Raw genomic sequence first — 230686 nt, 5'->3', positions numbered from 1 at the left:
TACTGCAGCACCGCGACGTGGTTGCTGCTGGTGTAGCGCGGGATGTCGTGTTCGGTGCCGTCGTCATCGCGCAGACGCAGAATCCACACCGTGCCGCCGCGCGGTGACTCGGTGCACGCCGGCGCCCGGACACCGATCAGGGTGCGGTAGGCGCCGGTGCAGGTCTGCGGATCGGTCGAGGTCTTCGCCCACACGCTCCGGCCGATGCAGCGGTCGAGCATGACGGGTGGGACGACGTTGTGCGTGCGGAAGAACTCCGCGAGCCGTCGATCTGTTGCCGGCAGCGGCGGATACGCGTCGAGCTCGGGCACACCGAACTCGTCGAACAGGGTGGCGTTCACGGTCGCGGCCCGGCGGGGTGCCGCTCCCGTGCTTCGGCGAGGACCGCGGTGTAGAGGTCGAGGTGCCCGCAGGGGTTGTCCCAGCGATCGCAGGTCAGCCAGTGACGGTCTTCGTGGAACCGGTGTTCCTTCGGGAGGCCGCGCGGTCCTTGGCAGGCCGGGCAGACCCAGGTGAGAGTGACCGTGCGGATCTGGGGTAGGCGGTGCTGGTGCCCCAGCCGCTGCGGTCGATGACGCGGACAGCGCGTTCGGTGAGGTCATGGTCTACGGGCACGGGCACGGGCACGGGCATGTCAGCCTCTTTCATGAAAAGGGGACGTGTCACCTATGCAGCTAGAGCAGGTTTTCTGGATTCTTGCTGCGCTACGGCGGGATTCAGAACCGGCCGTCCGCGATGCCCTGAAGAACACCGCGAGCGGCTTCGGCATCGCCGCGGGCCCGGTGGGCGGCGCCGAGCCGGATGCTCTTCTCGACCCCTTCTGCCTGGGAGCGGGCCAGCATGATGCACCCCCACCCGCGCGGGTTCGCGAGTTGCGCCGGGTCGAGCCCGTGCCGGTGGCAGTCGTGCAGGGATGCGGCCCATATCGAACTCGGCGTTATACGCCAACGCCACCTTTCCCGCCGTCGCCGCCACCAGTTCGGGATGGACCGCCGCCCAGTTGGGGGCGCCGATCAGCTGGGCGGCATGGATTCCGTGTACCGCGGCGGCGGCCGGGTGGATCGGTACGGCGCCCGGATCGACGAGGGTGTCGAGGAGCACGGCCCCGGTGGCGGCGTCGATCGGCGATCTCGAGGATCGCGCCGTCGAAGCACGCCTACGTATGCTCGGGGTGCCTACTCGTCCAACTCGCCGAATTCGAGAACGCCGAGTTCATCTTCACCGACTATCTCTACTACTCGTCGTACTCGACGAGTTGGCTCGATCATGCCCGAAGCTACGTCGAGGACATAACGGCGCGTCTCGGCCTGAACAGTTCGAAACAGGTCATCGAGATCGCCAGTAACGACGGCTACCTGCTGCAAAACTTCGTCGCGTCGGGCATTCCATGCCTCGGTATCGAACCGGCGGAGAACGTGGCGTTGGTCGCCCGAAGTCGTGGCATCGAAACCCGTACAGACTTTTTTGGAACCGCCCTCGCGAGCAAACTCGTCGAGGAGAACCTCTCCGCCGACCTGCTGATCGGCAACAACGTTTCGCCCACGTACCCGACCTGAACGATTTCGTCGCCGGGATGTCGATCGTGCTCGCCCCCGACGGAGTGATCACCATGGAGATTCCCCATCTACTGCAACTCATCGAACACAACCAGTTCGACACCATCTATCACGAACACTTCTCGTACTTCTCCCTGTTCACGGTCACCAGTGTCTTCGCAAGGCACGGACTTCGACTGTTCGACGTCGAACAACTCCCGACGCACGGTGGTTCGTTGCGGATCTATGCCTGCCACGACGAATACCCCCGCCACACCACACTCCCGTCGGATGCGTGAGGTGGCCGACCTGGAACACGCTGCCGGACTCCATTGCCTCGACGGCTACAAGCACTACCCCGAGCGGGTAAAACGCACGAAACGCGCACTGCTGAAGTTCCTCGTCGACACCCGAGACCGTGGGAAGTCGATAGTCGCCTATGGGGCGCCCGCCAAGGGCAACACGCTGCTCAATTACTGCGGCGTCCGGGACGATCTCGTGGACTACACCGTCGACCGCAGCCCTCACAAGCAGGGGCTGTTCCTGCCCGGCACGCATCTACCGGTCTACGCGCCCGACCGGATCAGGAATACCCGCCCGGATTACATCCTGATCCTCCCGTGGAACCTTCGGGACGAGATCATCAACGACCTGTCCTACATCCGCGAGTGGGACGGAAAGTTCGTTGTCCCCATCCCGGAACTCTCCGTATTCGACTGAGCGCCAAATGCTCCCGGAGAACTCATGCCGCCTGAGGCGTCGCCCGAAAGGCAGGGCGTCACCCATCGGATCGTCGTGTGCGTGTGGAGTCACGATCATCACCGAAACGTCGAATCAACTGTACCGTGTTCGTTCAGGCATGGAGGGCTTCGGATTGGATGTGGAGACCGTGGATGCGGTGTGCGGCGACGGCCAGCCGCCCGACCCGGTCGGGTGCCCTTCCGGAAGGCGAGCCCGATCCGTAGCACAACAGCGCTTTTCGAGCTGACGATAATTTGTATTATGTCAACTTAAAATTGGTTATTCGCATGGCCTGCGAATACGACCACCCGCGGTAACACTCCTCCGGTCGCCGAGGGGCATTTACCTGCGGTCCTGGTGAATTTCGTTGGCGGCCGAGCCTAGCGAATGAAACTCCCGCTCTTCGCGTCCCGCGATTGCAGGATATGCATTTCGAATGCAGAATTTGCAGCGACTGAGGGGGCTGGATGAGTGCCCGGGCGTTGCGGGAGATCGACCAGCTGCAGGTGCCTGACTTCGTTGCGGCGCAGGCCCCCTCCGCAGATGGTTTTGAACGCCACCGCATCACGCCACACCGCCAAGGCGACCTTGCGGCCGGACTGCAAGATTCACTCCGGTTCGAGGTAGCTACCCCGCGATCAAACCCCAAACGATGAGCGACTCCCCCGCGCACGAGATATCGGACTGACCGCCGCCGGAAAGAAGATCTACGACAAGGCGTTGCCGAACGACGAAGCAAAACTGCGGGCGGTCTTCGACCGCCTGGCCAGGCACGGATCGGTGCTGGTGGTCGTCGATCAACCCAACACGATCGGCGCCCTGCCGGTCACCGTGGCCCGCGCCTGCGGACACGAGGTCGGCTACCTGCCGGGGCTGGCGATGCGCCGCATCGCCGACCTGTACCCCGGACAGGCGACAACCGATGCCCGCGACGCGTTCATCATTGCCGATACCGCCCGCACCATGCCGCACACCCTGCGCCGGGTCGATACCGGCGACGAGGCGCTCGCCGAGCTCGAGGTCCTCGTCGGCTTCGACGACGACCTTGCCGGTGAGGCCACCCGGGTCAGCAACCGCATCCGCGGCCTGCTCACCTCCATCCACCCGGCCCTCGAACGGGTCCTCGGCCCCCGCATTACCCATCCGGCGGTGCTCGAGACCCTCTCCCGCTGCGGCGGGCCGGCGGGAATCCGGCAGGCCGGCAAGCGCAAGCTCACCGCGATCGCGGCCAAGCACGCACCCCGAATGGGCGCCAGGTTGGCCACCGACATCCTTGCCGCCCTCGACGAGCAGACCGTGGTGGTGCCCGGCACCACGGCCGCCGAAACCGCTCTACCCAAACTTGCGGATTCACTGAAAGAGACTCTGTTACAACGTAAAGCGGTCGCCGTGGACGTGGAGAGGGCCCTCGATGACCACCCTCTTTTCCCAGTCCTGACCTCGATGCCCGGCATCGGCGTCAGGACAGCAGCTCGGATCCTGATCGAGGTCGGCGACGGCTCCGCCTTCCCGTCCGCCGCCCACCTGGCGGCCTATGCCGGCATCGCACCGGTCACCCGAAAATCGGGATCCTCCATCCGTGGCGAGCACCCCGCCCGCTCCGGCAACAAGAAACTCAAACGCGCCCTGTTCCTGTCCGCCTTCGCCGCCCTCCACGACCCGATCAGTCGCGTCTACTACGACAAGAAACGGGACGAGAAGAAGAAACACAACGCGGCCCTGACCTGCCTCGCCCGACGCCGCTGCGACGTCCTCGATGCCATGCTCAAGAACAAGGAACTCTACCGGAATCCAACCCCCTCAGCGGCTTGACGAAAACCATAGACCTCCGATCTTGTTATCGGGTCAAGCGGCGGCAGGCTCTGGCATTGTTCCGTGACAGGGAAATGCTTTGATCGCGTCGTACTTCTGATCGGTCTGCAGGCACTGATAAAGCTGACCGAGCATGCGGTTGAACAGATGCCGGAGTGCCGCCGCGTGGCGATCACCATGTTCACGCCGGGCGAGGTAGTGCGCGCGGGCCGGACCTTCCCGGCCGGCGGCGACGAATGCCCAGACGAACCCGACCGCGGCGAGCCGGTTGTTCTTCACGTGGCGGTGAGTGACTGCGATACTGCGCCCCGATGCGGGCGTGACCGGTGCCGACCCAGCAAATGCCTTCAGCCCACGTGCGTCGGCGAAGCGGCCGATCTCGGCCAGCACCCGGGCACCGGTGACGTCGGCAAGTCCCGGAAAGCTTGTGATGACCGCATGGTCAGGGTGCTGCCGAAATGATTCGGACGCAGCCTCATTGAGTTCCTGCGCGTTCTTGCACTCGGCGTCCAGCGTCGCGACGAGGGCGCGAGCCTGGCGCCCCATCGCCTGCTCCACCAAGGGTGGCTGGCTCAGTTGCCGGCGGCGCAGCGCGTCCTGGATTCGAGTCGCGGCGTCCTCGAGGCGCCGCTGCCGCCCCGCCCGACGCAACACCGCAACGATACGGCTCTTGGTCAGCCTCGCGCCCTGCTCGGGCGTCGGTGCCACCGCCAGAATCGCTCTAGCTTCCAGGCTGGCGAGATTGGTGTGCACGCTGTCCCCGAAGGCGTCGAGAAAGCCCGGGTAGTACTCACGCAATAAGGTTCGTAGTTCTTGAGTGGCTCTGGTGCGCCGCCAGATTGCATCCTGAGCAGCGCGAGCGAGCACCGCGATCGCCCGCGCGAGGTCGCTATCGCCCGGTAGCCGCCGATGAGCATGTGCGTCGGTCCGCAGTATGTTAGCCAGCGTCAGCGCGTCGATATGGTCCGACTTCTTGCGGGCCACCGAATGTCGCTCGCGATACCGGGCAACGGCCATCGGATTGATCGCATAAACCGGCCTTCCGGTCGCGCGCAGTGCCGCAACGAGCAATCCGCGGGAGGTTTCGATCGCCACCGGGATCGGAGCCGACGCTCCGTCGCCGGCCTCCGCCAGCAATGTCAGGAGCTCGCCGAAACCGGCAGCATCGTCTGTAATCCGTCGCTTCGCGACCAGCTGTCCACCGGCATCTACCAGCGCGATGTCATGGTGATCCTCGGCCCAATCAATTCCACAAAATACGCTCACCGGCCACTCTCTTCCGTCGTCCGTTCTCCTCCGCCATGGTTCACCCTCAGCGAGAACACGCGGCGCCCTAATGACGAGGCTCTGATGGCCTTCCTCCGATGAGCCGTTCGTGTTCCCGACAATCCGCACGATTCCAGTCTCTGCAAGAGCTCGAGCGGCTCGGGACAGGCGAGGAATCAACCGTGGAGACAAGGCGTGGAACCACGCACAGCAATATCCCTCTCCCGGCCTCACTCGCCTTCACGACACGCCAACCTCCCGTCAAGATTCTCGCAACCGATCCCAATCCGCGATGAGAACGTCCGGTCGACCGCACCTATCTATGGCGAGACCTCAACGGGCCAGGGACACCCTAGGCATCTGCTCACGACCGGACGTTCAACAGTCATTAGGGACACCCCCCACATCGTCCGGTCAAGTCCGTCAGCAGGCGCCAACTGACGGAAACCGGTTGTACGCCCTTCCCGGCTTGGGATTCGTTTAGCCCTATCCCCGCTGCGGGACGGGTCGGAGTCCTTCATGAGGGGGCCGTCGGCAACGCGACGGTCGTCGAGTGGTCAGTAGCTTTTGGGGAGATTGAGCATCGAGGTGCCGATGTGCGCCAGGATGAGTTGCTCGGCGACCGGAGCGTTCTTGACGATCCGGGCGTCGCGCATCCAACGCTCGACGGGGTATTCCTTGGAGTAGGCCATCCCGCCGAGGGTCTGGAACGCCTGATCCGCAGCCTCCCACGCCACCTGGGAGCCGGTCAGCTTGGCGACGTTGGCCTCGTTGCCGCAGGGGAGTCCCTGGTCGAAGAGCCAGGCTGCCTTATGTGTCATCAGCCGGGCGAGTTCGACCTTCGCCTTGACCTGGGCGAGGGGGAATTGGATGCCTTGGTTGGCGCCGATAGGGCGGCCGAACACCTCGCGTTCGGTGGCGTACTTGGCGGCGTATGCGAGCGCCGCGTCCGCGGCGCCGATTGCGCCTGCTGCGGCGATGATCCGTTCCGGGTTGAGGACGTCCCACAGGACCGGGAAGCCGCCGTCGATCTCGCCGATGACGTTGTGGGCGGGCACCCGCACGTCCTCGAAGAACACCTGGCTCGAGCACAGGATGTTGTTGCCCATCTTCGGAATGGGCGTGTAGCTCAGCGTGCCGGCAGCCAACGCCTGCTTTACATCCACGAGGAGCAGCGTGAAGCCGTTGTACCGAGGGGTCGCCTCGGCGGCCGGGATGGTGCGGGTCACGGCGACCATCCAGTCGGCGTTCTCGACGTTGGAGATCCAGACCTTCTGGCCCTTGATGAGGAAGTCGTCGCCGTCGCGGCGGGCCGAGGTGGTGATCTCGATCGCGTTGCTGCCTGCATCCGGCTCGGTCAGCGCGAAGCAGAACTGGATGTCGCCGGCGGCGATGCCCGGGAGGATCGCTTGTTTCTGTTCCTCGCTGCCGTGCCGGACCAGGGTGGTCGCACCGAAGCCAGGGGTGGTGACATAGAAGAAAGTTCCCGCGCCACCTCCAGAGGCACACAGGGTCTCGTTCGCGATCGCCACTTCGAGCAGGCCCTGCCCGCCCCCGCCGTACTGTTCGGGGACGTTCAGTCCTAACCAGCCGCCCTTGCCGAGGTCGGTGAAGATTTCGATGGGGAAGCGGTGGGCCTCCTCGCACTCGGACCAGTAGGAGTTGTCGTACTTCGCGGCGACGGCACGAACGCCGTCCTGGACGGCGAGGGCGGTGTCGGGGAGTTTGAAGTCCATCAGAGTCTCGGATTCCTTCGGTGACAATACGGTGGTTGGAGGAGAAGAGCGGCGATCTGAGGCCCCACATCGCCCATGCCGAGCGGTCCGATGGGACCGACGCGGACGGTCGGGGGCGCGGACCGGCGGGCGGGTGGTGCGGTATCAGCGTGTGAAGCCGGCGAAGACGGGCACGAGTCAGAGCACGGCAGCGAGCCGAGTGCCCTGGTCGATCGCGCGCTTGGCATCCAGTTCGGCCGCAACGTCCGCTCCTCCGATGACGTGTACCGACATGCCGGCCGCCTGCAGGGCGTCGTAGAGGTCCCGGTTGGGCTCCTGTCCGGTGCACAGGATCACGTTGTCGACCGTGAGCACCCGCTTCTCGTCGCCGACGAGATAATGCAGGCCCTCGTCGTCGATGCGGTCATAGGTCACTCCTGCGACCATTTTGACGCCCCGATGCTTGAGTTCGGTGCGGTGGATCCAGCCGGTCGTCTTGCCCAGACCTGCCCCCACCTTGGTCGCCTTGCGTTGCATCAACGTGACGGTCCGAGTCGCTGGCGTCGGCACCGGGGGCTTGAGGCCGCCGGCGTTGCGGTAGTCCGGGTCGACGCCCCATGGGGCGAGGAATTCCGGGATGCTGGTGTGGTCACTGCCGCTGTCGGTGAGACACTCGGCCACGTCGAAGCCGATTCCTCCCGCGCCCAGGATCACGACCCTGCTACCCACGGGTTTCTTGTCGCGTAGCACGTCGAGGTATCCCAGCACCATCGGGTGATCGACGCCTGAGATGTCCGGCTTCCTGGGGCGAACACCCGTCGCAAGGACAACCTCGTCGTAGCCGAGCAGATCCGAAGCGGCCACGGTCGCCCCAAGCCGCAGTGAGACGCCGGTGACGTCGATTCGGTGCCGGAAGTAGCGGAGGGTCTCGTCGAACTCCTGCTTCCCCGGCACCTGACGGGCCACGTTGAGTTGACCTCCGATGGCGTCGGCTGCGTCGTACAAATCCACCTGGTGCCCACGTTCGGCAGCGGCGGTCGCGATGGCGAGGCCCGCGGGTCCTGCGCCGACCACGGCAACTCGCTTCTTCCTAAGCGTCGGACCGAGCACGAGCTCGGTCTCGTGGCACGCACGGGGATTGACGAGGCAGGAGGTGATCTTTCCGGCGAAACCGTGGTCGAGGCAGGCCTGATTGCAGCCTATGCACGTGTTGATGGAGTGCGAGGCGCCGTTGGCGGCCTTGCTGACGAAGTTCGGGTCGGCCAGGAACGGACGGGCAAGCGACACCATGTCGGCGTATCCCCCGGCGAGAAGCTCCTCGGCCTTCTCCGGGGTGTTGATCCGGTTGCTCGTCACCAGGGGCACGCCCACGGCACCCATGAGCCGCTTGGTGACCCACGCGTAGGCGCCGCGGGGTACCGAAGCGGCGATGGTGGGGATGCGGGCCTCGTGCCAGCCGATCCCCGTGTTGATGATGGTTGCACCAGCCGACTCGACGGCCTTGGCGAGAGCCACGACTTCTTCGAACGTCGATCCGTCCGGAACCAGGTCCAGCATCGACAGTCGGTAGATCACGATGAAGTCCGGCCCGACTGCCTCCCTCACTGCGCGGACGATCTCGACGGGGAAGCGAATGCGGTTCTCGTAGGTGCCGCCCCATTCGTCGGTGCGCTGGTTGGTGCGTCGGGCGATGAACTGGTTGATCAGGTAACCCTCGGATCCCATGATCTCGACACCGTCGTACCCCGCTTGCTTGGCCAGGGCAGCGCACGTCGCGTAGTCGGCGATCGTCTGATCTACCTCGGCGGAGCTGAGTTCGCGGGGCCGGTACTCGCTGATGGGCGCCTGGATCGCACTGGGCGCCACCACGTCGGAATGGTGGCCGTACCGGCCGACGTGCAGGATCTGCATGGCGATCCGACCCCCGGCCTCGTGGACCGCCCGCGTGATGGCGCGGTGGTGATCGGCCTCGTCTGCTGTGGTGAGCTTGGCGCCTCCTCCGTTCGGCAAGCCGCACCCGGCTTCATTCGGCGCGATTCCTCCGGTCACGATCAGGCCGACGCCGCCACGGGCGCGTTCGGCGTAGAAGGCGGCCATCCGCTCGAAGCCGTTTTCGACCTCCTCCAACCCAACGTGCATGGAGCCCATTAGCACTCGATTGGGCAGGCGGGTAAACCCGAGATCGAGGGGTTCGAGTAGGTGAGGGTAGGACATGCGGAAGCTCCCTTCGAGAGCGAATGGTGTGCTGGAGAGGCGATCAGAGGCCGAGGTCACGGCCGATCAGCTCCTTCATGATCTCGTTGGAGCCCGCCCAGATCTTGGTCACGCGCGCGTCACGCCACGCCCGCGCCACCCGGTACTCGTTCATGAACCCGTAGCCTCCGTGGAGCTGGACGCAGTGGTCGAGGATCTCGTTCTGCACATCAGCTGCCCACCACTTGGCCTTGGCCGCATCGACGTCGGAGAGCGCACCCTGCGCGTGTGCGTTCACGCACTGGTCTACGTAGGCCTGGGTGACGTCGATGCGCGTGAACAGCTCTGCGAGAACGAACTTGTTGTGCTGGAAGGATCCGATCGCCGACCCGAACGCCTCGCGCTGCTTGGCGTACTCGAGCGTCTCCTCGAGAATCTGTCTGGCTTGGGCGACGTTGCCGACGGCGCCGATGATGCGTTCCTGAGGAAGCATCTGCATCATCTGGATGAACCCTCGATCGACCTCACCGACGATGTCTGCGTCGGTGAGGCGAACGTCTTCGAAGTACAGCTCCGCCGTGTCCGACTCGCGTTGGCCGACCTTGTCGAGCCTGCGTCCCCGATGGAAGCCGGGTGCTGTGGCGGGAATGGCGAAAAGCGTGATCCCGCGAGCTTTCTTCTCCGGGCTCGTCCGGACGGCCGTGATCACCAGGTCGGCGGTGAAACCGTTGGAGATGAACGTCTTGGAGCCGTTGACGACCCACGAGTCTCCGTCTCGGACAGCGGTCGTCTTCGACGCCGCCAGGTCGGACCCGCCGGAGGGCTCGGTCATACCGATGGCCAACACGACCTCCCCCGATACGACCCCGGGGAGCCAGCGCTGACGGAGCTGCTCGCTACCGAACTCGACAAGATATGGCGCCGTCGTGTCGGCGTGAATCCCGACAGCGGTCGAGAGCGCGAGGTTGACCTTCGCCAGTTCCTCGGTCAGCACCGCGTTGAAGCGGAAGTCGTCGGCACCCGCGCCGCCGTACTCCTCGGGCACCGCGAGGCCCAGCATGCCGATCTCGCCGGCCTCGAGCCAGAACTCCCGCGGCAAGATCCCTTCCTCGGCGTACCTGCCGAGGAAGGGAATCACGGAGCGTTCGAGGAAGCTGCGTACGGTCTCCCGGAACGCATGGTGGTCGTCGGTGTAGAGAGTTCGGTTCATCGGTCTCCGGCTGTCGCGTTGAAAGGTCGGCGGTGGGTCAGGTGAGCGTCTCGACGGGAAGGGAGCCCTCGGCGTGCAGCGCGCGGAGTCGCTTCTTGTCGAACTTGCCGACACTCGTCTTGGGAACCTCGTCGACGAACACCCAGTGCTCGGGGAGCTGCCACTTGGCGAACTGAACACCGAGGAACTCGCGAAGCTCCTCGCAGGTGACCTCCGCGCCGGGTGCAGTCACCACGGTGACCAGCGGGCGTTCGTCCCACTTCGGGTCGGGAATGCCGATCACGGCGGCCTCGATGACCGAGGGGTGTCCCATCACGGCATTCTCGAGACCGACCGAGGAGATCCACTCGCCGCCGGACTTGATGATGTCCTTGGTCCGGTCGGCGAGGGTGAGGTAGCCGTCGGGCGAGATCCGTCCGATGTCACCGGTGCGCAGCCAGCCATCGCGGAACTTCTCGGGGTCGATCGCGTTCCCGGCCGGCGAGTAGTAGGAGCCGGTGATCCAGGGTCCACGGACCTCGAGTTCGCCCAGCGCGATTCCATCGTGCGGGAGGATCGTGCCGTCGTCGTCGACCAGCCGAGCCTGCACCCCGGCTGGGAAGCGGCCCTGGGTGTACCGGTATCGCCAAGCGTCGTCGCCGGAGGCGCCGGCGGGCGGGTGGGCCACGGAGCCGAGGGGCGAGGTCTCCGTCATGCCCCAGGCGTGGAGGAGCTGCACGCCGTACTTCTCCTCGAAGGTGTGCATCATCGCCGGAGAGAGGGCAGCACCGCCGACCACCACGGTCCGCAGGTGGGAGATGTCTTGGTCTTTGCCTTCGAGCTGGGCGAGGACCCCGCTCCAGATGGTGGGGACTGCGGCACCGTAGCTCGGCTTCTGGGAGTCCATGAGCCGCAGGAGGTGCTCGGGCTGCAGGAAGCGGTCCGGCAACAGGACATTCGCGCCGTTCATCATGGCGGCGTACGGGATGCCCCACGCGTTCGCATGGAAGAGCGGAACGATCGTCAAGACGGTGTCTTCACCGGTGAAGCCCATGCCATCACGGTTGATCAGCTGCATCGCGTGGAGCCAGTTGGACCGATGGGTGTACACGACGCCCTTCGGGTCCCCAGTCGTTCCCGACGTGTAGCACATCGCTGCGGCCGACCGCTCGTCCAGGATTGGGAAGTCGAAGTCCTCCGGCTCCGCCGCGAGGAGGTCTTCCCAGCTGTGGATCTGGACTTCCGCCGGCACCTCCAACGATGCGGTGTCACCGTTGACGATGACATGCCGGACGGTCTTCAGGTGAGGCAGGTGCTGGTTGAACGCGGGAACGAGAGACTCGTCCACCACCACGACCAGGTCCTCGGCGTGGTTGGCCACGTATTGGAGCTGCTCGGGGAACAGGCGGATGTTGAGGGGGTGCAGGACCGCGCCCATGGCCGGCACGCCCAGGTACGCGACGACGTGCTCGTTGTTGTTCCACATGTACGTCGCGACCCGGTCGCCGACGCCGATGCCGAGCTTGGTGAGCGCGTACGCCAGTCTGCTCGCGCGGCGTCCGAGCTCGCGGAAGGTCATGGTCCGAACGCCGTCCCCGGTCCAGGTCGAGACCGTGCGATCTCCGTGGACGCTGGACCCGTAGCGCAACAGGGTGGCGAGCGAGAGCTGCTCGTCCTGCATGGTGCCTAGCATGGTGGGCTTCCTCCCGTTTGTGACGTGGACCATCGGCTGGCCCGTGACGGGAGGTTATGGCCGGAAACGTCGCTCGAGGCCGCCCGCGCTCGGGAACAGGTATATGAACAGGTATGGCGTGGGGCACACGTACCCGTGCGGGTCGCCTGAACGTCAGAGATTGTCCTGTGTCATGACTCACAACCACGTGGACGCCGTCATCGTCGGCGCAGGATTCTCCGGCCTCTATGCCACCCACCGCCTGCGGAACCAGCAGGGCCTCTCCGTCCAGAGCTTCGAAGCAATGCCGGGCCCCGGCGGTGTCTGGAACCGCAACCGCTACCCCGGTGCCCGCTGCGACTTCGAGAGCATCTTCTACTCGTTCTCCTTCGACGAGGATCTGCAGAAGGAGTGGCGCTGGACCGAGCGGTTCGCTGCCCAACCAGAGATCCTCGCCTACCTCGAGCACGTAGCAGACCGGTTCGACCTGCGACGCAGCTACCGGTTCAACACGAGGGTCACCTCAGCGGTCTGGCGAGAAGACGCCGAACGTTGGGAGGTCCGTACCGACGACGGTGCGGTGACCATGGCGCGGTACTTCATCAACGGTGCCGGCGCGTTCAGCGTCTCGAAGCCCAACGACTTCCCGGGGCAGGACGACTTCGAAGGCACGGTCGCCCACACCACTCAGTGGCCGGACGACATCGACCTGGCCGGTAAGCGCGTGGCCGTGATCGGGACCGGATCGACCGGAATCCAAGTCATCCAGACCATCGCAGGCGAGGTGGGTGAGCTGACGGTCTTCCAGCGCACTCCCAACTACGCCTGCCCGCTCGGCAACCGGCCGATGGCCGACGAGGAGTTCGCTGACGTCGTCGCCGACTATCCCCGACTGCGCGCAGAGTCCAGGGCGAGTCTGGCTGGCGCGCCGTACCCCCGGCCCGAACGCCCGGCCCTGATGGACACCCCCGAGCAGCGGGAGCAGGTCTACGACCAGCACTACGACGGCGGCGGCTTCCGCATGCTGGCCTCCACGTACTTCGACCTCATCTACGACGCGGACGCCAACGAGACCGCGGCGGAGTACATCCGCGGCAGGATCCGCCAGCGCGTCAACGACCCCAAGATTGCCGAACTCCTCTGTCCCACCAACCACCCCTACGGCGTAAAGCGAGCCACGTTCGAGACCGGCTACTTCGAGGTGTTCAACCTGCCCCATGTGCACTTGGTGGATGCTCGGACCACTCCGATCGAGCGGATCACGCGCAAGGGCATCGCAACGACGGACCACGAGTACGAGTTCGACGTCATCGTCCTGGCGACCGGGTTCGACGTCGGTGCCGGCGCTCTCGTGCAGATGGGAGTCGTGGGTCGCGACGGCCGCAAGCTCGCCGATCACTGGAGCGACGGCCAGCGCGCGTACCTGGGGATGGCTACGCACGGGTTCCCCAACCTGTTCCACATCAACGGCCCGCAGAGCGCGGCCGCGCTGTTCAACAACCCCATCGCTATCGAGGACAGCGTGGACTTCGTGGGCGGGCTCATTGCGCATACCGACGCCGCGGACTGCACCCGCGTCGAGGTGAGCGAGTCGGCGGAGAATCGCTACAACGAGCTCGTCAGGGAGGTCGCGGACGCGACGCTGTTTCCGACTGCGACGACGTGGTACATGGGCGACAACATCAAGGGCAAGGCACGCACTCCCCTCTCGCTGTTCACCGGAGCTCCGATGTATCGCGCGATCTGTGCCGAGGTCGAGGCAACGGGCTACGCGGGATTCACGTTCGACCAGGACGAGCAGCCGTTGTCGAGCCTGGTGCAGGTGGACGGATCCGCGGTGTTCTTCCTCGCCGGCATGATGAACATCGGAGCCAAGCCCCTCGCGGAGTGCAACCTCGAGGAGGCACGAGCCGCCATGGACATGTTCCAGTTCTTCCAGGCGTCCCTTCCGTCCGACGTCACTATCAGTGAAGTCGACTTCCCGTCTGGTAACGACGGCCGGAAACTCCGTCTGTACCGCCCCACCGCAGTGCAGGGGCCGCTGCCCGTGGTCCTCTTCCTCCATGGCGGCGGCTGGATCGGCGGAAGTCTGGACGCGTTCAACGAGCCATGCGCCGCACTCGCGCACAATACCGGGGCTCTGGTGGTCTCTCCCGAGTATCGTCTCGCACCCGAGCACCCGTTCCCGGCTGCGGTCGAAGACACGCTCTCGGCGCTGCGGTGGGTGGCGGAGAACATCGCGGTGCACGGCGGAGATCCGGAGCGGATCGCCGTGGGTGGTGAGAGCGCGGGAGCCAACCTCGCCGCGGTCGCCGCGCAGCGGGCTCGTGACGAGGACGGACCCCGGCTGACCGCGCAGGTGCTCGTCGCACCGGTCACGGACCCGTTCGCCGAGACGGACTCGCGCAAGCTGTTTGCGAACGGCCCCGTGCTGTCGATGGAGCTCTGCGCACGGATGGCCGGAATGTACGCCGTGGACCCCACCGATCTGGCTTCGCCGTCGATCGCGCCCGCCCGGGCCGCCGACCTGTCAGGCCTACCGCCGACCCTGGTGCTCACCATGGGCGTGGACCCACTTCGCGACGAAGGTGAGGACTATGCCCGCGCGCTGGCCGCCGCCGGTACTCCCGCGGAGTCACGCCGATTCGAGGGGCTGATCCACACCACCCTCTCGATGTCGGGGTCCATCCCCAGGGCTGCGGAGGTCCAGGCGGCCCTGGCGGCGTTCCTCGCACCGCTTTTGTGCGCCGACCCCGCGACCACGACCGCCGGCGTCTGACCCGGGGAAGGAGACGAACGACATGACGGTTCAGAACAAGCGAGTGTTGGTGACCGGCGGCGGCCGAGGAATCGGTCGAGGCATCGTCGAGGGCTTCGTGGAGGCGGGCGCACGCGTCGCGATCGCCGATATTGCGGGCGCGGAGCAGGCAGCGAAGGACATTGGCGGCGACACCGTAGGCGTCACCTGTGACGTGAGCTCCGGCGAAAGCGTCGCCAGCGCCCTCACCGCCGTGGGCGAGTCGCTCGGCGGCTTGGATGTCGTGGTGAACAACGCTGGCGTCGAGGCGTTCGGGCCGCTCCATGAGCTGAGCGAGGATTCATTCGACAAGGTGATCTCGGTGAACCTGCGAGGAACGTGGCTGGTCTATAAGCACGCCGTGCCCCTGATGCAAGGCGGGGCGATCGTGAACATTGCATCCCTCGCTGGGATCGTCGGGTTTCCGCTGCTCGGGGCCTACGCGGCCGCCAAGGCCGGTGTAGTGCGGCTGACCGAGGTCATGGCAGTGGAGCTGCGCGACCTCGGCGTACGGGCGAACGCAATCTGTCCGGGGTTCATCGATACCCCGATGATGCGTCGCGCCTTCGACGACTTCGAGGCTCCACCCGGCGGGCCGTCCCTCGAGGAGATCATCACGGCGCGACAGGGTCGACTCGGGAAGCCGCAGGAAGTGGCTTCGCTGGCCGTCTTCCTGGCGTCCGATGCCGCGACCTTCGTCAACGGCACCGCAATCACGCTGGACGGCGGCATGAACGTCAACAGGTTGTGAATGGGGAAACAGGCGCCCAGTTCGCCCGAACGCGATGGAGCACACCACCAGGGCGTGGGTGCCGGTACGGCGATCCACCCAACTCCCGTCACGACGACCTCTCCTGGCAGGAACACGCACGCCCGACCGTCCATCCGGGACAGTTCCTGGTCCGCAACGGGTGGCTCTCGTGTGACACGGCGCAGCGGGCATGGATGGAATTCGACACTTACATCCCCGATTCTCCCGCTTGGTCAGGGGACGGCCGCAGCCGGAGAGGTGGTTGAACCCCAGCACCCGACTACGCGCCCGGTGACCTCGTCACCGGTGTCTTCAGCTGGCAGGACGACGCCGTCAGCGGTGGCTCCCGTTCGGCGTAGTGCTCCCACGAAGATCCCGCCCGGCGTCGACATGCCGACCGCGTTGTCCCTCGTCGGCGTCACCGGCATCACCGCGTACTTCGGTCTGCTCGATGTCGGTCGCCCCGAGCCGGGGCAGACCGTGGTCGTTTCCGGTGCCGTTGACGTCGGTTCGTCTGCCAGATCACGAAGCTCTCGGGGTTGTCGCGTGGTCGGCATTGCCGGCGGCGCACGGAACTGCGATTGGCTCCTCAACCAACTGGGCGTAGACGAGGCGCTGGACCACCGCGGCGGTGACCTGGAGCGGCGCGTGGCGCATGCCTGCCCAGAGGACATCACGTCTTCTTCGACAACCTCGACGCAGCGCCCCTGGTCGCCGCTTTTGCGGACGGCGCCCAGGGGTCGCGTGGTCCTGTGCGTCGCCGTCTCGAGCTACTGGCGGGACGCTCGCCCGGGCATCACCCACCACGTGAACCTGATCGTCCAGCGATGCACGGTGCAGGGCTTCCTGGTCTTTGACTACACCGACCGATACGGCGAAGCAGTCATGGGCTTGGCCGAGTGGTCGGCAGCGGGTAGTCGACCCGGCCAGGGCCTGCCTACGATCCCAACATGACTCGTGTTCAGGCACCCCGGTTGGGTGGTAACCCCGTAGGGCCGGCGCTCAGCGGACTGGTTGCCCGCCGGCACGAGATAGAGGATGCCAAGCGGGCGCTGACGCGGTCCCGGATGGTCACGCTCACCGGACCGGGCGGTGTCGGCAAGACGAGACTGGCGTTGGAACTCGCCTTCCGAATGCGGCCCGCATTCGCCGATGGCGTGTGGCTCACCCCGCTGAGCGACCTCCGGCTTGACGCCGGCGGGGACGACATCGGGGCCGCCATGGTGCAGTCCCTGGGTATGACGGATCAGTCAGCTCGCGCGCAACGTGAGAAGCTGTCGGCTTTCCTGCAAGACCAACAGGCCCTGATCGTCCTCGACAACTGCGAACACGTCCTGACACCCCTCCGAACGCTACTCCCGGACCTGCTCAACGCAGCGCCCCACCTCAAGGTCATCGCAACGAGTCGCGAACCAATCGGAGTTCCCGGCGAGGTCGTGCTCCCGGTTCGCCCACTCAGCGTGCCTGCGCCACAGACTTCCGTCGGCGAGTTGGTGATGGACGGTTCCGTGGCGCTGCTGGTCGAGCGTGCGCGCGCAGTGGATCCTGACTTCGAGATCACCGAAGAGAACGCTCACGCGGTCATCGAGCTGTGTGGCCTGTTGGAGGGGCTGCCGCTCGCCATCGAGCTTGCGGCCGTCAAGTTGCGAACGCTGACAGTCGAACAGATGGTACGGCGCTTCGGTCATCGGCTTACGAGTCTGGCTGGTCCTGGCGCGGGAGCCTCACCGCGACATCAGTCGCTTCGCGCGCTGGTCGAGTGGAGCTACGAGCTCTGCTCCGAGCGGGGTCAGGTCCTGTGGCGTCGCCTCTCGGTGTTCCCGTCCGACTTCGACCTCGAGCTCGCCGAAGCCGTGTGCGCATTCGACGGTCTGACCGGCGACGAGATCATGGATGCCCTGGACCGCCTGGTTTGCCAGTCGATCCTGCTCACCAACAGGGAAGGCGAGGTGATGCGCTACCGGCTTCTCGCCCCGTTGCGGGAGGTCGCCGCCCAACTCGCAGAACAAGCCGACGAGACAGCAGAGCTCGAGCGTCGCCATCGAGACGCCATGCTGCACCGCGCGGAGGAAATGCTTGCTCGCTGGTGCGGCCCAGATCAGCCGAACCTCCTGGCGCAGATGCGCCGAGATCACCCCAGCTACGTCGCTGCTCTCCAGTGGTGCGCCGACTCCGAGGACGAAGGCCTTGCAGGACTCCACCTGTTGAGCATGTTGCGCTACCACTGGCTCTCAGGCGGCTCACTCGCCGAGGGACGCATGCGCATCGAGGCGATGCTCGCAACCCACGTCGAGCCATCGGTTGCGCGCACCGAGTGTCTGTGGCTCCTCATCTGGATTGCGCTCCTCCAAGGCGACCACACGGGTGCCCGTAGCTTGTTGGACGAGCTCGAGCCTGCTGCGGAACTGCCGACCAACAGCCTCTCGGTCCACCTCCGGCACTGGCAGGGTCTCCTCGCCCTGTTCAGTGGAAGCCCTGAAGAAGCGATCGGGCATCTGCGATCGGCAGTGGAGGGTCATCATCTTGCCGATGATCTTTTCCTCGAACTCACCGCCCGTTACATGCTGGCATCGGCCCTCGTATTGGCGGATCGCCCCGAGGAGGCGTTGGAGGTCAGCACGACGACGGTGGAGATGTGCGAGCGTTGCGGCGACCGATCCGCCCGGGTGTACGCGATGTGGGCGATGGCCGTTGCCCAGTGGCAGCAGGGCAAGTTGGAGGAAGCAGAGAGCACTGCGCATCTGGTGCTTCGGCTGTTGAGCGTCTTGCGCGATCCGATCTGCGTCGCGCTTACCACCAGTCTGCTGTCTTGGGTGGCCTCGGACCAGCGCCGCACCAGGGCGGCGGGTGCGCTCCTCGTGGCAGCCGGCCGGGTCTGGCGGTCGCTCGGTACGTCACTTGACGCGTTCGGCCCCCAACTGCTCGGCTGGGCAGAGCGGCGTATGCCGCGGTCTGCCTCGTCGGTGATGCAGGCAACCAATGTTAGGCCGATGCGGGACCTCGACGACGTGATCGACTTGGGTTTGGGATTGGGGTCCGTTCCCGTAGAGCGGCGCGCCGTACAGGGTCCGTTGACGAAGCGCGAACTGGAGGTGGCGGCGCTCATCGAAGCAGGCCTATCCAACCGCGAGATTGCCGAGCGGTTGGTCGTCTCGAAGCGAACGGTGGACGGTCACGTCGAACGTATCCTGGCGAAGCTGGGTTTCACGTCGAGGAGTCAGGTCGCAGCGTGGATGTCACGAGAGGGAGCGTTCAAGCCATGACCTGGACTTCGGCCAGGTCTGCTCTCTGAACGTGGAGCCTCGGCACGGGGACACGCGCCGATGAGCTTGCGGCTTCAGATTCGGTTTGCTGCCAGGATCGACCGAACCGAGCAGCACCGACCGCGATATTCGCGCGATTCCACATTGATGGGTCCCGTGCACCTACAACTAAGGTTCGAGTCGACAGAGCCCTGCCCGACGGGGTGTCCCTCACTTCACGCTTTGCCCGGTTCGCAAAGCGTCAGTACGAGGCTTTCGCAGAAAGTTGTATTTGCGTCGACCAGCCGCGCCGAACGCATCAGCGCATCCATCGACGGAGCCACCCCCACCCACGACCGCGACGAACTCCGCGCCGGCAGCACCACCGCAGGCATACCCGGCAAATCTGCCTCGACCCCCGCCACGGGTGTCCAACTGTGACGAACGCCCCCAACTCGCACGCGCACTCCACATCTCCACATCCACACTCGCGCCGGTCTTCACACTCTGACGCAGGCCGCGGTCGATCACCCTCTGCGCGATCTCGGTCCGAGCATGCCGGCGGGTCAGGGCAAGTTGGCGATCGCGCCGCGCTCGAGGCGGTGGCGAGAACGCAGTGCGGCGCCAATTCAGGAGCCCAATTCCGAACCCCGAAGGCAGGCGGGCGCCTCACGCGATCAGCGGCAGACTTGGCATCTGCCTCCGCGATAGTCTGGCGGTACGTCTCGAGATACCGGAATCGCTCTGGAAGTGAGATCGGCCGTTGGGTCCATCAGATCCGTTCGCCACACAGCGTGAGGGGACGGGCACCATCATCGCCGAGCTGGCGACCGCGGGTTTCACCGACGCTGTCGAGGTGGGCCGCGGAGGGTTCGGGGTGGTCTACCGATGCGTGCAGCGGGAATTGGACCGACTCGTCGCCATCAAGGTGCTCACGGCCGATCTGGACCCCACCAATGTGGATCGGTTTTTGCGGGAGCAGCGCGCGATGGGCCGGTTGTCCGGCCACCCGAACATCGCGACGATCTTGCAGGTCGGGGTCACCGAGAGGGGGCGACCGTTCATGGTGATGCCCTACTTCTCCCGCGGTTCGCTTGACGAGTCGATCCGCCGATCCGGCCCGCTGTCGTCCCGTGACACCGTCGAGCTCGGAGTGTCGATCGCCGCCGCGTTGGAGGCGGCGCACCAGCTCGCCATCGTGCACCGCGACGTCAAGCCGGCCAACATCATGCTCACTGAATATGGCGGGCCGCAACTCACCGACTTCGGAATCGCCCGTATTCCCGGTGGTTTCCGAACTACCACCGGGGTCATCACCGGATCTCCCGCCTTCACTGCCCCGGAGGTTCTCACCGGTGAGGAACCAACCGTGGCATCTGACATCTACAGTCTCGGAGCCACCCTGTTCTGCGCACTGACCGGGCACGCCGCCTTCGAGCGACGCCACGGGGAGAAACTCCTCGCGCAGTTCGTCCGGATCACCTCCGATCCGGCACCACCCCTGAACGGGGACGGAATCCCCCCGGGGCTGGCGATGGCGGTCGAAGGTGCCATGTCTCGCGATCCCGCCGCCCGCCCGGCCTCGGCGTCCGCGCTCGCTGATGAATTGCACCGGGTACGAGACATGACCGATGCCGGTTCGGTGGTAGAGGCGGTGGCGCCGGCGAGACACACGGGCAGTCGGAACATTGTCCTGCCCTCTCGAACGGGGAGGCGAGGGCATGCAATGAAGCCCCCACCCACCCCGGGGACGCGGTTCCGCCCTCCGATCTCCATGAAGACCCTCGTCGACCGCCCTCGCCTGATCGCCGACCCGCACGATGGGCGGCGCCGCCGCTTGACCCTGATTCACGGCCCCGCCGGTTACGGCAAGACCACCCTCGCCACCCAGTGGCAGCTTGCCTTGTCCGCGAGAGGCGTCGCCACGGCTTGGCTGACCCTCGGCCAGGACGACAACAACACCGTGTGGTTCCTCAGCCACCTCGTCGAGTCGCTCCGCCAGGTGCGGACTTTCTCCGCAGCCGACGAATTACTGCAAGTCCTCGAGGAACAGGGCCGCCAGGCCGAGGGGTACGTGCTGTCGAGCCTGATCGACGACATTCACACCGCCGGCCATCCCCTCACGCTCGTTCTCGACGACTGGCATCGCATCACCGACGCGGGCACACTGGGTGCGCTCGAGTATCTCCTCGACCACGGCTGTCACCACCTGCAGTTCGTGGTCACCAGCCGGACCCGCGCCGGACTTCCCGTCGCCCGGATGCGCGTGCGGGACGAGCTGATCGAAATCGATGCTGCCCGTCTGCGGTTCGATGTCGCCGAAGCGAAACAGTTGCTCATCGACGTCAATAGCCTCCCTCTCACCGATACCGACGTCGCGCGGCTGGCCGTCTCTACCGACGGGTGGGTGGCCGCACTCCAACTGGCCTCGCTGTCGCTCCGTGACGCCGAGAACCCGCACGAGTTGATCGATCACCTCTCCGGACGGCACCGCGCTATCGGTGACTACCTAGTCGAGAATGTCCTCGACGGGGTCGATGCCCGCACTCTCGATTTCCTTCTCGCCACCTGTTTCACCGAACGTCTCTGCAGTGACCTCGCCCACGCTCTCACACAGCTTCCGCACACCCAGGCGATGCTCGAGGACATCGAGGATCGGGATCTGTTCCTGCGCAGCCTCGACGAGGACCGGCACTGGTTCCGTTATCACCACCTGTTCGCGGAGTTTCTCCGGCGCCGACTCGAACGGGATTTCCCCGAGCGGATTCCGCCGCTGCATCGCGCCGCGGCGGACTGGTTCGCCGACCACGGGCACCTCGGTGAGGCGATCGAGCATCTGGTCGCCGGCAATGACCTCGACCGCGCCGCGGAACTGATCGAGAGTCGCGGCCTGGACCTGATTGCGGAGTCGAAGATGTCCACCGTGCTCGGGTTGATCGCCGAACTCCCCCCGCATACCCCGCAGCGGCGGCCGCATCTGCAGCTCGTCGTGGCCTGGGCCAACGCCATCTTGCACAATCCAGGCGCGGTCCGTACCGCTCTGTCCTCCGTGCAGACCGCGCTCGACGAGGGCATCGTCACCGGGCAGGCCGCGCACCGGCTCCGGCTCGAAGCCGCGGTCATCCGCGACGTTGACCGGGTGCAGGCCGACGCCATCGACCAGCTCGACGCGGCGACGACCGAGGTACTCGAGCACCCCGAGACGGTCCGTCCGTATGCCGTCGCCGGCGCCGCGAACGTCGCCTCCTACATCGACATCTACCGATTCGACTTCGCGGCGGCACGCAACCGCCTGCAGTGGGCCCTTCCCTACCACCACGCCACGCACGGCTCGTTCAGCATCGTCATCGGCCACTGCATGGCCGGCATCGCCGCGCACGAACAACTCGACATCTCGGCCGCCGAAACCAATTTCCGCACCGCCCTGACACTGGCACGTAGTTCAACCGGACCCCATTCCTATGCCGCTCGCCTGGCCGGGGCACTACTCGGTGACCTCCTTTACGAACAGGGCGATCTCGACACCGCCGAACTGCTCCTCGATGACAGCTACGCACGCGGGGCCGAAGGCAGCATCGTCGACTCTCTGCTCGCCACCTACGGCACAGGGGCGAGGATCAAAGCCGTCCGCGGCGACATCTCCACCGCAGCACGACGTCTCGACGAGGGCACGCACACCGGTACGACACTGGGCATACCCCGCCTCGTCGCCCGCATCGACAACGAACGAGTCCACCTAGGCATCGGCCTAAGCGGTGAGAAGGCCGGGCTCCGTCGAGCCGCGGCGACGGTTCAGGGCTCGGGCGTGGTCGCGGTGACAACCGAGCTCGAGGAGAACTCGTGCATCCGCGCTCTGCTTGCCGACCCCACCCCCGCGCAACTCGACGAAGCCTGCAATCGAGCCGCTGCCCTCGCCCGTGACGTGGCCGCGCACCCCCGGCCCAAAGCCATCCTCGAAGCAACTCTCCTACATGCCGGATGCCTGGCGTCCGCCGGGCGTATCGACCAGGCCGCCCAGCTCCTCCTCCCTGCCGCAACCACGTGTGCCCAGCTCGGGCTCACACGCACGCTGATCGATGCCGGGGCCGAGATCGTTCCGATCCTGGAGGGACTGCGCGACGAACACCAGCAGGACCCCTCCCCGACGGCAGCCGTCCTCGTGCGCTTTCTCACGGAAATTCTCTCGACCTGAAGAGGTCTGAAGAACGGCGACCGCAACCGTCGACACGAGTTGTCCGTGGCTAAGCGCCACACTTCGACCGCCGCTAAAGTCCTCACCAGTTGCGCTGCGCTCCCGCAGTACGTTTCCGCCCGTGTGACAGCACATGCGTCGTTGTGCGCGGCCGCGGGCGCCCGGCGATCGCGGTCGACGAAATTGAGCTGGACTCGGCGTTTCGGTTCTGCGCCGATCGCTGACGCATCCAGTGCCGATGTTTGCCCCTCTGATCTACACGCCCGGTTCGACGGGCAACTCGGGGCGCTGGCCGACCGTAGGTCGCCGAGGGTGCGTGTGATGAATTTGTCAGGGGATTTCAGGTTGCTGCACTCGCGGTCTCGACGGACGCCAGTCCTGTGTGGGCCGAGGCGTGCGGACAGTTATGCGCAGGCGGAATCTCCGAGCGGCTCATTGGCGGTGCATCAGAACCCGTTGTCAACCGGAGTCGTTTCCGGCCCCCGGAACGCAACACCCACGCGCGAAGTGCACCGCTGCAGGGGTGAGCACCAACATCGGCCAGTCGACCAATCCGGGGACGGTGTTCCAGGTCGATGACGGCTCGACCGCCAGGATACGGGCGCGACTTCTTATGTCGTCAGGTCGAGCGCGATGTCGGTGATCATGTCTTCCTGTCCGCCGATGAGGCCGCGGTTGCCGACTTCTTGGAGGATGGTGCGCACGTCGACGCCATAGTTCTTCGAGGCGGTTTCGGCGTGCCGCAGGAAGCTGGAGTAGACGCCGGCGTAGCCGAGGGTGAGGGTTTCCCGGTCCACGCGCACGGGCCGGTCCTGCAGGGGCCGGACGAGGTCGTCGGCGGCGTCCTGCAGGGCGAACAGGTCTGACCCGTGTTCCCAGTCGTGGAGGTTGGCGACGGCGATGAACGCCTCGATCGGGCAGTTGCCGGCGCCCGCGCCGTGCCCGGCGAGGGAGGCGTCGACGCGGGTGACGCCTTCTTCGACGGCGACGACGCTGTTGGCCACCGACAGCGACAGGTTTTCGTGGGCGTGGATTCCGATCTGGGTACCGGGGTGAAGAATGTTCCGGTAGGCGCGGACCCGGTCGCGGACGCCGTCCATGGTGAGCCGGCCGCCGGAGTCGGTGACGTAAACGCATTGCGCCCCATACGATTCCATCAGCTTCGCCTGCTTGGCGAGGTCGTCGGCGGAGCTCATGTGACTCATCATCAGGAATCCGGAGACGTCCATGCCGAGCTCGCGCGCCTTGGCGATGTGCTGGGCGGACACGTCCGCCTCGGTGCAGTGCGTGGCGATGCGGATGGAGCGCACCCCGAGCTGGTAGGCGTGTTCGAGTTCGGCGATGGTGCCGATGCCGGGCAGCAGCAGCGTGGTCAGGGTGGCGTGGGTCAGGTTGTCGGCGGCGGCCTCGATCCATTCCCAGTCGGTGTGGGAGCCGGGCCCGTAGTTGAGGGAGCCACCGGCGAGACCGTCACCGTGGGCGACTTCGATCGCGTCGACCCCGGCGGCGTCGAGGGCGGCGACGATGCGGCCGACGTCGTCGGGGGTGATGCGGTGCCGGACGGCGTGCATGCCGTCGCGGAGGGTGACGTCCTGGATGTAGAGCTGGGGAGTGGTCACGAGCGGGCCTCCGCGGGAATGGTGTTCTGGATGCGTCGGGCGATGGATTCCGCGGTGCGCAGGGCCGCGGAGGTCATGATGTCGAGGTTGCCGGCGTAGGCGGGCAGGTAGTGGGCGGCGCCCTCGACCTCGAGGAAGATCGACACCTTGGTGGTGACCGGGCCGGCGCCGTCTGGCAGCAGGGTATGCACGGGTTCCCCGTCGGGAATCGGGGTGAACTGGACGTCTTGTTTGAGCCGGTAGCCGGGGACGTACTCGGCGACCCGGGCGGCCATCTCCGCGACAGACGCGCGGATCGCGTCGTGATCGGCGTCGCCGATCAGGGCGAAGACGGTGTCCCGCATCAACAGGGGTGGTTCGGCGGGGTTGAGGATGATCACGGCCTTGCCGCGGGCGGCGCCGCCGACCTGTTCGATGGCGTGGGAGGTGGTTTCGGTGAATTCGTCGATGTTCGCGCGGGTGCCGGGGCCGGCGGATTTGGAGGCGATGGACGCGACGATCTCGGCGTAGGCGACCGGGGTGACCGAGGAGACGGCCGCGACCATGGGGATGGTGGCCTGCCCGCCGCAGGTGACCATGTTGACGTTGTCGACGCCGGAGTCGAGGTGCTGCTCGAGGTTGACCGGCGGCACCACGTACGGGCCGAGCGCGGCGGGGGTGAGGTCCACCAGCTTCTTCCCGTAGGGGGCGAGGGCGGCGGCGTTGGCCCGGTGCGCCCCGGCGGAGGTGGCGTCGAAGACGATGGCGATGTCGGCGAAGGTGTCGAGGCCGATCAGGCCGTCGATGCCGTCGGCGGTGGTCGGGACGTTCAGTCGGGCGGCGCGGGCGAGTCCGTCGGAAGCCGGGTCGATGCCGACCATGGCGCCCATCTCGAGGATGTCGGAGTTGCGGATCACCTTGATCATCAGGTCGGTGCCGATATTGCCGGATCCGATGATCGCGACCTTGATCTTGGGGGTGTCGGTCATGAGTGGGTGTCCTTCGAGAAGGTGGCGGTGACGGTGCCGAGGGTGGAAAGTTCGGCGCGGACGGTGGTGCCGGGTGGGGTGGGGACCATCGGGCCGAGGGCCCCGGAGAGGATGACCTGCCCGGCACGCAGGGGCTGGCCGTAGTCGCGGGCGGTGCGGGCGAGCCAGGAGAGGGCTTCGAGGGGGTCACCGAGGCAGGCGGCGCCGGTGCCCTCGGACACCAGTTCCTCGCCGGAGAACAGGCGCATGGACACCTCACGCGGCTCGAAATCGTCTAGCGTGAGCCAGTTCTCACCGAGGACGTAGAGTCCGGAGGAGCCGTTGTCGGCGACGGTGTCGGTGATGGTGATGTCCCAGTCGGCGATGCGGGAGTCGACGATCTCCAACGCTGCTGCGGCACGGGCGACGGCGCAGCGCACCTGGGCGAGGCCGAGGTCGCCGTCGACGAGATCGGCACCGAGTTCGAACGCGATCTCGGCCTCGGCTTTCGGTTGAAGCAACCGGCTACTCGGCACCTCGGGCAGGGCGGTGACGTCCATGTCGGCGAACAGCACACCGAAATCGGGTTGATTCACACCGAGTTGTTGTTGCACCGCGGGGGAGGTGAGGCCGATCTTCCGGCCGGTGATGGTGCCGCCGGCGGCGAGACGCCGGTCGGTCAGCAGTTGCTGGACGGCATAGGCCGCGCGGATGTCGGTGGTCCCGATCAGGTCCCGCACTGCCGCGCACGGTGTGTCGGTGGCAGCGGCTGCGGTCAAACGCTCCACGGCTGCCGCGATCGCCGAAGTAGAGGTTTTCATGGTCATCGCAGCCCGCGCGGGGTGGCCGTGGTGACCGAGAACCCGGCGATCCATTCGGGCACCGGCTCGTAGAATCGGGACGTCATCTCGTAGGGACCAGCGGCAGCGAGGGATGCGTAGGCGGCGATCCAGGTGCGTACCTCGTGGGCGGATCCGCCGCCCTCGGCGCCCATCCATTCGACGGTCCAGTCGTCGATGTCGGGGAGGGCGCCGTTCTCGAAGGTGTCGAGGACGAGGTTGTCCCAGCCGGGGTTGATCGGGATCATCGTGGCCACTCCGGCGGCGTAGTCGCGGCCGGCCTGCAGTACCCGTTCCTCGCCCTTGGCGCGCTGCTCGGGGGTGGGCGGGTGTCCTTCGATGAGTGCGTCGGCGACGCGCGGTGGGGCGCCGTGGAGGACCGGGACCGGTGGATCATGGGAGAGGCCACCGGATCCGAGGAACAAGATCCGCTTGTCCAATTGGGCGGCGGCCTCGCCGACGGCGGTGCCCAGGGCGCGGATGCGGTGCAGTGGTCCGAGCGGGGTGGCGACGCCATTGACGAAGATCGGCACCACCGGAACCGCGTCGATGCCCCCGAAGAGGACCTCGAGCGGTTGGACGAAGCCGTGGTCGACGATCATGCGGGCGGACACGGTCAGGTCGATGCCGCGGTCGAGGACACCGCGTGCGAGAGCTTGGGCGGCTTCGGTGTCGACGGACAACGGGCCGGATTGGGAGCCGAAGTCCCCGACAGCGTGGGCCCCGGTAGCCAGGCAGAACGGGGGCATCTCCTTGTAGAAGAACCCGTTGTAGTGGTCGGGGGCGTAGAGCACGACGAGTTCGGGGTCGAAGTCCCGCACGAACGCGCGGGCACCGTCGACGGCGGCGTCGATGCGGGCGAGGACTTCCGGGTCCGGGTCGTTCTTTCCGATCAGGGGCGAATGCGAGAGACCGACGAGTGCGGTGGTCATGGGCGAATTCCTCACTGCTGCTGGGTAGTCGGGTGGATGACGAGCTTTCCGGTGAGGGTGCCGTCGATCACGAGCTGGAATCCCTTGTGTATCTCGGTCAAGGGCAGGGTGCGGTCGATGACCGGGCGCAGGCCGGTGGCGTCCATCATCTTGAGCATGGCGACTAGTTCGCTGCGGGTGCAGCCGGTGGAGCCGAGGATGCGCTGCTGGAGGTAGAAGATGCGGTTGAGGTCCGCGGGCGGGTTCGCGCCGCTGGTGGCGCCGGCGATCACGATCGTGCCACCCGGACGCAGACATTTCATCGAGTGCGCCCAGGTGGCCTCGCCGACGGTTTCGATGACGACATCGACCCGCTCGGGCAGCCGCTCGCCGGTGCCGACGGCAGCACGGGCACCCCAGGAGAGGGCCTCGGCGCGCTTGTCCTCGCTGCGGCTGGTGGCGTAGACGACGGCGCCGGCGGCTGCGGCGAGCTTGATGGCGGCGGATGCGACGCCGCCGCCGGCGCCCTGGACCAGGACGCGGTCTCCGGCGGTGATCTTGGCCTGGGTGAACAGCATTCGGTAGGCGGTGGTCCAGGCCACCGGTAGGCACGCGGCTTCGTCGAAGGACAGCCAGGCGGGTTTCGGGATCAGGTTGCGGGTGGGGACGCTGAGGTATTCGGCGAAGGCGCCGTCGTGTTGTTCGGAGAGCAGTGCGCGGTTGGGGTCGAGGGTTTCATCGCCCATGCCGGCGTCGGCGTCGGCGATGACCGGGTAGACGATCACCTCGTTGCCGTGCTCGTCGTAGCCGGCGGCGTCGCAGCCGAGGATGATCGGCAGCCGCTCGGCTGGGTGGCCGACGCCGCGCAGTGTCCACAGGTCGTGCATGTTCAGCGAGGAAGCGGCGACCCGGACGAGGGACCAGCCGGGCTTGGGTTCAGGTTGCGGGACGTCTGCGAGAACGAGACCGGACAGCGGGTCGGTGGCGCTCTGGGAGACGGCGGTTGCGGCGAGCATGAGTGCCACTGTGCCGACCACGCCAGTGGCATCACAGCAAGCGTTCCGTGCTACGGAACGCTCGGTGGAACAGCGGGACTGGGCTCGGTTGTCTGGTTGCCATGACCTCCACCATCCGACCCGCCGCCGAGCCCGGGGCCTGCGGCGGAGCCTGCGAACTCCCCTGCGGTGCCGCGACGGCCGCCCCGCGCGGCGCCCTGCAGCGACCGGCCGCGATGACCCGGAACCTCGACGTCTCCGGACTCGTCGATTCCGAGGGCGGCCTGCTCGACCGCGCCATCTTCACCGACGAGTCCCTGTACAAGCAGGAGATGCGCCGCGTCTTCGCACCGAGCTGGTTGTTCCTTGCGCACACCGACCAGTTCCACAAGCCGGGCGACTTCTTCACCACCTATATGGGTGAGGACCCGGTCATCGTCACCCTCGACAAGAGCCGCAAGATCCGCGCCTACCTCAACTCGTGCCGGCATCGCGGGGCGCGGGTGTGCCGGGCCGACTTCGGGGCCACCCGGAACTTCACCTGCACCTACCACGGGTGGGCGTACGACCTCGAGGGCAAGCTGATCAGCGTCCCCAACAAGGAGGGCTATCCCGAATCGTTCGACGCCAAGGATTGGGGACTGGTGGAGGTCCCGCACATCGAGACCTATCACGGTCTGATCTTCGGCACCTGGAATCCGTCCCCGGTTTCCCTGCGGGAGTCGCTCGGTGACATGGCCTGGTACATGGACGCCATGCTCAATCACGACGACGAGGGCACCGTGGTCGTGGGCGGGGTCCACAAGTGGGTGCTCGACGGCAACTGGAAACTGTCGGCGGAGCAGTTCGCCACCGACTGGTACCACGTGAACATGAGCCACGCGTCGGCGCTGATGGTGCTCTCCCCGACCGGCAAGGGGCCGAAAGACGAGATCGTGCACCGCACCGGCCGCCAGTACGTCGACCCGAACGGGCACGGCGCCGGATTCCCGGTGCACCCGAAGAACCGTTTCGACGCCGGCACGGTCCACGAATGGATGGACTACGGTGCGCTGCGTGAACGTCTCGGTGACGCCCGCGTGGAGGGACCGATGACCACCGGTCATGCCACGGTGTTCCCGAACTTCTCCTACCTGCCCGTCAATGGTTCCATCCGCATCTGGCACCCGAAGGGCCCGGACAAGATGGAGGTCTGGGCGTGGACGATCGTCGACAAGTCGATGCCCGACGAGGTCCGGGAGGCGCAGCGGCTCTACAACCTGCGCACCTTCGGACCCAGCGGCATCTTCGAGCAGGACGACGGCGAGAACTGGAGCGAGGTGCAGGCCATCTCCCGCGGCTTCATCACCAACGGTGTGACCCTGAACTACCAGATGGGCATCGGATCCGAACGCGAGGACGGCCGGCACCCGGGAAAGACGAGCGAACTGTACAGCGACGCCGCCGGGCGGGCGTTCTACGCCCACTGGCGGGAGCTGATGAACACCCCTGCATGGCACGAGGAGACACGATGAGTGCAACTACCACGGGTATCCGCGTTGCGGCGCTCGACGACATCCCGGAAGGGGAAGGGATCGCCATCGACAAGGCGATCACCGGCACCGCCGACGACATCGCCCTGCTGCGCGATGACGACGGCAGCGTGTGGGCGCTCGATGACACCTGCACCCACGCCGACGCCTCCCTCGCCGAAGGCTGGGTGGAGAACGGGCACGTCGAATGCCCCCTGCACTCGAGCAAGTTCTGCCTGAAAACCGGTGCCGTGGACGGTCTGCCGGCCACCAAGGACGCCTGCCCGCACCGGATCGAGGTCCGTGACGGCGACGTGTTCCTGTTTCCGGGACAGAGGCCCTGATGGCCACCGGACTCGACCGGATCGTCATCGTCGGCGGCGGCATCGGCGGTGTGAGCACCGCCTCCGCGTTGCGGGCAGGCGGCTACGCCGGGCAGTTGACACTCGTCGACGCCGGCGAATTCCCCTACGACCGCCCGCCACTGTCGAAGGACTACCTCGCCGGCACCAAGGACCTCGAGCAGATCGCCCTGCAACCACCCGAGTGGTACGACGACAACGCGATCGCGCTGCGCACCCTGACCCCCGTTGCCGCCCTCCGCAGCACGGAGGGCGGGGTCGAACTCGGCGATGGCACCGTGTTGCCTGCGGACCGGGTGGTGCTCGCCACCGGCGGGCAGGCCGCGCGTCCGCCCATTCCCGGCGCCGACAGTGACCGCGTGCACGTGCTGCGGAGCAGCGACGACGCCGACCGCCTCCGTAAAGCGCTGACACCCGGTGCGCGGGTGCTCGTCGTCGGGGCCGGGCTGATCGGAGCCGAAGTCGCGTCCACCGCCATCGATCTCGGCTGCGAGGTCGTGCTGGTCGATCCGGCGCCGCTTCCCCTGGCCGCTGCCGTCGGCCCGGACGTCGCAGCCTGGCTGCACGGTGCCCACACCGCCCGCGGGGTGGACACGGTCCTGGCCGGTGTCGAGTCCTTCACCGACACCGAGACCGGCATCGAAGCCGTCCTGGGCGGCGAAACCGAGCCCCGCACATTCGACGTGGTGGTGCTCGGTGTCGGCATGGTGCCCGCGACCGCGCTCGCCGAAGCCGCGGGTCTGGAGGTCGACCGGGGCATCGTCGTCGACCCCGGACAGGTGACCTCGAACCCCGCCGTCCTTGCGGTGGGCGACCCCACTCGGGTCCGGCGCGACGGGGTCCTTGCACCCCGCGCCGAACATTGGGAGGCCGCCCAGCACGATGGTCAGCGCGCCGCCGCTACCATCCTCGGCACACCACCGCCCGCGGTGACGGCGTCGTGGTTCTGGACCGACCGCCACCACAACCACGTCGAAGCCGTCGGCCGGATGGCCGCCGCCGAGCAGACCGTGATCCGCGGCGAACTCGGCGACCCCACGTTCTCTGCGTTCGGCCTGCGTGACGGGCGAGTCGTCGGTGCCGTCGCCGTCGACGACTCCACCGCCGTCCGGGCGGCCCGCCGGATGATCGACCGCGCCGTCACCGTCGACGCGAGCCGACTCGCCGACACCAGCACCGACCTTCGAAAGTTGCTGCGAGGCTGAGCTGTCCGAATTCTGGAAGCTCGCCCGTAGAAGGGACCCACCGTGAGTACCACCACCGAATCAAAACCACCCACCGCGCCGCGGGCCGGACAGCGCGCCGACCGCGACACCCACTTCGAGGTCGAGCAGTTCTACTACGAAGAGGCCGAACTCCTCGACGACGGCCGCTACACCGACTGGCTCGACCTGCTCGCAGACGACCTCGACTACTGGATGCCCACCCGCACCAACCGGCTCCGCCGTCAGCAGGCGCTGTCGATCGCCGCACGCGGGGAGGCCGCGTTCTACGACGAGACGAAAGACTCTCTGGCCTGGCGGATCCGCCGGTTCGACTCCGGCATGGCCTGGGCCGAGGACCCGCCGTCACGGACCCGGCACCTGGTCACCAACGTCGCCGTCAAACACGCCGACCCCGGCGAGCACCCCGGATTCACCGAGAACGACCTGCTGGTGCGCTCGGCGTTCCTGGTCTACCGCAACCGGCTCGAACGCGAGGAGAACATCTTCGCGGGCGGACGCACCGACCTCCTGCGCCGCACCGACACCGGATTGTCGGTTGCCCGCCGCACCATCCTGCTCGACCAGAACATCCTGCAGTCGAAGAACATCTCCACCTTCTTCTGAGACTTCCCGACTCGACCGAGGGACTATTCCATGACCACCGCAACCACCACCGATATCGAACTCCGCCACCACCGCGTGCAGACCTCCCTCGGCGAGATCGCCGTCGCCGAGGTCCCCGGTGACGGCCCCGTCCTGGTGATGCTGCACGGCGGCGGCCCCGGCGCCTCCGGGGTGAGCAACTACCACCAGAACCTCGCTGCCCTCTCCCAGCACTTCCGGATCCTGCTGCCGGACCAACCCGGATTCGGCGACAGCTACCGCCCCACCGACGCCGACCTCGACGACCGCTCCATCACCCAGATCACCGTCGACGCCCTCTTCCAGGCCCTCGATCAGCTCGGAGTCCACTCCTTCCACCTGCTCGGCAACAGCCTCGGCGGTGCCGCCGCCATCGCGATGGCTCAGGCTCAGCGTGAGCGGGTCACCGGCCTGGTGCTGATGGCACCGGGCGGCGGCTGGTTGCCGTTCGGACCCACCCCCACCGAGGGGCAGAAGGAAATGTTCAAGTACTTCAACGGCGGCGGGCCGAGCGAGAAGAAAATGGCCGCGTTCATCCGCACCATGGTCTTCGACCACAAACAGTTCGGCGAAGACGTCGTCCGCGCCCGCTACGAGGCCTCACTCGACGAGAGCCACATCGAGTTCTACCACCGCTACAACGCCGCCTTCGCCAAGCGGCACGGCATGGACCCCCTCTGGAAGGACCTGCACAAGATCAAGGCCCCCACACTGCTGCTGTGGGGCCGCGACGACCGCACCATCACCCTCGAAGGTGCGCAGATCATGCTCAAGCAGATCCCGGACGTCCAAATGCACGTCTTCGGGCGCTGCGGGCACTGGGTGCAGCTCGAACGCCAGGCCGAATTCGAACGCCTGGTGGGCGACTTCCTCGGAGAACTCGGATGACCGGCTGGCTGAACGGGTACTCCGCCCTGATCACCGGCGGCGGCACCGGCATCGGGCGCGCGGTCGCCGAACGCTACCTCGCGGAAGGTGCCTGCGTGACCATCGTCGGCCGCACCCTGGACCAGCTCGAGAAGGTCGTCGCCAACTCCGCCGACCCGTCCCGCATGCACGCTGTCGCCGCCGACGTCCGCAACTCCGACCAGTTGCACGCCGCGGTCGCCGAGACCGTCACCCGGTTCGGCAAACTCGACACCCTCGTTGCCAACGCCGGAATGTGGGACTACCAACGCCAGCTCACCCGGCTGAGCGCGCTGGAGCTCGGTGACACCTTCGACGAGGTGTTCTCGATCAACGTCAAAGGCTACTTTCTGGCCGCCGAGGCTGCCTGGCGCGAGCTCGTCAAGACCCGCGGCAGCATCGTGATGACCCTGTCCAACGCCTCGTTCTACGTCAACGGCGGCGGCCCGGTCTACACCGCCAGCAAGCACGCCTGCCTCGGGCTGATGCGCGAACTCGCGTACGAGCTCGCCCCCAAGGTCCGGGTCAACGGCGTCGCGTGCGGGGGCATGAACACCGACCTGCGCGGTCCGGAATCGCTGTCGATGAAGGAGCGGTCCATCTCCACCTCCTTCGCCAAGCGCGGCCCGGACACTCCGCCGCCCCCGATCCCGCTGCACGACTCGAGCACCGACCCCCGGGATTTCACCGGCCCCTACGTGCTTCTCGCCTCCCGCGAGCAGAGCGGCCCGATCACCGGTGAAGCGATCTCCATCGACGGCGGCATGGGCGTGCGCGGATTCAGCTCCGACGCCGGCGGCGACCACCTCTGAGGAAGGACCCACCATGACTTTCGGCCACCCCGCCAACTCCGGATTCGCCGTCGACGTGAATCCGGCGGCCGCGGTTCAGCGCAACGCCGGCTGGAACGGTGCCGCGGTTGCACTTCGCTATCCGGGCGTCGATCTCACCTATGCCGATCTGGACGACCGAGCGAGCCGCCTGGCGGTCGTTCTCACCAGTGGTGGTGTCGGGCCAGGAGACCGAGTTGCGTACGCCGGGCTCAACAGCCCCGCATTCCTGATCACTTTGCTCGCCAGCCTGCGAATCGGCGCGATCTTCGTGCCCCTGAACTTCCGGCTCGCGGTCCCCGAACTGCAGGTCGTGCTCGAGCGCAGCGGCGCGGTCGCCCTCGTCGGCGAGGCGGGACACCGTGACGTGGTCGATGCCGTCCGTGAGCGGGTCGCCATCAAGCGGTTCCTCCTCGTCGACGACGACCCGTCGGTGCCCGTCGCCGGAGCCGCCGACGGGTGGGAGCCGTGGTCGCAGGCACTCGCCTCGTCGACGTCGAACGACCGAGTCGTGGTCGGGCGATTCGACGATCCGGCCATCCTGATGTTCACCTCCGGAACGACCGGCACGCCCAAGGGTGTCGTGCTCACGTACGGAAACATCTGGTGGAATTCGATCAACGTGGACTCGCGTCTCGACACGCGTCGACGTGATGTCACCTACGCGTCCGCGCCCCTGTTCCATGTCGGTGCCCTGAACAGCTTTGTTCTCCGCACGCTCGTCCGTGGCGGGACGGTCGTTCTCCGCCGATCGTTCGATCCCGAGAACTTTCTCGCCGATATCGTCGAGTATCGGGTCAACTCCCTGTTCGCGGCGCCGGCGATGCTGGCCGCCGTACGCCGGGTGCCGGGGGTGTTCGACGCCGACCTGTCGCAGCTACGGTCGGTCGTGGTCGCCGGCGCACCGGTGCCCCCGTCGCTGATCCGGGAGTTCGCCGATCACGGAATCTGGCTGCAACAGGCGTGGGGGCTCACCGAAACCGCGCCGTTCGCTACTCATCTGCCCGTCGAGCGCACCCTCGACAAGATCGGGTCGGCAGGTATCCCTATGCCCTACACGCAGGTTCGTGTGGTCGACGCGGCCTCGAACACGCCCCTGGAGCCGGGCACCAGCGGCGAAATCGTCGTGCGCGGCCCGCACGTGACGCCGGGATATTGGGAGAACCCGGAGGCAACCGCTACGGCGTTCGACGAAGACGGTTGGTTCCATTCCGGCGACATCGGCTACCTCGACCACGACGGCTACCTGTTCATCGTCGACCGCCTCAAGGACATGGTCATCAGCGGCGGGGAGAATGTTTATCCCGCCGAGGTCGAACGTGTTCTCGCCAGCATGCCCGGCATCGCCGACGTCGCCGTCGTCGGCGCCCCGGACGAGAAGTGGGGTGAGATCGTCGTCGCGGTCGTCTCCCTGGACAACTCGGTCGCGGTCACGCTCGACGACGTGCGGGACTTCGCGGCCGCCGAACTTGCCCGCTACAAGCTTCCCCAGCGACTGCAGATCGTCGATCGAATGCCCCGCAACGGATCCGGGAAGCTCGAGAAGCGTGCGATCCGCACCCTGGTGGAGGAGGGAGACCGATGATCACGCAGCTTTCTCGTCTGCGATTCGAAGATCCGTGGTCCGGCGAGGTCGTCTCGTGGGCGGATTCCGGGGGCAGGCTCGTGGTGCGTCGCGAGGATATAGCGGCGGTCACAGTCGAGTTGACCCGCTGTGCACGGGGGCGGCTGCGGCACGCGTATCCGGTGGCGGCCCACGACGTCGAGGTACGGGTATCGGACGTGGCCACCGCCGACGACCTCACCGCCGTCCTCGAGGTGCTGACCCCCGCGATTCGGATAGCCGACCCGCAATGCCGGAAGGTGGTCTATGCCGTCGACCGCGACGACTCCGGCCGCAGCCCGCTGAGCGCGCTCGCCACCAGCGCCGCCGCCGAGGCAGCAGGGTTCCGATACGTCGTCGACGTCGATATTGCCGACGCCGAACTGAGTCTTTTAGTGGCGGAACCCGATTGGGTCACGGCGGTGGACATCGACCTCGACCATGTCCCCGGGACCTGAGACGGAAGGAATCGAATCAGCTGGCGAGCGCATGCTGGCGGGCATGTGAGGCCGGCGCGGTGACGGTGCGTGCGGACGGCAGCACCTTCGCCGCCGCGCTCGCCACTCGACGCAATGTGATGCTCTGACGTTGGACGTCGAGCCTGCCGGTCGGCGCAGACACCGACAGCGCGGCCACCGGACGCCCGTTCGGACCCATCACCGGCACCGCGACACAGCTCAACCCGTTCTGTACCTCTCCGTTTTCGACGGCGATTCCGCGGCTACGGATCGCATTGAGTTCGCAGGTCAGGGCCGCGGGGTCGACGATGGTGCGGTCGGTAAACCGTCGCAGGGCGCCCAGCATTGTGAGCTGTGCTCCATCGGGTTCGTATGCGAGTAGAGCCTTTCCTACCGCCGTACAGTGCGCCGGAATGCGCTGTCCGATCCGTGAGGGTGATGCGGTACGGCGGTGACCGTAGAGCTTTGCCAAATACATCACGTCCGTCCCGGACAGGCATGCAAGATGGACGGTCTCCTGAGTCGCCACGTACAGGTCGGTGAGGAACGGAATCAAAAGATCGCGAAGTTCCTCCTGACCCGGCGAGTACACCGTCCTGCCGAGCTTCTGTAGACGGTCGCCGAGTCGGTAGTCCGTGCCCGTGCGTTCGACTACACCGTTGCGCTCGAGCATCGCCAGAACGCGATGGGTGGTGGATTTGCTCAGCGCGGCTCGTCGGGCGAGTTCGCTCACGCCCACGCCGCTGAGCGCGTCGTCGCCGAAGCACGCCAAAACGCTGATGGCCTTGTCGATCGCTGCGCGGTCGTCGCGGTTGGTTGAGGGGATCGTCATGTGTTCTCACCTCGGATATGACGACCCGCCACGACGCTACGGGCGGGCCAACTTTAATGGACGATTTGCAATCTTTACTGGACATCTTGCATTGCGCCGTGCCGGTACGTCAAGATTGACGAGTCGTACATTAAAAGTGACACTGTCGCAGTCGGGAGTGGGACGTGTGGGATGTAAACCAGCTCGTGGCGCGCAACGTGCGCCGCTACCGACAAGAACGCGGCTTGTCGCTCGGCGAATTGGCGCGTCGTTCGGGCTTATCCAAACAAACGTTATCGAAGGTCGAGCAGGGGAATGGCAATCCGACGGTCGAGACCCTAGCCCAACTGAGCGCCGCCATGGACATCCAGGTGCGGAGGCTCCTCACCGAGTGGGGGACACCGGTCTTCGTGCAGCGCCGCGACGACGTGGAGTGGACTGATGAGAACGGTCGGTCCGAAAGGATACTCGACGAGGTCTATGGCTCGGGGTACGTACAAACCCATGTTCTCCGCCTCGATCACGGAGCAGAGGTCAACGACCCCTCCGACGTCAACCCGCCCGGGACGCTACTGCACGTCTATGTCATCAGCGGGCGCTTGGAGACCGGGCCACTGAGCGAACCCGTGATCGTCGAGACGGAAGACTTCGTCAGGTTTCCCGGCGACCTCCCATTTCGCCACGCCTGTCTCAGCGAGTCCGTCGTCGCCCATGTAGTGACCACCCTCCCGCAGCTGCACCAGTTCGGACCGAGGGTGACCCCGGGATGATGAAGTTTTCCCATATCCCACGTGCGTCAGCGATCATGCCGGAAAAGGCTGCTACTGCCACCAGCCTCGCGGATGCCGACCACCCCAAACAGACCGAAAGAACTGCTCCATGGGCCTGTCCGGTATGGGCAACGATGCGAAAGGCGTTCCCTGACTTCAGAACCCGGACATCAAATTTCTCGGCATTCGGTCTCGGCGCGCTCGCGCGTCCTGCTCGTCGCCTGAAACCCTCGGAGCAGCTGGTGACGGCATGCGGCCACCGCAAACAATGTAGCAATTTGACTGCTCAATGAGCTCAATGCTGCGCGATGGGTGCCGTTCACGACGGTCTTGATGTGTGTGAGATGTCCTCGAGGCGGCCGATCTCACACGAGAGTTCCCGGCCCATAAACCGAGAATGTCGCGGGTGCCGTCGACAGTCACCCCCATCACGACTGGGGGTACCTCCCGCGTGCGGGGGGAAGATCGGCCGGTTTGCAGTCGATGAACACTCCCCCAAGCACTAAGACCTCATCTCAAACGGTGCTTTCAATAGTGGCTATCCCCGCAAACCGTGCTCGTGAACCATTCCACGATGGAATTGCAGCTTCTCGTAACCCCGTTAAGAACGACACTGCCTCTCCCTGGGCGGACCATTTCGCGCGGCAGCTCTGTCCCATTGTCAAACAAACGATTCGCTCGACTGCGCCCAGACTGTATAACACGCGTTCCGTTGCAAGAACCATGGAGAAATCATGAACAGGACCGATCGACAGATCGCACAGTTTGTCGTCATGTGGGCGCCGTTCGGGTGGCCACCCGAGGATAAGGCCTTCGTGGAGTTCGGGCTGACATCCGAACGTCTCTACGCTCGTTGCATCGAGATCATTGCCGTGGCACGGCGAAATCACGACCTGGCGCATGAGGAGAAGACGCTTGTCTCCCGACTTGCTGCCGTATTGATGAGACGCCGAGTCGCGCGACTCGCCGAGCGCGTCGCGTAGGCGCGAATGTCCGGCACCTCGACATAGCGGCGATGTGGCTGTGTCCGAATGCGCTACATCACAGTACGGCGATCGGATGGATGCTGGTGACCACAGAGCAGAGTCCCGTCATACGGATACGTCGATCAGGAGAAATCATGGGCAACCCACGCGCAACCGTCGAATTCGGGGCATTTCTCGCTCCGTGGCACAAGATCGAGACGGACGCGAACACCGCGATCCACCAGGACCTGCAGCTTGTCGAGCACATGGACAAGCTCGGCTTCGCCGAGTTCTGGATCGGTGAGCATCACTCCGGCGGTGTGGAGATCGTGTCCTCTCCGGAGATGTTCCTCGCTGCCGCCGCTCAGCGGACGTCACGGATCAAACTGGGCCTCGGGGTGGTCTCGCTGCCCTATCACCACCCCTTCATGATTGCCGACCGGCTGGTGCTGCTCGACCACCTCAGCCGCGGACGCGTGATCTTCGGCGCGGGCCCCGGTCAGCTCGCAGACGACGCCCACATGATCGGCATCGACCCGGTAGAGAGCCGGCGGAAGATGGAGCAGGCTTTCGACGTGATTCACCGTCTCCTCGACGGCGAGACGGTCACGGAGGAGACAGATTGGTACAAGATCCAGGACGCCTACCTACATGTGGCGCCGTACTCAACCATCGAGAAGGCTGTCACCGCCACGGTGTCGCCGACCGGCCCGAAGCTCGCGGGCAAGTACGGGGCAGGCATCCTCTCGCTCGCCGCCACCAACCCGATGGGCGTCGAGTTGCTCGCCGGTCACTGGGACATCGCCGAGCAGATCGCAGCCGAGAACGGGCGCACCGTGTCTCGTGACCAGTGGCGTCTCACCGGTCTGATGCATGTGGCGGAGACCGAGGAACAGGCGCGAGCGGACTGCCGGCACGGGCTGTTGGATTTGATGAACTATCTCTCGCACGTTACCCCGGGCTTCGATCCCGCTCCGGACGTCGACACGCTGATCGACGGTGTCAACGAGAGCGGCCTCGCTGTCATCGGCACTCCGGAGATGGCGATCGCACAGATCGAGCGGTTGCAGGAGAAGTCCGGCGGATTCGGAAAGTTCCTCGTTCTGCACGGTGAGTGGGCTCCGCAGTCGGCCGCGCTGCGGAGCTTCGAGCTGATCGCCGAGCGGGTCGCGCCGGAGTTCCGTGGCGCGCGCACTTCGCGTCAGCGGGGCTACGACCAGGTGGTCAACAGCAACCGTGCCGGTGCCGATGCCACCGCCGCCGGCCAGGCGGCCGCTCAGAAGCAGTTCGAGGCGGAACGTGCCGTGAGCGTGGGCTGATTTGCATTGCAGCGGGGCGGGGTTCGAGATTGATGCCGAACCCGCCCCGCTGTTGTATGTGCGGGACGTTGACTCGGCAGAGGTGTAGCGAAGTAGGACATCATGTGACCCGCGGCACACCTACCGTTCGTAGCGACCAAGGGGTCGGCATCGAAAGGATCATGGATATGGGAACTCTCGACGGGAAGGTCGCACTGGTTACCGGTGGCGCACGCGGCCAGGGGCTGGCACACGCACACGCACTGGCGAACGAGGGCGCGGACATCATCCTGCTCGACATCTGCGAGCAAATCGACTCGGTCCAGTACGGACTGGCGGCCGAGGAGGATCTCACGTTCGCAGCGAAGTCCGTTGGCGCGCTGGGTGTGCGGGTCGCCGCGCACCAGGCGGACGCCCGCTCGTCATCCGCACTCGATGTGGCGGTGGCGGAGACGGTTGCCGCGTTCGGGAGCATCGACATCGTGGTGATCAACCACGGCATCTGGACGCGCGGAGCGTTGTGGGATCTGACCGACGAGGACTGGCTCGATACCATCGACGTCAACCTCAACGGGGTCTGGCGGACCCTGAGAGCGGTAGCACCACAGCTGATCACGCAGCGATCGGGATCGGTGATCATCACCGCATCGGTCAACGGGGTGGAGGCGCAGGCCGGCGCCGCTCACTACACCGCGGCCAAGCACGGTGCGCTCGGTCTGATGAAAGCCGCCGCATTGGAGTTCGCTCCCTACGGCGTCAGGGTCAACGCGATCCTGCCGGGATTTGTCGACACTGCGATGACGAACTGGCAGGGCTGCTATGACATGACCGGCGGAAAGCCGGGCTCCACCCGCGCCGACCACGAGGCCGCTGCGCGCCATTGGCACGCGATCGGAGGTCTGATCGAGCCTGACGAGATCAGCGGAGCTGTGGTGTACCTCGCTTCCGACGCCGCGCGCCGAGTCACCGGAGTTGAGCTCCCAGTCGACGGCGGCCACCTGGTCCTGTCCACCTTCAACCCGAATCCGAGCTGATCACCATGGCTGCAGGCAAGAGCCTTCGGCGGTTGCTGGTCTCGGCTCTGAGCGCCAGCACGCTCGAATGGTATGACTTCTTCATCTACGGGACCGCGGCGGCGCTGGTCTTCAACAAGGTGTTTTTCCCCGAGGTCAGCCCGATCGTCGGTACGATCGCGGCGTTTGCAACCTTTGGTGTCGGGTTCCTGTTCCGGCCCCTCGGTGGCATCATCTTCGGTCACTACGGCGACCGCCTCGGACGCAAGGCCATGCTGGTCGTCGCGATGCTGATGATGGGCGTGGCCACTTTCCTGATCGGACTGATTCCGAGCTACGCGCAGATCGGAATCGCTGCTCCGGTGATTCTGCTGATGCTGCGCGCAGTGCAAGGGATCGCAGTCGGCGGACAGTACGGCGGGGCCATGCTGATCGTGACCGAGAACGCCCCACCGCATAGGCGTGGTTTCTTCGGCAGCTTCGCGCAGGTGGGTCCGTCGCTCGCGGTGATCCTGTCCAATCTCGTGTTTCTGGTCGTTGTCGCATCGATGAGCACGGAGGCACTCCAATCCTGGGGCTGGCGCATCCCTTTCTTGCTCAGTGCGATTGTGGTTGCCCTTGGTCTCTACATCCAGATCACCATCGAGGACTCCGACGAGTTCAAGCAGTTGCAGGCGCGGGCGGCCGAGCAGAAGTCCGCCGATGTTCCGGTGCGGCCGCGGTCACCGATCGTCACGGCGCTGCGTCAGCACCCGCGCGAGGTCCTGCAGGCAGCGGGGATGATCCTGGTCGTTCAGGTGTACTACTACATCGTGACGGTGTTCCTCGTCTCGTTCGCCACCGCAGAGGGTGTGTCGAAGTCGACGGCACCGTGGGTGGTTCTCATCTCCAGCGCAGTCACCGTCGCCTCGATTCCGATGTTCGCCTTGGTGTCGGACAAGGTTGGGCGCAAACGAGTCCTGCTGATCGCGGCAGTCGCGACCACCGCGTCGGCGTTCCCGTTCGTGTTGCTCCTCGGCACCGGCAGCATTTTGTTGATGCTGTTCGCGGCACTGCTCCCTGGAATCACACTGGGCGCACTCTACGGCCCGATGGCCGCCTTCTACTATGAGATGTTCCCCGCCGAGGTGCGGTACTCGGGCGCGTCCCTCGGTTACCAACTCGGCGCAGTCCTGGGCGGGGGGTTCGCTCCACTGATTGCAACGAGCCTGTTCGCCTGGACCGGCACCGTGCTTTCGGTCGGCGCCTACGTGACCGTTGCGGGTGTCCTGAGTATCTGGGCGATCGCTTCCGCCCGCGAAACCTACCGGCCGGCAGCCACCAGCCGGACGGAGGAGACGGTGGACGTGTCGTCGATCTGATCGTGAATCGATCGCGGTCGATTCACGATTGCGAACGTCGCTGTCGGAGGGGAGCTTCGGGGTCACTGAGTGGTGTGGCCCCGAAGCTCCTCGTTCACCAGATCGAGCTGATGTCGGTCAGGACCACGGCGGCCTGGCCGGCTCTGTTGGGTGTTCGGGACAGGCGCGGTGCGGCACCGGGCTGCAGAACGCCGTCGCGAGGACCGATCGCCTGCCGGTGGGCCACCTGAGGCTGACCGGACACTTCGTCGAATGACAGCACCGGGGTCACGCAGGCGTCGATCGAGTCGAAGACTGTCTCCCACTCGGCGCGGCTCCGGGTCGCGAACGCTGTTGTGAACAGCTCACGGAGCTCCGGCCATCGGGACCGGTCGTCGCGATCGGGTGCTTCCTCGATGGCGAGACCGTCGAGGAGCGCCTGATAGAACTGCGGCTCGATCGCTCCCACAGCCATGTAGCCGCCGTCGGCTGTCCGGTAGCAGTCGTAATACGGTGCACCCCCGTCGAGCACGTTGGCACCTCGCTCATCGGTCCAGTCGCCGGCGGCTCGCATCGCCCAGACCGAGTGGGCCAGGGTCAGGGTTCCGTCGAGCATCGCCGCGTCGACCACCTGGCCTCGTCCGGACCGTGCCCGCTCGACGAGCGCGGCCAGTAGCCCCGCGATCAGGAACATCGAGCCGCCACCGAAATCGCCGATGAGATTCAGTGGCGGTAACGGAGGACCTTCAGCCGGTCCGATCGCGTTCAGTACGCCCGTGGCAGCGATGAAGTTGATGTCGTGGCCGGGTTTTGCGGCCCACGGGCCGTCCTGACCCCACCCGGTCATTCGCCCGTAGATCAAGCCGGGGTTGACGTTTGCGAAGGTGTCCGGGCCCAGGCCGAGCCGCTCGGCGACTCCCGGCCTGAATCCTTCGATCAGGATGTCGGCCTTCAGCGCGAGCGCCCGGACGTCGTCGAGGTCGTCCGGGTCTTTCAGGTTCGCGGTGACGATTCGGCGTCCGCGCAGCGTGGGGTCCGGGGCCGGGGTACTGGAGGGGTCGGGGCGTTGAACCCGGACGACGTCGGCGCCGAGGTCGGCGAGCATGAGTGCTGCATGTGGGGCGGGCCCCAGGCCGGCGAGTTCGAGGACTCGGATTCCGGCGAGGGGCCCATGGTGCGTGTCGGTCACTTGATCAGGCATCCCGCGTCGACGGGCAGGGTGGCGCCGGTGATGTACCGTGCCTCGTCCGAGACCAGGAACAGCAGTGCATTGCTGACATCCCGCGGCTCCACCCAGGGAATCGGCAGGGCGTTCGTCGACGCCGACGCGGGCTCGAAGTCCTCCCGGGTCGGAGCCTCGAGGTCTGGGCGGAAGATTCGGTACGTGCCCTCGTTCTGGATCATCGGGGTATCCACCTGAGTGGGGTGGATGGAGTTCACTCGGATGCCGTGCGGAGCGAGTTCGTTCGCGAGGCTGCGCATCAGCCCGACGACACCGTGCTTGGCGGAGACGTAGTGGGCAATGTGGGCGTAACCCTTCAGCCCCGCAGCCGAGCTGGTGAGGACGATCGCGCCGCCCTGGCCGCCTTCGATCAGGTGTGGGATGGCGGCCTTGGCCGTATGCCAGACACCGGTGAGGTTGATGTCGAGCATCTGCTGCCACGTCGTTTCGGGAATCTCGTGCGCCAGGTGTGGGTTGCTCGCGATGCCGGCGTTGGCGGAGACGATGTCGAGTCGACCGAGTTCGGCGACAGCCCCGTTCACCCCGTTCGTCAGGGCCTCGGCCTCGCGGACGTCGACCTCGAACGTGATGACGCGGCGACCGAGTTTTTCGACGAAACGGGCGGTCTCGGCGAGTTCGTCGGCCGTGCCGGCTTCGTACCCGATGTCGATGATCTCCCGCGGGACATCGACCGCGATGATGTCCGCTCCTTCTTCGGCGAGGCGAATCGCGTGCTCTCGCCCCTGGCCTCGTGCCGCTCCCGTGATCAGGGCGACCTTGCCTTCAATTCGACCCACCACTACTCCTCTACTTGTACAGATGTTGTGTCGTACGACACATTCTCTGTGCGGAGGTGGGGCCGGGGTTGTCGCGTTTTGCGACAGTGCCCGGCGGGTGTATTCGATTGCGACATCCTCGGGCCGCGAACGGGGGTGTACTTCTACACCACAGGCTGATTTCGGCGACTTTCGTGCCGGTCGGCTTCCGGACCTTTACTTCTGACGAAGGATGCACGTGAACCTTTCCAACGTCCTCGTCCGCGTCGCAGCGCGCCGACCCCCCGACGCGGTCGCAGTACGATTCGGTGGTGATGAGCTGACGTTCGAGCAGTTCGTCGCCGTCTCCCGGCAGTTCTCGGCGTTTCTCGACTCCGTCGGTGTGGTGCCTGGCGATCGTGTCGGGGTCTACGCCTCCAACCGGCTCGAGTCCTTCTGCTTTCTCCTCGGGATCTGGATGGCGGGCGCGATTGCGGTGCCGTACAACCTGTCCGTCCCGCGGGGACCCCTGCGGCACGCTGTCGAAGACTCCGATCCCACGCTGATCGTGGTTGCCGACAGCGAGGTCGAGCTGATCCAGGACGTGTGCGACGGGCTGGGCGGCGCGGAGCGGATCCTGGCGGTAGGGCCGGACGCCGCCACCGCCGGCGCGACCTGGACGTGGCACGACGTGACGACGCTGCCCGAGCGCGACGAGATTGTGCCTCGGCTCGACGGGGACGAGGCACTCCTGATGTACACCAGCGGTTCGACCGGAATCCCGAAGGGTGTTCGGCAAACTCATCGGACGACAGGGGCCGCTGTCGACGCCACGATTGACATCTTCGGCTTGAACGCCGATGACAGCGCACTCGTGTGCACTCCCCTGTTCCATGTCGGCGGTCTGCAGCTGATTTCCCTGCCGGTCCTCGTCGCCGGCGGGTCGGTCACGCTGATGTCGAAATGGGATCCGCTCGGGTGGGTCGATCTGGCGCGACGTTGGTCACCGAGTTATGTGGCGCTGGTCCCGACCATGGCAATCGATGTTGCCAACCGTATGAGTGGCGCGGAACCGGTGCAGCTACATAGTGTGCGGATCTGCGCGGTCGGTGGATCGGGGCTTCCGGAGGGCCCGCTGCGACGGTTCGGTGAGGCAACCGGGATCGGCTCGGTGATCAACATCTACGGCCAAACCGAGCAGAACGGGTTGGCGGCGTGCGAACGGATCGGGGAGAACCCGTTGCCGGTATGTTTGGGCCGGCCACTCGGGCAGGTGGTGCAGTGGCGGTTGGTCGACCCGACCACCCAGCAGCGCGTCGCCGAGGGCAGCGCCGAGATCGGGGAACTGCAGGTGCGTGGTGATGCGGTGACGCCGGGCTACTGGAAGCGGCCCGACGCCGATGCGGAGCGGTTCACCGATGGCTGGTTTCGAACGGGTGACCTGATGAGGGTTCGGCCCGACGGACAGCTCCAATACGTCGAGCGGATCGACGACATGATCATCAGCGGCGGCGAGAACGTTTATCCGCAGATGGTGGAGAACTACCTGGCCTCGTCCCCGGACGTCGCTGAAGTTGCCGTTATCGGAACGCCACACGAGCGGTGGGTCGAGCAGGTGACAGCGATCGTCGTCGCGTCCCGCGAGGGAGTGACGGTGGCCGATATCGCCGAGTTCTGTCAGCACCATCCCGACCTGAGGGGGCTCTCACGACCTCGACGGATCGAGATGGTCCCCGCGCTGCCGCGAACCGGGAACAACAAGATCAACAAGCCGGAGCTCAAGCGGATGTTCCGCTGAACCCAGACGTTTCACCTAGCCCTGAAGGAGGGTGGTGCACAATGTGCACCACCCTCCTTCAGTTTGCGAATGCCGTTGCGTCGAATCACTCTTCGGGAATGTCGACGACGACCGTTCCGTCGATGACGCGTGTGCCGTCGCCTCGGTCGACCCAGACCTCGCACAGCGCGCGGCGGTTGCCGCCGCCGGTCACCTCGAGCACCGTCCCGCCGGCGGTGACCGCATCGCCGGCGCGGACGTTGTCGCGGAATCGGCACTTGATCCGCCGGAGGGCGGACCGGGTGCCTGTCCATGAGGTGATCATGTCGATGATGTACGCCATCGTCGAGCCGCCCTGATTGATTTCCCGGTCGCCCATACCTGCGGCGGCGACCGCGTCCAGGTCGAAGTGGATGGGGTTGGGGTCGTCGAGGATCAGTGCGATCTGCCGGATGTGTTCACCGTCGACCGGGTCCACGACGAACGGCGGGATCGTGTAGCCGGGCGTGATCTCGTTGGTGGACATCAGTTCTGCCCTCTCTTGAACAGGTAGACGCTCGTCACCGCACCGACGGGGTCGGTCGGTGCGGTGGTGTCGAACAGGGTCACCGTCACGGTGAGGCTGTCGAGGATCGATCCGTCTCTGGTGGTGCGCCGATCGATATTGTCGATCGAGGCGGTCGTCCGGTAGGTGTGGCCCACCGCCAGCGGCTGGATCTGGTCGATACCGCAGGTCCCGAACAGCAGGGTGTCGGTGTCTCGCTTGTCTGCCAGTGCGCACAACTCGTCGACGCTGATGCCCATGCCACGCAACGCGATGATGAGGAACCAGATCGAGTGGGCGCTCTCGCCCGCGTCGCGGTCGGCGGCCGCGTGGAGCGCGTGATCGGTGATCGCGGACTGGTGCCGCGAGATGGTGGTGGTGTCTCCGGGCAGCTGCCGGCCGACCAGGCCGGGGTCCAGCTCCTTGACTGCAGCAGTCATCGGGGTGATGCCTTTCGTGAATCAGTAGGAGCGGGGCAAACCGAGGGTGTGCTGGGCGATGTGATTGAGCACCATCTCCGAGGACACCGGCGCGATCTGCTGCAGACGCACGATCGACCACAGGTCGGCGAGTCCGTACTCGAGCGCCAAACCGTTGCCACCGTGGACCTGGATGGCAGTGTCGAGGGCATGGTGCCCGGCCTTGGAGGCGAGGTACTTGGCCATGTTCGCCGCTTCCCCGGCGGGCAGGCCGGCGTCGTAGAGCGCGGCCGCCTTCCACGTCATGCCGCGGGCTGCCTCGAGCTCGATCTTGGCGGCCGCCAGGGGGTGCTGGACGGCCTGATAGCTGCCGATCGGGGTCGTGCCCCACACGGTCCGTTCCTTGACGTAGCGGCACGCCTTGTCGATGGCGTAGCGGGCGATACCGGTACAGATCACTGCACTCAGTACCCGCTCGGGGTTCAGACCGTCGAACAGCGGCACCAAGCCCTTGTCGACTTCGCCGACCACTCGTTCGGCGGGGATACGCACGTTGTCGAAGAAGAGGGTGAATTGGCGTTCGGGCGCGGACAGGGCCGTCGGAATAAGCTCGCGGGTCAGCCCGTCGACGTCCGGGTCGACGACGAACAACGTCAGCCGGCCGCGGCCGGTCTTCTCGTCGGTTCCGGTACGAGCGACGAGGAGGAAGTGATCACAGTGGTCGACACCCGAGATGTAGTACTTGGTGCCCTTGACGATGTAGTCGTCGCCGTCGCGGGTCGCGGTGGTCGAGACGTTGTGCGAGTTCGATCCGGCGTCCGGCTCGGTTAGCGCGAAGACGAATTTCTTCTCGCCACTCGCGATCCCGGGAAGATACTGCCGCTTCTGTTCCTCGGTTCCGTGCCGTCCGAACACGCTGCCCGCGATGCCTTGGGAGAGCACCATGGCCAGCTCCGGGCAGCCGCCCGCCGCCAGCTCTTCGCTGACGATCGCCTGCTGGGTCAGGCCGGCGCCGCTGCCGCCGTACTCCTCTGCGATATTGAGGCCGAGGTAGCCGTTGCGACCGAGTTCGTCCCAGAGGTCCTGCATCGGTTCTCCGGTGGCCGAACACTTCTGGTAATAGTCGTGCCCGTACTTGGCGACGATGCGGGCGACCGTCTCCCGTAGGAGGGTTTCCTCTTCATCGGCGATGAGCGGTAGCGACGCGTCGGGTTGAGTTTCTGTCGATTGAGACACCATGGGTCGATTGTGTGTCTCGAAGCCGGGTGGTGGATGTCGCAACCTGCGCCACCGCCAGGACCGTCCCGTCAGAAATTGGCGGAGTCGATGTCGATACCGAGTGATCGAACCTTCCGGTACAGCGTGGATCGCGCGATCCCGAGCCGATCCGAGGCGAGGCGCTTGTTCCCGCCGGCGTCGCGGAGCGCATTCATGATCGCCTTCGCCTCCATCTGTTCGAGGCCCTGTAACTGCCGGCGGGACGCCTGTACGCGGTGCTCGATCGGCAGGTCCTGCGCTCCGATGTACCGGCGGCTGCGGCCGGCGACGAGTTCACGTACGAGTGCGTCGAGTCCGGCGACATTGCGATCCCAGTCGATGCGGCCGAGGGCTTGGACCGCATCGGGCATCCAGTGGATCCTCTGGTTCGGCGGGCTGTAGCGCCTACTGACCGCCTCGAGCAGCAGCGGAAGATCGCCCGCACGGTCGGCGAGCGAGGGAACCTCGACGACTCGATCGAACCATTCCACCAGCTGCGGGAGCGCGGTGGTCGGGGCGCTCGTGGTTGCCACGACTCGGATCTGCCGGGCGCGGGCGCGGGCAACCGCGGTTGCGGTTTCGCGCAGGTCGTCGGGATCGAGGGCGTCGATGCGCCGGAGAATCAGCAGCGACGGAGTCCGAGCGATGGCATCGGCGATTCGGGTGCCCCAGTCCACGCTCGTGGGCGATTGCGTCAGTGCATCGACCACGGCGGTGTCGGGCTCGTCGACCAACGCACGCGCAACTGCAAACTTTCCGACGCCGGGCTGGCCGGTCAAGAGCAGTGCGCGGTTTCCGGCGTCGGTGACCGCGTGACACATGGCACGCCACGCAGGCGAGTTTCCGACGAGCTCACCGAGCACGGGCACGGGTTCGGGCGCACGACCGCTGCGTGACGGGTGACTGGCGACCTTGAGCCGAAGCAGCGCACCGACGGTGGCGGGGCCGTCGGTCACCGGCACCACGTCGACGCCTACCGCGGCGCCGTCTGCGAGCGACACCGTCTTCTCGAGGGCCGCGTCGGTATCGGTATCGGATCGCAGAGCCCGGGCAGCGTGTTCCCACAGGATCGCCTGATCGGATGGTCCGAGGATTCGGGCGGCCGCGGCGTTGCTGATGATGGTCTGCTCGTCGAGACAGATCACCGCGTGTCGACTGTCGCGGTTGTCAGCGAGGAAGGCCTCGAACAGAAGCTGTTCGCGGCGGGTGGCCGAGGTGGCGAGCGCCTGCGTGATCTGGGCGGCGACCTCACATACCCAGGACAACATGATCGGGTTGGTGTCGCTGTATCGGCAGGTCAGATTCAGCGTTCCGATCAGCCGCTTGGTGACCGGATGGAGGATCGGTGCGCCGGCGCAGGTGAGCTGCAGCGACTCCTCGAAGAAGTGTTCGGGACCGGCGACGAGCGCGGGGCGCCCGGTTTCGAGGACCATGCCGCCGCTGTTGGTACCGACCGTGGTCTCGGCGAAGGAGTACCCGGGAAGGACGTCGTGCCGGTCCAGGCGCCGCGAGAAGCGGCTGTCCTCGACCCACCGTGCGACAACCCAACCGCTCGCATCCGTCACCGTCAGGCTGCTCGACGAATCGACGAGGGCACCGCGCTTGGATTCGATCACCGGAACCGCCACGGACAGCAGTTGTTCCGAGGACTGCGACTCCGGACGGAAGGTGGGTCGCGAGTGCTCCGGTTCGAGACCGTACATCAGGGAACGTTTCCAGGACTGTGCGATCTCCTTGCGGACGATGCCCCGTTGGGTCGGGTCCGCGCCCTCGAGGAAGAGCTCACGCTCGTGCAGCAAGGTGCGGGTGCGGTCGTCGAGTGACAAGGCGGGTGTCCTTTCGTCATGGCCGGGGCCCGAGAGTCCGCGGCACACGCATTTCCGGCGTCGCCCACCACAGACCTGTCCAGGCTGTGAGGTGCAACACGTCCATGATGACAAGCTACTGACATAGCGTCAACAGTGCTGCGGCAGATCCGCGCGGGTTCGGATGTCGCGATGTGCACCGCCGCAGCCGGCATCGGTCGCCGCGCTGTCCCGATCTGCGACAACCCCGCCGTTCTGCGCTCCATACAGTGACCCCTGTCACCACCTGCACTACGAATCGAGGCCCACCATGACCGCCGACATCACGGCCGACGCCCCCAACTTCCGAGAGGCGATGGCGCGGTTTCCCAGCGGCGTCACCATCGTCACCACGGTCGACGAACAGGGTCACCAGCGGGGTTTCACCGCGAGCTCGTTCTGCTCGGTGTCGATGGATCCGCAGTTGGTCCTCGTTTGCCTGGCCACCGGCGCGGAGTGTCACGAGAGCTTCGAACGCGCGGACACCTGGCTGGTCCACATCGCGGGGATGGAGCACGAATCGATCGCCCGGCGGTTCGCGACCCGAGGCGCCGACAAATTCGCCGGAGACGACTTCACCCCGCACACCTCAGGGCTCCCGCACCTCGCCGATGCCCCGGTGGTACTCGAATGCCGGGCACACGCCCGCTACCCGGGAGGCGACCACACGATCCTCGTCGGCGAGGTGGTGTCGGTCGGACTCGGCGACCCGGCTCCGGTCGTCTACTTCGACCGCACCTTCACCCCCGCCCCACGCTCCGGCCGGAACTGACCCGAGACCCTGTAACCCCATGCCCGAGAAGGAGATCACCGTGACCACGTCGACGATCGAGACGGCACTGGCAGACCTTCGCGCCGGACGGCTGGTGGTCGTGGTCGACGACCCAGGCCGTGAGAACGAAGGTGATCTCATCGGCTGCGCGGCAACCATCACCGCAGACCAGGTCGCGTTCATGGTGCGCCACAGCACCGGCATCCTCTGCGCTCCGATGTCCGCGGCGCGCGCCGACAGACTGCACCTGCCCCAGATGGTCGGAAACAACACCGATTGCCACAGCACAGCGTTCACGATCACCGTCGACCACGTCGGTACCACGACGGGTGTGTCGGCAGTCGACCGCGCCCGAACCCTCCGCGCCCTCGCGGACCCCGATTGCCACACCGCGGACCTGCGCCGACCCGGTCACGTGTTCCCGCTCGTCGCCCGGGCCGGCGGCGTCCTCGAACGCGCCGGGCACACGGAAGCGGCTGTCGACCTGCTGACTCTGGCGGGACTTCCGACGGTCGGGGTGATCGGCGAGATCGTCGAGGACTCCGGCGCTATGCGCGCCGGCCGGTCGCTCGACGACTTCGTCGAGGAACACCAGCTCACCAAGATCACCATCACCGACCTGGTCCGGTACCGGCGTGAGCGGGAATCGTCCGTCATCGCGACCGGCAGTGCCGAGCTGCCCACCGAGTTCGGTCACTTTCGGGCCCACGCGTACCGGGCCACTGCCGACGGAACCGAGCATCTCGCGCTGACGGTCGGTGACCTGACCGCGTACACGGGCAACCCGGCCGGCGTACTCGTCCGGGTCCACAGCGAATGCCTCACCGGGGATCTCGCCGGATCGCTGCGCTGCGACTGCGGCGTCCAGTTCCGCGAGTCGCTGCGGCGCATCGCCGCGGAAGGAGTCGGCGTGCTGGTGTATCTCCGCGGGCACGAGGGCCGCGGGATCGGACTCGGTCACAAGCTCCGCGCCTACACCCTGCAGGAGAACGGCGCCGACACGGTCGAGGCCAACGAGGCTCTGGGTCTGCCCGTCGACAGCCGCGACTACCGCGTCGGCGCGGAGATTCTCGTCGATCTCGGTGTGCGCCGAATGCGTCTGATCACCAACAACCCCGAGAAGTACACCGGCCTCGATGGCTACGGCCTCGAGATCGCCGAACGGGTGCAACTGCCGGTGCACACGACCCCGGAGAACGTGGCCTACCTGCGCACCAAGCGGGACCGGATGGGGCACCTGCTCGAGATCCCCCCGGCGGTCGGCGACTGACGGCAACCTCTCGCGCACAGCACGAATCGGGGTGGCGGGTGAGCGTTGCTGCTCCCCGCCACCCCGATTCTGTTGTCGGCCGAGATGGGCTACATCGACACGCCACCGTCGACGGGCAGGACCACCCCGGTGATGTAGCTCGCTTCCTCCGATGCCAGGAATGCGACTGCGGCAGCCATTTCGGAGGGGTCTGCGAACCGCCCGAGCGGCACCGTCTCCGTCATCTCGGCGAGGCGCTCGGCCGGGATCGCTGCCACCATCGCTGTCGCGGCGTTCGGCGAGATTGCGTTTGCCGTGATGCCGAATCGTGCGGTTTCTTTGGCGACGGTCTTGGTGAAGGCGATGATGCCGCCCTTGGCGGCCGCGTAGTTCGCCTGCCCGACGTTGCCGTGCATGCCCGTGTAGGACGTGACGTTGACGATCCGGCCGAAGCCGGCCTTCCGCATGTGGGGCACCACCGCCCGGGTGACGTTGAAGGTTCCGCCGAGGTGGACGTCGAGTACGGCCTTCCACTGATCGTCGGTCAGCTTCCACACCACCGAGTCGCGGGCGATTCCGGCGTTGTTGACCGCCACGTCCACCGACCCCCAGGTGTCGACGATGATGCCGATGCCTGACGCTACCGATGTCGGATCGGCCACGTCCATGGCCACCGGGAGCACGGTCTGCGACGGCGAGCCCCACGTCTTCTCCAGTTCGGTGGCGTCGCGGTCGGCGACCGCGACGCGTGCCCCGGCAGTACGGAAGAACTCGGCAATCGCCTTGCCGATACCCTGGGCTGCTCCGGTGACGAGCACGGTCCTGGTTGAGAAGTCACAGGTGAGGTTCATTCGATGGGCTCCTTGCGCCGATGATCAGAAGATGGTGTAGCCGCCGTCGACGACGACGTCGTTTCCGGTGTGGAATGTCAGGTTGGGGTCAGCGAGAAATGCTGCTACGGAATGGAATTCATCGGGAGTGGCCCATCGCCGGACGGGTGTCCTCTTCGTGGTCGCGTCCATGAACCGCTCGTTCTCCTGCAGGTACTCGTTCATCGGGGTCGCCACCCAGCCGGGAATGAGGATGTTGCAGCGGATCCGGTGCCGGGCGAACTCCACGGCGAGGGTGCGGCCGATAGCGCTCGCCCCGGATTTGCTGGCCGCGTAGGCGGCTTGGCCCGCTCCGCCGTAGCGGGTGATCGTCGACGAAACGATGACCATTGCGCCGCCCTCGCCTCGATCGACGAGGTAGCGGCCCACTTCCCGGGTCGTGAGGAATGTGCCGTCGAGGTTGGTTCGGATGACCCGGTGCCAGTCGTCCAGCGAGGTCTCGAGGTACGGCTTGTCGTCGGCGATCCCCGCGTTGGCCATCAGGATGTCGATCCGGCCCATCGTCTCGACGGTGTCGGCGACGGCACGGCGCACGTCGTCTTCGCTGCCGATGTCACAGGCAATGGCGTGCGCGCGGACGCCGCGCCCGCGCAGGGCATCGACGGCGGCAGCGCTACGTTCGACGTTGCGCGCCCAGATCGCGACGTCGGCACCGGCGGCGGCGAGGCCTTCGGCCAAGCCCAGCCCGATGCCGCCGTTTCCGCCTGTCACCACCGCAACGCGCCCGGTCAGATCGGTCATCAGATGTTCTCCAGCGTCGGAAGCGGAAGGTTGACCAGACCCGCGAGGTGGGTGCGGTGGATGTCCGGACCGCCGAACATCAGGGTCGAACTCTTGGCGCGCTTGAGGTAGAGGTGGGCGGGGTGCTCCCAGGTGAATCCGATGCCGCCGTGGAGTTGCACGTACTCCTCCGCTGCGTGCACGGCGACCTCGGAGCACCACGAGTGGGCGACGGCGGCCGCGACGGCGAGATCGTCGCTGCCCGCGGCGAGGCAGTCCGCGGCGTACCGGGCGGCGGCCCGGGCCTGGTTGATCTGGACCCACAGGTCGGCCAGGCGGTGCTTGAGTGCCTGGTACGACCCGAGGGCCCGCCCGAACTGGCGTCGAACACCGAGGTATTCGACCGTGGCGGTGAGGCAGTGTTCGGCGAGACCGAGTTGTTCGGATGCGAGTAGCGCGGTGCCCGCGCGCAGGGCTGCTGCGGTCGCGGCACCGGCCGGCTGGGTGCCTTCGAGGCGCTGGGCTGGTGCCGCGCTGAACTCGATGTCGACCAGCGGTCTGGTCTCGTCGAGCGATACCACCTGGGTGCACCGGACACCGGCTGCGGCCGGGTCGATCAGGTACGTGTCCTCGCCGACGGGTACGAGCAGGGTGTCCGCTGCGGCGGCATCTGCCACTGTCGAGACGGTTCCGGTCAGGGTGGAATCGGAGGCCGTGACAACCGGTGGGAGGGGTCGGAACCATGGTGAGCCGGCAGAAACCGCGACAGCCGCGATCGTCTCACCGGCGGCCAGGCTCGCGAGGAGGTCGCCGGCCCCGATCTCTTGCGCGTAGACGGTGGCGATGACGGAACTACCCAGGTACGGCACCGGGGCGATCGAGCGGCCCAGTTCCTCGAGTACCACGGCGGTCTCACGCCAACTCGCGCCGGCGCCGCCGATGTCCTCGGGGAGGGCCAGCGCGGCGCCGCCGACCTCTGCGGCGAGCGTGCGCCACAGCGAGCGGTCGATCGCGCTCTCAGACTCGGTAAGGGCAAGAACTGAGGTCCAGTCACAGGCCTTGTTCAAGACGTCCCGGACGGTCTCGCGAAGGAACTCTTCCTGCTCGGAGTAGAGCAGGTCGGTAGAAGGACGTTCAATGCCGGTGGTCATCGGGGCAGCTCGTTCCAGGGGATGGTGGTGTCGGTGCGGCTTTCTGCAGGCAGGCCGAGGATTCGTTCGGAGATGATGTTGCGCATGATCTCCGAGGTGCCACCCTCGATCGAGTTGCCCTTGGTGCGCAGGAATCGGTATCCGGCGGGGCGGTTGCGTTCGTCGTCGAGGTTTGGGCGACGGAAGCTCCAGTCGTCGAACCGGAGTCCTCGGTCACCGAGAATGTCGAGTTCGAGGCTCGACACTCGTTGCGCGAGAAGCGAGTAGGCAAGCTTGGATCCGGACCCTTCGGGGCCCGGGGTTCCTGCCGCTGCCTGCTGACGAAGGCGTTCGGTGGTCAGGCGCATCGTCTCGGCTTCGACCCACAGCTGCACCAGCTTGTCGAAGGATCCGATGGTGCGATGGGTGTCCTCACGCCGCCACAGGTCGGCGAGGAAGCCGATCGGTCCACCTTCGCGTGGTGCGGCCCCGGCGCCGATGGCGACGCGCTCGTTCATCAGCGTCGATTGGGTGACCCTCCATCCGGCGCCGATCTCGCCGAGCCGGTTGTCATCCGGCACCCGGACGTTGTCGAGGAAGACCTCGTTGAACTCCGCTTCGCCTGTCAGCTGGCGCAGCGCACGGACATCGACACCAGGCGAGCGCATGTCGCAGACGAAGTACGTCAGGCCGCGGTGCTTGGGCACGGAGGGATCGGTGCGGGCGATCAGCAGAGCCCAGCTCGCCTCATGGGCCAGCGATGTCCAGACCTTCTGCCCGTTGACGACCCAATCCGTGCCGTCGGGTACCGCTTTGGTTCCCAGCGACGCCAGGTCCGAGCCCGCTGCGGGTTCACTGAACAGCTGGCACCAGATCTCTTCGCCCGTCCACAGCGGCCGCAGCCATTGGCGCTGCTGTTCCGGTGTGCCGTGAGCGAGAATCGTCGGCGCTGCCATGCCGAGGCCGATGACGTTACGGTGCGGCGCGTTGTCCGGAGCCGCGACGGCCTCCAGCGCTGCGTCGACGATCGACTGTGCGGCGGCGTCGAGGCCGAGGCCACCGCAGCCGATCGGGTACTGCACCCATGCCAGGCCTGCATCGAACCGGGCACGAAGGAAATCGATCCGGGGTGTGGCAGCCGGATCGTGCATGGACAGGAAGTCAGCCACGTAGGTGGGCAGCCCGTCCTCAGTGACGGGATCGCCGGCGGAGTCCGCGGCGGCGGTGGTCGTGTCAGTCATACGGCTCGAATCCTTCTGTCAACGATGTCTGCCCGACTCTCACACGGATCCGGAGCGGTCGGATGTCGCGCTCTGACACACCTCCATGTGGCGCAGACTGCGACACCCGTACCCGCTCGTTCTCATTACCGTCGTCGAACGAGACAACGGATCGGAGCGAACAATGACAACATCGCCGGCGGTCTTCGCCACCCCGGACGACCTGGTGAACGCGGTGGGAACCGCGTTGCCCACCACGGACTGGGTGGTCGTCGATCAGCAGAGCATCGACACCTTCGCCGACGCCACAGGTGATCACCAGTGGATCCACGTCGACGCCGAGCGGGCGAAGACCGGGCCATTCGGCGGCACCATCGCGCACGGCTACCTGACACTGTCGCTGATAGGCCCGTTGGTCGCCGACGCCCTGTCGGTTCCCGGGGCGACCTCGGTGGTCAACTACGGCCTCGAGAAGGTCCGCTTTCCCTCCCCCGTGCCCGCCGACTCGCGGATCAGGTTGTCCTCCACCATCACCGCAGTGGACAAGGTTCCCGCGGGGGTCCAGGTCGCCATCGCCGCGGCAGTCGAGTGCGAGGGCTCCGCGAAGCCGGCGTGCGTTGCCACCGTGGTCTATCGATTCCTCGACTGATCCGGTCCGGAACCTCCCCTCATTTCACTCTCGGAAGGATCGACTACATGACAGTGACCGGATCAGCGGGAGGCCGAGTGGCGCCAGTGGCCGTCGTCGGTCTCGCCTGCACGCCGTTCGTCCCCGAACACGACGCCGTCCTCGACGAACTTGTCTACGATGTCGTGTCCCGCGCCCTCGGCGAAGCGGCGCTGCGCAAGCAGGACATTGGGCTCACGGTGACCGCCTCAATGGACATCTACGACGGCCGCAGCATTTCCTCAGGTCTGACGAACTCGGCGTCCGGTGGTTACCTCCAAGACTCGTATCGGCTCGAGTCCGACTCCGGGACCGCGATTCTCGCGGCCGCAGAAGCGATCTCCTCGGGAGACGTCGAGGTCGCCGTCGCAGTCGGTGTCTACAATCCCGAGTCCACCAGCCGCGGTGCCCAGCGGCGCGCGTTCCTCGAGCAGATCTCGAATCTGGCCTTCGACCCGCACTTCGCGCGCCCCGTCGGCCTCACGGCCGAGGCGACGTACGCGCTGCACACGGCCTGGGCGCTCGAACACGACGTGGAAATCACTGAGTTGGCCGACATCGCGGCGGTGGAGATCAACAAGTCGGTGGGTCATTTCCGGTCGGTTCGTCGGGACCGTGTCACCGGCGCCGACGTGCTCTCCGCCGATCCCGCGAACGGTGCGCTGACCGAACTGATGCTGCCGGCACACGGCACCGGTGCCGTTGCGGTAGTGCTTGCCTCACCTGCCCGGGCGGCGCGCCTACAGGGGCGCAATGCCGTGATCACCGGTTTCGGCCGGGGTACCGGTGGATACGTCTACGACACGGAATGGCTGACCGACGTCGGTGCCTCGACGAGACACGCCGCGACCACCGCATACCGGAATGCAGGCATCACCACCCCGGCGGAAGAGATCGATCTGCTGGAGTTCACCGCACCGACGGCCAGCATGTACCGCCCGCTGTTGGACGCCCTCGGACTCGACGGGCTCGCAGCGGACCGCATCAATCGCTGGGGGTCGACAGCAGGCGTCTACCCCGGTGTGGCCAACGGCGCCGTGAGGCTGGCGGACGCGCTGGACCGGCTTGCCGAGGCGGAGGCCCAAACAACGGCGGTGGTGCATTCGGTCGACACTGTCACCGGTGCTGTCGCACTCGACAGCACCGTCCTCGTAGTACAGGGAGTGTGAAATGGCTCGACATGCAGTAGTTGCCGGTGTCGGCATTACCGAGGCCACTTCTCCACGCAAACAACAGTTCTCGTTCGTCGAACTGTGCCAGCAGGCCGCCTGGCGGACGCTCGAGCACTCCGGCGCGACCCCGGGCAGCATCGACGCCATCGTGGTCGGCAACATCGACGGGTTCGAGGGCACCGTGCTCGGCGGCAAGTACCGCTCACGGTTCCTCGGACTCGGCGCGAACATTCCGCTGACGGTGGTCAACACCGGTGGCACGACCGGCGGAAACCTGATGCAGGTCGCGGCGCGCATGGTCAGTGCCGGCACCCACGAGCGAGTGCTCGTTGTCGGCGGACCGACGTTCTACGGGGTCCATGATCTCCAGTCCGCGATCAACACCAACTCCCCGATGGTCGTCGAGCAGCCTCTCGGCATGGGTGGATTTCACATGGGTGCCTTCGCTGCGAGTGCCTATCAGGCGCGGCACGGTGTCAGCGTCTCCGATTTCGCTGCTGTCGCGGTCGCCGATCACGAGAAGGCCTCCCGCAACCCCTACGCCCACCTGCGGTACACCCTGACTGTCGACGAGGTCGTCGGCGGCACCCCTCTGTCGTCGCCGCTCACGCAGCCGATGGTGTGCCCGGTGTCGACCTCGGCGTGCGCCATGCTGGTGACCTCCGAGGATTCTGCGCGTTCGCTGAAGACGACACCCGCGGTGATCCGGGCGATGGGCACCTCCGGTGACCCGTACCTCGGCGGCGGCAAGGGAGACTTCGGCGCCATGGAGAACCTCGCCATGCTGGCTCGGCGGGTGTATGCGAAGGCCGGCATCCGCGATCCGTATCGCGAGTTCGATGTCGTGGAAGTCTTCGCCCCGTACGCCCACATGCAGCCGATGCAGCTCGAGGCGCTTCAGTTGTGCGCTGCCGGAAAAGGTATCGATCTCATCAAGTCGCCGGAGAGCCGACAGGGTGGCAGTCTGCCGATCAACCTGTCCGGCGGGCCGAAATGCACCAACGCCGGGGTCGCGGGCGAACTCGCTCCGTACGTCTACGTGGCGTGGCAAGTGATGGGCGATGCGCCGGAAGAAATCCGGGTCGACGGTGCCCGCACCGGGTTGGCGCACGGCACCGGAGGAACCTTCTTCCAATTCGAGAACTTGGCAGTATTCGAACGATCGACCGAGGAGCACGCATCATGAGCGAAACCACCAGCACCATCGACCAGGCCGTGACCACAACTCGCGTGCACTGGGATCTGGACTACGACATCCATCTCGGTGAGACCTGGGGCCGGTTCATGCAGGGTCTGCGGGAGAAGAAGATCCTCGCCAACACCGGAGCCAAGTCGACGAAGGTCTACGTCCCCCCGCAGGCATACTGCGAGGACTCGTTCGAGCGAAACGACGAATGGGTCGAGCTCAGCGGTGAAGGTGACCTCGTCGTGTTCACCGTGGTGTGGCAGGGATTCCGCGGTGGCCCGAAGGCTCCGTACGCCATCGGTGGTATTCGCCTGGACGGCGCCGACACCTTGCTGATGCACTACATCGTCGGGTTGGACTTCTCCGACCCGGCGGGGATCCGGGCACAGCTGCCGGCCGGGTCACGGGTGCGTGCGGTGTGGGCCGAGGAGCGCACCGGACAGATTCTCGACATCTCGCATTTCGAACCCGCCGTCTGACGAGCGGATACGACTGTGGCCTCCTCCCGATCGGGAGGAGGCCACAGTCGTATCCGCTTCTCGCCTCGGGTCAGAGACGCTCGATGACGGTGGCATTCGCCATGCCGCCGCCCTCGCACATCGTCTGCAACCCGTACCGTCCACCGGTGTGCTCGAGGTTACCGACCATCGTGGTCAGCAGGCGAGTCCCCGACGCCCCGAGCGCGTGGCCTAAGGAGATCGCACCGCCACTGGGGTTGAGCTTCTTGGGATCGGTGCCGAACTCCTTCTCCCAGCACAACGGTACCGGCGCGAAGGCTTCGTTGACCTCGTAGGTGTCGATCTCATCGATACGCAGACCGCTGCGCTCGAGCACCTTGCGAGTGGCCGGGATGACGCCGGTGAGCATGTAGAGCGGATCGCTGCCGGTCACCGCGAAGGAATGGAACCGGGCGCGCGGGGTCAGGCCCAGCTCGGCTGCCTTGGTCGCCGACATGATCAGAACAGCGGACGCGGCGTCGGTCAGCGGCGAGGAGTTTCCCGGGGTGATCGACCAGTTGATCTGCGGGAACCGCTCGTCGTGCTCCGGGCGCTCGAACGACGGCTTCAGACCGCCGAGGCCTTCTGCGGTGGTGCTGGACCGGAGTGTCTCGTCTACACGGTGGATCGAGCCGTCGGGGAGGGTGATCGGGATCAGTTCGCGCTCGAAACGGCCAGCGGTATGCGCCTCGTCGGCGAGCCGGTGCGAGCGGGCCGCGTACTCGTCGAGAGTCGCGCGGTCGAGACCCCACTTCGCGGCGATGAGTTCAGCAGACACGCCCTGGTTGACCAGTCCGTCCGGGTACCGGTCCGACAACGGTCCCACGGTGGGGTCCTGGCCCTGCGAGCTCGCTCCCATCGGGATCCGGCTCATCGACTCGACGCCGCAAGCCACGACGATGTCGTACGCCCCCGCGATGACACCCTGTGCGGCGAAGTGCGCGGCCTGCTGACTGCTGCCGCACTGACGGTCGACGGAGGTGCCCGGCACGGATTCGGGCAGCCCGGCTCGCAGCGCAGCGGTGCGGGCGATGTTGAGGGCTTGCTCACCGGTCTGCGACACGCAGCCCGCGATCACGTCATCGATCAACGCGGGGTCGAAATCGTTGCGAGCGAGAAGGGCGCTGAGGGTTTGGGAGAGAAGGTCTGCGGGGTGCACGCCGGAGAGTGCACCGCCCGGCTTGCCGCGTCCGGATCCGGTGCGGACGGCGTCCACGATCACTGCGTCGATGGTCACGAGAGAAACTCCTTGTTGCTGGGGCCGGTCTGATTGATCGGCAGGGGTGGTACCGCGTTGGGTGGGTCAGGCGTGCCAGAGGTTGGGCCCCGGGCGTGTCAATAGCAGCCGCGGAATGACGACTGTCCGGGACAGTTGGGTCACTGCGACTGTCTGGTCGGCGACGTCGTCGGCTGTGATCATCGTGTCGGCGTCGACATCGTCCCGGCTTGCCGTCATGTCGGTGGCGACGTAACCGGGGCACACGGCGACACCGGAGACACCGTGGGCGTGTTCCTCCACGGTGAGGGTTTCGCACAGGGAGATCAGCGCGGCTTTGGTGGCCCCGTAGGCAGAGTTCAGCGGTTCTGCGCTGACCCCGGCCATCGATGCCATCGCGATGACGCGGGCACCCGTCGTCGAACGGGTACCCGTCTCTCGAAGTGTCGGCAGGAGCTGCTGGACGAGTTGATACGCGGACCTGACGTTGACGGTGAACAACTTGTCCAGCTTGCGCAGCGGAAACTCGGCGAACGGTCCGATCGCACCCATTCCGGCGTTGAGGACGAGCGCGTCGAGCCGATCGAAAGATTCATCGTGACGTCCGGCGAGTTCGGAGACAGCATCTTCGTCAGACATGTCGGCAGGAACCGCGACGACCCGCCTACCGGTCTTCTCTGCGAGATTCCCAGCGAACTCCTGCAGCGACTCCGGACGGCGGGCGCTGAGGGTGAGGTCCCACCCGCGGTGAGCGAGGGCGGTGGCAATCCGGGCGCCGATTCCTCGGCTTGCACCGGTGACAAGGGCGACCCGGTTCTCGGCGGTGGTCATCGGGGCGCCATTCGGATCGCTCCGTCAAGTCTGATCGTTTCGCCGTTGAGCATGGGGTTCTCCACGATGTGCCGGATCAGCCCGGCGTACTCGCCGGGTCGCCCCAGCCTGGACGGGTGCGGGACCTGAGCTTCGAGCGATGCGCGTGCGTCGTCCGAAAGTCCTTTGAGAATAGGGGTTTCGAACATTCCGGGGGCGATTGTCATCACCCGCACGAGTCGGTCCGCGAGGTCCCGGGCGATCGGCAGTGTCATCCCGACGATGCCGCCCTTGGAGGCCGAGTAGGACGCCTGTCCGATCTGGCCGTCGTAGGCCGCGACCGACGCGGTGTTGACGATGACACCGCGTTCACCGTCGACTGGTGCGGTGGCCACGATAGCGGCGGCTGCGAGGCGGATGACGTTGAAGCTGCCGATCAGGTTGACCTCGATCACTCGGCGGAATCGGTCGAGATCGAGCGGCCCTTTCGAGCTCAGGGTGCGGGCGGGATCACCGATCCCCGCGCAGTTGACGACGATTCGCAGGTCACCCCATCCCGCGGCGATATCGACAGCGGGTCCGACCTGGTCACTTTCTCGTACATCGGCGCCCACGAATCTCACGGCGCCGTCGAACTCGTGCAGACCGCTCAGGTCCGCCGACGGAAGATCGAGCGCGACGACTCGTGCGCCTGCGCTGACGAGCTCCGCGGTGGTGGCCAGGCCCAGGCCGGATGCTCCTCCGGTGACCAGGGCAACGGTGTCGGGAGTGATGATCATCGGGTGGCTTCCATCCATTCGATATGTGCGGCAACAGTGCCGGCGTTCGGGTCGAACCAGCCCTTGTGCTGTGCGTAGTCGAGCATCGCGTCGAAACTGTGCTCCCACTGCGGGGTGGGGGTCGTGGGGTGAGCTGATCGCGCCGCCTCCCGAAGTGCTGCCACGTCGAGTCTGACGGCATCGAGGGTCGACCCGGCGACGGCTAGGTTCACGGACAGGAGCGCGTCGAGTACCGAACTCGGTGCCTGCCCGGAGTTGGTCACCACGATCGACAGGCGGTGAAAGTCATCGGGTTCCCGGACCGTGGGCGGTCCGGGCGGCGTCACCTCTACGTACATCTTGTCTCCCGGGTTGTGAGCTGGTGCTTCGAGCCTCACATCCGACACCGGGTTTCGGTCGTCGCATTTCGATACGCATGAGCATGCGAACTGTTTCGATATGCGACATCGCGTGTGATCGGCGCCATATACGTTGGCGATCACTCCGGCATACACCAATCAACAGGAGAGTGAAAGTGACACAGTCGATTCAACGACCCCAGTGGGCCGACCCGTCGTCGGGAGCAGCGAAACCTGTGGGCGCCGACGAGGCATTGGTGCTCGAGTTCATGGAGGCCCTCAGCAGCAATGACGCCGACCGTCTCATCGCCTACTTCGCGGACGACACGATGTACCAGAACATGCCCCTGCCCGCCGCGTATGGACGCGATGCCGTCCATACGACGCTCGTCGGGCTGTTCACCGTGTTGCGCATCGACAAGATCGACACCTTCTACATCGCGTCCCGGGACGGGATCGTGTTCACCGAGAGGGTCGATCTGCTGACGGCGCTTCCCACCGGGAAGTCGTTCGAGTTGCCCGTCAACGGCATCCTGCACATCCAAAACGGCAAGATCACCGAATGGCGTGACTACTTCGACCTGCGAAGTTTCGAGGAAGCCGTCGACTTCGCCCTGGGTGGATAGTCCAGGTGTCCGCGGCACCGATCCCGTAAGGGAACACAGGTGTGGGTCCACTCGACAGGACCCACACCTGTCTCGGCCGCCGACGCCCCAATCCGAGGAGCAGACGGCTACGGTATCCCTATGACGGTCAATCATGCTCCCGATCGACGGGTCCGGCTCGATGCCGACGATCGTCGAGAGCGGATGATCGAGGCTGCGCAGCGCATCTTCGCTGACCAGGCGTACGACTCCGTCTCGACCGAGGAGTTGGCGCGCGCGGCAGGCACCACCCGCACGAATCTCAACTACCACTTCGGCAACAAGCGCAACCTCTACCTCGAGGTCGTGCGCCGCTTCTCCACCCTGCCGTCGCACCTCCCCCGAGGGGTTGCACAGTATGACGTCCCTGTCGCCGAAGCCACCCGGGCGCTGTTCACACGGTGGCTGAACCTCGTCGAGGAGAACCGGGCGACTTTCACCGCACTAATGCGAGCGCAACGGACCGCCGATGAGGAGATCACAGCTCTCCTCAGAGGCAGCCTCGCCTCCTGGGAGGATCGCATCCTCACGGTAACGAAGATGCCCGATTCGGAAGCCTCCCGCGCCCGGGTGCGCGCTTTCCAAGGAATGATCAGCGGTGCCACAACCGAATGGCTCGAGCACGGCACGTTGTCGAAGGACGAAGTCCTCGACCTTCTCGTCCGTGGTGCCGTCGCCCTCGCCGACTGATTCGCGATGTGGTGTCGCCGACCGCTCAGCGACACCGGATTCCGTGCTTGCTCGTGTCAGCCGACGAAGCCGAGGGCCCCGCGATTGATCATGCCGTAGGCCTGGCCGGAGCTGCCCTGGCGGTGGAACCGGGGTGGCGTTTCTGAACGCCCGCTCGAGTGGCATGCCTCGGCGGATCGCCCTTGCACCGGCAAGTCTCGGCGCTCTCTCGGTCGCTGGGGTCGCGTCCGTGGCTGCAACTTAGGGTTCGATACAATTTCTTGCCCCCGCCTCCCGAATGATCCGGGAGGTAGTGTCGCCGAACCGAGTGGCGTCGATGGATCGCCTCTCGTCTCAAGTCGACGAGGTCGCCGCAACACCATTTGTTGGATCGAGCGTCGATGGTGGTTAAGGACCTTGGCGGGGATCCTCCAGTCGAAGGCCTGGCAGGGCGGACTTTCGAGCGTCGCAGCGACCGCCTTGTGATGGCGTGTGTGGCATGCCGGGGGAGGTCGACCCCAACCACTTCGGCGCAGGGTGCGTTCAAGTGTTCGGCGGTGGCGGCCAGGCGCAAGCCGGAAGCTGCGCCTATCCTCACTGCGACGTCCACGAGGAGTCCCGAGCTTGTTGTTTCGAGTGGAAAATCAGGTCCGGTTTGCTGTATCACCAGGTCGACGTGCCTGGCAGTGGACTCGGATCGTTCCGCACGTCTCGTCATATCAGCCCTTGGTCGCCGCGTACCGGGGCATCGCGTCGAAACTTGAGTGCCAATCGCTTCCGTGTACAGATCCTGCCGCCTGACGGAGCACATGGGCGTGGAGGAGTACTTCGGTGTCGTGCGCAGTCCGCGTTGGCCCGCGACCGCCCTGCGGCGCTGACAAGGTGCACGACCGGCTGCCGCTGACCGGGAACACCGACCTGAACCTGGAACTGGTGCGGATCACCTCCTACCCGTCCGGGCTCGCCGTGCAGCTCGCCTTGACCGCGACCGGACGGCCAGCCCGGCGGGCCTGGCACGAGACCGGCCGCTGACCAACCCCACCGACATGTCGGTGGGGTTGGTCCTGGACGTGCGGGCCGGCACCGACGACCTCGCGGCCGCGGACCCCTACTTCCCCCGCCCGGACCTGCAGGCCGCTGCGTCCGGGATCTGTCCCACCCCAGCGAACCGCTGTACTGGCTGCCCGCCTTCCCCGCGCAGGCTCTCACCCTGACCACCGGGTGGCCGCAGATCGAGTTACCCACGGCCGTGACCACCATGCACCTGGCCCCGATCACACCGCGCCGACATCCCGCCGTGCCTGATCCGCGCTGTTACCGCGGGCCTGTCGGACGTCGCCCAGTGCAACCCTGGGACGGCCCGTTTCGCCCTCCACCTGCGAAACCGCTGACCGGGACACTTCGATAGCGCTCCGCTCTGCAGAGCGAAAAGTGCGCTGAGCAGGTGGTTTTCCAAAGATGCTGCGGAAATGTTTTTGCGCAGCGTCGATACCCGGACGCTCGTGCGCCTTATACCTGTCCCGGCTCAGTGCATCCAATGCCGACATGCCTGGATCTCCGGCGCCTACCTCGGCAACGCACCGGGCGACCTCCTTGCCGAGCGGGCCAACAACACGACAGCGGTTCCACGCGCATCAAATCGATTGAGCCGGAGACGGACGCGGCGACTCGATGAATACGATGCACAGCCGGGTGAACGCTTCGTTGTAACATCAGTGTTACTGAGCGAGAACAATATCCGTTTCGATCCGTTCGCGGACATACCGATACGACGCGTCCTTCTCGGAATCAGATCCAGTCGATGTGGACCGAGTCGATGTGGTCGAAGTGGAACCCGAACTAGTCGCTGTACCTGTCGAACCCCTTGTTCTCGGGGTAGTTAGATATCCGGGTGCGGGATGCGGCCCTGTTGCGCCCACCGGCGCAGCGTGCGATCCGATGGTGGGGTGCGGCCGGCATCGATCGCCGCGCAGCTGTCTGACGGAGACCTAGTTGGTCAGCCCGCCCAGTCCCCCGCTCTTGACCCTGCTTCAACTTCTCGACACCGCTGGTCGCGCCGTGGGCGACCGAGACTTTGAGGCCGTCGAGGCCGGCCGCCTGCTGCGCCGGTTTCTTCGTGCGCGGCCTCGGCCGATGCAGAGCCATCAGAAAACCCCCCGCCCCTACGTGGTCGGCTTCGTGGTCGGCGTCGTGTTCGTGGTCGTTGTCGGTGAAGGCGGCCTTGATCGCGAGGTTCACGTGCACGTCCTCCGCCGACGTGAAGTCGGACAGGAGCGTGTCGGTGGTTATCCGATCGTGGACCTTCTCGACATGACGCGTTACCTGGTACCGACTCCGCCGCCGGCACCACCGGTTCCGTCACCTTGGTCTCCGGGTCCGCCGGCACACAGGTGCGGATGGTGACCCCGTAGTGGCGGCCGACCTCGACGATCTCGGTGTTGCGGAACGTGATTCGGGCGATGTGGAAGGTGGTGACGGTCTTCTCGTTGTCGGTCAGCGCAGATGCCGGGACCCCGCCGATCCGGCGCAAGGTGGTGTCCAGGCACGCGACGATCGTTGGTAACGTCTTGTCCCAGAACGGGATCACCACCCGATACCGCGACCACGCCAGCCAGGCGCGCCAGAGCGAGGTGCGCCGGCCCCGGATCGTCGGGCCCTCGACCCAGTCCCATTGCAACCACAGCCCGGGCTCGGTACTGCGCCTTGGCCTATTTGTCGGTCCGCACCTCCCCTACGATTGTCGATGATCAGCATGCCTTCGCCCTGTGGAACATCGCGGGCCTTGATCACGGTGGGGTCGAGGCGCAGCTGCACCGCGGAGGTTCCCTGCTCGACGGTCACCTGGGTTTCGATGGTGGCTTGGTCGTTGGCTCCGGGGATGGTGAGCCGACGGGTCTGCGGCTTGCCGGCCTCCGACGATGGAACGGTGGGTGTGACGGCCGCGCTGACGGTTTCGCCGGGCGGAACCTCGATGATCGCGGCGGAGGATTCGAATCCGACCGCTTCGATCAGTCGGTCAGGCGGCCCAGCACGGACGAGAGGATCGTGTGCGCGTCGGCGATGACCGCCTCGATGGGCTGAGGTTTCTCCGACAACACCCACTGCTGCGCGATCATCAGCACGGCACCGACGAGCCCGGTGGCGAGGGTGTGCAGATGCGGATCCGGCGCCCGATCGATCGCCGGATTGATGACGAAGAGAACGGCGTCGACGAACTCGAGGGTGACCCGGCGATAGGCGCGGTCCACTTCCGGCCCGACACCCAGAACCTCCTGGAACGCGATCCGCGAAATTCGGGGATCCTCGGCGACGGACTCGAAGAATGCGGTGAGGGCGCCTCGCACTCGGGTGTCGAGGTCGGCGGCGTCACGGCCGGCGCCGGCGAGCACATCCTCCCGCAACCGATCCGTCACCGTGCCATACGCCGCGAGCAACAGCGCCTCGCTGTCGGTGAAGGATTCATAGAAGTAGCGCTTGGTGAGCCCGGCGACCGCACAGATCTTCCCGACCGTCGCCGAGCGGTATCCGGTAGTGCCGAACACCTCGACCGCAGCGTCGATCAAGCGCAGGCGGCGCTCTTCCTGACGTTGCTGGGGTCCCGCACCGCGGTAGGTGCGACCCGGTTCCTCGAGCCTGGGCGAACTCACGACCCAATATTGACACTGACCGGTTCCAGATACAAACTGACACCGGACGGTGCCAGATAACTACGCCAGGAGATCGCCATGCCCACGCTCAGGAACAAGGTCGCGCTCATCACGGGCGCCGCACGGGGCATCGGGGCAGACACCGCCCGTGCGCTCGCCGCAAAGGGCGCCAAGCTCGTCTTGATCGACCTGGATGCTGCGCCCCTGCAGGCTCTGGTCACCGAACTCGGCGACGACGTTGCCCTCGCCGCCGTCGCCGACGTGTGCGACCTGCCCGCGATGCAGAGAGCCGTCGACGCCGGGGTCGCGAAGTTCGGTGGCATCGACCTGGTGCTCGCGAACGCCGGAATCGCCAGCTACGGCTCGGTGTCGCAGGTAGACCCGGCCACCTTCAAGCGCGTTCTCGACATCAACATTCTCGGCGCCTTCCACACGGTCCGGGCCGCGCTTCCGTCCGTCATCGAACGCAAGGGCTACATACTCGTCGTCTCCTCGCTCGCCGCATTCACCGCCGCACCCGGCCTCGCCGCGTACTGCGCCAGCAAGGCTGGGGTCGAGCATTTCGCCAGCGCCCTCCACCTCGAGCTCGCTCACCTCGGTGTCGCAGTCGGATCGGCGCACATGTCGTGGATCGACACTCCACTCGTGCAGGACGCGAAGGCGGATCTGTCGGCTTTCAATCAGCTCCTCGCCGTTCTGCCCGGCCCCCTCGGGAAGACGACGTCGGTGCAGGCGTGCGTCGACGCCTTCGTGCATGCACTGTCTCGCCGCAAGCGCCGCGTGTACGTACCCCGCTGGGTCGGGCCGGTGGGCTGGTTCAAAGCGGTGGTCACCTCCAGGATCGGCGATCGCGCGGTTATGCCCCACATCCCGAGGATTCTTCCGTTGATGGACGAAGAGGTGGCCGCCCTCGGCCGGTCCACCTCCGCGCGCAACGTTGCGCTCGACGACGTGGCGGTCGACCCGTCATGACGTCCACCGATACCGCCGCCGGCCGATCCGACACCGAGCGCGCAGTCGAGCATCTCGATGTGATCGTGATCGGCGCCGGCCTCTCCGGGATCGGTGCCGCGTACCACCTGCAGGACAAGTTCCCTGGCCGCACGTACGCGATCCTCGAGGGCCGCGACGCGATCGGCGGCACCTGGGACCTGTTCCGCTACCCCGGAATTCGTTCCGACTCCGACATGTACACCCTCGGCTACCGGTTCCGGCCCTGGGAGAACGACAAGTCGATCGCCGACGGCTCCTCCATCCTCGAGTACGTACGCACAACGGCCGCCGAGGCCGGCATCGATCGCCACATCCGGTTCGGACATCGGGTTGTCCGAGCCGAATGGTCGAGCGCATCTTCGACGTGGACGGTCGAGGCCGAACGCACGGACTCCGGCGAGAAGATAACGCTGACAGCGGATTTTCTCTTCTCCTGCAGCGGCTATTACCGGTACGACGAGGGCTACACCCCGAATTTCCCGGGGCTGGAACGATTCGACGGCCAGGTGGTGCATCCCCAGCAATGGCCCGAGGATCTCGACTACGCCGGCAAGCGTGTCGTCGTCATCGGTAGCGGCGCGACCGCGGTGACTCTCGCGCCGTCGATGGCGGCCGAGGCCGAGCACGTCACCATGCTGCAGCGCTCGCCCACGTACATCCTCTCCATGCCGGCCAAGGATGCGCTGGCCAACCGCTTCCGCAAGCACCTTCCCGCGCGCGTCGCCTACGCCCTGACGCGGCTGAAGAACGCGTCGGTCGCGGTCGCGATCTACCAACTGTGCCAGCGTTATCCGGAGTTCATGAAGGGCCGCATCCGGCAACTGCAGACGAAGTGGCTTCCTCACGGTTACGACATCGACACCCACTTCACGCCGCGATACAACCCGTGGGATCAGCGTCTGTGCCTCGTCCCCAACGGAGACCTGTTCCGCGCCATCCGTCACGGTGAGGTGTCGATCGTCACCGATCACATCGACACCTTCACGAAGAACGGCATCGCCCTGAAGTCGGGCGAGGAACTGAAGGCCGACATCGTGGTGACCGCCACCGGGTTGAATCTGCTTGCCTTCGGCGGAATGACGCTCGCCGTCGACGGCCGCGACATCGATCTCGCGGACACGATGGCCTACAAGGGCATGATGCTCAGCGGCGTACCCAACTTCGCGTTCGTCATCGGGTACACCAACGCATCGTGGACCCTGAAGGCGGACCTCGTCTGTGAGTACGTGTGTCGTCTTCTCGAGCACATGGACGAGAAGGGGTACACGTACTGCGTGCCCGAACGTGACGCATCGGTCGACGAAGAACCGTTCCTCGACTTCGCCGCGGGGTACGTACTCCGCTCGGTGGAGTCGTTCCCGAAGCAGGGCTCGAAAGCCCCGTGGCGGCTGCGCATGAACTACTTCCGCGACCTCGTCACCTTTCGCCACGGCAAGATCGTCGACGACGCGATGACCTTCCGGGGATCACGACCGCCCCGTTCGCTCACGACAGGACACTGAAGTCGCATAAGCAGTCACGGGGCGGGAAGAATGTCCGCCGGTAGCGTCCATTCGGGTGGGATGGCCGTGGCCAGCTGACTGACGACGGGATTGTCGGTGGTGTCGAGACGCTCGATCAGCTCGCGCACCGGCACCTCTTCCGGCGCAGGCGTCGGCTCGGGACCGAACGCGCCCTGGACGTCCGATGTGTGCTGCTCCTTGCTCCCGTAGGTGTTGGCGGCCACCGAGAAGTCGGGACCGAACGAGGCCGATGCGACAATGTCCGGTCCGTAGTCGGACCAGCCCCATTTGGTGCCTACGACGGAGGGAAGCGTGCTCGTTCCCCAGTCCTGGGTCGTTCCGTCCGCCGCGACGGGGGCGGCGGTGGCCATCCAGCCGAGAATGGGACTCGACGGGTCGGTGGCCTTCTTCGCCTCCAGGAAGGTGACGGTGTCGGCCGTGCTGGTGCTCGAGTTGCCCCAGAAGGCGGCGCCTCGCGTTGCAGTGAGACCGTACTCGCGGGCCACGGCCTCGATGGAGTGCGGATATTTGGCGTACGCCTGGGAGGCGGCGCCGTCGTCGCTGTCCCGAATCATGCGCTGACCGAGCTCACGGTCCTCGGCAGAACCGTCTCCGTGTCGGAGCATGTAGTCGGCCACATACAGTTTGACGGTCGACAGGCCGGGTCGGGCCTCCGCGGAGTTGGCGGTACCCACCCGCATTCCGCTGGGTGAGTGTGCGAAGGACAGCGAGGTACGGTCGGGGACGGTGTCGACCCCATCCGGTGAGGGAGCGGCGTTCACCGAACCGGCTTGGGTGGCCACTCCACCGCCGAGGAGGAATGCCACGGCTGCACAACGCGCGCAGAGCTTCTTCGCGCATGCGGGGGTGAAATGGGGAAGATTCATAGTTGCGGGTACCCGCAGGGGGGACCGTGACACATCACCGCACAGAAATCGACGACGTGCATGGCGTCATGCCCCACTTTCTCCTCGGGACACATCACGTAACTCCACGCGGTGCGGTCCGCTGGCAGGACAGCCGATCGCCGAAGTCTCCGACCGTGCGGGCCGCGAACAACTCGACGCGCTCATGAGTTTGATACTTACCGTGGACTGAACGTGTCAGGTCACCGGCCGGATCCGGGTTTGGCGAGTAGACGATGCGCTGCCGCCTTGACGGCGTCCGGAGTCACCGTGTTCACCGCCGCCATCGCCTTGGACATGATCGACCCGGCCACTACTTTGCGCTCACCCTTCATCATGGCCTCGTAGCCCTGCTTGGCGACCTCGGCAGGATCGTCCTTGGGACCTTGACCGAGCTTGGTGTCGTCGAGCTCGGCGCGGCTGAAGAAGTGGGTGTCCGTGGGCCCGGGCATCAGTGACGTAATGGTGACCGGGCTGTCTTTCAGTTCCCCTTGCAGCCCCTCCGCGAACGACTGCACAAACGACTTGGAGGCGTTGTAGACGGCTTGATATGGACCGGGCATCGTGGAGGCCACGGACGAGGTGATCAGTATCCGCCCCTCACCGCGGGAGACCATGTCGTCGAGCACGAGTTTGGTCAAATGCACGGTCGACCTCACATTGAGGTCGATGATGGCGAACGTGTCGGCGAGGTCGGTGTCGACGAACGCACCGCCATGTCCCACACCGGCATTGAGTGCAGCGGCAGCGAGCGGGCGGCCGTCTGCGGTGATCGCCTCCCACACCGTCGCCACACCCTGTTCGGTGCGCAGATCGGTGCGCACGGGAATCACACCGGCACCCGTCGACCTCAGTTCGGTGACGGCGGAGTCCAGGGCATCGGAGTCCGCCACGACGACGAGATCGTAACCGTCCTTGACGAACAATCTGGTCAGTTCGAGCCCGATCCCCCGCGACGCTCCGGTGACGAGAGCCAGTGGGCGTGCCATGGTCATAGTTCTCACCCCTCCGTGGTGTGGTTTCTCCGTCTACGGAGCCGCAGAATTGCCGAGGTCAGTATGCCGAGAATGAAGCCGAGAACTGCGGCGAGTAGTAAGGACAGCCCCAGAGCGAGGTCCAGATCCCAGCCGAAGTAGCTGATACGCGTGGTGTCACCGTTCTGCACGACGAACACGATCAGCGCAGCAAGGACGACGAGCGCGAGAATGGTCGTGAGTACCGCGGGTACGGAAGTGCGGCGCTTGACGGTGGTGGTCTGCCCAGCCGTTCCCGTGGGAACGTACGGTTGCTCGGTCACGAAAGAACCCCTCTTCACTGGGAGAAACAGTCGGCGATCACGGTGCCGATTACCCAGGTGCCGGCATCTCACACCGGCATATTTCCCTCACACCGGCAGATCAGGGGTGCAGTCGGAGTTGTGCGGGGAACACGGGTCACCGACGATGGAACAAGACTCATCTGACGCAGGTTTCCGCACACCTCACCGAGGAGAAGGCACCATGGTCGATTCCGGACGAGCACTCGACACCGTACGCAGCGCATTCGTGGGCCCGTTCCGCATTGCCGCGTCTGTCCGCCATGCACGGGTGTTCCACCCCAAGGGGCTGGTCATCGGCGGCACAGTCGAATTCAACTCGTCGTGGTGGCCGGGACGTACCCGAATCTCGTTGCCGGTGACCGCGCGGATGTCCGGTGGAATCGGTACTCCGTCCATGATCCCCGACGTACTGGGTCTCGCTCTGCGGATCGACCTGGACGAGGGCCCCACGCCGTGGGATCTACTGTTGGCGAGTTCGGGCACCTCGTCGCTGACCCGCATGCTGCCGCTTCCTGCAACGGGATGGAACACCGCCCGGTACAGCAGTCTCATGCCGCTCTCCTCGACGGGCGGACCGCCCACCTGGGTGCTGGCCGAACCGGTCGGTGAACACCCGCCGACGACGTCGATCAACGCACTCGCCGATGCCCTCGCGATCGCGCCGCTCGTGTTCTCCTTACAACTAGCTACTTTCACCAATTCACCCACGCCTTCAGGGCGTGTCGTACTGAGCGACGTGCGTGACCTCGCGGATGACCAACAGCCGTCTTTCGATCCGGTAGTGAACTGCCCACCCTCGATCGCGCTGCGGCCCGAGTGGCTTGCCGCAGCGCGGATCGGGGCGTATCGGGGCAGTCGCCGCGGTCGGGGCGCTACCGACGAATAGCGCTCACGGTTTGTCCGGGTCGAGCGCTTCCTTCACCTTGCCGACGAGACCCTTTTCCGTGCCCATTGCGCTCGAGGCCGGTTCACCCAAGCTTCCGTCGTACGTCGCATAGAGCTTCGGATCCGGCGCGGGCGCACCGCCCTTGCCACCCAGCGGCTGCGGGTCCGCGAGGAACCGATTCTCGTCGTCGGTCCATCGACTCGACGCTGCCACCGCAGGTTCCGTGCGTCTGGCCATTTCTCTCGCGTTCCCCGACGTCTGCGGGCGAAAACAGGAGGAGTACGCGGGAGCAGTTTTGTGCTCCACTAATCGCTGCGTCGCATCGCGCCCTCCACCTCGCGACGAGCGGGACGCTCGTTGCGTCAGATCGAACGAGCGTCCCGTTCGATCGGCGGGGACGTATCGGCCCCACAAGCCGAAGCTCCAGGAGGCACTCGCCCCTCGGGCGCTGCGCCGGGCTGAGCCCTCCGGCGGTGACCCGACCAATGCGCCGCCGGTTGCCGGAGCGGCAGGCGGTTCTCCCGTGGATCCGTCCCACTCACCGTCCGACAACACTCCGCTGCGCCACGGTGTCGCGGAGCAGACCCCCGCGCACGGAAAGCCCTGAATCGCAACATATCCTGACACCACCGTCGCCCCGGATACGCACCACACCCGGGGCGACGGTCCATCGTGGCATCCCGTCAATCTCGCGGTGGCGGCGTCACTTCCACTCCTCCGGAGTCGTGTTCGGGCCCGGCGGCAGGGTTGTCGGCGGGTACGCGGCTACGGAACGCCGCCGCCTCGCTTCGTTTGCCGCCGTCGGTGCCCTTTTCCCCGCGGTACGGTCCTGGCTTCGGACGCGGCTTCCCGCCCGGAAATGCCAACCGCAGGATCGTCCGGTGCACCATTCCCCACTGCTGCATCAACGGTCCCGAGTTGTACGGCAATTGGTACCGTTCGCAGATGTCCTTCACCTTCGGTGCGACCTCGGAATAGCGGGTGCTCGGCATATCCGGGTAGAGGTGGTGTTCGACCTGATACCCGAGGTTGCCGCTGATGATGTGGAACAGCGGGCTGCCGTCGATGTTGGCGGCGCCCACCAATTGACGCACATACCAGCCGCCCCGGGTTTCGTCCTCCACCTCCTTCTCACCGAAGGTGTACGTCTGATCCGGGAAGTGGCCGCAGAAGATGATGCCGTGCGCCCACACGTTGCGGATGATGTTGGCGGTGAAGTCGGCCAGCGCGGTGGCGAGAAACGTCCGCTCCAACCCGGGCAACATGCGGTCGAATACGTCCGCGACCGACGACCACCGGCCGCGAGCCCGCTTGCCGCGCAGCAGTCGGCCCGCTTTCGACGTTGCCGGCTGACCGAGTCGCCCGCGGGCGGCGAGTTGTGCGAGCCCGAAGGCGCCTGCGCTGATCAAGGGCCAGCCGACATAGTCCTTCACGACCTGGGCGCGAGCCTTTCCGCCAATCCCTTTGAGGTCCTGCCACACGTCCTTCAACGGCTTCTCACCGGAGCGGACCGCCTCGAGGTCCATGTCGTGGAGCGCGACACCCCATTCGAAAAATGCCATCAGCACGACGTTGTATAACGGCTGGGCAAGATAGACAGGGTGCCATCGCTGCTTCGGGTCGATCCGCATGATCTCGTATCCGAGATCTTTGTCCTTCCCCCGGATATTGGTATAGGTGTGGTGGATGTAATTGTGCGAATGCTTCCATGCCTTCGCGGTTGACGCCGTGTCCCAGTCCCACGTGGACGAGTGAATATAGGGATCGTTCATCCAGTCCCACTGGCCGTGCATCACGTTGTGGCCGATTTCCATGTTCTCGAGGATCTTCGCCATCCCCAGACAGGCGGTTCCGGCCAGCCAGGCAGGTTTGCTGACCGAACCGAGCAACAGAACTCGGCCGGCGACCGCCAGCTGACGTTGCGCGGCAATGACGGACTTGATGTATCTGCGGTCGCGTTCACCGAGATCGGCGTAGATCTCGTCGTGGATGGCGTCGAACTCGCGTCCGAGCGCCTCGATGGTGTCGTCACTCAGATGTGCGAGCGGGCTCTCGATGTCGATACTCACCAGCAGGTCCTTCCCCTATTTCACAGCTCGATTTCGATGTCACCTTCTGCGGTGTGAACGCAGGTGCGGACCGCCTGTCCGACGGCGTCGTCGACGACGTCCCCGGTTCGCAGGTCACGAAGCCTGCCCGATTTCAATGTCCCGACGCACGTGTGACAGATCCCGATGCGGCACCCGAACGGGAGCGTCAAGCCGGCGTTCTCCCCGGCAACGAGGATCGGTGTTCCCCCGTCGACCTCGGTTTTCACGTCGCTGTCCGAGAAGTGGACTTCGCCTCCTTCACCGCCGGAATCGTCGCCACCGATCACGGGCTGGAAGCGTTCCATGTGCAGGCGCTGCGGATCGCCGTGGTCGTTCCAATGCTCCACCAGCTGATCGAGCATCTCGCCCGGACCGGACGCGAACACCTCGCGTTCACGCCAGTCGGGACACAGTTCGGCGAGCGCGTCCGGTGTCAGCCGGCCCTCCTTCCCGGTGAGGCGGAGCACCAGCCGGAACCCGTCGTGGCGACGGTCGAGATCGCGGAGCGTCGAATCGAACATGACCTGCTCCTCGCTGCGGGCCGAGTGCGCGACGACCACGTCGTCGACCGCATTCTTGTGGTCGAGGCTGCGGAGCATGCTGATGATCGGTGTAATACCGCTGCCGGCGCTGATGAACAGCAACTTGTCGGGCAAGGGGTCCGGGAGGGTGAAGGTGCCTTCCACCTCACCGAGACGCACGATGTCTCCGGGGCGGATGTCGCGGACGAGGTACGGCGACACCGTGCCGCTTTCCACCAGCTTCGGCGTGACGCTGATCAGCCCGTCATCCGGGTCGGGGTCCGAGGTGAGCGAGTACGCGCGCCAGTAGTAGACGCCGTCGAGGACGACGCCGAGGCGCACATACTGTCCGGCCTCGTGCCCGAACCATTCGTATTGGGGGCGGATCACGACCGTGGCGGAGTCGGCACTGGCGGGCTCGACCCGCTCCACCCGTCCCCGCAATTCACGGGTGGTCCACAGCGGATTGATGAGCTCCAGATAGTCGTCCGGGCGGAGAGGGCTGAAGAGATGCCGCACCGCGCGCAGCATGAATCTGCGCACTACGGGAACTTTGGGACGAGCACCGCGTTCCGCCATGACGACCACCGTAACTATTCGGCACTGCTCGGGTCAGCGTTCGGGCGCGATCGGGTGAGAAAATCCGTCGGCGCGAATACTCCTGATGTGATTAACGCTGTTGTTCTTCGGGTACCGCGTCGGGTTCAGCAGTGTTCCCGTCGCTCTCGCGAAGTGCTCGTCCCTGCTCGATGTACTTCTGATACTTCTCGGCATTCTTGTCGGACACGCGGGTGTCGCGCGGCGGAAGCTGCAGCTCGTCTTCCGCCGGCAGTCCGGCTTGCAGTTCCCGGCCTCGCTCGAGTTCGGAATCGAGCTCGGCTCCGAACAGCAACGCCAAGTTGGTGATCCACAACCACAGCAGAAACACGATGACCCCGGCGAGAGAACCGTACGTCTTGTTGTAACTGCCGAAATTCGAGACGTAGAGACCGAAGAGGACCGACGCCACGATCCACGTCACAATCGCAAGAAATGCGCCCGCACTGATCCAGCGGAATTTCGGCTGCTTCACATTGGGTGTCACGTAGTACAGGATCGCGACCGCGACGACGACCACTCCCAGCACGAACGGCCACCGGGCAATGTTCCACACGGTCAGGGCAGTGTCGCCGAATCCTATGGCGTCACCGACCGAACGGGCAACCGGCCCACTCAGCGCCAGCATGACGGCCGCCACCGCCACGAGCAGGAGTCCGATCAGGGTGACCAGCAGCATCAACGGACGCAACTTCCACACCGGACGCCCTTCGTCGACCTCATACATGCGGTTCATGGCGCGGCCGAACGCGCCGATGTAACCCGAAGCCGACCATACGGCGCCCAGGAGACCGAAGATCAATGCCATACCGGCAGTCGGTGTTTGGACGAGCTGGGCAATGGGGTCCCGCAAGGTGTCCACTGCGGACGAGGGTCCGAGGTCGTCGACGATCTGCAACACCGAATCTGTGGTGCGCTGTCCCTGTCCGAAAACGCCGAGAAGCGACACCAGCGCGAGCAGGGCAGGGAACAGTGACAGGACGGCGTAGTACGTCAACGCGGCCGCTAGATCGGTGCACTGATCGCGGCCGAACTCGTGCGCTGTCTTCCGCAGAACGTACCCCCACGACGGTTTCGTCAGCTCCGCGGGCGAGTCCGGTTTGCGGGGATCGTCGGGATCCGGTTCGGCTTGCTTTTCATCGACCATCGTCTTCTCCTACCCGGGAACCTTCTCTCGGAAACGGCGGCGGAACTGGGTTTCGCGGCCTACGGGCGCGCTTCGTGCCTGGGCTGCCCGTGCGTTCGACGGGACTCCTTCATCTCGGACTCGAACACGTGCCGGAGTCCGCCGCACAGCTGGCCGCGCACGGTGGCCTCACAGTCCCGGAAGGTGGACCAGTAGTAGTCGTCGAAGTCTTCGACTATCTGGAACGTCCATCTCCCGTGCAGGACGTTGCGGCCCACCAGCTCCTTTTCCACCTGCTCGGCGATATCGTCACGTCCTGCCTCACGCAGCTTCTGGACCGCCTCGTCCAACATCAGGTCGGCGTGACCGATCAGCTGATGGAAGTCGTACAAACGTCCGCGGGCACGTTCCACCGTCTCGAGGGCCTCGGACAATTTGCCGGCCGCGGCGACCTCTTCGTCCGTCGCCTGCTCTGGCCTCGCATGGTCGGGGGGATCCGGGATCTGCTGGTCTGTCATGGACTGCGTGTACCCGATCCGCCAGGCTCGTACCCCCGACAGGGCGGGAATCGGCCCTTTCCGGCTGTTTCCGTCCGCAGGATCCGGGTAACGCGGAACAGACGAAGGGAGGACCCGTGCATTACATCGACAAGGCGAGAGAACAGCTGACCGACTTGGTCGGGAAGCTGGTCGACTCCACCGCCGGCAGCGGAAACAGTCAGACGTTGACGATCAGCAGGCCCCGCTCGGAGGTGGAACAGTTCTGGCGTGACCCCGGGAAATTGTCCGAGGTGCTCGGCGATGTCGCCGAGGTCCGGTCGACCGAACCCGGTAGCTACGAGTGGACACTGAATCCCGGCGCCGACGAGCCCACCACCTGGAATACCACGCTGGTGGAAGAAGACGGCAGTCTGCGGTTCGTCGGCGAGACGGGTGACGACTCCACGGACCAGAACTCTACGGCCGATCCACCAGAGGTCGAGCTCACGTTTCGCGACGCACCGCACGATCTCGGCACCGAGGTGACGATCCGGACGAAGACGCCGGTGCCCGACATCCTTACCGGCGCGGCGACATTCAAGGCTCTCTACCGTGCCCGCGCGCTCTTGCAGACCGGCGAACTGCCCACTCTCAGGCAAAATCCGAGCGCGCGTCACGCCGCTCGTTGAACGAGGAGAACCCATGCGTGCACTGTGTTGGAACGGCGTCAACGACCTGAGAGTCGAGACCGTCGACGACCCCGAACTCGTCAATCCACATGATGTCATCGTGCAGGTACGGCTGACCACTACCTGCGGTTCCGACCTTCATTTCATCGACGGATACCTGCCGGGCATGCGGGAAGGTGACGTGTTCGGTCACGAGTTCATGGGTGAAGTGGTGGACGTGGGTCCCGAAGTGACCGATACCAGGGTGGGTGACCGCGTGGTCGTTCCGTCGTTCATCGGATGCAACTCGTGCTGGTACTGCGACCACGACTTGTACTCGGTCTGCGACACGACGAATCCGAATGCCGAACTGCAGCAAGCGGTCTTCGGCTACCCCACGGGCGGCATCTACGGGTATACCCACCCGTTCGGCGGATATCAGGGCTCCCACGCACAGTACATCCGCGTGCCGTTCGGCGACGTCAACTGCTTCACCATCCCCGACGGCATCACCGACGAGCAAGCCCTGTTCCTCTCCGACGCCGTCCCCACCGGCCTCATGGGCGCGGATTTCTGCGACATCTCGCCCGGCGACACGATCGCAGTGTGGGGCAGCGGGGGCGTCGGGCTGATGGCCGCACACACAGCCCGTCTCCTCGGCGCGGAACGGGTCCTCGTCATCGATCGTTATCCTGAGCGACTTGCGTTGGCACGTCGGGAGTTCGGTGCGGAAACCATCGACTACACGTCCGTCGACAGCGTGCAGGAGGCGCTACGCGAAACCACCGGCGGGCGGGGCCCGGACGCGTGCATCGACGCTGTCGGCATGGAAGGGCACGGCACCGGGCTGCAGCAACTCTACGACCGCGCCAAACAACTGCTGAGGTTCGAATCCGACCGGGCCACCCCGTTGCGCGAAGCGATCCTCGCCTGCCGTAAAGGCGGCATCGTGTCTGTCCTGGGCATCTACGGACTGACGGACAAGTTTCCGATGGGTGTGGTGACCAACAAGAGTCTGACGATCCGGACGGCACAGCAACACGGTCAGCGGTACATGTCGCGGATGTTCGATTACATCCAGCATGGCGATCTCGATCCCTCATATCTGATCACCCACGACATGTCCCTCGAGGAGGCAGTGCGCGGATACCAGGTGTTCAAGAGCAAGCAGGAAGGGTGTGTTCGGGCCGTCTTCCGGCCGTGACAGCTAATGTTTCGGTGACTACTCGATCGGGCACGCAACAACTATGAGTATCGAAGATGGTCCTGGTGACACCCTCAACCCAGCCGAAAGCCTCGACCCCGACGACGTGCGGAACAACGACGGCGACGACGTCGTCGACCCGCCGGAGCATTGGAGTGAGGCCGACAAGTTCGGCATGACACCACGCGAAGAGCGTGAAGGCGAGACGCTCGACGAGAAATTGTCCGAGGAAGAGCCCGACGTCGAGGTCGAGGTGCCGCCGGACATTCCCGTGGCCGCCGCACCGGACGACTCCCTGACCGAGGAGGACGTCGACCGAGTCCTCGACGACGACGTCGAGATTTCGGGCGAGGGCAGAAAGTCCGCGGAGGTCGTCGACGGCGTGATCGTCGAAGATTCACGGGTCGACAAAGGTCAGGTCGACGGCACCCCCGAGGACGGCGACTCGCTCTTTCCGATCGTGGATTGACAACGCACTCGGCACAGCGAACAAGGGGAAAGTGGATGAACGTGGCACAGGCGCCGGAGCGCGAACGGAGTGCGACAACAGGCGAGCGCGAACAGAGTTCGACCGGACGCGAACGCTCCCTGAACGGCTACGCGGCGACGATGGCGGCGTACACCTTCGTCGTCGCCGTGGTCACGGTGCTCGGCGCTCTCACCAACCGGCAACTCCCGCGCGCCATGACCGTGCGAGAACTCGTCATCACTGCGTTTGCGGCGCACAAACTTTCCCGCACGGTGACCAAGGACGCCGTCACCACGCCGCTCCGCGCACCGTTCACCGAGCGGGCCGGGGACGGGGGGCCCGGCGAGGTGATGGAGAAGCCGCAGGCCTCCGACGGGGTCAAGCACAGCATCGGCGAACTGCTGACCTGCCCGTTCTGCTTCGATGTCTGGGTGATCACCGGTTTCACCATCGGGCACGTCTTCGCACCCCGGGCGACACGCATGGTGGCCGATGCGATGGCGGCTCTGGCCGGCGCGGACTTCCTGCAACTCGCGTACGCCACCGCCCAACAGGTAGCCGAAGGCTAGTTCGCGGCCCGGCCGGCGGACTCGGCCGTGAAGTTGTCGACGATGTCCGACGCGATTTCCCGCAATTTCACGTTGCGGTGCTGCGAATACGTGACCAGCTTCTCGAAAGCCGTGTCCGCGTCGCACTGGAACGCCGCCATCGTCAGGCCTACCGCTTGACTCAGCGTGGTGCGGGTGTCCAGTGCGGTGCGCAGCTGATCGGTCTCGCGTTCACCGTCCGCGATGAGAGTCTCCCGGAACCAGGACAATTCCAGGTGGACACGGATTCGCGCCACCAGTTCGGCCGGTTGAAAGGGTTTGACGATGTAGTCGTCGGCGCCCTGACTCAAACCGTCGACCGCCGACTCGGTGCCCGCGCGAGCAGTGAGGAGAACGACGGGAAGCCTGGCCGTCGACTCGTCCGCACGGAGTTCCTTCAGGAAGGTGATTCCGTCACGACCGGGCATCATCACATCGCTGAGAACCAGATGCGGTCGCCGATCCGCCAGACGACGCCAAGCGGTATCCGCGTCCGGCACGGCGTCGACGTCCCAGCCTTGCCCCGCGAGCAGTCGGGTCAGGTAGGCCCGGAGATCGCTGTGGTCTTCGAGCAGCAGAATGCGGTACCGCGGCGCATCGTCGTCCGCTGCCACAGGCACCGGGGAGGGCGGGACCGGCTCCCGCTGCACTATCTCGCTGAAGTATGCAGTGGCGTCCACTCGTGCCGGGTTGGTGGGAACAGCCGCCGGCGCCGCCACGCGCGGCACGCGAACCGTGAAGGTGCTTCCCCGTCCCAGCGTGCTGTCGAGGACGACGGATCCGCCGAGCGCCTCGGCGAGATCCGCGACGAGGGAAAGACCGATGCCCACACCGCCGCCACTGTTGGGCGCTGCCCCCTCGACCCGATGGAAACGTTCGAACACCCGGTCCTGCTCGTCGGCCGGAATTCCGACGCCGGTATCGGCCACGCGCAAGATCAGATGGTTGTCTTCCTGCCGAAGTGACACGTCGGCAGAGCCGCCGTCGGTGTTGTATTTGAGGGCGTTCGACACCAGGTTGAGGACGACCTTCACCCACATTTCCTGGTCGACGTCGACCAGTCCCACACTTTCGTCGATGTCGGTTCGGAGGAGAAGCCCCGCGTCCTCGGCTGCGGAGGCAAACATGCTCACACAGTCGGCGGTCAACCTGCCGATGTCGGTCGGTTCCGGTTTCTGCTCGAGTGTGCCGCCGGCGGCGGTGGAGAGGTCCAGCAAGCCGTCGACAAGTCGCTGAAGCCGCTGCGCCGCCCGATAGGCGACGGCGATCGCATCGCGCCGTTCCTCGATCGACACCACACCGTTCTCTTCGCCCAATGTTTGCAGCGGCCCGAGGAGCAACGTCAGCGGTGTGCGGAACTCGTGGCTGATGTTCTGGAAGAATCGCGTTTTCGCGGTGTCAAGTTCAGCGAGGGCTGCGGCGCGGTCTCGTTCGAACTCGAAGGCCAGAGCGTCCGACATCAACGTCGACACCTTCGCGGCCACCAATTCGAAGAAGCTGCGATAGGCGTCGTCGAATGCGCGGCACGCGCTGATACCGAGAACCAACAGACCCACCGGCTCGGAGTCTCCCGTCACCACCAGCGGATACACCCGCGCGTCGGCCGGGTGAATGCCCTCGCCCGCAGCGATGCGCAGCGGTGCGAGCTCCGTGCCCCGGTCCGTTCCCACGGCACCGACCAGGACCAGATCGTGCGACGCTCCGTTTCGAGCTGCTCCAGCGATGTCCTCCCGCAGATACATCACTGCCACCGGCACATCGTCGCTGCTGTCGGCCAGGACCTCCATGACCGCCTGGCACGAATCCGCGATCGGGTCGTCTCCCTCGGCGGTCGAGACCATGCCCAGTCGACGGAGCGTCTCCAATCGGCGTTCTCCGAGCACACGAGTCGTCACATCCGTCGTCGCGACGAAGACACCCGCCACGTTCCCGCCTTCGTCGTGCACCGGGCTGTAGGAGAACGTCCAATACGTCTCCTCCAGGTAGCCGTGACGTCGCAGGAACAACTGCTGGTTCTCCATGTACGTCGCTTCACCGCCCGCGAGTACCTGCTCGGCGAGCGGTCCCAGCTCGTCCCACACCTCCGCCCAGCACTGCGCACCCGGCTCGCCGACCGCGGCCGGATACTTCTCACCCAGTACCGGCGTGTAGGCGTCGTTGAAGATCTGCACCAGGTCGGGGCCCCACCACAGCAGCATCGGCACGGCCGACGGCAATACCGTGCGGACCGCAGCCCTCAGCTCCACGGACCAGGTCTCGACCGGTCCCAGCGGCGTGGCTGCCCAGTCGTGGCGGCGAAGCCGTTCCCGCGTCTCACCGGGCCCTGCGAACAACCGTTCCGCAGACCAGGAAGCTTCACCCGAGGCAGTCACAATCCATGGACCTTTCGTCCACCGCCGGTTTCCCGGACCCATCCATTCCGTCCCAGAATCATGGCCCAGGTTCGACTCATCTCGCCATGCAGGTGGTCGCTACGGATTAACGGGAACGTGCTACCTGGGTGAATGCGGTGATCAACGGCGAGTCGAGGCGCACCGTCACCGGTTGTCGATCACCATCATCAGTGCCGTCGCACGAGCCCGATTCTCGATCGCGTCGACAGCGAAACCCAGGTGCCGGGACAGCTTGGTCAGCCGGTGCGCAACGCTGCTGTGGTGTAGGTGCATGCTCTCCGCCGCGGCCCGCAGCGTTCCCGACCGTAGATACACCCGCAGTGTCGCCAGCAACTCCGACCCCTGTTCGGAGTCGCGCAGTCCGGAAGCGTGAACAAGATCGGGAATCGCGGCGTGTGCGAGGCTCTGCCCCGCCACCAGCAGGTTGAGGGCGCCGAGGTCGTCCGCGTTTCTGATCGGTTCGGGTCCCGAGGCCTGACTACGGGCGAATTTCGCTGTGCCGACGAGCGTGTTGGCCTCCGACGCCGGGGCCGCCAGTGAGAGACCCACCTGCACGGATCGGGAACGGGCCACGTCGGCGAATTCCGTTGTCGGCACGAACGACTCCGCAACCAGCATCAGCGAGTCGCCGTCCACCTCGATCTCCGTGGAGCGGCCGGGTGCGAGCTCATCGGGCAGCGGTAGGCGCGCGCCGCCACCGGCCGTGTACACGAGCACACGGACGGGAGTCGACGGTTCCATCCGCAGCGCAGCGCACGAGGTGAGCACCGCCAGCTCGTCCATCGGAAAGAGAAGATTGCGTGTGTGCTCAGCGTCGGTGAGCACACGGCGCGGTTGCAGGATGATCGCCGCGGTCAAAGCCATCCGGTCGACGAGCATGTCGTCGAGCGGCAGACTCGCACCCGACCTCTCTATCCAGACAGATCCGACCACCACATCGTCGACCACGACGTCCTTCGATGCACTGGGCGCCAGCCGCGGCTGCGGAGACCACCGCCCGCGAGGATCACAGCGGCGTGGCTCGGAACTACCGGACCACCCCGAGATGTCGATGCCGACGACGCAATCGGCCAGCGCGGCACTCGCCCGGAGCATCGAGGCGGTGTCCGCGCCGTGGCGGACCAGCGCGTCGAAATAGTCGATCACTCGTACCAGGCCCGCCGAGTCCGCATCGAGCTCGGCGAGCCGGTACATCAGTCCCTGCATCCAGCAACGCTACGAGGCTGGTGACACCACACGCAAGCCTCTCCGCAGCGCGTCGAGCGCCTCCGCCATCGCGCGTTTGCTGACCTCTGCCGTCGCCAGCAATCCGGACCCGTGGAAGGTGCCGGGGAACGAATGCAGCTCCACGCTGATACCGGCCCTGAGCAGGCCGAGGGCGTAGTCGATCCCCTCGTCACGCAGCGGGTCCAATTCCATGGTGCAGAGATAGGTCGGGGGCAGGCCACGAAGATCGGTTGCGCGGGCCGGTGCCGCGTAGATCGACACATTCGGATCTTCCGGTCCCGTGTAGGACGTCCCGAGGTAGTACTGCCACGACAGGATCGCATTGGGGCGGTGCCACAACGGAGTGTCCACGAACGTCGTCATCGAGGCGGTGGTCAGCCGGTCGTCGAGCTCGGGAATGTCGAGGAGCTGGAATGCGACCGGGACGACGGCCTCGTCGCGCGCCCTCAGGACGGTTCCGGCGGCGAGCCCACCGCCCGCGCTCTGACCACCGACCGCGATGCGGGAGGCATCGATTCCCCAGTCGTCCGCGTGGGCGTGGAGGTGAGTCAAGGCCGCGTAGCAGTCGTCGAGCGGACCCGGAAAGGGCGTTTCCGGAGCTAACCGGTATTCGACGCTTGCGACGGCGCACCCGAGTTCCCGCACCACCTCGACGCAGAAGGGGTCGCTGGAGGCCGCTGTTCCGATGGCGAACCCGCCCCCGTGGATCCATAGAAGAACCGGCAGCGGTCCCTCCGCGTTCTCCGGCGTGAAGAACCGGACACCGACGTCCGGATCGTCGCCGAGGCCTGGGACCGACAACTCCTGAACACGGACTCCGTCGAACGATAGATCAGCCAACAGGGAGCCGACCAGGGAGTCGAATGTTGCCCGTGCGGAGGGCAGGTCGGAGAAATCGAGATTCGGGAGCATGGTGACCGCGGCCGCGAGTTCGGGGTCGAGCGTGGGAAATGATGTCATGCACCCAGCATGAGTCCGAATGTGGCCCAGGTCACCCAACAGCTGGAGGAAGTTGGTGAGGGAACGCCCGACGGGTGTCGGACGCCCCGGAACCCGACCGACTACCCGGCGATCTCGGCGTGCATCTCCCACACGATGACCTCGGCACCGGTTTCGGTAGTCAGTTGCTGACCTCCACCGCCACTGACCCGAACGGCGTCGCCCTCGCCGAGCACCCCGACGCCCTCCAGCGATGCTTCACCGCGCGCCACGAACACATGGAGGAACGGCGCGTCGGGCAGGGCGATCGGCGGCTGACCGGGTTGCATGCGCGCAACGTGCATTGCGGCGTACTTGTTCTTGATCCGTATCGCCGAGTGGTCGGCGTACGCGGGCATGCCCGACGCGACCGGCACCAGTCCCCCGGCCAGCAATTCGTGGTCGATCTCGAGTTGTTCGTAACCGGGCGTGATACCGGCTTCGTCGGGAACGACCCACATCTGGATGAAGTGCACCGGGTCGCTGTGCTGGTCGGCATGGGCACCGGTGACACCGTCCAGACGCCAGGAGTCGTTCTTCTCGGAGTGCAAGATGCCGGTGCCCGCACTCATCCGCTGAGCCAGGCCTGGGTAGATGACCCCGGAATGCCCCATCGAATCCTGATGTACCAGCGAACCCTGCAGCACCCAGGTGACGATCTCCATGTCCTGGTGTGGGTGGGTGTCGAAGCCCATCCCGGGAACGACGATGTCATCGTTGTTGACCATCAGCACCCCGTGGTGGGTATTGGCGGGGTCGTAGTGGCGGCTGAACGAGAACGAATGCTTGGAATCGAGCCAGCCGGCCTGGGTCTTGAAGCGGTCGTCGGCCCGGCGGACGTCCAATGGGGGACGAGCTACGGCAGTGGTCATACGGAGCACCTTTCGAGATGTCGGAGTGGTGGTTGTGGCGCTCTCGATCAGAGAACGTGTGACCCGTACATTTCCCCGAGTGGGTCGGCGATGAGTTCGAGGCGGGCCCCGTCAGGGTCGCGGAAGTACAGCGACACCTCGCTGTGCTCGATCAGCTCGACGCCGGCGTCCGTCAGCTTGCGGCGCAGGTGTTCCCACCGTTCGGGTTCGACGCTGATCGCGACATGATGCAGGCCGCCGAGAACCTCCTGATAGGGGCCGATGTCGAGTCCGGGGAAGTCGAAGAACGCCAGCAGGTTGCCGTTTCCGATGTCGAAGAAGAAGTGCGACGACCCGGAGTAGTCCCGATTCTCGATCAGCTCCGTGAGCGGAAACTCCAGCACATCCTGATAAAACCGCACCGTGCGCTCGACGTCCCCGCTGATCAATGCGGTGTGATGGAGACCGCGGGCCGACGACGCGGGTCGCGACGCGGCCGGCTTCAGGTGCTCGGCACGGATTCGGTCGCGCTGCACCGCGAACCCCTCGGAACTCTTCTGCTCGGGCGTGGTGTTCATAGCCGTGATTCCTTTCGCGAGGTGGCGACGAGGACGCCGGTCAGCTTTCGGGCCAATCGGGGTGATTGCGTCTTCAACTAGTTTGAGAATACCTCAAGTAGTTGCACTGTCAACTACTTGAGGTATTGTTGATATGTGAAGACAACTCGGTGGCTCAGCGCGCAGGAACAACACACGTGGCGTGCCTATCTCGACGCCACTCGCCTGCTGCTGCAAGCGCTCGATCGGCAACTCAACCGTGATGCGGGCATCTCGTTCACCGATTTCGAACTGCTCGTCGTCCTCTCGGAGGCCCCCGAGCGGCGACTGCGGATGAGCGAACTGGCAGAGGCCGTCACCACGACTCGCAGCGGGGTGACGCGGGCAATCAGCAGGCTCGTCGATGCCGGCTGGGTACGCCGCGTGGAGTGCAAGCACGACAAACGCGGAATGATGGCCGAGTTGACGGATGCCGGCGCCGACAAGCTCGCCGCCGCAAGCCCTGGACATGTGGCCGAGGTTCGCCGGAACATGTTCGACCTGCTCAGCCCGCGGGACGTCGCGATCCTCGGCCACGACTACAGCGAGATGCGCGCCCATATGCTCGAGAACACCTGAACGGCAATTCCACCCACCCGAAATTCGGCCCACCCGATTCCGCCCACCCGCAGTGTCACCGAGCAAGAAGGACGATCAATGACGCACTCCGACAACACCTCTCCCGCACTCGACACCACGGTCACGCACGTGCCCGATCGGCACCGCTACGAGCTCGGCGTCTCGGGACAACGGGTGGGGTTCACCGCATACCGCGACCACGACGGTCGCCGCGTCTTCTTCCACACGGAAATCGACGACGCATTCTCCGGCCACGGCCTCAGCTCCATCCTGATCCGCCATGCACTCGACGATGTGCGCCGCTCGGGATTGCGTATCGTCGCGGTCTGCCCACTGGTGGCCGCCTATCTGAAGAAGCACGACGACTTCGAGGACATCACCGACCCGGTGACGTCCGAGATCCTCGAGTTCATTCGCTCGTCGACCCGGTAGTTTTCATTTTAGTTGACATCGCAACGACATCCCCCTATCGTTGTAGTTGCAAGTTCAATTACTTCAGATTCTTCACCACCCCGGTAGACCACTCTCGAGGAGTTCACCATGACCACCGCCATCACCACGCTGCCCGGCCTCACCGCAGGAACCTGGGCCATCGACCCCGTCCACTCCACCGTCGGCTTCTCCGTCCGCCACCTGATGGTCAGCAAGGTCCGCGGCACGTTCAACGACTTCACCGGCGCCATCACCGTCGCCGAGGACGGCACCGCCTCCGTCACCGCCGAGATCCAGGTCGGCTCGATCGACACCAAGAACGCCGACCGCGACGCCCACATCAAGTCGGCCGACTTCTTCGACGCCGAGCAGTTCCCCACCGCCACCTTCACCTCCACCGGCATCCGCGCCAAGGGCGACGACTACGTGGTCGACGGCAACTTCACCCTCCGCGGCGTCACCCGCCCCGTCGAGCTCGCGCTCGAATTCAACGGCGTCAACCCCGGCATGGGCAACGGCCCGGTCGCCGGCTTCGAAGCCACCACCGTCCTCAACCGCAAAGACTTCGGCATCAGCATCGACATGCCTCTCGAAGGCGGCGGAGCCGTCGTCGGCGACAAGATCACCATCAGCCTCGAGATCGAAGCCGGCCTCCAGGCCTGACACCACCCGTCTCGCCCACAGCGGGAGCGCGCTGAATGTCAGCAGTAGCCCAGAGTTTCTGGGCTACTGCGACATTCGTACGTCGAGCCGAAGACCCGGAAAAGGTCATACGGTGTCAACCACGTCAACCGAATGAGTCGATGGCAGCGATGAGTTGGTCGGTGAAGCTGCCACCACCGTGGCCGGCATCGTCGACGACGACGAGTCGACTGCTCTTCCAGAGGCGAGAGAGCTCCCACGCCGTGTCCAGCGGACCGGATACGTCGTGTCGGCCGTGGACGAGTACCGCGGGGATGCCCGTCAACCGGTCCATTCCGTCGCGTAGCTGATCGTCTGCGAGGAAATGATCTCGACCCCAATAGTGGGTGACCAAGCGTGCGAACACCATACGGAACGCAGGGTCGTGGTATCTGGGGTTCGGTGCCCACCCCGGCGCCAGGGAAACGTGGGTGTCCTCCCACTCACACCACCGCAGTGCGGCGTTCTCGCGAACGGCTGGGTCGGGATGAGCGAGCAGGCGTGTGTATGCGGCCGCAAGGTTGCCTCCGCGTTCGCCGTCCGGCACGGGTTCGACGAACCGTTCCCACTCGCGCGGGAACACCCTCCGCATGTCGCGGGTGATCCACTCGACCTCTTCGCGGGTGCCCGTGGTGATTGCACCCAACGCCATGCCGATCACACGATCGGGATGACACTGCGCGTAGGCCAACCCGAGCGTGACCCCCCACGACGCACCCGCCACGACCCACCTGTCGATTCGGAGATATTCCCGCAGTCGTTCGATGTCTTCGATCAGGTGTGCCGTCGTGTTCGTCGAGAGGTCGACGCCCGGATCATCCGCCAGTTGCCGGCTACGGCCGCATCCCCGCTGGTCGAACAGGACCGCCCGAAAAGCATTGGGGTCGAAGAGCCGGCGCATTCCGAGTGTGCAACCAGAGCCGGGGCCGCCGTGCAGATAGACCGCCGGAGTGCCGGCAGGCTCGCCGACCGTCTCCCAGTACAGGACCTGACCGTCGGAGACCTCCAGGAACCCGGAGTCGTAGGGTTCGACAGCTGGATACAGCGCAACCATGGACCAAGTGTGACAGTGCAGCGTGCGGTTGCCGACTACCCGGTTGCCGGGACCTCCGGTGCTCGACGACGTGGGCGGCGGAGGCGAAGCCTGCTGTAGGCGACGACTGCGAGGACGACACCGATGAGCACCAGCATGCCGATGCTGAACAGCCACCACGACGGGACGTGTTGCCAGAGCGGGTCGTCTTCCGTGCCAGGCGAGTTCGTGCGCAGATCCGCCGTCGAGGCGGCGGCGGCGAAGCCCCAGCGGGACGGGAACAGCCACGACAACTGGTCGAGCACGGCGCGGCCGGTGATGGTGATCATGCCGCCGCACATCACCAGCTGCACCATGATCGCGATGACGAGCATGGGCATCACCTGCTCGTTCGAGCGCGCCACCGACGACAACGCCATACCGAGCACCACGCAGGCGCAGGTAGTGACGGCGATGTCCACGATCAGTTCGAGGGCGCCCGAGGGGATGACCGTCCCCGGACCCGGCAGCCCTTTGCCGACGAAGACCACCGTCACCATCACCACCGACTGCACGACCCCCGCGGCGCAGAACACCACGATCTTCGCCGTCAGGTATGCGGATGGGAGCAGTCCGGCGGCGCGTTCCCGGTGGTAGATCAAGCGCTCACCGACGAGGTCGCGGATGGTCAGCGAGCAACCCATGAAAGTCGCGCCGAGAATCAGAACGACCAGGATTTGGTTCAACTCGCTCGACTCGGGTGGCGCCGGACCGAATCCGGTGTCGCCGGGCACGAGCACGGACAACCCGCCGAGGACGAAGGGCAGGAAGGACAGGAAGATCAGGTATCCCCTGTCGGCGCGGATCAGCCGAATCTGCCTTCGCGACACGGTGCTCCACTGCCTCCACCTCGAGGTGTGCGCGGGGCTCCCCAACGGTCCGGGCGGCGGCGGTGGACCCACCTCGACCGAGGTGCGGCGGGCGCGGTACTCGGCGAACACCTTGTCGGGCTCGGCCGCGACCCGGGCGAAGACATCGGCCCAGTCGGAGCTGCCCAGCATCGAACCGACCTCGTCCGGTGGACCCACGTAGGCGGTCTTCCCGCCCGGTGCGAGGAGGAGAACCTGGTCGCACATCTCGAGGTACGAGAGCGAATGCGTGACGATGACGACGACGCGGCCCGAGTCGGCGAGGCGGCGCAACGTGCCCATGATCTGCCGGTCCAGCGCCGGGTCGAGGCCCGAGGTCGGTTCGTCGAGGATGAGGAGGGACGGCCCGGTGAGCAACTCCAGCGCGACGGATGCGCGTTTACGCTGACCGCCCGACAGGTGATCGACCCGCGTGTCCGCGTGCTCGGTGAGTTGCAGCTCGGCCAGTACCGACGCGATCACGTCCTCGCGGTCCGCCCGCGTCGTGTCCGGGGGCAGGCGCAGCTCGGCGGCGTAACCCAGTGCCTGCCGAATCGTCAATTGCCGGTGCACGACGTCGTCCTGCGGGACCAATCCGATGCGGGACCGCAGGACTTGGTAGTTGGCGTGGACGCTTCGGCCTTCGAAGTCGACCACACCTTCGGTCGGGGTCAGTGAGCCGGAGAGAATGGTGGCCATCGTGGTCTTGCCCGCACCCGACGGGCCGATCACCGCGGTGAGCGTGCCCCGCCCTGCAATGAGATCCACTTCTTCGAGCAGTCGACGCCCGCCCTCGATGGTGAGTCCCACGCCGTGCACGTGCAGTCCGCTCACGGCCGGTGCCGTCGTTCGCCGAGGAACGAGCCGATCGCCCTCCACGCTGAAATCGGTGTTGCCGATCGTGACGACGTCACCGTCGTTCAGCCGGGCGCGGGTTACCCGGGCACCACCGACGAACGTTCCGTTGACGCTCCCGAGGTCCTCGATCTCCAGTCCGGATTTCCGGGTATGGAGGACGGCGTGCCTGCGTGAGGCGAGTACGTCGCGGACGACCAGGTCACTGTCCGGCGCTCGACCCACCGTGACGGATCCGGCGGGTACCAATTGATCCTGAGGACGGGTCGGGACCGCGTCGTCACGCGGGGCCCCGACTTCGACCGTCGACTCGTTCCATCGCGGGCCGACCGCCTGCTGCGTCGCCTCCGGATCCTCGACGAAGATGCGCACCACGGGTCCGTCGGACGCGTTGCCGAGGCGGACGGTGACGGGATCGGAGACGCGGAGCCTATCCCTGCGCTTACCGTCGACGAAGAACCCGTTCTTGCTGCCCGCGTCGACGAGTTGCCAGCCGTCGTCCCAGCTCAGGCGCGCATGCTCCCGCGACACCGCCGGATCGATCACCGTAACTTCCATCTGCGGGTCACGGCCGATGCGAACGGTTTTCCCCGCGTCGTAGCTCACGCGGGCGTGCTCGGTCTCGACCACCACCCGCGGGCTCCCGGTGTCCGCCGCGTCGTCCATAGCCAAGGCCTCCGTCAGCGTCGTCCGGCGTCCGGATGTCGACTCGTCCATCGTCTCACGCAGCCGCGGTCGCTCGCGGACGAAGCGCTCACCAGAGCCGACCGGTCCGACGGTCTAGATCCGCGTGATAGTCGCGAGCCACGCCGGTGCGCCGTCGTCGTGGTGGAATCTTGTCAGTATCCGGTCCGGCTCGATGGTGTCGATATTCCATCCGGTCCCGGAGTCGAAGGCCGCTGTCAGCTCTTCGCGACTGACGGGGTGCGGGCCGGTTTCCGGACCATCATCGCTGAAGCACAACACATACAGGGTTCCCTGATGCTCGGTCACCGACGCCAGACTCGCCACGTATCCGGGCCGCTCACTGTCGTCGAAGGTGTGGAACAGTCCGCAGTCGAGCACCGTCTCGAACATGCGCCCCACACGTCCCAGTTCGAACGCGTCCACCGCAGCGAAGTCGACCGCGAGTCTGCGTTCGTCGGCTTTTTCTCGGGCTAGCGCCAGGGCCGTCTCGGCCACGTCCACCCCCAGAACCGACAATCCGAGTGATGCGAGGTGCAGTGCGTTCTCGCCGCTCCCGCAGCCCACATCGAGCACCGCTCCGGTGAATCCGCCAACGGATGCGATACGCACTATCGCCGGCTGCGCCCGGCCGATATCCCACGGCGCAGGGCCGTCGCGGTACGACGCATCCCAGGGCAGCCCCGTCAGCCGTTCGTGACTGGTGGGGCGCCGGCCTGTGAAGGGATCGTCACCTGTCATTGTTTCTACTTCTCACCTCGTCAGCTGCGGTCGGCGCGTCTGTCGTCGAACGTGACCTGAATGTCTTCGTGGGCGACGGCCCGCTGCGCCTGCGCCTGGTCGCTGAAGGTGCGCTTGTCCCCTTCGATGAGATCAACCTTGTCGGTGAACGGTGCGAGCAGGGCGCGCGGATGCAGATTGTCCACCCTCACCACATTGATCTCGACGCACAGCACAACCGTGACCCCGGCGAGGAACAGAAAGGCCAACAGTCCCAGAACGATGGCGAACACACCGTTCGTGACCGAGGCGGTGCGTACCACGCTGCTGACATAGAAGGCACCGAACGTTTGCAGCATCTGCCACAGCACGGCCGCGGCCACCGCCCCGGGAACGACATCTGCGTTGGACAACGGCCGTGCAGTGGTGAGCCGGAAGGCGAGGATGAAAATCCCGGAATTCAAGATCAGCGTGGCGACGATCAGAAGCACACTGAGGGGTCCGTCGAGATGTGCTGCGGCACCGATGCCGGAGATCGCGGCGGTGCCGAGGACAGCCAGACCGATCGTGCCGAGGAGCAGCAAACCCTGACCGCGGGCGCGGATCGGGTCGGGCCGTTGATGGCGCGGCACCGACCATGCGGTGTTCATCGCGTTCTGGCACGCCAACGCGACGCCGAGACCTCCGTACAGGGCACCGACCACACCGATCACCAGACCGGCCCACCCACCACCGATCCGGTCCTGGGTCGCGAGATCGGTCCCGATCGCCGGGAACTGGCGCAGCGCCGAGTCGATGATGTCCTGCTGCAAGCCCGGATTGCCGGCGAGAACGAAACCGAGAACCGTGGACAGCAGGAGCAACAACGGGAAAAGGGAGATGAAGCCGTAGTACGCGATCAATGCGGCGAGATAGACGCCCTGATCGTCGAGGAACTTGTACAGCACGGCGATCGGGAATCCCAGCGCCGGGTGACGACGCTGAAGGGCGTCCAACCGCCTCGCAATGCTCATGTTCCTCATTTTGCCCTGGCAGGCAGCGGAAGGCGCAGGTAAGAAGCATGCTGCCCTCGGACACCAGCCAGCTCCAGGGATTCCGCCGATCCTCGCCGAGCGGCACGGTCACCGTATTCCCGGATGGTTGGCGCGGACGTTCACCTCGGCGAGCGCGACCGTTCGCTCGATCCGACGCTGCCGGGTGTCCGGCCTCTTCGCCTTCGCGATCCACTCCAGGATCAGCCGCCGCGACGACGGCGGAAATGCTTCGAAGTTGTTGCGTGCGGCATCATTTCGATCGAGCAACGTGCGCAGGTCCTCCGGAATACTCTCATCGTCGGGCAGCACCTGCCACGTTCCCTTGGCCATGGCCAGGTCGATCATCGCCTGACCCTGCTCGGTCATCAGACCGAGCTCGATCATCCTCGCCGCACGCTCACGATTCACCCGGCTCCAGGAACTCCGCTCCGTGCGCGGAGTGAATCGCAGCCGCGAACTGTGCGCATCGTGTTTGCGGTGCACACCGTCGATCCAGCCGAAGCACAGCGCCTGCTCGATCGCCTCCGCGTAGCGCACGCTCGCGGTGCCACTGTCCTTGTGGTGAAGGACGAGCCACACTTCTCTCTCGGACTGACAGTTCTGTGCGAGCCAGTCCCGCCATTCGGTGGACGTACTCGCGGACACGGTGCTCACCTCAGGATCCCGTCCGGGATCCGAGGACGTCGAGGTAGTGCTGGTTGTACATCACGCCGAGAACGTTGCCGAACGGGTCGACGACGGAAGCGGTGACGAATCCGGGTCCGTGCTCGACCGGCTTGGCATGCACGACGGCGCCCAGGGACAGCAACCGTTCGAAGGCGGCCTCGACGTCGTCCACCGCCCAGTAGGTGATTCCCGCCCCTGCCTCACCTGTCTGGCTCTCCGCCGCGAATCGACGGTCGATGATGCCCAACTCGTGCTGATAGTCGCCGATCCGGAATTCGATGTAGGCCGGCGCTCCCTGCACCTCGCGCACGAAGTACGGCTCGATGCCCAGCAGTTCGGTGTACCAGTCCCGGGCAGCCGAGAGGTCGTCCGCGAAGAAGTTGACGGTGGTGAGTCCTCGCAACATGTGTGGTTCCTTCCATCGGTGAGTGACAAGAACCATCTTGCGCCCCAAAGTGCTCACCAAGTGAGCACTTTCTGGAGGAGACTTCACCTATGCGCGCAGACCGCCTCGTGGCCACCCTCCTACTCATGCAGTCGCGTGGCCGCGTGACCGCCGCCGAGCTCGCCGAGGAACTCGAAGTGTCCGTCGCCACTGCCCGTCGCGACCTCGAGGCCTTGTCGGTGGCGGGCATCCCGGTCTATCCCCAACCCGGCCGCGGAGGTGGTTGGTCACTCGTCGGTGGCGCGCGCACCGATCTGAGCGGCCTCTCGGCAACGGAGGCGCAGGCCCTGTTTCTGCTGGTGGGTCCGGCCGCGGCTGTCTCGGACGAGGCGAAAGCCGCGATGCGCAAACTCGTGCGCGCCCTTCCGCAGACCTTCCGGGCCGACGCTGAGGCGGCTGCCAGCGCCACGATGATCGACCCCGCCCGGTGGGGTGAGCGGGACCGCCGCCGACCCGAGATGGTCAACCTTCTGCAGGATGCCGTGATCCGCCGACGCAAGGTACGACTGACGTACAGCAACAGCACCAGGCAGCAATCCGAGCGGCTCGTCGACCCGTGGGGGCTGGTCGACAAAGATGACACGTGGTACCTGCTCGCCGGAACCGACAAGGGGCAGCGCACCTTCCGCGTCGACCGCATCCTCGCCAGCGAGCCCACCGACCACCCGGCCGAGCGGCCGAACGACTTTGCCCTCGCCACGGCGTGGGAGCAGATCGTCGGGCAGATGGAGGAGAAGCGGTCACGCACCTGGGCCACCGTCCTCATCGAAGCGCGGTTCGTGCCGATACTGCGCGACCACTTCGGCCGCCACTGCCACACCGACGCCGAGCTCGACGACGGCCGCGTCCGCGTTCGTCTCGCCGCGCCGACCCCGTTGGACATCGCTCGCAACCTCGCCGGGTGGGGTGCCATGGTCGAGGTTCTGGACCCATCGTCGGTGCAATCCGAACTCGCACGGATCGGCGGTGAACTCGTCGGCCGCTATGGTCCGGGTTGATCATTCCCCGGTGACCGGGTCAGAGCCGACGTCAGTGCCTTCGCGGCGCACGGCGGCGAGTTACATCGGCGACGACGCCGGCGAGTGCCTCGTCGATCACACCGCCGCTACGGGCGATCATCGTCGTCCAGGATGTCTGCACGGCGCCGCCGCCACCATCGGTGATCTCGTTACGAAACACCAGGACATCCTGTCCGTGGGACTCCCGGAACGACTCGAGAGTCGACTCGCAGTAAAGCTGGTCTCCCACCCGAACAGGTCTGTGTACCACGATGCGCTGGTCGGTGTGCAGAACCTGACTCAGGTCGTAGACCGTCACGAATTCGGTGAAAAGGTGCTGTTGGACAATGGAACCCAGAATCGACGTGAACGTGATCGGCGCGATCAACGTTCGATAGCCGAGTTCCGCGGCACCCTCCTCGAGGTGGTGCGCCGGGTGATCGTCGTGCACTGCATCGGCGAACTCGCGGATCTTCTCACGCCCCACCTCGTAGTAACCGGGCATTCGATAGGTGTGCCCGACCAGTGCCTCGACCTGGTCGCTCACAGTCAATTCGGCCGTCATAAGGCGAGGCTGAACTGCATGACGTCGATGTAGCCGTCGCGGAAGTAATTGGCGCAACCGCTCAGGTATTTCATGTAGGTGTCATAGATCTGCTCCGAGGCGGCCGTGATCGCCTCCTCGCGGTGCTCTGCCAGGGCAGTGGCCCACGAATCGAGCGTCCGCGCGTAATGCTGCTGCAGCGGCTGTATCCGGTCCACACGAAATCCGGCCTTCTCCGCACCTTCCACCACCCACTCCGGTTCCGGCAGTTGACCCCCCGGGAAGATTTCGTGCTGAATGAACTGTCCGAAGAGTAGAACCTCGCGATTGATGGGCAAGCCCAGCTCTCGGATACGGTGGCGGTTGATCTGAGTGATGGTGTGCAGCAACATCCGACCGTCTTCGGGCAGTATCTTCCGGCATCGCTGGAAGAAGGTGTCGTAGCGTTCACGTCGGAAGTGTTCGAAAGCACCGATACTGACGATCCGGTCTACCGGCTCGTCGAAATCTTCCCACCCCTCGAGGCGCACCTCCGCCGTGAGATCACCGAGGGGCAGCCTCGAGAATTCCTCGTTCACGTGCTCGAATTGGTTACGGCTCAACGTCAACCCGATGACGTTCACCTGATACCGGCCGATCGCCCGAAGCATGGTGGACCCCCAGCCACACCCCACGTCCAGCAGCGTCATACCCGGTCGCAGATCGCACTTACCCAACGCGAGGTCGACTTTGGCGATCTGTGCCTCTTCGAGACTCATCTCGTCACGTTCGAAATACGCACAGCTGTAGGTACGAGTGGGATCGAGGAACAGGGCGAAGAACTCGTCGGAGAGGTCGTAGTGGGCTTGCACATCGGCGTAGAACGGGGTCAACTTGTCCACCGTGCGACCCACCTCTCGTGATCAGTGCATGCACCAACGTCGAGCTGGCTGCTTAGCTCACGAACCTTTCACAGGAGCGATGACGTCGACCCCTCGGAGACGACGCCACCGTCCGGCTGATCTCAAGATACCCACTGCGTGCTCGGGCCGCGACCCAAACTCCGTGAAAATGTCGTTGGGCACTCCGCTCCCACGCCGCTGACTCAATGCGCGGTCAGCGATTCCTCCGTGGTCGCGGTGGGTCATGCCCTTGTTTGCCGACATACCGGCCTCGACCAGCAGCTCGGGGGTCGAGCTGGTGTAGCCCGTCGAGTTGAGGCTCACCGCCAGGCCGCGTCACCGTGTCGAGGCGTACTCACTTGCAATTACGTTGCTACTGGCTAAAATTCCGCCGATGCCGATGCCGGTCAGTGCGCGAGGAGAACCAGGCCCGACGTCGACGCATGCAGGGGCATGCGACCGGCGATGCCCCGGATGCCACCTCCCACCGCCGCGCCCCGATCCGCACGTCTGCGAGCCATCTCCGACACCGTCAGCAGGGAATCATCCGAGTGGAACGATTCCACGATCCGCACCGCCCGGGACAGAACCGACTCACCGGTGTGCACACGCGCCATGTCACCAGTGTGCACCGAGAAGAATCCCGCGGAGGAAACTGCACCACGCACGGCAGAGCGGCGAGATAGGTTTAGTCTGCACAACCCACACGGATCGAGGGGGCCGCCGTCATGCGCAATCACCGTTCCCACTGTCTGGCCGCACTTCTGACTCTGGTGCTGGGCACCGCGTTTCTCACCGCCTGCGGCTCCAGCTCCGCACCGTCCGCGCCCACCACCGGCCAGCCGCCGGCAGGGCCGCAGATCACCGTGGTCCCGGCCGACGGGGTGGCCGCGGTGAAGCCGCTCGATCCGGTGTCGGTCGACACCACGGGTGGCACTCTGGAGTCGGTCACGATGACCAACGACGAGGGCCGGGTCATCGACGGCATCTTCACCCCGGACCGCGTGTCGTGGAAGCCGGGCGTACCCCTCGGCTACGGCAAGACCTACACCCTGGTGATCACCGCGGTCAGCGATGACGGTGCCCGTAGCGATCGAACGAGCACATTTACTACCGTGCGGCCCGGCAATCAGACCAAACCCTCGTTCCTGACGACCGGTGGCAACCTCCTCACCGACGGCGGCACCTTCGGCGTCGGCATCGTGATCGTCACTCATTTCGACGAGCCGATCACCGACCGCGCAGCCGCCGAACGGGCGCTGAGCGTCGAAACGACGCCACCGGTGTCGGGCTCCTGGTATTGGGCCGACGATCAGAATGTGCACTGGCGCCCGCAGAACTATTACGAACCCGGCACGAAAGTCACCGTCCGCGCGAATGTCTACGGGAAACCTCTCGGCGAGGGTCTGTTCGGTCAGGAGGACGCGACCACCTCTTTCACCATCGGAGACGCCCACATTTCCGTGGCCGACGACACCACCAAGCAGATCACCGTCACCGACAACGGCGAGGTGGTCCGCACCATGCCGACGTCGATGGGCATGGGCGGAAGCGAAGTCGTCGGCGGCCAGACCCTGACGTTCTGGACCCAGCCGGGCATCTACACCGTGATCGACAAGGCCAACCCGGTGGTGATGGATTCCTCGACCTATGGGCTGCCGGTGAACTCCCGCCTCGGCTACAAGGAGTCGATCAACTTCGCAACCCGCATCAGCACCGACGGCATCTACCTCCACGAACTCGCGGACACCATCTGGGCTCAGGGCAACACCAACGTCTCGCACGGATGCCTGAACCTCAGCCCCGAGAACGCCCGCTGGTTCTACGACTTCTCCCGCCCCGGCGACATCGTCGAGGTGCGCAATACCGGCGGCGCTCCCCTCGAGCAATGGCAGAACGGTGACTGGAGCGTGCCCTGGGATCAGTGGCTGGCGGGCAGCGCGCTGCGCTGACGCCTCGACGTGGCAGTTCGTGCAGCGCCGCCGGCCGCTGGCGCCTCCGTGGCCGTTTTCGGGCTTCCCGGAGTCGTGGCGCCTGCCGTGCCGGGCTCCGCCGGCGCCTCCGTTTTGCCTTGGTCGGGCTTCAGTTGGTGCAGTAACAGGGCGGTACCACCGGCCGCCGCAACGAAAGGCCACTCCACCACGCCGGTCAGCGCGACCGCCCCCATCGTCATGACGGCTGCTGGAGTGGAATGGCTGCCGCGACGAGCGCCCTCGACTGCCCCCTCCCCGGCCCCTTTGACAGTGCCGACGACGCTACCGATCGCGGCACCACCGATCGCACCGAGAGTGGCCGTTGCGGCGTCACCGGCTCCGGCGACCACCCGAACGGTGTTGTGAACGATGTTCATGACATTCACCAAGTTTCGCGACAATCCTCATGTCGCTGATCGATCCGAATGGGACTTCCCCTGAGTACCCCACTCCTGTTTCGGTGAACACGCTGACCGGCAGAAAGATGGCTCACTTCCGGGTGTCGGGAGGTGATGACTTCGCGGGGAGAGCGCCGCGGCGGATGTCGCCAGGCGCGGGAAGCGGTGCCGGGTCGCGGATGCGTTGGGCGGAGTCCAGCAACCAGGGGATGCTGGTGACCATCACACCGGGCGTGTACAGCAGTCGGCCCTTGAGGCGTAGTGCGCTCTGATTGTGCAGAAGGTTTTCCCACCAGTGCCCGACGACGTATTCGGGAATGTAAATGGTGATCACCTTCCGAGGATTGTCGCGACGTATCGTCTTGATGTAGTTGATGATCGGGCGGGTGACTTCGCGGTAGGGGGAAGCCAGCACCTTGAGCGGCACCGGAAGGTCGTGCTTGGACCATTCCTTCTGTAGGCGGGGCGTGTCGTCGCTCTGCACGGTTACGGCCTCGATGATCGAGGGCCGAGTTGCGCGGGCGTAGGCGAGGGCGCGAGCAGCGGGTTTGTGTAGTTGCGAGATCAAGACAATGGCATGCACCTGGGACGGCAGATCGAAACTGTCCTCCTCGAGGACGAGCGCGGCCGACACACGATCGTAGTGCCGGCGGATGCCCTTCATCAGAGCGAAAAGGATCGGCATCGCGATGACAACCAGGTAAGCGCCCTGGGTGAACTTCGTGACGGTGACGATGATCAGCACCAGCCCTGTGAGCACACAGCCAATTCCGTTGACGGCACGTCGCAGGTGGATCCTGTGCCGCTCGGTGCGGTCCGGTGTGGTGCGCAGGAGGCGGTTCCAATGCCGGACCATCCCGGCCTGACTGAGGGTGAAGGAAGTGAACACCCCGAGGATGTACAGCTGGATCAGGTGGGTAACCGAGGCGTCGAAGATGACGATCAGGGTGCCGGCCGCGAGTGCCAGCAGAATGATGCCGTTGCTGAACGCGAGCCGGTCGCCGCGGGTATTGAGCTGGCGGGGCAGGTAGCGGTCGCGGGCCAGTATCGAGGCAAGCAGCGGAAACCCGTTGTAGGCGGTGTTCGCAGCCAGGATGAGGATGAGCACGGTGGCTGCCTGAATATAGAAGAACCCCACATTGGTGCTTCCGCCGAATACCGCGGCGGCGATCTGAGCAATTACTGTCCGCTGCGGATCGGTCGCACAATCTCCGGCGAACCCGGTGAGGTCGCAGGTGTTCTCCGCGATTCGGACCTTGCTGATGATGGCGAGTGCGGTGACCCCGGAGAACATCACGATCGCGGTGGCTCCCATTGCGACGAGAGTTTTCGCGGCGTTGGCGCTCTTGGGTTTGCGGAACGCAGGCACACCGTTGGAGATCGCCTCCACCCCGGTCAACGCCGTACAGCCGGAGGAGAAGGCGCGCAGGGCGAAGAAGATCAGCGCGAGGCCGGTGAGTCCCGAGTGTTCGGCAGTGATCGTGTAGGCGGCGCTCTCCGCGACGGGCGGATTTCCGAACGCCGCCCGGATCAGCCCGGTGACGATGAGCACGACGACGCCGGCGATGAAACCGTAGGTTGGTACAGCGAACGCTTTGCCCGACTCGCGGACCCCGCGCAGATTGATCGCGGTCAGCAGGACCACGAAGCCCGCCGCCAACGCCACTCGATGCTCGTTCAGCGACGGGGCGGCGGAGATGAGGTTGTCGACCCCCGCTGCCACCGACACCGCCACGGTCATCACATAGTCGACGAGCAGGGCGCTGGCCACGGTAAGGCCGGCGGACGGTCCCAGGTTGCGGTTCGCGACCTCGTAGGATCCGCCGCCGCTGGGGTAGGCGAAGACCACCTGCCGGTAGGAGAGCACAACCACCGCGAGGAGCACCACCACCGCGGCCCCCAGGTACGGCGTGAGGTAGAGGTACGCAAGCCCGCCGAGCGACAGGATCAGCAGAATTTCCTGGGTCGCGTACGCCACGGACGACAGTGGGTCGGAAGCGAAGATCGGCAGCGCCAACCGCTTGGACAGCGACTGCTCGCCGATGCGTTCGCTGCGCAACGCACGGCCGAGGACCAGCCGCCGAGCCGCGTGTACAGCTTTGGACACTGCCGAAGCCTACGTCCTCGGCACACGGTTTCGGCGGCGGAGACGCGAGATGGGGCAAAGAAAACGGGGAACCGGCGGCTTCGTGCGTTGTCGCTGCTCTTCTAGCCGAGCGGCTCGATCCGGAAGACGGCACACTTGGGCGCGGCGGCTTCGAACGCTTCCGGCGACGCATTCTCGACCGTTCCGGCCTTCAAGAACATCGAGACGCCATGAGGCATTTTGGCCGGGAACTCCCGCAGGATCGGTCCCCGCTCGGACACCGGCAGGGCCACGAGCCGCACCTGCTCGCAGTGACGGCCGCGGGTCAACGTTCCGCGGCCTGCCGCCTCCGCATTTCTTGCCCAATCCGATCGGGCATATCCGGCGACCACGTATCTCGAGCCGTCTACCTCGTACGGTGACACCGGCGTCGACCGCGGCTGACCGCTCTTTCGGCCGGGAACGGTGAGCGTCGGCATCGGCATGGCGATACCCAGGTGATGCAGCCCGATGATCGCCTTGTTGACCCAGGGCAGGTACCACGGGGGCTTCACGGTGTCGGGCGAGTGTTCCATGTCGTTCGGCCTCCACTGATGGTGTACCGCGTGGGCAGAAAAGAAAACTGGACGGTTTGGTACTCGCAAGTAGTGCAAGATCAATCGTAACCTGCACGGCGCAATGCAATTCCGGCGAGGTCGTGTGCTCCACAGCGATCAATAGCGAAGGAAGTTTTCATGGGCATGCGCGACACAATCAACGGTGCACTCGAAGTAACGCGCCTCGCCTTCGACGCAGCCGCTGCCGTCGCATCCGTTGTCGTTGCCATTCCCATCGCGTTCGCCATCGGCGAGGCCACCACCATGGCGCGGGCCGTCCGAGGTGACATCACCCCTGCTGCAGCCGATCGGTCGGCCGACGGCAGTACACGTCTGCACAGCGCATCGGACATCGCCCCCGCTCCACTCGTCCTCCGAGGCGACGCCTACCGCGAGAACCGACCGGCACGCGCCCTCTCCGTTCGGCGAGACAGCTGACTCGTCGCCACTCCTTCGCGCGCTACGGCGTGCAACCCTTGAGTGCCCGCAATCGACAGTGCTTGCCTTCTCTGTGAGGACGATCACTATCGAGAGGAACTCAGGGATGAGCATCGAGGGCAAAGTCGCTCTGATCACAGGAGCAGGGCAGGGTATCGGGCGGGCAATCGCGTTGTGTTTAGCAGCGGACGGCGCCGACATCGCACTCGTCGATGTCAACGGCGACCGTCTGCACGCGGTGGCCGACGAGATTCGCGCCGTGGGGTCGAAGGCAATGTCCGTAGTTGCCGATGTGACCGACCTAAGCCAAGTCCAGTCCGCTGTCGATCAGGCCGAGCACGAATTGGACGGCTTCGACATCATCGTCAACAATGCGGGAATCGCGCAGGTCAATCCCCTCGCAGACGTGCAGCCCGAGGAAGTGTCGCGAATCCTGGCGGTCAACATCGAGGGCGTGTTGTGGGGTATTCAGGTCGCGGCAGCCAAATTTCGGGCGCGGGGGCACGGCGGCAAGATCATCAACGCATCGTCGATCGCCGGTCATGAGGGCTTCGCGATGCTCGGCGTCTACTCGGCGACGAAGTTCGCGGTCCGCGGGCTGACGCAGGCGGCGGCCAAGGAGTATGCGGCCGACGGCATCACCGTCAACGCGTACTGTCCCGGTGTCGTCGGTACCGACATGTGGGTCACCATCGACGAGCGGTTCGCGGCCCTCACCGGCGCTCCGAAGGGTGCGACGTTCGAGAAGTTCGTCGGCGGTATCGCTCTGGGCCGTGCCCAGACTCCTGAGGACGTCGCGGCCTACGTCTCCTATCTGGCGGGGCCTGATTCCGACTACATGACCGGGCAGGCGGGCCTGATCGACGGCGGGCTGGTGTACCGGTAGACCACCACCCCTGTGAGTACTTATTAACCTGCGGCGGTTGATAAGTACTCACAGGGGGTTGCGGGCTGCCACTACTGCCGGCGACACCGAATGCGGCAGCAGCCGGGTACGGTCGTCGGGTAGGCGCACGTCCAGCGTTGCGGCCTCGTCGAACCGATAGGGCTGTCCCAGAACGATTCCGGGAAAGTGGCGGCGCAGACGCGACATCTCGGCTCGCACCGTCATCGCACGGCCGCTGTCGCCGAACAGGTCGTCGGCCAACTGCGCGGCCGTGCGGCCGTCGCGACTCCGGGTGAGGAGAAAGAGGATCTCCGCGTGTCGTGGTGTCGGCTCGTGCGCCCAGGAGCCGAAGGCGCTGTGCACGTGCACGGTCGGGTGTTGCGGGCGTGTGAGGTCGAGCCTCACGAGAGTCCGCGGAGTTGCCTCGCGATCCGAGCCCCCGACCGGGCGCACCAACCACCCACCGGGAAGCGGTTCGACGTCGCACGAGCCGAGGTCGGGCATCCACGCACGACCCGGGGTCATGTCGTCGGGCAACAGCAGTCGCGGACGGAACGGCGACGACTCGATAGCGGCCGTCCATCCGTCGCTGTCGACTGCCAAGGCGGGACCGGACATTCGTGACAGCATCGGCGCCGCGACAGCCCGCAGCCGGTCGAGGCGCTCCCGGTGTATCTCCCGCAGATGCGATTCGGCGAGGCGCGCGACCGCGTCGACCAGCGCGAGTGTGGCCGGGTGCACGGTGCCCACGGGACCGCTGACGTCGACGACACCGAGGACACGGCCCGTCCGGGGATCGCGAATCGGGGCTCCGGCACAGGTCCACGCGTGATGACTGCGCACGTAATGCTCGGCCGAGAAGATCTGTACGGGTCTGCGTGAGGCGAGCGCGGTGCCGATCCCGTTGGTGCCGACGCTTTCCTCCGCCCAGGTTGCGCCCTCGACGAAGCCTAGACGATCGGCCCGACCGAGTGCCGACGAAGATCCTCTGCGCCACAACACAACCCCGTGCTGATCGGTGACGACGAGAATATTGTCGCCGCCGTCGACCACCGCGTCCAACCCGTGAACGAGGTGGTCGAGCACCTCGACGAGACCGGACTCGCGGCGGCGCGTGTCCAGTCTCGACGGCGTGATCCGCGGGGTAGGCGGCGCCGACTCGGGGTCGATGCCCAGCCCCCTCAGCCGACGCCACGAATCGTCCACAACCTCCCGGGGCCGTGCAGGGGATTTGTCTCCGGACATCGTGGCCTCGTACACGGCCGCGAGAATCCGCGCATACCCCGCCGGATCTTCTCCCGCACCGACCGCTGGTTCGGCGGCCCGGCGTCGAGAAGCGCCGGGTCGTGTGGAGGTCACCGCGACGGGTCCACGAGCACCTTCATCTTGGTGCCGGCGTGTAGGGCTTCGAACCCGTCTTCGACCACGCTGTCGAGGGTGATGGCGCTGACCCATCCCGTGGTGTCGTACTTGCCTTCCGCCATCAGGGCGATGACCGCCTCGTAGTCGGCCGACGTGTAGCACAGCGACCCCTGGATACGCGACTCGTTCATCACCAGATTCAACAGTGGTGTCTCGAGGGGCTTTTCGTAGATTGCGACACTGACCATGGGCTTACGGGCGCCCACGCAGGCAAGTGCGGTTTCGACGGACGGCTGCACACCCGCAGCGTCGTAGGCGGCGTCGGCTCCGCGGCCCTCGGTGGCGTCGCGGACATAATCGGGAACGTCCACTGCGGTGGGATCGAGGGTCTTTGCGCCCAGCGCCTCTATCGCGGCGCGGCGGGTCGGTGACGGTTCGACGACGAGGACGTCGTCGAGCCCCTTGCCGCGCAACGCGAACCACAGGCCGATTCCGATGGGTCCGGCGCCGAAAACCATCGCGGTGTCACCCGGACGGACGTCGCCCAGGGTCGCTGCGTGATAGGCGACGGACATCGGTTCGACGAGGGCGCCGAGCTCGAGCGACACATTGTCCGGCAGCGGGTGGACCATGTCGGCCGGCACCACCGTGTACTCGGCCATGCCGCCGTCCGACATCAGACCGTGGAATCCGATCTGCTGGCAGATGTTGTAGTTCCCGGCCGCACACGGGGCGCAGTGCCCGCAGCGGTAGATCGGTTCGATCGCGACCCGGTCGCCCACCGACGTGCCGGTGACGCCCTTGCCGATCTCCGTCACCGTGCCCGAGAACTCATGACCGAGGACCAGCGGCATCTGCTGGCCGGTCAAGGCGTGCGGCTCGGTGGGGATGAAGATCGGCCCGGCGTAGTACTCGTGCAGGTCGGTTCCGCAGATGCCGTTGAAGCCGACTTTCACCTTTACCTGCCCCGGCCCGGCCTGGGGTTCGGGCACGTCGGCGATCTCCACCTTGTTCGGGCCGTAGTACACAGCTGCGCGCATCGTTCACTCCCGTCGCTCCGGCACCCTGCCGGTATGCACTGAGTTGTATGTGACCTGGCCCACAAGCCGGAAGGGTTGCAGCGCGTTGCAGCGGCTACTGCCCGCAACCCTGCCGCGCCCTGTGTGATCCAGCTCATAGTTGCCGGGACCTTGCACGCATTTCCGACGAAGGAGCACGACATGACGGCAACCCTGAGCCCGTCCTCGACAAGCGCGCCACCGAAAAGATCACCGTCGTGGGCGGTGTTCGGCCTGGCCAACCTTGCCGTTGTCACGGCCGTAGCACTCGCTACCTGGTATCTGCTCGCAGATCCGCAGATCAGTCCGTGGAACTTCTACCCGCTTCCGTTCAATGCGGCACTGTTCTGGGCGATCCTGTTCGTTGTCTTCATCGGCTTCAACTGCGAGTTCGCAGGCTTCGACCGACTGAGCCAACCGGCGCGAGGGATCGCAATCCTCGGCACGACGGCAGTGTTCGCGGTGGCGGTCACGTGGGTCCTCGCGAACGGACTCGGCCGGTTGTTCCCCGACTTCGCCGCGGACCGCGCCGACGGACTGGGGTACTTCGCCGGGGCCCTGTTCGTGCTCTTCGGCTTCGGGACGTGGGTGATGGCCGTCCTGAATTGGAAACACTGGCCGTGGACCGCACTGGGACTGCGGCAATCACTGGTCGGCCTGTGCGAGATCGCCTTCATCGCCGTCCCGACGCTGGCGCTGTATCTGGTTCTCGGATTGCCCTCCGTCTCGCTGTCGGCGACGGACCCGCTGATGTCCGTCGACACAGTCCTCGGATGGTTCTATTCGATCGTCGTCTCCGTGATCCTGACGGGGCAGACGCTGGACAACTGGCCGTGGCGCATCTTCGGCGGTGAGCGCAATCCGCGAGCGGTGGTCCTCGCCTCGACGGTCGGCAACGTCGTCCTCGGAACTGCGATCTACTTCGCGATGGTTCCGCTGGTCGAGATTCTCGTCGGCAGCGTGGCCACCACCGAACTGGGCGATGCCATCCATCAGTTCCCGGCCCAGCTCGGAGTGTGCTGGGCATTCTGGATGATTTTCTGGGCCAACGCGTTCGGCAACCAGCCCACCCGTTTCGGTGACGGCAGAAATCTGCTGCTGCGGGCGGCGCTCACCTTCGGACTCGCCGTTGTCACCTTCCTCGTCTACTACCGGTTCGCCGCCGAGCACATTCTCCACGAGCCCGTGGTCGCCGGTGACCTGCGTGGCAACGCACTCGGGTTCCTCGACTGGCTCGTGCTGTGGACCCTGCTGTACGTCGTCGGGTTCCAGTCCTTCGGTCTGCGGCGGTGGGCGCCCTCCGTGGCCGGGTCGTGATTGCAACACGCTGCAACGCTGTTGTCCCCGCCCCGAACGGAGTGTGCTGTGAGTCACAACAGAGAAAAGGAGAGGTCCATGACACAGACTGTCCAGCCGCCCGCGGTCCAGACATTCTCGACGCCTCAGGAACGGGTCGACCTGTGGTTGGCTGATTTCGAAGCGGCTCTCGCTGCGCGGGACATCGAACGCGCTGCGGGCATGTTCGCGGTCGATAGCTTCTGGCGGGATCTGGTGGCATTCACCTGGAACCTCAAGACGGTCGAGGGACGCGACGGCGTCGCCGCAATGCTGCAGGCACGACTCGACGACACCGAGCCGACGAACTTCCGCATCAGCGAGACCCCGGTAGAAGCCGACGGTGTCACCTCCGCATGGATCACGTTCGAGACCGCCACGAGCCGCGGAAAGGGCCATCTGCGGCTCGAGGGCGACGAGGCGTGGACGTTGCTCACCACCATGCAGGAGCTGAAGGGACACGAGGAGCCTCGCGGCACGAAGCGTGTGAAGGGCGCGGTCCACGGCGCCGGCGGAGACACCCTGAGCTGGGCCGAAAGGCGAGAGCTCGAGGAGAAGGAACTCGGCTACACGCAGCAGCCCTACGTACTGATCATCGGCGGCGGCCAGGGCGGCATCGCGCTCGGTGCCCGCATGCGTCAGCTCGGTGTACCTGCCATCGTCGTGGACAAAAACGAGCGCCCCGGCGACCAGTGGCGTAACCGGTACAAGTCGCTGTGCCTGCACGACCCCGTCTGGTACGACCATCTGCCCTACATGCCGTTCCCCGACAACTGGCCGGTGTTCGCCCCGAAGGACAAGATCGGCGACTGGCTCGAGATGTACACGAAGGTGATGGAGATTCCGTACTGGGCGTCCACCACCTGCACCTCCGCCAGTTTCGACGAGGAGACCAAGGAATGGACCGTCGTCCTCGACCGTGCCGGTGAGGAGGTCGTGCTCCACCCGAAACAGCTGGTGCTGGCCACCGGCATGTCGGGCAAACCCAGCGTCCCGACGTTCCCGGGCCAAGACATCTTCCAGGGCGAGCAGCACCACTCGAGTCAGCACCCGGGTCCGGACGCCTACGCGGGTAAGCGCGTCGTCGTCGTGGGCTCCAACAACTCGGCCCACGACATCTGCAAGGCGCTCTACGAGAACGGCGCCGATGTCACGATGCTGCAGCGTTCGTCCACGCACATCGTGAAGTCGGAATCTCTCATGGATCTCGGCCTCGGCGACCTCTACTCGGAGCGTGCCCTCGCTGCGGGCATGACCACGGAGAAGGCTGACCTGACGTTCGCGTCCTTGCCGTACAAGATCATGCACGAGTTCCAGATCCCGATCTATCAGAAGATCGCCGAACGAGACAAGGAGTTCTACGACCGGCTCGAAAAGGCGGGATTCAAGCTCGATTTCGGTGACGACGGCTCCGGCCTGTTCATGAAGTACCTGCGCCGCGGGTCCGGCTACTACATCGACGTCGGCGCCTCCGAACTCGTCGCGGACGGCAGCATTCACCTCGTCTCCGGACAGGTCGATCGACTCACCGAAACCGCAGTGGTCCTGCGCGACGGAACGGAACTGCCGGCCGACCTGGTCGTCTACGCCACCGGCTACGGTTCCATGAACGGGTGGGCCGCGGACCTCATGGGCCAGGAAGTGGCCGACAAGGTCGGCAAGTGCTGGGGCCTCGGCTCCGACACCACCAAGGACCCCGGCCCCTGGGAGGGCGAGCAGCGCAACATGTGGAAGCCTACGCAGCAGGAAGCGCTGTGGTTCCACGGCGGCAATCTGCATCAGTCGCGGCATTACTCCCTGTATCTCGCCCTCCAGATCAAGGCACGGTACGAGAAGATCCCGACGCCGGTCTACGGCTTGCAGGAAGTGCACCACCTCAGTTGATCCGCCCGCTGTCTGATCCCCCCGTGTCGGGCGCCCCGCATCACACCGGTGCGGGGCGCCCGTTTGCCCGTTCCCGACCGCCAACGGAGAGTTGCCCTGCCGATGTTCCACGCCCTCGTCGCTTGTTTTCTCTTCCTCACCGGACGATGGCTGTCCGCACCGATCAGAAACCCGATCACCGCACTGGCACAGGCGCGGACGGTCATGCGGTGGGTTGCTCTCACCTCGTCCAGTCCCGATCACCTGGATGGCCCCAACCTGCGGGGCTATCGGGATAACGGTTGAACTGGAGCCGGCCGACACGCCGAGTTAGCTTGGCGAGAAGGCAAGACAATGACCGAAACACTCGATCCTGAGGCTACCCCTTGGGAGTGGACACCTGCGGTGGCCGTGCTCGACCTGAACGCTGCAGCAGCCAAGACCGTCGTCGAGGAAATCGTCGACAAGGGCCATACTGCAGCCGCGTTCGGTGACGTGGACGTGTCGGACCGATCGCAGGTGGATACCGCGGTCGAAAAGGTGAGGAAAGCCTCGGCGCACCAGCGGTTCTCGTCAACAATGCCGGTATCACCGGATTCAAGAAGTTCGGTCACATCACCGACGAGGTATGGGCGCGCACCCTCGCGATCTCACCGTGGTCGGCCCGGATCGGGGCGGCCATGCACCTCAATACCTGGGCGGTCGTTGTCGAGGCCGAAGATCATTCCCCGGACAGGTCGGCGGAGAGGTCACGGACTTCGACGCCCTCGGGAACCTTGACTTCGGCGATCAACTCAGGGCGGTCGTCGAATTCGAGGCGGAGGGCGCGGCACATGGTCGCGTGCATGTCGTAGAGGCTGGTGATGTAGGTCAGCTCGAGAATCTCCGGATCCGTCAGGTTGCCCTGCAGCACCGCGAACACCTCGTCCGGTACCCGGCCACCGTCGTAGACGAGCCCGTCGGTGTAGGCCAGCACGGCCCGCTCGAGTGCGGAGAAGCAGTCGCTGATCTGCCAGTGCGGGACAGCTGCGATCTTCTCCTCGGGCATCCCGAGGGAGCGCATCTGCTTGCAGTGCTGAGAGAAGACAAACTGGCTTCCGCGCGCGTACCCGGCCCGGCCCTGCCCCAGTTCGCGCAGCAAGGGGTCCAAGGTGGCGTTGCGGTAAAGCGAGAACCCGCGCACTGCATGCCGGAATACATCCGGCGACTGAGCGAAGACGGTCCACCAGTCGCCGGGAGTGGCGTGGATGGTGCCGTGGTCGACGGCGGGGTCTTTGTCGGGTCCGAACAGTCGATCGTAGAAGAAGAGGATCTTCGCGTCGGTGACTTCGGCGCGAGGCACTTCACGTAGGCGGGGCACTGGAGTTCCTTTCGGACGGCGGGCAGGATCAGGGTGCTGTGGGAACGCGCCGGTCGGCGGCGGTCTTCGGTTCGTGCGCGACGTCTGCGTCGGTGAAGGTGCGGGTCCAGCAGGCAAATTCGAGCAGGACACCATCGGGGTCCTGGAAGTAGAACGAGCGCACGAAAGTGCCGGGGTGCACGTGCCGAGACACGCCGGAGGGGCTGTCGTCGTGGTTGAGTAACCGGCTGACCTTGATTCCCTCGGCTTGCATCCGGCTGTAGTACTCGTCGAACTGTTCCACGGGCACCGCGAACGCGACGTGATTCATCGATCCCACCGCACTGGCGAGTTCACCCTCGTCGGGCAGTCCCTTGGGGGCTGCGAGGCCGGGCGCGGCCTCGGGGGAATCGGTCAGCCAGAAGAAGGCGATGGTGTTGCCGTTGCCGCAGTCGAAGAAGAAGTGCTGACCCAGATCCCCCGGCAGCTCGATGGTCTTGATCAGGGGCATGCCCAATACGCCCGAGTAGAAATCGATGGTGCGTTGCATGTCCGAGCACACCAACGCGAGGTGGTTGATGCCACGAAGTTCATATTTGGAGTTCGAAGTGCTCATTGCGGTCCTTCCGATGTGGTGGAGTCGTCGCGAGAAGCGAATCAAAATGACTTGACAGTCATGTCATCTGTTGGGAGAGTTTGTCCGTGGCCAAGTCATCTGTCAATACCCCGTCCACGCCGGCAACACCCGACACGTTGACCGCGCGTGGTCGTAAGACGCGTGACGCATTGCTCGACGCCGCGCAGAAGGTCTTCGAGACGGTCGGATTCCTCGACACCCGCGTCGAACACATCGCGCAGGAGGCGAAGGTCTCCTACGGCACCTTCTATCGTTACTTCGAGTCCAAGGACGATGTATTTCGGGAGTTGAGCACCCGTTTGTTCGAGGACATGCACCGCCGGGAGGCGGCCGCCGCCGACCTGTCCCCGGCGGAGAAGTTGATCGCCTCCAACCGCTCGTACTATCAGGCGTATCGCCGGAACGCCCGGTTGATGGCAATCGTCGAACAGGTCGCGACGTTCAACGACGAGTTCCGCGAGCTGCGTCACGAGCACCGCCGGCAGTTGATCGATCGAACCTCCCGCGCCATCGCCCGCTGGCAGCAGGACGGTCTGGTCACCGCCACCCTCGACCCGGTACTGGCCGCCCGTGCGATGGCCGCCATGGTCGACCACACCTTGTATCTGTGGTTGATACAGGGTGACGAGGCCGACGAAGAGGCCCTGCTCGACACCCTCGATCAGATGTGTCTCGGCGCGCTCGGGCTGGCCCGAGGTTGAGGTTCGAATCGTCAGCGCTGTGCTCGTCGTCGAGCAAGTTGTCGGGGCGTGATCTGGGCTCATACGCATACCTGGCGGCGGTCCGGCGGCATGGCCGGTCACAGCGAACTGTCACTCCCCTGTTGCGACTTCCTCAAAGGCAAGCACCATGACAACGCAATCAGCCCCATCGACCGACACCGCCGAGGTTCCGCAGGGTGCGCTCGACGGACTCCGGGTCCTGGAATTGGGCACCTTGATCGCCGGCCCCTATTGTGGTCGCCTCCTCGGCGACATGGGGGCCGACGTTATCAAGATCGAGGCTCCGGATCGTCCTGACCCACTGCGGGACTGGGGGCAGGCTGAGGGTGGGCACCAGTATTTCTGGACCGTGCACGCCCGCAACAAGCGGTGCGTGAATCTCGACCTGAGAACCGACGCCGGCCGACAGATCTTCCTCGACCTCGCCGCCACCGCCGACGTCGTCGTCGAGAGCTTCCGGCCCGGAACCCTCGAGCGGTGGGGCGTCGGCTACGACGTCCTCCGGACGATTTCCCCAAAGCTGGTGTTGGCTCGGGTCTCCGGATACGGTCAGACCGGGCCATACGCCGGCCGTCCCGGATACGCCTCGGTCGCCGAAGGCATCAGCGGATTGCGCCACCTCAACGGGTTTCCAGGTCAAGCGCCGCCCCGGATCGCACTTTCACTCGGCGACAGCCTCGCCGGGATGTTCGCCTTCCAAGGTGTCCTCGCGGCACTGATCGCGCGCGAGCGGACCGGGCGGGGACAGATCGTCGACGCCGCGCTCACCGAGGCAGCCCTGGCCATCCAGGAATCCACCGTTCCGGACTACCACAAGACCGGGCATGTCCGGCAACCCTCCGGCACCCGACTCGATCGCGTCGCACCGTCCAATCTGTATCGAACGCAGGACGGACTGTGGGTGATCATCGCGGCCAACCAGGACACCCTGTTCGCGCGCCTGGCTGCCGCGATGGGTCGTCCGGAGCTGGCCACCAACGCCCGCTACGCCACCCACACCGCACGCGGTGACCACCAGGACGAACTCGACGCGCTCATCGCCGAGTGGGCGGCCGGCTTCCCCGCCGCCGACCTGATCGAACTGTTGACCAAGTTCGAGGTGGTTACCGGACCGGTCAACACCGTCGCCGAGGTACTGGCCGACCCGCAGTTCACCGCCCGCGAAATCTTCGTCGACCACGTCGACCCGTCCGTCGGGCCCGGAGACGAAGAATTCGACCCCGAACCGGTGAAGGGAGTCGGGGTGATCCCGAAACTCAGCGAGACCGCGGGCGGGGTCCGCTGGGGCGGGCCCAGCCGGCCCGGAACCCACACCGACGAGGTGCTGACCGAACTCCTCGGCTACAACGCCGAACGGCTCGCCGCACTGCGCGATCAGGGCACGATCTCATGACCGAGACCCCACCGAGGGTCGACATCCGTGAGGTCGGACCCCGCGACGGACTGCAGATCGAGAAACCCCTTCCCACCGAGGCCAAGCTGGAACTGATCGAGGCACTCGCGGCCACCGGCGTCGGGCGCATCGAGGTCACGTCCTTCGTCTCCCCGCAGGCGATCCCGGCATTGGCCGACGCCGAGGCCGTCGCTGCCCACCTCGACCGCTGGCCGCACGTGAGGTTCTCGGCCCTGGTGGCCGGACTCGGCGGGGCCCGTCGGGCACTCGAGGCCGGCCTCACCGGCCTCGAGTACGTCGTGTCCGCCTCCGACGGGCACAGCCGGGCCAACGTCGGCCGCAGCAGCGAGGAGTCGATCGCACTGATCGAACCCGTCGCCGAACTGGTCCACCAGGCCGGCGGCCACCTCGAGGTGATCATCGCCATCGCCTTCGATTGCCCATTCGACGGCCCGACCCCACCTGGTCGGATGGCCGAGATTGCTCGGCGCGCAGCACTTTCCGGGGCCGATTCGCTGTCGGTTGCCGACACCATCGGCACCGCAACACCGGTGCGCACGACCGACGTGCTCACCCGGGTCCGCAACGCCGCCCCCGAGATGGACCTCGGCCTGCACCTTCACAACACCCGCGGTCAGGGCCTCGCTAACGCCTGGGCGGCATACACCCTGGGCATCCGCCAATTCGACGCCTCCGTCGGTGGCCTCGGAGGCTGCCCCTTCGCACCGGGTGCCAGCGGCAACATCGCCACCGAGGAACTGGCCTACATGTTCGACGACGGCGGAATCACCACCGGCATCGACCTCGACAAGGCTCTCTCGGCCGCCCGACTGGCCGAGAGGCTGCTCCACAAATCGCTCGGCAGCGGACTCCTCCGCGCCGGAGGCCGGCCGGTACCGGCCGGCGCCGCTTGCAAGTGACCACGTCGCTGCCGCCACCGGACGGGCGACCAGCTTCGCCGACGCTCGGCGGCAGCACCGCACGGAAAGAGACGGAATCTCATGAATGCCTTGGCCGATCGCTTCTTCGCCGCCGTCAGTGACGGCAACGAGACGACACTGACCGAACTGTATGCACCTGACGCGCGGATCTGGCACAACGACGACGGGCGCGAGCAGACGGTCACCGAGAACCTGCGCGTGCTGCGCTGGCTCTCACGCACCCTCGAAAACCTTCGCTACGAGGACATCCGTCGCCACGAGTTGCCGGACGGCTTCGCCCAGCAGCACGTCCTGCGCGCCACCCTGCCCGGCCACGGACCACTGGAGGTGCCGGCGAGCGTGTTCGTCCACGTCGCCGACGGCCGGATCACCCGCATCGACGAATACGTCGACTCCGCCGCCACCCGGCCCCTCCGTGCACTGGCCGCCCACTCACGAGAGCACTGACATGACCGACACCCGTTCCGCCGTCTCGATCACCGAACTGTGCGCGCGGATGCGCTCGTTCATCGACGACGTCGTCATCCCCGCCGAACCCGTCCTGGCGAACGAGGACGACGCCGCGCACAAGACCCTCGCGCAACTGCGTGACCGCGCCAAGGAACTCGACCTGTGGGCGCTCGGGCACCCCGCCGAACTCGGTGGTGGTGGCGTCCCGTTCCTCGACTTCGTGTACCTCAACGAGATCATCGGACGCTCCGAATTCGGTCAGCTGGCCGCCGGTTCGGTGTCCATGCAGGACACGCTGATGCTGCACAAATACGGCACCCCCGAGCAGAAGCAGCGGTGGCTCCCCCCGGTGGTGGCCGGCGAACTCCTGCCGTCTGTCGCGCTGACCGAGCCGGAAGTAGCCGGCTCGGACCCCACACTCATCGAAACCAGCGCCGAGCTGGACGGCGACACCTGGGTAATCAACGGGCACAAATGGTTCACCACCGGGGTGCGGGACGCAGGCTACTGTTCGGTCTTCGCGCGCACCGAACCCGACACCACCCCGCGGCACGAACGCATCAGCGCGATCATCGTGCCGACCGACACCCCCGGATTCGAGATCGTCCGCTCGATCCCCACGATGGGGCACAACCCGAGCGACCACTACGAGGTCCGGCTCACCGACGTCCGCGTTCCGGCCGCCAACCTCCTCGGCGAGCGCGGCAAGGGCTTCGCCGTGGCCCAGGACCGGCTCGGCCCCGGTCGGATCTTCCACTGCATGCGGTGGCTCGGGCAGGCCCAACGCGCCTACGAGCTGATGTGCGCTCGCGCGAACACCCGCTACGCCCACGGCTCGGTGCTCGCCGAGAAGGGCGAAGTGCACCGCTACATCGCCGAATCCGCCGCTCAGATCCACGCCGCCCGGCTCATGACGCTCGACGCCGCCCGCGCGATGGACGCCGGGGAGGATGCCCGGATCCGCATCGGGTTGGTGAAATTCTGGGGTGCCCGCATGCTGCACGACGTCGTCGACCGTGCCATCCAGATCCACGGCGCCCTCGGTCTGACCGCCGACACCCCGCTCGAGCGGATGTACCGGCAGGCGCGGTATGCACGGATCTACGACGGTCCCGACGAAGTGCACCGGATGTCCACGGCCCGCCGGTTGCTGCGCGATCCGGAGGCCGCGCCATGGCGATGACCGACGCTCGCGCAACGACGCTCGCGGACGGTATCGGCTCCGTTCTGACTGCCGCCTATGGAACGGGGACCACCGTGGGAGAACCCCGGCAGCTGACCGGCGGTGCCAGCCGGCAGGTGTGGTTGGTCGACGCCGAGAGCCCGGACGGGCGTCCGCTGCCGGTGGTGCTGCGCCGCGACCCTCCCGGGCACGGTGACGCCGCCCGGATGCGGGCGGAGGTGGCGTGCCTGCGGGCCGCTGCTACCGCGGGCGTGCCGGTGCCCACCGTCCTCGCCTCGGGTGACACCGCGCCCGGCATCGACGCGCCCTACCTGCTGATGAACAAGGTCGAGGGGGAATCGCTACCCCGGACACTGCAGCGGGATCCGGCGTTCGCGGAGGTGCGTGGCCACCTCGCCGAGAACCTGGGCTCCGTGCTCGGGCTGATCCACCGCACTCCCCTCGATTCACTCCGCATGCTCGACGCCACCGACCCCGTGGACGCGATCGAGGTGATCTACCGCGGCCTGAACGATCCCCGGCCGGCGGTCGAGACGGGCCTGCGGTGGTTACGCGACCACCGCCCGACCGATCGCCCGCATGCTTTGGTACACGGCGATTTCCGGATCGGGAATCTCCTCGTCGACGGTACCGGCATCCGCGGGGTGCTCGACTGGGAACTCGCCCACCTCGGCAACCCCGTCGAGGACCTCGGCTGGTTGTGTGTACGGGCCTGGCGGTTCGGTGCGCCCGCACCGGTCGCCGGCATCGGCACCCGCGAACAACTCCTCGACGGCTACGAGAAGGCCACCGGAACCCGCCCCTCGGTGGCCGAACTGCACTGGTGGGAAGCCTTTGGAACGCTGAGATGGCTGGTGCTGAGCAGGTTTCAGGCCGAACGTCACCTCGGCGGGGCGGAGCCGTCCCTGGAGTTGGCGGCAATCGGACGCCGAGTCTGCGAATCCGAGTACGACCTGCTCGACGTCCTCGGCCTGCTCGGCGACTCCGCGGTTACTCCACCGCGCACTCCGCCCGGACCCACCGTGCACGGGCGACCCACCGTCACCGAGATCCTCGATCTGGTCACCGACACGCTGGCCACCGACATCGGCCCGGCGCTGGAGGGCACGCACCAGCGGCAGCGGTATCTTCTGCGGATCTGCGTCAACCTGCTGCGCACCGCAGGCCGGGAACTCGACGCCGGGAACGGCATCGACTCCGTTCTCGGTAACGCCCTCGGTGCACTCGGATGCGCCTCCGAGGCCGAACTCGCCACCCGGATACGCGCGGGGGCAGTGGACTATTCGGACGACGGGGTGCGCCGGGCGATGTCGATCGCGGTGCTGGCCCGTCTGCGTGTGGCCAACCCCCGGCACATGAACCGCTAGAACGCGGACACCAAGCGGTGCCCGGCGGATCCGTCCGCCGGGCACCGCCTGTTTTCCGGAGCCGATGCCGGTGGTCAGTGGGAGACGACCAACTCCCGTGGATCCTCGTCGGCCGCCGTCGTCGACCGGGCGTGGGGGCGGGTTCCGGGGATCCTGCTCACCAATGGCCCCAGCGCCCATCGGACCAGGCTGATCACCCCGTACGGGAGGACGAAGATGAAAACAATCAGCGCAGCCCCATAGGTCATCCCCGCCGCCGACTGATTGATCTCCGCCGTCCACTGCGGCACGTACTGCACGAAGAACGCACCGAACACCACGCCCGGAACGGTGCCGAGGCCACCGATGACAATCATGGTGATGAAGGCGATCGCCAACGGCAGCCCGAATGCCTCGGGGCCGACGTACTGGACCACGAAGCTGTAGAGCACGCCGCCGACCCCGGCGAGGGCCGCGCTGAGCGCGAACACCGTCGTCTTCGTGCGGGTGGCCGGGACGCCGAGGGTGGTGGCCACAGCCTCGTAGTCACGGATTCCGATCAATGATCGGCCGATCCGGCCGGTGGAGAGCCGGCGCACGACGAGGTAGGCGAGCGCCGCCACCACCAGGCACAGGTAGTACACCCACTGGTCGCGTTCGAGCCCACTGAATCCGGGCGGTTCGGCGCCGGCGATATTGATGCCCGCTTGCCCGTCGGTGACGTGTTCGAACCGTTTGATCACCGCCGGGGTCACCAGCGCCAAACCCAGGGTGGCCAGCGCCAGCTGGAGTCCGTGCAGGCGCAGGGCGGGCAGCCCGAACAGATACCCGATGACGTAACAGACCGCGAACGCGATCGGAAGGAGCAACAGATACGGCACGTCGTGGTTCTCGACCAGCACAGCACTGAGGTAGGCGCCGACGGCGAAGAAGAAGCCGTGGCCGAGCGAGATCTGGCCGGTGTTGCCGGTCAACAGGTTCAGTCCCAACCCGACCACCACGTACACCAGCACCATGGAGCGGTCGAAGTTGACATACGGCGCCGACACCAGCGGCGCCACCGACGCCACGAGGACCACCAATGCGACTGTGGCCCTGGCCAGCCACCGTGGGGGGTCGAGTTCGGCGCGGGGGCGGCGAAGCAGTTCGACGATTCTCATACCCGGGCCACCTTCCGTGCGCCGAACAGGCCCTCGGGTTTGAGGAGCAGCACCCCGAGGATGAGGGCCAACGCCACAGCCTGTTTGAAATCGTGTCCGATCCAGGAAATGTAGGTACCGGCAAGGTTTTCCGCGACACCGACACACAACCCGCCGACGAGTGCACCGACCGGGCTGTCGAGGCCGCCGAGGACGGCGGCGGCGAATGCGTAGATCAGTGAGGCGACGAGCATGTTCGGTTGCAGGAACAGTTGCGGCGCCGCGAGGGAGGCGGCGAGGGCCCCGATCGCCGCGGCGAGACCCCAGCCGATCATCAGCATGCGGCCGACGGGGACCCCGAGAAACTCCGCGGAGTCGGGGTTGGCGGCCGCCGCCCGCATCGCCAATCCAACCTTGGTGCGCTGGAACAGCACGAACAGCAGCGCCGCGACCACACTAACGGCCCCGACGATCACCAGTGACTGCCGGGAGACCGCGACCGGGCCGAGGGTGAGCACCGGCCCGGCGGCGATCGCCGGGAACTCCTTGCTCTGCACACCCCACATCCACCCAGCGGCACTGTTGAGGACTAGCATCAAACCGAGTGTGATGATGACCAACGGCATGTGGTTCGGGGAGGACGCCAGCGGGCGGATCAGTACTCGTTCGGCGGCGGCACCGCCAATGAAGGCCACCACCATCGCGCCGAGCACGGCGGCATACAGCGGCGCACCCCACTGGTGGAACTGCCACGCGAAAAACGCCGAGAACATCGCCATCTCACCCTGCGCGAAGTTGACGATCCCGGAGGCTCGGTAGACCAGGACGATACTCAACGCGAACGCGCCGTACAGGGCGCCCCACGTGAGCCCGTCCACCAATTGTTGAAGAAATACATCCATGACCACTCTCCTGTGCTCAGTAGCCGAGGTAGGCGCGGCGCACCGACTCGTCGTGGGCCAATCCGGCGGCGGCGCGTTGGGCGACGACTCGACCGGCGTCGACGAGCACCGCGGACGTCCCGATGTCGAGAGCCAGATGCGCGTTCTGTTCGACGACGAGGATCGTCGTCTCGGACTCCTCACTGATTCGGCCGAGCGCGCGGAACACCTCCTGGGTGATGCGCGGGGCCAGACCGAGGGACGGCTCGTCGAGCAGCAGCAACCGCGGACCTGCCACGAGTGCCCGGGCGATCGCGAGCATCTGTTGTTCACCGCCGCTGAGCCCACCCGCCTGTTGCCGGCGCCGTTCCCGTAGCCGCGGGAAGAACTCATACCAGCGCTCGATCGCCCGGTCGGTGGCGGCGGCCGACGTGGTGTAACCACCGACCCGGAGGTTCTCTTCGACCGTCAGATCTCCGAACGTGCCGCGTCCCTGGGGAACGTGGGCCACCCCGAGTCGGGCGATCCGGTCGGTGCGCATACCGGTGATGTCCCGGCCGTCGAGGATGATGCGCCCTGTGGTACGCACCGTCTGGCAGATCGATCGCAGAATGGTGGTCTTCCCGGCGCCGTTCGCGCCGAGTACCACCGTGACCTCTCCTGCCGGTACGTGGAAATCGATGCCGTGCAGCACCCCTGCGCGCCCGTACCGGGCGTGCAAGTTTTCGACGGTGAGCATGTTCATGCCGCACCGCCCAGATAAGCCTCGATGACCTCGGGATGGGCTGCAACCTCGGCCGGTTCGCCCTCGGTGACCTTCTGCCCGAAGTTCAGTACCACCACACGGTCGGAGATCGACATCACCATAGCCATGTGGTGCTCGACGAGCAGCACCGAAAATCCCCGTTCGTCGCGCAGACGCCGGACCGTGTCGGCGAGTTCGAGGACCTCCTCGTGAATCAGGCCGTTCGCCGGTTCGTCGAGCATCAGCAGCCGGGGGCGTTGCATCAGTGCCCGCGCGAGCTCGACCCGCTTGAGCGTGCCATAGGGCAGGTTGCCGGCCGGTTCGCGGCCGACGTGCGCGAGATCCATCGATTCGAGCAGCGCCCAAGCTTCCTCCCGTTCACCGGCCTCCTCCCGGCGGGTGCGCGGCAGTCCCAATGCGGTGGCGAGGAAACCCGCGCGGGTACGCGAGTACGACCCGGTAAGGATGTTGTCGAGCACCGAGATCGTCGGGAACAAGCCGATGTTCTGGAACGTGCGCGCGATTCCGGCATCGGCGACCGCGTCCGCAGACAGCGCGAGCAGGTCGGTGGACCCGAAGGTGATCTGTCCCGAATCCGGTTGATACAGCCTGCTGATGCAGTTGAACAGGGTGGTCTTCCCGGCCCCGTTCGGGCCGATCAGCCCGACGATCTGTCCGGGCTCGATCGTGAACGACGGTCCATCGAGGGCGAGCACTCCGCCGAACCGCAGGTGAACATCGCTCACCTGCAGTGCGGGAACACCCGGCTGCCCGGCGGTCATCGGTCGGTGCTGCGCGTGACCACAGCGTCGTAGTGCCAACTGCCGTCGCGGAAGGTCATCGGAGCCATCGACGTGATCGCATACGGGTAGTCCGCGCTGGTGTCGAAGGTGACCCCGTCGATGGACAGGTCCGTCGTGACTGCGCGCAGGTTCTGGACGGAGTCGAGCAGATCGGCGCGGGTGCACCCCTTCATCTGCTCGAGGGCGGTGACGAGCAGCTGAGCCGTGTTGTACCCGGTCGCCGCGATCGTGTCGGTGGACTCGAGCGCGTCGGCGTGCCGCTCGGCGAACGCCCGCCAGTTGCGCATGCCCGGCAGCTGGTCGTGGTCGGGGCTGCTGACGTCGTAGATCCAGTAGAAGGAGTGCACCCCTTCGGCTGCGTCGAGGCCGGCCGGGGCCAAGACGAAGTTGGTGTCGGTGGCACCGGAGTAGATGTACGTCTCCGGCTTCCAGCTCAGCTCGTGGGCCTTCTTCAGCGACTGCGTCACGAAGCTGGCGGTGGCGAAGTTGACGAACACGTCGGCCCCGGAGTTCGCGAGGTTGACCACCTGCGAATCCACCGACGGGGTGGTCTGTTCATACGACTGCTGTGCGATGATCTGCGCGCCGCTGCCGTCGAGGGCGGACGTCAACGCGGCGAGGCTGCCGTTGCCCAGACTGTCGTTGGGATACAGGACCGCTACCTTCGCTTGCGGGTGATCGCGCAGGATCTGCTTGGCGCGCTCGGCAACCTCCCAGGCGGTCTGCGGGTTGACCGCGCCGGCCACCACGGGCCGTTCGTCGAGAGTGGCGAGCAACTCGTCCGTTCCGGTCATGGGGAACACCAGTGGGACGTTCTTCTGCGCGAGGTAGTCGACGACCGCAAGGGTCGACGCGGTGCCGATCAGGTTCTGGATCGCGAACACCTGTTGCTGTTCGACCAGCGACCGGACGTTGCCGACCGTGCGAGCGGGGTCGTACCCGTCGTCAAGTGCCGTATAGACAATTTTGCGGGACTTGCCGTCACCCATGGTGACGCCCCCCGCGGCGTTGATCTCATCGAAGAGGGCCGACGCCGCGGTGGCCTGGGGTCCGGCGATCGACTGGACCAGACTGGTGCCGAAGCGGATTTCGGTGTCGGTGATGCCGGGGTCGCAGTTCCCTGCGGCGGTGGCGGTTTCGCGCCCCGAGCATGCGGTCAGGGTCGCGGTGGCGCACAGGGCGGTCAGGCCCACGGCGAGGATGCGTTTCATGGTCGCTCCAGTGGAAGGAAGGCACACGCCCCGGAGGGGCCGGCTCAGGTATTTTCGGCAGCACGCAGCGGCGGCGACAGGAAATTCTTCGCCGCCGTGCGATGGTGAAGCAACTAGACCGTGGCGTGGGAGAAACGTTCACGCAGGTCGCGTTTGAGGATCTTTCCGGTGACGTTCCTGGGCAGGGTGTCGATGAACACGACCCGCCGGGGCACTTGAAATCCGCCGAGCTGTTCACGGCAGGTGGCGATGATGTCATCGGCGGTGGCGGTGGCACCGTCACGGAGAACGACGACCGCACAGACCAATTCGCCCCAGATGTCGTCCTCGACGCCGATCGCCGCGGCCTCGGCGACCGCGGGGTGACGGTAGAGGGCCTGCTCGACGGTCAGCGACGCGACATTCTCGCCACCGCTGATGATCAGATCCTTCTTCCGGTCCACGATATAGACGAAGCCCTCGTCGTCGCGGCGTACCAGGTCGCCGGTGTGGAACCATCCGTCCGTGAATGCGGAGGCGGTTGCGTCCTCGTCATGCCAGTAGCCAGTCATCACCTGGTCGCCGCGGACCACCATCTCCCCCACCTCACCGGCGGGTACGTCGCGCATGGTGTCGTCGACGATCCGGATATCGACCAGACGCATGGGTTTACCTGCCGCGGAGAGCAGTTCGCTCTCACCGCCGGCTGCGCGCCGGTGCGCGTCGTAGTCCAGGTGCAGCACATTGCCGGCGAGTTCCGTCATGCCCATGCCCTGATAGAAGTCGCAGCGGAGGCGTTCGAGCCCGTGCCGCAGCACCTCGGCGGGGATCGCCGAGGAACCGTAGCCGATTGCCTGCAGGGAGCTGAGGTCGTGGTCGGCGAGCGCGGGATCCTGGAGCAGGAAGTTGATCATGGTCGGTGCCAGTCCGGTCTGGGTGACCTGCCATCGCTCGACCAGGCGCAGGAATGTCGCGTTGTCGTACGTGCGGAGAATGCCGACGGTGCTGCCCATCAGGTGGTTGAGCAGCGTGACGTATCCGCCGACGTGGCAGAGCGGGAAGCAGAACAGAAAGACCGTGTCCTCGGGCAGTGCCCACTGCAGTGCCGACGACGTGACCCCGCTGACCAGGTTGCGATGGCTGAGCATCACGCCTTTCGGTGTGCCGGTGGTGCCGGACGTGTAGACCAGCCACGCAATGTCGTCCGGCGTCGGCCGCACCGACGGCGCCTGCGCCGGCCCGTTGCCCACGAATTCGTCCCAGCCGAGGGTTCCCGGGGCAGTTCCGATAAAGACCATGGTGTGCACCGAGGGGATCTGATCGCGAAGTTGTTCGATAGTGCCGGCGAACTCGGCCGCCACGATCAGCACGGTCGCACCGGAATGCTCGATCAGCGCGGCGATCTGGTCGGGATGCAGGCGGAAGTTGAGGATGGTCAGAGCCATTCCGGCCATCGGCACACCGTAGTAGCAGTCGAAGTACTCGGTGCTGTTGGTGGACAGGATTGCGACCCGGTCCCCTGGAGCAGCGACGCCGAGCAGAGCAGCCGCGAGTCGTCGGCTGCGGTCACGGAGTTCGGCGTAGGTCACTACCTCGTCCTCGAATCGCAGCGCGATCCGGTCGGGATGTTTGCGCGCGCTGTACTCGACGATGTCGCTGACCAGCATTCAATTTCTCCTCGGTACTGATGAAGTGGCGGTGGAGTGGGTTCTCACCGGATTGCGAGCGGGTTGATCGGCGACCCCACCCCGCGGGTGAACTGCAGGGGCGGTCCGGCGTAGAAGAAGTCGTAAACGCCGTCGGCAGCGCAGGCGGCGGACAGCTCCTCGAAGTCCAGCAACTCGGCAAGGGTCATGCCCATGTCCCGGATGAGCACCATGTGAAGCTCGAACAACGCCCCGGGGTTCTCGCCGGGCATCACCTCGACCGCCCAATTGTCCGAGCCCACCACCGCGACGTCGCGCTCGCGCAGCCAGGACGCGCACGACAGACTCAGTCCAGGCTCACCGGCCATGAAACTTGCCGGGTCGTGGTCGGCGAGAAACTTTGCCCGCCAACCGGTGCGGATCATCACGATGTCGCCCGAACCGATCTCGACGTTCTGAGCGGCAGCGACGGAATCGAGTTCGTCCGGAGTGATCGCGGTCCCGGCTTCGAGCCAATCCACACCGCGCGCCCTGGCCACGTCGAGCAGCACGCCGCGCCCGGCGATTCCCTTCGCCTGGGTGTGAATTCCGCACTTGTCGGCACCCTTGACGGTGACGCCGGATCCCGGATACCCGTTGTAGAGCTGATCGTCGTAGTGCACATGGGAAAGGGAGTCGTACTGCGAGCCAGCCTGCAGCGGCATGAAGACATAGTCGTCCGCCCATTTGAAACCGCCGGGAAGCACCTGCTCCTGCCCATTCTCGGCCATCAGCCGGATCGGATTGACCCGATTGCCTCCCGGCTGCGGCCCGTCACCGTCGAGCGGAATGCCCAGTTCGAAGATCTGGCCAGTCCGAATCAACTTCGCGGCAGCCGCCACGCACTCGGGCGTGATGAGGTTCGTGGTCCCCCGCTCGTCATCGACGCCCCAACGACCCCAGTTACTCACCCGCCGGCCCAACCCACGCATATCGGATATCGACGTCGTCATCCTGCCTCCTCGGCCAATCCAAAAACAAAGTATGACGTGACAGTCATGTCAACTACGCGAATTGTGACCCGCAACACCTCGGGTGTCAACACCGAGCCGTGGAGCACCAGCTTTCCGGCCAGCCGCTACTGCGACCAACGGCGAAGGACAGCCGACACGTGCCGACGGGCGCGCGCGATCCACACGCCATCGAACGACGCCGGTGCCGGGAGCCCGCGCAGCTTCGCGCACAGGCGGTGGCGTCCCGACCCTGAGGAAATACTGCCGAGCACCATCAGCACTGACTATCGAGCCGTTAGTGGCGCACTTGCGACGACGTTCGTGATTCCACGGATGGCACTTGACATGCTGTGACTCCTGCCACCATGAATTGGTTTAACCAAATTGGTTCAACCAACATCTGGAGGGAGTGGAGGTGGACGACGCGCTCGATTTGCTTGTAGCTCGACTGATCGATCTGAGCGTGCCCACCGAGGGGGCGCGCGCCGGCTCCCGCCCGAGCGGCAACTCGTGGAGAAGCTCGAAATCAGTCGGGGCACACTCCGCGAGCAACTCGCCATGCTCGAGTACCTCGGTGTGCTTCGGCGCCGGCGCGGGCACGGCACTTATCTCGATGCCCCCGACGCGTCGTTGTTCCGGACCTCGTTCACTCTCATGCACCGGCTCGGCTATCTCGGCACGGCCCAGTTCGTCCAGGCCCGCGAGATGATCGAGGAGTCGATCGCCGCGGAGGCGGCCCTGCAGGTGACCGACACCGACATCGCGGAACTGCGGCCGATCGTCGACCGGATGGTGGAGCGCACCGCCGACGGTGACCACGAGGGCGCCCTGGAAGCGGACCTGCAGATCCACGATTACCTGTTCGACACCGTGGACAATCCTGTCTTCAACATGATCAACGTAGGACTGAGCACGGTCCTGCGGGAGAATATCCGTTCCCGACGCACGCTGGCCCTCGAACTCGAATGCGTCGGCGACGTCGACGCGATCAACACCGACACCGTGCACTTCGGCATCGTCGACGCCGGCGAACACCCTTCAAGCCGCGGGCGCGAGGGTGATCGACGCCCCCGTCACCGGCGGTGTCGCCCGGGCCTGCACCGGCGAGCTGGTGATCTTCGCTGCCGGCGCCGACGCCGCATCGATCACGTCACCCCGGTTTTCGAACACCTGGGAACGGTGCGCACGGTCGGCCACCGTGTCCAGATCCGGCTCGACATCGCTAACCCGGATCAGAGCGTCGGCGCAAGATCCTCGAACGGGCGCCAATACTCGAGTGGCACCACCGTGCGGTGATGTCAGACTCCCACACGGTCGCGGATTGCTGTTACCAGCCCGCGGCGCACGCCTGTGACCGGGTCGATCCGCGGCGTGGGATCGGTGAACTTGCGTTCCGAGGCGGTCTCGGGCGCGTCGTCGGCGGTCGCTCGCAGAAACTGGTTCGGCAGCGCCAGCTTCGCGATGGTGCGCCAGGACTTCAGGTACTGCACGGGCAGCGATCCGCTCGTGTAGGGCAGGTCGTACTTTTCGCACAGCGCACGAACCCGCACGGAGATCTCGTGCAGCCGGTTGCTCGGCAGATCTGGGAACAGGTGGTGCTCAATCTGGTAGCAGAGGTTGCCGCTCATGAATGCCATGACCGGCCCCGCCTCGAAATTCGCGCTGCCGAGCATCTGCCGCAGGTACCACTGTCCCCGCGTTTCGTCTTCCAGATCGGCGGTGGTGAACTTCTCCGCGCCGTCGGGGAAATGCCCGCAGAAGATGACCATGTTGGTCCAGACGTTGCGGATCATGTTCGCCGTCAGGTTCGCGGTGAACGTGAGCGGGAACGCCGGACCGGTCAGTACTGGATAGAGAACATAGTCCTTGGCGATCTGCTTGCCGACCTTGGCGAGCAGATCGCGACCTCTGCGCACCAACTCGACCCGATCGATGCCGCCCTGGGTTACCTTGCCCAGCTCCAAATGCTGCAACGCCACGCCGTACTCGAAGAACAGCTGCAACAGTAGGTTGTAGACCGGATTGCCGACGCTCCACGGCTGCCAGCGCTGATCGCGGGTGACGCGGAGTAGGCCGTAGCCCACGTCGTCGTCCATCCCGAGCACATTGGTGTACTTGTGATGGATGTAGTTGTGGGTCTGCTTCCAGTGCGCCGACACGCCGGCGATGTCCCACTCCCACGACGACGAGTGGATCTCCGGATCGTTCATCCAATCCCACTGACCGTGCATCACGTTGTGGCCGAGCTCCATGTTCTCGACGATCTTGGCGGTGCCCAGCAGCGCCGTGCCGGCAAGCCAGGCCGGAGGAAACCAACTCGCGAACAACACTGCGCGACCACCTGTTTCGAGGGAACGCTGTAGTCGGATCGTGCTGTGAATGTACCGGGCGTCCCGCTCGCCACGCGACGCTTCGATATCACACCGGATTGCGTCGAACTCGCCGCAAAGCGCTTCGACATCCGCGTCGGCCAGGTGGGCATAGTCCGTAACATCGGAAATCGCCATGCGTCGACGCTAGCGTAGGTTACGCAACCGTAGGTTACGTGCAGATGAGATGTGCGTTAGCCGGGGCGGTACTCGCGAACAAATTTGGGGGGATGCTCACCAGAACGAACCCGAGCCTACGGATCGCCACCGACAGGCGATCGCGCAGCCGCGAGTCAGCCGGACTCTTGGGAGGAGTGAACCACCGGTCGGCCTGTGGTTGCGCACCGGAGCAGGGCTGGATCCGCACCGCCTCCCCGCACGAGCGACAGAAGAAACGTGCGATGACTATGTGGATCCGCCGCGTCGGTAGATGCTGCAGGTCGGGGGTGCCGGCACGAAGGTTCGTCCGTTGGATTCAGCTCACCGCAGGGAGGCTGGGCTGTCGGGATGGGGCAGTGTGGCGGTCAGTCCCGTGATCAGGATGTCGAGGCCGCGTTCGAGTTCGGCGGCGCCGTCATACGACGCCAGCACGGGTGCGAGACCACGCAGCAGCGGGAACTCGCCGATCGGTAGCCGGTGCAGTCCCAGGCGCAGCAGATCGTCGTGCTCGTCGGGGCGTTCGACGATTTCCTGGAGTTCGTTGAGGACGTGACCGTGGAGGAAGCCGAACAATGCCCGGTAGACGTGCAGGGCATCAGTCCCGGTGAAGCCGGCCCGGGTGAGCAAGCTCAGGATGTTCTCGAGGGGGCGCAGAGTTCCCAGGGGCCGCAGCCCCAGGGGCGTCGACAGGGGCCGGGTGACCAGCAGCGGGACCACGTGGGGATGATCGAGCGCCAACCGGCGGAAGCCCCGGGCGACCTCCCGGAGTTGGGTTGCCCAGTCGCCGTCGTCGGTGTCGACCTCGAGTTGGTCGAGGACGCTCTCGGCGACGGCGTCGAGGAGCGCGGCCTTGTTCGGAGCGTGACGGTAGAGGGTCATCGGGTCGCGGCCCAGGGCTTTGCCGAGGCGTCGCATGGACAGTGCGTCGATTCCGTCGCGGTCGATGATCGCAAGTGCTGCCGTCAGGATTCGCCGGCGGGTGATCGGACCGCCGTCCGGGACAGAACCGTTACCGGAGCGGATCGGGCGATCAGCGGGGGCCTTGGCCATCACAAACACTTCCCTTCGCTGCTTCCACTGTAGGCCTTTACCGTAGGTCTCGACAGTAGACCTACGGCGTTGACACACCGCGGAATACGGCGTTGACTGGGTACTACAACGTAGGCCCGGGAGGCCGCCATGATCATCATCTTCGGACTCGTCATTCTGCTCGCCGCGGTGGTCATCGGACTCGCGGGCGTGTTGACCAACAGCGGCGACGGGCACGCCCTGACCGATGATTTCGCCGTCTTCGGTTATCACGTCACCGGCTCCACCGGCACGCTGTTCCTGTACGGCATCGTCGTCGGCGCGGTCGGCCTCCTCGGGCTGAGCGTGCTACTGGCCGGTGCCCGGCGGACTTCCCGCCGCGGCCGCCTTGCCCGACACGACCTGAAGGATTCTCGCCAGCAGACAGCGGACGCGTACCAGGACCGGGACCGCCTCGCCGGGCAGCGCGACATGGTCGCCGCGGACCCGGACACAGTCGACAGAACCGCGAACGGGTCAACCCCTGGTGACCAGCGAGACGGGCGACGCGACTGGCGGCACCCGTTCGGCCACCGAACAACCGGGGCCGCCACCACCCACGACGTCGCGCGCTGAGGAAATCCACCGACATCGGGCCCGCAGCCACGCCGTCCGATCACCACAGAGAGAAGAAGTACCGCCATGAGCATCGGGAAGAAGCTTCGGCACAAGACGGAAACCGCCGAGGGCGCCACCAAGAAGACGGTCGGCAAGGCCCTTGGAAACGAACGCATGGAAGCCGAGGGCAGTGCAGACCAGGCCAAGGGCAACATGAAGCAAACCGGAGACAAGCTCAAGCAAGCGGGACAGAAGATCAAGCACACCTTCAAACACTGACCCGCTCGCACCGTTCGATACCCAATCCCCAGTCTCTGTCCCGAAATCAGGTCGCCCTCATGATCATTCTCGGAATCATCATCGCGCTCATCGTCATCGGCGTGGTCATGGTGATCATGGGGTCGATGGGCCACGCGGTGGCAGGGCACCGCCCCTACTACTGACCCGGCCCTGAGGCCCGCACCGGACGGGGCAGCACCCAGGTTCCGGAGGGACTCGTCCGGCACCTGGAGCACACCATGGCCATCTCCGACATCAAGGAATACGCACACCTCACCGACGCGGACGTCGAGGCACTCAGCGACGAACTCACCAGCATTCGCCGGGAGGTCACCAAGTCCCTCGGGGAGGCCGACGCCACCTACATCCGCCGCACCATCGGCCTTCAGCGGCTACTCGATGCCGCTGCACGACTGGTGATCTACGGCAGCAGGAAACCGGCGGGCTGGGCCCTCGGGACGACAGCGCTCGCGGTGGCCAAAAGCGTGGAAAACATGGAGATCGGCCACAACGTCTCCCACGGCCAATGGGACTGGATGAACGACCCCGAAATCCATTCCAGCAACTGGGAATGGGACATGGCCGGCCTGTCATCGCAGTGGCGGTATTCCCACAACTACCGCCACCACGTGTTCAGCAACGTCGTCGGGATGGACGAGGACCTCGGCTACGGTGTTCTCCGGATCACCCGCGACCAGCCGTGGAAGCCGGAACATCTACTGCAACCGCTGCGAAACCTGCTGCTGGCGGCGATGTTCGAATGGGGGATCGCCCTCCACGACCTGTACTCCGAACAGAACCGAGCCCGCACTGCCGCCGAGAAGTCCGCCCACACCCGAGCACTGATCGGAAAGATCGCCCGCCAGACGGGCAAGGACTACCTGCTCTTTCCCGCCCTCAGCGGACGCCGCTGGCGGCGAACGCTGACGGCGAACCTGACCGCGAATCTGCTGCGGAACGTGTGGTCGTACGTGGTGATCTTCTGCGGGCACTTCCCGGACGGCGCCGAGAAGTTCACCCTCACCGAACTCGAGAACGAGACACAGCCGGAGTGGTATCTGCGGCAGATGCTCGGCGCCGCCAACTTCCGGGCCGGCCCGGTGATGGCGTTCCTCAGCGGCAACCTGTGCTATCAGATCGAGCATCACCTGTTCCCCGACCTGCCCAGTAACCGCTACGCGGAAATCTCCACGAAGGTGCACGCATTGTGCGAGAAATACGACCTGCCGTACACCACCGGCTCCCTCGCCCGGCAGTATCTGCTGACGCTGCGCACCATCCACAAACTCGCACTCCCCGACCGGTTTCTGCGCGCGACCGCCGACGATGCCCCCGAGACGGCCTCCGAACTGAGATTCCGCACCGTGAGTGAGCCGGTCGCGGCAACTCCGGCTACCCGCATCGGGCTACGCACAGCCCTACGAACCCTGCACACGAACCGGCGCACCCGCCGGCGGAGGATTCCACCACCATCAACATCGGACGATCACCATGCCTGACACCACCCCTTCCCCGGCATCCGCCACCAACTCCTCGCGGGCGTCGTACGACAACTCGTCCTCCACCGCAGGCCGACTGGCGCAGAACAGCCTTTTCGAATGGTTCGCTCGGGGCGGGTTCGTCGTGAGCGGGATCGTGCACCTGATCATCGGCTACATCGCCATCCGGCTCGCCCTCGGCGGGGCAGCCGGCACCGCCGACCAATCCGGTGCCATGACGGAACTGGCTGCCAAACCGGGCGGCATCGCCGCACTTTGGGTGGGTGTGGTCGCATTCGTCATCATGGGACTGTGGCGGCTCGCCGAAGCGGCACTCGGTAGTTCGTCCCGACCCGGCGCCGACAGCAAGAAATCGGAAATCATCGATCGTGTGAAGGCCTTCGCCCTGGCGGTGGTCTACTTCTCGTTCGCCTTCTCGGCGTTCGGATTCGCCCGCGGCAGCGGAAAGTCGAGCAGCGGCCAGAGTGCGGGCACTACCGCCCGCCTGATGCACACCACCGCCGGCACGATCGCCCTCATCGCGGGGGCGCTGGTCATCATCGCCGTCGGCGGATACCACGTCTACAAGGGGATCAGTCGCAACTTCCTCGACGACCTCGAAGGAACCACCAGCCCGCTCGTGCGGCGACTGGGCATGGTCGGCTACATCGCGAAAGGTCTGGCCATCGCCGCCATCGGGTTGCTGGTGATCCTCGCCGTCAATCAATCCGAGCCCGATAAGGCCTCAGGACTCGACGGCGCCTTCAAAACCGTCGGCGCCCAACCCTACGGAGTAGCCCTCCTCATCGCGGCCGGTGCCGGCATCATCGCCTACGGCCTCTACAGCTTCGCCATGGCCCGCTACGCCAAGATGTAGTCGGGCGCAGCCCGAGCAGTTCGGACAGCCAACCGGCGCGATGGTCCTGTTCGTCCTGTGGCGCTCGTCGGCCCGAGCGAGTCCAAGCGCATCGCGGAGTGGGCAGGCATGAGCCGCTCGGCTACTTCTGCGTTGGTGAAGACGTTGACTCGCGACGGTCTGGTCGCGTCGGAACGGTCAACCACGAACGGGCGTGCACTGACGGTCTCACTGACCAGCGCTGGACATTCCGCCATCACCGACACGTTCCCGGCGCACAATCGTCGTGAACAACTCTGGACCAGCGCACTGACAGGTCCCGAACGTCTGCTTCTCACCGGCCTGCTGCAGAAGCTGACCACCGCAAATGATCAGGACGAGATCAAACGACGCTGACCCGCCTACGAGCGGAAAATCTGCTCCCGAACCGCTGTACCCATCGCTCGGTGCACGTCGTCATCGGACCGAAACAGGTTCCGGCGCAGGATACGTTTCGCATATGTGTGCACACATCGCGATGTGAGGTATCGGGGCATCTCGGACGGACATGCCGCATTCCTGTTGCCATCACGATAGACGCGTAAACAATTCGATCAACCCCTTGATTAAATGAAGATGGTCTGGCATAGTTGTGCCTCGGGTCACATTCGACCATCTGTTCAATTTGGTCCGGTTTCCGGACGCCGGTACCTGCGCCACGTATCACCCACCATCGAAGGGCATCAAATGTTGAGTGCAACAACCCCATTCAGCTGGAACAAGGAAGACTGGGCCCCGCTCACCGAGATGGCCGACGGCTTCGACGAGTACCTACCTGACCTCAGCAGGGCGCTCGACGGCCGGGAGATCGTGCTCGACGCTCGATACGTCGACAGCGGTAACTCGTTCACCCTCTCCCAGAAGTTCTCCAGTTCTGCAGTCGAGTGGGCTGTGATCGAGAACGGCACCGAAACCGCGCACGGCAGCGACAGCTACGAGCTGTTCGAGATGCAGCCCGGACTGTTTTACCTTCACTACCTGCGCGCCGGCGAGGATCACCCCGTCGCGCTCAGCGCCGCAATCGATACCGTCAGTGGGCAGGTCACCGGAGCGGTCGGCGAGCTCGGACTCGACCCGAACCCGGCAGCCGCTCGGCAGAGCTGGTTCCAGGGCCAAATTGCGGGATCCGGTGCCGTCCCGGAAGCGGCGCATATCGCCACAGACGAACTGATCGGACGCCGCGTTCGTTACGCATACAGCAGCGAGGACGTCTACGACCACGTCTATCTGAACGAGAACATCTTCACGTGGCTGTGCGTCGGCGGCACCGAGGTCGGTGTCGGTGACACCGAACATTGCACCTACTACAAGCTGCGCGAGAACACGTACCTGTTCTCTTGGCTCGAGAAGAACCTCGGTGTCGAAGGCATGGTGCTCATCGACCTGGCTGCGCACCGCACCGTCGGCATCCAATTCGCCCTCGATCAATACTGCGGAGAACTGGTCAACCTCACGATGGGCTCGTACGCGCAGGAATTCGAGCGCACGCCGGCGATCGACACTGCACGGCCCGGCCCCTCGACCAAGTAGCTCGAGCCGTACGCATTCGGCCGAACACCACCTACTCGATCCTGCACTACCCGCCCACCCCGGAGACGCCCCATGTCCACCACGCCACCCGTATCGTCGAGCGCAGCACCCCAGCCCGGTTTCACCGAACGATCAGGATTGCGTCCGGGCACGTTGGGCGTCGGGGCGATCATCTTCTTCGTGGTCGCGGCCGTGGCGCCCATGGCCGCGATCATCGGGGCCTCGCCGGTCGTGTTCTCCGCCAACGGAGCAACGGCCCCAGTGGTTTATCTACTTGCCGCTGGCCTGTTCGTAATCTTCTCCTCCGGGTACGTCGCCATGAGTCGGCACATACGTAACGCCGGTGGATTCGTGGCCTACATCGCACACGGACTGGGCCCGCGCGTCGCCACAGCAGGTGCAGGATTGGCCATCCTGTTCTACGGCAGCCTGCAATCGGCACTGTGGTCGCAGTTCTCGGTATTCGCCAACGCACTGATTGCAGACAAGCTCGGAGTCGACATTCCACCGCTGGTAATCGTCTTCGTGGTGCTGGCGGTCGTAACCACTCTGACCGTTGTCGGTGTCGACCTCAGCCTCAAAGTTCTCGGCGTTCTGGTCGCTCTCGAAATCGCGGTGCTCGTCGTCCTCGACGCTGCGATCATCTTCGGCGGAGGTGGATCGTCGGGCAACTCGCTGGCTGCCTTCGATCCTTCAGCGCTGGTCGGCCCAGGTCTCGGAGTAGCCTTCCTGTTCGCGTTCGCGTGCTTCACCGGTTTCGAGGCGACAGTGGTGTTCTCCGAGGAGGCCAAGAACCCCCGTCGCACTATTCCTCGGGCCGTCTACGGATCCATCGCCTTCATCGGCCTGTTCTACGCCCTGACCGTCTGGGCGCTCGGCAATTCGGTCGGATCGGATTCGGTACAGGCCGCGGCCACCGACGACCCTGCCGGATTCGTCTTCGCCATTGCCGAGAAGGAAGTCGGCCCCTGGCTCGCGACCTCCCTCGAAGTTCTCGTCGTCACCAGTTTCGTTGCGATGCTCATCGGATTTCAGAACATGTTCGCCCGCTACCTGTACGCGCTGAGCCGAGCGGGAGTCCTGCCCGCTCGATTGGGCACCGTCACCGCCAAGTCCGGAACACCCGCTACCGCTGCGCTCTGCGTAGGTGTGCTCATTGCCGTCGTCGTCGCCGGCTTCGGAATGGCCGGTGCAGATCCCATCACGGTCACCTTCAGCTGGCTCCTCTCGCTGGGCACCGTGGCTCTGATCGTGATCCTGATCCTCACGTCCATAGCGATCATCGCGTTCTTCCTCCGGAACAAGCTCGAAACGAACCTGTGGACGACGAAGATCGCACCAGTACTGTCGGTCGCCAGCTTCGGCTCCGTGGCATACATCGCGATCACCAACTACGACGTCCTGCTCGGTGGCCAAGGCGGGGCAGCTCAATGGCTGCTGTTGTTGATCCCCGCGGTTTCGGTAGCTGGGTTCGCTTGGGCCACGCTGCGCCCCGCAGTCGACTACGAAGCGGAATTGGTCTGATCTTCATCCCGTCAACCCTGAATGATCGGATCAGAACATGAATCTGGACCTGAACGACCGAGTCGCGCTGATCACGGGAGGCGCGTCCGGGATCGGCCGCGCTGTCACCGAAGCGCTCACGCGGGAGGGGGCCCGAGTTGTCATCGTCGACCGAGATGCGGCAGGGCAACAGGTAGCGGACGAGTTGCGCGCTGCGGGGCACGAAGCGGTATTCGTCCGCGCCGACATCACGGACGAGACAGACGTGGCATCTGTTGTTCGCTACACCCTCGAGACCTACGGCAGTCTCGACACCGTGTGCGGGTGCGCAGGAATATCGGGCCCGGTGGGCCGCAGGGTCGACGAAATCGACGCCGTAGACTGGGATCTGGTCCAGTCGGTGAACGTCCGGGGAAATTTCTTACTGGCCAAACACACCGTGGCAGCACTGTCCGGCAGCGACATCGGCACACTGGTGTTCGTGGCCTCGGACTCGGCGTTCATTGCGTTCGAGGGAATGACACCGTACAGCGTGTCCAAAGCCGCGCTGGTGATGCTCGCAAGATCTCTGTCGGTCGACCACCCGCGCATGCGGGTCAACGCCGTATGTCCGGGCATCGTCGACACTCCGATGTCGCGCGCCGACCTCGCTGCCGCGGAGGGTTTCGACACCGCATCGTTCCCGGTGGTGTCCGCCGATCAGATTGCTCGTCACGTTTTGTTTCTCGCGTCTCCGATCAGCGAACCTGCCAATGGAACCAGCCCGATCGTCGATTTCGGAATGCACTGCAGAGCCGCGATCGGAACCCTCGATTTCGGGTCGTCCTGACCGGTCGACTCGCCGCGTCGGCGGATCACTGCTCGTACCCAGAATCACTCCCATCGAACTCCACTCGAGAACATCATTTCTCACGACGAATACGGCGACTCGATCGGATATCTACACACCAATACCACGATCTGGACGGCCGACGCCGATCGACCTACCGCCACGAGCATGCTGGTCCGCGGTGGCGTGATTCGCCTCTAGCGACCCGGCACCCGAGCAACTGACCGGTGACGAGCAGGTCGTGGACCACGGCGGTGCTTTCCTGATGCCGGGCTTCGGGGACGTGCACAATCACCACCTCTAATATTGTCCCCGCCTGAAGGTGATCACTTCAGGTTCCCGACGACGCTCGAGGCGAGGCTGACAATCACCCGCCGCTGGTGTGGCTTTCGTGGGATGGCCACCTCGTCCGTCGCGGACACTCCGGCCGCTGATTGAGACACGGACATCTGCGAGAGAGTCGCTACTTGGAGGAATGCCGGCGGAGACGTCCACCCAGTCGGGGCCACTTCGACGGAAGGGACTCTGTGACAGCACAATCGAACGCCATCGAAGACCTCCCCGCCAAAGCCGGGAACGTGGTCGGTTACTTCGCTGTGTCGATCAGGTGTTCGGTGAGCCAGTGTTGGGAGAAGTCGAGCCATTCGCGGTAGTGGCCCATCGCGCAATGGTCGTCGTCGGGGTAGAGGCGAACGGTCCCATTCGGAGCGGTCTCGGCGAGGTCGATGCTGTCCTGGGTGCTCATCAGGGTGTCGTTGTCGCCGTTGATCACCAGCAGCGGCATCGAGATGTCCGAGTAGCGGTCTTCGATGGACAGTGCTGACAGTGCGCGCATCAGGTCGAGTGGATGTCGCGCGCCGAGTGTGTCGGCGAGTGCGCTGAGGATGATCTGCGGGGTGCCCAACGCGCCACCGGTAAAGGAGCGGTGCGTGGGTGCTCCGCACGCGATGGCGCAGGCGATGCGGTCATCGGTGGCGGCCAGACGTGCGGCCCAGTATCCACCGAAACTGACCCCGACCATGGCGATCCGGTCGGAGTCGAGACGGTCGTCGGCCACGAGGTGGTCGATGACCTCGTGGTAGATCGCTTCGGAGTCCGGGCCCATAGGCTTGGTGTAGGCGTAGCTGCCGGGCATCTCCATCAGAAACACCGCTACACCGGAATCGCGGTACCGCAGCTGCGGTATCGCCAATTCCTGAGCGGTGCCCTCGAGCCCGTTGGTGGTCAGCACCACCGGGTGCGGGCCCGGTCCGGGCGGCAGAAATAGATAGCCGGCCACGGTTTCCCGGTCGGAGACGGGGATCTCGACGTGCTCGACGGTGAGATTCAACGACGGGGCCAATGCACCGATGAGGACGTCGAACATCCGCCGTGATCGCCGATACGCGCGCATCCGTTGGCTGCTGTGTCCTGGGAATGCGCTGACCTGGTAGTAGGTGACGGCTTTGACCCACGCGTCGATCGCCCGAAAAGCGGTCGTTGCACGGAGCCGATCGGCAGCGGGGGTGTGGGCGGCGATGAGGTCGGAGACCGCGCCGAAACCCACTTGGGGTCCGTGGTCAGCGAACACAGCCGCTGCGGGGGCGATCAGATCGGTCAGGGTGGCGAGAGCGTCGGTGTCTGCAGCGGTGGTCGGGCTGCAGATGTCGGGGATCGGAGCCGACGTGGAGCCGGCTGTGAGGTCGCGCAGCAGTCCGGTGGCGCGGTCGGCGTGGCCGGCCGCGATCCGGTTCCAGTAGGTGCACCAGCGGTCGTCGCGGAACGATCGTGCCCTGGTCAACTGCTGCGCGAACTCTTCGCGGTCGAGTCCTCCCATATTGGCGTAGCGCAGGGCGAACAACGCGGGTAGGAACGGTGCTGCGCCGGTCGCGCGCGCGGCGAGATCGGTGGTGTGGGTGACCGCGCAGGCGGTGACGAACAGCTTCTGCAGGAAGGTGGCGTCGGTCATCGTAGGTTCCCTCTGTTCAGAGTGTGTTGGTGACGGCCGCGTTGCGACGAGCAAGTTCGACTGCCGCAGTGGGAGTTCCGCGCCATGGGAATCCGTGCCCCGGGACGATCCAGTCGGCATCGATGTCGGCCAAGATGCGCAGCGCGGTGTGTGCTTCATCGGGATGGTGGGTAAAAAACGGCGGCAGCAGTTGCGGACCCGTGATGGGCGAAAGGCTGTGGCCGGTGACCAAGGCATCGCCGGTGATCAGGACACGTTTGTCAGGAATGTGAAACGCACTGTGGCCGGAGGTGTGCCCGGAGCAGGCGATGGGGACCGGGGCGCCGGGTAGATCGAGCGCGCCGGCGCGGGGGTAGGACGTCGCGTGCGGGATCGTGACCGGTTTGAGAGCGCCCGCGCCGATGATGCGCGCCGTCCAGCGCATGCATCGTGGCCTCACGCAGCGTTTGATGATGTCGCCGGGGCGAGCTTGTTCGAGATCGCCGCTCCGGGCATGAGCGGCATCGGCTGTGCTCATGAACACCGGGGTGCCGTACTTCTCGTGGAAGTGGTTGATGGCTCCCATGTGATCGAGGTGTGCATGGGTCAGCAAAATCGCCTGGACACCGCTGGGGTGGCAGCCCAACGCTCGAATCGAGGCCTCCACTCGGGGCGTGTCTCCCGACCAGCCCGCGTCGATCAGCGTCAATGCCGCGCCGTCGCGTAACAGCACCCAGTTGACTGCAGTTCCTTCCACGCAGAAGACATTCTCGGCAACCTCTTGCATGCGACCCCCCAACTGTCGGAACGACTGTTCCGAAGCTAACATGCAGACACCACGTAACGGAACAGTCGTTCCGGTAGTCGAAGGGATCGGGCGATGAAGTTGCGACGAGTGCGCACCGCGGAAGGCCTTCAGGTGCAGGCGTCTGAGAGCGGTGGGCCGTGGGAGCCCATCACGGACCGAACTGCTCTGGGTGGACGGGTTTTCGACCCGGAGTGGGATCTGACCCGCGCCGACGAACACCTCCAGCGCAGTGCGCGGTTGCTGCCGTTCCAGCCTGCGTCGTTCCGGGACTTCATGCTTTACGAGCAGCATGTTCTCGATGCCAGCCGGGGCTTGCTGCAGCGGTTTCATCCGAGGCAGGAACGGGTGGTCGCGGCCGTCGAGACCCTCACCCGACGCACGTTCCCGCTCCTCAAACCCAAGCCGCTGTTCTACACTCAGCCGATCTACTACATGTCCAACGCGTTGACCTTCGTGCCCTCGGGGACACCGATAGTTGCGCCCTCGTACACCGGGGCGCTCGATTACGAGCTCGAGATCGGGTTCGTCCTGGCGCGCGAGCTGTTCAACGCCACTGCGGACGAGGCCCTGGACGCTATCGGCGCATTTGTCGTGCTGAACGATCTCAGCGCACGTGATGTGCAGCGCGCCGAGATGGAGAGCGGATTCGGCCCGCAAAAGTCCAAGCACTTCGCGACGTCGCTGTCCGAGGTCGCTGTCACCGCCGACGAAATTCTGCCCCGCATCGACGCCCTACAGGGAACGGTCAGCATCAATGGCACCACCGTGAGTACTGTGTCCAGCGCCGGGATGCACCACAGCATCGGAGATGTTCTAGCACACGCATCCCGCGACGAGACCCTGCGACCCGGCGAATTGTTCGCCACCGGCACACTTCCCGGCGGCAGTGGCATGGAGACCGGACACTGGGTCAAATCCGGTGACATCCTGGAACTCGGTATCGACGGGATCGGTAGCATCCAACACGCCATACTCGGATCGTGACAGCTCTCTCCCCTGACAACCCGCAACCGCTGAGTTCGCGGGACGCCAATCGCGCCGAACTGCGGATGCGGCTGCTCGACACGGCCGAGGAGCTCTTCGCCGACCGCGGCTACTTCGGCGTCAGCGTCCGCGACATCACCGACCGCGCCGACACCCGACTGGCCGCGATCAGCGAACAATTCGGCGGCAAGGAAGGCCTGTTCCAGGCAGTACTGGCTCGACGTATTCGACCCCTCAACGACGACCGACGCGCCCATTTGGCGAAACTACCGGCCCACGGAGCTCGAGCTCGACGCCTGTGCGCACTCATCGACGCGTTCACCGAACCGATGCGCCAACGCGCCAGCGATCCCGGGTGGGGCAACTACTTTCGGCTCATCGCCCAACTCGCCAACTCCGGACATCCCATCGGACGGCTGATCGTCGACGACTTCAACACCATCGCCACCGACTTCATAACCCAGCTGCACGCTATGTTCCCGGAGGCGGACGACGTGGCAATTCACGACGCCTACCTACACCTTGCTGCCGCGACGATGCACACCTACTCCAACAATCTCCGGCTCGACAGCCTCACCAGGGGCCGCATGCACACACGCGACATCGACGAACGACATCAAGCACTACTGCGCTTCGTCGAAGGCGGCATCACTGCGATGGTGACAAGCGAAGCGTGACATGAAAACACGCACCTGACGTGCGCTGAACCGGGTTCAGTACGGGCTCGCTGTGCTGAATCCTCCCTATACAACCAGCCACCCGCGAGCATCCTGAAGTGCCACAAGTGCGCCTTACAGAACGGGCCGAGACTGCGTTGCTTCCCGCATTGAGATCCTACTGGCGGGCCGCGCCGGCTTGGTCGAATTGCAACTCGACGCCAACGCCGATCTCGCCGGGGCTCCCACCTCCCACACAGCTCTTCTCCTCGAGCCGTATCTGCCCGAGGAGCGCAGCGACGACTGGTGCGGTCAAAGCACGATGTCGCAGACCGACCTCACCGAGTGGCTACTGGAGGTCAGTGGTCGGACATCGAATCCCGGGCGGGCGTTCGGCCTTTCGTTGTAGCTCAGCTGGCTATGGGCGCAGCGATTCTCGCGATCTTCCCCGCGGTATTCGCGTCGGCGAACGTCGGACCGGTCTACTGGACGTTGACCGTGATCACCGCAGCCTCCCTCCCCAGCGTGGCCACCCTCGACGGCACCTTCATGCACGCAGGTTCACCAGACCCTTCATCGCCGGTGTGATCTTCGATTCATCCGGGTTCGGCGGAATGCTGATCTTCTCCACCGTCTGCTTGATTGCCTCGTTCGCCTTCATCGCAGCAGCGACCTCCGGACGACGACAAGTTCTGTAGAGCCACGCGAAGAGCCCACGCCCAGTGGCGGTTGCAGCCGACACCGGCTGTCACCGCACAACAGTTTTCGAGACCTGCGGTACCAGTCAGGACGGATCGGCGGACTGCAGGGTGTCGGCGAATGGGGCAGTGCCTGGATCGACGGCCTGTAGTCCGCCGTCGATCGGAATGACCGCTGCGTTTACATAAGACGCTGCCGGGGACACTAGCCAGGCGATGGTGGCCGCGACCTCGGACGCGTGCGCCGGGCGGTGCAACGGCGCGAGCGCAGTAGCGATTCGGTAGGCCTGTTCGGGGTCGATCTTTCTGGCCTCGGCATATTCGGCCATCTCCGCGTCCGCCATTTCGGTGCGCGTCCAGCCTGGGCAGACAACGTTGGCCCGGACCCCTTGCGGGCCGTAATCGACCGCCACCGACTGCACGAGCATCGTCAAAGCTGCTTTGGTGGCGTTGTAGCCTGCGGTCCCGGCCGACGCACGTAGCGCGCTCACCGACGAGACACCGACAACTGATCCGCGGCTGCGGATCAGGTGGGGCAGGGCGTGGTGCAGCAATCGGTAGGGGGCAGTGAGGTTGGTGTCCACCACCGACGCCCAATCCTGCTCCGACAATTCCGCAACCGGGCCGGGCCGCACGATACCGGCGTTGAGGACCACGGCGTCAAAGCGGCCGAACTGGTTCGCAGTGTCCTCGACCAGCCGCCGAGTCGCATCGGGGTCGGTGATGTCGACGATAGCCGGATGCGCGCCGGTCGCATGTGCAACCTGATCCAACTGCTCGCGGCGGCGGCCGCAGATCACTACCGTCCACCCGAGCGCACGAAGAGCCTCACAGGTCGCTGCACCGATGCCGCTGCCACCGCCCGTGATCACGACGACCGGGCTGGTGTGCCGAGTGTCAGAAAATGTCATCTCGCGTCTCTCTTCTGGTGGATTCTCGAACTAATGTCGGCCTACAGTGCGGTTCGGCTGCGCCGGGAGTGCCGCAGGGAAGAATTTGAGTGCACCGGAGTGCCGTTTCGTCTCGGCGCTGACGTAGCTCGTGTTCCAGTCGCGCCAACCTGAACATTTGGTCTAATGTGACTATTTGTACGAGAATGCACTACTCACACGCAATAATCAATACTTTGATCGTAGGTCGGACTTGGAGCTGTGTGCGGTTGCTGAGCCCGATTCCAACCAGTAGGGGCGATGTCGATATGGTCGATTACGGCGTAACCGAGTCGCGGTACGGTAAGGGCCGCGATGCCCTCCTCGACGCAGCCATTCGCGCGGTCGCTGATGACGGACTTCGTCGCCTCACCTATCGACGGGTCGCGTCCGAGGCCGGTGTCGGCCACACGTTGGTTGCACACCACTTCGGCTCGATCGACACACTCGTAGAGCAGGCGCTGCAACGTTCTTTCGCGCGAAGTGTGGCAACGATCAGCACCCGGCCCGGTAGCGGTGATCTGAACGCCCTGTTCGCAGGACTGTCGACATTCGCAGAAGTAGACGCGGTAGATCAGGCTTTTCAATTCGAGCTGATGCTGGAATCGCGGCGACGTCCCGGACTCAGACCCCACGTGCGGCGAGTGCGCGATGCCTACGTCGATGCCATCGGCACGGAACTGACGCTGGCTGGCCTCGAGCCTGACCCGGCCTTGAGCCACCTCATCTACTCAGCAGCCGAAGGTCTGATACTCGAACAGGTCACCGGCGACGATCGGGAACCGACCGACGCTGCACTGAACCATCTCCGAGGACTACTGCGGCGAACTGCCCGTCCCACTGAAGGTGCTGACACCGAATGCATGAGACTGCAGGGGTTGTGAGGCACCGCATGAGGAAACAGCTTCGTGTCACCGGTGTGATCGAGGCGCGTGCGAGACCACGACGTGAGTAACATCGGCAGGATTGAACCCGTAAGAAGCGATCTTCACGTCAACCGTGGCAGATGAGTTGTCTCTGCGGCTGGTGTCGGATGCGTTGTGGGAGATCGTCGAACCGTTGGTTCCGCGCTTCGTCTCTCGCCCGCAGGGAGGTGGCAGCGCCCCGGTGGATGACCGGGCGGTGTCGCATGTACGCACCCATCCGCCGCCGCGACTCCTCGGTCGTTCATGTCGGCGACCTGGGCTTTCCAGTCAGATCGTCGGAGCGGGCTTCCCCGCGGCTGTGCACGGTCAGCAGCAGGTGATCGACGCGGTGGCGGAGCCCGGCCTCGTCAGGGTCGAGGTCGGCAAGACCGGCGACGAACGATTCGGCGATCGCGCGCAGCCGGGTGTTGGTGTCCTGGGATCGCCAGGCGAGGATATCGAACGCCCGATCCGCGGAAATGCCGTAGACCAGCATCAGCGCCCCCTTGGCCTGCTCGATCACCGCCCGTGACTGCGCGAGTTCGGCGACCACTTCGTCGACGGATTCCTTCACATCGCTGGTGTGCGAATCGGTGATGTCGATGTAGAACCCGGTCGTGCCGATCACCTGCCCGGTGTCGTCGTGCAGACGGTCACCGACGACGACGACGTGGCGGACCTTGCCGGCGGTATCGACAATGCGATGTTTACTGCTGAACGGTTCGGCATCGGTGACCATCCGATCGAGAACCCGGGCGACCTGCGGGTGGTCCTCGGGATGCTTGTGCGAGAGCAACAACTCGGTGGTCGGGTCGACCTCACCCGGCTGGTATCCGTGCATGCAGGCGACGGTGTCCGACCACTCCCACCGCTGGCCGGCGAGAAGGAACCGGAAACTGCCCACCCGCTGCGGCTGACCGCCACCGACCACCTGCTTGGAATTCACGCCTATTTCTAGCGCATCGGTAGCGGGAGGGTTGCGGGAGTCCCCGCCGGGTGTCGCCGGCCGAGGTAGCGAGTGAACCCATACGGAGGTTCGTGGCGTGAGCCGCGGGCTGTTTGCGGTCGCGCTGCCGGGGAAAGTAGGGGAAATGAGCGCCGAACAAAACCCAGCTCGTCCCGACGACGATCAGACGGTGTCCCTACTCGCCCGCACTCGTACCCTGTGCGGGCAATGCTCGAACGACGTCGGTGTCGACGGCATAGCCATCGCGGTATTCGCCAGCGACACCAGTCGGGACCTGGTGTACGCAACCGACATCACCGCCGAACGGATCGACGAACTCGAATTCACCCTAGGCGAGGGCCCCGGCCTTACCGCGTATCGCACATCGGTGCCCGAACTACACACCGATCTGACGGATCCCGCCGCAACGACACGGTGGCCGATGCTCGTCCCCGAGGTACTCGACCTCGGTGTTCGCGCCGTCTTCGCCCTCCCCCTCCGTCTGTTCATCGGCGCCCGCATCGGTGTCCTCGAGCTCTACCGCACCCAGCCCTGCCGGCTCGATACCCAGCACTATCGGGCCGCGGCCGGCTACGCCGCCGCCCTCGGCTCGATCGTGGTCGAGGAACTCGATCCCTCGCGCAACCCGACGATGGTCGACCCCGCCCTGTCTCCGCGCGGCAAGGTGCACCTAGCCGCCGGAATGATGGCCGCCCAGCTTCGGGTCTCTCCCGCCGACGCCCTCACCCGACTACGGGCGGTGGCGTTCGCGCAACACCGCAGGATCACGGTGATCGCCCAAGACATCATCGCCGCCCGACTCAGATTCCGGCCCGAGGATTCCGCCAGCACCTGATCTGCACCGACAGCATTTGCAGATCCTGAGCGACCCTTGCCGAGTTGTGATCGGACGCGCGGTTCTCGATCGAAGTCCTGGAGCCTGCCAAGAGTAAACCCGCAACGTCCGGTACAGCCCATAGATTTTGCATCCGTAGATGACGTGCAGATGAGGTGTGCGTTAGCCGGGGCGGTAGATGACCGACAGGGGTTGACCGATCCGTTGCTGTTGCCGCGGCCCTGCGGATTGCAACGGATCGGTCAACCCCGCCCTATGCAAGCACTCTTCGCTGTCCGACGGGGCCGTGGCTGCCTTCGCCTCCTTCCGTGAAATTTGCTCGGGCCCGGGGCCTCCGTCATCTCTGGTTGGTGGCCGCCGGAGTGATGTCGACCAGTGAGGTGTAGGCCACGACGTTGGACAGGTAGCTGCGGGCGTGCGGGTCGAATTCGCCTCCACAGGTGACGAGTTGGAGAGTGTGGTCGCCGTGTGAGCCGTAGACCTGCTCGGCGGGGAACTCGGTCTTCGGATATGTCTCCACCTTGGTGACGGAGAAATGCGCGACATTGCCGTCGGTCAAGCTCACCTCGACCGAGTCTCCCGCGTTCAGATTCTTCAATCGGTGGAACACCGCCGGGCCCTCGTGTGAGTCGACATGCCCCAGGATCACCGCCGAACCCAGTTGCCCCGGAGCGGGCCCGAATTTGTACCATCCCGGCTTGTCGAAATCGGTGGGCACCTCCACTGTTTCGTCGGGATTGAGGCCGAGCGTGATGAGGGATTCGTCCACCCCCAACTCGGGGATCCGCAGGGCGACCGGCGCCGGGCCGGACACCCCGTCAGAGGGTGCCGGCACGGTGTCGGTCACCGTTGGCGGTGTCAGCTGCGGATCACCCGAATTCTGATAGCTGCGCAGGGCGAGGACTGCCGTCGCGATGAGCAGCAGGACTGCGGCCAGCACCCACCAGCGTTTCGCCCTGCCCATCGTCGTCTCGGTACCTGACCACTCAGGGCCCGGGACTGGCTCTGGCCAATCGGGGTTCGGGTCGCTCATCGTTGCCCCCCGCGCAGTCGGGCGCCCTGGCCGGCAGCTATGCCCGATCCAACTAGGGCCAGTCCTCCGAGCGAATAGAGCAGCGCGTCCTCACCGGTGGGCGGAATGATGCCACCGGCCCCTGTTTCCGGGGCCCCCTTGGGAATGATGTACCCGTTACCGCCGGGGCCGCCCTTGCCGCCCCCGCCGGGTCCACCCTGACCGGGTCCGCCTTGCTCGCCGGGTCCACCTTGCTCGCCGGGTCCACCCTGCTCACCGGGTCCACCCTGACCGGGTCCGCCTTGCTCGCCGGGTCCGCCTTGCTCGCCGGGTCCACCCTGCTCACCGGGTCCACCCTGCTCACCGGGCCCTCCGGGCGGAGCAGGCGGTGCCGGCGGTCCCGGAGGAGCAGGCGGTGCCGGAGGAGCAGGGGGTGCGGGAGGTCCTGGAGGAGCAGGCGGTCCGGGAACGCCGGGAATACCTGGGACCCCGGGAACACCGGGAACACCGGGAACGCCCGGGATTCCGCCGCCGGGCGGGATGGGAATCGGGATGGGAATCGGGATGGGAATCGGAACCACGGGACCGTTAGTGACGGTGGTAGTAATCGGCGGCGTGGTGGTCGTCGTGGTCGGCGGTGCCGTCGTGGTGGTCGTCGTTGTGGTCGGCGGCGGCGTCGTCGTGGACGTCGGCGGCGGCGTGACGCAGTTGGGCCGGGTGATGACGTTGTTGTCCAGGCTGACCTGGCCGTTGCGTGCCAGTACGCGTCCGTTCACGGTGGTGCCGGTCTGCACCGAGATGGAAGTCAACGCCATGATGGTGCCGACGAAGGTGGTGTTGGTGCCCAGAGTCGCCGAGCTACCCACCTGCCAGAACACGTTGCACGGCGAAGCCCCGTTGATCAGGGCGACCGTGCTGCCCGACGCGGTGATCAACGTGGATCCCGCCTGGAAGATGAAGACCGCGTTGGGATCTCCCTGCGCATCCAAGGTGACGGTGCCGGTCAGCCCCATCGGCCCGGCCGTGTTATAGGTACCGTCGACCAGAGTCAGACCACCGAGATCGGGGGGCGCCGCCGCGGTGGCCGGTCGGCCGGCCGCATCGTTGTATGCCGTCGTCAGGTCGGATTGAGCCTGTAGTGCAACGGCGTCGGCAACATGCTGCGTACCGTTGATCACTTCTCCCGGCGGAAATCCTGTAACCGCGCTTCCTGGGCTGACCCCCAGGTCTCCGGAAACGGTCGTAGGGCCAGTGTTGGTGACTGTAGTGCCGGCCAATACAGCGAAGGAGGCGGCTGTCCCCAGACCGACCGGAGGATGAGACGCGGACGCGACACCACCGGAGATCATCAGAGCCGTGGTGGTCGCGACGGCCGCTACCCCGACAAACCAGCGGCGCGGTGAACGCGCCCGAAGCGAATTGTGGATCGATGTCACGAATTTTCCCCTCACCGTGGAGCGGTTGACGAGTGGAATCATTCGCAAACCACCCGGTAGGTGTCAACGATCGAGACGGCGTGTCGGTTAATTGATTAATTTATCTCCTAGCAGGGGGTACACAATTCTCGGAATTCGCCGATGCAGAAACCATGAGAAGGAAAAAGATCATTCACCGGCGGAGACCGCACCCGGGGAGGTAAATCCTCGCCGTCCACTCACGAGTTGGTCGGACGTACAGTAAGTTTCGGTGTTTGGTTGGACGCGCAGTAAGTTCAAGCTGGTCGCATGTCCAATAAACGGTCGCGGCAAAGTTACCAATCTACATTGCATGATTTCAAACCGGCGGTACGAAAACCAGTCCCAAACCCTGATAGGGACCGTGAATACCTCTTTATTCGGCAAAATTACATATCCCGTATCCAGTTGTATTTTTGGTAACAACTTATTTTGCCTTCATGCCTGCTATCTTTCTATCCGTAGGCTTCGGTTCCGGTCCGTTTCTGGTCGTGCATGGGCAACAGAATTTCTGACACAACTCAGCATGTGCCTCCGAACCGGTTACCTCATCGGTTCATCAAGGAGATGAAGATGTCCAACGAGCACTCCATGGGAGCGTCCGAGACCGCGTTGCAGATCGCGGAGCTCGATGGTGATGAAGATTCGCTTGTACCGAGGACTGCAGCCGAACCCACCGCTCCGTCCGTGGGCGCGACGAAATTCCCGCAGTTCTCCGCCCGGGTGGACCCTGAGTTGCTGCGGCAGGTAAAGATCGAAGTAGCCACCCGGGGGACGACTTTGCAGGCGGCGACGGCTGAAGCATTCAGGCTGTGGCTGTCCACGCAGTAACCCGACAGGGACAGCGTGCAGCGGACTTCTGACACCGACATCTCCGGTGCTGGGCCGACTACTGGCTGCCTGCGCGCAATCTCCCCCTGACACGGCAGTCCTCATCCGCCGACCGTCGATTGCGCCGTGCGGCATGCGGGCGGGCGCCCGCCCGCCGGACAAAGGCTGTCCGGCTTCCCCGCGTCACCGGAGCGGAATGAGTGGGTGCATCCACTGCATCCCTCAGCGTCGACAACTCAGAATGATCGCAGTAACACTCCCGTCGATTCTCCCGATCTTGCCACTGACCCGTGAGTACTTATTAACAACCCGTGGTTGAGAAGTACTCACGGGCGGCGAAGCCGCAGGAGGGAGGGGCCCACCGATGTACTCCTTTGCCGATCACGTTGCCGTTCCGGGAACGGTTGTCCTCCTTCCGAGCGCCGAACCATGGCTCGTCGGGTACCTACGCTCGGCGGGAATGCACGTGCAGCCCGGTTCCGCCACGCTCGACGAAGCAGATGTCGTGCGGCGTGCCGACGTAGTGATCGTCGACGCCCGTTCACGAAACCTCGAGGCGCTGGACACCATCCGAGTCTTGCGTGTTTTCGGAGCGAGAACGGGCATCCTCGTCGTCGACGAGTTCGCGAACGAGGAAACCCGGTGTTCCTACTTCGAGGCGGGCGCAGACGACGTGATGTGTGTTCCCGTCAACGTCGACGAGGTTATCGCGAGGCTTCGCGCTCTCCTCCGACGACTGGGGCCATCTCGCTCGTCGTCGAATCTGTCCACCTCGTCCGGCGTCTCAGTGGACACCGACAACGCAGTGCTCAACGTCGGCACTGCCCGCATCGCGTTGAGTAGAACCGAACTCGACGTGCTCGTCGCTCTCGCGGGCAATGCCGGCCGCGTAGTCCGCCGGGGACAACTGTTACAGGAAGTATGGGGGCTGCCGGCGGGTTCCAAGTCGAACGTCCTCAACACATGTGTCTATCTACTACGCCGCAAATTCGAATCTCACGGGGCACCAGACGTCATCGATACGGTGCGCGGCGTCGGTTTCAGACTGAAATCCGAGGCCGACGAGCACCCGGCTCCGACACTCCTTGCCCACAGCAGCCGAAACACCTGCGCTGACACGGGATACACGTTGTCGGATGCGGTGTGAGTTACGACCCCGTGGGGTATTGAACATTCGGTGCGGACGCACTTCCTCACTGCATCCAGCGTTCGACCTTATTGCGACGTCCGTCCGCGAGTTCTCGCCGGAGAAGGTTCATCGCGGCGTGCTGCATCAGCAGCACCGCCTCCGTCGAAGTGCCGAGAATCCGAGCCACCTTCTCGACCGGCAACTGATGAGCGAGCCGCAAGCGCAGCACCGTCCGGTACCGCTCGGGTAGCGCGTCGACGAGCGTCGACGGCCGCGTTGCGCTCTTGTCATCGATGGTCACCACGGCTCGCCTTTCGCTCGTCGAAGTCGCTTCACTGTGCCGGGCCCAATGTCCCGTGGGGAAGGGACCGGCGTCCCGATCCGCCGGGATGTTGCGCGGGCGAGCAGGGGTGACACCCATCGAACAGAGCACAGTAAGGGGACAGTGGCGAACTGCGGACGAACTCAGGACAGGTGGTGCGGCTCCGGGTCGGTCTTGTGTGTCCAGTCAGCGCCCACCTCGTCTTGGTCGCCGGCCTGATTGCCGTCCCGCCCCTTCGCTCGCGCTAGCGAGATGACGACAGACTTCGAGGTTGGACAATTGCTGCCCAGCGCCGTCGAGTCCAGCGGCACCAGCGGATTGGTCTCAGGATAGTAGGCGGCGGCGGAGCCGCGCGGGGTGTCGTAGTCGACGATGCGGAAGTTCTGCGCGCACCGGACCCGCTCGTCAGCGTCCCAGCGCGTGAAGAGATCGACCATGTCGCCGTCATCGAATCCGAGCGCCGCTATGTCGTCGCGGTGCATGAAGATGACGCGGCGGCCACCCTCGATGCCCCGGTAGCGGTCGCTGTACCCGTAGATCGTGGTATTGAATTGGTCGTGGCTTCGCAGGGTCTGCAAGATCACATGCCCCGGCGGCACCTGCACGACCTCGATCGGGGACACCGCGAACTCTGCGCGACCCGAACGAGTTTCGAACGTCCTTGAGTCACGCGGCGGGTGCGGAAGTATGAAACCGCCCGGACGTCGGACGTTCACCTCGTACCCCTCGCATCCGGGCACGACGCGGGAGATGTGCAGCCGGATGTTCGCGTAATCTTCCCGCATCCCCTTCCAGTCGATTCCGTAGCGGTCACCGATGGTGGCTTCGGCAATGCGCGTCACGATGCCCACTTCCGACTCGAGGTGCGGACTGGCCGGGTCCAGCGGACCCCGCGACGCGTGAACCGAGCACGTCGAATCCTCGACCGAAACGAATTGCGGACCGGACACTTGAACGTCCTTCTCGGTGCGTCCCTTCGTCGGCAGAATGAGCGCCGTCTCCCCGCACACCAGGTGCGAACGATTGATCTTGGTGGAGATGTGCACGGTCATGCGCGTCTTGCGGAGCGCCGCAGCGGTCACCTCGGTGTCCGGGGCGGCCTGAACGAAGTTGCCACCGAGTCCAAGGAAGAAGTGCGCCTTGCCGTCGCGCATGGCACGGATCGAGTCGACGGTGTCGTACCCGTTCGCGCGCGGCGGATCGAAACGGAATTCCTTCTGCAGGGCATCGAGAAAATGCCCGGGCGGACGCTCCCAGATACCCATCGTCCGGTCACCCTGCACGTTGGAGTGCCCGCGAACCGGAAACAGTCCGGCACCACGCTTCCCGATATTGCCCTGGGCCAGTGCGAGATTGGTGATCTCCTTGATGATGGCCACGGAGTTACGATGCTGGGTGAGCCCCATCGCCCAGCAGAACACGGTGGCGTCGGAGTCCCGAAGCAACGTGGCGGCGTCGGTGATCTGCTCCCGGGACAGCCCCGTCGTCTCGGTGACAACGTCCCAGTCGACTGCGGCGACATGCTGTTTCCACGACTCGAAGCCGATCGTGTACTGGTCGATGAAAGCGTGATCGAGAGCATCCCATTCGACGAGCAGCGAACCGAAGGCCTGAAGCAGGGCGAGGTCCCCGTTCAGCGCGATAGGCAGGTGCATGTCGGACAGGTCGGTACCCGATCCCACCATGCCGCGTGGGGTCTGCGGATTCTTGAAGTTGACCAGACCGGCCTCACGGAGCGGATTGATCGACAGGATCTTCGCACCGTTCTGCTTGGCCTTCTCCAGCGCCGACAGCATCCTCGGATGATTCGTGCCCGGGTTCTGGCCCTGTAGCACAATCAGTTTCGCGTCGTATACGTCCTCCATCACCACACTCGCCTTGCCGATTCCGATCGACTCCTGAAGGGCGATGCTGGTGGATTCGTGGCACATGTTGGAACAGTCGGGCAGATTGTTCGTACCGAATGCGCGAACGAAGAGCTGGTACGCGAACGCCGCCTCGTTGGACGCCCGACCGGACGTATAGAAAATGGCCTCGTCCGGGCTGTCGAGTGCCTTCAACTGGCCGCCGATCAGGGCAAACGCGTCGTCCCAGTCGATCGGTTCGTAATGCGTCGCCCCGGGCCGCTTCACCATGGGGTGGGTGATCCGCCCCTGCTGTCCCAGCCAGTGTTCGCTGTGACTGTCGAGGTCGGCGATACTGTGCCGGGCGAAGAATTCCGGAGTGGCGCGGGACCGGGTCGCTTCCTCCGCAACCGCCTTCGCGCCGTTCTCACAGAATTCGGCTTTGTGCCGATGCCCCGGGTCGGGGTCCGGCCATGCGCAGCTCATGCAGTCGAATCCCTCGGCCTGATTGAGGCGCAGCAGAGTCTCGGCCGTCCGCCTCATGCCCATATGCTCGAGAGAACGTTTCATCGACACTGCGACTGCAGTGGGGCCGGCGGCATGATCTTCTTGGGGTCGGATCTCGAGGTCGGCCTCGTCGTGATCGCGGCCCTCATCGTGGTGACGCATGGTCAGTCTCCCGTCCGGCTCGACGTTCTACCTGACATCGTATTCGCGCGGCGCGGCGTCGGCTGGAGAAAAGTGCGCATCGTCAACCCTGCCTTGACGGGCATCATGCGTCAATCTACCGTTGACGCATGATGAAAATACGACTCGACGACCTCATCGACGGAATCCGCTCCGGATATCCCGATCAACCCCTCGAACAGTTGACGGCTGCGGTCTTGACCGCCGAGCACCTCAACGAAATTTCCGACCACCTGATCGGCCATTTCGTCGATCAAGCGCGGCGTAGCGGTGCGTCGTGGACGGAGATCGGTGGCTGTATCGGTGTCACGAAGCAGGCCGCCCAGCAGCGGTTCACACCCAAGGGCAGTGCCAACATGTTCGCGCGTTTCACCGAGAAGGCCCGGCAGGCGGTGGTCCAATCGCAGGAGGAAGCGCGGGCGCAGCGACTGTCCGAGATTCAGTCGGCCCATCTTCTGCTCGGCATGCTGTGCGCGCCCGACAGCCTCGCGATGCGGGCCCTCGCCGACCAGGGCTTTACACCGCAGGCAATCCGGGAAGCAGCGGAGGCAGACCTAGCTGCCGGACCGGCCGACGCCGAATCCCCCGCTCTGATCCCCTACGCGGCGGGCGCGAAAAAGGTGCTCGAATTGTCCACCCGCGAGGCGCTGCGATTGGGCCACAACTACATCGGAACGGAACACATGCTGCTCGCGTTGATGGCCGACGAAACGGACAATCCGGGCCCGCTCCGACGCCTCGGCGCCGACACCGATGCCGCCGAAAGATTCCTGCTGACGGCGCTCGGCGCGGCGGAAGCGAAGGAATAGAGCCGCTTCCGGTCACCACTCAGTCGGTCGGGGCTTCCACCGCCCGGGTGCTCACTCGACGAAGGCGAGTCCTCTTTCCTCGAGAGCGCCTTCAAGGATTCGAACAGCTTTGGGGCCCACGCCATGCATGGCGAGCAGTTCGCGACGACTGCGAGCGGCCACCTGCGCCAGGGTGGTGATGCCCGCCTCGAGTAGCGCACTGTTCGCCGGACGCCCGATCGGAGGAAGGTCGCCAATCTGTGTCGGCACATCGCGGGTGCTCATTCCGACACGGTACCGAAGCCATACCGTCCGATACGGGCATCGCGTCGACGGGTTCGTGCCTGACTCGAGCCGCGTGTCAGAAGTTTCCGCGGGCGGCTTGTTCTCGCTCGATGGCTTCGAAGAGGGCCTTGAAGTTGCCGATACCGAAACCTAGGGAACCGTGGCGTTCGATGAGTTCGAAGAACACGGTAGGACGGTCGACGAGTGGTTTGGTGAAGATCTGCAGCAGGTATCCGTCCTCGTCGCGGTCGACGAGGATCCCCCGCTTCTGCAGCTCCTCGATCGGGGCACGCACGTTCCCGATCCGGGCCCGCAGTTCCGGATCCTCGTAATACGAATCCGGGGTGGCCAAGAACTCGACACCCTCGGCGGTCAGCTGATCGACGGCGGTGAGAATGTCATTGGTGGCCAACGCCAGATGCTGGGCACCGGGACCACGATAGAAATCGAGGTACTCATCGATCTGCGACCGCTTCTTCGCGATCGCCGGCTCGTTGAGCGGGAACTTCACCCGATGATTGCCGTTCGAGACGACCTTGCTCATCAGCGCGGAGTAATCGGTGGCGATGTCCTCGCCCACGAACTCCGCCATGTTCGTAAAGCCCATCACCCGGTTGTAGAACCCGACCCACTCGTCCATCTTGCCCAATTCGACGTTGCCGACCACATGATCGAGGGCCTGGAACAACCGTTTCGGGGCGCCCTCCCGTTTGCGGTGCGTGGAGGTGCGTTCGACGTAGCCGGGCAGGTAGGGGCCGGTGTAACGGCTGCGGTCGACGAGGGTGTGCCGGGTATCGCCGTAGGTCGCGATCGCCGCCAGACGAACGGTGCCGTGCTCATCGGTGACGTCATGGGGCTCGTCCAGAACGGTCGCACCCTGCGCCCGGGCATGCGCAATGCACTTGTCGACATCGGGCACCGCCAGCGCGATGTCCACGACACCGTCACCGTGGACGCGATGATGCTCGATCAAGGAGCTGTCCGGGTCCACGGCACCCTTGATCACGAACCTGACCGCCCCGGATTCGAGAACGAAACTGTGGTGATCGCGGTTACCGGTGGTCGGCCCGGAGTAGGCGACCAGAGTCATCCCGAACGCCGACTGAAAATAATGCGCGCTCTGGGTGGCATTCCCCACCACCCACACGACCGCATCCCAACCACTGACCGGAAACGGATCCGCCGCCGAGTCATACTCCACCAGACCCACCAACTGCCTGAGCTGATCGAGATCGAGATCCGCCAAACGTTCCTTGTCGGTAAGTGTCTGTTCGATCGTCATCGGAGTCTTCCTCTTTCATGGGCCGGTAAGCCGGACTGTCGCCTGCGTCACCACGAAAACCCACTCCGCCGTCGTAGGCAACCGAGCCAGGAGTTCCTAGCCGCAGTGCCACTTTCGAGGAGCAAATCACGCGATTTGTTATACAGTCGGACTAGCTGATCGACCTCGGAGGTGGTGTTCGCATGAAGGATGCCGTGCAGCTGGACGAGCTCGATTTCGCGCTGCTCGACGCCATGCACGCCGACCCGAAGGCGGGAGTGCTGGAGCTGTCGCGTCGAATCAAGGTGGCCCGAGCCACCGTTCAGGCGCGGGTACGCAAGCTCGAGGAGTCGGGCATCATCGCCGGTTACGAGCCGCATATCGACATTTCGGCTGCCGGTTTCGACGTGCAGGCATTCGTCACCCTGGAGACGGCGCAGGGCGCACTCGACTCGGTGACGTCGGAGCTCGAGTCGATTCCCGGTGTGCTCGAAGCCTTCGCGACCACCGGTTCGGGCGACATCCTCTGCCGGGTCGCGGCCCAATCACATATCGGTTTGCAGCAGACGTTGATCGATCTGAACAAGTCGAGCGTCGTCGCGCGGTCCACGAGCGTGATGGTGCTCTCCGTGATCGTTCCGTATCGGTCGATGCCGCTGCTGCGCACCCTCGACCGTCGCGGTTCGGCGAAGGCTCCCGCGTACCGGGCCACCGATCAGCACGTCGATCGCTGAGTTTGCTGGGCACGTTGCCTAGAAAAACACCGAAAACCTGTCGTGGTGATGTTCATCCTGGCTACGTGCTGCAGGGCTGCTTGCGGCATGGGAGTGGCGCCCGCCACAGTGATCGCCGTAACAGCGGGTGCTGATCGAGGGAACGGCTCGATCGCACTGCTGCCCGGCCGCCCGACTCCGAAAGAAGCCATGAAGAACCTGCTCACCCGATTCGAAGAAAAGGCCCCCGAGATCGTCTTCGAGTGGCACGACACCGAGACGTCCGCCCGCGGATGGACAGTGATCAACTCCCTGCGTGGGGGCGCTGCCGGCGGTGGAACCCGGATGCGGCGCGGCCTGGACCGCCGGGAAGTGGAGTCCCTGGCCAAGACGATGGAAGTGAAGTTCACCGTCTCCGGGCCCGCCATCGGCGGCGCCAAGTCGGGCATCGACTTCGATCCGACGGACCCACGCAAGGACGAGGTGTTGCGACGCTGGTTCAGGGCCGTCACCCCGCTGCTGAAGGCGTACTACGGCACCGGCGGCGACCTGAACGTGGACGAGATGGCTGAGGTCGTCCCGATCACCGAGAGCTACGGGCTCTGGCACCCGCAGGAAGGCGTCGTCAACGGACACTTCGCGGCCAGCGACCGGGAACGGGTGCAGCGGGTGGGGCAACTCCGGCTCGGTGTCGCGAAGGTGGTCGAGGATCCGCGCTTCACCCCCGACCCGCAGGCCAAGTACACGGTGTCCGACCTGATCACCGGCTGGGGCGTCGCGGAATCGGTACGCCACTACTACCGCGTCTACGGCGGTGAACTCACCGGCAAGCGGGTGATCATGCAGGGCTGGGGCAACGTCGGGGCCACCGCCGCCTACTACCTGGCCCAGTCCGGCGCCCGCATCGTCGGAATCATCGACCGCAACGGCGGGGTGTCGAACACCGACGGGTACGACTTCGAACAGATCCGCGATCTGTTCCTCACCAGGTCGGGCAACGAGCTGAACGCCCCCGGCGCTGTGCCTTTCGCCGACATCAACGAGACGATCTGGAGCGTCGGCGCGGAGGTGTTCCTGCCTTGCGCGGCATCCCGCCTGGTGACACGCGACCAGGTGGACCGGTTGATCGACGGCGGCCTCGAAGTGGTGGCGAGCGGGGCCAACGTGCCCTTCGCCGACGACGAGATCTTCTACGGCCCCACCTACGAGTACGCCGACAAGAGTGTGGCAGTGGTGCCCGACTTCATCGCCAACTGCGGCATGGCCCGAGCGTTCGCTTTGCTGATGGAGGGCGACATCGAGGTGTCCGACGACGCCATCTTCGGTGATGTGTCCACCACGGTGGCGACTGCACTCGAGCGGTGCCACGCGCGATCACAGCAGCCGACCGGGATTGCCGGTACCGCCTTCGAGATCGCTCTCGATCAGCTCGTCTGACGTCCTGGGAGACCGCATGAACACAGTTCACGACACAGTGGTGCAGACACCGCCTGCACCCACGAAAGACATTGTCACCCGCGGACTTCAGCAGGCGATGAAGCCACGACAGCTTGTGATGATGAGCCTGGGCGGCGCGATCGGGGCCGGGTTGTTCGTCGGTTCCGGCGCCGGGATCGCCGTCGCGGGTCCGGCAGTGCTCGTGTCCTTCCTGATCGCCGGCTTTCTCGTCGTGTTGGTGATGCGCATGATGGGCGAAATGGTGGCAGCCGACCCCGACAGCGGCGCCTTCTCGGTCCACGCCGAGAAGGCGATGGGGCCGATCGCGGGGCGCACGATCGGCTGGCTCTACTGGGTGCAGGTGGTCATCGTGGTGGCCGCCGAGGCAACCGCTGCGGCAGCCATCACCGCGGCGTCGATACCGGCGGTGCCGCAATGGGCGGCGGCGCTCTTCTACATGAGTGTGCTGACCGCCGTGAACCTGGCGGGTGTCTCCCGATTCGGCGAGTTCGAATTCTGGTTCGCTGCACTGAAAATCGCGGCGATTGTCGGGTTCCTGGGCATCGGCTCCGCGATGATCTTCGGTTGGATTCCGAGCTTCGACGCTCCCGCGCTGGCCAACCTCACGGGTCACGGTGGATTCGCCCCCAACGGGGTCACCGGCATCGCGGCCGGACTACTCATCGTGGTGTTCGCGTTCGGCGGCACCGAGGTAATGGCCATTGCGGCCGCAGAGACGTCCGAGCCGCGCCGCAACGTGAGCCGGGCGGTGCGCTCCATCGTGTGGCGAATCCTGGTGTTCTACATCGGTTCCGTTCTCATCATGGTGACGGTACTGCCGTGGACTGCCGAGGAACTCTCCTCGGGCCCCTTCGTCGCGGTGCTGAACGCCGCGCACGTGCCCGGGGCCGGCGCGGTGATGACCGTCGTCGTGGTGATCGCCCTGCTGTCCTCGCTCAACGCCATGCTGTTCAGTGGTTCACGGATGATCTACTCGCTGTCCGAGCGCGGCGCCGCGGCCAGAATTTTCGGGCGGGTATCCAGCAACGGCGTACCCCGCCTCGCGGTGCTCGCGTCGGTGACCTTCGGTTTTTTGACGGTGGTTCTCAACTACCTCGCACCCGATCGGGTACTTCCCCTGCTGCTCAACGCAGTCGGGTCGACAATTCTGGTGTTGTGGACATTCGTCACGGTGTCGCAGATCGTATTACGCCGCCGCGCCGAGAAAGAAGGCCGCAACGATCTGCCGCTGATGATGTGGGGTTTCCCGTATCTGTCCTATGTCGCTCTCGCCCTGCTCGCCGCCGTGGCGGTTCTGGCCCTGTTCGACGACGCAGCGCGAAATCAGCTCATCGCGACCCTCACCTTCACGTGCGCGATCACCCTGGCTTGCTGGGCCCTCGGACGTCGGCAGCGGAGGACGAGCGGCGACGTGAAAGCGGCCGCCGAGTCCGCCCACTGAGAGGTCGGCCTTCGACCGGAGGGGGACCGAGGCCGGTCAAGCGATCGGCGAGATCACCACGTCGTCTGCGCCAGAACCGCATCGAGGGCGGCGTAGCTCTCGTTCATGCCACCTTCCATGCCGGATTGCAGCATTCCGTCGCGCTCTTCGGGCGTGTGGAACTGGCTGACGACCGTCAGTTTGGTGCGACCGTCGCCCAGATCGGTGTAGGTGTTGTGGTCGACCGTGACGTGCCCGGGCATACCGTCCCATTCGAAGGTGTACACGAGACGCTCCATGGGAGCGATCTCACGGAACCGGCCCTCGAATCCGTGGGTGTCTCCCTCGGAGTGTTCGACGAAACGCCAGTGGCCACCGCGCTCGAATTCCCAGCGCTCGATGTCGAGCCGATTTCCGCGGCCCCACCACTGCGCCAGCAGGTCGGGGGTGGTGAAAGCTGCCCACACCCGTTCGCGCGGGGCATTGAAAATGCGTTCGACGCGGATTTCGCGATCCGCCGGGGTGGTGAGCGTCGCAGCCGTGGGGGGAGTGGAGGTGCTCATGAGGTGCCTTCCGTTCGTGTGAGGAATTCATCCAGACGGTCCAGTCGGCCCTGCAGAGACGTTTGGTAGTCCCGTATCCAGGCCACCTCACGCTCGAGGGAATTCGCGCCGAGCATGCAGTACCGCACCCGCCCACGTTTTTCCGTCACGACCATGCCCGCAACCTCGAGCAGGTGCACGTGCTTCTTGATGCCGGTGAGTGTCATCTCGAAGTGCTCTGCCAAATCGCTGATCGTGCTGGCGCCCCGGCCGAGTCTCTGCAGAATTCCGCGTCGCGTGGGGTCGGCCAGCGCGGCGAACGAAGTGTCGAGAGCTGAATGCTGAACCATCTAGTTCAGTGTTTCACTCGCTGGGGGTGCCGTCAACCCCCCGGCCTGCGCGCAGCTCGGGTCACGGCGTCTCGGAGCCGATACGGATGGATAACGAATCCGGTTGCCCCGCCCGCACTACCGAAGCCGCCGACTCTCGCCGGTTAGCGTGTACCTCGGGGCGGGGAGAAGAAAAGGGGACGGGCATGGCCGGGTCAAAGGCAGGCGACCGTGTTCTCTTACCTCGCAGCCTGACCCTCGTGATCGGGTTGGTGGTGAGCGCGACGGTGGCCGCCGCCTTGGTGCTCGGCCCCATCGATCCGTGGACCCCTGACATCGGGTTGTTCGCCGGGGGCGCCGACCTCCACGTGTACCGGGACGGTGGGTGGCGGGTGCAGCACGACCTGCCGCTCTACGGTGGCCCCGTCGTACTCGGATTGCTGTACACCTACACCCCGTTCTCGGCACTCGCCTTCGTCCCGCTCGAGCGGATCCCCGGCGCCTACGTCGACAACCTGTGGATGGCAGTGAATCTGTTCGTGCTCGCCGCGTGCATCGTGCTGTGCTGCCGGATCCTCGGCTACCGGATCACCCCCTACCTGCTGCTCGTCACGGCCCTGGCGACTATCACGTGCACCTTCCTCGAGCCGGTACGGACAACCCTGTTCTACGGCCAGATCAATCTGGTGCTGATGCTGCTGGTGCTGTGGGACTTCTCGCGGCCGAATTCCAGCCGACTGCGGGGAGTGGGGACGGGGGTCAGCGCCGGAGTCAAACTGACTCCTGCGTATTTCGTGCTGGTGTTCCTGGCCTTGCGCCAGTGGCGTGCGGCTGCCGTCGCCATATCGGCCTTCCTCGCGACCGTGGGTGTGGCATGGGCGGTGATCCCCGGTGATTCGCGGCAGTACTGGACCAGCACGTTCTTCGACTCGACCCGCATCGCCGACAACAGACACCCGTCGAACCAGTCTCTGCGTGGCACCCTGGCCCGGCTGACCGACGGACAGGCGCCGCTGTGGCTGTGGTTCGTCCTGGCCGCGACCGTCACCGTTGTCAGCATTCTGGTGTCAGTGCGGTTGTACGAGCGCGGCGAGCACCTCCTCGCGGTCGCCCTCAGCGGCCTCACCATGGCCGTGGTGTCGCCGTATTCCTGGAGTCATCACTGGGTGTGGTTGATTCCCCTGCTCGTCTGGTTGGTGCACCGCGCGCTGACGGTGAGCCGACTCTGGTGGTGCGCCGCGGCTGGATTGTTCGCCGCGACCGCGGCGTGGCCGTACTGGTGGAGCACGGACTTCATCGTGATCGGCCTGTTCCTGTACCCGCCCTCATGGCCCGTGGCCCCGGTAATGCAGAACATCTACCTCGTCGTCTACGTCCCGGTCCTTGTCGCGTCGGCCGTTTTCGCACGCAGAACGCGACCCCCCGCCCTGGCCACGTTGCCGTCCGAGCCCGTCGATCCGGTGCTCGAGGATCCCCCGCACCTGCCGTTACGGAGCGCGTGACCGGCTTTCGCCACCGGCTGGACTCGACCGGAATATCCTGAGAGTAGTCACGTTGCCGTGGCTCCCCGCCCCGTGTCCCGAATCGAACACCATGAACGATCGCCCGCCGAGTGACGTGACGGTCGCGACCGGCCCACCCACCGAACTGGGACCGGACACGGCCGTCGCGTCTTCGCCCGTCACTGCGTCGGACAGCGGATTCGTCGTGGAGAGTGGCGTCGAACAACTGGTCGCCGACTGGGAGTCGTCCGGTTCCCCGGCTGCCCTCAGCGAATATCTTCCCGATACGGCAGCCATTCGACGGGCAGCACTGGCTCAACTGATCAAGGTGGATCTCGAATACCGCTGGCTGCGTTCGGGGCAGCCGAAACGGCTCGCCGACTATTGCCTCGAATTTCCCGAGCTCCTGGCCGAACCGCTGCCGGCGGATCTCCTCTACGAGGAATTCCGGGTCCGACGCGACAGCGGTGACAAGGTGGAGGCCGACGACTATCTGAAGGCGTACCCCACTCAGGCGAACCGCTTCGAGGGCCTACTCACACTGGATGCGCATCGGCAGCCGCGCGCGTCGGAGCCGACGGTGGGCGACGCATTCGATGTCGGAGCCCGGCTCGAGGATTTCGAACTCGTCCGGGAGCTGGGCCGGGGAGCGTTCGCGCGGGTGTTCCTCGCCCGGCAACACTCGATGCAACGGTGGGTAGCACTGAAGATCTCGCGCAACGTCGGCACCGAGCCGCAGACGATGGCCCAACTCGACCATCCGTACATCGTGCGCGTTTTCGATCAGCGACTCTTGGAAGAGCGCCAACTCCGGTTGCTCTTCATGGAGTACGTCCCGGGCGGCACCTTGCTGGACGTCGTCCGGTTGGTGCGCGCCACACCGCCCGACAAACGCTCAGGGCAGCTTCTCCTCGATTCGATCGACCGTGTCCTCGACGAGAAAGGAGAGATGCGGCCCGAAGATTCCAGCGTGCGCAGCGAGATCGCTGCCCTGTCCTGGCCTGAGACCGTCGCCTGGATCGGATTACGCCTCGCCGACGCCCTCGAATACGCGTGCAAACACGGAGTGCTGCACCGAGACATCAAACCGGCAAATGTCCTGCTCGGTGTCGAGGGCGTGCCCAAACTGGCCGACTTCAATGTAAGTTCCAGCGACAATGTGGCAACGCCCGGCGCTGCCGGATTCGTCGGCGGTTCGGTGGCATACATGTCACCCGAACAGCTAGAGGCCTGCGACCCCGGTGCGGCACGAACCGCTGGTGATCTCGACACCCGGAGCGACATCTACGCACTGGGCGTCCTGCTGTGGGAACTACTGACCGGAAGCAGGCCGTTCTCCGACGGCGAGGCGGGAGAGGCGACGCCGTCACCGCACGTGCTCCTCGAATCGCGACGCCGTGGTGTGGACCTCGAACAGAACCCGTTGCCCGACGGTTGTCCGGCGGCGCTGCGCCGCGTCCTGGTGAAGTCACTGGCACCCGACCGGGAGGATCGGTGGTCGAGTGGACGCAAGCTCGCCCGCCAGTTCGCGCTGTGCCTCGACCCGCACGCACGCGATCTCGTCGACCCGACGCCGGGAAGCCGGCGCGCGACGATGTGGCGCTATGCCCCGGCCATCGGGCTCGCGGCGATCGGAATCCCGAACCTGCTGGCGGCGGGGTACAACTACTACTACAACAAGGTCCTGATCATCTCCGCGCTTCCCGCGGAGGCACAGGAGAATCTCGAGCAGGTCCACCTGATCATCGGCGGTGTCGCCTTTCCGCTCGGCGCGGTTCTCATCCTCTACTGGTGTCGGCTGTCGATCACGGTGCCGCGTGGTCTCAGCCAGGGCCGCACCTACAGTTCCGGCATTCTCGGCAAAGCCCGCGCCGCCACGCTGACCCTCGGCCATCGTGCCGTCGTAGTCAGCTTCGCGTTGTGGCTGGTGGCCGGGGTCGCCTACCCGATCGCCCTGCAGATCACCGCCGGCGGCATACCGCTCCGCGCCTACACGCAAGTGTTGGCCTCACTTGCGGTGTGCGGCGCAGTGGCGGTGGCGTACCCGTTCTTCATCCTCACGTTCTACGCCGTCCGATGCTTGTTGCCGATCCTCCTGTCGCACGGCGAGTTGCGCAGCTCCGACTGCCGCGGCATCCGAAGCCTCGCCCGCAGCATGCCGCGCTACCTCGCGGTCGCGGCGGCGGTGCCGTTGATCGGAGTCGCCGGACTCAGTTTCGTCGGCGGCGACCCCAGCGACGCCGTCAATGCGACGGTTCGAGCACTGTGCCTGGGTGGAATCTTCGCGTTCATCGGCGTGTACCAGCTGTTCCGCCGGATCGAGAGCGATCTGCGGGCACTGGAGCGAGTCGTACGGATAGAGGTGCCCGGTGCACCTGCCGGGCGGCGTCGGTAGTCGTTCGACGTGCGGCTGCGGTAAGGAGAAAGCCCCTGGCGCTGCCGGGTCGGGGTCCGACAGCGCCACGGGGCTCAACTGATATTTCTCTCGAGGGCCCCTTTGTGTTACAGCCCGCCGAGTTTTCCGCCTGCCAGGCCGCCCATTGTCATGTTGTACAACACCGCCGCCAGCTCGGTGCGGCGCTCCCGGAGGTCTCGGCGCAGGTACTCGAGGCTCACCGCTCGGTAGCTGACCGTGAGAACCAGCAGCAGCGATTCGAGATCCACGCCGGGAGCAATCGCCGACGGATTGAGCGTCACATACGTGCGCAGCAGGTCTCGGCAGCGCTCCTCGAGGCGTGCCGAGCGGTGCGTCAGTCCGAGGTGCGGAGCGTCGTTGAGCAGAGGCGCGAGTATCCCGCGATAGCTGTCCAGCACGGCCAGGAGTTGCCCCTGGAGAGCGGGATCTCGCAGGAAGGTGCCGTGCCCGACGGATCGGTCGAGATGCTCCCCGAAGATGCGCGTCGTCTCGTCGAGAATCCCGTCGAGGAGAACCTCGATGATCTCGTCCTTGTTGGCGAAGTACTGGTATACCGAACCCTTCGAGATACCGGCCGCCTCTGCGATGGCGCCGGTGCTGCACCCGGCGTAACCCTTGGCTTCCAAAACCTGACCAGTGGCCGACAAGATGCGTGCCACCGTCGCGTGTGACCGCTGCTGGGAAGGACCTTTCCGCTGGCCAGTGCCCATTGCCTCGACCGGTCCCTTCTGCGCCTCAATGCGACTTGTACCCGTCCGATTTGGTGGTGTGCACTGTAACTCAGCAGCCGTCAGAGCTGGTCGGAAGTACCTACGCGCCCCGAATCGAGTCCATCGACATGACAGAAATGCCGACCCGGGAAACCGTGTCCGAGTTCGTACCGCCCCGCCGATTCGCCCGTGATGTCGAGTGGGGTCGCCGGTCGATGCGGGCGCTGTCACTGCTCACCCACGGAGATACGACACCGACACCCGTCGAGGAGGACCGTCACGCCCGGGCGGTGGCAAGTCAGGACGAGCTCGGTGCGGCGCTCGCGCAGGCCATCCTCGTCGACAAGACGGTGACGATGGCGCAGTTCACCACCGCACTGTCCCGCGGAATCACCGACGTGGAGGACCCCGCGGCGCCCCTCGCCGCCTTCTTCGACTCGGTGGATCACCGGCCCTCCTGGGTGGACGGCGCACGACTCGAGCGAGGAGCCGCCGTCTGCCTCCGTAGCGGCATGACAGGGCTCGATCTTCTCGCCACGGGCTCGTTGATGAACGGGTACCGGAGCTCGGCGACCACCCGACAGCTCGTGTCCACAGGCAGGCTCGTCGGCGATCGAGCGGGTGCGCGTGTCACCGAGACGGTCCGGTGGTGGTACGAGTGCGTCCTCCCCGGCGGGATGGACCGCGACCGGCAGGGCTGGCAGCTGTCGGTGCACGTCCGGTTGATGCATGCGTTCGTCAACCACAGTTTGCTGCGGGACGAGGACTGGGATGTCACCGAGTGGGGCATGCCGATCAATCAGTCGGATCAGGCCGGTACCCTCGCGCTCTTCTCGACGACCTTCCTCATCGGCCTGCGGTCGCTCGGCGTGTGGGTCTCCGCAGACGAGGGCCGCGACGTCATGCACCTGTGGCGGTACATCGGGTGGCTGATGGGCATCGACGACCACTGGCTGGTCGACGACGAGAACACCGGGCGGCGGAACATGTGCCAGATCGGGATGTTCGCGCCCGGGCCGGACGACAACTCGCGGATTCTGGCAGACGCACTACAGAGGTCCTGGGGCAACTTCTCCTACGACCGTGCGCAATCGTTGCGACGCAGAATCAACCGGCAGCGCCTCCTCAGCATCCAGCGCCTGTTCTCCGGCAAGGCCGGGATGCGGGAGTTGGGACTGCCAGCCACACTGGCCTGGTATGTACCGCTGGCTCTCGTCGGAAACGGTGCGCTGCACGGTGCGGCGAGACTGAGCCCGGCGGTTCGGCAGCGGGTGAGCCGGCGCTCACGGCGGCGAGTGGAAAATTGGCTCGCCGACAACGAACCGAAGCGTGGGCCGGATCAGCGCCGTTCGTAGAGTCCGCGGATGTACGCGGCCTGCCCGGCGTGCTGCAGATCGTCGGAGATCACGCTGATCAGCCGCACGCCGAGAGTGACCGGCGGATCCCAGTTCTCGTCGACGATGCGATCGAGGTCGTCCGTACCGATCGACTGGACGTAGTCGACGGTTCGGTCGTGGACCGCATCGTGGTATCCGAGCAGAAGTCCGGCTGCGGTCGTCACCCTCGCCACCTCGGCGGACGACTGCCCGTACCCGATCGCGGCCACCGGGAAAGGCAGGTCGAATCGTTCACACCAGCCGCCCGACGTCCACACCTGCTCGGTGCCCGCGACCCCGGCAACATGGTCGTCCTGCACCCGGGTGAGATGCCAGACCAACCAGGCGATGGTGTTCGCGTCCTCGTCCACCCGATAGGTGAGTGCGTCGGACGGTAATTCGGACAGCGCCTCGTGCACGGTCTCCTGGATGCGGTCGAAAGCGTCGGTCAACAGCGCACTGTGATCCACGATGTTCCCCTCGTCGCGTATACGTTTCCCCTGTCCACTATGACCGTTCGCGTACCCGGGCGGGCAGAGATGCGACACCGGACGGGCATATCGCCTACGTCACCGACCACCCTGTGCCGCGTTCCCTTGCCACAGGCCGCGCCGGTGCCACGCCGCGGTCCGCTCGCCGCATCGTTGATTCCCCACTACGACGAACCGGACCGACGACGTGTCACCCGAAATGGAGCACAACAATTACACGTCAGTCGAGCGGTGCCCACTTCGAGCCCACGAACAGGCACCGAAAGTCCGCTCAATAGCGGACACCACCCATTTCAGCCGACCGCGATTGGCACCTGCACCTGAGCGTCATGGAAGGCTTGCTTGATCTCCGCCGAAATCCGGCCACGGGAAGACACGTTCCTGCCCTCCCCGATCGCCCACTCACGAATCTCCTTGATCATGTTCTTCGCCGGAGCCGCCTCCCCCGTAGCCGTCGTCTTCGCGACCGTCATCTTGGTGGGCGTCGTCTTCGCGGGAGACTTTTTCACAGCCGGCGTTCGCGGACCCTTGGTCTTGGCGGCCGTCGTCCTCGAGGGAGCCTTCCTCGCGGCTGACTTCCTCGCAGGCGCCGCTTTTACCTGAACCTTCTTTGCCGCAGCGTCATGAAAGGCTCGCTCGATCTCGGCCGAAATACGGCCACGAGAGGACACATCCAGACCCTCCCCGATCGCCCACTCACGAATCTCCTTGGTCATCTTCTTCACTGGCGTCGTCTCCGTCGCCGTCGGCTTCGCGGCCGTGGTTTTCGCGGCCGTGGTTTTCGCTACCGTCGTTTTCACGGCCGTTGTTTTTGCGGGAGCCTTCTTCGCAGCTGCCTCATTCACCCGCGCGGCTTTTACCTGAACCTTCTTTGCCGCAGCGTCATGAAAGGCTCGCTCGATCTCGGCCGAAATACGGCCACGAGAGGACACATCCAGACCCTCCCCGATCGCCCACTCACGAATCTCCTTGGTCATCTTCTTCGCTGGCGTCGTCTCCGTCGCCGTCGTTTTCGCAGCGGCCGCTTTCGCCGCCGTCTTCTTCGCCGGAGCCTTTGCCGGAGCCTTTGCCGGAGCCTTTGCCGGAGCCGTCTTCACGCCCGTCGTTCCCGCAGCCGTCTTCTTCGCGGCCGCCTTCTTCGCCGCTGACTTTTTCACCCGCGCCGCTTTTACCTGAACCTTCTTTGCCGCAGCGTCATGAAAGGCTCGCTCGATCTCGGCCGAAATACGGCCACGGGAGGACACATCGAGACCCTGCCCGATCGCCCACTCACGAATCTCCTTGGTCATCTTCTTCGCTGGCGTCGCCGCGACTGCCTTCTCCACATCCGCCGTCTTCTTCGCCGGCGCCTTGCTCGCCGTCGTCTTCGCGACCGTCGTTTTCACGGGTGTCCTCTTCGCCGCTGACTTTTTCACCCGCGCCGGCTTTACCTGAACCTTCTTTGCCGCAGCGTCATGAAAGGCTCGCTCGATCTCGGCCGAAATACGGCCACGAGAGGACACATCGAGACCCTGCCCGATCGCCCACTCACGAATCTCCTTGGTCATCTTCTTCGCTGGCGTCGCCGCGACTACCTTCTCCACATCCGCCGTCTTCTTCGCCGGCGCCTTGCTCGCCGTCACTCGCTTCAACGGTGCCTTCTTCGAAACAGACTCCTTCGAAACAGCCTTCTTCGCCGGCTCCGCTTCTATCCGAACCTTCTTTGCCGCAGCGTCATGAAAGGCTCGCTCGATCTCGGCCGAAATACGGCCACGAGAGGAAACTTCGAGACCCTCCCCGATCGCCCACTCACGAATCGCCTTCGTCCTGTTCTTCGCCGATCCTTCGGAGCTCCTCGGTGATACCGCCATCGTGCTCTCTTTCTTCGCCGGGCAATCGTCGAACGCACACAATAACCGCAAGTGTCTCCCGGTCATCAGGAAGCTCACCCAAACGGACCTTGTGACGTTTACGACATCACCCATCTGGGCAGACCGAACACGACATCATTCGAGCTCCACACAAACCGCGCGATGAACTTCATACATTCGAATAACGCACGCCGACAACCTGATTCCCGAATTCATCCACGAGCATACTTCGATGGCTGCTTCACGTTCATCCGCATTAGCACCGACGGGATTCACAATGCCGGGTACGCGACCCCATTGCGCATACAAAATTACCAGACCGACCAGCGTCCGCCGGCCGATCGGCTCGCGGACTGGCCATCAGCTCGCCCGTCGCGGTGCGGTTCCGTGCAGTGGATCGCACGCCCAGCACTATGCGGAGGTCTCGCACCGCCCAATCACACAATTCGCCGAAGGTGTACGTCCTTCACTTCCCACTCGCCTCCCGAGCCGGTCAGTTGACTGGCAGACATCCCGGTGCGCCACGCCCACCCCCACGAATGTCATCGGAGCCCCGGCCGTGTTCGCTAGCGAGCCGTGAAGGACGAAAAACCGAATTCAACGCATTGCCGGGCGGCCCGTACCCGCATTCATGACCCGCAACAGCTAGAGGCATCCATGCTCGAAACACCGCCCCACCGCCCACGACCGCCCCGGCAATCTTCCTTCCTGCCGCTGCACACATCAACATTCCCTGTTTAGCTCAACCGGAGCGCAACCGAACCGGAAACCGAGCAGTCCGTCGGCGGCGCACACAGACCGGGATTCCCACAGACTCTCCCCAGCTCGACTGGTCACGGCAGGCTCTGCGGGCCTGCGATCTTCTCGCCAGCGTGCAATCCGTCAGCTCCTCGGATCGGGCCCTCGTTGCTTTCGCGATCGAGTGGGCTCCCTACGGCGGTGCCGACGCCGAGGAGCTGTTCATCAAATTCGGCGTACAACGAAACAGGTTCCTGGTTTTACTCCAAGCCGCGATGACCCCGAGGCCGTCGGACCTCGCACGTCTAAGGATTCTCAAGGGCTCCCTCTGCGACGATCTCGTCCGTGCGTGGAACGGATCGCCGACACGCAACTGAACGTCGCCCACACCTCGTCCCCGCTCATGCCATCGGAGGAGACTTCCCCGGACTCCTCGATCGGGTCAGGGGAAGTCGGACGCATAATCCTCGAAAAGAACCTGGCCGGTGGGGCTCGCCCGTACGGCGTCGGCAACTGCCGGCGGAATGGGCGCCCAGTGAGCAGGCATCGCGGCGGCCAGGGACGGCTTCAGTATTTATGCCGACGTTCCGGTTATGCCGATGTCCTCCCCGCCGTCCTCGCTCCGGTGGCATGCATGAATCGCAGAAACGATCGGACCGACCTGGCCATCGTTTTTCGCCGAGTTCGTGTTGCGGTCCCGGCAAAAGTCGATCATGAATACTGTGATCATCGCTGCGTCCAACGACTGCAGCGAAAGTCCGGCGGGCAGCGCTCGTGCGGCAACGACAGTCCAGTCCGCAGACCATCGCGGCCTACCGGGACTCGATCAGATTGCTTTCGTGCGCCAGTTCCAGACCCGCAACAACCTCGAGGGGGTGGAGATGGTCATCGCTGCCGATGCCGGGATGGTGTCGGCGACGAACCTGAAAGACCTCGATGCGGCCGGGCTGAAATCATCGTCTGATCCCGGGTGACGAAGGCGCCGGCGGATCTGGTCAGCCCTTTTCACGGGAACGGCGACGTGTTCGCCGACGGGCAGATCATCGACACGATCACGCCGCGGCACGCCAAAAGCGTGGTCAACGACATCGGTCGCCGCAGTGAACCGGTGTGGGAGCCGGCCGACACATCAGCGTGGCGGGCGATCTGGGCGTACTCGACCACACGTGCAGTGCGGGACAACCAGACGCTCAACGCTCAGGAAGCTCGGCCCGGGAGATCGTCGACGGCACCCGTGCTGCCCGAACGCCCCGGTTCGTCAAGAGCACCACGAAGCGAAAATCCCTCGATACCGATGCTCTGGCCAGGGCGCGTCCCCTTATCGGCCTGAAGGGTTACGTGACCAATCTTTCTGTCTCGCTGATGAATCGGAAGGCAGTGATGGAGAAGTATCACGATCTGTAGCATGTCGAGCAGTCGTTTCGGATGTCGAAGTCCGACCTGCGTGCCCGGCCGATTTTCAGCCCACACCCGGGGAGTCGATCGAGGCGCACCCGACCATCGTGTTCACAGCGTCGGCGGTCTCGCGCTATCTGCAGGATGCGGCCGGGATGTCGATCCGGAAGATCGTGCGGACCCAGCGGCCGCTGAGGGAAGTCACCATCACCATCGCCGGGCACGAACACACCGCCTTCGATCCGCTCACCGACGACACCGTGAGCATCCTCGATTCACTCGAAATCCAGAATTCCCGGTCTGGGTTGGCACACCAAACTGGTGCACCTCGGCGGCAGGGTGCGCTCGGCGATGACTCATCCCTGGAGAATTCCGTCCCATGGAAGATCCCGCGGCTCCATCCCCACGACAGGCACGAGTTCTTTCTCGTCCGCGCTCCTGCCGACCCCCCGTCACGCCCGATGACCGCTGCTGACGATAAGGATCTCAAGTCCAACGGAGTTGGTTTACTTCGGTCGCCGCATGCACATTCGGGTACGGACCCCGCAAAAGACAGACGCGACGCGCACATCATAATCTCGCATCTTATGCCATTCACTTTCGCGACATCACTGCCGGCGCCGTTGGGGGGACAGATGTCTCGAAGTACACTCCGTTTCACCCGGCACCACCGATGTCGGTCTCTGCCTCAATTCGCAGAGATAGATGAATCGTCGAATCTACCAGCACGAGCGCACGAGCTCGGCTCGCCGCTTGACGGCGCGAGCCGAGCTCGTCCCTTCCATGCTCCGGTGCCAGGCCGCAGGCAGCGCACCTCACCGCTCCGCGGCGAGCATCGGACCACCACTGATCGAAGCGATCGAGTTCCTTCTCGTGTCACGGATGTTCGATGGTCTTACTCATCGCGTCGATGCGCGCGGCGGCCGGATCACGGAGCAGCACGAGGCCACCGAGGCCTACGATCGCGACGGCGATGACGAAATACGCGGGTGCGATTGCGCTGCCCGTAACTCTGACGAGCTGCGCACAGATGAATCCCGCAAACGCGCCGCCCAGGACGATCCCGAGATTATGAGAAAGCGCTGAGCCAGTCATTCTTACTTTCGCGGGAAACACTTCCGGAAGCAATGTCATGGCACCTACGGACTGCATTCCACTCAGCATCATGAAAATGGCGAGGATCAACCAAATCACGACCAAATTGTCGGCGATCGATATTGCCATGAAGATCGGGTATGCAAGAACTGCATACAGACTCGTCGCCCAAATGAAAACCCTTCGTCGCCCTATTTGGTCGGACAGGCGACCGGCGATCGGAAATATCACCAATGCGGCGACGATTGAACCTGCCACGACCCACGAGGTTGCACTCGGCTCGAACCCCAGGGTTTTCACCAAATAGACGGGCATATAGGATAACCCTACATAACCGGCACCAGTTATCGCAATTGCTAGTGCTATTCCGCCCAAAAGCGTCTTCGCGTGATTTCTAAGCACCTCGACTACCGGCGCTTCGACGATTTCGTTGGGCTCGCCTGTCTTGGCGAACTCCATCGAGTCAGAAAGGTGACGCCGCACGAGAAAGGCGCCGATAGATAGCGGAATACACACGAGAAAAGGAATTCGCCAACCCCACGATGCCATCGCGGCATCGTCAACGAGTGCGTTCATAACTCCGACCGACACTGCAGCGAGCGCGAACCCGACGCTGCTGCCCATGACGGTCAGTGAGCTGAAGAATCCTCGCTTGCGCGCAGGTGATGATTCCGCGACATAAGTCAAAGCGCCCATGACCTCTCCGCCTGCGCAGAATCCCTGCACCAGCCTTACGAGGACCACGAGAATAGGCGCAGCGAGTCCGATGTGCTCGTAAGTTGGCATCAGGCCGATTACGCCGGCGCATACTCCGACGCCGATCACACTGATGAGAAGGACGGGCATTCGCCCCACTCTGTCGCCGTACCATCCGAGGACGACTCCACCCAGCGGCCGTGCAATGTAAGCGGACCCGAAGACCGCAAGAGCCGTAATTATCTCGACAGCGGGATTCTCGTTCGGGAAGAACAGTGTGGCGAAGTATATGGTCAGGAAGCCGTAGATGCTGAAGTCGTAGTACTCGATGACAGTTCCGACGAACCCTGCAATCGAGGCTCGTCGGGCTTTGATGTCCGTTACGTCCGTCGTTGTCGGGGGCCGGCTTACGGATCCGTGAAGATCGTCGTCTATCTGCATTGCGTCCCTGTCTGTAGTCATGGAGTCATGGAGTCACCACGTTCGCCGACAGCGACTCCGCGATGAATTGTGTCTGCTTGTAGTCCCGTTTTCTGTGCGGGCCTCTCGGTATTTAGTCCAGATGCACGAACCGCTCAGGAGCCTTGTATTCCGCGAGCGATCTTCTGACGTGGTGGGCAATCGATCGTGCGGTCGACGACTACCTGCAACCCATTACATCGGAGGAGGCCGGGTTGGTGGCACAGAAGCTTCGTTCGGTAGGTCAATGATTAAGTTACTCGAATGAGATTCGTACCACAATGTTTTCGGCCTGAAACACGGAATACAGGCAAGTCTCTGACGTGCACGAGAAGGCGATGACGATGAGCAGACAACCGACCGGGCGCGTTGACACAAGGGGCGCCAATTCTTGTGGAGTGGAATGATAGGCGACGTCGGATACCGAAGTATCGGGTGACAGTTCCGGCAACATGTGATCCGATGAGCATGTATTCCGGCGGCCCCTACCAGTGCGACCATGTGCGGGGCGTTGATCGCCCACCATCGATGACTGCATGCCTTGATCAGCGATGCGTCATCGCTAGTCCTGGCGCCCGAGAGCCGACCCCGTGATTGTCCCCGTCCCCAATCAGACCGCCGCAGATGTCACATACAGTAGGACTCGTTGTGCGCAATGGGTCCCATACTCAGCCGGCCACTGGAAGTACTTCAGCAAGAAGTAGAGGGACGCTGCGCGGCCCTGCAGTTCTCAGGCTCTGAGTGCAAGCAGGAATTCTGTTGGCAGGGTGTCAACTCCGGGAAGCACTCTCGGGTCCGGGACGGTCGACTCGATCAGGGGCGCGAGTCTGTATCACAGCAGACGTATCCTGGGTCGCCGCGTCACCGGCGGTCACAGTGCCTGAATCCTCGACTCCCCGTGCCTGCGTTCGGGCGAGGGCTTCCCGAGTACCAACTTCGCCCCTTGCACAGTGACACCTGTACCTGCCGCGCCTACTGCGACCGGTGCCAATCGCAACTCGGCGAGTTCCGGCAGCTCCTCGACCAGCCACGCCACCCGCAGGATCAGGTCGGTCAGCGCGTCCAGATCGCGCTCGATCAACAGCGGAAATGCCCGCACCGAGCGAATCATTCGCAGGGCATCGAGATCACTGACCGGCGTGATGTGGAATGTGACGTCACCGTACAGCGTGATCGGATCACCGAGCACACCGAATGCGAGCAGAGGACCGAAGACCGGGTCGTCGACCACCGACACCACGACCTCGCGTCCGTCGCCGGCGTCCGGCCGTACCACAATTCCGGCCGCTGTCAGCAATTCGACGGCGTCGGCTTCATCGAGCACGCCGAGCCCAGCGCGATCGGCGACGGCCCGGACGCGCTCGGCGGAGACTCCGCTGGGCGGTCGCACCACCCCGGCAGGCTGCCGCCGCCACGCTCCGTATGCTGTCGCCCAGCCCAGTGCGGTAGCTGCAGCTTCCGGGAAGGTGTAGCTCGGCACCGCGCGAGCATCGACCTCGGGCGCCGACAGCACGCCCTCGGCACTATCGAAACTCGCGACCAGAGTCTTGGTCGGCGCGGAGGCGCCCGCCCGTATGAGTGCAGCCGCAATGTCGTCCCGGTTCTGCGCGAGGGGTGGTGTGAACAGAGCGACGACGGAGTCGACTCCGTCGTCCGCGAGTAGGGCACGTAATGCTGCCTCGTAGCGCGCAGAATCGGCGCGGGGAGTCAGGTCGACGACATCGACCGGGTCGCCGGATACGAGATCGCGCAGGACGGCCAGGGTGGGTTCGCTCAGCGTTGCGCTGCGCAATCCCGCGGTTCGGCACGCTGCCGCAGTCAGCGCACCGGGCTGACTGGCATTGGTGACCACTGCTACCCGATCACCGCGCGGTATGGGTTGATTAGCGAACAGACGTGCTACATCGAACATTTCGGAGAGTGTTCGAGTGGCCACTATGCCCGTCTGAGAAAACAGCTCGTCGATGACCGCACCGCGGTCGACATGTTCTGTACCGGCAATTCCGATGAGCGCGGTCCGTATTGCACTGGTGACGGTGATGATCGGTTTACGTCCGCTGACCCGCCGCGTCAGACGGGCGAATTTCCGCGGATTGCCGAAGCGTTCGAGGTCGAGCAGGATTACGGAGGTCGCAGGGTCCTCTTCCCACCACTGCAGCAGGTCGTTAGGCGAGACGTCGACCGACCTGCCCAGCGAAGCGAAGCTGGAGAATCCGAGCCCGATCCGACGAGCGTGCTCGAGCACAGCCAGGCCGAGCGTGCCGGATTGACTGGCCATCGCCACCACACCCGACGGCGGTAGCGACATCGAGAAGGTCGCGGCCAGCCGAAGGGCACCCTGCTGCGCGAGGATACCCATGCTGGCCGGACCGATCACCCGCATATCCTCGGCACGTGCATAGCGGATCAATTCCAGCTCGGCGGCACGGCCGATCTCACCCGACTCACCGAACCCGACCGACATCACTATCACCGCCGTGACCGAGGCCGCTGCGCAGTCGCGGATCACCTCCGGGACGAGATGTGCTGCGACCGCTACCACCACCAGGTCGACCGGCTCGCCGATCGAGCTCACCGTGGGGTAGGCAGGCATCCCCATCACGGCGGAGATGTGCGGATTGACGGCATAGACTCGTCCGGGAAAGCCGTGGGACACCATGTTCTTCACTACGGCCCGCCCGAGATTGTCCGGACTCAGGCCCGCGCCTACCACAGCCACCGTGCGGGAATCGAAGATTCGCTGTATCGAGGAACGCACCGACTGATGTTCGCGCCGTTCCGAGCGAGCAACTACCTGCACACGCGGACGAATAACGATGTCCACGTGAAGAATCGAAGCAGGGGGGCCGAATTCGACTACGTACCCCGAGTTTTCCAAGGTGCGAACCATGGCCAGGTTCTCGGCGAGTACGTCGGCCTCGAGGACCGCGATTCCACAGTCCCGCGCCGCCACGGCAATGTGCTCGAGCAGCAGGCCGCCCAAGCCGAGCGACTGGAATTCGTCCACAATGGTGAAAGTGACCTCCGCACGATCCGGATGACCTTCCACGCGCACGAAGTCGGCAACGCCTACTGCACGATTGTCGTGCAAGGCAACCAGGGCTGTTTGGGTCGCCGAGTCGAAGTTCATGAAGCGGGCCAGCCCTGCACGATCCAGGGTCACCACCGGGCCGAGCATGCGCATGGAGATGGTGCGGCGCGAGAGGCGCTGGCTGAAGTCGACGATCAGGTCGAGATCATCCGGTGTCAGTCGGCGCACGAGCACCGAACGGCCGTCTCTGAGCAAGCCGGGAGTGCCGTCGTCGGAGTTCTGCTCGACACGCGTCATCGCTACCTCTCAGTCGGAAAAATGGCGGGCGCCCGCCCCAAGGTAGTGGGGCGGGCGCGCGCAGTCAGGACTCGGTGAGGATCGTGTCGCCGTCCTGACTCACCCGACCGGAAAGCCCTACCGGGACATCGACGATCCGTGCCCGCCGCGCCGGGGTTGCCGACACGAGCAACCGACCGTCGGATTCCCGGACCGTCCATTCCGCACCGTTGACTCGCAGGACGCCTGGAGCATCGGGTAACGCCAGAGCGAGTGCAGGACCCAGGAGGGCCAACATCATCGAGTTCACACCGGCAGCTTCCAGCTCCGCGTGCGCCTCCGGGCGCGCCCAGATGAGGCGGACGTTCTCGAACAGTGCGGCCAGGTCCGGTTGCTGCGCTTTGGCCGCGCCGAGCGTGTCACCACCCAGCCCGATGACAACCGTGATCGGCAGCCGCTCCAGCACCGACAAGAATCTGGTGACGTCCCAGTTGTAGGTCTCGGCCGGAGTGTAGGTCGCTCCGATGAGGCGCAACGCACGTACCACCGGACTCAGCCACGGATTCTCGTGGTTGGGAGCGGTGATCAGCACGTGATCGTGCGCTGTGACGCCGGCAGCGAGGAGTTGCTCGTGCGCCCACGCAACGTCGCGTCCGAGATCCTCCCAGCCGATTTCGTAGTCGACGAAACCGTCGCCGGACGGGAAGACACCGATTCCGTAGATAGGGGAGCGGGGCAGGCGCCCGGCGGCTTCCAGCATGGTTTGACGTGTCATTTCTTCACCATTCTCGGGAACTTGGCGACGCTCGAGCTGTACTGCAGGATGTCTTCGAGGGTGAGCAGGGCGAGGTCGACGCCCACGCCCAGCTCGGCCCCCAGAAGGTCGGTCAGTCGACGCTCGAGATCGACCACATCCGACGTCCGTTCGGGTGCGTAACCGACCCGCAACCGAAGGTGCGTCATCGGTGCGTCCGTCCGAATGACCTGGAACATACCGTCTGACAGCTCAGGCAGCGACTCCACCAGACGCCACACGTCACCGACCACGATGGCTTTGCCGTCGATCACGACCTCGTCGCCCCGTCGACCGGAGAACCACATACGGGCGTGTGTCCGCCCAGTCGGTGCGGGAAGGCGGGTGACCCGCACCAGATCGCCGGATCGGAACCTGATGTAGGGGGCGGCCCGGTTGTCGAGGTCGGTGGCGATCAACTCGCCGACCTCCATGTCGCCGACCGGTTCGTCGGTAATCGTATCGAGCACCTCGGGGAGCATCGTGTCCTCCCACAGCTGGAAACCGTCGAGATCCGGCCCTTCCCAGGCGGTCCCGGTATCTCCTGCGCTGGTGTAGGTGACGATCCGGACACCCCAGTCCTCGGTGACCTTACGCTTGAGCGCCTCGCCCATGGGCTGTCCGGCGAAGGCGAAGAACTTGATCGAGGCGAACGCCTCCCGCAGGTCGTACTTCTCTTCGAGCTTTTCGAACTCCATGATCGCCGGCAGATGCACCTGCATGTAGGCCACCTCGTGCTCGCGGATCGCGCGCAGCAGGGACTCCCCCTGCCCCAACCAACTGTCTACGAACACCGGCGTCAACCCGAGGGTTGTGTAGAAATCGTCCCAGTAGTTACGGAACGTCCCTACGGGAACGATCACCCTGTCGCCTGGTCGTAGTCCGTGCGCATAGAGATCACGGGTGGTCGCAGCGGCCAACGGCGGAACAGTGTTCCAGATCTCCGGCAACAATTCGGGTGCCGAGGTGGTACCCGACGTCGTGGTCACCGATGTCAGATCTTTCAGATCCACGCACAGCAATCCGCCGTAGGGGTCACCGGTGCGTGCACGATAGGCCTGGATATCGGCCTTGGTGAGGGTCGGAACCTTGTTGGTGAAGTCGTCGAGAGTGCGGATGTCGTCGGGTGAAACCCCGGCCGCGCTCCAGTGCTCCCGGTACAGCGGGGAGTTGTCCCACGCGTACCGGACCAGGTCCAGGACCGCAGCCTCTTGGCTGGCTCTGATGACCTCCCGGGGAGCAGTTTCCACTTCTGGTTCCAAGAATTCGCGGAGCTCGCCATCGAGCGTCTCGCGGGGGTCGTCCCGCCCAGTGATTGTCACGGTCTCCTCCATCGCCGAGGTCAGAAGAATCCGGTGTATTAGGCGACACACCGACTGATTCTATGATCTGCAGCACAGTCTATCGGCATAAATATCTACCTGTATATACCTATGGGCGAGAACGGTGTTCCACAGCTCCACGGCCGACCGGACCGCAGGCATACATCCGTGGAACGAGTGCCCGGAAACGATCTCATGGCCGATGGTCGTGTCGGGCAAGACAGGCCCGTATCGCCCCACCTTCCCCCAGCGGGTGAACAGAAAACCGCAATCCCTCACGACCCTGTCACTTGTAGGTCCCTGCCCGCGGCCACTTGCACGAATGGAGCGATATGAGAGCAGTCCGAACGGGAAGAGGTGTGGCAACATCGCGATCTAGGTAGCTGGGCTGTGCTGACCTTCCAGCCATTCATAGTGTGACTCGAAATGCGTCTCGGGGCGCTTGACCATGACTGCGTCCGCCTCCGCGACGATCGCTGCCGAACTCTCCAGCTCGAGCGTTGCCCGGACGAAGACCTTGCGGTTCTCCCGCCCGACGATCCAGGCGCGGCCGATCAGTGCCCAGCCGATCGGCACTGGCCGTACGAACTTGACAGTGAGCGTTCCGGTGACGCCGAACTCGTTTTTCATCATCAGCGTGTGGCCCACCAGTTCGTCCATCACGCCCGCCGTCCAGCCCCCATGGGCCACCTGCGGACCACCTTCTTCCTCGGGTCCACACATCACTCGGCTCACCACCACGCCGTCATCGTCGAGGCGCTCGCTTTCGATGCCCAAGCGGCATCGGTTCAACCGCCGGCAACCATGGCACAACCGCATGCCCCCCGGTGATTCGGGTGCGTACAACAGTGATGACGGGTCGTCGCTGAGCGCAGCGGTGAGCACTGTGTCCTTGGCGAGGTCGTCGCTTCCGGTGTCGGTCACTGAATTCCTTTCGACGGAGAAATCCGGAGCCCAGCCGGATTCACCCAAGCTCGGTGAGTGCGCGCTACGAAACGTCGACACCGCGGGCGCTGGGATTTGCGCCCGCGGTGCCGACATCCACTTCAGACCGCCGGGAACAGTTCCTCGAAGGCACCGTGCAGCACCCGATCGCGGGTCTTCAGGTCTACGCCGCTGAAGACGGTGCGCAGCGTCTCCTGGGTGTGTCCATAGGTACCCTCGAGGTGCGGGTAGTCATCGCCCCACAGCACATTGTTGTAGTTCGTGTCCTCGATAACCTGCACAGCGCTGATGTCGTGCTGGAAAGAGGCGAACACCTGCTGGCGGATGATCTCGCTGGGCAGCCTCGAAAGCCTTGGCCGCACGAACATTCCGTGCTGGCGGTAACCCTCGTCCATCCGGTCCCCGATTGCAGGCACCCAGCCGGCACCGCCCTCGGCCACGAGCACCTTCAGATCAGGGTGTCGATCCAGTGCGCCGCCCGCCACCAGATGCGTGATCACCCGCATTCCCGGATAGGTGGTCTCCATGTAGTTGACCACCGCGCCTCCCGGGCCGCGATAGACGACGGTGGCCGCACCGGTACCGATGTGCCAGCACAGCGGAAGCTTCAGTTCCTCCGCCGCGGCCCATAACGGCTCCCAGATGTCGAGGCCCCACGCCCGGTCGTCATCGATCCCACACGGGAAGTAAAGGGCTCGGAACCCCATCTCGGCAGCGCGCTCGGCCTCGGCCACCGCGTCTTCCACCCGCTGCAGAGGCACGATGGCGGGGGCGAAAATCCGATCCTGCTTGCCCATGACGTCTTCCATGGCCCAGTCGTTCCAAGCGCGGGCAACCGAAACCTCGAGCTCGGGATCACGAATGTTGTTGACCCAGAATCCCATAGACGGGAACGCAAGCTGGTTGCGCACACCCTCCCGGTCCAGATCCTGCAGACGAATGTTCAGGTCCTTGAACCCCGGGGGGCGCATGGCATCCATGAAGTCGTTCAGCTGACGGTCGATCTGCATTCCATCGATATAGACGATCTCGTACTTCTCACCGCGCTCGGAGCGCGGCGCGCGGTCGGCCAGACGCTTGGGTAGCCGGGCGGTCCACAGATCTTCCGGCTCCATCAGGTGAGAGTCTCCGGAATGCGCCCAGATCTTCTCCACTTCCTGCTGATCCTGGCCTGTTGAAATCGCCTTGGTCATGGGTCCCTCCTCGGATCGGGTGACTTCTGGGCCGCGCCACTGCGAGCACCGACCCGCTACATACTTTACAGTGTAACGAAATTGCGTCATCCTGTGAAGAGAGAAACGTACGAGATGCCCGGGAGGCGCGATGGAACCGACAATCGGTAGTAAGGCCCTTACTCGTGAACAGCGCGAGAAGTACCTCGAAAGCCTCAACGAAGAGACACTGTCCGCGCTGATGCGATCCACCTGGACCTGGGACGATCGAGCACTACGGCGCACGCTCAGCGAACTGGTCACCGACCTCACCGCCGTGCGCGAATTGCGGGTCGGCGAAGTCGGCTGCCCGGCCCCGGTTCTGGAAGCAGCCGAGTCTCGAGTGCTCGCGGCGACCGGTGAGTTCGTCGCCGAGGTCCTCGGCCCGCGGCTGCTGGTCGATGCCGACAACGCTTTCCGTGAATCACTACTTCCGCTGGTGGAGGCAACCGGCGCACTCACCGCCGAAGCCTCTCGCGCGCTGGACACCCTCGCCGTCGAGGTCACCGGCCAAGTTATCGAGCGCAACGAATCACTGTCCGCGATCCTGCCCGAGGACAGGTGGGAAGAAAAAGCGTTCAGCGGATCAGCGACCGGCCTGGCCCGGGTGGGTTACTCCGCCGGCTACACCCTCGCCGACCGCGACTATTTCGCCGCCGCCGGCCTCGGCGCCCAGGCATACACCATCGCGGGCTCCCCGATCGACGATAGTGTCGACGTGCACCGGTCCACGTTGGCGGCAGCGGAGAAAACGGGTTCCTGGGATCCGGCACTCGTGCGGACCCGAGCCGAGGCCGCAGACGGCGGCTGGCAGCTCACCGGTGAGAAGTGGTACGTCCCCAGCGCCGATACCGCGGGCACCCTCTTCGTGATCGCCCGTACTGTCGGCGGACCCTCGCTGTACCGCGTAGAACATGATGCCCCCGGCGTCACGATCGAGTCCCTCGATTCCCTCGACCCGACGCGCCCTCTTGCCCGAGTCGGCTTCGAGGAAACGCCCGCTACCCTGATCGGCCGCGAAGGCGCTGGAGGCCTGATCATGAACCGCACAGTCGACAGGGCGACAACCGTACTCGCGGCCGAACAGATGGGCATCGTGGACCGGGCCCTGAAGTGCCTGTCGGACGTCCCACCTGCAGCCGCGGACAGCGAATCCTGGCGCGGATACACACGCAAGCTGGCCGAATTGGAACTGCTCCGAGCCTGCTCGACAGCGCTGTGGTACCGCGCAGTAAAGCTTCAGGGCGGGGACGACCCGAATGCTGCCTCCATAGCCGCGGGGATGGCACACATCGGCTGCTCGAACGCAGTACGCCAGGTTGTCCTGCGACTCACCTCGGTTACTCCCGATCTCGACACCACCGTAGTCCGCACCATTGCCGCCCGCGCGCGCTACACCGACCTTCTTCTCGGCGGGCCCGCACTGGCGCACGAACGGCTACTAGAGCGTTTGGGAGTGTGACAACCAAGGATGACTTCCCCTGGAACCGCATGGAGGGTGGCACGAGTATGATCCTCGACGTGGGTTCGAACGACCATCCGGCTACCGTCGACGAGTCCGGAACTCCGTCTCGGAAAACCCCGGGTCGCCCTCCTTCGTTGACCGAGGACCAGATCGTCGACGCTGCCTTAGAGATCATCCGGTCGGAAGGACTGGACGCGCTCTCGATGCGACGGCTCTCCCAGCAACTCGGCCGCTCCCAGATGGCCGCGTATTCCTACGTTGCCGACAAGCAGGAACTCCTCGATCTGGTCGCCCAACGCACGCTGGCCGACGTTGGCATCCCGGACGAGTCCGTCGGCCTCTGGGACTGTCGTTTACGTATGCTCATCGACGGCATCGATTCCCAGCTGCGACGAAATCCCGGCATCGCCGGACTTCTGCTGCAGCGCATGCTTCATTCCGATCGCCGGTTGGTCGACGCCTTCATGGCCATCCTGCTCAGCGCCGGCCTGCGAGAACCGCAGGTGTTGTTGTCATACGCCATGATCCACACCTATCTCTTCGGTCGATACCAGGTCGCAATGGCCGACGTCCCACACGATGCAACCGACCTACCGCCGGCTCTCGCGCAGGTAACACCGCACCTGGCAGGCCTGCACGGCACCGATTACTACACCTTCGGCATCGAAACTCTCATCGACGGTTTGCGTGCACGGGTGGCCGAAAACTCACCCGAAGGTCACTGACAAGCACTCGTCGCAAGCACAAAGTAATTAAAGTACAACGAAATCTGACAGTTCCTTGCACGAGCGAGCAGATCGGTCGAGTTGAACGATCCGTTTGTTCATCGGCGGGTTCTGGGCCCGGCAACCGCGCGCGCATGATGGCCGATGCCTCGGTATTCGGCTGACAACAACCTACTTCGTGTCGGACACAATCCTCACGAGCGTGCTTGCATGGACGGGTTCACGTCATCGACGTTCCATCGCAGCACCCTCCACCAATGCAGCATTCCGATCGACACTCGCAAACCTCCACCCCCATGCAGTAGAATTATTAAGTGAATTAAGAGTTAGGCATGCTTGACGAGCAGGAGTTCGAAGTGCAGCAGTCCGCCACCATGTGCGACCTCCCGCGGCCGATCCGTGATCCCGAGACTCGACGCATCCTCGACGCCGCCTGGTGGGTACTCGAACGCTCCCACTTCCGCTCCCTGAAAGTACGGCAGGTTCTGACCGCCTCCAACACCTCGGCGAGCAACTTCTATCGTCGTTTCCCCAGCAAGGCACATCTGCTCTTGGCCCTGCTGGAGGACGAAGTCCACCTCGTCGAAGGCCAGCTTCGAGACCGAATCGACCCCGACACGTCAGCGGCGGAACAAATGGAAGTTTGGTTGCGATACAACATCGGAATCCTCTATCACCAGCGCCGTGCTCAACGTGCCCGCCTGTTCGTCGACCAGACCTTGATGGAGCTACTGCCGGATCAGGTAACCGCGCTCTACGGAGCCGGCGATCGATACTTGTCCGAGATCATCCGACACGGCATGAACCGAGGTGAACTCCGCGATGGCGATCCTCTACGAGCGGCGATGCTCGTCGGCAATCTGATCCGGGGCCTACTGACCGGCGGCAGCGCATCACAGAGCTCCGAGGACGACCTGGTCGCTCACGTACACGACTTCGTCATGAGAGCACTCAACCCTGCATGACGTTCCGAACCGCCCCGATCACCTATACACGCAAGGAGAATACGGTGCCCCCCACCACATTTGGCGACATCTCACGCGAACATCGCCGTAGCTACCCGTCCGGCACTGCCATTGTGGACGACCAGCACCGGCTGACCTGGCCCGAATACGACGCTCGGATCAACCAGGCGGCGCATGCCCTACAAGCGGCCGGCGTCGAGGAAGGTGATCGGGTGTTGTGGCTCGGGCAGACCTCGTTCCGTGTCTTCGAACTGCTCGGTGCCTGCGCGAAGCTCGGCGCGATGCTCTGCCCGGCGAACTGGCGACAGTCGGACGAAGAATTTGCCTTTGTGATCGACGACTTCGATCCGAAAGTCGTCGTATGGCAGGACGAGGAGATCGGTGATGCCGTGCGCGCGGCATCCAAGCTGACACAGCGCGATCCGGTGTGGTGGCAGCACGACACCGAGGGGAAAGACAGTTACGAGAGCGCGCTCGCCACTCAGGGTGCCGACGACCTGTGGGGGCCGGTGGATGTCGATCTGCCACTGCTGGTGATCTACACCGCCGCAATCGACGGCAGGCCGAACGGCTCCATGCTGACCCAGCGCAACCTACTGGCGATGGCGCACGAGTCATCCTATCTGACCCGATCCGATTCCGAGTCGGTGTTCCTCAACTCCGGACCGCTGTTCCATATCGGAAATTTCCAGTGGGACGCCCTGGCGGTCTATCTACAGGGCGGCACCAATGTTTTCGTCCCGAGAATCGAAGCCGAAGCGGTACTGGAGATCATTACCCGCGAGGGCGTAACTTCCGCCTTCTTGATGCCGCCCACCATCATGCACATGATGCAACTGTACGACCCCGACAAGCACGACGTGTCCAGGCTGCGCGGCGGACCGTTCACTCCACTGTGGAACGGTCTGCTGGCCGAGGACACCACGCCTTGGGGTTCTACTCCCGGTGGGTTCGGCCAGACCGAAGTCAGTGGTCTGGCTGTGGTGAACGGCCACGGCGGACGCGGCCAAGGCAACTCCGGCCGCCCCTCCCCGCTCGCCCGCGTGCGCATCGTGGACGCCGAGGGAAATGAACAACCGGTCGGCAGTGCCGGTGAGATCGTGGTCGCAGGTGACGTCGTGCACGCGGGCTACTGGAACCGCCCGGAGATCAACGCCCGGAGAATGCGCGACGGATGGTGGCACACAACCGATCTGGGCAGGCGCGAGGCCGACGGCAGCATCCACTTCCTCGGCACGATGACCCGCATGATCAAGTCCGCAGCGGAGAACATCTATCCGGCCGAGGTCGAGAACTGCCTGGAGCAGCACCCTGCCGTACGTGAAGCCGCACTGATCGGCGTACCCGATCCGCAGTTCACCCAGTCGGTAAAGGCAGTCGTGGCGCTTGCCGACGGCTCCGAGGTCACCGCGGAGGAACTGATCGAGCACTGCCGCGAACGTATCGCCTCCTACAAGAAGCCACGCACGGTGGAGTTCGTCAACGAGATACCCAAGCGCGACGGTGTCAAGGACTACGAGGCACTGGACGCGATGTTCGGTGGCGGCGGCTACCCGGGCGGCGACAACGTTCGCGCCTGACCCACCTGCATACACGGCGGAACACAGCTCAGGGCGCGACCCTCTTCCACTCGGTCGGCCGGGTCGAAAATCGAGGAATGCACAGCCAACAAGTAACAGGAGGACGAATGGCCGCTGAGCCCACATCAGGTGACGGCTTCGGCGAGATCGGCGAAGAAGAAGGCGTGGGTCCGACAACGGAGACCGTCTTCGAGCGCTTTCCGCGAATCCGGCTCGACCAGATCAACATCGAGTACTACCGAGGACTGTTGATTCACGAACTGCGCGCGGGTTGGTGCCCACAGTGCGGGCAGTGGCACACCCCGTTACGGCCGATTTGTCCGTCCTGCTGGTCGACCGAGATCATGGTGCGCCCCGTGCGGGGAACCGGGACCGTTCACCTGCTGACCCGCCTGCACCAGGGCCCACCCGTCGTGGACTACACCACCCCCTGGGCGCTCGCCGCGATCGAGCTGACAGAACAACCCGGCCTGCGGATCGTGGCTCCGCTGGTCGACTCACCGGAAACCCTGCAGCGAATCGGACAGCCCGTGGAACTCACGTGGATCGAGCGCGACGGCGCACCGTGGCCCGCATTCCGTACGGTCACAGAGAAGGAGAACGCCCGATGAATATCCTTCCGCAACGCAATCCGATGAAGGATCGCGTCGCTGTCACCGGACTCGGACGCTCCCCCTATGCCCGCGACCGGAATACCACCGAACTGACGATGGTTCTGGAGGCAGCTACCCGTGCCATCGCAGATGCCGGGCTGACCGCGGATCAGATCGACGGCGTAGTCGGTGGTGGGCTCCACACCGGTGGCATCGATCCCGCGATCGTGGCCTCGGCCCTCGGGCTACCCAGCGTCACCTTTTGGACCACCGCAAGACCGCCGATCGGTAACCACCTCACCTCCGCCGTGAACGCGGTGTGGTCGGGAACCGCCGACGCAGTCCTGGTCTATCACTCGGTGTACCGGCTCGGCCGCGGAGCATTCCGCGAACGAGCCGCCGTCGGTCTTGCCGACGGGCGAGCGATGCTCGGAGACGGCCACACCGAATCCGAGCCGTACGGCATGTTCGGCCCCACTGGTTACGCCGCCTGGGCCGAGCGCTATCTCGCTACCTACGACCGCAAGCGGCAGGACTTCGGTCTGGTCGCACTGAACGGGCGCGCGAACGCCGCGGACAACCCCGATGCGGTGATGCGCGATCCGCTCACCATGGACGGTTACCTCGCCGGCCGGATGATCCGTGAGCCACTGTGCGTCTACGACATGGACGTCCCGATTGACGGCGCCGACGCATTCGTGGTGACCACGGCCGAACGTGCCGCGGACGGCCCCAACCGTCCGGTGACCATTCACGCGCTGTCTATGGGATTGACTGCGCACCCGGAGGAACACCTCACCGTGAGCCTGGATCACACCGGACAGAGCATCTCCGCGAACGCACTTCTGGCCCGTAGCGACCTCGGCATCAACGACTTCGACGTACTGTTCCCCTACGACGGGTTCTCCCTCATCACCCTGCACTGCCTGGAAACCTATGGATTCTGCAAGCCGGGCGAGGCCGGCGACTTCCTGCGTGAACACTGGGACGACAGTCGCGGCCGGGTCCTGATCGACGGCAAGGTACCGATCAATCCGCACGGCGGCAGCCTTTCCGAAGGCGGAACCCAGGGCGCCGGCCACCTGCGCGAGGCGGTGCTGCAACTCCGCGGCGAATCCGGGAAGCGACAGGTGCCCCACGCCGCTTCCGCCCTGCTGACGCCAGGCGGATTGTTCTTCAACGCTCAGGGAATCGCGTTGCGCGCGAGCTGAACTACAACCGAAGAACACAAACGGTCGACGTCCGCCTATCCCCGCGTTCGAGTAAAAAGCCGACCACCACCCGACTCACAGGAGCGAGATCACGTGGAGCGCGAATTCATCGACCAGGTCGCACTGATCACGGGGGCAGGCTCCGGAATCGGTAAGGCCACCGCCGCACTGCTGGCGGCGAAAGGCGCGGTGGTCGTGGTCAACGACATCTCGGCCGATCACGCCGAGGCCACCGTTCAGGAGATCGGTGAGCTCGGGGGCCGAGCGCACACGATCGTCGGCGACGTCACCGAACCAGGGTTCGTCGACTCGATGTTCGACCGGGTGGCCGCCGATTTCGGGCGCCTCGATGTCGTGCACAACAATGTCGGATTCGGCGGAAACCGATCCATCACCGACACCGAGGACAGTGCCTGGCAGCACGGCTTGGACGGAAACCTCGGCGCGACCTTTCGCGGCGTGCGCGCAGCGCTGCGAATCATGGCTCCGAAACGACGCGGCGTGATCATCAATACGGCCTCCGCCGCCGGCATGCGCAAGGTTGCCGGAGTTGTCCCGTACTACGGAACCGCCAAGGCCGGAGTCATCCACCTGACCCAGGAGGCCGCGGTAGAAGCCGGCGAGTTCGGCATCCGAGTGAACGCAGTCGTTCCCGGTGCCGTGCGCACACCGGCGTTCGAGGCGTACCTCGGCGCCGATCGGTTCAGGCAGTACATGGCGCAACTACCGCTGCGCCGGATGGCCGAGGCCGAGGATGTCGCGGAGGCCGTCGCCTTCCTGGCTTCCCCTCGGGCCGCGGCCATCACCGGGATCGCGCTCCCTATCGACTCGGGCATCGGTGCCGTCATGTACCAGCCCACCATGACCTGATGCCGGCGGAGGTCGGTCCGCTGTGCGGCCACGGCGATGTCGACGCACCGGGGCACATCGAAAATGAGAGAGGATTTTTCGTGGAAACGGATCACACCAAGGACCGGGTAGATCGTTTATCGGGCAAGGCCGTGCTGGTCACCGGTGCCGGTCAGGGCATCGGTCGCGGCATTGCACTTGCCCTCGCCCGTGAGGGCGCTTCGGTGGCACTGGCAGGCCGCACTCTGTCGAAATGTGACGCCGTCGCCGCCGAGATCGGCGAATTCGGTGGCACGGCCATCAGCCTGGAATGCGATGTCACCGACAAGGATCAGATCACACGCACCGTCGACGCCACCGCTACACGGTTCGGTGGATTGGATGCGCTGATCAACAACGCCCAGTCCATGACGAAAGGGCCGTTGGCCGACGTCACCCTCGAAGATGTCGAGATCTCATGGCGCAGCGGCCCACTCGCGGCGCTCTGGGCGATGCAGGCAGCGCTGCCGCTGCTGCGTGAGCGCGGAGGCGGCTCGATCGTGAACTTCGGGTCCAGTTCGGCTGTCCACGGCGCACCGATGTTCGGCGCCTATGCCATCGCCAAGGAAGGCATCCGGGGGCTCTCCCGCGTCGCTGCCCGAGAATGGGGTCGTTACGGAATCCGGGTCAACGTTGTCGTTCCCACGGCCCTGTCACCTTCCGCTGTTCAGTTCCGTGAGGAACAACCGGAACGATTCGAACAGCATCTCAAGCAACTCCCACTCCGTCGGATGGGCGATCCGGAAACCGACATCGGGCGCGCCGTGGTCGCACTGGTCAGTGACGACCTGGCATATCTGACGGGTGACACACTGATGCTGACCGGAGGCGAGTGATGGATTCGGCGAATTCGGCCCGATTGGCCCGAACGGAAGCACGCTTCGAGATCAGCCAGTTGCCGATCCGCTATGCCCTCGCAGTCGACCAGCGAGACGTCGACGCGTGGGTCTCCCTGTTCGTCGAGGACGTGCAACTCGGTCGGCACGGAACAGGACGGGACGCGTTACGCGCTCTCATCGATGCCCAGTTGCGCTGGTTCTACAGATCGATTCATTTCATCGGCGGGCATCGGATCGAGCTGGGACCGGACGTCGGTGACGACGGCCCGGAGACCGCGACCGGCCACGTCTACTGCCGAGCCGAACACGAGGTGGACGATCGGTGGATTGTCATGGCTATTCGGTACGACGACACCTATCGCCGCGTCGGTGAGGAGTGGTTGTTCGAGCGGAGAATCGAACACCACTGGTACGCAGCAGATGTGAACGAGCACCCACAGGAAGTCGATTTCGACAGCTGGCGAGTGGGAGGCCCACCTGCCCTGCCGGGACGAGAAGCGTCGTGGTCGGCCTTCTGGCCTGCGAACGTCACCGGTCCGACATCCAAGCCTGCTCACGGGAGGACACCATGACCGAGGTCGGTCTGTATTTCGATCTGCGCAACCCACCGCACCGAAAGGGTTCCGCGGCGCGGCTGCACGGGTTCACCCTCGAGATGTGCGAAGAAGCCGACCGTCTCGGTGCCGACTCGCTGTGGTTCACCGAACATCATCTGTTCGACGACGGTTATCTGACCCAGCCACTGACCTTCGCTGCCGCAGCAGCGGCGCGCACTCGCCGTGCCCGGCTCGGTACCGCGATCCTGGTTGCGCCGCTGCACTCTCCCGTCGAAGTCGCAGAGCAGGCAGCCTTGGTCGATTTGATCTCCGACGGACGGCTCGACCTCGGCATCGGGGCGGGATATCGCAAACCGGAATACGAGCTGTACGGTGCGTCCGACCGGGCGCGCTACGGCCGAACCGACGATATGGTCCGGCAGCTACGGAAACTCTGGTCGGAGGGCGGGGTGACCCCCGGGCCCGTTCAGGACCCCATCCCTGTGTGGCTGGGCTATCACGGCCCGCAAGGAGCCCGCCGGGCGGGGCTCCTCGGCGCTCCGCTCCTCTCCCCGCATCCTGAGAGCTGGGCCCCTTACCAGGCGGGACTGGTCGAAGCCGGCCACGATCCGTCGATCGGCCGGATGGGTGGGGGCATACAGGCCTGGGTCACCGAGGATCCGGAACGGGACTGGCCGCTCGTCGCTCCCTACATCGCCTACCAGGTGGATTCCTATCGCCGTCACATGGTGGAAGGAACCGGTGAACCGCAACCGAAGCCGGTCGACCCGGCTCGTCTGGTGTCCCGGGAACCGCGCGGCCCACTCTCCTACTTCTGGTTCGGCACACCGGAAGATATCGCCGAGCGAATTCGACTGCTCACGAAGGACGCTCCCGTCGAGACCGTCTACCTGTGGGCTTCGGTCGGAGGCATGCCCGAGGAGATGGTTGCCGAGCATGTCCGGGTGGTCACCACCCGCCTCGCCCCACTGTTGCGCTGACGGTCTGACTCCATTAGGAGCCCGACAGAGAGCAAGGGAGGGGTGCCACGCAGTCGCGTGTCACCGCTCCCTTGCTACGCGCTCGGATCGAGTTCGACCTCGACCGGGTCGACGACCACATCGACTCCCGGCAGCGACCCGAGCTCCAACTACGGCTCACCGCCGATGCCGGCATGCACCCCGAGGCGTATTCCCTCCTGCAACGACACGTTCTGGAACCACGATCGCGCTCTTGCCGCTACACTTCGAGCCGCCAGCAAACGGGTCAGATCCGCGACGGCGAAGTTACCTGGCTCGTTCGAGCGTTCTTCGGAGCGCTGCTGTCCTGCACCTTCCAGCACCCGAACCGGTCGTCACCTTCGACCGACGAGCTTCGCGAACTGATCGCCCAGATGAAGTCCTGGGCAGGACCCGAACCGTCCTGATCGGACCCTTCATCGCGCCGACGCCGAAACACTGCACCGCATCCTTGACGAGTTCGCCGCAAACACGTTAAATGATTAAGCTATTTAATCTTGGGTGGTTCACCCCATCGGTAAACCTTCCCCTTCGGCGATCGACAGGAGAACACATATGTCCCCCACCAACCTGAGTGGAACATCCGCCATCGTCACCGGGGGCGCGGGCGGTCTGGGTGAGGCCGTGGTTCGCGGGCTGCACGCCGCCGGCGCGTCGGTCGTCATCGCCGACCTTGCGGACGACAAAGCCAAGTTGCTCGCAGACGAACTCGGCGAATCGGTCGTCTACTCCCGCACCGACGTGACCGACTCGGAAAGCGTTGCGGCCACGATCGAAACGGCAAGCCGGCTCGGCACGCTCCGGTACGCGGTGATCACCCACGGCGGATGGGGCGTCGCCGAGCGAATCGTCAACCGCGACGGCAGCCCGGCAAGCCTCGAAGGATTCGCCAAGACACTCGATCTGTACCTCACCGGCACCTACAACGTGTTGCGACTCGCGAGCGCCGAGATCGCCAAGAACGAACCGAACGCAGACGGTGAACGTGGAGCTGTCGTGCAGACCGCCTCTATCGCCGGTTACGAGGGGCAGATCGGCCAGAGCGCGTACGCTGCCGCAAAGGCCGGTGTCATCGGCCTGACGATCGCCGGCGCACGCGACCTGAGTTCGGTGGGCATCCGACTCAACACGATCGCTCCGGGAACGATGCACACGGCGATGATGGAGTCCGTCGGAGAAGAAGCACTCCAGAAGTTCTGCGCGAATGTGCCTTTCCCGAAGCGACTCGGCAAGCCGGAAGAATTCGCAGATCTCGCTCTGACGCTGCTGACCAACGGCTACATCAACGGTGAGGTTGTGCGACTCGACGGAGCACAACGCTTCGCACCCCGCTGACGAGCAATCACGTGAATGGCCGGTCCGCACCGAAAGGGCGGGCCGGCCATTCACGTGAAGTCGTACTCGATCCTGGAACAGCAGCTCAGAACACGGTCGGAGTGTAGGGGCCGAACTGGGGATTGCGCTTCTCGACCAACGCATCGACACCCTCCCGGAAGTCCGGGCGCCCCTTCGCCAGCGTCAGCAGATACTGAGCCCTTACCCTGGCCTGCTCCATCGTCGACTCGGTGTCGTGCCACACCTGCGACTTCATCATCGCCATCGATACCGGCGACACACTCGCTGCGATGGAACGCGCATACTCGACCGCATCCTCGAGCACTGATCCCGGTTCGCTGAGGCGTTGCACCACACCCAGATCCAGCGCTTCCTCGGCCAAGAACACCCGGCCGGATACCACCAGGTCCATCGCGTGAGCCGGGCCGGCCAGCCGGCTGAGGATCCACGCAGATGCGTCCTCGGCCGGCAATCCCCGCTTCGAGAATGCCGTCGTGAACTTCGCACCGCGGGCGGCGAATCGGTAGTCGAAACACAACGCCTGGGCCAACCCGATCCCGGCACAAGAACCGTTGATGGCTCCGATGATCATCTTGGGGATCGTGGTGGCATACGTCTGCGGCGACCGGTTCGTCGCATACGTCGAGCCCCCCTTGATCCCGTCCAGCACGCCGGGATCCAGCCCCGGACAGAACGTGGATCCGGCGCCGGTCACCACGATGACACGAACATCCTGATCCTCGGCAGCCCGGTCGAGCGCGGAGTAGAACGCCGTCTCCATCTCCAGCGACCACAGATTCTTGCGCTCGGGCCGGTTGAGCGTGAGTACCAGGACCCCGTCATCGTCCACTTTGTAGAGCACCGGTTCGTTGTCCGACACTGTCATCCCTCCCATTCGCTCGATGCCGCGACGTCCACCGAGTAGAGCTTGTCGAGCGCGAAATGGGGGGGTCGCTTCTCGATGAATGCCGCGACCCCCTCTGTCGCGTCCGACTCCCGGCCGATCGCCCGGAAGTTCTCCCATTCGAGATGGAAGGCCGCCTCCCGGTCGGTCTCCTCGAGCAGCGAGTACACCAGCTCCTTCGTCAGGCCGACGGCGGCCGCACTGGTGTTGTCGGCAATTTCGTTCGCAATCGTCACGGCAGTATCGAGCACCTGGTCACCAGGCACTGCCCGCGCGGCGATTCCGAGGTCCCGCGCTTCCGCGCCGCTGAACAATCGACCGGTCAGGAGAAGTTCGACCGCGGTGGACAGGCCCACGAGTTTCGGAAGCAGCCACAAGGAGTTCTGCTCGGGAATGAGTCCGCGGCGCGGGAAGACGAAACCGTACTTCGCGCTCTCGTTGACCACCCGAATGTCCCATTGGAGCGCAAAGGTCAATCCCAGCCCTACCGCCGATCCGTTCATCGCCGCGATGACAGGGGTTCTCAGCTTCCACGGCCGAGGTCGGTCACGCATCATTCGTCGAGCGCGCGCGGTCTGTTCGGCGTCGAAGGCGAAGTTCGCTCCACCCGGTTCCATATCGGCGCCGGTGGAGAAGAATCTGCCGCGTCCGGTCACCACGATCGCTCGGACCTCGTGGTCGGAATCGAGCGCAACCAGCTGTTCGTGCAGCTCGACCTGCATATCCGAGATGAATCCGTTGCCGCGGTCCGGGCGGTCGAGCCAGACGACGGCAATCGCGCCGCGCCGCTCGATGCTGATGCCGTTGACGGGTGTCATCACGCTCCCTGGCGTGGTTGTCCCGAGCCGTCGGAGTTGGGACGGGCCTCCGCGACGAGACGAGGAATCACCTCACCGAGTTCGGCCGGATCCCACTTCGCGTACTTCTCCTCGGAAGGTCCGGCCACCCATGTCTCCGCGACTCCGATGCGCCCGCCCTTGACGTTGAGGACTCGTCCCGTGATCTCCGAGGCTTCGGGCGAAGCCAACCACACGACCGGAGGAGCGATATTGGCCGGTGAGCCGTAGTCGAATCCGGTCTTCTCCTTGATCTCCTCGAGCTTCGCGACGTATGCGTCGAGACCGGCCGTCATCTGCGTGAGTGCGCTGGGCGCGATCGCGTTGACCGTGACACCCAGACGCGCCAGTTCGTCCGCGAGAATGACGGTGAAGGCAGCGATGGCGGCTTTGGCCGCTCCGTAGTTCGACTGGCCGACATTTCCGTAGAGGCCGGACGGTGAGGATGTGTTGACGATGCGAGGATGCGAAACAGGGTTACCCGCCTTGTGCTTCGACCGCCAGTAGTCCACTGCGTGACGGGTGGGGCAGAAGGTTCCCCGCAGGTGCACGCGCATGACGCTGTCCCACATATCCACGTCCATGTTGACGAACATCTTGTCCCGGAGGATGCCCGCATTGTTCACCAGTACGTGCAGGTCGCCGAAGGTGTCGATCGCCGATGCGACGAGCCTGCCGGCGGCGTCCCAGTCCGACACGTCGTCCTTGCTGGCGATCGCTTCACCGCCCATCGCCCTGATCTCCGCAACGGTATCGTCGGTCGAGCCGAGATCGTTGACCACGACTTTCGCACCCTGGCGCGCAAATCCCAGTGCATGTTCACGGCCGATGCCTTGCCCGGCACCGGTCACGATCACGACCCGATCGTCATGCAAGCCCATGTCGCCTCCTGGTAGTTCGTGGACGGCTCGTCGACGGGCGCTTGTCGCGTTCCTGTATGCAACCCGGCACTGCTCGCACCCGCGCCGGACAAACCGTACTATAATTAGTTAGTTCTTTGTACTCTATTTCGAGTGCTACGCCAAGCCCGTCGGGCGGGGGCAGGCCCGTCAGCCATTGTCCAATAGGTTATCTTATTATACTATTTAATCACGATGCATCCCGACTTAGGAGAGCAATGTTGATCTCAACTCCCGAGCAGGACGAGCTGCGCTCCGTCGTGCGGCGACTGCTCGACACTCATTCATCCGAGCAACACGTACGCTCCTTCCTGGATCAGTCCAGCGGCTTCGACGTCACCTCGTGGAAACTGATGGCCGACCAGATCGGCGTCCAGGCACTTGCCATCCCCGAGGAGTACGGTGGCGCCGGCTTCGGTTTCGCCGAACTCGCGATAGTTCTGGAAGAGAGTGGCCGGGCCCTTCTCTGTGCACCGTTGCTGTCGACGTGCGTACTGGCGACGTACGCGTTGCTGCTCGCCGAAGACTCCGATGCTGCCGCCGAACACCTTCCCGGAATCGCAGCCGGCAACACGATCGCAACCCTGGCAGCCAACGAAGGTGACGCCGCTGCGTCGGAAGAGGACGTCCGAGCGCGAGCCGAGCTCCACGACGGGTCCTATCGCATCACCGGAGTCAAGTCGTACGTCCTCGACGGGGCGGATGCAGATCTCCTGATCGTCGCTGCCCGTACGGATCGGGGGGTCTCCCTGTTCACGGTCGACACACACGCCGAGGGCGTCACGGCGGAACCACTGTCGACTCTCGACCGGACACGAAACCTCGCAACCGTCACACTGGACAGTGTGCCCGCGTCCTTACTGGGGGTCGACGGACACGGTTGGGGCATCGTCACCGAGGTTCTCGAGATCGGTGCGGCAGCACTCGCGGCCGAACAGGTGGGCGGCGCCGCTCGCGTCCTCGAGTCCACCGTCGAATACGCCAAGATGCGCCAGCAGTTCGGCCGCCCCATCGGCTCCTTCCAAGCCATCAAGCATCAGCTCGCAGACATGCTCGTCGAACTCGAATCTGCTCGGTCGGCGGCGTACTACGCAACCGGTGCCGTCCAGGCGGGTTCCGACGATCGATCACTCGCGTCGTCAATCGCGAAGACGTACTGCTCGGACGCCTACTATCACATCGCCGCCCAGAGCATCCAGATCCATGGCGGCATCGGTTTCACCTGGGAACACCCCGCACACCTCTACTTCAAACGGGCACGCGGATCCCAGACGCTCCTCGGATCCCCCGGACTACACCGCAACCGCATCGCGGACCTGGTAGGGCTCTAACTCCCTGAAAGACGTACGTGGGTGGTTCGATTCCGTGAAATCGAACCACCCACGTGCATTTGGAGAAGGTGCCTCACCGGCACCCGCTCCAACGTGAAACATCAGGACAGACGTTCCAAAATCATCGCCATGCCCTGACCGCCTCCGATGCACATCGTTTCCAGACCGAACTGCTTGTCATGGGTCGCCATCGAGTTCAGGAGAGTGGTTGCGATCCTGGCACCTGTCATACCGAAGGGGTGTCCTGCCGCGATACCGCCGCCGTTGACATTCAATTTGTCGAGCGGGATACCGAGTTCCTTGTACGACGGGATGACCTGGGCCGCGAAAGCCTCGTTGATCTCGAACAGGTCGATGTCGGCAATGCCGAGTCCGGTATTGGCCAGAGCGTCGCGAGTGGCCTCGATAGGCCCGAGTCCCATGATTTCCGGCGACAGTGCAGAGACACCCGTGGCCACGACGCGCGCCAGAGGGGTGATCCCCAATTCGGCGGCCTTGCGATCCGACATGACGACCAGCGCTGCTGCGCCGTCGTTGAGGGGGCACGCGTTGCCTGCTGTAACGGTCCCGTCGGGACGGAAGACCGGCGCCAGCGCCGCCAGCTTTTCGAGAGTGGTACCAGCGCGCGGACTTTCGTCGTGATCCAGCACGGTTCCGTCAGGGAGGGTCAGGGGTGTGATCTCACGCTTCCAGAACCCGGACGCGAGTGACTGTTGGTACAGCTCCTGGGAACGAAGAGCAAACTCGTCCTGCTCCTCCCGCGAGACACGGCACATCTGAGCGACGTTCTCGGCCGTCTGTCCCATCGCTATATAGACGTCCGGCAACTCACCTGCCGAACGCGGGTCGGTCCATTCCGCGGCCTGTCCGGCACTCCGTTCGCGCGTCCTGGACTGCGCCGGCGCGAAACGCGGATTCGTCCAGGGATTCGCCGCGCGATCGCGCGGATCGGCGTCATCCGCGACCGGTGGAGTATCGGCGTGTCCTCGGCGACCCCGGCTGATTGCCTCGACACCCGCTGCGATGAAGACGTCACCTTCACCGGCGCGAATGGCATGCATCGCCATCCTGGTCGTCTGCACGCTCGACGCGCAATACCGCGTGACCGTCGTGCCCGGTACGGAATCCCATCCGAGTAGCGTCGACACGACCCGACCCATATTGAAGCCCTGTTCGCCGCCAGGTGCGCCGCAGCCCAGCATCAAGTCACGCACCGATGACGGATCTAGTTGCGGCACTTGATCGACCGCGGCTCGCACTGCGTGTGCAGCGAGCTCGTCGGGCCGCATGTCCTTCAGCCCACCCTTGTAGGCCCGGCCGATCGGCGTACGGGCAGCCGCAACGATTACAGCTTCCGGCATGATTCTCCTTCTATCGTCGGGTGCGGTTTCTGGACCGCTCAGTAACGCATGTGGGTTCCGGCAGCGACGTTCACTGTTTCACCGGTGATGTTCTTCGCTCTGTCGGAAATGAGGAACGCCGCCGCCTCGGCGATGTCGTCGACGTGGGACAACCGTCCCAGCGGCGACTTTTCCCGTTCGCGGGCTTGCATATCGGAGTGCAGGGCATCCGTGAATCGAGTACCGGTGACCATCCCCATCGACAATGTGTTGGCTCGAATCCCGTACGGTCCACCTTCGTGCGCGCAACTGCGTGTCAACACATTCAGCCCACCCTTGCTGACCGCATACGGCGCTTCGATGCCCTCGCCGCCCACATCGGGTGCGTAGGTCGAAACGTTCAGGATGACACCCGGGATGCCGGCGTCCCGCATCTGTCTCATCACCTGGCGCGAAAGCATCCACGGGCCGGTGAGATTCACGTTCAGTACGCGGTCCCAATCCGCTGGGTCGTAGTCGAATATCGGCCCCATCACGTTGACCGCGGCGTTGTTGACCAGGATCGCAATCGGGCCGATCTCCGCGAGCACGGCGTCGGTGACCGCCACGATGCGGTCGCGGTCACCCACGTCGAGAACGTGCCCGACCACATTGCCGCGGGTGTTCTCTCGAATCTCCGCTACAGCAGCCTCGAGGCGCCGCTCATGTGAGTCGGTGACCACCACCGTAGCGCCGTCGGCGGCCAGGCGGGTTGCGATCGCCTTGCCGATTCCGGCCCCCGCAGCGCCCGTAACCAGCGCCACGCGCCCGTCCAGTCCCGACATCGCAGAATTCCCTTCGTTCGGTGTGATCGACATGGATGTCAACTCGTCCGATTCTGCCGGGCAGCGGCAGCATCGACGAGGGCTCGGGACAGGTCCCGGTGGTCCGCAGAGTTCACGCTTGCGCGCTCTGCTGCCAGCGCGTCGTCGAGCAGGCCGGCGAGGGCACGCGAGGTATGCGTACTCATCAGTCGCTTCGTCTGCCGAAGGGCGTCATGAGGTACCGCGGCCAACTTGTGCGCGAGCTCCATCACCGCCGGCATAAGGCCCTCGTGCTCCACCACGCGATTGACCAGGCCGAGATCCTTCGCGATCGGCGCAGTGATGCGCTCCCCGGTGAAGACGTACTCCTTGGCCCTCAGCGTCCCCATGATCAGAGGCCACAACAGAGCAGCCCCGTCTGCAGGCACCAGGCCGACTCCGAGATGCGGGTCGGCAAGGAAGGCGCGGTCCGAGGCAATTGCCAAGTCGCACAACGAGATGAGACTGGCGCCCAAGCCCACGGCCGCGCCGTTGACTGCTGCGATCAACGGCTGCGGCAAGGCCAGCATGCCCTGCACGGTCCGCCTCGCCTCCGAGAAGACCTCGTCCTGGATCGTGGGATCTTCCTGAGTCGCGACCATTCGAGGCAGGTCACCCCCGGCGCTGAACGCCTTGCCCGCCCCGGTCAGGACAACCACCCGACATCCCGGATCGACCGCCAGAAGATCCCAGATTTCCGCGAGTTCGCGGTGCATGACCGCGTCGGCGGCATTGCGAGCGTCCGGACGGTTCATCGTGACGATCCTCACCGGGCCGTCTGCCGTCACCTTCAGCGTTTCGAGCCGACTCGGCCAATCCGTCACCGCATTCTCCTTGCTTCGCATCGACCGCTTCCACGGCAGTTGTAGTTTAATTATTACACCTTTAACGTTCGATCGACAGCCCGATCCTCCCATCGAGAACGGAGTACAGAATGTCTACCGATTCAGCAGTGAAAGTCGAACAGCACGAACGCATCCTGCTCGTCACCATCAACCGACCCGAAGCCCGGAACGCCATCAACCGAGAAGTCAGCTTCGCCTTGTCGGACGCCATGGATCGACTCGACGAAGATCCGTCGCTCTCGGTTGCCGTCCTCACCGGTGCCGGCGGCAACTTCTGCGCCGGGATGGACCTCAAGGCATTCGTCCGCGGCGAGGACCCTTCGGTCCCCGGACGGGGACTCGGATTCACCGAGGCTCCCCCACGCAAACCCGTGATCGCTGCTGTCGAGGGATTCGCACTGGCCGGAGGCACCGAACTCGCACTCGCCACCGACCTCATCGTGGCGTCCAGAACCGCGATGTTCGGGATTCCCGAGACGAAGCGCGGCCTCGTCGCCGGAGGAGGCGGTCTCATTCGTCTCCCCCAGCGCATTCCCTATCAGCTCGCGATGGAACTTGCGTTGACCGGCGACAACCTCCCTGCCACACGAGCTCACGAGCTGGGCCTGGTCAATCGCCTCACCGAGCCGGGAGAGGCAATGGAGGCAGCGATGGAACTTGCACGGAAGATCACCGCCAACGGCCCACTTGCGGTCGCGGTCACGAAGGAAGTCATCACGCAATCACGCGATTGGCCCGCCGCCGAAGCCTTCGACAGACAGCGGACGATGATCGATCCTGTGTTCACCTCCGCCGACGCCAGAGAGGGCGCACTCGCTTTCGCCGAGAAACGAGCACCCGTCTGGTCCGGCCGGTAGACCGCACCTTCACCCGAATACGAACCGCCGCCCGCCTCCAGGACAGGCGGCGGTTCGTTCTTCCCTCCTCGGCCCGGCTGCCGGGCCTCAGCTCTACCGAGGGAGCCCGAGGACCCGTTCCGCGGCGATGTTCCGCTGGATCTCCGATGTTCCGCCGTAGATGGTTTCGGCACGAGAAGACAGGAAGAGCTTCTGAACGATGGAGACGTCGTCGAAGGCGTCACCGGTCTCGACCATCGACGCAGATCCGACGATATCCATGGCCAGCTCACCCATCTTCTGGTGATGAGTCGAGGCGAACAGCTTCGTGGTCATCGCCGCTGCAGCCGTCGCGGCGCCGGGATCCGGAGAATCCTCGTTCAGCAAGTCGGCCACCACGCGCAGGTTGGTCGATCGCATGAGCTTGATACCGATGTAGGCATCCACGAGTCTGCATCGGATATCGGGGTCGTCGAGCGAGCCGTTCCGGCGTGCAATGTCGATGATGCTGCCCAGTTCCCGCTCCATGCCCAGTTGAACCGGCATCAGCGCACTGCCACGTTCGAGTCCCAAGGTGGTCATCACCACCGACCATCCCCCGTCGATCTCACCGACCGTGAGATCGACCGTGCTCCGGGCGTCGTTGAAGAAGCACTCGCTGAACTCCGTCGAGCGGTTGATGTTCTCGATGGGCCGGACATCCACACCCTCTTGATGTGCGTCGACGAGCAGCAGCGACAACCCCTTGTGCCTGAGCGAGGCGTCGGGGTTGGTCCGGCACAGGACGTACAGCCAATCCGCGTGATGACCGAACGTCGTCCAGATCTTCTGCCCGTCGATATGCCAGACTCCGTCGTCACCGAGGACGGCTCGGGTGCGAACACCAGCGAGATCGGAACCCGCACCGGGTTCACTGAACCCCTGCCCCCACATCTCCTCGACTTTCAAGATCTTCGGAAGGAAGCGCAGTTTCTGATCGTGTGTGCCACAGGCGAGCAGGGTCGGACCCAGGAGCTCGAGCGCCTGAGTGTTGACACGAGCAGGCGCAGCGGCTCGCGCGTACTCGTACTCGAACACGATCTCCTCAGCGAGCCCGAGACCCCGACCGCCGTATTCCTCCGGCCAGGTCAGACCCAGCCAGCGCCCCTGGGACAGCTCACGTTCCCATTCCACACGGAGGTCCCATGCCGTGTCGTCGGTGGGACTGCCGACACCACGATGCGCCGCGAATTCACCGACGATGTGCTCGGCGAACCAGGTGCGGACTTCCTCGCGGAAGTCCTCGAGTCCAGGGGCAAGGTCAAGTTCCATTATCGAGTCCTATGAACGTGTGGAAGGGTTACAGGGTCAGATCGGCAGACCGAAGACCCTGCGGGCGTTGCCACCGAGATACCCCTCACGTGCACGACCGGTCAGGGACAGGGCCCGCCCTTCGGTGATGGTTCTCTCGATGGGAAGAATGGGGTAATCCGACGCCCACATGAGCTTCTCGGGATTACGACGTTGCGCGAATGTAAGGATCTCCTCCGGCACATACTTGGGAGCCCAGCCGGCGGTCATAGCGAACACGTTGGGATGCTTGATGAGCATGGCCACGGTCTCACTGATCCACGGATCTCCGAGATGACTCATCACCAGCTTCAACTCGGGGAATGCGAGGGCGACCTCATCGATGAGAATCGTTCGCTGAAGCTTCGCGGGCTTCATCGGCCCCGGAACACCGACGTTGATCGACACTACGGCACCCTCATCACAGGCCGCGGTGTAGGCGGGATAGGCAAGCTTGTCGTCGATGGCGATACCGGTGAACATCGGGATAATTCGGATGCACTTGATACCGTACTCCCGCACAGCAATTCGCACGTGTCGTGCTGCGTCGTACCCCAGACGCGGGTCGATCCCGACCGACGTGACGAATCGCCCCGGGTGATCTAGCTGGATCTGAGCGAGCCGCTCACAGGTCTCTCGCAGAACCTTCTCGCCGGTCTTCGTGCCGTGCACGTATGCAGGGGTGATGTCGCGCGGCACCTTCGTGAGCACCCCCGCGGCGATACCCATACGATCCATCTCCGCTACCACGTCGGCGATCGTCTCTCCGCCTTCGTACGCACTGTTGCCGCGCTTGAATCGCGCGACCACCGCCGGATCGGGTGTGACCTCACCTGGCAGGTAAGGCAGGTTGATCCATGCGTCGAAGACGTCCGACTCCGTAGACGCTTCCACTTGCTCCGACATCCGGTTTCTCCTTCGGTATTTGCCGTACGGATGCAGCCTCCGCCTGCAGCAGGCGTATCGGACTACCTTCCGCGATACACGGGTTCACGCTTTTCTTTCATGGCCGACAATGCCTCGGCCGAGTCTTCGGTGGCTGCGACCACTGCAAAGTGAGAAGACGCCAGGTCGAGCGCAGTCCGCAGATCCGCATCGGCGGACTGGTATGTAATTCGCTTTATCATTCGAACGGTAACGGGAGCATGGGCAGCAATCGATTCTGCGAACTTCTGCGTTTCCTCCGCGAACGATTCTGCCGGAACGACACGGTTGACCAGGCCTATCCGGTGAGCTTCGGCCGCATCGACGAAGTCGCCGGTCAGCAACAATTCGAGCGCCTTCGACGTCCCGACGAGACGCGGAAGGTAGTAGGCTCCGCCGTCCCCGGGCGTGAGTCCCACGCGGACGTATCCCTCCGAGAGCTTGGCGGTGGAGGACATGATGCGCATGTCGCACATCAATGCCATGTCCAGACCGGCGCCCACCGCAACACCGTTGATCGCCGCAATGAGCGGCTTGTCGAGAGCCTCCACAGCGCGCGCAACGCGATGGATCTCCTCGTGTAGCTGGCTCTTGCGTTCGAGAGGCGTCAGGGTGCGATCGGCGTTGGATATCGACCCGAGGTCCACCCCGGAACAGAAGGCACGGTCGCCGGCCCCCGTCAACACAACGACGCGAACGCGTTCGTCCTCGCGAGCCTCACGGAGCATGCGCTCCCATTCTCGAACCATCGAGAAAGTGAAGGCATTGCGTGCCTGAGGTCGATTGAGGGTGATGGTTCCGATTCCCCCCGAAAGCGACCACGAGATCTCGTCCACCTAGAGCTCCTCCAGTCCTGAAGCCTCCCCGACCAGCGATTCACGCGGAAGGGTCTAGCTAAATCTCTAACTGATTGTACTATAGGGGCATGGGTTCTTCAGAGGACAGTTTCGGCGAGCTGCCGTTGTCGGATGCCGACCGGGAGTTCTGCGACGAGGTGCGAACGTGGTTGCACGAGCACCTCACGGAGGAGTTCTCCGGTCAGGCCGATCGCGGCGGCCCGGATGACGACGACAACTGGGAATTACGCCGGGCATGGGAGCGTGAACTCGGGGCCGGGAACTGGCTGGGCCTGTCATGGCCACGGGAGTACGGTGGCCGCGGAGCGACCATGACCCAAGAGATCGTCTTCGCCATGGAATATGCACGCGCCGGCGCTCCTCCACGGGCGGCATTCCACGGAGAGACGCTCATGGCTCCCACCGCGCTGGCGTACGGAACCGAGGAGCAGAAGCGGCGACTCCTGCCCCCGATGTCGAAAGCGGAAGTAGTTTGGTGCCAGGGATATTCGGAACCCGGCGCGGGTTCCGATCTCGCCAACGTAGCCACCAGGGCACACCTCGACGGCGACGAGTGGGTGATCAACGGACAGAAGATCTGGACCACATTCGCTCAACACGCGGACTGGATCTTCGCGATCGTCCGCACCGACCCGACATCCAGCCGACATGCCGGCCTGTCCTACATGCTCATACCGCTCGACCAACCCGGAATCACCATCCGGCCAATACGCACCATGCTCGGGGACAGCGGGTTCAACGAAGTGTTCTTCGACGACGCCCGAACCTCGATCGACAATGTCCTGGGTGGGACGGGCGAGGGATGGAACGCCGCAATGACCACTCTCGGCCACGAGCGAGCGACGTCGGTCCTGAATTACCAGTTCTCGTTCGTCCGCGAGATGGAACACCTCGCGGAGCTCTCGAAACGACGTGCACCCCTCGGTGATCCGGCACTCCGGAATCGGATCGTCGATTCCTACATCGGCCTGCAGATCATGTCCTACAACAACCTCCGAACATTGTCCACCGCACTGCGAGACGGGGAGTTCGGTCCCGAAGCGTCCATCGGCAAGTACTACTGGTCTCGCTGGCACCAGAACTTCACCGAGGTAGCCATGGACGTGCTGGGTGAAGAGTCCCTGCTGGGAACCGACTGGGTGGTCGACGACACCTCAGGTGCCGCCGTCGTCGACGAGGCCACCGCGCTACGGCGTGCCTTCGTCCGCGCGCGAGCGGAAACGATCTACGCCGGCGCGAGCGAGATCCAGAAGAACATCATCAGCGAACGAGTGCTGAAGTTGCCCAAGGAGCCCCGCAGGTGAACGACAAGATCGAAACCACAGGCCCGTTGTGGGGCATACGCATTCTCGACCTGAGCCGCATCCTTGCCGCACCGCTCGCCACTCAGCTTCTGGGTGACCTCGGCGCCGAGGTGATCAAGGTCGAACGCCCCGGCGTCGGCGACGACTCGAGACAGTACGGTCCCCCTTTCTTCGGTGAACCGTCCGACCGCAACTCGGGTTTCTATCTCAGCGCGAACCGGAACAAGCAGTCCATCACGGTCGATCATTCCGACCCGCGAGGCGCCGCCCTGATCCGTGAACTGGCAGGCAGTTCCGACGTCCTGGTCGAGAACTTCCGAACCGGCGTGCTGGCGAAGTACGGATTGGACTTCGAGTCTCTTCGTCAGCACAACCCGAGGCTGGTCTACTGCTCCGTGACGGGATTCGGCCAGGACGGACCGTACGCAACGCGAGCGGGCTACGCCGGCGTATTCCAGGCGATGAGCGGCATGATGAGCGTCTCGGGCATTCCCGACGGTGAACCGGGCGCCGGACCCATGAAGGTGGGCGTCTCGATGGTCGACGTCCTCGCGGGTCTGTACACGTCCACAGCGATACTCGCGGCACTTCGACATCGCGACCGAACCGACGAGGGACAACATATCGACGTGTCCCTGCTCGACTGCGGTGTGGCGTCGCTGTCACATTACGTCCAGAACTATCTGGTTTCGGGCGTCCAAGCACCCCGCCGGGGCAACGGAGGGTTCGGCGGCATCCCCTCCCAGGCTTTCCGATGCAGCGACGGCAACGACATATTCGTCGTCGCAAGTACACCGAAGCAGTTCTCCGGCCTGGCTGCAGCACTGGGCGGACCCGAACTGGTCGACGATCCACGATTCGCCACCGTGTCCGCCAGAATCGAGAATCGGGATTTCGTTCTGGAGGTTCTGTCGAAGATCTTCATCACCGAACCGGTCGACTACTGGGTCGAGAAACTCGAAGCGGCCGATGTCCCGTGCAGCCCGGTCAATTCCATGAAGGAAGTCTTCGACAACCCTCAAGTGCAACATCGACAACTACTCAGACGAACCGAAGAGGACGGCCTGGCTCTCGTGGGCAACCCCATGCGATTCTCCGAAAGCCCGGTCACGACGTACCGGGTTCCCCCTCGGCTGGGCGAGCACACGGATGCTGTTCTCCGGGATTATCTTTCCATGTCCCAGGATGAAATCAACGCTCTCCGGGCCGACGAAGTCATCTGATCCCCACGTTCGGTATTCGCTCCCGAACTCGACGAAAGGCAAGTCCTCGTGACCGCTACATTCTCGAAGCTCTCCCCCACTGGATCGTTCAACCATGCTGCACTGTGCAGCGGGCGCCGCTTCGATCCCACAACCGTACTCTCCCGTGAGAAGCACATCCACGGACTCACCCCGGAGGCCGGCTACATCTGGGGAACCCTCCGCGATGCCGAGGGCGCGATGTACACGATCATGCGAAGAGTCCCGGCAGTCACAGATCCACAGGAATCCGACGGCGAAGTCAAATCCCTGGGAGGGAAGCTGCTGCTGGTCTCCAGCGACGGCAAGGACGGCCAGATGCAACTCCGGCGCGAACCCCGATTCGCTCCGGACAGCAACGAACTCGAACGACGGATCCTTGATACTTCTTCCATCGAGCTCAGCACTCCGACGAACGAACACGGCCGTCGCACATCCCTGACGCTCACGGAGAACTCGATGAAGTATGTCGAGACCGATGTGATCGACGTGAGCGGCACCCTGGTCGCCCCGCCCCTGCAGTGGTTCCTCCCGGGTCCCGACTCGTCCCTGCTGTACCTCACCCAGACATGGCTGGTCGAAGGTGACGTGGCCGGTCGACGTGTCCGTGGCTTCCTCTTCTGGGAAGAGGCCTGGATGCCTGAGGACGCGCGTCTGTACGTGAACAAGGATCCGCTCCACGACGCCGAATACACAACCTGGTATTCGTGGGCGAACCACTGGGAGGACGGGACTGCCGAGGTGGGGCACCTCCTGTTCGGCAATGGGGACTTCCAGGTAGCCATCGTGGCGCACAGCGACGGCACCGTCACCGTCGGACGTCACATGGAGGCAGAGGTGCGGCGCGCGGCGGACGGCTACTGGCACGACGGCATCGACTACGTGATCGACGGCGAGAAGTGGGTCTGCGAAGCCGACCCGCATGGCCGCATGGAAGGCTTGGGCAAGATGCCCAACCCCCAGCAGGAAGGCCGCATCCATCGAGTATCCGACACGCGGACGCCGGATGTGTGGATGGCATGGGGTGAAACCGTGCCGGGTAATGGGGATCGTCGCAAGTGGTGATCATCCACCTGTTCGAGGAAAGGTAGCAATCGACATGACGGAAAGTTTTGTCACCTATGAGACGGTCGGAGCCGGAAACATAGCCCGCATCGGTCTCGATCGCCCGGAGGCGAGGAACGCTCAGAACCGCGGTCTACTCGTCGAACTCGACGAGGCTTTCCGTCGCGCCGAGCAGGACGACACCATCGACATCATCATCCTCTTCGGTCACGGCCCCAGTTTCTCGGCAGGCCACGATATGGGATCCGAGGTCGCAGCGAGGGAGGAGTTGCCGGGCCCTGAGCAGCACCCGACCTTCCGCATCGACGGCGGCACTGCGCAGTCGCATGTGGAGCGGCGAATGCTGCAGGAGTGGCACTACTACTTCGACTGCACACGACGCTGGCGCGACCTTCGCAAGATCACGATTGCTCAGGTGCACGGCAAGGTCATTTCTGCCGGCCTCATGCTGATGTGGGCCTGTGACCTCATCGTCGCTTCCGAGGACACGTTGTTCGCGGACGTGGTCGCCACTCGACTCGGCATGCCGGGTGTCGAATATCTCGCCCACCCATTCGAATTCGGACCTCGCAAGGCGAAGGAACTCCTTCTCACCGGAGATGCCATCGACGCCGAGGAGGGGCACCGGCTCGGCATGGTCTCGAAGATCTTCCCTGCGGACGAGTTGGCGAACAGCACGGTGGAGTTCGCATCCAGAATCGCGAAGCGCCCTGCCATGGCAAGACTGTTGATCAAGGAATCGGTCAACGGTGCAGTCGACGCGATGGGCTTCCAGGAGTCCTTGAAGAACAGCTTCGCGCTGCACCAGCTCGGGCATGCCCATTGGACTGCACTTCACGACGACAAGTTCCCTGCAGCGAAGCCCGGACCCGACATCGAGGACTGGCGTTCGGCAGGTCCGCTGCGCATCGCCGACCCGCGTGTCCCCTGATGACAGAAATTCCGGATTACGCATCGCTCCCGGAGCGGGCAGCGCAGACGTGGCCTGATCGGATCGCGCTCCGGTTCCAGGGAGAGTCCTGGACCTACAGTGACTTCGCGGACTCCGTGACCCGAGCCGAAATATCGCTCCGGAGAGTCGGAGTAGGAGTAGGCACGCGCACGGCGCTGCTGGTCGAGAACCGACCGGAATATGTCATCGCGCAGTTCGCGCTCGCAAGGATCGGTGCCGTATTCGTCACGCCCAACCCCTATTGGACAGACCACGAGATCCGGGCAGCCCTGGACGGAGCACACGTCACGGCCGCGGTGTATTCACAGCGGCACCGGACTGTCGCAGCGGAATCGGCGATACGACTCCCGGTCGAGGATCTCGTTTCCCCGGTGGAAGAGCGAACTCCTCCCGAACCCGCCGAACGCATACGGTCGGGCGAACACCGGGACCTGTTCATTCCGTTCTCGTCGGGCACGACCGGACACCCCAAAGGCGTCATCCATACGCACGCCGGCCTGTCGGGAGGGGTGCATCAACTCGTCACCCATCTAGGACTCGGTGCGACGGATGTCCTCCAGATTTCGTTACCGCTGTGCCACGTGTTCGGCACGTCGATGATGGGTGCCGCCCTCGCAGTGGGAGCGCAGGTTACCCTGTTCGAACGCTTCGACCTCGACGCCTGTCTCCGGCACATCCGGGACGACGCGGTCACCGTATGGCCACTGGCCGGCACCGTCGCTCATCAATTGCTCGACATCCCGCATCTGGGGTCCGCCGATTTTCCCGGTTTGCGTTACTTCATGTGGGGTGGCAGCGCGGCTCCAGCCGAAGTCGCCAAGGCACTCACTCTCAGGACCGGTGTCGGCTTCCTCTGCTCCTACGGGATGACCGAGGCGATGACCGTCGCCTTCAATCCGGTGCACGATCCCGCGGACTGGCGTCTCGATTCGCCCGGATACGCGACCGAAGGAACCGAGATTCGGCTGGGACCAGACGACGAAATCGAGGTCCGGGGCGTGTCGGTAGCACGGGGATACACCACCCGGACGACGGACGCCGCTGCTGCGTTCACCGCCGACGGGTGGTTCCGCACCGGAGACGTGGGCCGCATCGAGCCGAGCGGGCGGATTCGGATCGTGGATCGCCGCAAGGACATGATCAAGGTCTCGGGATTTCAGGTCGCACCGACGGAGGTCGAACAGGAACTGTTACGTCACCCGGTGGTGGACGACGTAGCGGTTGTCGGTCGGCCGGACGATCGGCACGGCGAGCGAGTAGTTGCATATGTCGTTGCTTCGTCGGATATCTCCGTCGATGACCTTCGACGCTTCCTCGGGGGGCGTCTCGCCACATACAAGATTCCGCGTGAGTTCTCATTCGTCGAGGTCCTGCCCAGGACGGCGTCCGGCAAACTGCAGCGATCGCGCCTGCGCACCGACGGACCTCGCTGAGTGAGCTCGGTCCCGTGATGGTACTCATACCGTCCGCTGCCTGGCGGGGCTGCCGATGCGTGGCCCACCGTAGAACCGACCGACCGTTGCTATCGTCTCGTCACGGGGCATCAGCCGCTGACGACGACCGAAGGAAGAACAATCATGGCGTCCTTGCGTGAACGGAACCGGACCAGGACGCGGCTCGAAATCGAGAACGCCGCTCTCGAACTGTTCGAGCGGCAAGGTTACGACCGGACGAGTGTCGAGGAGATCGCCGATCAAGCAGGCATCTCGCGCGCAACGTTCTTTCGCTACTACCCGTCGAAGGAAGAACTCCTTTTCACCAACGAGTCCGAAGCAGTCGACGAGATGGTGAAACATGTTGCACAGCGTGAGGATTCCGACCGGACGCTGTTGTCGCTCGCCTCACCGTTTGCCCGGTTCGGCCACCATCTCCTCGACGACGATTCCTCGGAAGGGCAGAGACTGACCAGACTCGTGATGACGACCCGCGAACTCGAAGCCCGCAGCATGCGCATGCGTCTCCGGTGGGAGCGCGCGCTCGCCCGTCAGCTGGCACACGAACGCGGGTCGGAAGCACCAGATGCCTCGGACGTGCTCCTGGCCAATCTTGCGGTCGGATGCTTGGCTGCGGCGTTGTGGGAGTGGCAGGCAGTTCCGGAGCCGATATCGATCGACCGGATCATCATGTCCATGTTCGCCCAGGCCCAGTCCATGATTGCCGCCGACTGAACTCACCTCCACCCAGATATTGTGCGACACCGTCTCAGTTTGATACTCTGACTCATATCGGAGGCCCGGCGTAGCTACGCGAAGCGGCCCCGAATCCCCGACACGGAGGCGAGCATGGCGCTGATCAAGAACTCGGTGGGAACCCTCCCGTACCTGATGGCCGACTTCGATCAACATTCCTACGAGGCACCGGACGCGTTCACGCGTTTCATGCCCAAAAACAAGCTTCATACGGCAGTGCGACCGATCGAGGCACCGGGCTACGACCGCAAGGTCCTGCTGGCAAACGACCGAATCGTGACAGCACTCGAGGCCGACCTCGATCAGGCATACGTCCCGGGGTCGCTCGTCGAGATGCTCAAGCAGCGCGCCTCCGGCAATGCCACCGACGCCGAGAGGTTCTACGAGCCGATCCAGGCCGAATACCTCGACAAGGACAAGCGACTGATCCAGCTGCAGGAGCAGCAGATCGAAAAGGCCGTCATGTATCCCGGCGGCTGGGGACTGCTGGCCGAGGCGTACCTGGACGGCGTCGATCCCCTGTACGACAACCTCGAGTCCTTCAATCGATGGATCGACGAGGACTGGGGATTCGCATACAAGGACACCATCTACGCTCCGGCGATGCTTTCGCTGCGGGACCTCGACCGAGCATGTGCCGAACTGGACCGCGTTCTGGACAAGGGTGCCAGGTTCATCATGTTGCCGGCAGGGCCGGCCTACGGACGCTCTCCGGGCGACCCCTACTTCGATCCCTTCTGGGCACGAATCAACGAAGCGAAAGCTGTGGTTTCGTACCACATCTCGGAGTTCCACTATCAGGCCAACGTTGCCTCTCACTGGGGATGGAACCTCGTACCGCCGTTCCAGTTTTCTGCTTGGCAATGGCAGAACACCTACGGTGAACGTCCCATCACCGATACGCTGTCGGCACTCATCTTCGACAACCTCTTCGGTCGCTTCCCCAACATCAAGGTCCTCGTCAGCGAATTCGGCGCCGAGTGGATTCCCCACTTCGTCCGGCACATGGACAAGAGTCGCGGCATGGCCCGGAACGGACGATGGCTCGGTGGCCAGCTCACGGAGCGCCCCAGCACCATCTTCAAGAACCACATCCGTGTCGTTCCGTACCCGGAAGACGATACGGTCGGGATGGTCGAGAAGCTCGGGACCGTGGACTGCCTCGTCATGGGATCGGACTGGCCGCACGCCGAAGGACTCCGCGAACCGGCCGACTTCTTCGAACGGGTCGAGGGACTCGGTGACGAGAAGCGCCAGCGCTTCATCCGCCAGAACGGAATGGACCTGATCGCGGGAACGTAGTCCCGAGAGGCATATTCGACGGCGTCTGCCGATAAGGACACTCATCGGCACGCGCCGGTCCACTCCGCCGACCCGGCCGAACCACACGATTCACTCGCAAGCTAATCCCGCCTGCTCGTGCACGAGCACAGCCGAGAGGTCCTCCGATCATGATCGGGCTAGTTCCAGAAGTAATCCCCCTTCCACCGGAAACTGCAGAGTTGCGCACCGCGGTCCGCAACTTCCTTGCGGCGGATCGTCATCGCTACGGGTGGGAGCCCCGCGTCGATTCATGGATCTCGTCTTGGGATCCGGACTTCAGCCGCCGCCTCGCACAGCAGGGCTGGCTCGGAATGACCATTCCCACCGAACACGGTGGACAGGGCCGAAGTCACCTCGAACGCTTCGTCGTCACCGAAGAACTTCTCGCGCACGGCGCACCGGTTGCGGCGCACTGGGTGTCCGACCGGCAGGTAGGGCCGGCCCTCCTCAAACACGGCTCGGCAACCCAACGAAAACGATATCTTCCTCGGATCGCCTCCGGTGAATGCTATTTTGCGATCGGGATGAGCGAACCCGAAGCGGGCTCCGACCTCGCCTCGGTGCGCACGCGCGGCGTTCGCGTCGACGGCGGATGGGAAGTGACCGGCACCAAAGTGTGGACTTCGGGTGCACACCACAGCGAGGCGTTCTTCGTCCTCGCCAGGACCGAGGACCTCGATCCCAAGCACCGGCACGAGGGACTGAGCCAATTCCTCATCACCCTCGACTCTCCGGGCATCGACATCCGCCCCATCAAATTGCTCACCGGTCAACATCACTTCAACGAAGTGGTGCTCGATCGTGTCTTCGTTCCGGACGACATGGTGGTCGGCAACCCCGGAGAAGGATGGAAGCAGGTGGGGTCGGAACTGAGCTTCGAACGCAGCGGTCCCGAACGCATCCTTTCCCCGCAACCACTTCTCGACGCGGTGGGCGCGCATTTGGCAGCCGGTAGCGACGACGTGGACGACCATTCGCTGGTGACCTTCGGCAGCCTCGTCGCAGATCTCACGACCCTTCGTCATCTTTCGAGCTCCGTGGCCCGGGCACTGTCGAACGACGAGGCCGCCGACCTCGCCGCGGCACTCGTCAAGGAGATCGGTACGAGTTTCGAGCAACGCGTCGTCAGCGACTCTGCAGAGTTGGCCGCACACGCTCACACCGATCTCGAATCGTCCGACACGCTCGGCCGATTGATTGCCGAGGCCCTTTTGCATGCACCAGGTTTCACACTCCGAGGTGGAACGAGCGAAGTGTTGCGCGGAGTCATCGCGCGCGGATTGGGATTGAGATGACCTCGACTGTTCACGGTTCGACCACGGCAGAACTGGATGCATTGCGCGAACTCACCAACGACCTGTTCGGTTCGATCACGCGTCCCCACTTGCACAGTCCGCAGACGACCCTGCCCTATTCTTCCGAAGCCTGGGACCTCCTGGGCGAATCGGGACTGACCCTCCTCACGACACCCGAAAGCGCCGGCGGCAGCGGCGGCGGGATTACCGAAGCCGCTCTCATGCTGGATCGCACTGGCTACCACGCACTCCCCGCGCCCCTGTTCGAAACCGATCTTCTTGCGTCGTGGCTGCTCGGACTACACGGAACCGACGCATCTTCGGCTCCGATGACTGCCGTCCAGGTCGACTGGTCGCCCGGTGACCTTCGAGCAGGGAAGATCGTTCTCAATCGTGTTCCCTGGGGACAGATCGCGAGCGACATACTCGTTGCAGGTGACCGCTTCGTCGGCCGCATCCGCACAGCTGACGCCAAGATCGAACCTGTAGGCGATCTCGTCGGAGAACACTATGCCGATGTGTCCGTTTCGGTCGAAGCTCTGGAAGTGGTTCCCACGTCGACGGACACGCGTAGCGAGTACCTGACCCGAGGCGCATGGGCACGGTCGGAACAGATCTGCGGCGCCCTGGAACGCATTCTCGATCTGGGGATCGCCCACGTGACCGAACGCCATCAGTTCGGTCGGCCGATCGGGAAATTCCAAGCAGTCCAGGAGTTGATCTCCCGGTCTGCCGGGCTCGTCACCACCGCAAAGGCCGCGACCGCCCATGCCGCCGCAGTGGTCGCCCAGGAAGGCTTCGACGCCGACAGTTCACGCATCGCGGTCTCGATAGCGAAGATTCAAGCCGGCCGGGCAGCGACCGTCGTCAGCCGTGATATCCACCAGGCACATGGAGCCATCGGTTTCACATTGGACCACCAACTCAGGCACTTCACCACGCGTGCACTTGCGTGGAACCGCGATTTCGGAACGTCGACGCAATGGTCAAAAGAACTGGGCCGCAGAGCCCTCGGCTCGGGGATGTCGGTCTGGGAGTTCGCCGTCGCTCACTGAAGGGCGACCATCACTGAACGGCGAGGTCACCGGGATCGAAACCATACCTTTCGCAATCAACTAAATAGTCAGTATATTTAACTCATTGGCGTCATGAAGGCGCCGCCCTCCTAGTCCTGACGGAGTGACAGCAAATGCGACGCAAAATCTTCGAACCCGAGCACGACGATTTCCGGGCCACAGCGCGATCGTTCTTCGAAACAGCGTGTGTCCCCCATTCCGAGGAATGGGAGGAACGCGGCTACGTCGATCGTGACGTATGGATCGAGGCCGGAAAGCTCGGACTCATCGGCTGGGAGATGCCGGAAGAGTACGGCGGCGCCGACATCAAGGACTTCCGCTTCAACGCCATCCTCAACGAGGAATACCACGCCACCGGCGCGGTCGGCATCGGCCTCGGCGTGCAGAACGACATCCTGTCCGGCTACTTCCGCGATCTCACCACCGACGAACAGAAGAAGCGCTGGCTTCCCAAGTACGTCAGCGGCGAATACATCACCGCTATCGCCATGTCCGAGCCCGGCGCCGGATCCGACCTCGCCAACGTGAAGACGTCGGCTCGGCGCGACGGTGACCACTACGTGGTCAACGGCGCCAAGACCTTCATCTCCAACGGCCTGCTCGCCGACCTCGTCGTCGTCGTATGCCGGACCGATCCCGACGCCGAGAAGCCGCACAAGGGCATCAGCCTGCTGGTAGTGGAGACCGGCATGGACGGGTTCACCCGCGGCCGCAAGCTCGACAAGATCGGCCAGAAATCCGCCGACACTGCCGAACTGTTCTTCGACAACGTCCGAGTGCCGGTCGACAACCTCCTCGGCGAGGAGAACCGCGGCTTCTACCACCTGATGGGCAACCTGCCGGCCGAGCGGCTCGGCATTGCCATCCATGCGGTCGCCCAGGCACGCCGCGCCGTCGACCTGACGACCGCGTATGCCCACGAGCGGAAGGCCTTCGGCCAGGAAATCGGCAAGTTCCAGGTCAATCGTCACGCCATCGCGCAGATGCGGGTGGAAGTCGATGTCATGCAGACCTATGTGGACCAGTGCATCCTGGGCGTCAATTCCGGCGAGCTCACGGCAGAGGAAGCCGCCGGCGCCAAGTGGTGGGCGACGGAAACCCAGTGGAAGATCGTCGACCGATGCCTTCAGCTGCACGGTGGCTACGGCTACATGAACGAGTACGAGATCGCTCGACTCTGGCGCGACGCCCGCGTTCAGCGCATCTACGGCGGCACGAACGAGATCATGCTCGACCTCGTCGGGCGTAGCCTGGGCTTCTGACAGAGACGCGGCTGCGGCCGCACACCGAAAGGGGCGGTCCTACATCGAGTAGGACCGCCCCTTTTCGCGCGAGAACACCGATCGTCAGACAGGTCTGATCAGTCCCTCCTGCACGACGCTCGCAACATGGACACCATCGGAATCGAAGAACTCACCACGACAGAAGCCCAATCCGCCGTGCGCGGACGGCGACATGCGGTCGTAGAGCAGCCATTCGTCGACTCGGAAATCACGATGAAACCAGACGCAGTGGTCGAGAGATGCCGAATGAACACCCGGATGGGACGACGGTACGCCGTGGGGCCGAAACGACTCCGGAAGGATCAACAGGTCCGAGATACAGGCCAGCAGTGCCCGGTGCATATAGGCCTCACCGCCGGCCACTTTGTTCGCCCGCATCCACGTCAGGCCACGCGACCCGATCCCGGTCGAAGTCGGGATCGCCGGCACATCCGTGTCCGGCACGATCCGAATATCGAGCGGCCCCCATTCCAGATAGAACTCCGGCCACAGCCCGGGTTCCGCATGGTACAAATCGACGACCGACGGGACCGTATCGGGTGCCGGGGCCGAGGGGGCAGGCATCTGATGGTCGAAACCGTTCTCGGCGCGATGAAACGATGCGCGTGCCGTGAAGATGAGTTTGTCGCTCTGATACGCGTCGATCGACCTGCTCGCGAAGGACGCGCCGTCTCGGGTCCGAGTGACGACGAATCTGATGACCTGCCCCGCACGTCCCGGCCTGAGGAATTGGGACTGAACCGAGTGCATGGACCAGTCCAGAGGGACGGTACGTGCACTCGCAGCGACGGCGAGGCCGACCACCTGACCTCCGAAGACCCGCGGTAGCGGGTAATCGGCAGGAAGGGATTCGAATATCAGTTCGTCGACCTGGTCGAGTTTCAGCAGAGCGGTCAGGTCGGTCAATCCGGCGGTCATGCGCCGTTCCTCTCGTGATGAAGCAACTCAGCCCACACCTGGTACCGGCACCTGTGCACCCGTCACTGCCGACGCTGCATCCGATACCAGGAAGGCTACGGTCGAAGCGATCTGCGCCGGGGAGACCCACCCATCCCTACTAGAATCCGGTTGTGTCGAGCGGTTACCCGGAGTGTCTATTACGGAGGGCAGAATCGTGTTGGCCCGGATCCCGTCTCGCGAGTACTCTGCCGCGACTGCACCGAGGAATGCGCAGACAGCGGCCTTCGAGGTGATGTAACCCGAGGCGCCGCTGAAGGGGGCGAACGCCGCCTTCGCCGAAACACCGACGATCGAACCGCCGCCGGCTCGGACCAACGCGGGCAGAGCGTGTTGTGTGAGGAGATAGAGAGGATGCAGGTTCAGACGCAGCAACCGGTCGAATTCGCTGATCGGTGTGTCTGCAACCCGCTCTCCCATCGCGAAGCCGCCGACGAGGTTGACCGCCGCCCCGAGCGGACGGTCGTCATGTCGGGCCGCTTCGGCCACCACGGCGCGTACCTGCTCCTCGTCGAACAGGTCGGCCTCGATCAACGTGAGGCGGTCCGACTGCGGAAGCCGGCTCAGTTCTTCCTCGACGACCCACGGTACGACGACGTGCCATCCTCCGGTGAGGAGTTCACCGACGACCGCGGTGCCCAGCCCACCGGTTCCACCGGAGACGATGATTGTCCGCTCAGACATACAATTGCCTTTCTGCAAGGGCCGCTGAAATGCATTTTCTTCTAGAACGCAACCCGGCTCACCGTTTCCGCTACCAATGCCGGCTTCTCCTGCCCTTCGATTTCCATCGACTGGCCGACGATCATCTGCACAGATCCGTTCGGCAGGGATTCCGCCGATACCAACGTCGAGTGCAGACGCACGCGAGACCCGACAGGAACGGGGTTGACGAACCGGACCTTGTTGGAACCGTAGTTGATTCCCATCTTCGAGCCTTCGATCCGGTAGATCTGCCACCCCAGCATCGGGAGCAGCGACAGAGTCAGATACCCGTGAGCGATCGGCTTCCCGTATGGGCTCTCGGAAGTCGCGCGCTCGACATCGACATGGATCCACTGATGATCCCCCGTCGCTTCTGCGAAGGTGTCGATCCGCTCCTGAGTGATGTCCACCCAGTCCGAGACACCCAGCTTCTCACCCGCTGCACCGACTATCTCGTCGGTCGAGCTGAAAACACGCATGTGCTTCTCCAATCATTCTTCCGGCAGCAAGCGCAGGAACTTTTCGACAGCGTCGTTCAGATGCTTGTCCTTCGAACCGTCACCGAGGCAACAGTTCGTGTTTCCGCAGCTTCCCAGTGGGTGTGCGCGGCAGTTCTTCGACGAATCGGAATTCGCGCGGAATCTTGAATTTCGCCAGGGAGTCACTGCAGAACTCAGTCAGGGCAAGCGGCAGTGACTCGACCGGAACCGTCGAGTCCGGGCGCAGTTGCACGAATGCCACCACGCGATGACCCATCTCCTCGTCCGGAAGCCCGACCACAGCAATGTCCAGCACATCCGGATGAAGAATCAGCGCGTCCTCGATCTCCCTCGGATAGACGTTGACCCCACCCGAGATGATGAGATCGGCCCGTCGATCTGCCAGAAAGAGGTAGCCGTCCTCGTCCATCCAGCCCAGATCGCCGACGGTTGCACGCCCCTCCGCGTCGTGCGCTTCTGCCGTCTTGGCAGCGTCACTGTGATAACGGAAATTACCACCGCCCGAGAACCAGATTGTTCCCACCACACCGGTGTTCACCGGCCGATGGTCGTCGTCCAAGATCTCGATCTTCCCTATCAACGGCCGCCCCACCGATCCCGGCTTGCGCAGCCAGTCTTCGGAGAAGATGCTGGTGGCCCCTACACCCTCGGTGGAGGAGTAGAACTCGAAGAGGATCGGTCCCCACCAGTGGATCATCTGCCGCTTCACCTCGATCGGGCATGCCGCGGCCGCATGAACGGCGACGCGATGACTCGTCAGATCGAAGCGATTACGAACTTCCGGATCGAGTTTGAGCATGCGCACGAACATGGTCGGCACCCACTGACTGTGGGTGACGCGATGTCTCTCGATCAGTTCGAGGGCAAGGGGTGCATCGAACCTTTCCATGACGACGGCCGTGGCACCCTGGCGGAGGGCTCCCATCGTCCATGCAAGAGGCGCCGCGTGGTAGAGCGGAGCGGGTGTCAGGAAGACGTCTCCCGGCACCAGACCGAGCAGTCTCGACAACCACTTGCCCGGGATGTCCGGGTAGCTTCCGAATTCTCCTCCGGTCAGGGGCCGTTCGATGCCTCTGGGCCGCCCTGTCGTACCTGAGGAGTACAGGAGGAAGTCACCCTCGGCCTGGTCCACCACAGGATCGACCAGGTACGGCGAAAGGTCGAGAAGATGCCACCCTTCCGTCTCCACCCGGTCGACGGAGAATCTTCGGATCTCGCGCTCCGTGACAGCGAGGTGGCATCGTGAGGAGGACACCACCAGGGAGGCTCCACAGTCGTCGACGATGTAGTCGATCTCCGCCGGTGTCAGATGGGTGTTGACAGCCGCGTAGTACAGGCCGCATCGCTGCGCTGCGAAAGCAAGGACGAGCAGCTCGATCCGGTTCTCCAGGAGAAGGGCGACCGTGTCACCGATCCGGAGGCCCTGCTCGCGAAAGAAGTGTGCTGCGCGGTTCGAGCGTTCCTCGAGTTCCGCGAACGTGACGGTCTCGCCGGTCGGCTCGACGACGAGCGCGGTGCGATGCGCCCAGTCCCGGGGGAAAACGGCGTCGGTCACTTCGCTCACCTGACCAGGATGCTGACCGCGCCCGTGCCGGGTGATCCGTACAGGTGGGTGTATCCCACCGAGGGCACCTTTTCGATCTGACGAGCGCCGGCTTCGCCCCGCATCTGGAGAACCACTTCGTGGATCTGCCTGAGCCCCGACGCGCCGATCGGCTCTCCGTTCGCGATGAGTCCACCATCGGTGTTGACCGGCAGAGCGCCGGTGATCTCGGTGTACCCCTCGGCAATCAGCTTCTCCTGGTCACCGTCTGCGCAGAATCCGTTCTCGGCCATGTGCATGATCTCCGAACCTGCGTCCGTGTCCTGCAGTTGGGCTACACCGACGTCGGCCGGTTCGACACCGGCGATCTCGAAAGCAGCGCGGGAGGCGTCGACGGTCGGGCTGGGTGCCCCGGTCAGCGGGAGGGAGGGGCTCTGCATCTCGAAGGCGCCTTCGCGGCGCGTACGTAGAACCGAGGCCTTCAGTTGAATCGGCACGGACCGGTACTGCTTCGCCTTGTCGGCACGGCACAGCACCACTGCTGCAGCTCCCTCGTCGGGTGCGCAATACATGTACTGGGTCAGAGGGAAGTTCAGGTAGGGAGCCTCGAGAATCTCGTCCTCGGACATAGGCTTTCGTCGCCACGCAAGTTCGTTGCGTGCACCGTTCCGGAGATTCTTCGCTGCGACGCGCGCAAGGCTTCGGGAAGTGATCCCGTAGTCGTGCATGTAGCGGTTGATCTTCATTCCGAAGAAGTGCGTGGTCAGGAACAGGCCCGTTTCCGCGTACCAACCGGGAAGCCCGATCACCGACGGGTCGGCCGCGAAGGCGCCCTTGGGATGCTTGTCGAATCCCACTGCGACCGCAATATCCGCCTCGCCGTGCTCGATGGCCCTGGCGGCCATCGACAGTGACGTATTGGCAGTGGCACATCCATTGAACACGCCGTAGACCGGGATGCCTGTGAGGCCGACCTTTCCGATCACGGAATCGGGATTGGAAACCTCCAAGCTGCCGGCAAACCCCATCTGTACATCGGACCACCCGATTCCGGCGTCGGCGAGCGCCGTCTGCAAAGCCTCCGCGCCCATATCGAGCGCCGACTTTCCGGGAAATCGGCCGAATGGATGCATGCCCACGCCGATGATCGACACGTCTACCATTACTGTCCCCTGTCCGACTCGTCGGCCTTGATCGGTTCGAATGCGAAGGTCTCTCCCCCGGCGAAGGGGATGGTGACCACCTTCATGCGGCCGCCTATCGGGAGCTCGCTCGGATCGCAGGACGTCAGCCGTCCTTCCACGAGCAGCCCCTCCGGGAACTCGACGTACCCGACGCCGTACGAACGGAACTCTCCGTCTTTCAGGGCCGGTGGGGAGGGGGGAGGGAATTCCTGGCTCGTCCAGGTGTAGAGCGTCCCTTCGGAGCTCAGTTCGATCACCGAACGATCCGGTTCCGCCGGAAAGACGAGATATTGCGAGGTCGACGAAGTCGACGCCAACAGATGAACATTTTCGCCGTCAACCCGGAAGAGGTCGGGGGGCGACACGAACTCGGCCATGACGAAAGAGTAACACATTTATACTTATTGTATGGATTAAATTGGACCGGCAGCGCTCATGTGTCGACCACGGACGAAACGGCCCGGCATCCCTCTCGGGAGACCGGGCCGCCGAGGCGAATTCACCACTCCATACGCCATCGAAACCTTCGGAATCTACCGGCAGTTACTGAAGATTCTCGTAGATGGTGGCGTTCGCAGTGCCCCCGCCTTCACACATCGTCTGCAGACCGAATCGACCACCGGTACGGCGAAGGTGGCTGAGGAGGGTGACCGCGAGACGAGCACCGGATCCACCGAGCGGATGGCCCAGCGCAATTGCGCCGCCGGCGGGATTGAGTGCTTCGTCGGAAGCACCCGTCTCCGCCTGCCACGCGAGCGGGACGGACGCGAAGGCCTCGTTGACCTCGAAAGCGTCGATGTCTCCGATCGACAGCCCTGCTCGCTTCAGCGCCAGATGCGTCGCGGGGATCGGACCGGTGAGCATCTTGACCGGATCATCACCGGTGACCACGGCAGTGTGGACACGCGCGATGGGCTTCAGCCCCAGCGCGGCAGCCTTCTCCGAGGTCATGATGAGGACCGCGGCAGCACCGTCGGAGATCTGCGAAGCGTTTCCTGCTGTGATGCAACCATTTTCGAGGAACGGGGTCTTCAGAGTGGACAGCTTCTCCACCGTCGAGCCACGACGGATTCCGTCATCCGAGGACACGTCGCCGTGGGGCGTTCGAATCGCGATGATCTCGTCGTCGAAATAGCCGTTGTCCTGCGCGTATACTGCTCGCTCGTGCGAGCGCACCGAGTACTCGTCGAGCTGGGTGCGTGAAAGGTTCCACTCTCGGGCGATGAGTTCGGCACCCGCACCTTGGTTGAATCGGCCACCGAATCCGGGGGCGGTCAAGGCATCGGCATACCTCTCGACTGCCGGACCACCCATCTCACCGGTTCCTTCGACCGTGGCAGCACCCATCGGTACCTGCGACATCATCTCCACACCTCCGGCGACGATGATGTCGGCATGGCCGGCTATCACCGTGGCTGCTGCAGTGGAGATCGCCTGTTGGGACGAACCGCACTGCCGGTCCACCGTGAAGCCGGGAACGCTCTCGGGCCAGCCCGCCGCCAAGACCGCCATGCGTCCGATGTTTCCGGATTGCTGACCGATGCTGATCACGTTCCCCCAGTGAACATCATCGATGATGGAAGGGTCGAGGCCGGCCCGCTCGACGAGTCCGTTGAGTACCTGGGCCGACGCATCGACCGCATGCACCTTTGAGAGCGCACCCCCGCGCTTGCCGATCGGTGTACGAGCGAGTGCCACGATGACTGCGTCCCGCATTGTTTCTCCTCAATGTCTACGATCGGGCTCCGACCCAACCTTTCCGTATAATCAGTTAACTATATCTGGCACGGATGGCGTTCCGTCAACCATGCGACGTGCAAGTCGGTCGGCCAGCGCCGCCTTCCGCACCTTGCCGGTCGACGTCCGAGGGAAGTCGTCGACGAGAAACCACTCGGTGGGGCGCTTCTTACGGGGAAGTCGCTCCGCAATGAACCTGTCGAGGTCGACGAGATCGAGAGTCCCTGCCGAGCCGCACATCACGGCTACCGCAAGCCGCTCCCCCAATCGAAGATCCGGAATCCCGAATGCCGCAGCCTCTTGCACTCCGGGATATTCCAGTACAACCGACTCGATCTCGGCCGGATAGAGATTCTCCCCACCACGGATCACGAGGTCGCGGGCCCTGGAATGGAACCTGACGATCCCGTCGCTCATGGAGCAGAGATCACCGGTTCGCATCCATCCGTTCTCATCCGCTACTCGCGTGATTCTCCCGTCCTCAGCGAGATATCCGGACATGATCAACGGACCACGCACACAAAGCTCCCCGACCCGACCCTCCCGAGCAACAGCGCCGTCGACGGCGATGCAGTAGTCCCTACCCGGCAACGGCCGGCCAATCGTGCGGGTGCGCAGCAACGCAGGATCATCGACTCCACTGACCGTCAGACACGGCGCTTCGCTCTGGCCGTAACCGACCAGGAAACGAATACCGAGTTCGGCCTCCACCCGGTCGATCAGCACTGGGTCCACGCTGGTCGCACCCCCGACGATCGAAGATACCGAGGCGAAATCCGTCGGTTGCACCGCGCCGCGATTCAGGAGATCGATGAGCATCGTCGGAACGAGCCCGACAACACTCGGTGCGGTCGTCCGTACAACTTCGGCGATGCCCCCGGCGTCGAAGCGATCCACGGCCACATATGCGCCGTCGATAGCGAGGGTTCCGAGAAGACCGGCGACCGACCCCCCGACATGCTCGAGAGGCAACGGGTTGAACATCGCATCGCCGTCGGATGCGCCCGTGGCATGTGCGTAGCCTGCGGCCGCTCCGAGCACCGCTCGATGCGAGAGCACAGCCACTTTCGGCGTCCCCGTGGTTCCCGATGTGAATTGATAGAGAAACGGATCGTCGGGGTTCGGCCCGTTCACATCCGGCCGGTAGGCCACCGCGCCCAGGTCCGACAGGCCACCGATCGGCACCACGCGCACGTTCCCCACGTCCGCCGTGCGAACTCCAGCGTCGTCGGTTGCCAGGACCAGATCGACACCGACTGCGCCGCAGTACCGAGCCAAGCTGTCTGCACCCTCGTCCGGCAACGGGACCACGCCGTACCCGGCGCACGCTGCACCGTAGAAAGCCTGAATCCATTGCCGACGATCACGTCCGAGAATTCCTACCCTCGCATTCGAGGGAAGCATGTGCTGAAGGTGACCGCCGATTGCCGACGCTCGCCGATGAAGATCACCCCAGCCGACTGCACGGACCTCCATGTTGTCGATCCATACGATGGCACTCCTGGCCGGGTGACGTCGAGCAGCAAGCGCCACCCGCTCGCCGACAGTGATGTCGTCTGCATCCGCCCAGGGCACAGAGACGCTGAGCAGGGCGTACGACCACCCAGGCCTCGCGTCCTCATTGAGGGCCGGCAGCTGAGAACCATGCATTGTGCACCACATCGCTCCAATAATGGGCGCGACGCCGAGTCGTTGCGCCTGAAAAGCTTAATGATACAGCTATATAGTCGGGTTGGCCTCGGCGTCCCATCCCCGATAAACTACAGCGGACGCAAGGCTTGTCGCCTTGCGTCCGCTGTAAACGAGCTGGAGCTGTCAGGAAAGTACCTCGACCAGTGTCGGTGCAGAATCATCCAGCATGTGCGCTTCCACCTTGCGTAGATGTCGACGCCAATGCTCGACAGCGCCCTCCTGGTCTCCTGCAGACAGTAGCTTCAGCAACCTGCGATACGAACGCAGCGCGACCTCGTCGATGGCGCGTTCGCGATCAGCCCCTCTGATCGAGATGAAGAGCGTATTGTGGGCGTCCAGAATTCGAAGCAACATACCCATCATGATCGACATCGTTTGCGAGCAGGCCAGGTCCACGATTGCCTGATGAACACGGGTATCGATCTTGGCAAATGCAACTGGGTCGCCGATCGCCTCAGCGGCTTCTGCGACGAGATCACAGAGTTCCGTCAGATCGGCATCCGCCGAGGCGCGTAAGGCGGCGACCTCGATCTCCGCCCGGGCACGATAGACGTCTGCGAGCGCTACACCTTTGTATTGCAGCAGCAGTCCCATATGACGCGCCGCTACCGATTCGTCCGGTGCAAGAACGCGCGCCCCGCCGTGTGCGCCCCGAAGTACGACGATGATCGATTCCGACTCCAGGATGCGGAACGCCTCACGCATCGTCGGCCGCGACACGCCGTAGCGCTCCATCAGGGCCGTTTCACCCGGGAGAGGATCGCCCGGCTTCAGCTCGCCTGTAACGATCTGCCGCCGCAGCTGAGCTGCAACGAGTTCTCCCGCTTTCGGAACGCGTACCAGCGATGATTCCGTGCCAACCGACATAGCGCCCTCTCGCGAACCCGTTAAAATCAATCTAATCCTATAACTATAGGGCACGGCGCGAAGCAGCGTCGCGTCGACCGGTCGGGATGCTCACTCATGGTTACGCCGAACTGCTCATTGACGATGTTTCGGGAATTGAGTGAGTGGTGATCATAAGGAAGTCCGGTGTGGTCGAGGAAGCTGTGACATAGGTCGTAGCTCGAGCCGATCCGAGTAAGCCCTGGACTCGGTCCCCGGTCGAGGCTCTCCACCCGCACACTCGACGCCACGTACAGCCGTGGTTTGTGCCGACGCCGACTTCACCGGCCCGGGCAATCCCCACCAGGCGGGTTCATTCGAACCACAATCCTAGTTTCGCCGCGAACACACCACACGGCGGCAGATAATTGTGGTACCGGTAAAACCGAAGCTCGGGAAGGGTCAGCCATGTCCGATCGTAGCTCGAGAGTGAATCCAGCGAGTTCCGAGTATCCCTCCGGCAAACAAGCTTTCGCGGCCGGCACGTCGATGGGGGCCGCCGTCATCATGGTCACCGTCGGCATCATCCAGTTCTTCCAAGGCATCGCGGCGGTCGCCGAAAACGAAGTATTCGTCGGCGGCATAAATTACGTCTACAAATTCGACCTCACCACCTGGGGCTGGATCCACATCATCCTCGGTGTCCTCGTCGCGATTGTCGGCCTCGCCCTCTTCACGGGCGCCGGGTGGGCCCGAGTGTCGGCCATCATCGTCGCCGCCATTTCGATCTTGGCGAACTTCCTCTGGCTGCCCTATTACCCGTGGTGGTCACTGCTGATCATCGCCCTCGACGTCGTCGTCATCTGGGCTGTCTCGACGTGGAATCCGGAACCAAATAGCAGAAAGGCGAACCTTCGCGGTACCGGCACTCCCGCTCGGTAACTCGGCCGGGGATCACGGTCGACGCAACAGCAATCCGCACTTCCATTTCCTTCATCGTGCAGAACTCGAAAAGTCCCGACTCCAGAGGAACGGGTGACGACCCAGGAAGCACCTCATCTCGACGTTCACCCGTTCTGGTGAACATCCGCGACTATCCCCGAGAACACAGTGAAACGAACGGGAGCGACAACAATGACATACACCTACAAGGTCGTCGAGGTCCGCGAGAAAATGATCGGCGGCAAAATGTCCGGCGGCAAACTCGAGGACCTGCTCAACCAGTACGCCCAGCAAGGATGGCGTCTCAAAGCAATAACCTCGTCCGATGTCAAGGGCAGAATCGGCCCTGGCAGCGTGGAGGGACTGCTGATCACCTTCGAACGCGAAAGCTGAGCAGGTCCGGACACGAACAGCCGACGTGTTCTTTGCGCCGAACATCACTTTCGCCGTGAGGCGGGGAGCAGGCGAGGCCCCGGGAGCGGGGCACCGGTGTCGGCGAGCATCACCGACGCCAACGGGACGGTGACCCGGTGGGTCAGGCCACGACAGGGCACGGCAACGTGTCGGGTTACGCATTCACCGCTAGCGCGAGCACGACCTCCTGTTCGTTCGCGGGAAGGTAGTGGACGTCGAGTACCCGTCCGACCTGCACGTGCGCGACGCTGCGTGAGGGCAGGAACTTCTCGACGCGGGTGGTGAATGTCGATCCGTCGGGTCGGCTGACAACCAGGCCGAGGTGCACCTTGGGATGCCCGTTGCGAATTTCCCCCGGAACGCTGAGCGACTGCACCACCGCCTGGGCTGCGACTCCCCGCGCGGCGATGTCGAGCTTGTCCACAGAGGTGATGCCTTGCCGGATCATGGTGTGATTCCACGCTTCGGTGACGGCGGCGGTGTCGCCGGAGCGATCGATCTCGACCTTGTCCGTGCGCCCCGGCACGTACCGCACGGGTAGCACGACACCGGGCCTGAGCAGCGCCAGTTCGGTGAGCGGCACAATCATTTTCGCGTGCGACTCGAATGTTTTTCCGTCGGCGTCCTCGACACCGAGATCGATTCGGACCTCCGGCTGATCGTTGAGGGTCATCCCGGTCTGCCGTACTGCGCGCACGGTACCGATCCCGACCGACCCGTTGCGGAACGCTGCGCTGTTCGTCCCGGTCAGTGCCGCCATCACGCTGTCGCCGGTGAAGGCGAAAACCATGATGAGGAGGGTCGTGGCGAGGATCGGCCAGATCATCTGCGGCCCGACCCAGGCGAGACCTTCGATCCCGTAGTCCGTTGCCCCCCGGTTACCGAGGCCGTACCAGAGGTAGTAGCCGACGGACCCGACGAAGAACGTGAGTGCTGTGATGCGCAGGATCTTGTTCATGATGTTTCCTTCCGATACGTGTGGGTGGTGAGGGCAGTGCCCCGGCGCGCGCGAATCACGCTGCAGCAGAGTCTGTCCGAGACTCGCGCGCGCCGTGGCGATAGTGGTGTGGGGCTCAGCCGCCGACGATGGTGGAGCACGCGAAGGTGAGGTCGAACTTCGCCGTGGTCGGCGCGGTCGGATTGCTCATGTCGGGAGCGCCGACGCCTTCCCCCGTCACCTTGTACACGTCACCGTCCTTCACGACCGTCGCGGTGCCGCCGGGCATTCCCTGGCCGAATCCGAGGGCGTAGGGCAGCCCGTTGGACCCGCCCTTGCTGCCGGCGATTCCGACGGCCTGCACGGTGTCGGTGCCGGTGATGGTCGCGCTCACGGCCAGGTCCCCGTACGTGGCATTGCCGGTGTCGGCGAGAGCCAGCGCCAGGGTGTCACCCTGCTTGGCGCAGGTGGCGTCGAACGTGGCGTCCAACGCCTTCCCGTCGATGACGGCCGCTGACGCACCGGCCGGGCTCGCGGCGTTCGACTTCTCCGAGGCGACCGTGGGGGCGTCGGAGCTGTCATTGGACCCTTCGCTGTCACTGCAACCCGAGAGCAGCAGGGCTGCAGCCGCAATCGCGACGATGCCTGCCGTGTATGCGCGCTTCGGCTGAGTCCGAATGATCTTGTTCATGATCCGTCCTTCACGTGTCGTGAGGGGCGCTCGGCGCCCGTCTCCGATCTCTTCGGCCCGCGGTGTGGGGCCGATGGCTGAAAGGTATGGACGGCCCGCGCCCTACCGATCCCAGATTTCTGCCGACCTGCGCCGAGCGCACCTGCGGTAGCCTGCTCGAATGCGGACGGAAGCGAGGGGGGCGACGGCTACTCGGCGACCCCGCGCCATGGTCCTGGACGAGGTGTGGCGGGAACTGGACGGCGTCGAACCGCTCAGCGGCCCGGACGGCGGGCCGCTCAGCCGCACAGTCAAACTGATCCTCGATCCGCTGGTGATTCGTCCGGTGCAGAACCCGGCGTGCGCCGGTCCGGTCGTCTCCTCCGACGGCGCGGGGCTTCTGGCGACACGCCTGCACGCCTCCGCTGATCTGCTGCGTGCCACGGCAGCATGGTTCACGCTGCTCAAGCGGGTCCGCCGTGCACTACGGATCACCGAGGGCAATCCGCAGGACCTGTACTTTCAGCGCTGTTTCGAGCTGGCCACCACGGCCGGCCCGCCGGACCCTGACCGCGGCGAGTCGATCGCGGCAGACACCCTGCGCGACGTGCACGAATACTCGGCCGGACGCACCACCCAGGCGTTGAAAGCCCATATCACCGACCCATCGCAGGCCCGGCAACTCACGGCACTCATCGATCTCGCCTGGGGCCGACGACCGCTCTCGCGTGTCGCTCTCGAGGACGACACCTCGAAGATCGAGGCACTTCTCGATGCCTGCCCCGGTGCACGGCTCGATGAATCGGACGACTCCGGCCAGTGCGTGTTCGACGGGTTGGTCTCCGGTTCCGCCGGAACCCACTTCGGAATTGCGCTGTGGACACCCTCCCCTGCGTACACGGCTCACGAGCTGGGATTGACAACACACCCGGTGCCTGGGGCGCCCGTCCTGGGAATGTCTGCGTCCACCGCGGCCCTGGGACTTCCCTTCGACCGCACCGTCCACGAACGTGTTTTCACCGTGCTGCGCGCCTCGACTGAGCGAGCCGACCTTCCGCCCGTCGCCGAGTTGGTCACGACGGAGATCGCGCGGAGTTGCTCGCCGTGGGCCCTGCTCGACGAGTCGCTGCGGGTGGTTGCGACCGCGGGGGCCACGCTGGCCGTAGATTTACGGCCGATCGGGGCCGGTGATCGTGATCCTGCCGCCGACACGGCCTCGAGCCGGGTGATCAACGGCCGCTGGCAGCGCGAGGCGTATGTACTGCAGGCTCGCCGGCTCGCGCTGAGCACCGCCGACCGGTCTCTGCCCGACACCAATCCGCTTGCCGCTATCGCCGCCGAACTCCGGAAGCCGTGGCAGCCGTACCTGCGGCGCCTGTGGGTGCGCTTGCACGGCCGCGACGCCCGGGAGTCGTCGGTGCACGCACTCGACGAGGTGTGGGACCTCCTCGACGGCGTCGCCCGATCGGTCATTCTCGACCACCGGATGCGCGTCAAACAGGCACTGAGCGTGCTGCCGCTCGCCGACTCCGCCGATTCGTCCCGATCGCGGGCAAGCTGATGCCCGACTCGGTGACGGTGCGGGCGGTAGCCGGAGGCCTCTGGGTGATCACTCCTGGCGACGCCCCCAGTGTTCTGGACGACGACCCGGGTATCGACGTTGCCGTCCTGGAGGTCGCCGGTGGTCATCTCAGCTGGAGTGTGCTCACCGAGCCCGCCCCGCCCACCGCCGTGATCGACGACGTCACCTCCGCACAGGACTGGGTGTGGGCGCTGTACGGCGAGGCAGTCGCCCTGGCGCTGGCCGAGCCCGCAGTCGCCTTGGCGTCGGCCGACCCCGGTGGGTCTGTGCACGAGGTCGAATGCAGGCCGGCACGCCCGCGCCTGGCCGCGAATGTTCGGCGACTCGCCTTCGCGCTGTGGGCCGCACGCTGGTGGCCGGCCTCGACGATCGATGCCATACCGGCCCTCGACGACGCCCTGCTGGACCGCGACATCGCCGGACTTGTCGACGACTGCGAGTCGGTGGTCGCCGGCGCCGACGCAGTCCTCATGGCCGTGCCACCGCGGCCGGCAGGAAACGCGGCGCGCGCGGGGGATTACGCACTCGCGGCCGGCACTGCCACGGCGGTCCGGGCCGGCACCCTCGTCCTGGCGCGGGGATCCGGCGGAACCGATTGGCGCCGTTGCCCTCCCGGCCTGGTCGACGCATCCGAGCGGGCAGTGTCCTGGGAGGTGCAGCGGGTCGCCGGAAACACCACCGTGCGCGTGGCTGTGGTGGGAGCGCCGAATCTGTCCGGGGCCGTGCCCGCACACCTACGGCCAAGCGCGACCGTGGCCGGCGCCGACCCTTTCCGCACCGCCGACGTCGAACTACACCTGATCGGCGACACCTGGGTCGGCGACACCGACGCCCCACCGGGATCGGAACTAGGGGTCACCGTGAACGTCTACCTGCCTGGCTTCGGCGGCAACCTCCACCCGGCACCCGGCGGGCGCGACGTCCGCGATCGAATCCGCGACCTCGCGCGACAGCGACTCCAGCGCGCCGCGGCACCGGAGTCGGACGACGACAGCGACGTGCCCCTGCTCGCCGAGATCGACGCCGCCGCCTCGGAAGCGGATTTTTGACATGACGGATTCCTTGTCACCGGACGAAGCCCGTGAACTGCTCGCCGCCGACGCCGGCGCACAACAGATAGTTACCCAGCTCGACTGCCCGGCGCTGACGGAACTCGGATTCAGTTCTGGTGACGGCGACCAGCTCACACTCGACGTGATGACCATGCCCTGAGAAGTGGATTCGATGAAGGATCCTGGCGATCGAATGAGGACCGCACCCACCGGGTGCGGTCCCGCAGACTAGTTAGACAGCCCGCACATTCGTGGCCTGCGGGCCCTTCTGTCCCTGGCCCACCTCGAACTCCACACGCTGGTTCTCATCGAGCGACTTGAAGCCGCTGCCCGAGATTTCCGAGTAATGCACGAAGACGTCCGGTGTTCCGTCATCGGGTGCGATGAAACCGAAGCCCTTCTCGCCGTTGAACCACTTCACGATGCCCTGCGCCATGCCGATACTCCCTAAATGTCGATCCGGGCACTCACATCGAATTCCCGGGCGAACTCTGCTGATCGATGACGGACGGCGACGTCGGGAGTCGCATAGGCGTCGAGCAGTATGTAGGAAGGTGGCGAGTTCGTCGCTCTTGCGTCGCAGGCAGCGACGCAGGTGTCCCATTCGGACTGATCCGGTGCAGCCCTTTGGTGGTGCGCGGCTGAAGTGGCCGATGAGACAGATTTCAACCATGAAGAGAAACCGTGGCGGATTCTCACGGAGAGTGCCGGGCCAGTGGCGGATCCGCCATTGTTGAGAGACACGAACCCACAGATCGACATGCAAGACACCCGCGTCGACGTCACGTCAGTCACCGACTTGAGCTGTCCGAGCTCCATCAACCGGTGACATGGCACAATTCCGGCATGCTGAGACTGTCCCAGGCGTGGGCGACCACGGATTCGATCCCCCGACTTTTCGGTTACCCCAGCGCCCTTGGACTAGCTGTCTCAGCTGCTGTGCTGGTGTCCGCATGTGGTGCCGGAGAAAGTGACGCTCCGGTCGCTGGAGAGACCCCCGTTTCGACAACGGTCTCGGATTCGCCGACATCGGACTCTACGGAAGCGGCCACATCTACTACCATTACGAACTCGCTACCTGCGGTCCGGAATCATGCAAAGCCGGCCAAGAGCCTACTTCTCACAGATGATCAGCTCATAGGGAGTGGCTGGAAGGCCGATGACGATACCGACCCTGAAGCCTCGGAAGTGCAGGCGGCGTCTCAGCCTGAGTGTAGTAACCAGTCATGGGCACTGAACACTCCCAGTGTTGTAGAAAAAGCCGCCGCAGCATGGCATTTCGACGAGGCAGACCAGGTCGAACTGATTACCAGCCAAGCCTGGAACTACTCGAGCCCCGATGCGGCATCAGCCGCGATGACAGCGTATCGGGACCTCGCTGCCCGGTGCGTTTCCTGGGACACGGCAGACACCGGTTCCGGCTACGCATATCACGAGCAACAAGAACTATTTGATGCCCCAATCACCGAGGACACAATGGGGCGGCAGGGCATGACGACGTCGATCAAGTACCCCGAAGTCGGCAGCTTCCCCATGCACTGGGCAATCGCAAGGAGTGGTTCCACGATCATTCAGGTCGCATACCGCCCCGGTTCGTTGCTGCCGCTCCACGAAGGGCGCGCGCGCGTCGTGGAGCTTGCCGCGACGTCGGTGGCAAAGGCGGAGGACTAGGTTGACAGTCCTCAAGGAATGTCCATGCCCCAGCACCCGGCAAAATCGTGAGGGTCGAGGCGCCGGCGATGCTCACGGTAGCCACCAGCACTCCGGACCCGGTCACGGTGGGACCAGGCGGGTACACGTAGGCGAAGGCTTCGCCGACGTCACCGGTCGAGAGGTTCCGCCAGTGGACGACGCATGCTCCACAGCCCAATCCGATAGCCACGAAATGGGTGAGACCAGGTGCCGACGGGTCGGTCCTGGCGATGATCCATCCGCCGGCTGGACCTGGTGTACGCCAAATGGGGTCGGGGGGAGTGAGTCCGGCCACGGGGATCGGGAAGGGAGTGTCGACCGGCGCAGCCGCAGCGACGTGGGCACCGAGGAGGGTTAGGACAGCCGCAACCGTTACTGCTGCGCCACACCGGACAACGGTGGTCCGCGACTCGGATAGGCGAGTCATGGTGCCCCTTTTCGGGTAGTGGCGGAAGGCGTGCCTCCCATTCTCTCCGTCTGCGCCGCGATTTGTCTGACGATTCGGGGTGGTGTCCGGTCGAGGGTGCGCGCCAGACGCCGTTACCGAGCACAGGCACACTTCCGCTGAGGGGCGATGGGTCGGTGCCCCCGATTGATTGATGAATTGTCGGCACGGCTGGAACACTGAGCTTGTTGGACCCGATGGCGGGTGTCATCAGTGAGGGGAACATTTCGTGAAGGCCGACACGCGGGAACTCAAGCAGATTCTCACTACGCCGATCCAGTACGTCATTCCGACGTTCCAGCGGGATTACGAATGGACCGAAGTCGGTCAGTGGACGCTGCTTTTCGAGGACCTGGTTTCAGCTGCCGAGCGACTTGTCGACGCCCGGCAGATGGCTCAGGCAATGAAGAAGCCTGCAGCGATGTTCGAGAAGACTGTGGCGCCCCACTTCCTCGGCGCTATTGTTTGCGATCAGCTTCCGTCGTTGACAGGTGGCATCGACGAGCGCGCGGTCATCGACGGACAGCAGCGGCTCACCACGTTGATGCTCCTCACCCGAGGCGTGCTGGATGCTCTTGTCGAACGCGACTCGGACCTGGTGGATCAGGTACGTCGCCTGCTGTGGAATCCTGCGGACCTCACAAAGCAATCGCACGAACGGTACAAGCTCTGGCCTCGCCGCAAGGATCGTGACGTGTGGCGGACCGTGATGGATGACGAGGCCGTCCCGCCAGGAGACCATCTCTACGAGCAAGCTCGGCGTTTCTTCGGGCATCAGGCACGTGAAGCAATGACCAGTGAGGACGGAACGGATCGATCCGCGGCGCTTGTGCATGCATTGGTCGGCCTTTTCAAGCTTGTCATCATCGACCTCGAAGACAACGATGACGCTCAGGTCATCTTCGAGGTCCTCAACGGGCGTCAGACCCCCTTGTCAGCCTCCGACTTGGTCAAGAATCTGCTGTTTCTCCGCGGAGAGTTCACCGAAGACACCGACGTCGACGCGCTGTACGACAAGTACTGGGCGGAGTTCGACGATCCTTGGTGGAAAGTCGAGATTGGTCGCGGCCACGCCGCTCGCGGCCGACGGGACGTCGTGCTTTCGGCGTGGCTGTCGGCAGCAACCGGCCACGAGGTCAACGTCGGGCACCTCTACGGTGAAGTCCGCAACTATCTCGCCGCAGCTGACCTCCCGACAGAAGTGGTGCTGGCCGACATCTACGCCTACGCCCGCGCATACGGTCGACTGCACCGTCGTTACCCGGTCATCAACGTCCGCATCGAGGATGCGTATCAGAAAATCAACGCCCTCGAGGTCGTGACCGCGACTCCTCTTCTGCTGTGGCTCAGCACCCGCTCTGCGGACGCCTTATTTGCGCAGGAACACATCACGGCAGTCTCGGCAGTCGAATCCTGGCTGATGCGCAGGGCGCTCGTGA

216 protein-coding genes and 7 pseudogenes (2 of these 223 cut by a window edge) are annotated in these 230686 nt (G+C 64.7%); 112 read left to right on the top strand and 111 right to left on the bottom strand.

All coding sequences use genetic code 11. The annotated features are described in order from the left end of the window. On the bottom strand, positions 1 to 341 hold the 5' portion of the coding sequence (locus JQT59_RS09185; RefSeq protein WP_213575863.1) for a hypothetical protein. 1 nt of this gene lie to the left of the window's left edge; only the first 341 of its 342 coding nucleotides appear in the window; it begins with the start codon at positions 339 to 341; its stop codon straddles the left edge of the window (only 2 of its three bases are visible, at positions 1 to 2). A gap of 94 nt (positions 342 to 435) precedes the next feature. Then, positions 436 to 633 (bottom strand): hypothetical protein, encoded by a 198-nt coding sequence (locus JQT59_RS09180; RefSeq protein WP_213575862.1) that lies wholly within the window; start codon positions 631 to 633, stop codon positions 436 to 438. Positions 634 to 668: 35 nt separating this feature from the next. Here JQT59_RS09180 and JQT59_RS09175 point away from each other — a divergent pair, with 35 nt between their 5' ends. The 4 genes from JQT59_RS09175 (at position 669) to JQT59_RS09160 (ending at position 4088) form a co-directional block, all read left to right on the top strand. After that, positions 669 to 1556 (top strand): hypothetical protein, encoded by an 888-nt coding sequence (locus tag JQT59_RS09175; protein ID WP_213575861.1) that lies wholly within the window; start codon positions 669 to 671, stop codon positions 1554 to 1556. A gap of 17 nt (positions 1557 to 1573) precedes the next feature. After that, entirely contained in the window at positions 1574 to 1834 is a 261-nt protein-coding gene (locus tag JQT59_RS09170) for a class I SAM-dependent methyltransferase (protein ID WP_213575860.1), read from the top strand. After that, positions 1827 to 2255 (top strand): methyltransferase C-terminal domain-containing protein, encoded by a 429-nt coding sequence (locus JQT59_RS09165; RefSeq protein WP_213575859.1) that lies wholly within the window; start codon positions 1827 to 1829, stop codon positions 2253 to 2255. Before JQT59_RS09170 ends, JQT59_RS09165 begins: the two co-directional genes overlap by 8 nt. Positions 2256 to 2954: 699 nt before the next feature. Further along, positions 2955 to 4088: an IS110 family RNA-guided transposase gene (locus tag JQT59_RS09160; protein ID WP_213577565.1), complete on the top strand. Its 1134-nt coding sequence runs from the start codon at positions 2955 to 2957 to the stop codon at positions 4086 to 4088. Positions 4089 to 4121: 33 nt separating this feature from the next. Here the strand turns inward: JQT59_RS09160 and JQT59_RS09155 are convergent, their stop codons facing one another. The 5 genes from JQT59_RS09155 to JQT59_RS09135 form a co-directional block, all read right to left on the bottom strand. Continuing rightward, positions 4122 to 5354 (bottom strand): IS110 family RNA-guided transposase, encoded by a 1233-nt coding sequence (locus JQT59_RS09155; RefSeq protein ID WP_213577563.1) that lies wholly within the window; start codon positions 5352 to 5354, stop codon positions 4122 to 4124. A gap of 557 nt (positions 5355 to 5911) precedes the next feature. Then, on the bottom strand, positions 5912 to 7090 hold the full coding sequence (locus JQT59_RS09150) for an acyl-CoA dehydrogenase family protein (protein ID WP_213575858.1): 1179 nt from the start codon (positions 7088 to 7090) through the stop codon (positions 5912 to 5914). A 177-nt stretch (positions 7091 to 7267) separates the two neighbouring features. Then, positions 7268 to 9283 (bottom strand): oxidoreductase, encoded by a 2016-nt coding sequence (locus tag JQT59_RS09145; RefSeq protein WP_213575857.1) that lies wholly within the window; start codon positions 9281 to 9283, stop codon positions 7268 to 7270. A gap of 43 nt (positions 9284 to 9326) precedes the next feature. Then, positions 9327 to 10472, bottom strand: coding sequence for an acyl-CoA dehydrogenase family protein (locus JQT59_RS09140; RefSeq protein WP_213575856.1), 1146 nt, complete (start codon positions 10470 to 10472; stop codon positions 9327 to 9329). Between the two features lie 37 nt (positions 10473 to 10509). Further along, complete coding sequence (locus JQT59_RS09135; protein ID WP_213575855.1) at positions 10510 to 12144, bottom strand: long-chain fatty acid--CoA ligase; 1635 nt, start codon at positions 12142 to 12144, stop codon at positions 10510 to 10512. A 172-nt stretch (positions 12145 to 12316) separates the two neighbouring features. Between JQT59_RS09135 and JQT59_RS09130 the strand changes: the two genes are divergently transcribed. From JQT59_RS09130 to JQT59_RS09110, 5 genes are all read left to right on the top strand, one after another. Then, positions 12317 to 14902 carry a flavin-containing monooxygenase gene (locus tag JQT59_RS09130; RefSeq protein WP_213575854.1) on the top strand — a complete coding sequence of 862 codons (2586 nt, stop codon included), beginning with the start codon at positions 12317 to 12319 and terminating at the stop codon, positions 14900 to 14902. A gap of 22 nt (positions 14903 to 14924) precedes the next feature. Next, a complete protein-coding gene (locus JQT59_RS09125; RefSeq protein WP_009476605.1) occupies positions 14925 to 15671 on the top strand; it encodes an SDR family NAD(P)-dependent oxidoreductase in 747 nt (248 codons plus the stop codon). 339 nt (positions 15672 to 16010) lie between these two features. After that, positions 16011 to 16625 (top strand): MDR/zinc-dependent alcohol dehydrogenase-like family protein, encoded by a 615-nt coding sequence (locus tag JQT59_RS09120; protein ID WP_213575853.1) that lies wholly within the window; start codon positions 16011 to 16013, stop codon positions 16623 to 16625. Continuing rightward, positions 16622 to 18934, top strand: a complete 2313-nt coding sequence (locus JQT59_RS09115; protein WP_249354291.1) for an ATP-binding protein — start codon at positions 16622 to 16624, stop codon at positions 18932 to 18934. Before JQT59_RS09120 ends, JQT59_RS09115 begins: the two co-directional genes overlap by 4 nt. A gap of 742 nt (positions 18935 to 19676) precedes the next feature. Beyond that, positions 19677 to 23105 (top strand): serine/threonine-protein kinase, encoded by a 3429-nt coding sequence (locus JQT59_RS09110; RefSeq protein WP_213575852.1) that lies wholly within the window; start codon positions 19677 to 19679, stop codon positions 23103 to 23105. 611 nt (positions 23106 to 23716) lie between these two features. On the opposite strand, the gene dmpG is transcribed toward JQT59_RS09110, so the two are convergent. The 5 genes from dmpG to JQT59_RS09085 are packed head-to-tail and all read right to left on the bottom strand — an operon-like array spanning position 23717 to position 28437. Beyond that, positions 23717 to 24724 (bottom strand): 4-hydroxy-2-oxovalerate aldolase, encoded by a 1008-nt coding sequence (gene dmpG, locus JQT59_RS09105; RefSeq protein WP_213575851.1) that lies wholly within the window; start codon positions 24722 to 24724, stop codon positions 23717 to 23719. Further along, on the bottom strand, positions 24721 to 25692 hold the full coding sequence (locus JQT59_RS09100) for an acetaldehyde dehydrogenase (acetylating) (protein WP_213575850.1): 972 nt from the start codon (positions 25690 to 25692) through the stop codon (positions 24721 to 24723). The genes dmpG and JQT59_RS09100 overlap by 4 nt, the downstream gene beginning before the upstream one ends. Then, a complete protein-coding gene (locus JQT59_RS09095; RefSeq protein ID WP_213575849.1) occupies positions 25689 to 26498 on the bottom strand; it encodes a 2-keto-4-pentenoate hydratase in 810 nt (269 codons plus the stop codon). The genes JQT59_RS09100 and JQT59_RS09095 overlap by 4 nt, the downstream gene beginning before the upstream one ends. Beyond that, complete coding sequence (locus JQT59_RS09090; RefSeq protein ID WP_213575848.1) at positions 26495 to 27442, bottom strand: 3-carboxyethylcatechol 2,3-dioxygenase; 948 nt, start codon at positions 27440 to 27442, stop codon at positions 26495 to 26497. Before JQT59_RS09090 ends, JQT59_RS09095 begins: the two co-directional genes overlap by 4 nt. Positions 27443 to 27453: 11 nt before the next feature. Further along, positions 27454 to 28437, bottom strand: coding sequence for a zinc-binding dehydrogenase (locus JQT59_RS09085; RefSeq protein WP_213575847.1), 984 nt, complete (start codon positions 28435 to 28437; stop codon positions 27454 to 27456). Positions 28438 to 28748: 311 nt separating this feature from the next. On the opposite strand from JQT59_RS09085, the gene JQT59_RS09080 reads away from it, so the two are divergent. The 8 genes from JQT59_RS09080 to JQT59_RS09045 are packed head-to-tail and all read left to right on the top strand — an operon-like array spanning position 28749 to position 35933. Continuing rightward, a complete protein-coding gene (locus JQT59_RS09080; RefSeq protein ID WP_213577559.1) occupies positions 28749 to 29930 on the top strand; it encodes an aromatic ring-hydroxylating dioxygenase subunit alpha in 1182 nt (393 codons plus the stop codon). After that, positions 29927 to 30271 carry a non-heme iron oxygenase ferredoxin subunit gene (locus JQT59_RS09075; RefSeq protein ID WP_249354289.1) on the top strand — a complete coding sequence of 115 codons (345 nt, stop codon included), beginning with the start codon at positions 29927 to 29929 and terminating at the stop codon, positions 30269 to 30271. The genes JQT59_RS09080 and JQT59_RS09075 overlap by 4 nt, the downstream gene beginning before the upstream one ends. Further along, positions 30271 to 31494 carry an NAD(P)/FAD-dependent oxidoreductase gene (locus JQT59_RS09070; RefSeq protein ID WP_213575845.1) on the top strand — a complete coding sequence of 408 codons (1224 nt, stop codon included), beginning with the start codon at positions 30271 to 30273 and terminating at the stop codon, positions 31492 to 31494. The genes JQT59_RS09075 and JQT59_RS09070 overlap by 1 nt, the downstream gene beginning before the upstream one ends. A 42-nt stretch (positions 31495 to 31536) precedes the next feature. After that, positions 31537 to 32118 (top strand): 3-phenylpropionate/cinnamic acid dioxygenase subunit beta, encoded by a 582-nt coding sequence (locus JQT59_RS09065; protein ID WP_213575844.1) that lies wholly within the window; start codon positions 31537 to 31539, stop codon positions 32116 to 32118. A 30-nt stretch (positions 32119 to 32148) separates the two neighbouring features. Further along, positions 32149 to 33024: an alpha/beta fold hydrolase gene (locus JQT59_RS09060; RefSeq protein ID WP_213575843.1), complete on the top strand. Its 876-nt coding sequence runs from the start codon at positions 32149 to 32151 to the stop codon at positions 33022 to 33024. After that, on the top strand, positions 33021 to 33854 hold the full coding sequence (locus JQT59_RS09055) for an SDR family NAD(P)-dependent oxidoreductase (RefSeq protein WP_213575842.1): 834 nt from the start codon (positions 33021 to 33023) through the stop codon (positions 33852 to 33854). The genes JQT59_RS09060 and JQT59_RS09055 overlap by 4 nt, the downstream gene beginning before the upstream one ends. A gap of 13 nt (positions 33855 to 33867) precedes the next feature. Further along, positions 33868 to 35457 carry an acyl-CoA synthetase gene (locus JQT59_RS09050; RefSeq protein ID WP_213575841.1) on the top strand — a complete coding sequence of 530 codons (1590 nt, stop codon included), beginning with the start codon at positions 33868 to 33870 and terminating at the stop codon, positions 35455 to 35457. Continuing rightward, a complete protein-coding gene (locus JQT59_RS09045; protein ID WP_213575840.1) occupies positions 35454 to 35933 on the top strand; it encodes a hypothetical protein in 480 nt (159 codons plus the stop codon). The genes JQT59_RS09050 and JQT59_RS09045 overlap by 4 nt, the downstream gene beginning before the upstream one ends. Positions 35934 to 35949: 16 nt before the next feature. On the opposite strand, the gene JQT59_RS09040 is transcribed toward JQT59_RS09045, so the two are convergent. Beyond that, on the bottom strand, positions 35950 to 36765 hold the full coding sequence (locus JQT59_RS09040) for an IclR family transcriptional regulator (RefSeq protein WP_213575839.1): 816 nt from the start codon (positions 36763 to 36765) through the stop codon (positions 35950 to 35952). A 185-nt stretch (positions 36766 to 36950) separates the two neighbouring features. On the opposite strand from JQT59_RS09040, the gene JQT59_RS09035 reads away from it, so the two are divergent. From JQT59_RS09035 to JQT59_RS09015, 5 genes are all read left to right on the top strand, one after another. After that, complete coding sequence (locus JQT59_RS09035) at positions 36951 to 37514, top strand: XRE family transcriptional regulator (protein ID WP_249354288.1); 564 nt, start codon at positions 36951 to 36953, stop codon at positions 37512 to 37514. A 734-nt stretch (positions 37515 to 38248) separates the two neighbouring features. Beyond that, complete coding sequence (locus JQT59_RS09030; RefSeq protein WP_213575837.1) at positions 38249 to 38497, top strand: hypothetical protein; 249 nt, start codon at positions 38249 to 38251, stop codon at positions 38495 to 38497. A gap of 137 nt (positions 38498 to 38634) precedes the next feature. After that, positions 38635 to 39798 (top strand): LLM class flavin-dependent oxidoreductase, encoded by a 1164-nt coding sequence (locus JQT59_RS09025; protein ID WP_213575836.1) that lies wholly within the window; start codon positions 38635 to 38637, stop codon positions 39796 to 39798. Between the two features lie 167 nt (positions 39799 to 39965). Then, the gene (locus tag JQT59_RS09020) at positions 39966 to 40811 is read left to right on the top strand and encodes a mycofactocin-coupled SDR family oxidoreductase (protein WP_213575835.1); all 846 of its coding nucleotides are present in this window, start codon (positions 39966 to 39968) and stop codon (positions 40809 to 40811) included. Positions 40812 to 40816: 5 nt separating this feature from the next. Continuing rightward, complete coding sequence (locus JQT59_RS09015) at positions 40817 to 42151, top strand: MFS transporter (protein WP_213575834.1); 1335 nt, start codon at positions 40817 to 40819, stop codon at positions 42149 to 42151. Positions 42152 to 42245: 94 nt separating this feature from the next. Here the strand turns inward: JQT59_RS09015 and JQT59_RS09010 are convergent, their stop codons facing one another. Together JQT59_RS09010 and JQT59_RS09005 are read right to left on the bottom strand one after the other, a co-directional pair. Continuing rightward, a complete protein-coding gene (locus tag JQT59_RS09010) occupies positions 42246 to 43331 on the bottom strand; it encodes a CaiB/BaiF CoA transferase family protein (protein ID WP_249354286.1) in 1086 nt (361 codons plus the stop codon). Then, positions 43316 to 44152 (bottom strand): mycofactocin-coupled SDR family oxidoreductase, encoded by an 837-nt coding sequence (locus JQT59_RS09005; RefSeq protein ID WP_283254055.1) that lies wholly within the window; start codon positions 44150 to 44152, stop codon positions 43316 to 43318. The genes JQT59_RS09010 and JQT59_RS09005 overlap by 16 nt, the downstream gene beginning before the upstream one ends. Before the next feature lie 208 nt (positions 44153 to 44360). Here JQT59_RS09005 and JQT59_RS09000 point away from each other — a divergent pair, with 208 nt between their 5' ends. Beyond that, a complete protein-coding gene (locus JQT59_RS09000) occupies positions 44361 to 45905 on the top strand; it encodes a class I adenylate-forming enzyme family protein (RefSeq protein ID WP_502939806.1) in 1545 nt (514 codons plus the stop codon). Positions 45906 to 45990: 85 nt separating this feature from the next. On the opposite strand, the gene JQT59_RS08995 is transcribed toward JQT59_RS09000, so the two are convergent. From JQT59_RS08995 to JQT59_RS08980, 4 genes are all read right to left on the bottom strand, one after another. Beyond that, positions 45991 to 46410, bottom strand: a complete 420-nt coding sequence (locus tag JQT59_RS08995) for a MaoC family dehydratase (RefSeq protein WP_213575830.1) — start codon at positions 46408 to 46410, stop codon at positions 45991 to 45993. Continuing rightward, positions 46410 to 46868, bottom strand: a complete 459-nt coding sequence (locus JQT59_RS08990) for a hypothetical protein (RefSeq protein WP_213575829.1) — start codon at positions 46866 to 46868, stop codon at positions 46410 to 46412. Before JQT59_RS08990 ends, JQT59_RS08995 begins: the two co-directional genes overlap by 1 nt. A 21-nt stretch (positions 46869 to 46889) precedes the next feature. Next, a complete protein-coding gene (locus JQT59_RS08985) occupies positions 46890 to 48086 on the bottom strand; it encodes an acyl-CoA dehydrogenase family protein (RefSeq protein WP_249354284.1) in 1197 nt (398 codons plus the stop codon). Positions 48087 to 48154: 68 nt separating this feature from the next. Next, entirely contained in the window at positions 48155 to 49930 is a 1776-nt protein-coding gene (locus JQT59_RS08980; protein ID WP_213575828.1) for a sigma-54-dependent Fis family transcriptional regulator, read from the bottom strand. Positions 49931 to 50219: 289 nt separating this feature from the next. Here JQT59_RS08980 and JQT59_RS08975 point away from each other — a divergent pair, with 289 nt between their 5' ends. Together JQT59_RS08975 and JQT59_RS08970 are read left to right on the top strand one after the other, a co-directional pair. Further along, positions 50220 to 50720 (top strand): flavin reductase family protein, encoded by a 501-nt coding sequence (locus tag JQT59_RS08975; RefSeq protein WP_007299606.1) that lies wholly within the window; start codon positions 50220 to 50222, stop codon positions 50718 to 50720. 19 nt (positions 50721 to 50739) lie between these two features. Continuing rightward, positions 50740 to 51990 (top strand): bifunctional 3,4-dihydroxy-2-butanone-4-phosphate synthase/GTP cyclohydrolase II, encoded by a 1251-nt coding sequence (locus JQT59_RS08970; protein WP_213575827.1) that lies wholly within the window; start codon positions 50740 to 50742, stop codon positions 51988 to 51990. Between the two features lie 89 nt (positions 51991 to 52079). Here the strand turns inward: JQT59_RS08970 and fabG are convergent, their stop codons facing one another. Genes fabG through JQT59_RS08950 form a run of 4 tightly spaced genes read right to left on the bottom strand, consistent with a single transcriptional unit; the run spans position 52080 to position 55950 of the window. Further along, entirely contained in the window at positions 52080 to 52820 is a 741-nt protein-coding gene (gene fabG, locus JQT59_RS08965; RefSeq protein ID WP_213575826.1) for a 3-oxoacyl-ACP reductase FabG, read from the bottom strand. A 24-nt stretch (positions 52821 to 52844) separates the two neighbouring features. Beyond that, complete coding sequence (locus JQT59_RS08960) at positions 52845 to 53600, bottom strand: SDR family NAD(P)-dependent oxidoreductase (protein WP_213575825.1); 756 nt, start codon at positions 53598 to 53600, stop codon at positions 52845 to 52847. Next, the gene (locus JQT59_RS08955; protein ID WP_213575824.1) at positions 53600 to 54730 is read right to left on the bottom strand and encodes an acyl-CoA dehydrogenase family protein; all 1131 of its coding nucleotides are present in this window, start codon (positions 54728 to 54730) and stop codon (positions 53600 to 53602) included. Before JQT59_RS08955 ends, JQT59_RS08960 begins: the two co-directional genes overlap by 1 nt. Beyond that, positions 54727 to 55950, bottom strand: coding sequence for an acyl-CoA dehydrogenase family protein (locus JQT59_RS08950; RefSeq protein WP_213575823.1), 1224 nt, complete (start codon positions 55948 to 55950; stop codon positions 54727 to 54729). The genes JQT59_RS08955 and JQT59_RS08950 overlap by 4 nt, the downstream gene beginning before the upstream one ends. 163 nt (positions 55951 to 56113) lie before the next feature. On the opposite strand from JQT59_RS08950, the gene JQT59_RS08945 reads away from it, so the two are divergent. Genes JQT59_RS08945 through JQT59_RS08930 form a run of 4 tightly spaced genes read left to right on the top strand, consistent with a single transcriptional unit; the run spans position 56114 to position 59433 of the window. Then, positions 56114 to 56578, top strand: a complete 465-nt coding sequence (locus JQT59_RS08945) for a MaoC family dehydratase (protein WP_249354280.1) — start codon at positions 56114 to 56116, stop codon at positions 56576 to 56578. Between the two features lie 47 nt (positions 56579 to 56625). Further along, positions 56626 to 57765 carry a beta-ketoacyl-[acyl-carrier-protein] synthase family protein gene (locus JQT59_RS08940; protein WP_213575822.1) on the top strand — a complete coding sequence of 380 codons (1140 nt, stop codon included), beginning with the start codon at positions 56626 to 56628 and terminating at the stop codon, positions 57763 to 57765. Position 57766: 1 nt separating this feature from the next. Then, a complete protein-coding gene (locus tag JQT59_RS08935; protein ID WP_213575821.1) occupies positions 57767 to 58954 on the top strand; it encodes a thiolase family protein in 1188 nt (395 codons plus the stop codon). Further along, a complete protein-coding gene (locus JQT59_RS08930; RefSeq protein WP_213575820.1) occupies positions 58951 to 59433 on the top strand; it encodes a Zn-ribbon domain-containing OB-fold protein in 483 nt (160 codons plus the stop codon). Before JQT59_RS08935 ends, JQT59_RS08930 begins: the two co-directional genes overlap by 4 nt. 70 nt (positions 59434 to 59503) lie before the next feature. On the opposite strand, the gene JQT59_RS08925 is transcribed toward JQT59_RS08930, so the two are convergent. The 4 genes from JQT59_RS08925 to JQT59_RS08910 all read right to left on the bottom strand — a co-directional run bounded on the left by JQT59_RS08925 (position 59504) and on the right by JQT59_RS08910 (position 62594). Beyond that, on the bottom strand, positions 59504 to 60688 hold the full coding sequence (locus tag JQT59_RS08925; protein ID WP_213575819.1) for a thiolase family protein: 1185 nt from the start codon (positions 60686 to 60688) through the stop codon (positions 59504 to 59506). A gap of 66 nt (positions 60689 to 60754) precedes the next feature. Next, positions 60755 to 61498 (bottom strand): SDR family NAD(P)-dependent oxidoreductase, encoded by a 744-nt coding sequence (locus JQT59_RS08920; protein ID WP_213575818.1) that lies wholly within the window; start codon positions 61496 to 61498, stop codon positions 60755 to 60757. After that, positions 61495 to 62256 (bottom strand): SDR family NAD(P)-dependent oxidoreductase, encoded by a 762-nt coding sequence (locus JQT59_RS08915; RefSeq protein WP_213575817.1) that lies wholly within the window; start codon positions 62254 to 62256, stop codon positions 61495 to 61497. The genes JQT59_RS08920 and JQT59_RS08915 overlap by 4 nt, the downstream gene beginning before the upstream one ends. After that, a complete protein-coding gene (locus JQT59_RS08910) occupies positions 62253 to 62594 on the bottom strand; it encodes a hypothetical protein (protein WP_213575816.1) in 342 nt (113 codons plus the stop codon). Before JQT59_RS08910 ends, JQT59_RS08915 begins: the two co-directional genes overlap by 4 nt. Positions 62595 to 62770: 176 nt before the next feature. Between JQT59_RS08910 and JQT59_RS08905 the strand changes: the two genes are divergently transcribed. The 3 genes from JQT59_RS08905 (at position 62771) to JQT59_RS36795 (ending at position 64939) form a co-directional block, all read left to right on the top strand. Further along, complete coding sequence (locus JQT59_RS08905; protein WP_213575815.1) at positions 62771 to 63220, top strand: limonene-1,2-epoxide hydrolase family protein; 450 nt, start codon at positions 62771 to 62773, stop codon at positions 63218 to 63220. Between the two features lie 120 nt (positions 63221 to 63340). After that, positions 63341 to 63928 (top strand): TetR/AcrR family transcriptional regulator, encoded by a 588-nt coding sequence (locus JQT59_RS08900; protein ID WP_213575814.1) that lies wholly within the window; start codon positions 63341 to 63343, stop codon positions 63926 to 63928. Between the two features lie 810 nt (positions 63929 to 64738). Further along, positions 64739 to 64939 carry a hypothetical protein gene (locus tag JQT59_RS36795; RefSeq protein ID WP_249354278.1) on the top strand — a complete coding sequence of 67 codons (201 nt, stop codon included), beginning with the start codon at positions 64739 to 64741 and terminating at the stop codon, positions 64937 to 64939. 850 nt (positions 64940 to 65789) lie between these two features. Here the strand turns inward: JQT59_RS36795 and JQT59_RS38335 are convergent. The 3 genes and pseudogenes from JQT59_RS38335 to JQT59_RS08880 form a co-directional block, all read right to left on the bottom strand. Further along, positions 65790 to 66052 (bottom strand): annotated as a pseudogene (locus JQT59_RS38335) (hypothetical protein); the annotation flags it as partial. Positions 66053 to 66268: 216 nt separating this feature from the next. After that, positions 66269 to 66602: pseudogene (locus tag JQT59_RS08885) on the bottom strand (DDE-type integrase/transposase/recombinase); the annotation flags it as partial. A gap of 313 nt (positions 66603 to 66915) precedes the next feature. Continuing rightward, positions 66916 to 67554: a TetR/AcrR family transcriptional regulator gene (locus tag JQT59_RS08880; protein ID WP_213575813.1), complete on the bottom strand. Its 639-nt coding sequence runs from the start codon at positions 67552 to 67554 to the stop codon at positions 66916 to 66918. Between the two features lie 78 nt (positions 67555 to 67632). Here JQT59_RS08880 and JQT59_RS08875 point away from each other — a divergent pair, with 78 nt between their 5' ends. Together JQT59_RS08875 and JQT59_RS08870 are read left to right on the top strand one after the other, a co-directional pair. Next, complete coding sequence (locus tag JQT59_RS08875) at positions 67633 to 68526, top strand: SDR family oxidoreductase (protein ID WP_213575812.1); 894 nt, start codon at positions 67633 to 67635, stop codon at positions 68524 to 68526. Next, a complete protein-coding gene (locus tag JQT59_RS08870; RefSeq protein WP_213575811.1) occupies positions 68523 to 70049 on the top strand; it encodes a flavin-containing monooxygenase in 1527 nt (508 codons plus the stop codon). Before JQT59_RS08875 ends, JQT59_RS08870 begins: the two co-directional genes overlap by 4 nt. A gap of 14 nt (positions 70050 to 70063) precedes the next feature. Here JQT59_RS08870 and JQT59_RS08865 read toward each other — a convergent pair whose 3' ends face one another. From JQT59_RS08865 to JQT59_RS08855, 3 genes are all read right to left on the bottom strand, one after another. After that, positions 70064 to 70936, bottom strand: coding sequence for a hypothetical protein (locus JQT59_RS08865; protein WP_249354276.1), 873 nt, complete (start codon positions 70934 to 70936; stop codon positions 70064 to 70066). A gap of 221 nt (positions 70937 to 71157) precedes the next feature. Further along, positions 71158 to 71949: an SDR family NAD(P)-dependent oxidoreductase gene (locus JQT59_RS08860; RefSeq protein ID WP_213575810.1), complete on the bottom strand. Its 792-nt coding sequence runs from the start codon at positions 71947 to 71949 to the stop codon at positions 71158 to 71160. A 5-nt stretch (positions 71950 to 71954) separates the two neighbouring features. After that, positions 71955 to 72251: a lipopolysaccharide assembly protein LapA domain-containing protein gene (locus tag JQT59_RS08855; RefSeq protein ID WP_213575809.1), complete on the bottom strand. Its 297-nt coding sequence runs from the start codon at positions 72249 to 72251 to the stop codon at positions 71955 to 71957. A 202-nt stretch (positions 72252 to 72453) separates the two neighbouring features. Here JQT59_RS08855 and JQT59_RS08850 point away from each other — a divergent pair, with 202 nt between their 5' ends. After that, positions 72454 to 73158, top strand: coding sequence for a hypothetical protein (locus JQT59_RS08850; protein ID WP_213575808.1), 705 nt, complete (start codon positions 72454 to 72456; stop codon positions 73156 to 73158). A 3-nt stretch (positions 73159 to 73161) separates the two neighbouring features. Here the strand turns inward: JQT59_RS08850 and JQT59_RS08845 are convergent. The 5 genes and pseudogenes from JQT59_RS08845 to JQT59_RS08825 all read right to left on the bottom strand — a co-directional run. Beyond that, a pseudogene (locus JQT59_RS08845) lies at positions 73162 to 73335 on the bottom strand (manganese catalase); the annotation flags it as partial. A 506-nt stretch (positions 73336 to 73841) separates the two neighbouring features. After that, the gene (locus JQT59_RS08840) at positions 73842 to 75227 is read right to left on the bottom strand and encodes a fatty acid desaturase family protein (RefSeq protein WP_213575807.1); all 1386 of its coding nucleotides are present in this window, start codon (positions 75225 to 75227) and stop codon (positions 73842 to 73844) included. 20 nt (positions 75228 to 75247) lie between these two features. Continuing rightward, positions 75248 to 76348 carry a ferredoxin reductase gene (locus JQT59_RS08835; RefSeq protein ID WP_213575806.1) on the bottom strand — a complete coding sequence of 367 codons (1101 nt, stop codon included), beginning with the start codon at positions 76346 to 76348 and terminating at the stop codon, positions 75248 to 75250. A 91-nt stretch (positions 76349 to 76439) separates the two neighbouring features. Next, the gene (locus JQT59_RS08830; RefSeq protein ID WP_213575805.1) at positions 76440 to 77513 is read right to left on the bottom strand and encodes a YihY/virulence factor BrkB family protein; all 1074 of its coding nucleotides are present in this window, start codon (positions 77511 to 77513) and stop codon (positions 76440 to 76442) included. Positions 77514 to 77572: 59 nt separating this feature from the next. Then, positions 77573 to 78010 carry a hypothetical protein gene (locus JQT59_RS08825; RefSeq protein ID WP_213575804.1) on the bottom strand — a complete coding sequence of 146 codons (438 nt, stop codon included), beginning with the start codon at positions 78008 to 78010 and terminating at the stop codon, positions 77573 to 77575. A 116-nt stretch (positions 78011 to 78126) separates the two neighbouring features. Here JQT59_RS08825 and JQT59_RS08820 point away from each other — a divergent pair, with 116 nt between their 5' ends. From JQT59_RS08820 to JQT59_RS08805, 4 genes are read left to right on the top strand one after another with little or no spacing between them, the layout of a single operon-like run. Continuing rightward, positions 78127 to 78660 carry an SRPBCC family protein gene (locus JQT59_RS08820; RefSeq protein WP_213575803.1) on the top strand — a complete coding sequence of 178 codons (534 nt, stop codon included), beginning with the start codon at positions 78127 to 78129 and terminating at the stop codon, positions 78658 to 78660. A 13-nt stretch (positions 78661 to 78673) separates the two neighbouring features. After that, a complete protein-coding gene (locus tag JQT59_RS08815) occupies positions 78674 to 79843 on the top strand; it encodes a zinc-dependent alcohol dehydrogenase (protein WP_213575802.1) in 1170 nt (389 codons plus the stop codon). Between the two features lie 43 nt (positions 79844 to 79886). Next, entirely contained in the window at positions 79887 to 80312 is a 426-nt protein-coding gene (locus JQT59_RS08810; protein ID WP_159923143.1) for a hypothetical protein, read from the top strand. Positions 80313 to 80347: 35 nt separating this feature from the next. Continuing rightward, entirely contained in the window at positions 80348 to 80881 is a 534-nt protein-coding gene (locus tag JQT59_RS08805) for a DUF1360 domain-containing protein (protein ID WP_213575801.1), read from the top strand. On the opposite strand, the gene JQT59_RS08800 is transcribed toward JQT59_RS08805, so the two are convergent. The 5 genes from JQT59_RS08800 to JQT59_RS08780 form a co-directional block, all read right to left on the bottom strand. Beyond that, entirely contained in the window at positions 80878 to 83313 is a 2436-nt protein-coding gene (locus tag JQT59_RS08800; RefSeq protein WP_213575800.1) for an ATP-binding protein, read from the bottom strand. The genes JQT59_RS08805 and JQT59_RS08800 overlap by 4 nt on opposite strands. Positions 83314 to 83436: 123 nt before the next feature. After that, positions 83437 to 84498: a helix-turn-helix domain-containing protein gene (locus tag JQT59_RS08795; RefSeq protein ID WP_249354270.1), complete on the bottom strand. Its 1062-nt coding sequence runs from the start codon at positions 84496 to 84498 to the stop codon at positions 83437 to 83439. 9 nt (positions 84499 to 84507) lie between these two features. Further along, positions 84508 to 85479: an alpha/beta hydrolase gene (locus JQT59_RS08790; protein WP_213575799.1), complete on the bottom strand. Its 972-nt coding sequence runs from the start codon at positions 85477 to 85479 to the stop codon at positions 84508 to 84510. A 101-nt stretch (positions 85480 to 85580) separates the two neighbouring features. After that, positions 85581 to 86369 carry a pirin family protein gene (locus JQT59_RS08785; RefSeq protein ID WP_213575798.1) on the bottom strand — a complete coding sequence of 263 codons (789 nt, stop codon included), beginning with the start codon at positions 86367 to 86369 and terminating at the stop codon, positions 85581 to 85583. A 47-nt stretch (positions 86370 to 86416) separates the two neighbouring features. Next, entirely contained in the window at positions 86417 to 86926 is a 510-nt protein-coding gene (locus JQT59_RS08780) for a VOC family protein (RefSeq protein WP_213575797.1), read from the bottom strand. 135 nt (positions 86927 to 87061) lie between these two features. Between JQT59_RS08780 and JQT59_RS08775 the strand changes: the two genes are divergently transcribed. The 3 genes from JQT59_RS08775 (at position 87062) to JQT59_RS08765 (ending at position 88618) form a co-directional block, all read left to right on the top strand. Beyond that, positions 87062 to 87523, top strand: coding sequence for a MarR family winged helix-turn-helix transcriptional regulator (locus tag JQT59_RS08775; protein ID WP_213575796.1), 462 nt, complete (start codon positions 87062 to 87064; stop codon positions 87521 to 87523). Positions 87524 to 87601: 78 nt separating this feature from the next. After that, positions 87602 to 87955: a GNAT family N-acetyltransferase gene (locus JQT59_RS08770; RefSeq protein WP_213575795.1), complete on the top strand. Its 354-nt coding sequence runs from the start codon at positions 87602 to 87604 to the stop codon at positions 87953 to 87955. 108 nt (positions 87956 to 88063) lie between these two features. After that, positions 88064 to 88618, top strand: coding sequence for a YceI family protein (locus JQT59_RS08765; protein WP_213575794.1), 555 nt, complete (start codon positions 88064 to 88066; stop codon positions 88616 to 88618). A 124-nt stretch (positions 88619 to 88742) separates the two neighbouring features. Here JQT59_RS08765 and pip read toward each other — a convergent pair whose 3' ends face one another. The 6 genes from pip to JQT59_RS08735 form a co-directional block, all read right to left on the bottom strand. Beyond that, positions 88743 to 89690, bottom strand: coding sequence for a prolyl aminopeptidase (pip, locus tag JQT59_RS08760; RefSeq protein WP_213575793.1), 948 nt, complete (start codon positions 89688 to 89690; stop codon positions 88743 to 88745). A 35-nt stretch (positions 89691 to 89725) separates the two neighbouring features. Continuing rightward, positions 89726 to 92077 (bottom strand): FHA domain-containing protein, encoded by a 2352-nt coding sequence (locus JQT59_RS08755; protein WP_213577549.1) that lies wholly within the window; start codon positions 92075 to 92077, stop codon positions 89726 to 89728. A 114-nt stretch (positions 92078 to 92191) separates the two neighbouring features. Further along, positions 92192 to 92836 carry a class I SAM-dependent methyltransferase gene (locus JQT59_RS08750; RefSeq protein ID WP_213575792.1) on the bottom strand — a complete coding sequence of 215 codons (645 nt, stop codon included), beginning with the start codon at positions 92834 to 92836 and terminating at the stop codon, positions 92192 to 92194. Positions 92837 to 92856: 20 nt separating this feature from the next. Continuing rightward, the gene (locus JQT59_RS08745; protein ID WP_213575791.1) at positions 92857 to 93828 is read right to left on the bottom strand and encodes a YihY/virulence factor BrkB family protein; all 972 of its coding nucleotides are present in this window, start codon (positions 93826 to 93828) and stop codon (positions 92857 to 92859) included. Positions 93829 to 93936: 108 nt separating this feature from the next. Further along, positions 93937 to 94494 (bottom strand): YdeI/OmpD-associated family protein, encoded by a 558-nt coding sequence (locus tag JQT59_RS08740; protein WP_249354268.1) that lies wholly within the window; start codon positions 94492 to 94494, stop codon positions 93937 to 93939. Between the two features lie 10 nt (positions 94495 to 94504). Next, positions 94505 to 94921: a VOC family protein gene (locus JQT59_RS08735; protein WP_213575789.1), complete on the bottom strand. Its 417-nt coding sequence runs from the start codon at positions 94919 to 94921 to the stop codon at positions 94505 to 94507. Between the two features lie 89 nt (positions 94922 to 95010). Between JQT59_RS08735 and JQT59_RS08730 the strand changes: the two genes are divergently transcribed. After that, a complete protein-coding gene (locus JQT59_RS08730; protein ID WP_213575788.1) occupies positions 95011 to 95958 on the top strand; it encodes a helix-turn-helix transcriptional regulator in 948 nt (315 codons plus the stop codon). A gap of 31 nt (positions 95959 to 95989) precedes the next feature. Here JQT59_RS08730 and hadA read toward each other — a convergent pair whose 3' ends face one another. From hadA to JQT59_RS08715, 3 genes are all read right to left on the bottom strand, one after another. Then, entirely contained in the window at positions 95990 to 96523 is a 534-nt protein-coding gene (gene hadA / locus JQT59_RS08725) for a (3R)-hydroxyacyl-ACP dehydratase subunit HadA (protein WP_213575787.1), read from the bottom strand. Further along, positions 96520 to 97383: a cyclopropane mycolic acid synthase family methyltransferase gene (locus JQT59_RS08720; RefSeq protein WP_213575786.1), complete on the bottom strand. Its 864-nt coding sequence runs from the start codon at positions 97381 to 97383 to the stop codon at positions 96520 to 96522. The genes hadA and JQT59_RS08720 overlap by 4 nt, the downstream gene beginning before the upstream one ends. A 407-nt stretch (positions 97384 to 97790) precedes the next feature. Beyond that, positions 97791 to 98000 carry a hypothetical protein gene (locus JQT59_RS08715; protein WP_249354266.1) on the bottom strand — a complete coding sequence of 70 codons (210 nt, stop codon included), beginning with the start codon at positions 97998 to 98000 and terminating at the stop codon, positions 97791 to 97793. Positions 98001 to 98111: 111 nt separating this feature from the next. On the opposite strand from JQT59_RS08715, the gene JQT59_RS08710 reads away from it, so the two are divergent. Then, on the top strand, positions 98112 to 99335 hold the full coding sequence (locus JQT59_RS08710) for a L,D-transpeptidase (RefSeq protein WP_213575785.1): 1224 nt from the start codon (positions 98112 to 98114) through the stop codon (positions 99333 to 99335). Here the strand turns inward: JQT59_RS08710 and JQT59_RS36785 are convergent. The 3 genes from JQT59_RS36785 to JQT59_RS08695 form a co-directional block, all read right to left on the bottom strand. After that, positions 99305 to 99733, bottom strand: a complete 429-nt coding sequence (locus tag JQT59_RS36785) for a hypothetical protein (protein ID WP_249354264.1) — start codon at positions 99731 to 99733, stop codon at positions 99305 to 99307. The two genes, JQT59_RS08710 and JQT59_RS36785, sit on opposite strands and share 31 nt — an antisense overlap. Positions 99734 to 99845: 112 nt before the next feature. Beyond that, complete coding sequence (locus tag JQT59_RS08700; RefSeq protein WP_213575784.1) at positions 99846 to 101861, bottom strand: APC family permease; 2016 nt, start codon at positions 101859 to 101861, stop codon at positions 99846 to 99848. Positions 101862 to 101962: 101 nt separating this feature from the next. Beyond that, on the bottom strand, positions 101963 to 102415 hold the full coding sequence (locus JQT59_RS08695) for a nitroreductase family deazaflavin-dependent oxidoreductase (protein WP_213575783.1): 453 nt from the start codon (positions 102413 to 102415) through the stop codon (positions 101963 to 101965). Positions 102416 to 102574: 159 nt separating this feature from the next. Here JQT59_RS08695 and JQT59_RS08690 point away from each other — a divergent pair, with 159 nt between their 5' ends. Both JQT59_RS08690 and JQT59_RS08685 read left to right on the top strand, forming a co-directional pair. Next, positions 102575 to 102874 (top strand): hypothetical protein, encoded by a 300-nt coding sequence (locus JQT59_RS08690; protein ID WP_213578384.1) that lies wholly within the window; start codon positions 102575 to 102577, stop codon positions 102872 to 102874. A gap of 106 nt (positions 102875 to 102980) precedes the next feature. Further along, positions 102981 to 103760 carry an acetoin reductase gene (locus tag JQT59_RS08685; protein ID WP_213575782.1) on the top strand — a complete coding sequence of 260 codons (780 nt, stop codon included), beginning with the start codon at positions 102981 to 102983 and terminating at the stop codon, positions 103758 to 103760. Positions 103761 to 103808: 48 nt separating this feature from the next. Here the strand turns inward: JQT59_RS08685 and JQT59_RS08680 are convergent, their stop codons facing one another. Both JQT59_RS08680 and JQT59_RS08675 read right to left on the bottom strand, forming a co-directional pair. Beyond that, positions 103809 to 105119 carry a GAF domain-containing protein gene (locus tag JQT59_RS08680; RefSeq protein ID WP_249354262.1) on the bottom strand — a complete coding sequence of 437 codons (1311 nt, stop codon included), beginning with the start codon at positions 105117 to 105119 and terminating at the stop codon, positions 103809 to 103811. Further along, entirely contained in the window at positions 105116 to 106162 is a 1047-nt protein-coding gene (locus JQT59_RS08675; RefSeq protein WP_213575780.1) for a 2,3-butanediol dehydrogenase, read from the bottom strand. Before JQT59_RS08675 ends, JQT59_RS08680 begins: the two co-directional genes overlap by 4 nt. A 180-nt stretch (positions 106163 to 106342) precedes the next feature. Between JQT59_RS08675 and JQT59_RS08670 the strand changes: the two genes are divergently transcribed. Together JQT59_RS08670 and JQT59_RS08665 are read left to right on the top strand one after the other, a co-directional pair. Continuing rightward, positions 106343 to 107497, top strand: coding sequence for a hypothetical protein (locus JQT59_RS08670; RefSeq protein ID WP_213575779.1), 1155 nt, complete (start codon positions 106343 to 106345; stop codon positions 107495 to 107497). 78 nt (positions 107498 to 107575) lie between these two features. Beyond that, positions 107576 to 109399 carry an NAD(P)/FAD-dependent oxidoreductase gene (locus JQT59_RS08665; protein WP_213575778.1) on the top strand — a complete coding sequence of 608 codons (1824 nt, stop codon included), beginning with the start codon at positions 107576 to 107578 and terminating at the stop codon, positions 109397 to 109399. A gap of 700 nt (positions 109400 to 110099) precedes the next feature. On the opposite strand, the gene JQT59_RS08660 is transcribed toward JQT59_RS08665, so the two are convergent. Together JQT59_RS08660 and JQT59_RS08655 are read right to left on the bottom strand one after the other, a co-directional pair. Next, entirely contained in the window at positions 110100 to 110738 is a 639-nt protein-coding gene (locus tag JQT59_RS08660; RefSeq protein ID WP_213575777.1) for a carboxymuconolactone decarboxylase family protein, read from the bottom strand. A gap of 28 nt (positions 110739 to 110766) precedes the next feature. Next, a complete protein-coding gene (locus tag JQT59_RS08655; protein ID WP_213575776.1) occupies positions 110767 to 111333 on the bottom strand; it encodes a VOC family protein in 567 nt (188 codons plus the stop codon). Positions 111334 to 111419: 86 nt separating this feature from the next. Here JQT59_RS08655 and JQT59_RS08650 point away from each other — a divergent pair, with 86 nt between their 5' ends. From JQT59_RS08650 to JQT59_RS08625, 6 genes are all read left to right on the top strand, one after another. Continuing rightward, complete coding sequence (locus JQT59_RS08650) at positions 111420 to 112055, top strand: TetR/AcrR family transcriptional regulator (protein WP_213575775.1); 636 nt, start codon at positions 111420 to 111422, stop codon at positions 112053 to 112055. Positions 112056 to 112203: 148 nt separating this feature from the next. Continuing rightward, positions 112204 to 113469, top strand: a complete 1266-nt coding sequence (locus JQT59_RS08645; RefSeq protein WP_213575774.1) for a CaiB/BaiF CoA transferase family protein — start codon at positions 112204 to 112206, stop codon at positions 113467 to 113469. Continuing rightward, positions 113466 to 114389 carry a hydroxymethylglutaryl-CoA lyase gene (locus JQT59_RS08640; protein WP_213575773.1) on the top strand — a complete coding sequence of 308 codons (924 nt, stop codon included), beginning with the start codon at positions 113466 to 113468 and terminating at the stop codon, positions 114387 to 114389. Before JQT59_RS08645 ends, JQT59_RS08640 begins: the two co-directional genes overlap by 4 nt. An 81-nt stretch (positions 114390 to 114470) precedes the next feature. Then, positions 114471 to 114857 (top strand): nuclear transport factor 2 family protein, encoded by a 387-nt coding sequence (locus JQT59_RS08635; protein ID WP_213575772.1) that lies wholly within the window; start codon positions 114471 to 114473, stop codon positions 114855 to 114857. A 1-nt stretch (position 114858) separates the two neighbouring features. Continuing rightward, positions 114859 to 116043, top strand: a complete 1185-nt coding sequence (locus JQT59_RS08630; RefSeq protein WP_213575771.1) for an acyl-CoA dehydrogenase family protein — start codon at positions 114859 to 114861, stop codon at positions 116041 to 116043. After that, positions 116034 to 117410 carry a phosphotransferase family protein gene (locus JQT59_RS08625; protein ID WP_249354260.1) on the top strand — a complete coding sequence of 459 codons (1377 nt, stop codon included), beginning with the start codon at positions 116034 to 116036 and terminating at the stop codon, positions 117408 to 117410. The genes JQT59_RS08630 and JQT59_RS08625 overlap by 10 nt, the downstream gene beginning before the upstream one ends. Before the next feature lie 74 nt (positions 117411 to 117484). Here JQT59_RS08625 and JQT59_RS08620 read toward each other — a convergent pair whose 3' ends face one another. The 7 genes from JQT59_RS08620 to JQT59_RS08590 all read right to left on the bottom strand — a co-directional run bounded on the left by JQT59_RS08620 (position 117485) and on the right by JQT59_RS08590 (position 124785). Then, complete coding sequence (locus tag JQT59_RS08620; RefSeq protein WP_213575770.1) at positions 117485 to 118549, bottom strand: branched-chain amino acid ABC transporter permease; 1065 nt, start codon at positions 118547 to 118549, stop codon at positions 117485 to 117487. After that, positions 118546 to 119430, bottom strand: coding sequence for a branched-chain amino acid ABC transporter permease (locus JQT59_RS08615; RefSeq protein ID WP_213575769.1), 885 nt, complete (start codon positions 119428 to 119430; stop codon positions 118546 to 118548). Before JQT59_RS08615 ends, JQT59_RS08620 begins: the two co-directional genes overlap by 4 nt. 16 nt (positions 119431 to 119446) lie before the next feature. Then, entirely contained in the window at positions 119447 to 120154 is a 708-nt protein-coding gene (locus tag JQT59_RS08610) for an ABC transporter ATP-binding protein (protein ID WP_213575768.1), read from the bottom strand. After that, positions 120151 to 120936: an ABC transporter ATP-binding protein gene (locus JQT59_RS08605; RefSeq protein ID WP_213575767.1), complete on the bottom strand. Its 786-nt coding sequence runs from the start codon at positions 120934 to 120936 to the stop codon at positions 120151 to 120153. Before JQT59_RS08605 ends, JQT59_RS08610 begins: the two co-directional genes overlap by 4 nt. Beyond that, on the bottom strand, positions 120933 to 122168 hold the full coding sequence (locus JQT59_RS08600) for an ABC transporter substrate-binding protein (RefSeq protein ID WP_213575766.1): 1236 nt from the start codon (positions 122166 to 122168) through the stop codon (positions 120933 to 120935). Before JQT59_RS08600 ends, JQT59_RS08605 begins: the two co-directional genes overlap by 4 nt. Before the next feature lie 113 nt (positions 122169 to 122281). Continuing rightward, positions 122282 to 123814, bottom strand: coding sequence for a long-chain-fatty-acid--CoA ligase (locus JQT59_RS08595; protein WP_213575765.1), 1533 nt, complete (start codon positions 123812 to 123814; stop codon positions 122282 to 122284). Between the two features lie 44 nt (positions 123815 to 123858). Then, positions 123859 to 124785 carry a cyclase family protein gene (locus tag JQT59_RS08590; protein ID WP_213575764.1) on the bottom strand — a complete coding sequence of 309 codons (927 nt, stop codon included), beginning with the start codon at positions 124783 to 124785 and terminating at the stop codon, positions 123859 to 123861. Positions 124786 to 125169: 384 nt separating this feature from the next. On the opposite strand from JQT59_RS08590, the pseudogene JQT59_RS38330 reads away from it, so the two are divergent. Then, positions 125170 to 125718, top strand: a pseudogene (locus JQT59_RS38330) (FadR/GntR family transcriptional regulator); the annotation flags it as partial. Positions 125719 to 125842: 124 nt separating this feature from the next. Beyond that, positions 125843 to 126139 (top strand): hypothetical protein, encoded by a 297-nt coding sequence (locus tag JQT59_RS38325; protein WP_502939845.1) that lies wholly within the window; start codon positions 125843 to 125845, stop codon positions 126137 to 126139. Here the strand turns inward: JQT59_RS38325 and JQT59_RS08580 are convergent. Both JQT59_RS08580 and JQT59_RS08575 read right to left on the bottom strand, forming a co-directional pair. Then, a complete protein-coding gene (locus tag JQT59_RS08580) occupies positions 126084 to 127292 on the bottom strand; it encodes a fatty acid desaturase family protein (protein WP_213575762.1) in 1209 nt (402 codons plus the stop codon). The genes JQT59_RS38325 and JQT59_RS08580 overlap by 56 nt on opposite strands. Positions 127293 to 127634: 342 nt before the next feature. Beyond that, entirely contained in the window at positions 127635 to 128363 is a 729-nt protein-coding gene (locus JQT59_RS08575) for a TetR/AcrR family transcriptional regulator C-terminal domain-containing protein (RefSeq protein ID WP_213575761.1), read from the bottom strand. Positions 128364 to 128492: 129 nt separating this feature from the next. On the opposite strand from JQT59_RS08575, the gene JQT59_RS08570 reads away from it, so the two are divergent. The 9 genes from JQT59_RS08570 (at position 128493) to JQT59_RS08535 (ending at position 135453) form a co-directional block, all read left to right on the top strand. Then, positions 128493 to 128957, top strand: coding sequence for a hypothetical protein (locus tag JQT59_RS08570; protein WP_213575760.1), 465 nt, complete (start codon positions 128493 to 128495; stop codon positions 128955 to 128957). Positions 128958 to 129023: 66 nt separating this feature from the next. Beyond that, positions 129024 to 129218: a CsbD family protein gene (locus tag JQT59_RS08565; protein ID WP_213575759.1), complete on the top strand. Its 195-nt coding sequence runs from the start codon at positions 129024 to 129026 to the stop codon at positions 129216 to 129218. A 59-nt stretch (positions 129219 to 129277) separates the two neighbouring features. Beyond that, the gene (locus tag JQT59_RS36780) at positions 129278 to 129382 is read left to right on the top strand and encodes a DUF6131 family protein (RefSeq protein ID WP_249354258.1); all 105 of its coding nucleotides are present in this window, start codon (positions 129278 to 129280) and stop codon (positions 129380 to 129382) included. A gap of 75 nt (positions 129383 to 129457) precedes the next feature. After that, positions 129458 to 130717 (top strand): fatty acid desaturase family protein, encoded by a 1260-nt coding sequence (locus JQT59_RS08560; protein ID WP_213575758.1) that lies wholly within the window; start codon positions 129458 to 129460, stop codon positions 130715 to 130717. After that, entirely contained in the window at positions 130710 to 131573 is an 864-nt protein-coding gene (locus JQT59_RS08555) for a DUF1206 domain-containing protein (protein ID WP_249354256.1), read from the top strand. The genes JQT59_RS08560 and JQT59_RS08555 overlap by 8 nt, the downstream gene beginning before the upstream one ends. Positions 131574 to 131630: 57 nt before the next feature. Then, a complete protein-coding gene (locus JQT59_RS08550; protein WP_213575757.1) occupies positions 131631 to 131948 on the top strand; it encodes a MarR family winged helix-turn-helix transcriptional regulator in 318 nt (105 codons plus the stop codon). A 330-nt stretch (positions 131949 to 132278) separates the two neighbouring features. Continuing rightward, on the top strand, positions 132279 to 133121 hold the full coding sequence (locus JQT59_RS08545; protein WP_213575756.1) for a MoaF C-terminal domain-containing protein: 843 nt from the start codon (positions 132279 to 132281) through the stop codon (positions 133119 to 133121). Positions 133122 to 133193: 72 nt separating this feature from the next. Next, complete coding sequence (locus JQT59_RS08540) at positions 133194 to 134645, top strand: APC family permease (RefSeq protein WP_213575755.1); 1452 nt, start codon at positions 133194 to 133196, stop codon at positions 134643 to 134645. 37 nt (positions 134646 to 134682) lie between these two features. Next, complete coding sequence (locus JQT59_RS08535) at positions 134683 to 135453, top strand: SDR family NAD(P)-dependent oxidoreductase (protein WP_213575754.1); 771 nt, start codon at positions 134683 to 134685, stop codon at positions 135451 to 135453. 586 nt (positions 135454 to 136039) lie between these two features. On the opposite strand, the gene JQT59_RS08530 is transcribed toward JQT59_RS08535, so the two are convergent. Both JQT59_RS08530 and JQT59_RS08525 read right to left on the bottom strand, forming a co-directional pair. After that, a complete protein-coding gene (locus JQT59_RS08530; RefSeq protein WP_213575753.1) occupies positions 136040 to 137401 on the bottom strand; it encodes an alpha/beta hydrolase family protein in 1362 nt (453 codons plus the stop codon). Between the two features lie 16 nt (positions 137402 to 137417). Continuing rightward, entirely contained in the window at positions 137418 to 138137 is a 720-nt protein-coding gene (locus JQT59_RS08525) for an MBL fold metallo-hydrolase (protein WP_249354254.1), read from the bottom strand. 123 nt (positions 138138 to 138260) lie between these two features. Between JQT59_RS08525 and JQT59_RS08520 the strand changes: the two genes are divergently transcribed. The 3 genes from JQT59_RS08520 to JQT59_RS08510 all read left to right on the top strand — a co-directional run bounded on the left by JQT59_RS08520 (position 138261) and on the right by JQT59_RS08510 (position 140237). Next, positions 138261 to 139172 carry a fumarylacetoacetate hydrolase family protein gene (locus JQT59_RS08520; RefSeq protein WP_213575752.1) on the top strand — a complete coding sequence of 304 codons (912 nt, stop codon included), beginning with the start codon at positions 138261 to 138263 and terminating at the stop codon, positions 139170 to 139172. Next, the gene (locus JQT59_RS08515; protein ID WP_213575751.1) at positions 139169 to 139849 is read left to right on the top strand and encodes a TetR/AcrR family transcriptional regulator; all 681 of its coding nucleotides are present in this window, start codon (positions 139169 to 139171) and stop codon (positions 139847 to 139849) included. Before JQT59_RS08520 ends, JQT59_RS08515 begins: the two co-directional genes overlap by 4 nt. A 178-nt stretch (positions 139850 to 140027) precedes the next feature. Then, on the top strand, positions 140028 to 140237 hold the full coding sequence (locus tag JQT59_RS08510; protein ID WP_213575750.1) for a hypothetical protein: 210 nt from the start codon (positions 140028 to 140030) through the stop codon (positions 140235 to 140237). Between the two features lie 375 nt (positions 140238 to 140612). Here JQT59_RS08510 and JQT59_RS08505 read toward each other — a convergent pair whose 3' ends face one another. Continuing rightward, the gene (locus JQT59_RS08505; protein WP_213575749.1) at positions 140613 to 141437 is read right to left on the bottom strand and encodes an SDR family NAD(P)-dependent oxidoreductase; all 825 of its coding nucleotides are present in this window, start codon (positions 141435 to 141437) and stop codon (positions 140613 to 140615) included. A 287-nt stretch (positions 141438 to 141724) separates the two neighbouring features. Here JQT59_RS08505 and JQT59_RS08500 point away from each other — a divergent pair, with 287 nt between their 5' ends. Beyond that, a complete protein-coding gene (locus JQT59_RS08500; protein WP_213575748.1) occupies positions 141725 to 142339 on the top strand; it encodes a TetR/AcrR family transcriptional regulator in 615 nt (204 codons plus the stop codon). A gap of 115 nt (positions 142340 to 142454) precedes the next feature. Then, positions 142455 to 142580, top strand: a pseudogene (locus tag JQT59_RS08495) (IS5/IS1182 family transposase); the annotation flags it as partial. 42 nt (positions 142581 to 142622) lie between these two features. Here the strand turns inward: JQT59_RS08495 and JQT59_RS08490 are convergent. After that, the gene (locus tag JQT59_RS08490) at positions 142623 to 143306 is read right to left on the bottom strand and encodes a PAS and ANTAR domain-containing protein (protein WP_213575747.1); all 684 of its coding nucleotides are present in this window, start codon (positions 143304 to 143306) and stop codon (positions 142623 to 142625) included. Positions 143307 to 143451: 145 nt separating this feature from the next. On the opposite strand from JQT59_RS08490, the gene JQT59_RS08485 reads away from it, so the two are divergent. Next, positions 143452 to 144162, top strand: a complete 711-nt coding sequence (locus tag JQT59_RS08485; protein ID WP_213575746.1) for a GAF and ANTAR domain-containing protein — start codon at positions 143452 to 143454, stop codon at positions 144160 to 144162. A 337-nt stretch (positions 144163 to 144499) separates the two neighbouring features. Here JQT59_RS08485 and JQT59_RS08480 read toward each other — a convergent pair whose 3' ends face one another. Further along, entirely contained in the window at positions 144500 to 145126 is a 627-nt protein-coding gene (locus tag JQT59_RS08480; protein WP_249354252.1) for a class F sortase, read from the bottom strand. Positions 145127 to 145191: 65 nt separating this feature from the next. Further along, complete coding sequence (locus JQT59_RS08475; RefSeq protein WP_249354572.1) at positions 145192 to 146523, bottom strand: ice-binding family protein; 1332 nt, start codon at positions 146521 to 146523, stop codon at positions 145192 to 145194. Positions 146524 to 147195: 672 nt separating this feature from the next. Between JQT59_RS08475 and JQT59_RS08470 the strand changes: the two genes are divergently transcribed. Both JQT59_RS08470 and JQT59_RS08465 read left to right on the top strand, forming a co-directional pair. Continuing rightward, a complete protein-coding gene (locus tag JQT59_RS08470; RefSeq protein WP_213575743.1) occupies positions 147196 to 147459 on the top strand; it encodes a hypothetical protein in 264 nt (87 codons plus the stop codon). A 364-nt stretch (positions 147460 to 147823) separates the two neighbouring features. Beyond that, positions 147824 to 148606, top strand: a complete 783-nt coding sequence (locus JQT59_RS08465) for a winged helix-turn-helix transcriptional regulator (RefSeq protein ID WP_213575742.1) — start codon at positions 147824 to 147826, stop codon at positions 148604 to 148606. A gap of 46 nt (positions 148607 to 148652) precedes the next feature. On the opposite strand, the gene JQT59_RS08460 is transcribed toward JQT59_RS08465, so the two are convergent. Next, positions 148653 to 148889 (bottom strand): sigma factor-like helix-turn-helix DNA-binding protein, encoded by a 237-nt coding sequence (locus JQT59_RS08460; protein WP_213575741.1) that lies wholly within the window; start codon positions 148887 to 148889, stop codon positions 148653 to 148655. A 164-nt stretch (positions 148890 to 149053) separates the two neighbouring features. Continuing rightward, positions 149054 to 151423 (bottom strand): FdhF/YdeP family oxidoreductase, encoded by a 2370-nt coding sequence (locus JQT59_RS08455; RefSeq protein ID WP_213575740.1) that lies wholly within the window; start codon positions 151421 to 151423, stop codon positions 149054 to 149056. 128 nt (positions 151424 to 151551) lie between these two features. Between JQT59_RS08455 and JQT59_RS08450 the strand changes: the two genes are divergently transcribed. Next, complete coding sequence (locus JQT59_RS08450) at positions 151552 to 152250, top strand: Clp protease N-terminal domain-containing protein (RefSeq protein WP_213575739.1); 699 nt, start codon at positions 151552 to 151554, stop codon at positions 152248 to 152250. A gap of 51 nt (positions 152251 to 152301) precedes the next feature. On the opposite strand, the gene JQT59_RS08445 is transcribed toward JQT59_RS08450, so the two are convergent. Further along, a complete protein-coding gene (locus tag JQT59_RS08445) occupies positions 152302 to 152514 on the bottom strand; it encodes a helix-hairpin-helix domain-containing protein (RefSeq protein ID WP_213575738.1) in 213 nt (70 codons plus the stop codon). Positions 152515 to 152590: 76 nt separating this feature from the next. Beyond that, positions 152591 to 153796, bottom strand: coding sequence for a 4-hydroxyphenylpyruvate dioxygenase (gene hppD, locus JQT59_RS08440; RefSeq protein ID WP_213575737.1), 1206 nt, complete (start codon positions 153794 to 153796; stop codon positions 152591 to 152593). A gap of 182 nt (positions 153797 to 153978) precedes the next feature. Here hppD and JQT59_RS08435 point away from each other — a divergent pair, with 182 nt between their 5' ends. The 3 genes from JQT59_RS08435 to JQT59_RS08425 all read left to right on the top strand — a co-directional run bounded on the left by JQT59_RS08435 (position 153979) and on the right by JQT59_RS08425 (position 157387). Next, positions 153979 to 154509 (top strand): Lrp/AsnC family transcriptional regulator, encoded by a 531-nt coding sequence (locus tag JQT59_RS08435; RefSeq protein ID WP_213575736.1) that lies wholly within the window; start codon positions 153979 to 153981, stop codon positions 154507 to 154509. A 189-nt stretch (positions 154510 to 154698) separates the two neighbouring features. Continuing rightward, the gene (locus JQT59_RS08430; protein ID WP_213577535.1) at positions 154699 to 155925 is read left to right on the top strand and encodes a Glu/Leu/Phe/Val dehydrogenase dimerization domain-containing protein; all 1227 of its coding nucleotides are present in this window, start codon (positions 154699 to 154701) and stop codon (positions 155923 to 155925) included. A 16-nt stretch (positions 155926 to 155941) separates the two neighbouring features. After that, complete coding sequence (locus JQT59_RS08425) at positions 155942 to 157387, top strand: amino acid permease (protein WP_502939804.1); 1446 nt, start codon at positions 155942 to 155944, stop codon at positions 157385 to 157387. 53 nt (positions 157388 to 157440) lie between these two features. On the opposite strand, the gene JQT59_RS08420 is transcribed toward JQT59_RS08425, so the two are convergent. Together JQT59_RS08420 and JQT59_RS08415 are read right to left on the bottom strand one after the other, a co-directional pair. Continuing rightward, positions 157441 to 157929: an SRPBCC family protein gene (locus JQT59_RS08420; RefSeq protein WP_213575735.1), complete on the bottom strand. Its 489-nt coding sequence runs from the start codon at positions 157927 to 157929 to the stop codon at positions 157441 to 157443. Then, positions 157926 to 158258 carry an ArsR/SmtB family transcription factor gene (locus tag JQT59_RS08415; protein ID WP_213575734.1) on the bottom strand — a complete coding sequence of 111 codons (333 nt, stop codon included), beginning with the start codon at positions 158256 to 158258 and terminating at the stop codon, positions 157926 to 157928. Before JQT59_RS08415 ends, JQT59_RS08420 begins: the two co-directional genes overlap by 4 nt. A gap of 185 nt (positions 158259 to 158443) precedes the next feature. Here JQT59_RS08415 and JQT59_RS08410 point away from each other — a divergent pair, with 185 nt between their 5' ends. Together JQT59_RS08410 and JQT59_RS08405 are read left to right on the top strand one after the other, a co-directional pair. Continuing rightward, on the top strand, positions 158444 to 159739 hold the full coding sequence (locus tag JQT59_RS08410) for a glycosyltransferase 87 family protein (protein WP_213575733.1): 1296 nt from the start codon (positions 158444 to 158446) through the stop codon (positions 159737 to 159739). 91 nt (positions 159740 to 159830) lie between these two features. After that, entirely contained in the window at positions 159831 to 162134 is a 2304-nt protein-coding gene (locus JQT59_RS08405; protein WP_213575732.1) for a serine/threonine-protein kinase, read from the top strand. A gap of 107 nt (positions 162135 to 162241) precedes the next feature. On the opposite strand, the gene JQT59_RS08400 is transcribed toward JQT59_RS08405, so the two are convergent. Beyond that, positions 162242 to 162814 carry a TetR/AcrR family transcriptional regulator gene (locus tag JQT59_RS08400; protein ID WP_249354249.1) on the bottom strand — a complete coding sequence of 191 codons (573 nt, stop codon included), beginning with the start codon at positions 162812 to 162814 and terminating at the stop codon, positions 162242 to 162244. Positions 162815 to 162993: 179 nt separating this feature from the next. On the opposite strand from JQT59_RS08400, the gene JQT59_RS08395 reads away from it, so the two are divergent. Then, entirely contained in the window at positions 162994 to 164220 is a 1227-nt protein-coding gene (locus JQT59_RS08395; protein ID WP_213575730.1) for an oxygenase MpaB family protein, read from the top strand. Here the strand turns inward: JQT59_RS08395 and JQT59_RS08390 are convergent. The 3 genes and pseudogenes from JQT59_RS08390 to JQT59_RS08385 form a co-directional block, all read right to left on the bottom strand. Beyond that, complete coding sequence (locus JQT59_RS08390; RefSeq protein ID WP_109334459.1) at positions 164205 to 164711, bottom strand: mycothiol transferase; 507 nt, start codon at positions 164709 to 164711, stop codon at positions 164205 to 164207. The genes JQT59_RS08395 and JQT59_RS08390 overlap by 16 nt on opposite strands. Before the next feature lie 314 nt (positions 164712 to 165025). After that, positions 165026 to 165154, bottom strand: a complete 129-nt coding sequence (locus JQT59_RS38320) for an Lsr2 family DNA-binding protein (protein ID WP_502939844.1) — start codon at positions 165152 to 165154, stop codon at positions 165026 to 165028. Positions 165155 to 165340: 186 nt separating this feature from the next. Next, a pseudogene (locus tag JQT59_RS08385) lies at positions 165341 to 166582 on the bottom strand (Lsr2 family DNA-binding protein); the annotation flags it as partial. 1568 nt (positions 166583 to 168150) lie between these two features. Here JQT59_RS08385 and JQT59_RS36775 point away from each other — a divergent pair. Continuing rightward, a pseudogene (locus tag JQT59_RS36775) lies at positions 168151 to 169029 on the top strand (IS1634 family transposase); the annotation flags it as partial. Between the two features lie 562 nt (positions 169030 to 169591). Here the strand turns inward: JQT59_RS36775 and JQT59_RS08370 are convergent. The 6 genes from JQT59_RS08370 to JQT59_RS08345 form a co-directional block, all read right to left on the bottom strand. After that, positions 169592 to 170947, bottom strand: a complete 1356-nt coding sequence (locus JQT59_RS08370; RefSeq protein WP_213575726.1) for an MFS transporter — start codon at positions 170945 to 170947, stop codon at positions 169592 to 169594. An 889-nt stretch (positions 170948 to 171836) separates the two neighbouring features. After that, positions 171837 to 174293, bottom strand: coding sequence for a bifunctional acetate--CoA ligase family protein/GNAT family N-acetyltransferase (locus tag JQT59_RS08365; protein WP_213575725.1), 2457 nt, complete (start codon positions 174291 to 174293; stop codon positions 171837 to 171839). 64 nt (positions 174294 to 174357) lie between these two features. Then, entirely contained in the window at positions 174358 to 175047 is a 690-nt protein-coding gene (locus tag JQT59_RS08360) for a hypothetical protein (protein WP_213575724.1), read from the bottom strand. Continuing rightward, positions 175044 to 176387: a phenylacetate--CoA ligase family protein gene (locus JQT59_RS08355; RefSeq protein ID WP_249354247.1), complete on the bottom strand. Its 1344-nt coding sequence runs from the start codon at positions 176385 to 176387 to the stop codon at positions 175044 to 175046. Before JQT59_RS08355 ends, JQT59_RS08360 begins: the two co-directional genes overlap by 4 nt. Before the next feature lie 375 nt (positions 176388 to 176762). Next, positions 176763 to 177311: a PaaI family thioesterase gene (locus tag JQT59_RS08350; RefSeq protein ID WP_249354246.1), complete on the bottom strand. Its 549-nt coding sequence runs from the start codon at positions 177309 to 177311 to the stop codon at positions 176763 to 176765. Between the two features lie 122 nt (positions 177312 to 177433). Beyond that, positions 177434 to 178525, bottom strand: coding sequence for an amidohydrolase family protein (locus JQT59_RS08345; RefSeq protein WP_213575722.1), 1092 nt, complete (start codon positions 178523 to 178525; stop codon positions 177434 to 177436). A 130-nt stretch (positions 178526 to 178655) separates the two neighbouring features. Between JQT59_RS08345 and JQT59_RS08340 the strand changes: the two genes are divergently transcribed. The 12 genes from JQT59_RS08340 to JQT59_RS08285 all read left to right on the top strand — a co-directional run bounded on the left by JQT59_RS08340 (position 178656) and on the right by JQT59_RS08285 (position 189699). Beyond that, positions 178656 to 180005, top strand: a complete 1350-nt coding sequence (locus tag JQT59_RS08340; RefSeq protein WP_213575721.1) for an acyl-CoA dehydrogenase family protein — start codon at positions 178656 to 178658, stop codon at positions 180003 to 180005. 59 nt (positions 180006 to 180064) lie between these two features. Then, positions 180065 to 180733, top strand: a complete 669-nt coding sequence (locus tag JQT59_RS08335) for a TetR/AcrR family transcriptional regulator (protein WP_249354245.1) — start codon at positions 180065 to 180067, stop codon at positions 180731 to 180733. A 332-nt stretch (positions 180734 to 181065) separates the two neighbouring features. Continuing rightward, positions 181066 to 181698, top strand: coding sequence for a TetR/AcrR family transcriptional regulator (locus JQT59_RS08330; protein WP_213575720.1), 633 nt, complete (start codon positions 181066 to 181068; stop codon positions 181696 to 181698). Positions 181699 to 181742: 44 nt separating this feature from the next. Beyond that, a complete protein-coding gene (locus JQT59_RS08325; RefSeq protein ID WP_249354244.1) occupies positions 181743 to 183278 on the top strand; it encodes an AMP-binding protein in 1536 nt (511 codons plus the stop codon). A 107-nt stretch (positions 183279 to 183385) separates the two neighbouring features. After that, entirely contained in the window at positions 183386 to 183889 is a 504-nt protein-coding gene (locus tag JQT59_RS08320) for a Zn-ribbon domain-containing OB-fold protein (protein WP_213575718.1), read from the top strand. After that, entirely contained in the window at positions 183886 to 185082 is a 1197-nt protein-coding gene (locus JQT59_RS08315) for a thiolase family protein (RefSeq protein ID WP_249354243.1), read from the top strand. The genes JQT59_RS08320 and JQT59_RS08315 overlap by 4 nt, the downstream gene beginning before the upstream one ends. Positions 185083 to 185175: 93 nt before the next feature. After that, positions 185176 to 185952, top strand: coding sequence for an SDR family NAD(P)-dependent oxidoreductase (locus JQT59_RS08310; protein ID WP_213575717.1), 777 nt, complete (start codon positions 185176 to 185178; stop codon positions 185950 to 185952). Next, complete coding sequence (locus JQT59_RS08305; protein ID WP_213575716.1) at positions 185952 to 186806, top strand: SDR family NAD(P)-dependent oxidoreductase; 855 nt, start codon at positions 185952 to 185954, stop codon at positions 186804 to 186806. The genes JQT59_RS08310 and JQT59_RS08305 overlap by 1 nt, the downstream gene beginning before the upstream one ends. Beyond that, positions 186806 to 187381, top strand: a complete 576-nt coding sequence (locus tag JQT59_RS08300; protein WP_213575715.1) for a nuclear transport factor 2 family protein — start codon at positions 186806 to 186808, stop codon at positions 187379 to 187381. The genes JQT59_RS08305 and JQT59_RS08300 overlap by 1 nt, the downstream gene beginning before the upstream one ends. Continuing rightward, positions 187378 to 188346 carry an LLM class flavin-dependent oxidoreductase gene (locus tag JQT59_RS08295; protein WP_213575714.1) on the top strand — a complete coding sequence of 323 codons (969 nt, stop codon included), beginning with the start codon at positions 187378 to 187380 and terminating at the stop codon, positions 188344 to 188346. Before JQT59_RS08300 ends, JQT59_RS08295 begins: the two co-directional genes overlap by 4 nt. 71 nt (positions 188347 to 188417) lie before the next feature. Next, on the top strand, positions 188418 to 188771 hold the full coding sequence (locus tag JQT59_RS08290) for a hypothetical protein (RefSeq protein WP_213575713.1): 354 nt from the start codon (positions 188418 to 188420) through the stop codon (positions 188769 to 188771). Positions 188772 to 188919: 148 nt separating this feature from the next. After that, positions 188920 to 189699: an SDR family oxidoreductase gene (locus tag JQT59_RS08285; protein ID WP_213575712.1), complete on the top strand. Its 780-nt coding sequence runs from the start codon at positions 188920 to 188922 to the stop codon at positions 189697 to 189699. 85 nt (positions 189700 to 189784) lie between these two features. Here JQT59_RS08285 and JQT59_RS08280 read toward each other — a convergent pair whose 3' ends face one another. The 3 genes from JQT59_RS08280 to JQT59_RS08270 are packed head-to-tail and all read right to left on the bottom strand — an operon-like array spanning position 189785 to position 192320. Continuing rightward, positions 189785 to 190585 carry an enoyl-CoA hydratase-related protein gene (locus JQT59_RS08280; RefSeq protein WP_213575711.1) on the bottom strand — a complete coding sequence of 267 codons (801 nt, stop codon included), beginning with the start codon at positions 190583 to 190585 and terminating at the stop codon, positions 189785 to 189787. Beyond that, positions 190582 to 191421, bottom strand: a complete 840-nt coding sequence (locus tag JQT59_RS08275) for an enoyl-CoA hydratase-related protein (protein WP_213575710.1) — start codon at positions 191419 to 191421, stop codon at positions 190582 to 190584. Before JQT59_RS08275 ends, JQT59_RS08280 begins: the two co-directional genes overlap by 4 nt. Next, complete coding sequence (locus JQT59_RS08270; RefSeq protein WP_213575709.1) at positions 191421 to 192320, bottom strand: SDR family oxidoreductase; 900 nt, start codon at positions 192318 to 192320, stop codon at positions 191421 to 191423. The genes JQT59_RS08275 and JQT59_RS08270 overlap by 1 nt, the downstream gene beginning before the upstream one ends. Positions 192321 to 192556: 236 nt before the next feature. Between JQT59_RS08270 and JQT59_RS08265 the strand changes: the two genes are divergently transcribed. Beyond that, complete coding sequence (locus JQT59_RS08265) at positions 192557 to 193669, top strand: acyl-CoA dehydrogenase family protein (protein ID WP_213575708.1); 1113 nt, start codon at positions 192557 to 192559, stop codon at positions 193667 to 193669. 101 nt (positions 193670 to 193770) lie between these two features. Here JQT59_RS08265 and JQT59_RS08260 read toward each other — a convergent pair whose 3' ends face one another. Genes JQT59_RS08260 through JQT59_RS08250 form a run of 3 tightly spaced genes read right to left on the bottom strand, consistent with a single transcriptional unit; the run spans position 193771 to position 196675 of the window. After that, positions 193771 to 195030, bottom strand: coding sequence for an acetyl-CoA C-acetyltransferase (locus tag JQT59_RS08260; RefSeq protein ID WP_213575707.1), 1260 nt, complete (start codon positions 195028 to 195030; stop codon positions 193771 to 193773). A 38-nt stretch (positions 195031 to 195068) separates the two neighbouring features. Continuing rightward, the gene (locus JQT59_RS08255; RefSeq protein ID WP_213575706.1) at positions 195069 to 195833 is read right to left on the bottom strand and encodes an SDR family NAD(P)-dependent oxidoreductase; all 765 of its coding nucleotides are present in this window, start codon (positions 195831 to 195833) and stop codon (positions 195069 to 195071) included. A 38-nt stretch (positions 195834 to 195871) separates the two neighbouring features. Further along, on the bottom strand, positions 195872 to 196675 hold the full coding sequence (locus tag JQT59_RS08250; protein ID WP_249354242.1) for an enoyl-CoA hydratase/isomerase family protein: 804 nt from the start codon (positions 196673 to 196675) through the stop codon (positions 195872 to 195874). 110 nt (positions 196676 to 196785) lie between these two features. Between JQT59_RS08250 and JQT59_RS08245 the strand changes: the two genes are divergently transcribed. After that, the gene (locus tag JQT59_RS08245; protein ID WP_213575704.1) at positions 196786 to 197553 is read left to right on the top strand and encodes a crotonase/enoyl-CoA hydratase family protein; all 768 of its coding nucleotides are present in this window, start codon (positions 196786 to 196788) and stop codon (positions 197551 to 197553) included. A gap of 93 nt (positions 197554 to 197646) precedes the next feature. Here JQT59_RS08245 and JQT59_RS08240 read toward each other — a convergent pair whose 3' ends face one another. The 3 genes from JQT59_RS08240 to JQT59_RS08230 all read right to left on the bottom strand — a co-directional run bounded on the left by JQT59_RS08240 (position 197647) and on the right by JQT59_RS08230 (position 200621). Then, on the bottom strand, positions 197647 to 198843 hold the full coding sequence (locus JQT59_RS08240; protein ID WP_213575703.1) for an acyl-CoA dehydrogenase family protein: 1197 nt from the start codon (positions 198841 to 198843) through the stop codon (positions 197647 to 197649). Between the two features lie 36 nt (positions 198844 to 198879). Next, on the bottom strand, positions 198880 to 199767 hold the full coding sequence (locus JQT59_RS08235; RefSeq protein WP_213575702.1) for an amidohydrolase family protein: 888 nt from the start codon (positions 199765 to 199767) through the stop codon (positions 198880 to 198882). 62 nt (positions 199768 to 199829) lie between these two features. Then, the gene (locus JQT59_RS08230; RefSeq protein ID WP_213575701.1) at positions 199830 to 200621 is read right to left on the bottom strand and encodes an enoyl-CoA hydratase/isomerase family protein; all 792 of its coding nucleotides are present in this window, start codon (positions 200619 to 200621) and stop codon (positions 199830 to 199832) included. Positions 200622 to 200710: 89 nt separating this feature from the next. Between JQT59_RS08230 and JQT59_RS08225 the strand changes: the two genes are divergently transcribed. The 10 genes from JQT59_RS08225 (at position 200711) to JQT59_RS08180 (ending at position 212349) form a co-directional block, all read left to right on the top strand. Further along, positions 200711 to 201946 carry an acyl-CoA dehydrogenase family protein gene (locus JQT59_RS08225; RefSeq protein WP_213575700.1) on the top strand — a complete coding sequence of 412 codons (1236 nt, stop codon included), beginning with the start codon at positions 200711 to 200713 and terminating at the stop codon, positions 201944 to 201946. After that, positions 201943 to 203169, top strand: coding sequence for a CaiB/BaiF CoA transferase family protein (locus tag JQT59_RS08220; RefSeq protein WP_249354240.1), 1227 nt, complete (start codon positions 201943 to 201945; stop codon positions 203167 to 203169). The genes JQT59_RS08225 and JQT59_RS08220 overlap by 4 nt, the downstream gene beginning before the upstream one ends. Before the next feature lie 48 nt (positions 203170 to 203217). Then, on the top strand, positions 203218 to 204252 hold the full coding sequence (locus tag JQT59_RS08215; RefSeq protein ID WP_213575699.1) for a hypothetical protein: 1035 nt from the start codon (positions 203218 to 203220) through the stop codon (positions 204250 to 204252). 34 nt (positions 204253 to 204286) lie between these two features. Next, the gene (locus JQT59_RS08210) at positions 204287 to 205183 is read left to right on the top strand and encodes an enoyl-CoA hydratase (protein ID WP_213575698.1); all 897 of its coding nucleotides are present in this window, start codon (positions 204287 to 204289) and stop codon (positions 205181 to 205183) included. After that, positions 205183 to 206637 (top strand): class I adenylate-forming enzyme family protein, encoded by a 1455-nt coding sequence (locus JQT59_RS08205; protein WP_213575697.1) that lies wholly within the window; start codon positions 205183 to 205185, stop codon positions 206635 to 206637. Before JQT59_RS08210 ends, JQT59_RS08205 begins: the two co-directional genes overlap by 1 nt. Positions 206638 to 206781: 144 nt before the next feature. Further along, positions 206782 to 207372, top strand: a complete 591-nt coding sequence (locus JQT59_RS08200) for a TetR family transcriptional regulator (protein WP_213575696.1) — start codon at positions 206782 to 206784, stop codon at positions 207370 to 207372. Positions 207373 to 207486: 114 nt separating this feature from the next. Next, on the top strand, positions 207487 to 208695 hold the full coding sequence (locus tag JQT59_RS08195; protein WP_213575695.1) for an amidohydrolase family protein: 1209 nt from the start codon (positions 207487 to 207489) through the stop codon (positions 208693 to 208695). A gap of 149 nt (positions 208696 to 208844) precedes the next feature. Beyond that, positions 208845 to 210011, top strand: a complete 1167-nt coding sequence (locus tag JQT59_RS08190; protein WP_213575694.1) for an acyl-CoA dehydrogenase family protein — start codon at positions 208845 to 208847, stop codon at positions 210009 to 210011. Then, positions 210008 to 211066, top strand: coding sequence for an acyl-CoA dehydrogenase family protein (locus JQT59_RS08185; protein ID WP_213575693.1), 1059 nt, complete (start codon positions 210008 to 210010; stop codon positions 211064 to 211066). Before JQT59_RS08190 ends, JQT59_RS08185 begins: the two co-directional genes overlap by 4 nt. A gap of 134 nt (positions 211067 to 211200) precedes the next feature. Further along, positions 211201 to 212349 (top strand): acyl-CoA dehydrogenase family protein, encoded by a 1149-nt coding sequence (locus JQT59_RS08180; RefSeq protein ID WP_213575692.1) that lies wholly within the window; start codon positions 211201 to 211203, stop codon positions 212347 to 212349. A gap of 84 nt (positions 212350 to 212433) precedes the next feature. On the opposite strand, the gene JQT59_RS08175 is transcribed toward JQT59_RS08180, so the two are convergent. From JQT59_RS08175 to JQT59_RS08135, 9 genes are all read right to left on the bottom strand, one after another. Beyond that, a complete protein-coding gene (locus JQT59_RS08175) occupies positions 212434 to 213288 on the bottom strand; it encodes an acyl-CoA thioesterase (RefSeq protein ID WP_213575691.1) in 855 nt (284 codons plus the stop codon). Between the two features lie 27 nt (positions 213289 to 213315). Then, complete coding sequence (locus JQT59_RS08170; RefSeq protein WP_213575690.1) at positions 213316 to 214011, bottom strand: SDR family NAD(P)-dependent oxidoreductase; 696 nt, start codon at positions 214009 to 214011, stop codon at positions 213316 to 213318. A gap of 41 nt (positions 214012 to 214052) precedes the next feature. Next, on the bottom strand, positions 214053 to 214511 hold the full coding sequence (locus JQT59_RS08165; protein ID WP_213575689.1) for a MaoC family dehydratase: 459 nt from the start codon (positions 214509 to 214511) through the stop codon (positions 214053 to 214055). 79 nt (positions 214512 to 214590) lie between these two features. After that, positions 214591 to 216096, bottom strand: coding sequence for an AMP-binding protein (locus JQT59_RS08160; protein ID WP_249354237.1), 1506 nt, complete (start codon positions 216094 to 216096; stop codon positions 214591 to 214593). After that, a complete protein-coding gene (locus tag JQT59_RS08155) occupies positions 216093 to 217238 on the bottom strand; it encodes a thiolase family protein (RefSeq protein ID WP_213575688.1) in 1146 nt (381 codons plus the stop codon). Before JQT59_RS08155 ends, JQT59_RS08160 begins: the two co-directional genes overlap by 4 nt. Beyond that, on the bottom strand, positions 217238 to 217636 hold the full coding sequence (locus JQT59_RS08150; protein WP_249354234.1) for a Zn-ribbon domain-containing OB-fold protein: 399 nt from the start codon (positions 217634 to 217636) through the stop codon (positions 217238 to 217240). The genes JQT59_RS08155 and JQT59_RS08150 overlap by 1 nt, the downstream gene beginning before the upstream one ends. Positions 217637 to 217802: 166 nt before the next feature. After that, positions 217803 to 218975: a thiolase family protein gene (locus JQT59_RS08145; protein ID WP_213575686.1), complete on the bottom strand. Its 1173-nt coding sequence runs from the start codon at positions 218973 to 218975 to the stop codon at positions 217803 to 217805. 51 nt (positions 218976 to 219026) lie between these two features. Next, positions 219027 to 220646, bottom strand: coding sequence for a class I adenylate-forming enzyme family protein (locus tag JQT59_RS08140; protein WP_213575685.1), 1620 nt, complete (start codon positions 220644 to 220646; stop codon positions 219027 to 219029). 165 nt (positions 220647 to 220811) lie between these two features. Beyond that, entirely contained in the window at positions 220812 to 221555 is a 744-nt protein-coding gene (locus JQT59_RS08135) for a FadR/GntR family transcriptional regulator (RefSeq protein ID WP_213577516.1), read from the bottom strand. 426 nt (positions 221556 to 221981) lie between these two features. On the opposite strand from JQT59_RS08135, the gene JQT59_RS08130 reads away from it, so the two are divergent. Next, a complete protein-coding gene (locus JQT59_RS08130) occupies positions 221982 to 222455 on the top strand; it encodes a DUF7144 family membrane protein (RefSeq protein WP_502939802.1) in 474 nt (157 codons plus the stop codon). Positions 222456 to 222647: 192 nt separating this feature from the next. Beyond that, positions 222648 to 222848 (top strand): DUF4177 domain-containing protein, encoded by a 201-nt coding sequence (locus JQT59_RS08125; RefSeq protein ID WP_109334463.1) that lies wholly within the window; start codon positions 222648 to 222650, stop codon positions 222846 to 222848. A 175-nt stretch (positions 222849 to 223023) separates the two neighbouring features. Here JQT59_RS08125 and JQT59_RS08120 read toward each other — a convergent pair whose 3' ends face one another. Together JQT59_RS08120 and JQT59_RS08115 are read right to left on the bottom strand one after the other, a co-directional pair. Continuing rightward, positions 223024 to 223827, bottom strand: a complete 804-nt coding sequence (locus JQT59_RS08120) for a hypothetical protein (RefSeq protein ID WP_213575684.1) — start codon at positions 223825 to 223827, stop codon at positions 223024 to 223026. Positions 223828 to 223942: 115 nt separating this feature from the next. Next, complete coding sequence (locus JQT59_RS08115; RefSeq protein WP_213575683.1) at positions 223943 to 224497, bottom strand: lipoprotein LpqH; 555 nt, start codon at positions 224495 to 224497, stop codon at positions 223943 to 223945. A 208-nt stretch (positions 224498 to 224705) separates the two neighbouring features. On the opposite strand from JQT59_RS08115, the gene JQT59_RS08110 reads away from it, so the two are divergent. Genes JQT59_RS08110 through JQT59_RS08100 form a run of 3 tightly spaced genes read left to right on the top strand, consistent with a single transcriptional unit; the run spans position 224706 to position 227270 of the window. Further along, a complete protein-coding gene (locus JQT59_RS08110) occupies positions 224706 to 226037 on the top strand; it encodes a hypothetical protein (RefSeq protein ID WP_213577514.1) in 1332 nt (443 codons plus the stop codon). Next, a complete protein-coding gene (locus JQT59_RS08105; protein ID WP_213575682.1) occupies positions 226037 to 227107 on the top strand; it encodes a hypothetical protein in 1071 nt (356 codons plus the stop codon). The genes JQT59_RS08110 and JQT59_RS08105 overlap by 1 nt, the downstream gene beginning before the upstream one ends. 1 nt (position 227108) lies before the next feature. Further along, on the top strand, positions 227109 to 227270 hold the full coding sequence (locus JQT59_RS08100) for a hypothetical protein (protein ID WP_213575681.1): 162 nt from the start codon (positions 227109 to 227111) through the stop codon (positions 227268 to 227270). 72 nt (positions 227271 to 227342) lie between these two features. Here JQT59_RS08100 and JQT59_RS08095 read toward each other — a convergent pair whose 3' ends face one another. Then, positions 227343 to 227546: a cold-shock protein gene (locus tag JQT59_RS08095; protein ID WP_073365012.1), complete on the bottom strand. Its 204-nt coding sequence runs from the start codon at positions 227544 to 227546 to the stop codon at positions 227343 to 227345. A gap of 410 nt (positions 227547 to 227956) precedes the next feature. Between JQT59_RS08095 and JQT59_RS08090 the strand changes: the two genes are divergently transcribed. Next, positions 227957 to 228781, top strand: a complete 825-nt coding sequence (locus JQT59_RS08090; RefSeq protein ID WP_213575680.1) for a hypothetical protein — start codon at positions 227957 to 227959, stop codon at positions 228779 to 228781. Positions 228782 to 229476: 695 nt separating this feature from the next. Then, positions 229477 to 230686, top strand: the 5' portion of a protein-coding gene (locus tag JQT59_RS08085) for a DUF262 domain-containing protein (RefSeq protein WP_213575679.1). It continues 629 nt past the right edge of the window; only the first 1210 of its 1839 coding nucleotides appear in the window; it begins with the start codon at positions 229477 to 229479; its stop codon lies off the right edge, out of view.

The sequence above is a fragment of the Rhodococcus sp. USK13 genome (assembly GCF_018343855.1).
GTDB lineage: Bacteria > Actinomycetota > Actinomycetes > Mycobacteriales > Mycobacteriaceae > Rhodococcus_F > Rhodococcus_F oxybenzonivorans.
Note: the sequence above shows the minus strand (reverse complement) of the source record. Positions and strands in the feature narration are given on the sequence as shown.

Coding starts and splice junctions, on each gene's coding strand:
- JQT59_RS36780 (WP_249354258.1), top strand. CDS start 129,278: ATGATCATTCTCGGAATCATCATCGCGCTCATCGTCATCGGCGTGGTC.
- JQT59_RS08395 (WP_213575730.1), top strand. CDS start 162,994: ATGACAGAAATGCCGACCCGGGAAACCGTGTCCGAGTTCGTACCGCCC.
- JQT59_RS08305 (WP_213575716.1), top strand. CDS start 185,952: ATGCCGGCGGAGGTCGGTCCGCTGTGCGGCCACGGCGATGTCGACGCA.
- JQT59_RS09030 (WP_213575837.1), top strand. CDS start 38,249: ATGAACAGGACCGATCGACAGATCGCACAGTTTGTCGTCATGTGGGCG.
- JQT59_RS08140 (WP_213575685.1), bottom strand. CDS start 220,646: ATGCATGGTTCTCAGCTGCCGGCCCTCAATGAGGACGCGAGGCCTGGG.
- JQT59_RS08340 (WP_213575721.1), top strand. CDS start 178,656: ATGGAACCGACAATCGGTAGTAAGGCCCTTACTCGTGAACAGCGCGAG.
- JQT59_RS08295 (WP_213575714.1), top strand. CDS start 187,378: ATGACCGAGGTCGGTCTGTATTTCGATCTGCGCAACCCACCGCACCGA.
- JQT59_RS08800 (WP_213575800.1), bottom strand. CDS start 83,313: ATGGGTCCGGGAAACCGGCGGTGGACGAAAGGTCCATGGATTGTGACT.
- JQT59_RS09080 (WP_213577559.1), top strand. CDS start 28,749: ATGCGCCGCGTCTTCGCACCGAGCTGGTTGTTCCTTGCGCACACCGAC.
- JQT59_RS09170 (WP_213575860.1), top strand. CDS start 1,574: ATGTCGATCGTGCTCGCCCCCGACGGAGTGATCACCATGGAGATTCCC.
- JQT59_RS08330 (WP_213575720.1), top strand. CDS start 181,066: ATGCTTGACGAGCAGGAGTTCGAAGTGCAGCAGTCCGCCACCATGTGC.
- JQT59_RS08695 (WP_213575783.1), bottom strand. CDS start 102,415: ATGGAACACTCGCCCGACACCGTGAAGCCCCCGTGGTACCTGCCCTGG.
- JQT59_RS08435 (WP_213575736.1), top strand. CDS start 153,979: ATGAAGGATGCCGTGCAGCTGGACGAGCTCGATTTCGCGCTGCTCGAC.
- JQT59_RS08665 (WP_213575778.1), top strand. CDS start 107,576: ATGACACAGACTGTCCAGCCGCCCGCGGTCCAGACATTCTCGACGCCT.
- JQT59_RS08465 (WP_213575742.1), top strand. CDS start 147,824: ATGTACTCCTTTGCCGATCACGTTGCCGTTCCGGGAACGGTTGTCCTC.
- JQT59_RS08455 (WP_213575740.1), bottom strand. CDS start 151,423: ATGCGTCACCACGATGAGGGCCGCGATCACGACGAGGCCGACCTCGAG.
- JQT59_RS09175 (WP_213575861.1), top strand. CDS start 669: ATGCAGCTAGAGCAGGTTTTCTGGATTCTTGCTGCGCTACGGCGGGAT.
- JQT59_RS08225 (WP_213575700.1), top strand. CDS start 200,711: ATGGGTTCTTCAGAGGACAGTTTCGGCGAGCTGCCGTTGTCGGATGCC.
- JQT59_RS08430 (WP_213577535.1), top strand. CDS start 154,699: ATGAAGAACCTGCTCACCCGATTCGAAGAAAAGGCCCCCGAGATCGTC.
- JQT59_RS08410 (WP_213575733.1), top strand. CDS start 158,444: ATGGCCGGGTCAAAGGCAGGCGACCGTGTTCTCTTACCTCGCAGCCTG.
- JQT59_RS09085 (WP_213575847.1), bottom strand. CDS start 28,437: ATGCTCGCCGCAACCGCCGTCTCCCAGAGCGCCACCGACCCGCTGTCC.
- JQT59_RS08445 (WP_213575738.1), bottom strand. CDS start 152,514: ATGAGCACCCGCGATGTGCCGACACAGATTGGCGACCTTCCTCCGATC.
- JQT59_RS08900 (WP_213575814.1), top strand. CDS start 63,341: ATGACGGTCAATCATGCTCCCGATCGACGGGTCCGGCTCGATGCCGAC.
- JQT59_RS09115 (WP_249354291.1), top strand. CDS start 16,622: ATGACTCGTGTTCAGGCACCCCGGTTGGGTGGTAACCCCGTAGGGCCG.
- JQT59_RS08135 (WP_213577516.1), bottom strand. CDS start 221,555: ATGTCGGTTGGCACGGAATCATCGCTGGTACGCGTTCCGAAAGCGGGA.
- JQT59_RS08975 (WP_007299606.1), top strand. CDS start 50,220: ATGACCGCCGACATCACGGCCGACGCCCCCAACTTCCGAGAGGCGATG.
- JQT59_RS09130 (WP_213575854.1), top strand. CDS start 12,317: ATGACTCACAACCACGTGGACGCCGTCATCGTCGGCGCAGGATTCTCC.
- JQT59_RS08870 (WP_213575811.1), top strand. CDS start 68,523: ATGACGTCCACCGATACCGCCGCCGGCCGATCCGACACCGAGCGCGCA.
- hppD (WP_213575737.1), bottom strand. CDS start 153,796: ATGACGATCGAACAGACACTTACCGACAAGGAACGTTTGGCGGATCTC.
- JQT59_RS08420 (WP_213575735.1), bottom strand. CDS start 157,929: ATGAGCACCTCCACTCCCCCCACGGCTGCGACGCTCACCACCCCGGCG.
- JQT59_RS08090 (WP_213575680.1), top strand. CDS start 227,957: ATGCTGAGACTGTCCCAGGCGTGGGCGACCACGGATTCGATCCCCCGA.
- JQT59_RS08635 (WP_213575772.1), top strand. CDS start 114,471: ATGAATGCCTTGGCCGATCGCTTCTTCGCCGCCGTCAGTGACGGCAAC.
- JQT59_RS09050 (WP_213575841.1), top strand. CDS start 33,868: ATGACTTTCGGCCACCCCGCCAACTCCGGATTCGCCGTCGACGTGAAT.
- JQT59_RS08245 (WP_213575704.1), top strand. CDS start 196,786: ATGTCTACCGATTCAGCAGTGAAAGTCGAACAGCACGAACGCATCCTG.
- JQT59_RS09090 (WP_213575848.1), bottom strand. CDS start 27,442: ATGACCACCGCACTCGTCGGTCTCTCGCATTCGCCCCTGATCGGAAAG.
- JQT59_RS08255 (WP_213575706.1), bottom strand. CDS start 195,833: ATGTCGGGACTGGACGGGCGCGTGGCGCTGGTTACGGGCGCTGCGGGG.
- JQT59_RS08825 (WP_213575804.1), bottom strand. CDS start 78,010: ATGACAGACCAGCAGATCCCGGATCCCCCCGACCATGCGAGGCCAGAG.
- JQT59_RS09000 (WP_502939806.1), top strand. CDS start 44,361: ATGCACGTGAACCTTTCCAACGTCCTCGTCCGCGTCGCAGCGCGCCGA.
- JQT59_RS08315 (WP_249354243.1), top strand. CDS start 183,886: ATGAATATCCTTCCGCAACGCAATCCGATGAAGGATCGCGTCGCTGTC.
- JQT59_RS08540 (WP_213575755.1), top strand. CDS start 133,194: ATGTCCACCACGCCACCCGTATCGTCGAGCGCAGCACCCCAGCCCGGT.
- JQT59_RS08930 (WP_213575820.1), top strand. CDS start 58,951: ATGAGCGAAACCACCAGCACCATCGACCAGGCCGTGACCACAACTCGC.
- JQT59_RS09025 (WP_213575836.1), top strand. CDS start 38,635: ATGGGCAACCCACGCGCAACCGTCGAATTCGGGGCATTTCTCGCTCCG.
- JQT59_RS08615 (WP_213575769.1), bottom strand. CDS start 119,430: ATGGATGTATTTCTTCAACAATTGGTGGACGGGCTCACGTGGGGCGCC.
- JQT59_RS08130 (WP_502939802.1), top strand. CDS start 221,982: ATGTCCGATCGTAGCTCGAGAGTGAATCCAGCGAGTTCCGAGTATCCC.
- JQT59_RS08555 (WP_249354256.1), top strand. CDS start 130,710: ATGCCTGACACCACCCCTTCCCCGGCATCCGCCACCAACTCCTCGCGG.
- JQT59_RS08620 (WP_213575770.1), bottom strand. CDS start 118,549: ATGAGAATCGTCGAACTGCTTCGCCGCCCCCGCGCCGAACTCGACCCC.
- JQT59_RS08480 (WP_249354252.1), bottom strand. CDS start 145,126: ATGGGCAGGGCGAAACGCTGGTGGGTGCTGGCCGCAGTCCTGCTGCTC.
- JQT59_RS08685 (WP_213575782.1), top strand. CDS start 102,981: ATGAGCATCGAGGGCAAAGTCGCTCTGATCACAGGAGCAGGGCAGGGT.
- JQT59_RS08270 (WP_213575709.1), bottom strand. CDS start 192,320: ATGGGCTTGCATGACGATCGGGTCGTGATCGTGACCGGTGCCGGGCAA.
- JQT59_RS08640 (WP_213575773.1), top strand. CDS start 113,466: ATGACCGAGACCCCACCGAGGGTCGACATCCGTGAGGTCGGACCCCGC.
- JQT59_RS08910 (WP_213575816.1), bottom strand. CDS start 62,594: ATGTACGTAGAGGTGACGCCGCCCGGACCGCCCACGGTCCGGGAACCC.
- JQT59_RS08690 (WP_213578384.1), top strand. CDS start 102,575: ATGGGCATGCGCGACACAATCAACGGTGCACTCGAAGTAACGCGCCTC.
- JQT59_RS09145 (WP_213575857.1), bottom strand. CDS start 9,283: ATGTCCTACCCTCACCTACTCGAACCCCTCGATCTCGGGTTTACCCGC.
- JQT59_RS08790 (WP_213575799.1), bottom strand. CDS start 85,479: ATGACATCATTTCCCACGCTCGACCCCGAACTCGCGGCCGCGGTCACC.
- JQT59_RS08265 (WP_213575708.1), top strand. CDS start 192,557: ATGTTGATCTCAACTCCCGAGCAGGACGAGCTGCGCTCCGTCGTGCGG.
- JQT59_RS08475 (WP_249354572.1), bottom strand. CDS start 146,523: ATGATCTCCGGTGGTGTCGCGTCCGCGTCTCATCCTCCGGTCGGTCTG.
- JQT59_RS08780 (WP_213575797.1), bottom strand. CDS start 86,926: ATGAACACCACGCCCGAGCAGAAGAGTTCCGAGGGGTTCGCGGTGCAG.
- JQT59_RS08750 (WP_213575792.1), bottom strand. CDS start 92,836: ATGACAGGTGACGATCCCTTCACAGGCCGGCGCCCCACCAGTCACGAA.
- JQT59_RS08810 (WP_159923143.1), top strand. CDS start 79,887: ATGAGTATCGAAGATGGTCCTGGTGACACCCTCAACCCAGCCGAAAGC.
- JQT59_RS08115 (WP_213575683.1), bottom strand. CDS start 224,497: ATGAACAAGATCATTCGGACTCAGCCGAAGCGCGCATACACGGCAGGC.
- JQT59_RS08120 (WP_213575684.1), bottom strand. CDS start 223,827: ATGAACAAGATCCTGCGCATCACAGCACTCACGTTCTTCGTCGGGTCC.
- JQT59_RS08285 (WP_213575712.1), top strand. CDS start 188,920: ATGTCCCCCACCAACCTGAGTGGAACATCCGCCATCGTCACCGGGGGC.
- JQT59_RS08610 (WP_213575768.1), bottom strand. CDS start 120,154: ATGAACATGCTCACCGTCGAAAACTTGCACGCCCGGTACGGGCGCGCA.
- JQT59_RS08990 (WP_213575829.1), bottom strand. CDS start 46,868: ATGACTGCTGCAGTCAAGGAGCTGGACCCCGGCCTGGTCGGCCGGCAG.
- JQT59_RS09095 (WP_213575849.1), bottom strand. CDS start 26,498: ATGACCATGAAAACCTCTACTTCGGCGATCGCGGCAGCCGTGGAGCGT.
- JQT59_RS08970 (WP_213575827.1), top strand. CDS start 50,740: ATGCCCGAGAAGGAGATCACCGTGACCACGTCGACGATCGAGACGGCA.
- JQT59_RS08670 (WP_213575779.1), top strand. CDS start 106,343: ATGACGGCAACCCTGAGCCCGTCCTCGACAAGCGCGCCACCGAAAAGA.
- JQT59_RS08190 (WP_213575694.1), top strand. CDS start 208,845: ATGATCGGGCTAGTTCCAGAAGTAATCCCCCTTCCACCGGAAACTGCA.
- JQT59_RS08630 (WP_213575771.1), top strand. CDS start 114,859: ATGACCGACACCCGTTCCGCCGTCTCGATCACCGAACTGTGCGCGCGG.
- JQT59_RS08425 (WP_502939804.1), top strand. CDS start 155,942: ATGAACACAGTTCACGACACAGTGGTGCAGACACCGCCTGCACCCACG.
- JQT59_RS08320 (WP_213575718.1), top strand. CDS start 183,386: ATGGCCGCTGAGCCCACATCAGGTGACGGCTTCGGCGAGATCGGCGAA.
- JQT59_RS08565 (WP_213575759.1), top strand. CDS start 129,024: ATGAGCATCGGGAAGAAGCTTCGGCACAAGACGGAAACCGCCGAGGGC.
- JQT59_RS08655 (WP_213575776.1), bottom strand. CDS start 111,333: ATGAGCACTTCGAACTCCAAATATGAACTTCGTGGCATCAACCACCTC.
- JQT59_RS08485 (WP_213575746.1), top strand. CDS start 143,452: ATGAGCGCCGAACAAAACCCAGCTCGTCCCGACGACGATCAGACGGTG.
- JQT59_RS09020 (WP_213575835.1), top strand. CDS start 39,966: ATGGGAACTCTCGACGGGAAGGTCGCACTGGTTACCGGTGGCGCACGC.
- JQT59_RS08920 (WP_213575818.1), bottom strand. CDS start 61,498: ATGACCACCGCCGAGAACCGGGTCGCCCTTGTCACCGGTGCAAGCCGA.
- JQT59_RS08415 (WP_213575734.1), bottom strand. CDS start 158,258: ATGGTTCAGCATTCAGCTCTCGACACTTCGTTCGCCGCGCTGGCCGAC.
- JQT59_RS08195 (WP_213575695.1), top strand. CDS start 207,487: ATGGCGCTGATCAAGAACTCGGTGGGAACCCTCCCGTACCTGATGGCC.
- JQT59_RS08125 (WP_109334463.1), top strand. CDS start 222,648: ATGACATACACCTACAAGGTCGTCGAGGTCCGCGAGAAAATGATCGGC.
- JQT59_RS08520 (WP_213575752.1), top strand. CDS start 138,261: ATGAAGTTGCGACGAGTGCGCACCGCGGAAGGCCTTCAGGTGCAGGCG.
- hadA (WP_213575787.1), bottom strand. CDS start 96,523: ATGACGGCCGAATTGACTGTGAGCGACCAGGTCGAGGCACTGGTCGGG.
- JQT59_RS08755 (WP_213577549.1), bottom strand. CDS start 92,077: ATGGACGACGCGGCGGACACCGGGAGCCCGCGGGTGGTGGTCGAGACC.
- JQT59_RS08865 (WP_249354276.1), bottom strand. CDS start 70,936: ATGAATCTTCCCCATTTCACCCCCGCATGCGCGAAGAAGCTCTGCGCG.
- fabG (WP_213575826.1), bottom strand. CDS start 52,820: ATGAACCTCACCTGTGACTTCTCAACCAGGACCGTGCTCGTCACCGGA.
- JQT59_RS08805 (WP_213575801.1), top strand. CDS start 80,348: ATGAACGTGGCACAGGCGCCGGAGCGCGAACGGAGTGCGACAACAGGC.
- JQT59_RS09010 (WP_249354286.1), bottom strand. CDS start 43,331: ATGCCTGATCAAGTGACCGACACGCACCATGGGCCCCTCGCCGGAATC.
- JQT59_RS08505 (WP_213575749.1), bottom strand. CDS start 141,437: ATGACATTTTCTGACACTCGGCACACCAGCCCGGTCGTCGTGATCACG.
- JQT59_RS08570 (WP_213575760.1), top strand. CDS start 128,493: ATGATCATCATCTTCGGACTCGTCATTCTGCTCGCCGCGGTGGTCATC.
- JQT59_RS08785 (WP_213575798.1), bottom strand. CDS start 86,369: ATGACCACTGCCGTAGCTCGTCCCCCATTGGACGTCCGCCGGGCCGAC.
- JQT59_RS09140 (WP_213575856.1), bottom strand. CDS start 10,472: ATGAACCGAACTCTCTACACCGACGACCACCATGCGTTCCGGGAGACC.
- JQT59_RS08795 (WP_249354270.1), bottom strand. CDS start 84,498: ATGCAGGGACTGATGTACCGGCTCGCCGAGCTCGATGCGGACTCGGCG.
- JQT59_RS08730 (WP_213575788.1), top strand. CDS start 95,011: ATGCGCGCAGACCGCCTCGTGGCCACCCTCCTACTCATGCAGTCGCGT.
- JQT59_RS09180 (WP_213575862.1), bottom strand. CDS start 633: ATGCCCGTGCCCGTGCCCGTGCCCGTAGACCATGACCTCACCGAACGC.
- JQT59_RS09045 (WP_213575840.1), top strand. CDS start 35,454: ATGATCACGCAGCTTTCTCGTCTGCGATTCGAAGATCCGTGGTCCGGC.
- JQT59_RS08365 (WP_213575725.1), bottom strand. CDS start 174,293: ATGACGCGTGTCGAGCAGAACTCCGACGACGGCACTCCCGGCTTGCTC.
- JQT59_RS08745 (WP_213575791.1), bottom strand. CDS start 93,828: ATGAGCATTGCGAGGCGGTTGGACGCCCTTCAGCGTCGTCACCCGGCG.
- JQT59_RS08830 (WP_213575805.1), bottom strand. CDS start 77,513: ATGGTCGATGAAAAGCAAGCCGAACCGGATCCCGACGATCCCCGCAAA.
- JQT59_RS08360 (WP_213575724.1), bottom strand. CDS start 175,047: ATGACACGTCAAACCATGCTGGAAGCCGCCGGGCGCCTGCCCCGCTCC.
- JQT59_RS08165 (WP_213575689.1), bottom strand. CDS start 214,511: ATGCGTGTTTTCAGCTCGACCGACGAGATAGTCGGTGCAGCGGGTGAG.
- JQT59_RS08300 (WP_213575715.1), top strand. CDS start 186,806: ATGGATTCGGCGAATTCGGCCCGATTGGCCCGAACGGAAGCACGCTTC.
- JQT59_RS09150 (WP_213575858.1), bottom strand. CDS start 7,090: ATGGACTTCAAACTCCCCGACACCGCCCTCGCCGTCCAGGACGGCGTT.
- JQT59_RS08180 (WP_213575692.1), top strand. CDS start 211,201: ATGCGACGCAAAATCTTCGAACCCGAGCACGACGATTTCCGGGCCACA.
- JQT59_RS08105 (WP_213575682.1), top strand. CDS start 226,037: ATGCCCGACTCGGTGACGGTGCGGGCGGTAGCCGGAGGCCTCTGGGTG.
- JQT59_RS36785 (WP_249354264.1), bottom strand. CDS start 99,733: ATGAACATCGTTCACAACACCGTTCGGGTGGTCGCCGGAGCCGGTGAC.
- pip (WP_213575793.1), bottom strand. CDS start 89,690: ATGGTTGCGCTGTATCCAGCTGTCGAACCCTACGACTCCGGGTTCCTG.
- JQT59_RS08960 (WP_213575825.1), bottom strand. CDS start 53,600: ATGACCGATCTGACCGGGCGCGTTGCGGTGGTGACAGGCGGAAACGGC.
- JQT59_RS08205 (WP_213575697.1), top strand. CDS start 205,183: ATGACAGAAATTCCGGATTACGCATCGCTCCCGGAGCGGGCAGCGCAG.
- JQT59_RS08940 (WP_213575822.1), top strand. CDS start 56,626: ATGACAGTGACCGGATCAGCGGGAGGCCGAGTGGCGCCAGTGGCCGTC.
- JQT59_RS08875 (WP_213575812.1), top strand. CDS start 67,633: ATGCCCACGCTCAGGAACAAGGTCGCGCTCATCACGGGCGCCGCACGG.
- JQT59_RS08590 (WP_213575764.1), bottom strand. CDS start 124,785: ATGACGACGTCGATATCCGATATGCGTGGGTTGGGCCGGCGGGTGAGT.
- JQT59_RS09125 (WP_009476605.1), top strand. CDS start 14,925: ATGACGGTTCAGAACAAGCGAGTGTTGGTGACCGGCGGCGGCCGAGGA.
- JQT59_RS08860 (WP_213575810.1), bottom strand. CDS start 71,949: ATGACCATGGCACGCCCACTGGCTCTCGTCACCGGAGCGTCGCGGGGG.
- JQT59_RS08100 (WP_213575681.1), top strand. CDS start 227,109: ATGACGGATTCCTTGTCACCGGACGAAGCCCGTGAACTGCTCGCCGCC.
- JQT59_RS08275 (WP_213575710.1), bottom strand. CDS start 191,421: ATGACACCCGTCAACGGCATCAGCATCGAGCGGCGCGGCGCGATTGCC.
- JQT59_RS09040 (WP_213575839.1), bottom strand. CDS start 36,765: ATGACGATCCCCTCAACCAACCGCGACGACCGCGCAGCGATCGACAAG.
- JQT59_RS08575 (WP_213575761.1), bottom strand. CDS start 128,363: ATGGCCAAGGCCCCCGCTGATCGCCCGATCCGCTCCGGTAACGGTTCT.
- JQT59_RS08185 (WP_213575693.1), top strand. CDS start 210,008: ATGACCTCGACTGTTCACGGTTCGACCACGGCAGAACTGGATGCATTG.
- JQT59_RS08945 (WP_249354280.1), top strand. CDS start 56,114: ATGACAACATCGCCGGCGGTCTTCGCCACCCCGGACGACCTGGTGAAC.
- JQT59_RS08625 (WP_249354260.1), top strand. CDS start 116,034: ATGGCGATGACCGACGCTCGCGCAACGACGCTCGCGGACGGTATCGGC.
- JQT59_RS08280 (WP_213575711.1), bottom strand. CDS start 190,585: ATGACAGTGTCGGACAACGAACCGGTGCTCTACAAAGTGGACGATGAC.
- JQT59_RS09070 (WP_213575845.1), top strand. CDS start 30,271: ATGGCCACCGGACTCGACCGGATCGTCATCGTCGGCGGCGGCATCGGC.
- JQT59_RS08950 (WP_213575823.1), bottom strand. CDS start 55,950: ATGACTGACACGACCACCGCCGCCGCGGACTCCGCCGGCGATCCCGTC.
- JQT59_RS08850 (WP_213575808.1), top strand. CDS start 72,454: ATGGTCGATTCCGGACGAGCACTCGACACCGTACGCAGCGCATTCGTG.
- JQT59_RS08595 (WP_213575765.1), bottom strand. CDS start 123,814: ATGCTGGTCAGCGACATCGTCGAGTACAGCGCGCGCAAACATCCCGAC.
- JQT59_RS09075 (WP_249354289.1), top strand. CDS start 29,927: ATGAGTGCAACTACCACGGGTATCCGCGTTGCGGCGCTCGACGACATC.
- JQT59_RS08995 (WP_213575830.1), bottom strand. CDS start 46,410: ATGTCCACCAACGAGATCACGCCCGGCTACACGATCCCGCCGTTCGTC.
- JQT59_RS08345 (WP_213575722.1), bottom strand. CDS start 178,525: ATGACCAAGGCGATTTCAACAGGCCAGGATCAGCAGGAAGTGGAGAAG.
- JQT59_RS08735 (WP_213575789.1), bottom strand. CDS start 94,921: ATGTTGCGAGGACTCACCACCGTCAACTTCTTCGCGGACGACCTCTCG.
- JQT59_RS08770 (WP_213575795.1), top strand. CDS start 87,602: ATGACGCACTCCGACAACACCTCTCCCGCACTCGACACCACGGTCACG.
- JQT59_RS08200 (WP_213575696.1), top strand. CDS start 206,782: ATGGCGTCCTTGCGTGAACGGAACCGGACCAGGACGCGGCTCGAAATC.
- JQT59_RS08240 (WP_213575703.1), bottom strand. CDS start 198,843: ATGGAACTTGACCTTGCCCCTGGACTCGAGGACTTCCGCGAGGAAGTC.
- JQT59_RS08955 (WP_213575824.1), bottom strand. CDS start 54,730: ATGACCACCGGCATTGAACGTCCTTCTACCGACCTGCTCTACTCCGAG.
- JQT59_RS08765 (WP_213575794.1), top strand. CDS start 88,064: ATGACCACCGCCATCACCACGCTGCCCGGCCTCACCGCAGGAACCTGG.
- JQT59_RS08260 (WP_213575707.1), bottom strand. CDS start 195,030: ATGCCGGAAGCTGTAATCGTTGCGGCTGCCCGTACGCCGATCGGCCGG.
- JQT59_RS08175 (WP_213575691.1), bottom strand. CDS start 213,288: ATGACCGCCGGATTGACCGACCTGACCGCTCTGCTGAAACTCGACCAG.
- JQT59_RS08500 (WP_213575748.1), top strand. CDS start 141,725: ATGGTCGATTACGGCGTAACCGAGTCGCGGTACGGTAAGGGCCGCGAT.
- JQT59_RS08095 (WP_073365012.1), bottom strand. CDS start 227,546: ATGGCGCAGGGCATCGTGAAGTGGTTCAACGGCGAGAAGGGCTTCGGT.
- JQT59_RS08985 (WP_249354284.1), bottom strand. CDS start 48,086: ATGGTGTCTCAATCGACAGAAACTCAACCCGACGCGTCGCTACCGCTC.
- JQT59_RS08145 (WP_213575686.1), bottom strand. CDS start 218,975: ATGCGGGACGCAGTCATCGTGGCACTCGCTCGTACACCGATCGGCAAG.
- JQT59_RS08370 (WP_213575726.1), bottom strand. CDS start 170,947: ATGCAGATAGACGACGATCTTCACGGATCCGTAAGCCGGCCCCCGACA.
- JQT59_RS08530 (WP_213575753.1), bottom strand. CDS start 137,401: ATGACCGACGCCACCTTCCTGCAGAAGCTGTTCGTCACCGCCTGCGCG.
- JQT59_RS08450 (WP_213575739.1), top strand. CDS start 151,552: ATGATGAAAATACGACTCGACGACCTCATCGACGGAATCCGCTCCGGA.
- JQT59_RS08675 (WP_213575780.1), bottom strand. CDS start 106,162: ATGCGCGCAGCTGTGTACTACGGCCCGAACAAGGTGGAGATCGCCGAC.
- JQT59_RS08815 (WP_213575802.1), top strand. CDS start 78,674: ATGCGTGCACTGTGTTGGAACGGCGTCAACGACCTGAGAGTCGAGACC.
- JQT59_RS08405 (WP_213575732.1), top strand. CDS start 159,831: ATGAACGATCGCCCGCCGAGTGACGTGACGGTCGCGACCGGCCCACCC.
- JQT59_RS09060 (WP_213575843.1), top strand. CDS start 32,149: ATGACCACCGCAACCACCACCGATATCGAACTCCGCCACCACCGCGTG.
- JQT59_RS08560 (WP_213575758.1), top strand. CDS start 129,458: ATGGCCATCTCCGACATCAAGGAATACGCACACCTCACCGACGCGGAC.
- JQT59_RS08170 (WP_213575690.1), bottom strand. CDS start 214,011: ATGTCTGAGCGGACAATCATCGTCTCCGGTGGAACCGGTGGGCTGGGC.
- JQT59_RS08210 (WP_213575698.1), top strand. CDS start 204,287: ATGACGGAAAGTTTTGTCACCTATGAGACGGTCGGAGCCGGAAACATA.
- JQT59_RS09100 (WP_213575850.1), bottom strand. CDS start 25,692: ATGACCGACACCCCCAAGATCAAGGTCGCGATCATCGGATCCGGCAAT.
- JQT59_RS08470 (WP_213575743.1), top strand. CDS start 147,196: ATGAAGATGTCCAACGAGCACTCCATGGGAGCGTCCGAGACCGCGTTG.
- JQT59_RS08535 (WP_213575754.1), top strand. CDS start 134,683: ATGAATCTGGACCTGAACGACCGAGTCGCGCTGATCACGGGAGGCGCG.
- JQT59_RS08150 (WP_249354234.1), bottom strand. CDS start 217,636: ATGGCCGAGTTCGTGTCGCCCCCCGACCTCTTCCGGGTTGACGGCGAA.
- JQT59_RS08915 (WP_213575817.1), bottom strand. CDS start 62,256: ATGATCATCACTCCCGACACCGTTGCCCTGGTCACCGGAGGAGCATCC.
- JQT59_RS08110 (WP_213577514.1), top strand. CDS start 224,706: ATGGTCCTGGACGAGGTGTGGCGGGAACTGGACGGCGTCGAACCGCTC.
- JQT59_RS08710 (WP_213575785.1), top strand. CDS start 98,112: ATGCGCAATCACCGTTCCCACTGTCTGGCCGCACTTCTGACTCTGGTG.
- JQT59_RS08715 (WP_249354266.1), bottom strand. CDS start 98,000: ATGGCGCGTGTGCACACCGGTGAGTCGGTTCTGTCCCGGGCGGTGCGG.
- JQT59_RS08545 (WP_213575756.1), top strand. CDS start 132,279: ATGTTGAGTGCAACAACCCCATTCAGCTGGAACAAGGAAGACTGGGCC.
- JQT59_RS09015 (WP_213575834.1), top strand. CDS start 40,817: ATGGCTGCAGGCAAGAGCCTTCGGCGGTTGCTGGTCTCGGCTCTGAGC.
- JQT59_RS09165 (WP_213575859.1), top strand. CDS start 1,827: ATGCGTGAGGTGGCCGACCTGGAACACGCTGCCGGACTCCATTGCCTC.
- JQT59_RS08600 (WP_213575766.1), bottom strand. CDS start 122,168: ATGAAACGCATCCTCGCCGTGGGCCTGACCGCCCTGTGCGCCACCGCG.
- JQT59_RS08645 (WP_213575774.1), top strand. CDS start 112,204: ATGACAACGCAATCAGCCCCATCGACCGACACCGCCGAGGTTCCGCAG.
- JQT59_RS08605 (WP_213575767.1), bottom strand. CDS start 120,936: ATGACCGCCGGGCAGCCGGGTGTTCCCGCACTGCAGGTGAGCGATGTT.
- JQT59_RS09055 (WP_213575842.1), top strand. CDS start 33,021: ATGACCGGCTGGCTGAACGGGTACTCCGCCCTGATCACCGGCGGCGGC.
- JQT59_RS08235 (WP_213575702.1), bottom strand. CDS start 199,767: ATGTCGGAGCAAGTGGAAGCGTCTACGGAGTCGGACGTCTTCGACGCA.
- JQT59_RS08580 (WP_213575762.1), bottom strand. CDS start 127,292: ATGGCGATTTCCGATGTTACGGACTATGCCCACCTGGCCGACGCGGAT.
- JQT59_RS09135 (WP_213575855.1), bottom strand. CDS start 12,144: ATGCTAGGCACCATGCAGGACGAGCAGCTCTCGCTCGCCACCCTGTTG.
- JQT59_RS08835 (WP_213575806.1), bottom strand. CDS start 76,348: ATGGCGGAACGCGGTGCTCGTCCCAAAGTTCCCGTAGTGCGCAGATTC.
- JQT59_RS08935 (WP_213575821.1), top strand. CDS start 57,767: ATGGCTCGACATGCAGTAGTTGCCGGTGTCGGCATTACCGAGGCCACT.
- JQT59_RS38320 (WP_502939844.1), bottom strand. CDS start 165,154: ATGATCAAGGAGATTCGTGAGTGGGCGATCGGGGAGGGCAGGAACGTG.
- JQT59_RS08155 (WP_213575688.1), bottom strand. CDS start 217,238: ATGGTAGACGTGTCGATCATCGGCGTGGGCATGCATCCATTCGGCCGA.